Annotated in this window: 213 protein-coding genes, 7 pseudogenes and 1 riboswitch (1 of these 221 only partly in view); of the genes and pseudogenes, 98 read left to right on the top strand and 122 right to left on the bottom strand. The window is 55.1% G+C overall.

Going from position 1 to position 227,625, the window contains the following annotated elements; genetic code table 11:
• The 5 genes in view from AC6I7A_RS20555 to AC6I7A_RS20535 are tightly spaced (at most 9 nt apart) and all read left to right on the top strand, a layout consistent with a single transcriptional unit that may run on beyond the window.
• Positions 1–930, top strand: partial view of an extracellular solute-binding protein gene (locus AC6I7A_RS20555; protein WP_058958075.1) — the 3' portion only. The gene continues 318 nt to the left of window position 1, outside the view; only the last 930 of its 1,248 coding nucleotides appear in the window; its start codon lies beyond the left edge, outside the window; the stop codon is at positions 928–930.
• Between the two features lie 9 nt (positions 931–939).
• Positions 940–1,848, top strand: a complete 909-nt coding sequence (locus AC6I7A_RS20550; RefSeq protein ID WP_058958074.1) for a carbohydrate ABC transporter permease — start codon at positions 940–942, stop codon at positions 1,846–1,848.
• The gene (locus tag AC6I7A_RS20545) at positions 1,838–2,677 is read left to right on the top strand and encodes a carbohydrate ABC transporter permease (protein ID WP_046102671.1); all 840 of its coding nucleotides are present in this window, start codon (positions 1,838–1,840) and stop codon (positions 2,675–2,677) included. Before AC6I7A_RS20550 ends, AC6I7A_RS20545 begins: the two co-directional genes overlap by 11 nt.
• Before the next feature lie 2 nt (positions 2,678–2,679).
• Positions 2,680–3,627 (top strand): carbohydrate kinase family protein, encoded by a 948-nt coding sequence (locus AC6I7A_RS20540; RefSeq protein ID WP_058958073.1) that lies wholly within the window; start codon positions 2,680–2,682, stop codon positions 3,625–3,627.
• 2 nt (positions 3,628–3,629) lie between these two features.
• Positions 3,630–4,712 carry an ABC transporter ATP-binding protein gene (locus tag AC6I7A_RS20535; protein WP_058958072.1) on the top strand — a complete coding sequence of 361 codons (1,083 nt, stop codon included), beginning with the start codon at positions 3,630–3,632 and terminating at the stop codon, positions 4,710–4,712.
• A gap of 121 nt (positions 4,713–4,833) precedes the next feature.
• Here the strand turns inward: AC6I7A_RS20535 and AC6I7A_RS20530 are convergent, their stop codons facing one another.
• Entirely contained in the window at positions 4,834–6,774 is a 1,941-nt protein-coding gene (locus AC6I7A_RS20530) for a methyl-accepting chemotaxis protein (protein WP_058958071.1), read from the bottom strand.
• Positions 6,775–7,293: 519 nt separating this feature from the next.
• On the opposite strand from AC6I7A_RS20530, the gene AC6I7A_RS20525 reads away from it, so the two are divergent.
• A complete protein-coding gene (locus AC6I7A_RS20525) occupies positions 7,294–8,421 on the top strand; it encodes a Fic family protein (protein WP_058958070.1) in 1,128 nt (375 codons plus the stop codon).
• 65 nt (positions 8,422–8,486) lie between these two features.
• On the opposite strand, the gene AC6I7A_RS20520 is transcribed toward AC6I7A_RS20525, so the two are convergent.
• The 4 genes and pseudogenes from AC6I7A_RS20520 to AC6I7A_RS20505 form a co-directional block, all read right to left on the bottom strand.
• Positions 8,487–9,881: a glycoside hydrolase family 1 protein gene (locus AC6I7A_RS20520; protein ID WP_058958069.1), complete on the bottom strand. Its 1,395-nt coding sequence runs from the start codon at positions 9,879–9,881 to the stop codon at positions 8,487–8,489.
• A gap of 12 nt (positions 9,882–9,893) precedes the next feature.
• Positions 9,894–11,756: a PTS beta-glucoside transporter subunit IIABC gene (bglF, locus tag AC6I7A_RS20515; protein WP_058958068.1), complete on the bottom strand. Its 1,863-nt coding sequence runs from the start codon at positions 11,754–11,756 to the stop codon at positions 9,894–9,896.
• 136 nt (positions 11,757–11,892) lie between these two features.
• On the bottom strand, positions 11,893–12,726 hold the full coding sequence (licT, locus tag AC6I7A_RS20510; RefSeq protein ID WP_009092953.1) for a BglG family transcription antiterminator LicT: 834 nt from the start codon (positions 12,724–12,726) through the stop codon (positions 11,893–11,895).
• A 162-nt stretch (positions 12,727–12,888) separates the two neighbouring features.
• Positions 12,889–13,005, bottom strand: a pseudogene (locus AC6I7A_RS20505) (hypothetical protein); the annotation flags it as partial.
• Positions 13,006–13,419: 414 nt separating this feature from the next.
• Here AC6I7A_RS20505 and AC6I7A_RS20500 point away from each other — a divergent pair.
• Positions 13,420–13,695: a hypothetical protein gene (locus AC6I7A_RS20500; protein ID WP_009092952.1), complete on the top strand. Its 276-nt coding sequence runs from the start codon at positions 13,420–13,422 to the stop codon at positions 13,693–13,695.
• 64 nt (positions 13,696–13,759) lie between these two features.
• On the opposite strand, the gene AC6I7A_RS20495 is transcribed toward AC6I7A_RS20500, so the two are convergent.
• The 3 genes from AC6I7A_RS20495 to AC6I7A_RS20485 form a co-directional block, all read right to left on the bottom strand.
• Complete coding sequence (locus AC6I7A_RS20495; RefSeq protein WP_009092951.1) at positions 13,760–15,385, bottom strand: cholesterol oxidase substrate-binding domain-containing protein; 1,626 nt, start codon at positions 15,383–15,385, stop codon at positions 13,760–13,762.
• A gap of 28 nt (positions 15,386–15,413) precedes the next feature.
• On the bottom strand, positions 15,414–15,644 hold the full coding sequence (locus AC6I7A_RS20490; protein WP_369750608.1) for a phage holin family protein: 231 nt from the start codon (positions 15,642–15,644) through the stop codon (positions 15,414–15,416).
• A gap of 1,042 nt (positions 15,645–16,686) precedes the next feature.
• Entirely contained in the window at positions 16,687–17,013 is a 327-nt protein-coding gene (locus tag AC6I7A_RS20485) for a YebG family protein (RefSeq protein WP_009092949.1), read from the bottom strand.
• Positions 17,014–17,245: 232 nt separating this feature from the next.
• Here AC6I7A_RS20485 and AC6I7A_RS20480 point away from each other — a divergent pair, with 232 nt between their 5' ends.
• A complete protein-coding gene (locus tag AC6I7A_RS20480) occupies positions 17,246–18,208 on the top strand; it encodes a glycosyltransferase family 17 protein (protein WP_072215525.1) in 963 nt (320 codons plus the stop codon).
• Between the two features lie 69 nt (positions 18,209–18,277).
• Here the strand turns inward: AC6I7A_RS20480 and AC6I7A_RS20475 are convergent, their stop codons facing one another.
• The 12 genes from AC6I7A_RS20475 to AC6I7A_RS20420 form a co-directional block, all read right to left on the bottom strand.
• Entirely contained in the window at positions 18,278–18,727 is a 450-nt protein-coding gene (locus AC6I7A_RS20475; protein WP_140029160.1) for a hypothetical protein, read from the bottom strand.
• A 23-nt stretch (positions 18,728–18,750) separates the two neighbouring features.
• Positions 18,751–19,545 carry an SIR2 family protein gene (locus AC6I7A_RS20470; protein WP_009092947.1) on the bottom strand — a complete coding sequence of 265 codons (795 nt, stop codon included), beginning with the start codon at positions 19,543–19,545 and terminating at the stop codon, positions 18,751–18,753.
• Positions 19,542–20,102: a non-canonical purine NTP pyrophosphatase gene (locus AC6I7A_RS20465; protein WP_009092945.1), complete on the bottom strand. Its 561-nt coding sequence runs from the start codon at positions 20,100–20,102 to the stop codon at positions 19,542–19,544. Before AC6I7A_RS20465 ends, AC6I7A_RS20470 begins: the two co-directional genes overlap by 4 nt.
• A 156-nt stretch (positions 20,103–20,258) precedes the next feature.
• The gene (locus tag AC6I7A_RS20460) at positions 20,259–21,110 is read right to left on the bottom strand and encodes an ABC transporter substrate-binding protein (RefSeq protein ID WP_498004998.1); all 852 of its coding nucleotides are present in this window, start codon (positions 21,108–21,110) and stop codon (positions 20,259–20,261) included.
• Positions 21,111–21,163: 53 nt separating this feature from the next.
• Positions 21,164–21,958, bottom strand: a complete 795-nt coding sequence (locus AC6I7A_RS20455) for an amino acid ABC transporter ATP-binding protein (RefSeq protein WP_009092943.1) — start codon at positions 21,956–21,958, stop codon at positions 21,164–21,166.
• Complete coding sequence (locus AC6I7A_RS20450) at positions 21,942–22,874, bottom strand: amino acid ABC transporter permease (RefSeq protein WP_046102680.1); 933 nt, start codon at positions 22,872–22,874, stop codon at positions 21,942–21,944. The genes AC6I7A_RS20455 and AC6I7A_RS20450 overlap by 17 nt, the downstream gene beginning before the upstream one ends.
• Positions 22,875–22,883: 9 nt before the next feature.
• The gene (locus AC6I7A_RS20445; RefSeq protein WP_058958192.1) at positions 22,884–23,396 is read right to left on the bottom strand and encodes a GNAT family N-acetyltransferase; all 513 of its coding nucleotides are present in this window, start codon (positions 23,394–23,396) and stop codon (positions 22,884–22,886) included.
• A 9-nt stretch (positions 23,397–23,405) separates the two neighbouring features.
• Positions 23,406–24,347, bottom strand: coding sequence for an ABC transporter substrate-binding protein (locus AC6I7A_RS20440; protein ID WP_058958193.1), 942 nt, complete (start codon positions 24,345–24,347; stop codon positions 23,406–23,408).
• 11 nt (positions 24,348–24,358) lie between these two features.
• Positions 24,359–25,672, bottom strand: a complete 1,314-nt coding sequence (locus tag AC6I7A_RS20435) for an LLM class flavin-dependent oxidoreductase (protein WP_058958194.1) — start codon at positions 25,670–25,672, stop codon at positions 24,359–24,361.
• A gap of 84 nt (positions 25,673–25,756) precedes the next feature.
• A complete protein-coding gene (locus AC6I7A_RS20430; RefSeq protein ID WP_058958195.1) occupies positions 25,757–26,908 on the bottom strand; it encodes an amidohydrolase in 1,152 nt (383 codons plus the stop codon).
• A gap of 23 nt (positions 26,909–26,931) precedes the next feature.
• Positions 26,932–27,930: an MsnO8 family LLM class oxidoreductase gene (locus tag AC6I7A_RS20425; RefSeq protein ID WP_058958196.1), complete on the bottom strand. Its 999-nt coding sequence runs from the start codon at positions 27,928–27,930 to the stop codon at positions 26,932–26,934.
• A 259-nt stretch (positions 27,931–28,189) separates the two neighbouring features.
• The gene (locus AC6I7A_RS20420; protein WP_009092935.1) at positions 28,190–28,924 is read right to left on the bottom strand and encodes a GntR family transcriptional regulator; all 735 of its coding nucleotides are present in this window, start codon (positions 28,922–28,924) and stop codon (positions 28,190–28,192) included.
• A 418-nt stretch (positions 28,925–29,342) separates the two neighbouring features.
• Here AC6I7A_RS20420 and AC6I7A_RS20415 point away from each other — a divergent pair, with 418 nt between their 5' ends.
• The 7 genes from AC6I7A_RS20415 (at position 29,343) to AC6I7A_RS20385 (ending at position 38,564) form a co-directional block, all read left to right on the top strand.
• Entirely contained in the window at positions 29,343–29,792 is a 450-nt protein-coding gene (locus AC6I7A_RS20415; protein ID WP_046102686.1) for a PTS sugar transporter subunit IIA, read from the top strand.
• A gap of 48 nt (positions 29,793–29,840) precedes the next feature.
• Positions 29,841–30,122 (top strand): PTS sugar transporter subunit IIB, encoded by a 282-nt coding sequence (locus tag AC6I7A_RS20410; RefSeq protein ID WP_009092933.1) that lies wholly within the window; start codon positions 29,841–29,843, stop codon positions 30,120–30,122.
• Positions 30,123–30,151: 29 nt separating this feature from the next.
• Positions 30,152–31,525: a PTS ascorbate transporter subunit IIC gene (gene ulaA / locus AC6I7A_RS20405; RefSeq protein ID WP_058958197.1), complete on the top strand. Its 1,374-nt coding sequence runs from the start codon at positions 30,152–30,154 to the stop codon at positions 31,523–31,525.
• A gap of 510 nt (positions 31,526–32,035) precedes the next feature.
• Positions 32,036–33,598 (top strand): pyridoxal phosphate-dependent decarboxylase family protein, encoded by a 1,563-nt coding sequence (locus AC6I7A_RS20400; RefSeq protein WP_058958198.1) that lies wholly within the window; start codon positions 32,036–32,038, stop codon positions 33,596–33,598.
• Between the two features lie 3 nt (positions 33,599–33,601).
• Complete coding sequence (locus tag AC6I7A_RS20395; protein ID WP_058958199.1) at positions 33,602–34,894, top strand: lysine N(6)-hydroxylase/L-ornithine N(5)-oxygenase family protein; 1,293 nt, start codon at positions 33,602–33,604, stop codon at positions 34,892–34,894.
• Between the two features lies 1 nt (position 34,895).
• Complete coding sequence (locus tag AC6I7A_RS20390) at positions 34,896–37,250, top strand: GNAT family N-acetyltransferase (protein WP_058958200.1); 2,355 nt, start codon at positions 34,896–34,898, stop codon at positions 37,248–37,250.
• A 78-nt stretch (positions 37,251–37,328) separates the two neighbouring features.
• Complete coding sequence (locus AC6I7A_RS20385; protein ID WP_058958201.1) at positions 37,329–38,564, top strand: MFS transporter; 1,236 nt, start codon at positions 37,329–37,331, stop codon at positions 38,562–38,564.
• A 71-nt stretch (positions 38,565–38,635) separates the two neighbouring features.
• Here the strand turns inward: AC6I7A_RS20385 and AC6I7A_RS20380 are convergent, their stop codons facing one another.
• Positions 38,636–40,066 (bottom strand): FAD/NAD(P)-binding protein, encoded by a 1,431-nt coding sequence (locus AC6I7A_RS20380; RefSeq protein ID WP_058958202.1) that lies wholly within the window; start codon positions 40,064–40,066, stop codon positions 38,636–38,638.
• Between the two features lie 358 nt (positions 40,067–40,424).
• On the opposite strand from AC6I7A_RS20380, the gene AC6I7A_RS20375 reads away from it, so the two are divergent.
• Together AC6I7A_RS20375 and AC6I7A_RS20370 are read left to right on the top strand one after the other, a co-directional pair.
• The gene (locus tag AC6I7A_RS20375; RefSeq protein WP_058958203.1) at positions 40,425–41,564 is read left to right on the top strand and encodes an amidohydrolase; all 1,140 of its coding nucleotides are present in this window, start codon (positions 40,425–40,427) and stop codon (positions 41,562–41,564) included.
• A 20-nt stretch (positions 41,565–41,584) separates the two neighbouring features.
• Positions 41,585–42,430 (top strand): VOC family protein, encoded by an 846-nt coding sequence (locus AC6I7A_RS20370; protein WP_058958204.1) that lies wholly within the window; start codon positions 41,585–41,587, stop codon positions 42,428–42,430.
• A 55-nt stretch (positions 42,431–42,485) separates the two neighbouring features.
• On the opposite strand, the gene fhuE is transcribed toward AC6I7A_RS20370, so the two are convergent.
• A complete protein-coding gene (gene fhuE, locus AC6I7A_RS20365) occupies positions 42,486–44,708 on the bottom strand; it encodes a ferric-rhodotorulic acid/ferric-coprogen receptor FhuE (RefSeq protein ID WP_058958205.1) in 2,223 nt (740 codons plus the stop codon).
• A gap of 434 nt (positions 44,709–45,142) precedes the next feature.
• On the opposite strand from fhuE, the gene pagP reads away from it, so the two are divergent.
• Positions 45,143–45,721, top strand: a complete 579-nt coding sequence (gene pagP / locus AC6I7A_RS20360; protein WP_276047261.1) for a lipid IV(A) palmitoyltransferase PagP — start codon at positions 45,143–45,145, stop codon at positions 45,719–45,721.
• Positions 45,722–45,729: 8 nt separating this feature from the next.
• On the opposite strand, the gene AC6I7A_RS20355 is transcribed toward pagP, so the two are convergent.
• On the bottom strand, positions 45,730–46,779 hold the full coding sequence (locus AC6I7A_RS20355; RefSeq protein ID WP_046102962.1) for a tyrosine-type recombinase/integrase: 1,050 nt from the start codon (positions 46,777–46,779) through the stop codon (positions 45,730–45,732).
• 371 nt (positions 46,780–47,150) lie between these two features.
• On the opposite strand from AC6I7A_RS20355, the gene AC6I7A_RS20350 reads away from it, so the two are divergent.
• Complete coding sequence (locus AC6I7A_RS20350) at positions 47,151–49,325, top strand: TonB-dependent siderophore receptor (RefSeq protein ID WP_195910801.1); 2,175 nt, start codon at positions 47,151–47,153, stop codon at positions 49,323–49,325.
• Between the two features lie 87 nt (positions 49,326–49,412).
• On the opposite strand, the gene AC6I7A_RS20345 is transcribed toward AC6I7A_RS20350, so the two are convergent.
• Complete coding sequence (locus tag AC6I7A_RS20345) at positions 49,413–50,522, bottom strand: SDR family oxidoreductase (protein ID WP_058957145.1); 1,110 nt, start codon at positions 50,520–50,522, stop codon at positions 49,413–49,415.
• Between the two features lie 571 nt (positions 50,523–51,093).
• Between AC6I7A_RS20345 and AC6I7A_RS20340 the strand changes: the two genes are divergently transcribed.
• Entirely contained in the window at positions 51,094–51,315 is a 222-nt protein-coding gene (locus AC6I7A_RS20340) for a hypothetical protein (RefSeq protein ID WP_009092919.1), read from the top strand.
• Between the two features lie 378 nt (positions 51,316–51,693).
• On the top strand, positions 51,694–52,050 hold the full coding sequence (locus AC6I7A_RS20335; RefSeq protein ID WP_058957144.1) for a hypothetical protein: 357 nt from the start codon (positions 51,694–51,696) through the stop codon (positions 52,048–52,050).
• 54 nt (positions 52,051–52,104) lie between these two features.
• Here the strand turns inward: AC6I7A_RS20335 and AC6I7A_RS20330 are convergent, their stop codons facing one another.
• On the bottom strand, positions 52,105–52,722 hold the full coding sequence (locus tag AC6I7A_RS20330; protein ID WP_058957143.1) for a TetR/AcrR family transcriptional regulator: 618 nt from the start codon (positions 52,720–52,722) through the stop codon (positions 52,105–52,107).
• Positions 52,723–52,962: 240 nt separating this feature from the next.
• Between AC6I7A_RS20330 and AC6I7A_RS20325 the strand changes: the two genes are divergently transcribed.
• From AC6I7A_RS20325 to AC6I7A_RS20315, 3 genes are all read left to right on the top strand, one after another.
• Positions 52,963–54,087: an MFS transporter gene (locus AC6I7A_RS20325; RefSeq protein WP_230200841.1), complete on the top strand. Its 1,125-nt coding sequence runs from the start codon at positions 52,963–52,965 to the stop codon at positions 54,085–54,087.
• A gap of 710 nt (positions 54,088–54,797) precedes the next feature.
• Positions 54,798–55,508 (top strand): bacteriorhodopsin, encoded by a 711-nt coding sequence (locus AC6I7A_RS20320; protein ID WP_058957156.1) that lies wholly within the window; start codon positions 54,798–54,800, stop codon positions 55,506–55,508.
• A 23-nt stretch (positions 55,509–55,531) separates the two neighbouring features.
• Positions 55,532–56,314: a Brp/Blh family beta-carotene 15,15'-dioxygenase gene (locus AC6I7A_RS20315; RefSeq protein ID WP_058957141.1), complete on the top strand. Its 783-nt coding sequence runs from the start codon at positions 55,532–55,534 to the stop codon at positions 56,312–56,314.
• Between the two features lie 7 nt (positions 56,315–56,321).
• Here AC6I7A_RS20315 and AC6I7A_RS20310 read toward each other — a convergent pair whose 3' ends face one another.
• A complete protein-coding gene (locus AC6I7A_RS20310) occupies positions 56,322–57,212 on the bottom strand; it encodes a LysR family transcriptional regulator (RefSeq protein ID WP_058957140.1) in 891 nt (296 codons plus the stop codon).
• Between the two features lie 117 nt (positions 57,213–57,329).
• Between AC6I7A_RS20310 and AC6I7A_RS20305 the strand changes: the two genes are divergently transcribed.
• Both AC6I7A_RS20305 and AC6I7A_RS20300 read left to right on the top strand, forming a co-directional pair.
• Positions 57,330–58,835: an MFS transporter gene (locus AC6I7A_RS20305; RefSeq protein ID WP_058957139.1), complete on the top strand. Its 1,506-nt coding sequence runs from the start codon at positions 57,330–57,332 to the stop codon at positions 58,833–58,835.
• 30 nt (positions 58,836–58,865) lie between these two features.
• Positions 58,866–59,567, top strand: coding sequence for an O-methyltransferase (locus AC6I7A_RS20300; protein WP_058957138.1), 702 nt, complete (start codon positions 58,866–58,868; stop codon positions 59,565–59,567).
• On the opposite strand, the gene AC6I7A_RS20295 is transcribed toward AC6I7A_RS20300, so the two are convergent.
• Positions 59,554–60,579 carry a zinc-dependent alcohol dehydrogenase family protein gene (locus AC6I7A_RS20295; RefSeq protein WP_058957137.1) on the bottom strand — a complete coding sequence of 342 codons (1,026 nt, stop codon included), beginning with the start codon at positions 60,577–60,579 and terminating at the stop codon, positions 59,554–59,556. The two genes, AC6I7A_RS20300 and AC6I7A_RS20295, sit on opposite strands and share 14 nt — an antisense overlap.
• Before the next feature lie 105 nt (positions 60,580–60,684).
• Between AC6I7A_RS20295 and AC6I7A_RS20290 the strand changes: the two genes are divergently transcribed.
• On the top strand, positions 60,685–61,605 hold the full coding sequence (locus AC6I7A_RS20290) for a LysR family transcriptional regulator (RefSeq protein ID WP_058957136.1): 921 nt from the start codon (positions 60,685–60,687) through the stop codon (positions 61,603–61,605).
• A 437-nt stretch (positions 61,606–62,042) separates the two neighbouring features.
• Positions 62,043–62,663 carry a protein phosphatase CheZ gene (locus AC6I7A_RS20285; RefSeq protein WP_058957135.1) on the top strand — a complete coding sequence of 207 codons (621 nt, stop codon included), beginning with the start codon at positions 62,043–62,045 and terminating at the stop codon, positions 62,661–62,663.
• Positions 62,664–62,717: 54 nt separating this feature from the next.
• Here AC6I7A_RS20285 and AC6I7A_RS20280 read toward each other — a convergent pair.
• From AC6I7A_RS20280 to AC6I7A_RS20265, 4 genes and pseudogenes are all read right to left on the bottom strand, one after another.
• Positions 62,718–62,861, bottom strand: a pseudogene (locus tag AC6I7A_RS20280) (DinB family protein); the annotation flags it as partial.
• Positions 62,858–63,043: pseudogene (locus tag AC6I7A_RS20275) on the bottom strand (transposase); the annotation flags it as partial. The pseudogenes AC6I7A_RS20275 and AC6I7A_RS20280, both read right to left, overlap by 4 nt.
• A 15-nt stretch (positions 63,044–63,058) precedes the next feature.
• On the bottom strand, positions 63,059–63,916 hold the full coding sequence (locus AC6I7A_RS20270; RefSeq protein WP_058957134.1) for a coiled-coil domain-containing protein: 858 nt from the start codon (positions 63,914–63,916) through the stop codon (positions 63,059–63,061).
• Between the two features lies 1 nt (position 63,917).
• The gene (locus tag AC6I7A_RS20265; RefSeq protein ID WP_082668180.1) at positions 63,918–65,399 is read right to left on the bottom strand and encodes a GIY-YIG nuclease family protein; all 1,482 of its coding nucleotides are present in this window, start codon (positions 65,397–65,399) and stop codon (positions 63,918–63,920) included.
• Between the two features lie 181 nt (positions 65,400–65,580).
• Between AC6I7A_RS20265 and AC6I7A_RS20260 the strand changes: the two are divergent.
• Positions 65,581–65,778: pseudogene (locus tag AC6I7A_RS20260) on the top strand (Tn3 family transposase); the annotation flags it as partial.
• 9 nt (positions 65,779–65,787) lie between these two features.
• Here AC6I7A_RS20260 and AC6I7A_RS20255 read toward each other — a convergent pair.
• The 4 genes and pseudogenes from AC6I7A_RS20255 to copM all read right to left on the bottom strand — a co-directional run.
• A pseudogene (locus tag AC6I7A_RS20255) lies at positions 65,788–66,018 on the bottom strand (helix-turn-helix domain-containing protein); the annotation flags it as partial.
• Positions 66,019–66,409: 391 nt separating this feature from the next.
• Positions 66,410–66,940 carry an anti-virulence regulator CigR family protein gene (locus AC6I7A_RS20250; RefSeq protein WP_058957132.1) on the bottom strand — a complete coding sequence of 177 codons (531 nt, stop codon included), beginning with the start codon at positions 66,938–66,940 and terminating at the stop codon, positions 66,410–66,412.
• Between the two features lie 288 nt (positions 66,941–67,228).
• Entirely contained in the window at positions 67,229–67,579 is a 351-nt protein-coding gene (locus AC6I7A_RS20245) for a DUF3147 family protein (RefSeq protein WP_009092904.1), read from the bottom strand.
• Positions 67,580–67,711: 132 nt separating this feature from the next.
• Positions 67,712–67,996: pseudogene (gene copM / locus AC6I7A_RS20240) on the bottom strand (CopM family metallochaperone); the annotation flags it as partial.
• Positions 67,997–68,222: 226 nt separating this feature from the next.
• On the opposite strand from copM, the gene AC6I7A_RS20235 reads away from it, so the two are divergent.
• Positions 68,223–68,606, top strand: a complete 384-nt coding sequence (locus AC6I7A_RS20235) for a Rid family hydrolase (RefSeq protein WP_058957130.1) — start codon at positions 68,223–68,225, stop codon at positions 68,604–68,606.
• Positions 68,607–68,619: 13 nt separating this feature from the next.
• On the opposite strand, the gene AC6I7A_RS20230 is transcribed toward AC6I7A_RS20235, so the two are convergent.
• Positions 68,620–69,540 (bottom strand): AraC family transcriptional regulator, encoded by a 921-nt coding sequence (locus tag AC6I7A_RS20230; protein ID WP_058957129.1) that lies wholly within the window; start codon positions 69,538–69,540, stop codon positions 68,620–68,622.
• Between the two features lie 105 nt (positions 69,541–69,645).
• Here AC6I7A_RS20230 and AC6I7A_RS20225 point away from each other — a divergent pair, with 105 nt between their 5' ends.
• On the top strand, positions 69,646–70,479 hold the full coding sequence (locus AC6I7A_RS20225) for an oxidoreductase (RefSeq protein WP_058957155.1): 834 nt from the start codon (positions 69,646–69,648) through the stop codon (positions 70,477–70,479).
• Here AC6I7A_RS20225 and AC6I7A_RS20220 read toward each other — a convergent pair.
• Complete coding sequence (locus AC6I7A_RS20220) at positions 70,476–71,954, bottom strand: MFS transporter (protein ID WP_058957128.1); 1,479 nt, start codon at positions 71,952–71,954, stop codon at positions 70,476–70,478. The genes AC6I7A_RS20225 and AC6I7A_RS20220 overlap by 4 nt on opposite strands.
• Positions 71,955–72,051: 97 nt before the next feature.
• The gene (locus tag AC6I7A_RS20215) at positions 72,052–72,798 is read right to left on the bottom strand and encodes an SDR family NAD(P)-dependent oxidoreductase (protein WP_058957127.1); all 747 of its coding nucleotides are present in this window, start codon (positions 72,796–72,798) and stop codon (positions 72,052–72,054) included.
• 124 nt (positions 72,799–72,922) lie between these two features.
• Here AC6I7A_RS20215 and AC6I7A_RS20210 point away from each other — a divergent pair, with 124 nt between their 5' ends.
• The gene (locus tag AC6I7A_RS20210; RefSeq protein ID WP_058957126.1) at positions 72,923–73,783 is read left to right on the top strand and encodes a LysR family transcriptional regulator; all 861 of its coding nucleotides are present in this window, start codon (positions 72,923–72,925) and stop codon (positions 73,781–73,783) included.
• A gap of 23 nt (positions 73,784–73,806) precedes the next feature.
• Here the strand turns inward: AC6I7A_RS20210 and AC6I7A_RS20205 are convergent, their stop codons facing one another.
• The 8 genes from AC6I7A_RS20205 to AC6I7A_RS20170 all read right to left on the bottom strand — a co-directional run bounded on the left by AC6I7A_RS20205 (position 73,807) and on the right by AC6I7A_RS20170 (position 79,958).
• A complete protein-coding gene (locus AC6I7A_RS20205) occupies positions 73,807–74,424 on the bottom strand; it encodes a DUF308 domain-containing protein (protein WP_498004975.1) in 618 nt (205 codons plus the stop codon).
• A 29-nt stretch (positions 74,425–74,453) separates the two neighbouring features.
• Positions 74,454–75,029: a hypothetical protein gene (locus AC6I7A_RS20200; protein WP_153009187.1), complete on the bottom strand. Its 576-nt coding sequence runs from the start codon at positions 75,027–75,029 to the stop codon at positions 74,454–74,456.
• A gap of 207 nt (positions 75,030–75,236) precedes the next feature.
• Positions 75,237–75,827: a TetR/AcrR family transcriptional regulator gene (locus AC6I7A_RS20195; protein ID WP_058957124.1), complete on the bottom strand. Its 591-nt coding sequence runs from the start codon at positions 75,825–75,827 to the stop codon at positions 75,237–75,239.
• A gap of 54 nt (positions 75,828–75,881) precedes the next feature.
• Positions 75,882–76,463 (bottom strand): cytochrome b, encoded by a 582-nt coding sequence (locus AC6I7A_RS20190; RefSeq protein WP_058957123.1) that lies wholly within the window; start codon positions 76,461–76,463, stop codon positions 75,882–75,884.
• Positions 76,463–77,506, bottom strand: coding sequence for a catalase family peroxidase (locus AC6I7A_RS20185; RefSeq protein ID WP_058957122.1), 1,044 nt, complete (start codon positions 77,504–77,506; stop codon positions 76,463–76,465). Before AC6I7A_RS20185 ends, AC6I7A_RS20190 begins: the two co-directional genes overlap by 1 nt.
• A gap of 310 nt (positions 77,507–77,816) precedes the next feature.
• Positions 77,817–78,386 carry a DUF4142 domain-containing protein gene (locus AC6I7A_RS20180; protein ID WP_058957121.1) on the bottom strand — a complete coding sequence of 190 codons (570 nt, stop codon included), beginning with the start codon at positions 78,384–78,386 and terminating at the stop codon, positions 77,817–77,819.
• A 93-nt stretch (positions 78,387–78,479) separates the two neighbouring features.
• Entirely contained in the window at positions 78,480–78,665 is a 186-nt protein-coding gene (locus AC6I7A_RS20175) for a con-10 family general stress protein (protein WP_072215481.1), read from the bottom strand.
• A gap of 600 nt (positions 78,666–79,265) precedes the next feature.
• The gene (locus AC6I7A_RS20170; protein ID WP_058957119.1) at positions 79,266–79,958 is read right to left on the bottom strand and encodes an SOS response-associated peptidase family protein; all 693 of its coding nucleotides are present in this window, start codon (positions 79,956–79,958) and stop codon (positions 79,266–79,268) included.
• Positions 79,959–80,093: 135 nt separating this feature from the next.
• Between AC6I7A_RS20170 and AC6I7A_RS20165 the strand changes: the two genes are divergently transcribed.
• Positions 80,094–80,297, top strand: coding sequence for a hypothetical protein (locus AC6I7A_RS20165; RefSeq protein ID WP_058957118.1), 204 nt, complete (start codon positions 80,094–80,096; stop codon positions 80,295–80,297).
• 99 nt (positions 80,298–80,396) lie between these two features.
• On the opposite strand, the gene AC6I7A_RS20160 is transcribed toward AC6I7A_RS20165, so the two are convergent.
• The 8 genes from AC6I7A_RS20160 to AC6I7A_RS20125 form a co-directional block, all read right to left on the bottom strand.
• Positions 80,397–81,089, bottom strand: a complete 693-nt coding sequence (locus AC6I7A_RS20160; RefSeq protein ID WP_058957117.1) for an amino acid ABC transporter permease — start codon at positions 81,087–81,089, stop codon at positions 80,397–80,399.
• Positions 81,090–81,105: 16 nt separating this feature from the next.
• Positions 81,106–81,810, bottom strand: a complete 705-nt coding sequence (locus AC6I7A_RS20155; protein ID WP_058957116.1) for an amino acid ABC transporter permease — start codon at positions 81,808–81,810, stop codon at positions 81,106–81,108.
• Between the two features lie 64 nt (positions 81,811–81,874).
• Positions 81,875–82,690: a transporter substrate-binding domain-containing protein gene (locus tag AC6I7A_RS20150; RefSeq protein WP_058957115.1), complete on the bottom strand. Its 816-nt coding sequence runs from the start codon at positions 82,688–82,690 to the stop codon at positions 81,875–81,877.
• Positions 82,691–82,710: 20 nt separating this feature from the next.
• Positions 82,711–83,448: an amino acid ABC transporter ATP-binding protein gene (locus tag AC6I7A_RS20145; protein ID WP_009092882.1), complete on the bottom strand. Its 738-nt coding sequence runs from the start codon at positions 83,446–83,448 to the stop codon at positions 82,711–82,713.
• A gap of 12 nt (positions 83,449–83,460) precedes the next feature.
• Positions 83,461–84,027 carry a peroxidase-related enzyme gene (locus AC6I7A_RS20140; RefSeq protein ID WP_046102724.1) on the bottom strand — a complete coding sequence of 189 codons (567 nt, stop codon included), beginning with the start codon at positions 84,025–84,027 and terminating at the stop codon, positions 83,461–83,463.
• Positions 84,024–84,506, bottom strand: coding sequence for a CMD domain-containing protein (locus AC6I7A_RS20135; RefSeq protein WP_058957114.1), 483 nt, complete (start codon positions 84,504–84,506; stop codon positions 84,024–84,026). Before AC6I7A_RS20135 ends, AC6I7A_RS20140 begins: the two co-directional genes overlap by 4 nt.
• The gene (locus AC6I7A_RS20130) at positions 84,503–85,957 is read right to left on the bottom strand and encodes an NAD(P)-binding domain-containing protein (RefSeq protein WP_058957113.1); all 1,455 of its coding nucleotides are present in this window, start codon (positions 85,955–85,957) and stop codon (positions 84,503–84,505) included. Before AC6I7A_RS20130 ends, AC6I7A_RS20135 begins: the two co-directional genes overlap by 4 nt.
• A 347-nt stretch (positions 85,958–86,304) precedes the next feature.
• Positions 86,305–87,264, bottom strand: a complete 960-nt coding sequence (locus tag AC6I7A_RS20125) for a LysR family transcriptional regulator (protein ID WP_058957111.1) — start codon at positions 87,262–87,264, stop codon at positions 86,305–86,307.
• 246 nt (positions 87,265–87,510) lie between these two features.
• Between AC6I7A_RS20125 and AC6I7A_RS20120 the strand changes: the two genes are divergently transcribed.
• On the top strand, positions 87,511–88,218 hold the full coding sequence (locus tag AC6I7A_RS20120) for an aspartate/glutamate racemase family protein (RefSeq protein ID WP_082668179.1): 708 nt from the start codon (positions 87,511–87,513) through the stop codon (positions 88,216–88,218).
• 848 nt (positions 88,219–89,066) lie between these two features.
• Here the strand turns inward: AC6I7A_RS20120 and AC6I7A_RS20115 are convergent.
• On the bottom strand, positions 89,067–89,555 hold the full coding sequence (locus AC6I7A_RS20115; protein ID WP_058957110.1) for a MarR family winged helix-turn-helix transcriptional regulator: 489 nt from the start codon (positions 89,553–89,555) through the stop codon (positions 89,067–89,069).
• Between the two features lie 238 nt (positions 89,556–89,793).
• On the opposite strand from AC6I7A_RS20115, the gene AC6I7A_RS20110 reads away from it, so the two are divergent.
• Entirely contained in the window at positions 89,794–91,338 is a 1,545-nt protein-coding gene (locus AC6I7A_RS20110; RefSeq protein ID WP_058957109.1) for a methyl-accepting chemotaxis protein, read from the top strand.
• Between the two features lie 236 nt (positions 91,339–91,574).
• On the opposite strand, the gene AC6I7A_RS20105 is transcribed toward AC6I7A_RS20110, so the two are convergent.
• Positions 91,575–93,053: a SulP family inorganic anion transporter gene (locus tag AC6I7A_RS20105; protein WP_058957108.1), complete on the bottom strand. Its 1,479-nt coding sequence runs from the start codon at positions 93,051–93,053 to the stop codon at positions 91,575–91,577.
• A 525-nt stretch (positions 93,054–93,578) separates the two neighbouring features.
• On the opposite strand from AC6I7A_RS20105, the gene AC6I7A_RS20100 reads away from it, so the two are divergent.
• On the top strand, positions 93,579–94,859 hold the full coding sequence (locus tag AC6I7A_RS20100) for a DUF2254 domain-containing protein (RefSeq protein ID WP_064484505.1): 1,281 nt from the start codon (positions 93,579–93,581) through the stop codon (positions 94,857–94,859).
• Positions 94,860–95,033: 174 nt separating this feature from the next.
• Here AC6I7A_RS20100 and AC6I7A_RS20095 read toward each other — a convergent pair whose 3' ends face one another.
• A complete protein-coding gene (locus tag AC6I7A_RS20095; protein WP_058957106.1) occupies positions 95,034–95,213 on the bottom strand; it encodes a con-10 family general stress protein in 180 nt (59 codons plus the stop codon).
• 44 nt (positions 95,214–95,257) lie between these two features.
• On the opposite strand from AC6I7A_RS20095, the gene AC6I7A_RS20090 reads away from it, so the two are divergent.
• The 6 genes from AC6I7A_RS20090 (at position 95,258) to AC6I7A_RS20065 (ending at position 99,155) form a co-directional block, all read left to right on the top strand.
• The gene (locus AC6I7A_RS20090) at positions 95,258–95,470 is read left to right on the top strand and encodes a hypothetical protein (protein WP_153009186.1); all 213 of its coding nucleotides are present in this window, start codon (positions 95,258–95,260) and stop codon (positions 95,468–95,470) included.
• An 872-nt stretch (positions 95,471–96,342) separates the two neighbouring features.
• Entirely contained in the window at positions 96,343–96,711 is a 369-nt protein-coding gene (locus AC6I7A_RS20085; protein WP_195910800.1) for a hypothetical protein, read from the top strand.
• A 64-nt stretch (positions 96,712–96,775) separates the two neighbouring features.
• Entirely contained in the window at positions 96,776–97,069 is a 294-nt protein-coding gene (locus AC6I7A_RS20080) for a hypothetical protein (protein WP_071987830.1), read from the top strand.
• A gap of 132 nt (positions 97,070–97,201) precedes the next feature.
• Entirely contained in the window at positions 97,202–97,534 is a 333-nt protein-coding gene (locus AC6I7A_RS20075; protein ID WP_058957104.1) for a hypothetical protein, read from the top strand.
• 136 nt (positions 97,535–97,670) lie between these two features.
• Positions 97,671–97,898, top strand: a complete 228-nt coding sequence (locus AC6I7A_RS20070; RefSeq protein ID WP_181161946.1) for a hypothetical protein — start codon at positions 97,671–97,673, stop codon at positions 97,896–97,898.
• 360 nt (positions 97,899–98,258) lie between these two features.
• Complete coding sequence (locus AC6I7A_RS20065; RefSeq protein ID WP_058957103.1) at positions 98,259–99,155, top strand: hypothetical protein; 897 nt, start codon at positions 98,259–98,261, stop codon at positions 99,153–99,155.
• A 208-nt stretch (positions 99,156–99,363) separates the two neighbouring features.
• On the opposite strand, the gene AC6I7A_RS20060 is transcribed toward AC6I7A_RS20065, so the two are convergent.
• Together AC6I7A_RS20060 and AC6I7A_RS20055 are read right to left on the bottom strand one after the other, a co-directional pair.
• On the bottom strand, positions 99,364–101,421 hold the full coding sequence (locus AC6I7A_RS20060; protein WP_498004995.1) for a pyrroloquinoline quinone-dependent dehydrogenase: 2,058 nt from the start codon (positions 101,419–101,421) through the stop codon (positions 99,364–99,366).
• 49 nt (positions 101,422–101,470) lie between these two features.
• Positions 101,471–101,836 (bottom strand): hypothetical protein, encoded by a 366-nt coding sequence (locus tag AC6I7A_RS20055; protein ID WP_058957101.1) that lies wholly within the window; start codon positions 101,834–101,836, stop codon positions 101,471–101,473.
• A gap of 356 nt (positions 101,837–102,192) precedes the next feature.
• On the opposite strand from AC6I7A_RS20055, the gene AC6I7A_RS20050 reads away from it, so the two are divergent.
• Positions 102,193–102,519, top strand: a complete 327-nt coding sequence (locus tag AC6I7A_RS20050) for a four-helix bundle copper-binding protein (protein WP_072215480.1) — start codon at positions 102,193–102,195, stop codon at positions 102,517–102,519.
• 224 nt (positions 102,520–102,743) lie between these two features.
• On the opposite strand, the gene AC6I7A_RS20045 is transcribed toward AC6I7A_RS20050, so the two are convergent.
• From AC6I7A_RS20045 to AC6I7A_RS20025, 5 genes are all read right to left on the bottom strand, one after another.
• Positions 102,744–103,289: an immunity 42 family protein gene (locus tag AC6I7A_RS20045; protein WP_058957100.1), complete on the bottom strand. Its 546-nt coding sequence runs from the start codon at positions 103,287–103,289 to the stop codon at positions 102,744–102,746.
• A gap of 991 nt (positions 103,290–104,280) precedes the next feature.
• The gene (locus AC6I7A_RS20040) at positions 104,281–104,565 is read right to left on the bottom strand and encodes a hypothetical protein (RefSeq protein WP_072215479.1); all 285 of its coding nucleotides are present in this window, start codon (positions 104,563–104,565) and stop codon (positions 104,281–104,283) included.
• Between the two features lie 266 nt (positions 104,566–104,831).
• A complete protein-coding gene (locus tag AC6I7A_RS20035; RefSeq protein WP_058957099.1) occupies positions 104,832–105,551 on the bottom strand; it encodes an alpha/beta fold hydrolase in 720 nt (239 codons plus the stop codon).
• 119 nt (positions 105,552–105,670) lie between these two features.
• The gene (umuC, locus tag AC6I7A_RS20030; RefSeq protein ID WP_058957098.1) at positions 105,671–106,933 is read right to left on the bottom strand and encodes a translesion error-prone DNA polymerase V subunit UmuC; all 1,263 of its coding nucleotides are present in this window, start codon (positions 106,931–106,933) and stop codon (positions 105,671–105,673) included.
• A 2-nt stretch (positions 106,934–106,935) separates the two neighbouring features.
• Entirely contained in the window at positions 106,936–107,313 is a 378-nt protein-coding gene (locus AC6I7A_RS20025) for a peptidase (RefSeq protein WP_009092864.1), read from the bottom strand.
• A gap of 1,205 nt (positions 107,314–108,518) precedes the next feature.
• Between AC6I7A_RS20025 and AC6I7A_RS20020 the strand changes: the two genes are divergently transcribed.
• The 5 genes and pseudogenes from AC6I7A_RS20020 to map all read left to right on the top strand — a co-directional run bounded on the left by AC6I7A_RS20020 (position 108,519) and on the right by map (position 112,501).
• A complete protein-coding gene (locus AC6I7A_RS20020; RefSeq protein ID WP_072215477.1) occupies positions 108,519–108,710 on the top strand; it encodes a DUF7661 family protein in 192 nt (63 codons plus the stop codon).
• Positions 108,656–108,839 (top strand): annotated as a pseudogene (locus tag AC6I7A_RS20015) (DDE-type integrase/transposase/recombinase); the annotation flags it as partial. The gene AC6I7A_RS20020 and the pseudogene AC6I7A_RS20015, both read left to right, overlap by 55 nt.
• A gap of 400 nt (positions 108,840–109,239) precedes the next feature.
• Positions 109,240–111,168: a methyl-accepting chemotaxis protein gene (locus tag AC6I7A_RS20010; protein WP_058957097.1), complete on the top strand. Its 1,929-nt coding sequence runs from the start codon at positions 109,240–109,242 to the stop codon at positions 111,166–111,168.
• 305 nt (positions 111,169–111,473) lie between these two features.
• Positions 111,474–111,719, top strand: coding sequence for a ParD-like family protein (locus tag AC6I7A_RS20005; protein WP_009092856.1), 246 nt, complete (start codon positions 111,474–111,476; stop codon positions 111,717–111,719).
• Positions 111,716–112,501 (top strand): type I methionyl aminopeptidase, encoded by a 786-nt coding sequence (map, locus tag AC6I7A_RS20000; RefSeq protein WP_046102748.1) that lies wholly within the window; start codon positions 111,716–111,718, stop codon positions 112,499–112,501. The genes AC6I7A_RS20005 and map overlap by 4 nt, the downstream gene beginning before the upstream one ends.
• Positions 112,502–112,538: 37 nt before the next feature.
• Here the strand turns inward: map and AC6I7A_RS19995 are convergent, their stop codons facing one another.
• Both AC6I7A_RS19995 and AC6I7A_RS19990 read right to left on the bottom strand, forming a co-directional pair.
• Entirely contained in the window at positions 112,539–113,630 is a 1,092-nt protein-coding gene (locus AC6I7A_RS19995; RefSeq protein WP_058957096.1) for a diguanylate cyclase, read from the bottom strand.
• A 174-nt stretch (positions 113,631–113,804) separates the two neighbouring features.
• A complete protein-coding gene (locus AC6I7A_RS19990; RefSeq protein WP_009092853.1) occupies positions 113,805–114,110 on the bottom strand; it encodes a hypothetical protein in 306 nt (101 codons plus the stop codon).
• Positions 114,111–114,324: 214 nt separating this feature from the next.
• On the opposite strand from AC6I7A_RS19990, the gene AC6I7A_RS19985 reads away from it, so the two are divergent.
• Both AC6I7A_RS19985 and AC6I7A_RS19980 read left to right on the top strand, forming a co-directional pair.
• Positions 114,325–114,549 carry a hypothetical protein gene (locus AC6I7A_RS19985; protein ID WP_009092851.1) on the top strand — a complete coding sequence of 75 codons (225 nt, stop codon included), beginning with the start codon at positions 114,325–114,327 and terminating at the stop codon, positions 114,547–114,549.
• A gap of 178 nt (positions 114,550–114,727) precedes the next feature.
• Entirely contained in the window at positions 114,728–115,411 is a 684-nt protein-coding gene (locus AC6I7A_RS19980; protein WP_058957095.1) for a RipA family octameric membrane protein, read from the top strand.
• A 202-nt stretch (positions 115,412–115,613) separates the two neighbouring features.
• On the opposite strand, the gene AC6I7A_RS19975 is transcribed toward AC6I7A_RS19980, so the two are convergent.
• Positions 115,614–116,663: an NAD(P)-dependent alcohol dehydrogenase gene (locus AC6I7A_RS19975; RefSeq protein WP_058957094.1), complete on the bottom strand. Its 1,050-nt coding sequence runs from the start codon at positions 116,661–116,663 to the stop codon at positions 115,614–115,616.
• Positions 116,664–116,774: 111 nt separating this feature from the next.
• On the opposite strand from AC6I7A_RS19975, the gene AC6I7A_RS19970 reads away from it, so the two are divergent.
• Entirely contained in the window at positions 116,775–117,161 is a 387-nt protein-coding gene (locus AC6I7A_RS19970; protein ID WP_058957093.1) for a winged helix-turn-helix transcriptional regulator, read from the top strand.
• A gap of 36 nt (positions 117,162–117,197) precedes the next feature.
• Here the strand turns inward: AC6I7A_RS19970 and AC6I7A_RS19965 are convergent, their stop codons facing one another.
• The gene (locus tag AC6I7A_RS19965) at positions 117,198–118,019 is read right to left on the bottom strand and encodes a Cof-type HAD-IIB family hydrolase (RefSeq protein ID WP_140029457.1); all 822 of its coding nucleotides are present in this window, start codon (positions 118,017–118,019) and stop codon (positions 117,198–117,200) included.
• 253 nt (positions 118,020–118,272) lie between these two features.
• On the opposite strand from AC6I7A_RS19965, the gene AC6I7A_RS19960 reads away from it, so the two are divergent.
• Positions 118,273–119,535: a DUF1479 domain-containing protein gene (locus tag AC6I7A_RS19960; protein WP_058957092.1), complete on the top strand. Its 1,263-nt coding sequence runs from the start codon at positions 118,273–118,275 to the stop codon at positions 119,533–119,535.
• A gap of 74 nt (positions 119,536–119,609) precedes the next feature.
• The gene (locus AC6I7A_RS19955) at positions 119,610–120,359 is read left to right on the top strand and encodes a DeoR/GlpR family DNA-binding transcription regulator (RefSeq protein WP_058957091.1); all 750 of its coding nucleotides are present in this window, start codon (positions 119,610–119,612) and stop codon (positions 120,357–120,359) included.
• On the opposite strand, the gene AC6I7A_RS19950 is transcribed toward AC6I7A_RS19955, so the two are convergent.
• Positions 120,356–121,372, bottom strand: coding sequence for a LacI family DNA-binding transcriptional regulator (locus AC6I7A_RS19950; RefSeq protein WP_058957090.1), 1,017 nt, complete (start codon positions 121,370–121,372; stop codon positions 120,356–120,358). The two genes, AC6I7A_RS19955 and AC6I7A_RS19950, sit on opposite strands and share 4 nt — an antisense overlap.
• 256 nt (positions 121,373–121,628) lie before the next feature.
• On the opposite strand from AC6I7A_RS19950, the gene ascF reads away from it, so the two are divergent.
• From ascF to AC6I7A_RS19920, 6 genes are all read left to right on the top strand, one after another.
• Positions 121,629–123,077: a PTS cellobiose/arbutin/salicin transporter subunit IIBC gene (gene ascF / locus AC6I7A_RS19945; protein WP_058957089.1), complete on the top strand. Its 1,449-nt coding sequence runs from the start codon at positions 121,629–121,631 to the stop codon at positions 123,075–123,077.
• Positions 123,078–123,113: 36 nt separating this feature from the next.
• A complete protein-coding gene (locus AC6I7A_RS19940; protein WP_058957088.1) occupies positions 123,114–124,544 on the top strand; it encodes a 6-phospho-beta-glucosidase in 1,431 nt (476 codons plus the stop codon).
• Positions 124,545–124,650: 106 nt separating this feature from the next.
• A riboswitch (TPP riboswitch) is annotated at positions 124,651–124,753 on the top strand.
• A gap of 70 nt (positions 124,754–124,823) precedes the next feature.
• On the top strand, positions 124,824–125,525 hold the full coding sequence (gene tenA / locus AC6I7A_RS19935) for a thiaminase II (RefSeq protein ID WP_058957087.1): 702 nt from the start codon (positions 124,824–124,826) through the stop codon (positions 125,523–125,525).
• Positions 125,522–126,262 (top strand): ABC transporter ATP-binding protein, encoded by a 741-nt coding sequence (locus AC6I7A_RS19930; protein ID WP_058957086.1) that lies wholly within the window; start codon positions 125,522–125,524, stop codon positions 126,260–126,262. Before tenA ends, AC6I7A_RS19930 begins: the two co-directional genes overlap by 4 nt.
• Positions 126,259–127,017, top strand: coding sequence for an ABC transporter permease (locus AC6I7A_RS19925; RefSeq protein ID WP_058957085.1), 759 nt, complete (start codon positions 126,259–126,261; stop codon positions 127,015–127,017). The genes AC6I7A_RS19930 and AC6I7A_RS19925 overlap by 4 nt, the downstream gene beginning before the upstream one ends.
• A gap of 25 nt (positions 127,018–127,042) precedes the next feature.
• A complete protein-coding gene (locus tag AC6I7A_RS19920; protein WP_058957084.1) occupies positions 127,043–127,978 on the top strand; it encodes an ABC transporter substrate-binding protein in 936 nt (311 codons plus the stop codon).
• 36 nt (positions 127,979–128,014) lie between these two features.
• Here AC6I7A_RS19920 and AC6I7A_RS19915 read toward each other — a convergent pair whose 3' ends face one another.
• Together AC6I7A_RS19915 and AC6I7A_RS19910 are read right to left on the bottom strand one after the other, a co-directional pair.
• Positions 128,015–129,787, bottom strand: coding sequence for a sensor domain-containing phosphodiesterase (locus AC6I7A_RS19915; RefSeq protein ID WP_058957083.1), 1,773 nt, complete (start codon positions 129,785–129,787; stop codon positions 128,015–128,017).
• Between the two features lie 146 nt (positions 129,788–129,933).
• Complete coding sequence (locus tag AC6I7A_RS19910) at positions 129,934–131,160, bottom strand: FAD-dependent oxidoreductase (protein ID WP_058957082.1); 1,227 nt, start codon at positions 131,158–131,160, stop codon at positions 129,934–129,936.
• Positions 131,161–131,417: 257 nt separating this feature from the next.
• Between AC6I7A_RS19910 and clcA the strand changes: the two genes are divergently transcribed.
• Positions 131,418–132,806 carry a H(+)/Cl(-) exchange transporter ClcA gene (clcA, locus tag AC6I7A_RS19905; RefSeq protein ID WP_058957081.1) on the top strand — a complete coding sequence of 463 codons (1,389 nt, stop codon included), beginning with the start codon at positions 131,418–131,420 and terminating at the stop codon, positions 132,804–132,806.
• A 76-nt stretch (positions 132,807–132,882) separates the two neighbouring features.
• Here clcA and AC6I7A_RS19900 read toward each other — a convergent pair whose 3' ends face one another.
• Together AC6I7A_RS19900 and AC6I7A_RS19895 are read right to left on the bottom strand one after the other, a co-directional pair.
• Complete coding sequence (locus AC6I7A_RS19900) at positions 132,883–133,407, bottom strand: phenolic acid decarboxylase (protein WP_009092833.1); 525 nt, start codon at positions 133,405–133,407, stop codon at positions 132,883–132,885.
• Between the two features lie 917 nt (positions 133,408–134,324).
• Positions 134,325–135,005: a type 1 glutamine amidotransferase domain-containing protein gene (locus AC6I7A_RS19895; protein ID WP_058957080.1), complete on the bottom strand. Its 681-nt coding sequence runs from the start codon at positions 135,003–135,005 to the stop codon at positions 134,325–134,327.
• Positions 135,006–135,371: 366 nt separating this feature from the next.
• Here AC6I7A_RS19895 and AC6I7A_RS19890 point away from each other — a divergent pair, with 366 nt between their 5' ends.
• The gene (locus AC6I7A_RS19890; RefSeq protein ID WP_009092831.1) at positions 135,372–135,587 is read left to right on the top strand and encodes a YdgH/BhsA/McbA-like domain containing protein; all 216 of its coding nucleotides are present in this window, start codon (positions 135,372–135,374) and stop codon (positions 135,585–135,587) included.
• 62 nt (positions 135,588–135,649) lie between these two features.
• On the opposite strand, the gene AC6I7A_RS19885 is transcribed toward AC6I7A_RS19890, so the two are convergent.
• The gene (locus AC6I7A_RS19885) at positions 135,650–136,852 is read right to left on the bottom strand and encodes an MFS transporter (RefSeq protein WP_009092830.1); all 1,203 of its coding nucleotides are present in this window, start codon (positions 136,850–136,852) and stop codon (positions 135,650–135,652) included.
• 165 nt (positions 136,853–137,017) lie between these two features.
• A complete protein-coding gene (locus AC6I7A_RS19880; RefSeq protein WP_058957079.1) occupies positions 137,018–137,758 on the bottom strand; it encodes a nitroreductase family protein in 741 nt (246 codons plus the stop codon).
• Between the two features lie 577 nt (positions 137,759–138,335).
• Between AC6I7A_RS19880 and AC6I7A_RS19875 the strand changes: the two genes are divergently transcribed.
• Positions 138,336–139,028, top strand: a complete 693-nt coding sequence (locus tag AC6I7A_RS19875) for a hypothetical protein (protein ID WP_058957078.1) — start codon at positions 138,336–138,338, stop codon at positions 139,026–139,028.
• Between the two features lie 235 nt (positions 139,029–139,263).
• Positions 139,264–139,743 (top strand): type VI secretion system tube protein TssD, encoded by a 480-nt coding sequence (locus tag AC6I7A_RS19870; protein WP_058957076.1) that lies wholly within the window; start codon positions 139,264–139,266, stop codon positions 139,741–139,743.
• Between the two features lie 287 nt (positions 139,744–140,030).
• Here the strand turns inward: AC6I7A_RS19870 and AC6I7A_RS19865 are convergent, their stop codons facing one another.
• Positions 140,031–141,407 (bottom strand): glycoside hydrolase family 10-like protein, encoded by a 1,377-nt coding sequence (locus AC6I7A_RS19865; RefSeq protein ID WP_009092826.1) that lies wholly within the window; start codon positions 141,405–141,407, stop codon positions 140,031–140,033.
• Between the two features lie 40 nt (positions 141,408–141,447).
• Positions 141,448–142,938: a MocR-like pyridoxine biosynthesis transcription factor PdxR gene (gene pdxR, locus AC6I7A_RS19860; RefSeq protein ID WP_195910799.1), complete on the bottom strand. Its 1,491-nt coding sequence runs from the start codon at positions 142,936–142,938 to the stop codon at positions 141,448–141,450.
• A gap of 110 nt (positions 142,939–143,048) precedes the next feature.
• On the opposite strand from pdxR, the gene gabT reads away from it, so the two are divergent.
• Positions 143,049–144,335 (top strand): 4-aminobutyrate--2-oxoglutarate transaminase, encoded by a 1,287-nt coding sequence (gene gabT, locus AC6I7A_RS19855; protein WP_046102773.1) that lies wholly within the window; start codon positions 143,049–143,051, stop codon positions 144,333–144,335.
• A 78-nt stretch (positions 144,336–144,413) separates the two neighbouring features.
• A complete protein-coding gene (gabP, locus tag AC6I7A_RS19850; protein ID WP_009092823.1) occupies positions 144,414–145,829 on the top strand; it encodes a GABA permease in 1,416 nt (471 codons plus the stop codon).
• Positions 145,830–146,034: 205 nt separating this feature from the next.
• Here the strand turns inward: gabP and AC6I7A_RS19845 are convergent, their stop codons facing one another.
• From AC6I7A_RS19845 to AC6I7A_RS19835, 3 genes are all read right to left on the bottom strand, one after another.
• Positions 146,035–146,337, bottom strand: coding sequence for a YmdA family protein (locus AC6I7A_RS19845; RefSeq protein ID WP_009092822.1), 303 nt, complete (start codon positions 146,335–146,337; stop codon positions 146,035–146,037).
• Positions 146,338–146,703: 366 nt separating this feature from the next.
• On the bottom strand, positions 146,704–147,123 hold the full coding sequence (locus tag AC6I7A_RS19840; protein ID WP_058957075.1) for a bleomycin resistance protein: 420 nt from the start codon (positions 147,121–147,123) through the stop codon (positions 146,704–146,706).
• Positions 147,124–147,156: 33 nt separating this feature from the next.
• Positions 147,157–148,041 (bottom strand): LysR family transcriptional regulator, encoded by an 885-nt coding sequence (locus tag AC6I7A_RS19835; protein WP_058957074.1) that lies wholly within the window; start codon positions 148,039–148,041, stop codon positions 147,157–147,159.
• Between the two features lie 144 nt (positions 148,042–148,185).
• Between AC6I7A_RS19835 and AC6I7A_RS19830 the strand changes: the two genes are divergently transcribed.
• Positions 148,186–149,037, top strand: coding sequence for a Vmh family MBL fold metallo-hydrolase (locus AC6I7A_RS19830; protein ID WP_058957073.1), 852 nt, complete (start codon positions 148,186–148,188; stop codon positions 149,035–149,037).
• Positions 149,038–149,089: 52 nt separating this feature from the next.
• On the opposite strand, the gene AC6I7A_RS19825 is transcribed toward AC6I7A_RS19830, so the two are convergent.
• From AC6I7A_RS19825 to AC6I7A_RS19810, 4 genes are all read right to left on the bottom strand, one after another.
• Positions 149,090–149,761 (bottom strand): hypothetical protein, encoded by a 672-nt coding sequence (locus tag AC6I7A_RS19825; protein ID WP_009092818.1) that lies wholly within the window; start codon positions 149,759–149,761, stop codon positions 149,090–149,092.
• Between the two features lie 192 nt (positions 149,762–149,953).
• Positions 149,954–150,268, bottom strand: a complete 315-nt coding sequence (locus tag AC6I7A_RS19820) for a helix-turn-helix domain-containing protein (RefSeq protein WP_046102778.1) — start codon at positions 150,266–150,268, stop codon at positions 149,954–149,956.
• Entirely contained in the window at positions 150,261–150,605 is a 345-nt protein-coding gene (locus AC6I7A_RS19815) for a hypothetical protein (RefSeq protein WP_046102779.1), read from the bottom strand. The genes AC6I7A_RS19820 and AC6I7A_RS19815 overlap by 8 nt, the downstream gene beginning before the upstream one ends.
• A 56-nt stretch (positions 150,606–150,661) precedes the next feature.
• Positions 150,662–151,570 (bottom strand): LysR family transcriptional regulator, encoded by a 909-nt coding sequence (locus tag AC6I7A_RS19810; protein WP_058957072.1) that lies wholly within the window; start codon positions 151,568–151,570, stop codon positions 150,662–150,664.
• 103 nt (positions 151,571–151,673) lie between these two features.
• Between AC6I7A_RS19810 and AC6I7A_RS19805 the strand changes: the two genes are divergently transcribed.
• Complete coding sequence (locus tag AC6I7A_RS19805; RefSeq protein ID WP_058957071.1) at positions 151,674–152,726, top strand: SDR family oxidoreductase; 1,053 nt, start codon at positions 151,674–151,676, stop codon at positions 152,724–152,726.
• A gap of 60 nt (positions 152,727–152,786) precedes the next feature.
• Here the strand turns inward: AC6I7A_RS19805 and rluF are convergent, their stop codons facing one another.
• On the bottom strand, positions 152,787–153,665 hold the full coding sequence (rluF, locus tag AC6I7A_RS19800; protein ID WP_058957070.1) for a 23S rRNA pseudouridine(2604) synthase RluF: 879 nt from the start codon (positions 153,663–153,665) through the stop codon (positions 152,787–152,789).
• Positions 153,666–153,758: 93 nt separating this feature from the next.
• Complete coding sequence (locus AC6I7A_RS19795) at positions 153,759–154,229, bottom strand: GNAT family N-acetyltransferase (RefSeq protein ID WP_046102782.1); 471 nt, start codon at positions 154,227–154,229, stop codon at positions 153,759–153,761.
• Between the two features lie 268 nt (positions 154,230–154,497).
• On the opposite strand from AC6I7A_RS19795, the gene sfnG reads away from it, so the two are divergent.
• Positions 154,498–155,586, top strand: a complete 1,089-nt coding sequence (gene sfnG / locus AC6I7A_RS19790; protein ID WP_058957069.1) for a dimethylsulfone monooxygenase SfnG — start codon at positions 154,498–154,500, stop codon at positions 155,584–155,586.
• 95 nt (positions 155,587–155,681) lie between these two features.
• Here the strand turns inward: sfnG and AC6I7A_RS19785 are convergent, their stop codons facing one another.
• Positions 155,682–157,655, bottom strand: a complete 1,974-nt coding sequence (locus AC6I7A_RS19785; protein ID WP_058957068.1) for an autotransporter outer membrane beta-barrel domain-containing protein — start codon at positions 157,653–157,655, stop codon at positions 155,682–155,684.
• 175 nt (positions 157,656–157,830) lie between these two features.
• Positions 157,831–158,721 (bottom strand): SIS domain-containing protein, encoded by an 891-nt coding sequence (locus AC6I7A_RS19780; protein WP_058957067.1) that lies wholly within the window; start codon positions 158,719–158,721, stop codon positions 157,831–157,833.
• Between the two features lie 469 nt (positions 158,722–159,190).
• On the opposite strand from AC6I7A_RS19780, the gene AC6I7A_RS19775 reads away from it, so the two are divergent.
• Together AC6I7A_RS19775 and AC6I7A_RS19770 are read left to right on the top strand one after the other, a co-directional pair.
• Positions 159,191–161,314, top strand: a complete 2,124-nt coding sequence (locus AC6I7A_RS19775; protein WP_058957066.1) for a TonB-dependent siderophore receptor — start codon at positions 159,191–159,193, stop codon at positions 161,312–161,314.
• 31 nt (positions 161,315–161,345) lie between these two features.
• A complete protein-coding gene (locus AC6I7A_RS19770; protein WP_058957152.1) occupies positions 161,346–162,440 on the top strand; it encodes an ABC transporter substrate-binding protein in 1,095 nt (364 codons plus the stop codon).
• Here AC6I7A_RS19770 and AC6I7A_RS19765 read toward each other — a convergent pair.
• From AC6I7A_RS19765 to AC6I7A_RS19740, 6 genes are all read right to left on the bottom strand, one after another.
• Positions 162,429–163,412, bottom strand: a complete 984-nt coding sequence (locus AC6I7A_RS19765; protein ID WP_058957065.1) for an XdhC family protein — start codon at positions 163,410–163,412, stop codon at positions 162,429–162,431. The two genes, AC6I7A_RS19770 and AC6I7A_RS19765, sit on opposite strands and share 12 nt — an antisense overlap.
• Positions 163,409–163,975 carry a nucleotidyltransferase family protein gene (locus tag AC6I7A_RS19760; protein WP_058957151.1) on the bottom strand — a complete coding sequence of 189 codons (567 nt, stop codon included), beginning with the start codon at positions 163,973–163,975 and terminating at the stop codon, positions 163,409–163,411. Before AC6I7A_RS19760 ends, AC6I7A_RS19765 begins: the two co-directional genes overlap by 4 nt.
• A gap of 91 nt (positions 163,976–164,066) precedes the next feature.
• Positions 164,067–166,451, bottom strand: coding sequence for a xanthine dehydrogenase family protein molybdopterin-binding subunit (locus tag AC6I7A_RS19755; RefSeq protein ID WP_082668177.1), 2,385 nt, complete (start codon positions 166,449–166,451; stop codon positions 164,067–164,069).
• Positions 166,448–167,440 (bottom strand): FAD binding domain-containing protein, encoded by a 993-nt coding sequence (locus AC6I7A_RS19750; RefSeq protein WP_058957064.1) that lies wholly within the window; start codon positions 167,438–167,440, stop codon positions 166,448–166,450. Before AC6I7A_RS19750 ends, AC6I7A_RS19755 begins: the two co-directional genes overlap by 4 nt.
• Positions 167,437–167,901, bottom strand: a complete 465-nt coding sequence (locus AC6I7A_RS19745; RefSeq protein WP_009092803.1) for a (2Fe-2S)-binding protein — start codon at positions 167,899–167,901, stop codon at positions 167,437–167,439. Before AC6I7A_RS19745 ends, AC6I7A_RS19750 begins: the two co-directional genes overlap by 4 nt.
• Before the next feature lie 487 nt (positions 167,902–168,388).
• Positions 168,389–169,303, bottom strand: a complete 915-nt coding sequence (locus AC6I7A_RS19740) for an alpha/beta hydrolase (RefSeq protein WP_230200835.1) — start codon at positions 169,301–169,303, stop codon at positions 168,389–168,391.
• A 268-nt stretch (positions 169,304–169,571) separates the two neighbouring features.
• On the opposite strand from AC6I7A_RS19740, the gene AC6I7A_RS19735 reads away from it, so the two are divergent.
• The 7 genes from AC6I7A_RS19735 to AC6I7A_RS19705 all read left to right on the top strand — a co-directional run bounded on the left by AC6I7A_RS19735 (position 169,572) and on the right by AC6I7A_RS19705 (position 175,295).
• Positions 169,572–170,132, top strand: a complete 561-nt coding sequence (locus tag AC6I7A_RS19735) for a fasciclin domain-containing protein (RefSeq protein ID WP_058957063.1) — start codon at positions 169,572–169,574, stop codon at positions 170,130–170,132.
• Positions 170,133–170,193: 61 nt separating this feature from the next.
• On the top strand, positions 170,194–170,742 hold the full coding sequence (locus tag AC6I7A_RS19730; RefSeq protein ID WP_058957062.1) for a sigma-70 family RNA polymerase sigma factor: 549 nt from the start codon (positions 170,194–170,196) through the stop codon (positions 170,740–170,742).
• The gene (locus AC6I7A_RS19725; protein WP_058957061.1) at positions 170,739–171,425 is read left to right on the top strand and encodes an anti-sigma factor; all 687 of its coding nucleotides are present in this window, start codon (positions 170,739–170,741) and stop codon (positions 171,423–171,425) included. Before AC6I7A_RS19730 ends, AC6I7A_RS19725 begins: the two co-directional genes overlap by 4 nt.
• A gap of 181 nt (positions 171,426–171,606) precedes the next feature.
• On the top strand, positions 171,607–172,155 hold the full coding sequence (locus AC6I7A_RS19720; RefSeq protein ID WP_058957060.1) for a GNAT family N-acetyltransferase: 549 nt from the start codon (positions 171,607–171,609) through the stop codon (positions 172,153–172,155).
• A gap of 118 nt (positions 172,156–172,273) precedes the next feature.
• A complete protein-coding gene (locus AC6I7A_RS19715; protein WP_058957148.1) occupies positions 172,274–173,698 on the top strand; it encodes an alpha,alpha-trehalose-phosphate synthase (UDP-forming) in 1,425 nt (474 codons plus the stop codon).
• 583 nt (positions 173,699–174,281) lie between these two features.
• A complete protein-coding gene (locus tag AC6I7A_RS19710) occupies positions 174,282–174,695 on the top strand; it encodes a hypothetical protein (protein WP_230200834.1) in 414 nt (137 codons plus the stop codon).
• Positions 174,696–174,998: 303 nt separating this feature from the next.
• Positions 174,999–175,295, top strand: coding sequence for a hypothetical protein (locus AC6I7A_RS19705; protein ID WP_058957058.1), 297 nt, complete (start codon positions 174,999–175,001; stop codon positions 175,293–175,295).
• A 107-nt stretch (positions 175,296–175,402) separates the two neighbouring features.
• On the opposite strand, the gene AC6I7A_RS19700 is transcribed toward AC6I7A_RS19705, so the two are convergent.
• The 4 genes from AC6I7A_RS19700 to AC6I7A_RS19685 all read right to left on the bottom strand — a co-directional run bounded on the left by AC6I7A_RS19700 (position 175,403) and on the right by AC6I7A_RS19685 (position 178,220).
• A complete protein-coding gene (locus AC6I7A_RS19700) occupies positions 175,403–175,969 on the bottom strand; it encodes a GNAT family N-acetyltransferase (protein ID WP_072215476.1) in 567 nt (188 codons plus the stop codon).
• Between the two features lie 159 nt (positions 175,970–176,128).
• Positions 176,129–176,554: a glutaredoxin-dependent arsenate reductase gene (gene arsC / locus AC6I7A_RS19695; protein ID WP_058957057.1), complete on the bottom strand. Its 426-nt coding sequence runs from the start codon at positions 176,552–176,554 to the stop codon at positions 176,129–176,131.
• Between the two features lie 12 nt (positions 176,555–176,566).
• Positions 176,567–177,856: an arsenic transporter gene (locus AC6I7A_RS19690; RefSeq protein WP_058957056.1), complete on the bottom strand. Its 1,290-nt coding sequence runs from the start codon at positions 177,854–177,856 to the stop codon at positions 176,567–176,569.
• A 43-nt stretch (positions 177,857–177,899) separates the two neighbouring features.
• The gene (locus tag AC6I7A_RS19685) at positions 177,900–178,220 is read right to left on the bottom strand and encodes a transcriptional regulator (RefSeq protein WP_058957055.1); all 321 of its coding nucleotides are present in this window, start codon (positions 178,218–178,220) and stop codon (positions 177,900–177,902) included.
• 583 nt (positions 178,221–178,803) lie between these two features.
• On the opposite strand from AC6I7A_RS19685, the gene AC6I7A_RS19680 reads away from it, so the two are divergent.
• On the top strand, positions 178,804–179,622 hold the full coding sequence (locus tag AC6I7A_RS19680) for an AraC family transcriptional regulator (protein WP_498004936.1): 819 nt from the start codon (positions 178,804–178,806) through the stop codon (positions 179,620–179,622).
• Here AC6I7A_RS19680 and AC6I7A_RS19675 read toward each other — a convergent pair.
• A complete protein-coding gene (locus AC6I7A_RS19675) occupies positions 179,593–180,231 on the bottom strand; it encodes a LysE family transporter (RefSeq protein ID WP_058957053.1) in 639 nt (212 codons plus the stop codon). The genes AC6I7A_RS19680 and AC6I7A_RS19675 overlap by 30 nt on opposite strands.
• A 344-nt stretch (positions 180,232–180,575) precedes the next feature.
• On the opposite strand from AC6I7A_RS19675, the gene AC6I7A_RS19670 reads away from it, so the two are divergent.
• On the top strand, positions 180,576–181,595 hold the full coding sequence (locus AC6I7A_RS19670; protein WP_058957052.1) for an alpha/beta hydrolase: 1,020 nt from the start codon (positions 180,576–180,578) through the stop codon (positions 181,593–181,595).
• Between the two features lie 397 nt (positions 181,596–181,992).
• Here AC6I7A_RS19670 and AC6I7A_RS19665 read toward each other — a convergent pair whose 3' ends face one another.
• Positions 181,993–182,505 carry a GNAT family N-acetyltransferase gene (locus tag AC6I7A_RS19665; protein ID WP_058957051.1) on the bottom strand — a complete coding sequence of 171 codons (513 nt, stop codon included), beginning with the start codon at positions 182,503–182,505 and terminating at the stop codon, positions 181,993–181,995.
• Positions 182,506–182,765: 260 nt separating this feature from the next.
• On the opposite strand from AC6I7A_RS19665, the gene AC6I7A_RS19660 reads away from it, so the two are divergent.
• Positions 182,766–183,029, top strand: coding sequence for a hypothetical protein (locus tag AC6I7A_RS19660; protein WP_058957050.1), 264 nt, complete (start codon positions 182,766–182,768; stop codon positions 183,027–183,029).
• 181 nt (positions 183,030–183,210) lie between these two features.
• Here AC6I7A_RS19660 and AC6I7A_RS19655 read toward each other — a convergent pair whose 3' ends face one another.
• Positions 183,211–184,461 carry an MFS transporter gene (locus AC6I7A_RS19655; protein WP_058957049.1) on the bottom strand — a complete coding sequence of 417 codons (1,251 nt, stop codon included), beginning with the start codon at positions 184,459–184,461 and terminating at the stop codon, positions 183,211–183,213.
• A gap of 315 nt (positions 184,462–184,776) precedes the next feature.
• On the opposite strand from AC6I7A_RS19655, the gene AC6I7A_RS19650 reads away from it, so the two are divergent.
• From AC6I7A_RS19650 to AC6I7A_RS19630, 5 genes are all read left to right on the top strand, one after another.
• A complete protein-coding gene (locus AC6I7A_RS19650) occupies positions 184,777–185,202 on the top strand; it encodes a VOC family protein (protein WP_058957048.1) in 426 nt (141 codons plus the stop codon).
• A gap of 498 nt (positions 185,203–185,700) precedes the next feature.
• Positions 185,701–189,732, top strand: coding sequence for an Ig-like domain-containing protein (locus AC6I7A_RS19645; protein ID WP_498004932.1), 4,032 nt, complete (start codon positions 185,701–185,703; stop codon positions 189,730–189,732).
• Between the two features lie 404 nt (positions 189,733–190,136).
• A complete protein-coding gene (locus AC6I7A_RS19640) occupies positions 190,137–190,841 on the top strand; it encodes a gluconate 2-dehydrogenase subunit 3 family protein (RefSeq protein ID WP_009092780.1) in 705 nt (234 codons plus the stop codon).
• On the top strand, positions 190,838–192,613 hold the full coding sequence (locus tag AC6I7A_RS19635) for a GMC family oxidoreductase (protein ID WP_058957276.1): 1,776 nt from the start codon (positions 190,838–190,840) through the stop codon (positions 192,611–192,613). Before AC6I7A_RS19640 ends, AC6I7A_RS19635 begins: the two co-directional genes overlap by 4 nt.
• Before the next feature lie 12 nt (positions 192,614–192,625).
• Positions 192,626–193,924: a c-type cytochrome gene (locus AC6I7A_RS19630; protein ID WP_058957275.1), complete on the top strand. Its 1,299-nt coding sequence runs from the start codon at positions 192,626–192,628 to the stop codon at positions 193,922–193,924.
• 132 nt (positions 193,925–194,056) lie between these two features.
• On the opposite strand, the gene AC6I7A_RS19625 is transcribed toward AC6I7A_RS19630, so the two are convergent.
• From AC6I7A_RS19625 to AC6I7A_RS19610, 4 genes are read right to left on the bottom strand one after another with little or no spacing between them, the layout of a single operon-like run.
• Positions 194,057–194,917, bottom strand: a complete 861-nt coding sequence (locus tag AC6I7A_RS19625) for a metal ABC transporter permease (protein ID WP_058957274.1) — start codon at positions 194,915–194,917, stop codon at positions 194,057–194,059.
• Positions 194,917–195,777: an iron/manganese ABC transporter permease subunit SitC gene (gene sitC, locus AC6I7A_RS19620; RefSeq protein WP_046102811.1), complete on the bottom strand. Its 861-nt coding sequence runs from the start codon at positions 195,775–195,777 to the stop codon at positions 194,917–194,919. Before sitC ends, AC6I7A_RS19625 begins: the two co-directional genes overlap by 1 nt.
• A 2-nt stretch (positions 195,778–195,779) precedes the next feature.
• On the bottom strand, positions 195,780–196,595 hold the full coding sequence (locus AC6I7A_RS19615) for a manganese/iron ABC transporter ATP-binding protein (protein WP_058957273.1): 816 nt from the start codon (positions 196,593–196,595) through the stop codon (positions 195,780–195,782).
• A complete protein-coding gene (locus AC6I7A_RS19610) occupies positions 196,592–197,506 on the bottom strand; it encodes a metal ABC transporter substrate-binding protein (protein WP_058957272.1) in 915 nt (304 codons plus the stop codon). Before AC6I7A_RS19610 ends, AC6I7A_RS19615 begins: the two co-directional genes overlap by 4 nt.
• A 458-nt stretch (positions 197,507–197,964) precedes the next feature.
• Between AC6I7A_RS19610 and AC6I7A_RS19605 the strand changes: the two genes are divergently transcribed.
• From AC6I7A_RS19605 to AC6I7A_RS19590, 4 genes are all read left to right on the top strand, one after another.
• The gene (locus tag AC6I7A_RS19605) at positions 197,965–198,258 is read left to right on the top strand and encodes a hypothetical protein (RefSeq protein ID WP_009092773.1); all 294 of its coding nucleotides are present in this window, start codon (positions 197,965–197,967) and stop codon (positions 198,256–198,258) included.
• 245 nt (positions 198,259–198,503) lie between these two features.
• Positions 198,504–198,749 (top strand): regulatory protein YcgZ, encoded by a 246-nt coding sequence (gene ycgZ, locus AC6I7A_RS19600; protein ID WP_058957271.1) that lies wholly within the window; start codon positions 198,504–198,506, stop codon positions 198,747–198,749.
• 176 nt (positions 198,750–198,925) lie between these two features.
• Positions 198,926–199,222 carry a hypothetical protein gene (locus AC6I7A_RS19595; RefSeq protein WP_058957270.1) on the top strand — a complete coding sequence of 99 codons (297 nt, stop codon included), beginning with the start codon at positions 198,926–198,928 and terminating at the stop codon, positions 199,220–199,222.
• 163 nt (positions 199,223–199,385) lie between these two features.
• Positions 199,386–199,640: a biofilm/acid-resistance regulator YmgB/AriR gene (locus tag AC6I7A_RS19590; protein ID WP_058957269.1), complete on the top strand. Its 255-nt coding sequence runs from the start codon at positions 199,386–199,388 to the stop codon at positions 199,638–199,640.
• Positions 199,641–200,071: 431 nt separating this feature from the next.
• Here AC6I7A_RS19590 and AC6I7A_RS19585 read toward each other — a convergent pair whose 3' ends face one another.
• On the bottom strand, positions 200,072–200,266 hold the full coding sequence (locus AC6I7A_RS19585; protein WP_009092769.1) for a hypothetical protein: 195 nt from the start codon (positions 200,264–200,266) through the stop codon (positions 200,072–200,074).
• 367 nt (positions 200,267–200,633) lie between these two features.
• On the opposite strand from AC6I7A_RS19585, the gene AC6I7A_RS19580 reads away from it, so the two are divergent.
• Complete coding sequence (locus AC6I7A_RS19580; protein WP_058957283.1) at positions 200,634–201,650, top strand: substrate-binding domain-containing protein; 1,017 nt, start codon at positions 200,634–200,636, stop codon at positions 201,648–201,650.
• A gap of 23 nt (positions 201,651–201,673) precedes the next feature.
• Here the strand turns inward: AC6I7A_RS19580 and AC6I7A_RS19575 are convergent, their stop codons facing one another.
• A complete protein-coding gene (locus AC6I7A_RS19575) occupies positions 201,674–202,585 on the bottom strand; it encodes a LysR family transcriptional regulator (protein WP_058957268.1) in 912 nt (303 codons plus the stop codon).
• Positions 202,586–202,684: 99 nt separating this feature from the next.
• Here AC6I7A_RS19575 and AC6I7A_RS19570 point away from each other — a divergent pair, with 99 nt between their 5' ends.
• Positions 202,685–203,410 carry an SDR family oxidoreductase gene (locus tag AC6I7A_RS19570; protein ID WP_058957267.1) on the top strand — a complete coding sequence of 242 codons (726 nt, stop codon included), beginning with the start codon at positions 202,685–202,687 and terminating at the stop codon, positions 203,408–203,410.
• A gap of 47 nt (positions 203,411–203,457) precedes the next feature.
• Here the strand turns inward: AC6I7A_RS19570 and AC6I7A_RS19565 are convergent, their stop codons facing one another.
• From AC6I7A_RS19565 to AC6I7A_RS19555, 3 genes are all read right to left on the bottom strand, one after another.
• The gene (locus tag AC6I7A_RS19565; RefSeq protein WP_009092765.1) at positions 203,458–204,198 is read right to left on the bottom strand and encodes a YoaK family protein; all 741 of its coding nucleotides are present in this window, start codon (positions 204,196–204,198) and stop codon (positions 203,458–203,460) included.
• 187 nt (positions 204,199–204,385) lie between these two features.
• Positions 204,386–204,715: a DHCW motif cupin fold protein gene (locus AC6I7A_RS19560; RefSeq protein WP_058957266.1), complete on the bottom strand. Its 330-nt coding sequence runs from the start codon at positions 204,713–204,715 to the stop codon at positions 204,386–204,388.
• 18 nt (positions 204,716–204,733) lie between these two features.
• Positions 204,734–205,426 carry an aspartate/glutamate racemase family protein gene (locus tag AC6I7A_RS19555; RefSeq protein WP_009092763.1) on the bottom strand — a complete coding sequence of 231 codons (693 nt, stop codon included), beginning with the start codon at positions 205,424–205,426 and terminating at the stop codon, positions 204,734–204,736.
• Between the two features lie 185 nt (positions 205,427–205,611).
• Here AC6I7A_RS19555 and AC6I7A_RS19550 point away from each other — a divergent pair, with 185 nt between their 5' ends.
• Positions 205,612–205,932 carry a hypothetical protein gene (locus AC6I7A_RS19550; protein WP_058957265.1) on the top strand — a complete coding sequence of 107 codons (321 nt, stop codon included), beginning with the start codon at positions 205,612–205,614 and terminating at the stop codon, positions 205,930–205,932.
• A 49-nt stretch (positions 205,933–205,981) separates the two neighbouring features.
• Complete coding sequence (locus AC6I7A_RS19545) at positions 205,982–206,359, top strand: RidA family protein (protein WP_046102823.1); 378 nt, start codon at positions 205,982–205,984, stop codon at positions 206,357–206,359.
• A 20-nt stretch (positions 206,360–206,379) separates the two neighbouring features.
• Here AC6I7A_RS19545 and AC6I7A_RS19540 read toward each other — a convergent pair whose 3' ends face one another.
• Genes AC6I7A_RS19540 through AC6I7A_RS19530 form a run of 3 tightly spaced genes read right to left on the bottom strand, consistent with a single transcriptional unit; the run spans position 206,380 to position 207,601 of the window.
• Entirely contained in the window at positions 206,380–206,907 is a 528-nt protein-coding gene (locus AC6I7A_RS19540; RefSeq protein WP_058957264.1) for a DUF4865 family protein, read from the bottom strand.
• Positions 206,904–207,296 (bottom strand): tautomerase family protein, encoded by a 393-nt coding sequence (locus AC6I7A_RS19535; RefSeq protein ID WP_058957263.1) that lies wholly within the window; start codon positions 207,294–207,296, stop codon positions 206,904–206,906. The genes AC6I7A_RS19540 and AC6I7A_RS19535 overlap by 4 nt, the downstream gene beginning before the upstream one ends.
• Positions 207,296–207,601 carry a carboxymuconolactone decarboxylase family protein gene (locus tag AC6I7A_RS19530; RefSeq protein WP_046102826.1) on the bottom strand — a complete coding sequence of 102 codons (306 nt, stop codon included), beginning with the start codon at positions 207,599–207,601 and terminating at the stop codon, positions 207,296–207,298. Before AC6I7A_RS19530 ends, AC6I7A_RS19535 begins: the two co-directional genes overlap by 1 nt.
• 96 nt (positions 207,602–207,697) lie before the next feature.
• Between AC6I7A_RS19530 and AC6I7A_RS19525 the strand changes: the two genes are divergently transcribed.
• Positions 207,698–208,579 (top strand): LysR substrate-binding domain-containing protein, encoded by an 882-nt coding sequence (locus AC6I7A_RS19525; RefSeq protein WP_058957262.1) that lies wholly within the window; start codon positions 207,698–207,700, stop codon positions 208,577–208,579.
• A gap of 7 nt (positions 208,580–208,586) precedes the next feature.
• Here AC6I7A_RS19525 and AC6I7A_RS19520 read toward each other — a convergent pair whose 3' ends face one another.
• Both AC6I7A_RS19520 and AC6I7A_RS19515 read right to left on the bottom strand, forming a co-directional pair.
• Positions 208,587–209,132, bottom strand: a complete 546-nt coding sequence (locus AC6I7A_RS19520) for a TetR/AcrR family transcriptional regulator (RefSeq protein WP_058957261.1) — start codon at positions 209,130–209,132, stop codon at positions 208,587–208,589.
• Between the two features lie 98 nt (positions 209,133–209,230).
• Entirely contained in the window at positions 209,231–209,794 is a 564-nt protein-coding gene (locus tag AC6I7A_RS19515; protein WP_058957260.1) for a GNAT family N-acetyltransferase, read from the bottom strand.
• 273 nt (positions 209,795–210,067) lie between these two features.
• Here AC6I7A_RS19515 and AC6I7A_RS19510 point away from each other — a divergent pair, with 273 nt between their 5' ends.
• Positions 210,068–210,685 (top strand): pyridoxamine 5'-phosphate oxidase family protein, encoded by a 618-nt coding sequence (locus AC6I7A_RS19510; protein WP_058957259.1) that lies wholly within the window; start codon positions 210,068–210,070, stop codon positions 210,683–210,685.
• A 68-nt stretch (positions 210,686–210,753) separates the two neighbouring features.
• On the opposite strand, the gene AC6I7A_RS19505 is transcribed toward AC6I7A_RS19510, so the two are convergent.
• Positions 210,754–211,146 (bottom strand): VOC family protein, encoded by a 393-nt coding sequence (locus AC6I7A_RS19505; protein WP_058957258.1) that lies wholly within the window; start codon positions 211,144–211,146, stop codon positions 210,754–210,756.
• Between the two features lie 214 nt (positions 211,147–211,360).
• On the opposite strand from AC6I7A_RS19505, the gene AC6I7A_RS19500 reads away from it, so the two are divergent.
• The 3 genes from AC6I7A_RS19500 (at position 211,361) to AC6I7A_RS19490 (ending at position 218,112) form a co-directional block, all read left to right on the top strand.
• The gene (locus AC6I7A_RS19500; protein ID WP_058957257.1) at positions 211,361–212,554 is read left to right on the top strand and encodes an MFS transporter; all 1,194 of its coding nucleotides are present in this window, start codon (positions 211,361–211,363) and stop codon (positions 212,552–212,554) included.
• 110 nt (positions 212,555–212,664) lie between these two features.
• Positions 212,665–217,197: an ATP-dependent helicase gene (locus tag AC6I7A_RS19495; protein ID WP_058957282.1), complete on the top strand. Its 4,533-nt coding sequence runs from the start codon at positions 212,665–212,667 to the stop codon at positions 217,195–217,197.
• Positions 217,198–217,257: 60 nt separating this feature from the next.
• The gene (locus tag AC6I7A_RS19490; RefSeq protein ID WP_058957256.1) at positions 217,258–218,112 is read left to right on the top strand and encodes an oxidoreductase; all 855 of its coding nucleotides are present in this window, start codon (positions 217,258–217,260) and stop codon (positions 218,110–218,112) included.
• 39 nt (positions 218,113–218,151) lie between these two features.
• Here AC6I7A_RS19490 and AC6I7A_RS19485 read toward each other — a convergent pair whose 3' ends face one another.
• From AC6I7A_RS19485 to AC6I7A_RS19460, 6 genes are all read right to left on the bottom strand, one after another.
• Positions 218,152–219,651, bottom strand: a complete 1,500-nt coding sequence (locus AC6I7A_RS19485; RefSeq protein WP_058957255.1) for an alpha/beta hydrolase — start codon at positions 219,649–219,651, stop codon at positions 218,152–218,154.
• A gap of 476 nt (positions 219,652–220,127) precedes the next feature.
• Entirely contained in the window at positions 220,128–221,576 is a 1,449-nt protein-coding gene (locus AC6I7A_RS19480; protein ID WP_009092748.1) for a sugar porter family MFS transporter, read from the bottom strand.
• A 1,212-nt stretch (positions 221,577–222,788) separates the two neighbouring features.
• A complete protein-coding gene (locus AC6I7A_RS19475; protein WP_058957254.1) occupies positions 222,789–223,760 on the bottom strand; it encodes a ParB family protein in 972 nt (323 codons plus the stop codon).
• A 7-nt stretch (positions 223,761–223,767) separates the two neighbouring features.
• On the bottom strand, positions 223,768–224,967 hold the full coding sequence (locus AC6I7A_RS19470; RefSeq protein WP_009092746.1) for an AAA family ATPase: 1,200 nt from the start codon (positions 224,965–224,967) through the stop codon (positions 223,768–223,770).
• 120 nt (positions 224,968–225,087) lie between these two features.
• Complete coding sequence (locus tag AC6I7A_RS19465) at positions 225,088–225,486, bottom strand: hypothetical protein (RefSeq protein ID WP_153009191.1); 399 nt, start codon at positions 225,484–225,486, stop codon at positions 225,088–225,090.
• Positions 225,487–226,495: 1,009 nt separating this feature from the next.
• Entirely contained in the window at positions 226,496–227,425 is a 930-nt protein-coding gene (locus AC6I7A_RS19460; protein ID WP_009092744.1) for a RepB family plasmid replication initiator protein, read from the bottom strand.
• Between the last annotated feature and the right edge of the window lie 200 nt (positions 227,426–227,625).

The raw sequence follows: 227,625 nt of genomic DNA, 5'->3' as shown, positions 1-227,625 counted from the left end.
GATGTCTCATCACGCATTACACCCGACGAAAAAGAGAAGGTTTTCCCGGGTGCGATGAACACGGTGATCTTCAAAGGCAAAACGCTCGGCATGCCGTGGATCCTCGACACCAAGTACCTCTATTACAACAAAGCGATGCTGGCGAAAGCGGGCATTACGACGCTGCCAGAGACCTGGCAGCAGGTACTGGATGATGCGAAAATCATTAAAGAGAAAAAGATCGTCACCTATCCGCTCGTCTGGAGCTGGTCTCAGGCGGAAGCGCTGGTGTGCGATTACACCACGCTGGTCTCCGGCTTTGGCGGCCAGTTCTATCAGAACGGCAAGCTCAACTTCTCCAGCCCGGCCTCTCTGAAGGCGCTGGCGCTGATGAAAAGCTCACTCGATCAGGGGCTGAGCAATCCGGCGTCGCGTGAATATCTGGAAGAGGATGTGCGTAAATCGTTCTCCAATGGCGATGCGGCGTTCGCGCTGAACTGGACCTACATGTACAACATGGCCAACGATCCCAAGCAGAGCAAAGTGGCGGGTGAGGTGGGCATCATGCCTGCGCCGGGGGATGCACCGGGCAAAGTGGGTGCGGTCAACGGCTCAATGGGGCTGGGTATCACCAAAGGCAGCAGCCATGCGGATGAAGCGTGGCAGTACATCCGCTATATGACCTCTCAGCCGGTGCAGAATCAGTATGCGAAACTCAGCCTGCCGATCTGGAAATCGTCTTATCAGGATGAGGCGGTGAAAAAAGGTCAGGAGAGTCTGATCGCCGCGGCGGATAAATCGCTTAACGTGATGCTGTCCCGTCCTGAGACGGCCGACTACTCACGCCTGTCGAACCAGCTCCAGCAGCAGTTGCAGCAGGTGTTACTGGGCAAAACGTCGGCCCAGGATGCGATGGCGACGGTCGATAAAAGCGCCGCCCGGCTGCGTTAGGGAGTGATGATGCTGAGTCTGCGTCAACGCGAACAGCGTCAGGCATGGGTGCTGCTGGCACCCATGCTGCTGGTGATGCTGCTGCTGACCGCCTGGCCCCTGGTGCGCACAATCTGGCTCAGCTTTACCGATGCTGCGCTGATTGGCAGCGGGGAAACGCCAGGCTGGGTCGGGCTGGAAAACTACCTCTATGCGCTGAGCGATCCCGATTTCCGGGCTTCGATCTGGCGTACCCTCTATTTCACCGTGGTTTCTGTGGTCTGTGAAGGGATCATCGGCGTGCTGGTGGCGCTGCTGCTGAATCAGCGATTCCACGGACGCAACGTGCTGCGGGTGCTGGTGATCCTGCCGTGGGCGCTGCCCACGATTGTCAACGCCATGATGTGGCGGCTGAACTTCAACCCCGACTACGGCAGCATCAACGCCCTGCTCACCCAGCTGGGCATTATTGACGGCTATCGCAGCTGGCTGGGGTCTCCGGATGCCGCGCTGAATGCGGTGATGTTTGCAGACATCTGGAAAAACTATCCGCTGGTGACCCTGCTGGTGCTGGCTGCGCTGCAGTCGATCCCCGACGATCTGTTTGAGGCGGCGCGACTGGATGGGGCCTCCGCCTGGCGTCGTTTCCGGGCGATCACCTTCCCGGCGATTGTCGCGCCGCTGGGCGTGGCGCTGGTGTTGCGCACCATCGATGCCTTTAAAATTTTTGACATCATCTATGTGATGACGCGCGGCGGGCCGGTGGACAGCACCAAAACCCTGAGCTTCTTCGTCTATCAGGAGTCGTTCAGCTACCTGCGTGCGGGCAGCGGCGCTGCCTACGCGATCCTGATGACCCTGATGTGCGCCCTGCTGATCACGCTCTATCTGCTGATGTTATGGCATCAGCGCCGCCGGAGTTCCGCCTATGAAAACTAAACTGCGCCAGGGGCTGCGTTACGGGGCTGCGCTGCTGGTCGCCCTCAGCATTCTCGCCCCGATGGGCTGGCTGTTTCTGATGAGCGTCAGTTCCGCCAGCGATCTCTCACGGGTGCCGTTAGAATGGCTGCCGCGCCAGTGGGATTTCAGCCGCTATCAGGGGCTGATTTCGCTGGCACCTGGCCAGCCGGGCGCGATTTTCCTGCATGCGCTGGGAAACAGCCTGCTGGTCGCGTCGGTCGCCACGGCGATCTCCCTGCTGCTGGCGATCCCGGCGGCGTTCAGCTTCTCACGCTACAGCGGTCGCGATGCCTGGCTTTCCGGCGCTCTGGCGATCTATATGGTGCCGCCCGTGGCCTTTGTACTGCCGCTCTACTTCCTGCTGCAACAGCTGGGGCTGCTCAACACCCGTCCCGGTCTGGTGATGGTCTACTGTTCGCTGATCCTGCCGTTTCTGACCTGGATGCTGAAGAATCAGTTCGACGCCCTGCCCCGTGATATCGAACAGGCAGCCCGGCTGGATGGCCTGCGCTTCTGGCAGGTTCTGCTGCGCATCACGCTGCCGCTGGCAAAACCGGTGCTGGGTGCCGCTGCCCTGTTTGGCTGGCTGCTCGCCTGGGATGAGTTTTTTTACGCGCTGCTGTTCACCAGCAATCTGTCGGCCCAGACCCTGCCGGTCGCCATTGCCGGTTTTACCGCCGGACGGGCGACGGATGACGGGCTGATCGCCGCCATTGGCATTCTGGCATCGGTACCGCCTCTGTTTATCGCCATCTGGCTGCAGAAAACGCTGGTCAGTGGTCTCACCAGCGGGGGAAGTAAGGGATAACTATGAACCATTCCACTGGCGCCACCCTCTATGTGGTGGGCAATATCAACGTCGATTTAATCATGAGTACGCTCAGTGACTGGCCGCAGCGCGGCACCGAAGTGATGCTGCAGCACAGTGAGCTTCGTCCCGGCGGCTCGGCCGGAAACTGCGCGCTGGCGCTGGAGGCGATGCAGGTGCCGCATCGCGCTATCGCCAACCAGGGTAATGATGGTCTGAGTCACTGGCTGGCCAGCCATTTTCCGCACAGCGCGAAGCAGTGGCCGCGCTACGCCTGCGAGACGTCACTGACGGTGGGCGTCACTCACCCCGATAACGAACGCTCCTTTCTCAGCAACTACGGGCACATCACCCTGCTGACCGTCGACGATGTGCTGGCTCAGCTGCCGCCGCAGGCCGTCCCGGGTGACATCGTGCTGCTGTGCGGCACCTTTCTCTGCCTGGAACTTTATGCACACTATCCCGCGCTGCTGGCCACCTTACAGCAGCGTGGTTTTTGTGTGGCGGTGGACACCGGCTGGCCGCCAGCGGGCTGGAGCGATGCCCTTCGCTTACAGATTGCGGCATGGTTAGCGGACTGCGACTGGCTGCTGCTGAATGAGGTGGAGGCGCTGGGTCTGGCGGGCGCAGAGCTGCTTGAGCAGAGCGGCAAACAGCTGTCAGCGCGGCTCAGCGGCCGCGGCGGATGTGTGATCAAGTGCGGCGCGGAGGGCGCACGCCTCTGGTCTGCCGCCTCTGTGCAATTTGCCGCCGCACAACCGGTGACGGTGGTCGACACCATCGGTGCGGGGGACAGTTTCAATGCCGGTTTTCTCACCGCCTTGCTCTATCAGCACTCCTCTCATACCGCCCTGCGCTGGGGCATTGATGTGGCGTCACAGGCAATCAGTAGCTCACCGCGCCGCTATCCCAGCTGGCAACAACTCCAACTTTCAAATGAGGTGCGCTGACCATGGCCAGTGTTGAACTTGTACAGGTGGCGAAGCGCTACGGTAAACAGAGCGTACTGCAGCCGCTGGATTTAACCATTCCTGACGGCACTTTTACCGTGCTGGTCGGTCCCTCCGGCTGCGGTAAATCCACCCTGCTGCGGCTGCTTGCCGGTCTGGATAGCGTCTCTGACGGCGACATCCTGCTCGACAAAAAGCGCATCAACGATCTCGACCCCGCCGACCGGGATATCGCGATGGTGTTTCAGAGCTACGCGCTCTATCCGCACCTGACCGTCGCTGAGAACCTGGCGTTTCATATGCAGGTGAAAAAGGTGAAGCGCGAGGAGCAGAAGAGCAAAATCGCCCGGATTGCGGGCATTCTCGGCATCGATCAGCTGTTGCAGCGCTATCCCCGGGCTTTATCGGGCGGACAGCGGCAGCGCGTGGCGATGGGCCGGGCGATGGTGCGCAACCCGCAGGTGTTTTTATTTGATGAGCCGCTCTCGAACCTGGATGCGCAGTTGCGGATGGAGCTGCGCGCCGAAATCAAATCGCTCCATCAGCGTTTTAAAACCACCATGGTTTATGTCACCCACGATCAGGTCGAAGCGATGACGCTGGCCGATCAGATCGTGGTGATGAAGGATGGCGTTATCGTGCAGCAGGGTGCGCCGCTGGCGATTTATGATCGCCCGGTTAACACCTTCGTGGCGCGGTTTATCGGCTCACCGCCGATGAATCTGCTGGATGCCCGCTTTGAAGTACGGGACGCCGTGCCTGGCGTCTGCTGTGGTGAGCAGTGGCTGCGGCTCCCTTCCCGCTGGCACCGTGCCGCACAGCAGCAGGCGGGTCAGCCGGTCACGCTGGGCGTGCGCCCTCACGATCTGATCACCGATGTCAGCGGGCAACCGGCGACGGTGAATATCGTTGAGATTACGGGGGAGTCGACGCTGTTACATCTGACGTGGCAGGGATTTTTGCTGCATATGCAGCTGAGCGGCCGCAGTGATGCCGTGCCGGGTGGCACGCTGCCGGTAACGGTTAATCCGGACAGGATGCACCTGTTTGATGCCATCAGCGGTGAGCGCCTGACAGAGGCGTAATGAATCTGCATCAGACAGCCCACACAGAGGGCTAACCCGCCAGGGATGGCGGGTGTTGCGACTTTGCGGAAGAGGTCTGCGCCATCGCCCTGTCCCGCAGCGACGGCGTTGTCAGTGCGTTTTATGCCAGGTGAAACTGCTCCACCGTCTGCGCCAGCTGCTGCGCCTGATCCTCCAGTGAACTGGCGGCGGCGGACATCTGCTGCACCAGCGCGGCGTTCTGCTGGGTGGTACCATCCATCTCGTTGACGGCAATAGTGACCTGACTGATGCCACGCGCCTGCTCGTCAGAGGCAGTGACAATCTCATCGATAATCCCCTGCACCGAGTTCACCGCCTGCATCATCTCCTGCATGGTCTTACCGGCATCGTTCACCAGCCGGACGCCGCTTTCGACCCGCACGCTTGACTCTTCGATCAGCGCGCCAATCTCTTTCACAGCGTTGGCACTGCGCTGGGCCAGATTACGCACCTCACTGGCGACCACGGCGAAGCCGCGTCCCTGTTCACCAGCACGCGCCGCTTCCACTGCCGCATTCAGCGCCAGAATATTGGTCTGGAAAGCGATGCTGTTGATCATCGTGGTGATATCGCCAATTTTCTTCGAGCTGTCATCAATCTGCGCCATGGTCTGCACGACCTCACCGACCAGCGTGGCACCGCGGCTGGCGATGTGCGTGGCGTTTTCGGTCAGGCTGGTCGCCTGCTGTGCGTTGTCGGCGTTCAGACGAATCGTGGCGCTAATCTGCTCCATGCTGGCGGCGGTCTGCTCCAGCGCAGCAGCCTGCTCCTCGGTGCGCGACGCCAGGTTGAGGTTGCCGCTGGCAATTTCCCCTGCTCCCTGACGCACTGATTCGCTGGCATCTTTAATCTGTCCGACAATCTGTCGCAGCTGGGTCTGCATGGTCTCAAGGGCAAAGAACAGGCTGCTGCGATCGCCCTTCTGCACGGCAATCGCGTTATCCAGTTTGCCATCGGCTACCGCCAGCGCGATCTGAGCCGCTTCGATCGGCTCGCCGCCAATCGGACGCAACACCTTACGGCTGAACAGCATACCCAGCACCGTACCGACCAGCAGAATGCTCACCACCATCAGGATCACTGCCCACATCAGCTGGCGGTTGGCGGCGGCCATCACCTGGCTGACCGGCGCGACCACGCCCAGATACCAGGGCTTATCGCTGTTGCCGATCACGACCGGCTGCCAGGTGACCAGCGCCTCTTCACCCAGTACCCCATCAAAATGCTGCACCACCTTCGAGGTAAAGTTATCGGTTTGGCCTTTCCAGGGTTTTCCGGCCTCCTCTTTAACCGGCGATGAGACCACATTGCCGCCATTGGAGAGCAGCAGCGCATAGCCGGTGCCCTGCCAGGGTTTAATCTGGTTCACTTTCGCTTGCAGCGAGGCCAGCGAAATATCTGACGTGACGACCGCTTTCAGCGTGCCCTGATCCATAATCACCGCAGCAACAGAGGTGAGTAATGTCGGCACGCCGTTATAGGCGTAGCTATAGGGTTCGGTAAGCGTATCTTTTTGAGACTTTTGCGGGATGAGATAGTAGTCGCCCTGTCCCGGCGTGAGGTAAGAAAGCAGAGGATGCATGGCGTAATGGCCTGAGGCATCACGGTCAACAAACCAGGCATAGCGGCCCTGTGGCGCCTGACCCTGCTGGGTGGCGAACTCCGCATCGCGGCCATCGAACGCATTCTGTTCGAATATCACTGACATCGACAGATACTCAGGATTGGCGCGCAGCGCATATTCCATCACTTTGTCCGCTGCCTTACGATCGGTAATGCCTGCATGCGGTAAAGCGATCAGACTTTGTCCAAGATGACTGGCCACATCGCGCGCATGTGTCAGCTCCTGCTGCACCTGCAGACCCCGGCTCTGGGCAATCTGCTGCAGATACTTCTCTGCCAGCGCTTTCTGCTCTTTACCAGACTGCCAGCTGAGGACACCGATGGTGACGGTAAAGCCCAGCGTGATGGTTAAACCGCCCATGAGCAGCATCTGCGCACGGGTACTCATTTTTTTCTTTTTTAGTAACGAACTGGACATAATTTTTTCCCCTGGAAATGATCCTGCTCTTTACCTCCTTGTGGTTATAGTGCTCCTGAGATCATCTATCGGCGGCGTTTTTTTGAACTTTACCCTGCGCTCAGCCTGCGGCACGCAGAACGCCGCCTGATTATTTCGGGGAAATTGATCGCTAAGGGATTATGTCGTGAATGATGAACGGGATTTTTTTGATCTGCGACAATACAGCCGCTCTCCACAACTGTCAGTTTATGTAAAACATTGCTGCAGACCCTTATCACTGTGGAGAGAAATCAATGATTGGTAAATTCGGTTTAACAGGTGGGTTAATTATCTGGCTGGCTTATGTTGCCTGGATTGTACATTACTACTCAGACACCTTTATTCAGTTCTCCCGCTAAACAGACAGGGCCTTCGGGCCCTTTTTCTTTCTTCAGGTCCGCCAGCGTATTATGTGAGCCGAATGTTTGCTATTATCGACTCATTCTATGAGCCGAATAAGGTGCGTGATTCGGCTCATTCCCTGACCCTGAGCTGATTATGAACACCCACTGGATCTGGCAACAGGCCGACTGGCCCCACTTTCACTGGCAGGATGCCGTGCTGTTACCGCGCCTGCGCCATCTGCAGCAGCAGCGCGGCCTGCTGCTGGGCCGCGCCAGTCTGCACCCCGACAGCGAAAGCCAGACGCTGGATACCCTGCTCAGTAATATCCTCTCCTCATCGGCCATTGAAGAGGAGCGGGTTAACGTGCAGTCGGTCCGCTCGTCGCTGGCGCGGCGGCTGGGCGTCACGGAAGAGCAGCCCTGGCCGGTCTCTGACCGCTCAGAAGGCCTGGCGGCGATGATGCTGGACGCGATCAACAACCGCAGCCAGCCGCTGACGATGGAGCGACTGTATCAGTGGCATCACTGGCTGTTTCCGGCAGATGAATGGACGGTGCAGCGTCTGAGCGTCGGGATGTTGCGTGGCAGCGAGCCGATGCAGGTGGTTTCAGGGCGTATTGACCGGCCTACCATCCATTTTGAAGCCCCGCCGCGTGACGGACTGGAGCCGCAGCTGGCGCAGTTTATAGCGTGGTTTAACCAGAGCCAGCAGGACGTCATGCTCGACCCGTTGCTGCGGGCCGCGATCTGTCACCTCTGGTTTGTGACCCTGCATCCCTTTGATGACGGCAACGGCCGTATCACGCGGGCACTTACCGACCTGGCACTGGCGCAGGCCGACAGTCAGAGTATCCGTCTCTACGCCATGTCTCCCGCTATTCTGGCGCACCGTGCGGACTATTACCGCATTCTGGAACAGACGCAAAAAGGCGACACCGACATCACCCGCTGGCTGGTGTGGTTCCTGGATATCCTTGATGAGAGCCTGCAACAGGCGATGAGCGTGATTGACCGCACGCAGATTAAGGCGCGATTCTGGCTGCGCTATCAGGGAACGGGACTGAGCCAGGAGCAGGTTAAAGTGCTGAACCGGCTGCTGGATGGCGGCGAGCAGGGATTTGAACAGGGGATCAGCGCCAGTCAGTATCAGAAGGTGGCAAAAGTCAGTAAAGCCACTGCAACCCGACATCTGGCGGATCTGGTCGAAAAAGGGTGCCTTTACCGGCTGGAAGGCGGCGGCAGGAGCACCCGCTATCAGGTCAATACCGGCGAGCCACCCTGACTCAGCCGGTTTTGCACGGAGGAAAAAGAGACTGCAGGCAGCGCGATGCCGCTTTCCCGCGGCGATCACCCTTTCAGCGATCCTCCTCGGGTGGCGATGACCTCTTTATACCAGTAGAAGCTTTTCTTACGGCTGCGCGCCAGTGAACCCTCGCCGTTGTCATCGCGATCGACGTAGATAAATCCGTAGCGTTTAGAGAGTTCGGCTTTCGATGCGCTGACCAGGTCGATCGGGCCCCAGCTGGTATAGCCCATGACCTCCACGCCATCTTCAATCGCCTCACGGACCTGCACCAGATGATCGTTGAGGTAGCTGATGCGGTAGTCATCCTGCACGACCCCGGCGGCATCGGGTTTATCTTTCGCGCCAAGCCCATTCTCAACGATAAACAGCGGCTTCTGATAGCGATCCCACAGCAGATTGAGCAGCGTGCGCAGGCCAATTGGATCAATCTGCCAGCCCCATTCAGATGCGGGCAGATGGGGGTTCGGCACCATACTCAGGATATTGCCCCGCAGCTGTTGATTCAGCGCGTCATCGGCGGTGACGCAGCCGGTCATGTAGTAGCTGAAAGAGATGAAATCGACGGTCGATTTTAGCGCTTCACGGTCGGCGTCGGTGATCTCAAGGGCAATATGGTTGTCGCGGAAGAAGCGCAACATGTAGCCCGGATAAGCGCCACGGCACTGAACGTCGCCAAAGAATTGCCATGTCCGGTTCTCCTGCAGGGCTTCCAGAACATCTTCGGGTTTGCAGCTCAATGGATAGACCAGCCCACCCAGCAGCATGTTGCCGATTTGGGCGTCAGGGATAATCTCATGACAGGCTTTTACCGCCAGCGCGCTGGCGACCAGCTGATGGTGAATCGCCTGATACACCTCCTCTTTGCTGGCGGTTTCCGGCAGACCTACCCCGGTCAGAGGGGCGTGCAGCGACATGTTAATCTCATTAAAGGTCAGCCAGAGTCTGACTTTATGCCGGTAACGGGTAAATACGGTGCGGGCATAGTGACTGAAGAAATCAATTACCCGCCGATTGCCCCAGCCCCCATACTGCGTCACCAGTCCCCAGGGCATCTCATAGTGTGACAGTGTCACAAGAGGCGTGATGTTGTGCGCGGCCAGCTCGTCAAACAGCCGGTCATAATAAGCCAGACCCGCCTCTTCAGGCTGCTGCTCATCACCCTGCGGAAAGATGCGTGTCCACGCAATTGAGACCCGCAGGCAGCTGAAGCCCATCTCGGCAAACAGGCGGATATCCTCCGGATAGCGGTGGTAAAAATCAATCGCCACATCCTTGAGGCTGTGACTGCCTGGGCCCCGCTCGCAAACCGGACCAAAAATCCCCTGCGGCTGAAGGTCGGAGGTCGAAAGGCCTTTACCCGCCTCACGCCAGGCTCCTTCCACCTGATTTGCGGCAACGGCGCCGCCCCATAAAAATGAATCCGGGAAAGTTTTCATGCTGTTCTCCTGTTATTGATGGCTGAGGCTGAGTAACGGTTGTCCGGCCGTCACGGTGCTGGCTGCAGCCGTGATGACATCAGCGTAGTCATCGCTGTTACTGATAATGATGGGGGTGGTCAGGTCATAGCCGGCAGCAAGAATCGCCTGACGATCAAATTCCAGCAGCAGATCGCCCGGTTGAATTTTGTCGCCTGCGCTGACGTGTGCGATAAACGGCTTGCCGTCGAGCTTCACCGTATCGATGCCGACGTGGATCAACAGCTCGACGCCGCTATCACTCAGCAGGCCGATGGCGTGCCGGGTCTGAAACAGCGAGGCGACCTCACCGGCAAACGGCGCGATGACTTTGTTATCAAGCGGAATGATGGCGACACCGCGTCCCAGCAGGCCACTGGCGAACGTGGCGTCCGGCACCTGATCGAGCGCCAGCACGGTGCCAGACAGCGGGGAAAGGATCGCGTTTTCGTCTGAGGAGAGGGGTGTCGCCGCCACAGGGGCGGCGGCTTTGGGCATACCGGCAAGCAGGGTCATGCCACAGCTCAGAACCAGCGCCAGCACTGTTCCGGCAATCCCGCCCCATAAGGTGGCATCGACCCCGCCGGGCGGGATCATCTGAGCAATCGTGAAGACGTTGGCAAAGCCAAAGGAGTAAACGTGTGTGTGGCTGAAGCCGACAATCGCCCCGCCGATAGCACCCGCCACGCAGCCAAAAATAAAGGGACGACGCAGCGGCAGATTGACACCATACACAGCCGGTTCGGTGATACCAAAAATCCCTGCTGTCACGGACGAGCCAGCCAGCACCTTCTGCCGGGCATCACGGCTGCGCAGGAAAATCCCCAGCGCGGCGCCAACCTGACCCATGACGGCGGGCAGCAGCATCGGCAGCATTGAGTCGTGCCCCAGCACCGCCAGGTTGTTGATCATGAGAGGCACCAGCCCCCAGTGCAGACCAAAGATCACACAGACCTGCCACAGCGCACCCATGGCGGCGCCAGCCAGCCAGGGGGCCAGCGCATAAATCCACTGGTAGCCGTTGGCCAGCATCATGCTCAGCCAGGTGGCCACGGGGCCAATCACCAGAAAAGTGAGCGGCACGGTAACGCCCAGGCAGATCAGGGGCGTAAAAAAGTTCTTCATGGAGGCAGGAAGCCGCCTGTTGCTCTGTTTTTCCAGCCAGCAGCTCACCCATGCGGCAAGAATCACCGGAATGACCGACGCACTGTAGTTGAACCAGGTGACAGGGATACCCAGAAACGCGTCCGCCATTGCGCCGGTCTGCTGGCTGGCATTAAAGGCGGCGATCATGGTCGGATGGGTGAGTGCCCCGCCGATCACCATGGTGATGAACGGATTGCCACCAAACTTCTTACCGGCGGTATAACCCAGCACCAGCGGGAAAAAGAAGAACAGCGCATCACTGGCAGCAAACCAGATTTTATAGGTGCCGCTCTCTACGGAAAGCCAGCCGCAGACCACAGCCAGGGCCAGCAGGCCTTTGAGAATGCCCGAAGCGGCCAGAATGCCGATAAAGGGGGTGAAAATACCTGAAATAATGTCGATAAGCCGGCTGAAGAGATTACCGCCACTGTCGTTTTCATCCGTTGCGACAGGGGCGTCATCGCGCAGTCCCGCTTCAGCGCGAACCGCCTGCCAGACCGCATGCACATGGTTGCCGATGACGACCTGGAACTGCCCGCCGCTTTCAACCACCATAATCACACCCGGGTTTTTCTTCAGTGCCTCCGCATCCGCCTTCTGACTCTCTTTCAGTCTGAAACGAAGCCGGGTGGCGCAATGCTCCAGGCTGACGATGTTCGCTTTACCACCCACATGGCTGAGGATCTCCTGCGCCAGTTTCTGATATTCCATCTCTCTTTCCTTACAAGCGATGTCCGCAGACATCCGTTGAGGGAGCCAAAAATAAAAAAACCTGAGAACGACCTCTTTTCAGAGGCCGCGCTCAGGTTTTGCCTGCACTACGCAGTAACAATCCAGGTTCAGGGGGTTAACGCCCCTCTTTTCTCACCCGTTCGATATGAATGGCGAGAAACATCATCTCTTCCGCTGTCAGATCGCGCTGATAGCTTTGCTGCAGGTGCTGCGCGATCTTCACCGCGCATTTCCACGCTTTAGGATAGTTCTCTTTGACCGCGGTATGGAGTGACACATCATCGTCATCAACGACGGTGCGTGTCAGCATCCGCTGGGCAAAAAACTTCAGATGGGTGACGAACCGCTGGTAACTCAGCGATGACTCGTCATAGTCCAGCTGCAGCTGATACTTCACCAGTTGCAGAACGTCCTGCATCACCCGCGTCACATCCATCACTTCCGGCATTTCGTTGTTGAGCTGAGCCGTTACCAGATGAAGCGCGATAAATCCGGCTTCATCTTCAGGCAGTTCCACATTCAGACGACGGGCGATGATGGCGCGGGCTTCCTGACCGAGCTCAAACTCCCGGGGATAGAGTCGCCTGATATCCCAGAGCAGCACGTTTTTTATCGCCAGCCCCTTCTTCTGCCGCTCGATGGCAAAGAAACAGTGATCCGTTAATGTGATGTAGAGACTCTCCTGCAGTTTCCCTAATCGCTGTGCTGCCAGGTTGATAATCCGGTCGCAGGTCGTCATGACCTCAGCAGGGATCTGGTTCAGTAACTCCTCAAGACGGCGCACCAGAAGATCGCTTTGCAGCGCGAATACTTTCTCAATCTGCGCGGTATCAAGACTGTCCCCGACACGCTTCTGAAAAGCCAGTCCGCGTCCCATCACGACCTGCTCACGTCCCTGTTCGTCCTGAACCACCACCACATTGTTATTAAGCACTTTGGCGATTTTCATCCAGACCCCAAAAACAAAAAACCTGACCTCCGGCTGACGCCAGAAATCAGGTTTTGCCTGCCTGAGCAGTAACAATCCAGTACGCGCACTCTACCATTTTTGAAACGGACCTCAATCTGCCTTGGTGAAAAGCGTGACGGCGATCCTGCTGCACAGGGAAACTTAAAATGTCTCCACGGTTTTACGTTCCGTCACCCAGGCATCCTGAGTGCGGGCGATACCCGCCGGGAGATGCCAGTACTGAATGCCGGGCTGCAGTTCCAGCCAGCTGAAGGGACGAGCAAGGCAAAAAAAAACCTGAGCGCCTCACAGTGGCAGAAACCGTGAGACGCTCAGGTTTTTCCTGTTAACCAGTAATAACCCTTTGCAGATGATGGGGCCACACTCATATCGGACGCGGGCAGTGAAAAGCCAGGGAATTTCTGTTTCAGAAAAAGCGTGAGCGAATTAACATGCCGCAGATAGTGAGATTGCGGCGGAACAATAAAAAATCGGAAATAGACACCCTGAATAAAGACAAATAATTTAAACGACTCCTTCCGGATATCAGGCTGGAGAAGATTTATTATTTTCTCATGCAGAGAAGTTGACTTCCGGATTATTGACAGCCTGTTGAGCTTATGCAACCATCAATTGAAGGCATAATTATTTTGTAATAAATTTGCCATTTATTATTGTGATAAGGAAATTTCAATGCGTGAACTTACTATAAGCGAAGTAAACTCAGTCTCAGGTGGCAACGTTGGTGAAATTATTGTTGGTGGTGTAAAGCTGATTAACGACTTATTCAATACCCCCCTGCTCTCTTTTCCAGGGAGACTTTTGGATGCCATCGGCTTAGGAAGCATTCATCACGCCCTTGACTCGATTGGCTTTGCTATATTTACAACGATTGCTTCATTAGGCAGTGCGCTGGGTGGCGATGCCAGTCAGATTAACTACCATTTCAATGAGGAATGGGGTGATTAAAAATAAGCTATCCGGATATGAAGCCACCGTTTAGGTGGCTTCATTCATAGCGACCGAATGATGACTACAGGGTCGCTTTAAAAAGCCTCATGGTTAAAGGTGAAGAGTAGAGGTAGTGAGGGTCATACTTATCGAGCGTCGCTTTTGCAAAACGCCAGTCATACCCATCGGTGATACCCTGAGTTAAGCTATCAGGAATAAGGGTGTCGATAACCGTCTCATTATCCCAGGCATCTTTTTCTGAATATCCCCAGCCTTTGCTCCACTCAACGCGTACCGTTGCATAATCGCCAGAATAGTGATTGAACACCCACTCTTCCAACTCTCTGAAAAACTTCAGTGAGTCAGGAGTACCAGGCATTGTCAGATTATCCAGCCAGATTGCAACATCCCATTCAGGGTGAGCATCAACAGGCCGGGCTGCGGAGAGTGCAGGAGGAACAGCACCAGCAATATCGGTATCAGCTGGATTATCTAAACCGGTCACACGAATTTCAATCGGACCATTCATGGGATAAGCGTTAGATTTTTTGTAGATATCCACCATGCTCTCATATTTCGCCTTAAATTCACTGAGTACCTTTTGAATGTTCTCTCTGCGGGTGATGATGACATAGCCGTTAGCCGTCACCCGAAGCGTGTCTGGCTTGATATACATCAAGACATCTTTGCTCCACCCCCACAGGTCGCTACTGATTGTCGCACCAAGTCCGATATTGACCAGATTGAACATCAGGTTTCCTAATGAAGGTGTGAGTTCCGGAAAGCCATTGTGAATCTTCCTGACCAAATCGGAAACCTGAACAGGAATATTATCCGAAAAAGGATAGTTAAAGGGAGAATGGACGGGTTTAGATATCCTGTTGTAGGCTGGAGACTCTGTCCAGATTTTTAACCATGGTGTGGTAGTAAACGGAAACCAGATGATCTCAGCACGCCCGCATTTATCCAGATAGGAGGTATAGGTTCTGATACCTTCACCCTCCTGACCAAATAATTCGACGGCGGGAACATTGACAAAACTTTGGCAGCGTAAACGCTTGTTGCGCGGCACCTGAAGTTTAACTTCATAAATAAATGCTCTCCCGACATGCACCATAAAGGCTGATATCTCCGGGTTGGTTCTTTCGAACGTTTTCAACACGTACTGCTTAAGCTTGTCATCCCACACAATGGCTTTGAGTTCGACAATGTTATTGCTGACGGTTCCCCAACTCCCCCCTGCGGGGCGTTCTTCATTGACAGAGGCGATGCCGGTCCCATGTCCTCCTATTGCGAGAACACCGCCAAGCGTCAGATCGCCTGGTGCAGGCATGCTGTAAAAGCCTAGTTTCTTTTTCTCAAGCAGAGTAACAAGAGCTTCCATCTGAATGCCGGTCTGAGCCGTGATATAGCCGTAATCACCATGTTTAACTATCGTTGCAGCATTAAGATGTTTCGTCATGTCAACCAGGACAACATCACTGTTGTCAGCATTATTATCAATAGTCAATCTTGACCAGTTATGCTGAATACCTACCGGGCGAACTTTGAATTTATTATCAACAGCCCAGTTAATGACATCGAGTAATTCAGCACTGGTCTTAGGTGAACATGAGAGAATATTTTTCCCGGATGTCTCTTTTGACCAGTTTAAAAAATCAGTGCGGAACGTTTTTAACGGGAATGCAGTTGTAATCTGGTTGCTCATAGAATGTCCTTATTTAACCTCTTCAGATTTAACGGTAAACACATCCACCACAGAAAAATGAGACAGACCCACTTATAACAATGGCTTCATACAGACTTAATCCATAATTAACACATATAATACCTCCAAGAAGTCCCCAGAAAATTGAGATGGTCAGCGCAGATAAAAGTGTTTGTATCGTTGGCGCTGCTCTTCCTGCGTATGCACTTAACAGATATCTTGTTACGCCCCCGAAAAAGGATATCAGCAAGAAGATCATCAGCCAGATTGTTTCAGGTTCATTTCTCATATATCTCCCCTGACATGTTAACGCCTCCTGTCGTACCTGGAGTGGATATAGTGATAATGAAGATCAGCGCAATGCTCAAATAAAAAACAGAGTGCGACGTGTAAATTTTCTGAACCAGGTCATTTTCTTTTGTAAAAAGAAGTAGAGCTTTTCATTACAGGTGATAAAAACGAGGCTTTTGGGTATAAAAAACTGAACGCCTTTGCTTTTTGAGTAAGTCAGATTCAAAAGGGGGTCTATTATCTGAACTTTTTTTCTCAACAGATAGAAAAGTTGAGAGATATTATTGGCAGAGATGGATTTATATCTTGCTTCCCACACCTGTAAAATTAAATCGGCAACATCAATCTCCCTTGCCTTCCTGCTTTTGATCATAAAAATAAAAAGTGTGAATTCGTTCCTGCTCAGGGAAATTACCTTTCCTTTACAAAACAGGCTTCTGGTTTTTTTATTCACAAGTATAATCAAAATCGAACCTCCTCTCCGTTTTTATGATTTCTATACATAACAGGCGGTAGATGTTAATTAAAAAAAAGTCCAATATGATAATTTTTTTGGAAAGCGCGTTTTTAACGTACAGGTTCATAAAAGAATTAAAAAATTCAGTAGCATCTTCCTGGTCAATGACTGGGGGGATTTCCGGAAGGGTTTCACATTTATTTTCCGGACTTAGGCAGGATTTACCCTGTTTCAGGATGCCTTATTTACTGCCAGGAGAGATTGATAGAGGCGGAACAGGCATGCTGACCCTGTCTGAGCACTACTGTCATCACTGATGGGTCGCACAGAATGGCAGAGGGAGAGTGCGGGCAAAGAATTTTGATGAGCTTATATTTTTCAGAAAAGAATTTTAATGTGCATTACCCCCGCCTGTTCTGTCAGAATCAGAGCGCTCAGGAATAACGATGAACGATGGGACTCATTTAATGAGCTAATACGGATGAGACGGGAAGAGAATCTTAAGTCAGAAACAGCAACGCCGGAAGATTCGCTTCCGGCGTTGTAGTGAAGATTAGGCCGCTTTTACTGCGCGCACTTTCTTCGCCGCAGGCTCATCAGCCTGGCTGTCAGCATCGTCTGAGCGGGAAGCGTGGGTCGTCGCCTCCGGCAGTTTGCTGGTGCGAAGGATATGCTGTACCGACTCTTTCTGCTCAGCAATCAGCAGGCCCAGCGTTTCAGCCTGTGCTTCGTCCATCGCGGGCTGATGCTGTAAAAGCCAGTCGGTGAAGGCTTCGGCCATATCGAGCATTTTGTCGTAGGCATCGGCCTCTTTCTTATTGGCAAACGTCATCTTCTCTTCACCCTTTCTGACTACTACAAATTTTGTTTCAACAGCCATCTTTTTGCCCTCAGGTACTGTGTATACATACAGTATATCATGCTCAGTTTGCTTTGCCAGCAGAGAATGGAGTTTAACGGAGATGTGCAATTGAACCTTATCATCGCGCAGGCTTTTCTCCGATCAGGACGTTAATCCGGCGATGGGGTCAGATTCCCCTGTCTGACGCAGCTTCAGGCGGGGGGCAGAAAGATTCTGTCAGGAGGGTGGCAGTAAAAACGCTGGAAAGTGTATGGAAAGCGTAAAACAGCAGGTACAATCCGCAAAAAATAAAATTGATGATGATGGCAAAAGGATTAGTTCGCCAATGATTTACGATTGTTTCCTGTACTACGATGAAGATATGCTTCTTGAACTGCGTTTAAATACACTTTATGAGCATGTTGACCGCTTCGTCATCGTTGAATCTCTCTATACTTTCACGGGCAAGCGACGAGAAAAACTTAATTTCAATATTGACCGGTTCGCCGCGTTTCGCGAAAAGATCATCTATGTGATAAATGATTCCGTTCCCACCATTTATCAACATGAATTCCTGTCCGGCAGTTCTGTGGTGAAAGCCGGGGAATCCGATCCGTGGGAAAATGAAACCATTGCGCGTAACAGCATTATGCATGGTCTGCGCCATGCTCAGGACGACGATATCATCATCATTTCCGACGTTGATGAAATTCCTCACCCTGCTGCCCTCAGGCAGTTCAGTCGCCGTCATCTGTGCACGACGCTGTATCAGAACTTTTTTAACTATAAATTTAATGTTCAGGTACTCAACGATGATGGCTCGGCGCGCTTATGTCGCCTGCCGAAAATGACGACGATGAAAAACCTTAAGGGCTTTTTTCAGGGACAGCCAGAGTTGTTACGCAACGTGAAGCGTAAAGGCACCCCAATACGGGATAGCTGGTGGCGCTGGAGACTTCTTAAGATGCGCACCCGGATTGTCATGAACGCGGGCTGGCATTTTTCCTGGGTAATGACCGATGCACGCATCAGCGAGAAGATGGAGACAATTTCCCATACAGAAAATAATCTTCCCGAGTTCAATAATCCGGATCACATCCGGCGCTGTGTTGATAAAAATATAGATATCTGGAACCGGCCAAGGAAGATGGTCATCCGGCCTATTGATTATGAATATATGCCGGCCTGGCTGGTAGATAATCAGGAAAAATTCGAAGAGTTTATAAAACGATAAGACCTCTGACCTGATAGCCCGCCCGGAGCGGGCTGTTTTATCGCAACAGCCGGGCAAAGGTGGCCGTTTTCAATGGCCTGAATCGTCGCGATGCTCAGTATACCACTCAGACGCAAACTCAACGGTGAGTTTGCCACAATCCAGCATGCCGTACTGCTTTCTGCCCGTAACGCGCTCTGCATAAAAAGGGACCAGCCATTGCTCAGCCGGGCCGCTTATCTCTGCGTCAATGAACCGTATGCCCTTCTGGCGGGCGACTTCGGCTGCTTCATGCCAGTTTTGCCAGTCGTTGGGCTGTCTCAGCCAGGCACTCAGCACGGTCTGTTTTGCCTGCTCAACCGTGTAATGTCTGCACGCCGCAAGGTTTTCCTCACTGTAGTACTGGTCACCCGTTTTCAGATAGATCAGCGTTCCTGTCCCTGTCAGGGCCAGCAGAACAAGCCCCGTAAAACCGATCACTGTACCCTTCACAACACTTCTGATCATAACGCCACGCATTGATTGATTGTAAGCAGCCACTCTCTGAGCAGGCGATAGGGGCATTACACCAGCAACTCTTCCAGGAACTGTGCCAGCGCTTTACGCGGATCATCCTCTTCCGAGACGATCACTTCGATCCCCCACTGCCCCAGCACCTCTTTTGCCACCGGGTTGTTGCGGTTGGTAAACAGGTACGATTTTGGCCGGGCCGTTGCCAGCCCGGTGCGGCCCCACATTTTCGTCAGGCGGTAAAAGAGCAGGCGAATGTTGAAGTCACTGATGCTGTAGCCGACAAACAGCACCGAATTGCCCATCACGTCGTGGGTGAGTTTGATGTCGAGCGGCGAGTCGAAATAGAGACGCTCAAAATAGCTGCTCTCATCCAGCACGATGGAGGTATCGTCGTCGAAATCGCCGTGAAGTTTGATGATGTGTCGCTTCTCTTCGGTCAGCGACACCAGATCGGCGGCATTCGCCACTTTATAATAGGGAACCCCGTGCGCGTCGTGCGCCGCTTCCAGCCAGCGATCGTAGTTAGTGGTGTAGATACGCGAGAAATTACCCTGCGTAATCATGGTGTGAATTTCAGAAGAGCGGACATCAATATCGGGCCGGTGCCACTCGCGATCCATCCAGCTGCGCAGCGGACCCAGCGAGCCTTTTTTCTGTTTGTAATACTCCGCCAGCGACAGGTGCGTGCCGTAAGTATTAAAGATTTTTGGATCGTAGCCCAATTCATGCGCGAGGTGAGCAATCAGCTCATGCCACTCCGGCAGGCCGAAATTGCGTGAGATACCGGCACCGGCAAACAGGATCAGTTTGCCGGAATCATAGGCGCGTTTGAGTTCAGGTTTCATGCCACTCCCCGGGCGGTTTTCAAAAAGGTGGCGAAGCGATCCAGCGCGATACGCCGCATGGAGATCTCATTCTTGAGTTCACCCATTTCGGCAAAGGTCTGCTCATAGCCTTCGGGAATAAAGACGCAGTCCCACTGAAAGCCGCGCGTGCCGGCGGGTTTTGCCGCGATAGTGCCGCGCAGCTCGCCTGAAAACTGATACATCTTGCGGCCGTCACAGTAACCCAGCACCGTTTTGGCCGTGACGGCCTGGCTGTCGAGTCCCTGCACCAGCGCCGTAAAGCGCTCAGCGTCGAGGCGATTCCAGAAGATGCGGGTCAGACCCGCGGGCAACCCATTCAGGCCATCCAGATAGAGGCCGGTGTGCTCAACAAACAGCGGCCGCCCGATCAGCGCGAAAGCTTTGGTCAGCTTATCACGCACCAGGTCAAGCTCGTTTTCTGTCTGTATTTCTTCGATGCGACGGGCGATGGGCAGCACTTCGACTCCGACAGGTTCGAGTATCTTGCGCACCTCCGCCAGCTTTTGCTCATTGGCAGAAAGGAATCTGATTTTCATGGGCTTCCAGGGCTGAAACTCCGCCACACAACAGAATTTTTTATGAGTTTGAGGGGGCAGGATAAAACAGTCACGCCGGAGAGTGTAGTGCAATTATCGGGTTATCAGCATGCCGTGCACCAGACCGGTTAGCGCAGTGCAACCGGTCTGGCGATGTCAGTAAACGATACCTGGCGGGTTTATCAGGGAGTGGTCGACGGCCTCATCCTGTTCACCCCAGCGGGCCAGTACCTGCTGATACTGGCCGCCCGCGATGGTGCCATCCAGCGCAGACTGGAGTGCCGGGGCCAGGCCATTGCCCTTTTTGGTGGTGACGGCGACCCAGGCACGAAACGGCCCGTTGCCCACCAGTCGGGTCTGGCCGCGCGACGCGGCTTTCCAGGCGGCCATGGAGTGCGGGCCAAACAGGGCGTCGGCCCGACCCGACAGCAGCGTCAGCGTCGCAGAGGCATCATCGGTCAGGTAGATCGGCGTCACGGCAGGCAGACCTTTCGCCCGGTTCTGCGCATCCCAGCTCAGCAGGATCCGCTCCTGATTGGTGCCCGACGACACGATAATGCGCTTCCCGGCAATGTCAGCAGGCGCACTGATCTGACTGATCGGACTCTCCTTTTTCACCGCGAAAGCGTGGTTGTCGGCACGATAGGTGGCAAAGTCGAACTTCTTCTTACGCTCTTCGGTGACGGCGATATTAAACATTGCCACATCATAGCGCCCGGCGCTGATCCCCAGCGGCCAGTCCTCCCATGAGGCCGGCACCAGCTTCAGCTTTAACCCCAGACTGTCAGCCAGCAGCCTGGCGATGTCGGGATCGCTGCCGATGCGGGTCACGTTGTCAGAGGCCAGCAGCGCCAGCGGCGGCGAGTTTGTGGCTGAGGTCGCCACGGTCAGGGTGCCCGGCTCGATAAAGTGATAGTTCGCCGGAATTTTAGCGATCGCCAGCGGATTAGCCGGAGCATGGATGGGCGTTTCGTTGCGGCGGATGTCGGGCTTTTCCGGGGCGGCCATGGAGAGCGCCGGGATCAGCCCCGCGAATGCCAGCGCCAGAGGCGTCAGGCGCCTCATAAGACGCGCGCCAGGAAGCGACGGGTGCGCTCGTGACGCGGATTGCTGAGCACCTGCTGGGTCGTGCCCTGCTCCACAATCCGGCCATCCACCATAAAGACCACATGGTCAGCCACTTCGCGGGCAAACCCGATCTCGTGCGTCACAATGACCAGCGTGGTGCCGGAGCGCGCCAGCTTCTTGATCACATCGAGCACTTCGCCGACCAGTTCCGGGTCCAGCGCCGAGGTGGGTTCATCGAACAGCATCACCCTGGGATTGAGCATCAGCGCCCGCGCGATAGCGATGCGCTGCTGCTGCCCGCCTGACAGGTGGCGCGGCCAGGCATCGGCTTTGTGGCGCAGGCCGACAATGTCCAGCAGTTCACCGGCCCGCTGAATCGCCGCCTGCCGGGAGAGCTGGCGATGCGCAATCGGTGCTTCAATCAGGTTATCCAGCACGCTCAGGTGCGGGAACAGGTTAAAGTTTTGAAAAACATAGCCGACGTTTATGCGCTGCCGCAGAATTGCCTGCTCCTTCAGCTCATAGAGCTTGTTGCCGCGCTGCTGATAGCCGATATAGTCGCCATCAATCTGAATAAAGCCTTCATCGACCCGCTCCAGATGATTTATGGTGCGCAGCAGGGTGGATTTACCGGAGCCGGAGGGGCCGAGGATCACCGTGACCGAGCCAGGCGGCAGGGAGAGTGAGACATTATCCAGCGCTTTATGTTTGCCAAAACGTTTACTGACGCCGGTGATGCTGATGGCCCCGCTGGTGTGAGAAAGACGATAATCAATGGCTTCGGACATGGCTGATCTCCTCGGTCGGTTGAAGTGGCGAGACGCGGTTGCGCCATTGACGCCAGCGAGAGGGTTGCGGTTCACGCGTTACGCTGCGGGCCATCCAGCGTTCTGCGTTGTACTGAATGACGGAGAGCACGGTGGTGATAATCAGATACCACGCGGCACCCACCATCAGCAGCGGAATGACCTCCTGATTGCGGTTATAGATCATCTGAATGGTGTAAAAGAGCTCCGGCATGGCCAGCACATAAACCATCGCCGTGCCTTTCGCCAGGCTGATGATCTCGTTGAACGTGGTCGGAATAATGGTGCGCAGCGCCTGCGGCAGAATGATGCGGAAGGTGCGGCGCGTGGCAGAGAGGCCGAGCGCAGAAGCCGCCTCCACCTGCCCCTGATCGACACCGAGAATGCCGCCGCGAATGATCTCCGCGCTGTAGGCCGCCTGCACCAGTGTCAGGCCGATGACCGCAGCCGGAAACTGTCCCAGCACATTGATGGTCTGAAACGCGCCCCACGACAGGCCGGTAAACGGAATCCCTATCGAGAGCGTTTCATAGAGATAGGAGAAGTTATAAAGAATAATCAGCACGACGATCAGCGGCAGTGAACGGAACAGCCAGATGTAGCCCCATGCCAGCGTGCTCAGCAGCCAGGAGGAGGAGAGGCGCGCCAGAGCCAGCAGACCGCCAGCCAGCAGGCTGAAGATCGTCCCCAGCAGGGTGAGCAGCAGCGTCTGTCCCAGACCGTGCAGGATCACCGGATCAAAGAACCAGCGTGCAAACACCCCCCACTCCCAGCGCGGATTAAAGGCCACCGACTGCACGACGCCTGCCAGGATAAACAGCGCAACGATCGCGCCAGCGGTGCGTGCCGGATAACGGGCCGGCACCACCTGTAACTGTTGATGCTGAGGTTTACTCATCGTCGATCCTTAACTCGCTTCCGCGACGTTATACACGCCAATCACTTTAATAAAACGCAGTCGCCCGTCGTGGGGCGGCTGACCGTAACGCTCCAGATCGCCGCTGAGATCGAACTGAGGCTGATAACCGTGACCGGTGTAGAGCCGGACGGCCTCAGGCTGACGGAAGCCGGTGGTGAGAAACAGCCGCTGATAGCCCGCCTGCAGGGCCCGACGCTCCAGCTCCTGCAGAATCACCAGCGCCAGACCCTGACGGCGCAGATCGCTGCGGGTCCAGATGCGCTTCAGCTCGGCGGTCTGCGGGTCATAAGGTTTGTAGGCGCCCATCGCGATGATCTCGCCGTCGCGCTCCAAGACAATAAACAGCCCCTGCGGCGGCAGATACCACTCTGTCAGCTCCTGCTCCTTAAGCCGGGCAAAATAGTCGCCGTAGCGTGCGGCATATTCACCGAACAGGCCGCCCAGGATCGGTTGCAGCTCCGGCGCCTCGGGCGACACCTCGCGAAACGTTAATTCACTCATCTCAGCTCCTTAATCGCCCAGTCCGGCGGGATTAACTTCAGAATGACCAATCTGCTCAACGCCTTCGCCCCAGCGGTTAAGCACCTTCTGATAGTCGCCATTGCCGATCACGCCATTCAGCGCCGTGCTAATCGGTTCGGCCAGACCGCTGCCTTTTTTCACCGTCACCGCAATGTGAGCCGCTTTTGGCCAGCCCCCATCCACACTCCCCACCAGCCGGGTTTTCCCGGTCAGTGCCGCCTTCCAGGCCCCGATCACATTCGGCCCGAAATAGGCGTCTGCCCGACCCGACTGGAGCGCCAGCGTCTGCGCGGCATCATCTTTGGCATAGATCGGCGTAAAGGGTTTCAGGCCCTTAGCCTGATTCTCTTTATCCCACGCCAGCAGGATCGCCTCCTGATTGGTGCCGGAACCCACGATGATCCGCAGCCCGGCAATCTCCTCCGCTTTGGTCAGCGACTGAATCGGGCTGCCGGTCCGGACATAAAAGCCCAGCGAGTCTTTGCGATAGGTCGCGAAGTCGAACTTCTCTTTACGTGGCTTCGTCACGGTGATGTTCGAGATCGCCGCGTCATACTTGCCCGAGGCGACGCCGAGCGGCCAGTCCTCCCAGGAGGTCGGGACGACATTCAGCTTCAGTCCCAGGCTGTCGGCGACCAGCCGGGCGATGTCCACCTCGCTGCCGAGCAGGGTTTTGTTGTCGTCTGAAAAGACTGTAAGCGGCGGAGAGTTAAGCGCGGCCACCGCCACGGTAAACGCGCCCGGCACCACAAAATGGTGACCGGCGGGCAGCTGCGCGATGGCCTCCGCATTTTTCGCGGTGTTGATCGGCGCTTTGTTGGCTTCCACGCTGACACGCTGGCCGTTGTAGGAAACGCTGGTGCCCTCTGCCAGAGCGTGGCTGCTGGCGGCCAGCATAAGCAGAGCGATGAGACGTAAGGGTTTTTGCATGATCCGGACTCTTATTGTGAGGTGAACTGATTAACGGGGGATTTCAGGGCGAAGCTGTCGCGCAGGGTGGTGCCCGGATAGTCACGGCGCGTCAGGCCGCGTGCCTGCAGAATCGGCACCACCCGATCGACAAAGCGTTCAAAGGTGTCAGGCGTGCCGCCATTGATGATAAAGCCGTCAGTGGCGTGGGTTTCAAACCAGAGCTGCAGGCCATCCGCCACCTCTTCAGGCGTGCCGTGAAACAGGGGGCGCGGGGTGGCCGCTTCCAGTGCCGCCTGACGCAGGGTGTGCCCCTGCTCTTTTGCTTTGCGTTTGATCTCGTCGGTGGTGCTGCGGAAGCTGTTCTGTCCGATGTCGCCGATATCGGGGAACGGCTGATCCAGCGGGTACTGAGAAAAGTCGTGATGGTCAAAGAAGCGTCCGAGGTAGTTCAGCGCATCAGTCACCGAAACCAGCGCCGCAGTGGTCTGGTACTGCTGTTCGACGTCATCGGCGTTATCGCCCACAATCACGCTGACACCCTGAAAGATGTGCAGATCTTCCGGCTGACGGCCATTGGCCACCAGTTGCTGCTTCACATCCTGATAGAAGGCCTGCGCCTCTTCGCGCGTTGGCTGATGGGTAAAGATGGCGTCGGCATGGCGCGCCGCCAGCTTTTTGCCGTCTGCGGATGCGCCCGCCTGGAAGATAATCGGACGCCCCTGCGGCGTACGGCCGATATTCAGCGGCCCCTGAACCTGGAAGAAGTCACCGTGATGATCCAGGGTGTGCAGCTTCGCCGGATCGAAAAACTGCCCGCTCGCTTTGTCCCGCACAAACGCATCCTGCTCCCACGAATCCCACAGCCCTTTCACCACCTGCAGATACTCATCGGCAATGCGGTAGCGCAGCGCATGTTCCGGATGCTGCTGACGGGAGAAGTTTTTTGCCGATCCTTCCAGCGGGGACGTCACCACGTTCCAGCCTGCGCGCCCGCCGCTGAGATGATCGAGGCTCGCGAACTGACGCGCCACGGTGAACGGCTCGCTGTAGGAGGTGGAGACGGTGCCGACCAGCCCCAGATGCTCCGTGACACCGGCCAGCGCCGAGAGCAGCGTCAGCGGCTCAAAGCGGTTAAGAAAGTGGGGAATCGATTTCTCGTTGATAAACAACCCGTCGGCGACAAACAGAAAATCGAGTTTGCCCTGCTCCGCCTTACGGGCGATTTTTCTGGCGTAATCCAGGCTGATGCTGGCATCGGCCTGGGCCGCCGGATGGCGCCAGGCGGACATGTTGCCTGAGGCGCCATGCAGAATGGTGCCCAGCCGAAGTTGTCTTGTGGTCATGATGTTCTCTCTTTTTTAGTCGTCGCGGTGCCTGACGACGCTGTTCAGCACCGTCGTGCGGTTACGGCAGCAGATAAATGCTATTCAGAGTGGAAGGGATGCCTGACATCGCGCACTGAGATGTTGCAGCGCCTGGCGGGCCAGTTGAGCGAAGTAGTCAGCGGCGGGCGCAATCAGCGCCTCGTCGGGGGTAAAGCTGGCGTGATGCAGGCCAAACTCGCTGGCGCTGCCGATGCTGACAAAGGCGCCGGGCACCTGTTGCAGATAAAAAGCAAAGTCTTCACCCAGCAGATGCAGTTCGGCGGTCTGCACCCGGTAACCCGCCTGGCGGGCCACATCGCTGCAGAATCCTGCCCAGTGGGGATCGTTGATCAGCACCGGCGGGCCAGGCTGCCAGGTCAGGGTCGCCTGCGCGCCATTGGCCGCGGCAAACTGCTCAACCAGGGTACGCACCCGCTGCTCCAGGTCGGCGCGCACCTGCAGGTCGTGCGTACGTGCCGTGCCGCCAAACTCCACCCCGCCCGGCAACACATTCCAGCTTTTGCCGCCGTCGATGCGGGTGATGCTGAGCACCAGGCTGTCGAAGGCGTTAAAACTGCGGCTGGTGAGCCCCTGCAGTGCCTGAATAATCTGGCTGGCCGTCACGATGCTGTCGACGCCCTGCTCCGGGTAGGCGGCATGCGCACCTTTGCCGGTCACGCGGATGATGAATTTGTCGGCATTGGCGTAGAACGCGCCGCTGCGGGTGGCAAACGTACCAAGCGGCAGCGAAGGTTCGTTGTGCATCCCGAAGATAGCCTGCACCTCATCCAGCACGCCCGCCCCGATGAACTGCCGGGCACCACGCGCAATCTCCTCGGCGGGCTGAAACAGGATGCGCACCCGTCCGGGCAGGGTGTCGGCCTGAGCCTGAAGCTGCAGGGCCGCGCCCAGCATCACCGCGCTGTGCAGGTCGTGACCGCAGGCGTGCATCACGCCGGGATGACGGGAGTGAAAACGCACCCCGCTCGCCTCATGGATCGGCAGCGCGTCAATGTCGGCGCGCAGAGCAATCACCGTTTCACCCTGGCCGATTTCAGCAACCACACCGGTTTCCAGCGGGTAATCGCGCAGCCGGATGCCTGCGGCCTGCAGCCAGCCGCGCAGCCGTGCGGTCGTCGCAAACTCCTGACCGGACAGCTCCGGCCAGGTATGCAGTTCGCGTCGCCATTCAATCAGTTGTGATTCAGGGTACATGATGACTCTCCGCTGGCTGGGGATCAGGCCGCAATCAGATGATGGGTGGCCAGCAGTTCCAGCGAGCGCTGGCGGGCAACCGGATCGGTGACGGGCGTATCGATGACGAACTCGTCGATAGCAAAGTGATGATGCAGGGCGTCCAGCTGAGCATGCACCTGCGCCGCCGTGCCTTTCAGCAGTGACGGGGTGCGAGGTTCAATCTGATAGTCGCGATAGCCCCCCTGACGCACGTAGCGCTCCGCCTGCTCCAGGCTGGCGACGTTCACACCCGGGCCCCCTTTCACCGCCACATGATAGTGGCGCAGAGAGGCAACCAGCAGGTCAGCTTCGGCGGGCGAGTCAGCCACCACCACCTGAACCGCAACCAGCGCGCGCTGACCGTGACTCAGGCGGGTATAGGTACTCAGCGCATGCTCAAGCAACGCGCGGTCACCATTCAGATGCGCCGCAAAGACAAACTGCCAGCCCAGCGAGGCAGCCAGCCGTGCACTCTCTTCGCTGGCCCCCAGCAGAAAACGGCTAGCCGGACGCGCAGGCAGCGGTGTCGCCGCCAGCCCCTCTTCATCCGGTTTCGGCTGATCCGGTTTCAGCCAGCTATCCAGCAGCTGAAGCTGTTCGGCAAAGCTGCCTTTACTGGTGGCATCAACACCCCGCTGCAGCGCCTGGGTGGAGAGCGGTAATCCGCCTGGCGCTTTGCCGACGCCGAGATCGATGCGCCCCGGCGCCAGCGAGGCGAGCAGGTTAAAGTTTTCGGCCACTTTATAGGGGCTGTAGTGCTGCAACATCACGCCGCCCGATCCGACCCGGATATGGCGGGTCTGCGCAATGATCCAGGCGATCAGAAGCTCCGGTGAAGGGCTGGCAAGCTGTGCAGTGTTGTGATGTTCCGCCAGCCAGAAGCGGTGATAGCCCCACGCCTCTGCCCGCTGCGCCAGTTGCAGCGTGCGCTGAAGCGCCGCCGCAGGCGTCTCGCCCTGCAGGATGGGCGCTTTGTCTAACAGACTTAATTGATATGCCATTCACCTGGTCCTTATTGATTCCGGTTGCTGACCAGTGTGCTGCGCAGGAGATTATTGGTAAAACATCATATTGTTTTATGCTTTATTGAATTCGTCATATTGGCGGGGCGCGGCGAAATAAAAGCGAAATAAGGGACGAAAGCCCGAAACCGGGCCTGCTATCGCCTTATCAGGGCGGGTTCAGAGTGAATAAAACGTGCAGAGTGGCAAAGGATTGCACAAAATCGTCTTATGTGAAGCGCTGAATTACCGGCTTTATTCAGGGGCGCTGAGAGTTCTGCTTCAGTGGAAAAAAGCGGGTGTTGATAATCGCCACATTAACCTCGCAGGGAACGCCATCATCGAGAAAAACCGTCTCATTAATCTGGATAACCGCATCCCCTGCCCCTAATTTCAGTAATGCCAGCGTCTCAGCCTGCGTCAGGTTAATGGCCGTTAAATGCTGGTCGCGCAGCTGCACTTTTTTTCCGGTCACTTCCTCGATATAGGCATATTTCGACACTTCCAGTTTGCTGAACTCCATGCTGTTAAACATATTCACCGGCAGATGAATATGTTCCAGCGCCACCGGCGTCTCATCGAAGCACATCAGTCGTAATATTTTATAGATCGGATCGCTGGTTTTAATGCGCAGCGCCTGCGCCATCTCTGCCGATGGCACCCGGATAATGCTGGCAGAGATAATTTTACGGACGCCTTTGTGTCCGTTTCTCTGCGCCTGATAATCAAACGGGGAAAGCACGTGATATCGGTGAGCCTGGCTACTGATCTCCGTCGCACCCACAAATATCCCCGATCCCTTCACCCGATAAATACGCTGCTGCTCCACCAGAATTCGGGTCGCTTCACGCACCGTTGTGCGGGTGATACCGAGGCACTTTGCGATGGCTATTTCCGTATCCAGCTTTTCACCGGGTTGAAGGCCGTCATCTTTAATCCGCGTGAGGATGTAATCGACCACCTCTTTCTGCTTTTCAGTCATGCCATCAGCCATCGACGTTCTTCCCATTTGCGTGAAGGAGAGACTCCCTGTATCCGTGCCACTCCCTTTCTGCCTGACATTGCCGGAAAAGTACTACCCCGGTCAGGTGAATATGTGACCAACCTATCAAATTGGCACAGATGTTAAGCCTGTGTAGCCATATTTTAATTTTAGCGGTTGTGTCCCTACACGTCGAAGGACATCATCAGGATGACTAGACATCTTTAACCTGTACAGATGTGTTGCCGGATCACTCATCCACCGGCTGGCCCCTTCACTGCGGGAAGTCATCAGGGCGAATCTCTGGAAAGTGTCTGTACAGGTTCAGGGAGAGTTAACGAACGCAGCCGTCCTGAAGAGCGCGGCGACGCGCAAACGGCATCTGCGTAGCGTTAACTTTGAACGCGCAACGAGAGACAGGATTACAGCGATGTCACATCTGGCGGATTGGTTGAATAGCGAGCGAATTCAGTACGTGGAGCGCGTGGCTGACTGGCAGGAAGCGATTGTGCTGGCAGGGCGCCCTCTGCTCAGCGAAGGCGTCATCTCACAGGCTTACATTGATGCCATCATCCAGCAAAAAAAGGCGATCGGACCCTTTTTTGTTATCGCTCCGCAGATTGCCATGCCTCACGCTCGTCCTGAACAGGGCGCGCTCGGACTGGGGCTGTCGGTGCTGCTGCTGGGAACGGCGGTGAAATTTGATTCTGAAGAGAACGATCCGGTGAAAGTGCTTTTTATGTTTGCCGCACCGGACAGTAACAGCCATATCGAAATGATTTCCCAGCTGGCGGAAGTCCTCTCCGATGAGAACATCATGGCGCAGGTTTTTAATGCAGACAGCCATGAAGCGCTGCTGGCAATTTTGTCAGGCGTCTGATGTACCCGTTAACACGTTAATTTTGATCACCAGAGAATGAGGTCTGATATGAAGATGATGGCAGTGTGTGGTTCAGGTCTGGGCAGCAGTTTCATGATGGAAATGAACATCAAAAAAGTGCTGAAGACATTAGGGGTGGAGGCTGAGGTTGAACATTCCGATCTCGGCTCGGTAACGCCCGACGTGGCGGATATTTTTGTGATGGCAAAAGATATTGCCTACAGCGCCAATCTTCCGGAAGAGAAAATCATCATCATCAATAACATTATTGACCTGAAAGAGATTGAGCAAAAAATACGAGACTATTTTGAGAAAAACGGACAGTTATAAGCCGATAAACACTTACCCTCGAGGTTAATATGTTTACTCAAAATCTTTTGCAGTTCGTCGTCGACGTGCTGAAAGTGCCCTCTATATTAGTCGGACTGGTGGCATTTTTCGGCCTGGTTGCGCAGAAGAAACCCTTCCCGGATGTGATTAAGGGCACGGTAAAAACGATTCTGGGCTTCCTGGTGCTGGCCGGTGGCGCGACCGTTCTGGTCGGTTCCCTGACGCCGCTTGGCGACATTTTTAAACATGCGTTCAATGTTCAGGGCATTATCCCGAATAATGAGGCGATGGTCTCGATTGCACTGGCAAAATATGGTGCGCCGACCACGATGATTATGGCCTTTGGTATGGTCGCCAATATCCTCGTCGCCAGGTTCACCCGGCTTAAATATATTTATCTGTCAGGGCATGTGACCTTTTATATGGCCTGCATGATCGCGATCATATTATCGGTCGCGGGTTTTGAAGGCATTCAGCTCATCTATACCGGTTCGCTGGCACTGGGGATGCTGATGGCCACGTTTCCGGCCATCGCTCAGCCCTATATGCGGAAGATCATTGGCGGTGACCAGGTGGCGCTGGCGCACACCGGCACCATCGGTTATGTCCTGTCGGGCTGGATCGGCTCTCTGGTGGGAAAAGGCTCGCGCTCAACCGAAGAGATGAACATGCCAAAAAACCTGAGTTTTTTGCGCGACAGTACCATCTCCATCTCACTGACGATGATGATTATCTACTTAATCCTGTCGATCTCGGCCGGTAAAGCCTATGTGGAATCCACCTTCAGCAATGGTCAGAACTACCTCGTTTACTCGTTTATTCAGGCCATTACCTTTGCCGCAGGCGTCTTCATCATTCTGCAGGGGGTTCGCTTAATCCTGGCTGAAATTGTCCCGGCCTTTACCGGCTTTTCAGAAAAACTGGTGCCGGAAGCCCGCCCGGCGCTGGATTGCCCGATTGTCTTCCCCTATGCCCCGAACGCGGTTCTGGTTGGCTTCATCTCCAGCTTTGCCGGGGGTCTGGTGGGGCTGTTTGTCCTCGGCCAGCTGCACTGGGTTTTGATTCTGCCGGGTGTGGTTCCTCACTTCTTCTGCGGTGCCACCGCGGGGGTGTTTGGTAATGCGACCGGCGGCAAACGCGGGGCGATTTGCGGGGCCTTTGCACATGGGCTGTTAATCACCTTCCTGCCGGTGGCGCTGCTGCCCGTGCTGGGACAGATTGGGCTGACCAACACCACCTTCTCAGACACCGACTTCGGCGTCACAGGCATTCTGCTGGGCAACATGGCTCACTTTATGGATAAGGGCACCATTACCCTGATCGTTACCGGTATTTTCGCTCTGTTAGTGCTCTATAACTTCACCGCCAGAAAGAAAGTGCCTGCCGAAACCGATGCCGGTTAGTTTCCATTTTTGATCCCAACCAGAAAGGGCAGGCGTGACTTTCTGGTTGTTCCTTTTCAGGTAAGTGCCGCCCTTCTCAGACCCGTTAAACGCCCCTTTATCATCCCCTCTCCGTTCCCTTCTGCTCCGCCTGCAGGCGCTATTTTGCCTGTTTCACTGCCTTCTGCTGGCCCTGAAAGCCGCAAAAAAAGGACTATTCCGATTCGGAAAAGTGATCTGAGTCACACTTTCAACATTAGATGCGCTAATAAATAAAATTTAACAACAAAACATTTGAATGATAATGATTAACATTTACACTCTCATCCGCATATAACAACGCGATAAACGCGGCCTAATCCACAAAAAATATGCGGTATTTACCTGTTTCAGGATGAAAACCCTGGTCCCCAGGATTGTCAGGGCTTTTATCTGGTTAGTCATTTTTATGTTTACTGGAGTTTTGAGCGGATATCCCACGCTGCTGATTCAGGTCGGCAGGGTTATGGTTTTAACGCACAGGAACTGAACATGCTTTTACGCTCATCTATTCAATCGGCACAGGACTTCGAACCGGCCTCCACTGCCTGCACGGCCGAAACGGCGATTTTCAACGATCGGCAACTGGCTGCCTGGTCGCAGCAGACGCAGGAGGTGCTGGCGCTGATGACCCGCACCGTCACCGGTGTTGAGAAGCCGTTCAGCGGCATCCTGCCTCATGAACTGGCGGCGGAATTCAGCGATGTCGATCTTGACCGTCCTCTGGGTAACAACGATGACGCTCTGGCGGAGCTGAGTCAGCTCTATCTGCGTGACGCCGTCTGGTTCCATCACCAGAAATATCTGGCGCACCTCAACTGCCCTGTTGTGCTGCCTTCGCTGATGGCTGAACAGATCATGGCGGCGGTGAACAGCTCGGTGGATACCTGGGATCAGAGCGCAGGCGGCACCCTCATTGAGCAGAAGGTGATCGACTGGACGCTGGGCCGCATCGGCCTGCCCGCCGGGTCAGACGGGATCTTCACCAGTGGCGGCACCCAGTCGAATCTGATGGCGATGCTGCTGGCGCGTGACAGCTGGTGCGCGGCGCATCATCCCGGTCACCTGATTAAGCAGCGCGGCCTGCCAGAGACCGCTCCGAAGTGGCGCGTCTTTACGTCGAAGCTGAGCCACTTCAGCATCCAGAAGTCGATGGCGATCCTGGGGCTGGGTTACGATGCGGTGATCGCTATCGATCACGACGAGCAGTTCCGCATGGACCCGGCCCTGCTGGCGCAGGAGATTGAGCGCTGCCGCAGCGAAGGGCTGATCCCGATTGCGGTTGTAGCCACCAGCGGCACCACCGATTTTGGCAGCATCGATCCGCTGCCGGAAATTGCCCGTCTCTGTGACGATTACGGTTTATGGATGCACGTTGACGCCGCCTATGGCTGCGGGCTGCTGGTCTCTGAGCAGCATCGCTCACGTCTGAACGGCATTGAACGGGCGGATTCCGTCACCGTCGATTATCACAAATCCTTCTTCCAGACCGTCAGCTGCGGGGCCTTCTTCGTCCGGGATAGCCAGAACCTGAAGCATGTCACCCACCATGCCGACTATCTGAATCCGCTCAGCGCCCAGCAGGAAGGGACGCCAAATCTGGTCAACAAGAGCATTCAGACCACCCGCCGTTTTGATGCCCTGAAAATGTGGCTGACGCTGCGCGTCATGGGGCCGGCGGCGCTGGGTGAGGCGTTCGATACCCTGATCGCGCTGACGCAGACGGCGCATCAGCTGCTGAGCGATCACCCATCTATCGAAGTGCTGCACGCCCCGGAGCTGACCACCCAGATTTTCCGCTACGTACCGGGCAAACACGCCAGTGATGCGCAGATCGACGAAATCAACGCCGCGATCCGCAAAGCGCTGTTCCGCTCCGGAAATGCTGTGATTGCCGGCACCAAAGTCGACGGCCGTCAGTACCTGAAATTTACCCTGCTAAATCCGACCACGACCCCTGCCGACCTCGAAGATGTGCTGAGCCTGATTGCGCACTATGGCCGCGAGCAGGTCCGGGCGTCTGCGCTGCGCGCGGCGAACCAGGGAGAGATGTGAAAAATGAAGAGTCCTGTATACGATTTTATTGGCATCGGCATCGGCCCTTTCAACCTGAGTCTCGCCTGCCTGAGTGAGCCGGTTGAGGGTCTGAATGGTCTTTTCCTGGATGAGAATCCGGGATTTGACTGGCACACCGGCATGATGCTGGAAAGCGCCCATCTGCAGACCCCGTTCATGGCTGACCTGGTGACGCTGGCCGATCCGACCAGCCCGTACAGCCTGCTTAATTACATGAAGGAGAAGGGGAAACTCTACTCGTTCTACATCCGGGAAGACTTCTTCCTGATGCGCAAGGAGTACAACCAGTATTGCCAGTGGGCCAGCTCAAAGCTGTCGAATCTGCGCTGGAACAGCCACGTCGAGTATGTCAGCTACGATGAGGCCTCCGGCCTCTATCAGCTGGAGGTCAGTGAGACCCGCAGCGGCGAGAAACAGCGTTATCAGGCGCGTCATCTGATTCTCGGCACCGGCCCGGTGGCCTGGATGCCGGAGTGCAGTCACCCGCATCGTCAGCGCCTGACCCACTCCAGTCACTATCTGGCGAACAAAGCCGCGTTGCAGCAGAAGCGGTCGATCACCGTGCTGGGCAGCGGTCAGAGTGCAGCGGAGATCTACTATGACCTGCTGACCGATATCGATCGCTTTGGTTATCAGCTCAACTGGATCACCCGAGCGCCGCGCTTTTACCCGCTGGAGTACACCAAGCTGACGCTGGAGATGACCTCGCCGGAGTGGGTGGACTACTTCCACGCCCTGCCTGCCAGCACCCGCGACGAACTCAATGCCCGGCATAAGAACCTCTACAAGGGGATCAACAGCAGCCTGATTAATGACATTTACGATCTGATGTACGTTAAACAGCTCGATGGCGATCTGAACGTCAATCTCTTCACCCACTCGGCCCTGACCGCGATGCGCTGGCTGCCGGAGGGGGAATTTGAGCTGACGCTGCATCAGGAGGAGCAGGACTGTACCTTTACCCGCCGCACCGAAGGGCTGGTGATGGCAACCGGCTATCACTATCGGCCACCGATGTTTCTGGAGGGGATCACCGCGCGTCTGCGCTGGGATGAGAAAGGTCGCTACGACGTGCAGCGCAACTACAGCATCGACCATCACAATCAGGTCTTTGTCCAAAACGCCGAGCTACACACCCACGGCTTTGTCACCCCGGATCTGGGGATGGCCTGCTACCGCAACTCGGTGCTGCTGCGCGAACTGACCGGACGCGAGGTTTACCCGATCGAGCGTCAGATCGCCTTCCAGACTTTCCCGGCTAAAACGGAGCGCTGAAATGAGTTCATCTGTCCTGTTCAGCGCCCGCCGTCCCGCGGGTCTGTTCACCCTCCGGCCGATGCAGGCCAGCGATGCGCCGCTCATCCACAGCTGGGTCACCCGCGACTATGCGCGCTTCTGGGGCATGCAGCAGCAGAGCCTGGAGCAGGTTGCGGCGTTCTATCAGACACTGACGGCACAGGATCCCAAAGCGGCACTGATTGGCTGCTGCAACGATCAGCCGATCTGTCTGATTGAGTGCTATCGCGCCTGTGATGATGAGATTGGAAAATTTTACCCGGCTGCGCCCGATGACTACGGCATGCACATCCTGATTGCCCCGGCCAGCAAGCCGATCCGCGCGTTCAGCTGGCAGGTCTTTTCGCTGGTGATGGACTATATGTTCAGCCGTCCCGAAGTGAACCGCGTGGTGGTCGAGCCGGACGTGCGCAACGAGAAGATCCACCTTCTGAACAGGCGTGCCGGTTTCCGCTATCAGCATACCCTCGACCTGGGCCATAAAACCGCCTGGCTGGCCTTCTGCCAGCGGGAAGATTATCAACACGCGTTACTGCAGGAGTCGCAGACTATGACCACCCCCTCTTCACTGATGAACGGCACGCATCTGACGGGCGACAACTGGGCGCAGGCAAACCGCATGCTGATCCGCAAAGCGATTGCCGAGTTTGCGCATGAAAAAATCATCGCGCCGCAGGAATCCGGCAACGGCAGCTATCAGCTGGCGGTGCCAGGTGGCGAGGCGAGCTACCATTTCCGCGCGGCGCGGCTGGCGCTGGATCACTGGGAGATTGACGCGGGTTCGCTGCGCAAGCAGGAGAATGGCCATGATCTGCCGCTGGATGCGCTGAAGTTTATCGTGGAGTTCAACGGGGAGATCGGCATTCCCCAGGCGCTGCTGGCTACCTACATGGAAGAGATCAGCAGCACCCTCTGCAGCGCTGTCTATAAGCTGCAGAAGCACAATCCGGACAGTCAGGCGCTGGTCTCCGCGGATTTCCAGACCGTTGAAGCAGCCATGACCGAAGGGCATCCCTGCTTTGTCGCGAACAACGGCCGCATCGGCTTTGATGCGCAGGACTACCTGGCCTATGCACCCGAAGCCGCCGCGCCGGTTCACCTTATCTGGGTCGCGGTCCACCGCCGCAATGCCCATTTCGCCAGCCTGAGCGAGCTGAGTTACGAGCAGCTGCTGCGTGATGAGCTGGGCCAGAGCACCGTTGAGCAGTTTAATGCACAGCTGGAGCAAAAAGGGCTGGCGATTGAGGAGTATATCCTGATGCCGGTGCACCCGTGGCAGTGGCAGAACAAACTGCTGACGGTTTTCGCCGCGGACATCGCGAATCACGATATTGTCTGGCTCGGCACGGGCGACGACGCCTATCAGGCGCAGCAGTCCATCCGCACCTTCTTCAACCGCAGTCAGCCGGAAAAGCGCTACGTGAAAACCGCGCTTTCGGTGCTGAACATGGGCTTTATGCGCGGTCTGTCGCCCTACTACATGGCGACCACACCGGCTATCAACGGCTGGCTGGAGCAGCTGGTGACAGGCGATGCCTGGCTGAAGAAGTGCGATTTCCGCATCCTGCGCGAAGTTGCTTCGGTCGGCTATCACAACCGCTATTACGAGCAGGCGATTAAAGGCGACTCCGCTTACAAGAAGATGTTTGCCGCCCTGTGGCGCGACAATCCGGCGGCCAGCCTGCAACCCGGTCAGCGTCTGATGACCATGGCCTCGTTCCTGCACGTCGATCACCATCAGCAGGCGTTGCTGCCCGCGCTGATTGCCGATTCCGGTTTACCCGCGAAGCAGTGGATTGACCGCTATCTGACCTGCTACCTCAGTCCGCTGCTGCACTGCTTCTATCAGCATGACCTGGTCTTTATGCCGCACGGCGAAAACCTGATTATGCTGCTGGAGAACAACGTACCGGTCAGCGCCTATATGAAGGATATCGGCGAGGAGATCGCGGTGATGAACCCGGATGCCGTGCTGCCGGAAGGTGTGCAGCGACTGGCGGTGGATGTGCCGGAGGAGCTCAAACTGCTGTCGATCTTCACCGACGTCTTTGACTGCATTTTCCGCTTTATCAGCGCGATTCTCGACCAGTCAGGCACACTGCCTGAGGAGCAGTTCTGGCAGTCGGTAGCGGAATGCGTACAGGATTATCAGCAGGCGCACCCGCAGCTGGCGACGAAGTTTGCGCGCTATGACATGTTTGCGCCAGAGTTCACCCGTTCCTGCCTCAACCGCCTGCAGCTGGCCAACAACCAGCAGATGATCAACCTCACCGACCCGGCGGAAAACCTGAAATTTGCCGGCACCCTGGTCAACCCGATCGCGCGCTGGCGCTAAGCGTTACCCTGTCACGTAATGGTCAGGCGGTCACCTGGGTGGCCGCCTTTTTTTAATGAGTTATCGCAGGAATCTGTAATGTCCTCTTTTATTCCGGTCGCAAAGCTGACCCGGCGGCATCTGATCTTTCCCCTGTCGCTGGTGCTGTTTGAGTTTGCGACCTATATCGCCCATGACATGATCCAGCCCGGGATGCTGCTGGTGACTCAGGAGTTTAAGGTGGGGCCGGAGTGGGTCTCCACCTCCCTGACTGCTTACCTGGCCGGTGGCATCCTGCTGCAGTGGCTGCTTGGCCCGCTCTCGGACCGCATCGGACGGCGTCCGGTGCTGATCGGTGGCGTGACCTTCTTTATGCTCTCCTGCATCGCAACGCACTGGGTACATAGCATTGAGCAGTTCGTTCTGCTGCGCTTCCTGCAGGGGATCAGCCTCTGTTTCATCGGTGCAGTGGGTTATGCGGCGATCCAGGAGGCGTTTACTGAGTCGCTCAGCATCAAAATGATGGCGCTGATGGCCAACGTCGCCCTGCTGGCTCCGCTGGCCGGGCCGCTGGCGGGCGCGGCGTTTCTGACCGTGGGAGAATGGCGCACGCTATTCTGGCTGATTGGCGCTGTTGCGGCGCTGGCGCTGGCCGGGCTCTGGTATGCCATGCCTGAAACGGCGGGCGATCGTCAAAAAGCGCTGTCGCTGCGATCGATTATCAGCGGTTACGCGGGGTTGCTGAAGGATCGTCAGGTGATGCGCGGTTCACTGGCTATCGGACTGGTCAGCGTCCCCTGCATTGCCTGGGTGGCGCTTTCACCCGTCATCCTGATCCACGGCGCGCAACTGAGCCGCATCGACTATGCCCTGCTTCAGCTGCCGGTCTTTGCCGCGATGATTGCGGGCAACCTGACGCTGGGCCGTTTATCCAGCCGTCTGCCGATTGAACAGCCGGTAAAGCTGGGTGCCTGGCCAGTAGTCTGCGGACTGACCGTTGCGGTGGTTGCCACCCTGTTGAATCCGCAAAGCTATCTGTGGCTCACTGCCGGAATGAGTCTCTACGGCTTCGGCACCGGGCTGATTAACGCCGGACTTTACCGTATGACGCTCTTTTCCAGCAGCGCCGGAAAAGGCAGCGTCGCGGCACTGCTGGGCATGGTGAGCATCCTGATTATTGCGCTGGGCATTGAAGCCGCGAAAACGGCTTATTTCAGCTTCGGCACCGGCGGCTTTAGCCTGGTGAATCTGACCTGCGGTCTGCTGTGGCTCGTTCTGGTCAGCGCGTTTCTGCGCGAAAGTCAGTGTCGCCAGCAGGCACTCTGTACTGAGTAGCGTCTCGTCAGGGTAAGGGGCCGGACGCAGGCCTCTTGCTCTGACCTCATCACAACGCAGTCACTCAATCCTTATAATCTTTTGATTTGTTGTGCAATTCTGTTCACCTGTTCGACCGCGACAAACAGCGCATTCACCACCGGGACGGACAGATGCGTTGATATGCCTGCCAGCCAGACAGATTCAGGCGACACCTTGTGGGCCAGATGCAGCTGCAAATGGTTATTCAGCCGGGGCGGTGCGGCTGAAGCGTCACGGGCATCCGAGAGGATCAGCCCATTATGGGTCATCGAATGTGTGGGCGGTGCGTAGCCGGTGGCACAGACAAGGGCGTCAAAGTGTGTGATTTCGCCCTGCGGGTTGCTGAGGGTCCAGCCCGAATCTGATTTCTGCAGAGAGTCAGCCCTCAGCTTTTCAACGCTTAATAACCCGCTATCAACATAACCAAGCAATTTTTCGGCATTCTTTAAGGGCATCGCGCTGATATAGCGTCCCGTTGCCCGCAGAAAGGCGCTCAGGGAGTGCTTAACCGCCTCGGGGAGTGTGTGCGAATGCTGATTGATCGCGTTAATCATTCCGACAATCCTGTACTGCCATTCCGTTTTGTCCTGACGCGCCAGTTCACTCTCTTCCCGCAGTCGCTGGATACTCTCCGCCTCTGCGACAAACTGCTCTCTGAGGGAGGTCGCAGAGGCGTGAGCCAGCAGCCGGATCACCCATTTTCTGATGTCCGGCCTGACCTGTTCACTGATTACCGCGCTGTCTGTAAGCCAGGCGAGTCGCGAAGCCTGAATGGGTCTGAGCATGACGGCAGAGCGCACCGCCGGCAGGTCGCCGGAGGGAGAAACCAGGCTGACCCGGCACCCCTGTCGGCAAAGAACTAATGCCGCATCTATCGCGGAGAGCCGTGTTCCCACGATGAGGACATGACTATCCGGGCGGATCTTTTCCAGCATCAGTTTTTCCGGATAGGGTGAAGCAAAAAACAGAGGATCGCCCTGATAGGATGCCAGGGCCTCAGGAATCGCGGGATGCGTGTAACCGGTGCAGACGATTACCGCATCGGCTGTAATGGTGCCGCTCTGCCGGGTTTCGATCAGATAATCACCGCCCGGCTGACGCATAATCTGTTTCCCCGCATCCCTGATAAAGGAGACGCTTATGCCCTGCTGATAAGCCAGCGAGAGATAACGGGTATATCGATCCTGAATATAATCTCCGATGATTTTACGGGAAACAAAATCTGCCAGCGTAATCTCGTTATTTGTATGCTCATGCAGGTAATGAAGTAAATCGTGATAGTGCGGCGGTAACAGAGACATTAATTCAACAGAGGTATTACAGAGGAGTTCCGGATGCTGACTGGCATAAACCTGCCCGATGGCGGGCCCCGACGCATCCAGCAGTGTAATGCGTTTGCAGGCTCCCTGTCGGACAAGGGCAATAAACGCGGCCACGCCGGTTGCGCCTGCACCAATGATAGCAACATGCAGATTATTCATAGAAACTCCATCGGGATAGGGTTATCTGTTAACTACGAACAAAATATGCACAATTAAAACCACTATCATAGAGAGTGGCGGATGATTCGACTGGTATGAGAAGCTGACAGCAATCCGCATTTATTTTTTTCAGATAAGCTTTGACCAATTCGTTTCTTTATCTGCGCCCTGCGTCATTCGATGATGATTCCGCCTGCTGAGGCAATTAATAACAAAGGAATTTATCATGAAGACGTTATTTCACCCTGCGCCATGCTCTCCCTGCCTGCTCTGATTCATGTCCAACCTTTTTTGCCTGGGCCAGTCGCCTGATGCTGACGCCGGGCGAGCCTTTTCTGCCGGAAACACAGGGATAACCATGACATTGCCTTTAACCGAACAGCTGGTGCAGTGGCGGCGTGAACTGCACGAGCATCCTGAACTCTCGAATCATGAATTTGCCACCACGGAACGCCTTAGCCGCTGGCTGACCGAGGCCGGGATACGGCTGTTGCCGCTGGGGCTGAAAACGGGCGTGGTGGCAGAAATGGGTCACGGTGAAGCGCTCATCGCCCTGCGTGCTGACATAGATGCGCTACCGATTGAGGAGATCACCGACCGCCCGTGGCGATCCCGGCAGCCGGGTGTGATGCACGCCTGCGGTCATGACGTTCACAGCGCCGTCATGCTGGGCGTTGCCCTGCAGCTTAAGCAGCAGGAAAGCACGCTGCCAGGCCGGGTGCGGATTCTGTTTCAGCCTGCTGAGGAGACCTTCGATGGCGCGCAGCAGCTGATCGCGGCGGGTGCGCTGAAGGGTGTGAAGGCGATATTTGGCCTGCATAATGCCCCCGACCTGCCGCTGGGCACCCTGCGCAGCCGCCCGGGCGCGTTTTATGCCAATGTGGATCGCTTTGTGATCCGCGTTACGGGCAAAGGCGCGCATGCTGCCCGCCCCCAGGAGGGCATCGATTCTATTGTGGTGGCCAGCCATATTGTGACGGCCCTGCAGACCCTGCCGAGTCGGGTGTTCAGCTCGCTGGAAACCGTCGTGCTGAGCGTCACGCGCTTTACCGCCGGGAATACCTGGAATGTGCTGCCCCAGACTGTCGAACTGGAGGGAACCGTGCGCACCCACAACAGCGCGATCCGCGAGCAGATCCCGCATCGCATCCGGGCGCTGATTCAGGGTATTGCTGGCGGATTTGGCGCGACCGCAGAACTGGTGTGGACGGCTGGCCCGCCTGCGCTGATCAATACCCCGGCGTGGGTGGAGGTGGCGCTGGACGTCGCCCGCGAGAGCGGCTATCTCGCTGAACAGGCGGAGACGCCACAGATGGGTGGCGAAGATTTTGCTTTCTACCTGCAACAGGTGCCGGGCGCCTTTGTCAGCATCGGCAGTGCCAGCGAGTATGGTTTGCATCACGCCGCTTTTGATCCGGATGAGGCGCTGATAGGCCCGGCCGTGGCGTACTTTACCCGGCTGGTGCCGCGCGCGCTGCAGAGAGTGGTAGCGCAATGACGAAAAAAAAGCGTACGACGATCGCTGTTCCGGTGCCGCAACCGGTTCTCGACCACGCGGTCATTAATGTGGCCGACCAGCTGGATAACGCCAGCGCCCGCTTCCGGCGGCTCGGCTTTCAGCTCACCGAGCGGGGCCACCACTCGCTGGGATCGAGCAATCATCTGGCTATTTTTGGCGAAAATTATCTGGAGCTGCTCGGCTATGAGCCCGGCAAAGGCAGCCAGCGTGCCGACCTGTGGAATTCACCGCTGGGACTAAGCGGACTGGTGTGGAAAAGCAGCGATGCAGAGAGTGAGTTTCTGCACCTGGAAAGACAGGATCTGGATGGCGATCCGCCTGCTGCCTTCTGGCGGCCGGTGACCCTGCCGGATGGCTCGGTCAGTGAAGCGCACTTTCGGACCGTGCGGCTGCGTGCCTCACTGATCCCCAATGGACGATCCTTTTTCTGCCAGCATCTGACGCCGGACACGGTGTGGCAGCCCGCCTGGCATCAACATCCCAATGGGGTGCAGAATATCAGTGAGTTTGTCATCGTCGCGCAGGACCCGGCGCACGCGGCGCAGGTCTACAGCCGGCTTTTTGGTGCCGCAAAGGTTCTCGCCTGTCCGGAAGGCGCTTTCGTGCTGCGCGCCGGGGCTGCCACGGTACGCTTTGCCTCCGCTGACTATGCGCAACAGCGCTTCGGCCCGTTGCCGGAGGATTATGATGGCAGCGCCCGGATGGTGGCGCTGGGGTTTGCCACAACGGATCTCGCCCTGGTGAAAAACGCGTTGCTGGCAGGGAATATTCTGTTCCACGAGCAGGCTGAGGCGATTGTCGTGGCGTCCGGAGAGGGCTTTAATCTGGCGCTGCGTTTTGCCTGAAGGCGGCATGATCCGAAAAAAAACGCCCCGTCTGAGGCGTTTTCATGGAGTGCGATCAGAAGGTGTAGCTGGCGGTGATCGAGAAATTACGCGGCTCGCCGTAGACCACCGAACTGGCGACGCTGGTGTCATACGCCTTGTCGAACAGGTTGTTCAGGTTACCCTGCAGCGACAGATTTTTATTCACCTGATAGCGGGCAAAGAGATCAACCAGCGCGTAGCTGCCCTGACGCGCCCGCCAGGTGCCATTGCCTTCCGGCGCACCGACATCGTTCCAGATGTGGGTCTGCCAGTTGACGCCGCCGCCCAGCGTCAGCGCCTGCAGAGCAGGCAGACGGTAGCTGGTGAAGAGGTTGAAGCTGGTCTGCGGCAGTTGCGGATTGAACGTCGTGCCATCGCGGTTTTCTGCGATGTAGCGCGTGCCGCCAAAGGTCATCTGCCAGTCATCGGTTAATGCGCCGTTGACCTCAAACTCCACGCCGCGGCTCACCACCCCTTTGCGGCCAATATAGGCCACATCGCCGGAACCCTGAACGATCTGCGTGGTGGCTTCACCGACATTATCCAGTTCGGTGCGGAACACGGAAAGTGAGGTGGTGAAGCGGCTGTTCATCCAGTCTGATTTCAGACCGGCCTCATAGTTTTTGCCGATCACCGGCGACAGGTACGCCCCGCTGACATCGCGATAATCCTGTGGCTGGAATACCGAGGTGTAGCTGGCGTAGGCAGACCAGTTTTCGGCGAAGTCATAAATCAGACCGCCATACGGCGTGGTGTTGTTCTTCTCCATCTCACCGCCGGGTGTTTCGCGATTCCAGTTGGTGTAACGGGCGCCGAGGATCAGATGCAGCGGATCGGCCAGCGACAAACGGGTTGCCATATAGGTCGACTTCTGGTGCACCAGCTGTGTATCGCTGGCCGGCAGGCGCGGTGTCCATGCCGATTCCGGATACTGGCCGTTGAAATCGTTGAAGTTGCCCAGCGATTCAGGGGAGATGTTCTCAAACGTACTGAAATATTTATTATCCTGACGGCTGTAACTGACGCCCACCATCAGCTCATGCTGACGTCCCAGCAGCTCATACGGTCCGCTGGCAAAGGCATCGACCGCATCCACCTTGCGTTTGCCGGTGTTGTAGCCGGTTCCGCCCACCACCGGGTAGTTGGCATAGGAGGAAACACCCGCGCCGCTGTTGCGATCGAAGAAGCCATCGAGATAGATCTGCTTACTGTCCAGACGCATCTCATTGTGCGTGCCGTTCAGCGTCAGGTTCCAGCCGTTAGCGAAGTCCTGTTTCAGGTTGACGAAGAGCTTGCGGTTCTCTTTGTCGTTGTAGGCCCAGTCAGGCGCGGTGTTATAGCCGCGACGGGCGTGGATCTGCGTCCCGTCGGTATACCAGCGCGGCGCGCCCCCCCACATCGTGGAATCGGTGTTAACCTGGCTGAACTCATACCCGACCGAGAGCGTGGCAGAGTCGGTCAGGTCGGCATCAACCACGCCATAGATAAACTGTTTTTTAGCGCCGTAGCGCTCAATGAAACTGTTGTTATCCTGCCAGCCCGCGATCAGCCGGCCACGGACATTGCCGCTGTTACTGAGCGGTGCCGAGAGATCGGCCACATAACGCTGTTTGTTCCAGCTGCCGTAGCTGGCGGAGACGGTGCCGCCGAACGTTTTGCTATCCGCATGTTTGCGCACCATGTTAATGGCGGCCGAGGGATTGCCCGGACCGGTCAGCAGACCGGTTGCCCCGCGCACCACTTCAACACGCTCATAGAGCGCCATGTCGGTCTGCGCGTCACCCAGATTCCAGCGCTCGGCAAACGCGGTCGGGATACCATCGACCATATAGTTGTCGATCAAAAAGCCGCGGGAGTAGTAGCTGGTGCGATCCATATCGACACTGACGCCGCGGATACCGGTGGTGTTAGCCAGAACGTCATCCAGCGACTGCAGTTGCTGGTCAGCCATCCGTTGCGAACTGACGATGCTGACAGACTGTGGCACATCCCGCACGGTACCGAGCATTTTTGTGCCTGCACGGGTAACCGGTACGCTGTAATCGGTGGCAGGTGACGTTGTCACGCCGTCATCGGCAGAGGCGCTGACGGTGAGGGTCTGCTCATCGCTGACGGCGGGCGCCGCGCTTTCTGCGGCGCGGGCCACGTTCTGTCCCAGTGAGGTGGCGACCAGGGCAGCCAGCAGGGAGAGGCGGAACAGGCGGTGCGAAGCCGTCGCGCCCGTTTCCCCGGCACGCTGAAATTCAAATGCGTTCATTTATTCCTCAGTTATCTTTATGATTTTTATCTGCCACTGTCACGACCGTGCATCCTGCGGACATCGCTGCCCTGCTTTTGGTTTGAGGAACCAGAAACGTTTTCCCTGTGCGCCTGAGGCGGGTGTGATAAACCTTTAAAGCAAATGAGAAATATACGCATTGCGATTTTCATTGCAAGATTTTGTTAACAGATGATGCCGGTTTTTTCAGGAAATGATCGGTGCCGGAGAGGCCGGGAAGAGGGAGATGGGAAAAGCTGCCCGATAAATCGCGGCGGCTTTATCAGAAAAATTCGGGTGCCGTTTCGCTTACCGCCACTATAATATCCCGTAAGGGCCGTTCATTGACCTGAAGTTGTCACTCTTCATGCCACAATACCCGCCTTAACCCTTTTATTACCTTATTAAACACCAGAGATTGCAGGAATTCGCACATGCGCAAAACATCCCTTTTCAATGCGCTGATGACGACGACCGTTTTGAGTCTGTTTTCAGCCCCTTCTGCCTGGTCTGCCACGCTGGTGCAGAATGTCAGTGCTGGCTGGAACACCTTCAGCAATAACGTTGCCACGACCTGGCAGCAGCCACAGGGTATCGATTTTTACCTGCCCGCAATCACGTGGCACAACCGTGCGACCTACGACCGGGAACATATTGATAAATATAATGAAAGGCCCTGGGGCGCCGGTGGTGGTATCTCCCGCTACGACGAGAAAGGCAACTGGAACGGTATCTACTTAATGGCGTTCAAGGACTCCTTTAATAAGTGGGAGCCCTTTGGCGGCTACGGCTGGGTGGCGACGTGGCGTCCGCTGGCCGATCAGAATTTCCACTGGGGCGCGGGTTATACCGCCGGTGTGACGGCCCGTCACAACTGGGATTACATCCCGGTGCCGGCGATACTGCCGCTTGCCGCCATCGGCTATGGCGATCTCGATTTCCAGATGACCTACATCCCCGGCACGCACAATAACGGCAACGTCTACTTTGCCTGGCTGCGTTACCACTTCTGACGGTCCGGTCAGCGCGCCATCGCCATGATGGCGCGCTCGTCGAGTAACAGGGTTTCACCCTCATAGCGGTGTTGCAGCTGATGATAACTTTCGCAGGCGATGATCTGTTCAACGGCAGCAGAAAAACGGTTCATGGCGATGCGCATCTGGCTCAGGTAGTCGTGCGTGTCATAAACCCGATCGATCCCTTCCAGCGCATGGTTCATGATTTTGCGGGCAACGTCGTTGGGCGTATCGAGCGCAGAGAGTTTGGATCGCGCGGTGCGGCGCAGGTCGCGCGGCGTGAAGGCTTCCAGTCCCAGCCCGCGCGGGGCGCGGATCATCCGGCGCAGCGCCTGATTGAGCGCGCCTTTAGAGAGCGGCTGCTGCGGATCGCGGGGTGCGGGCACCAGCCAGGGGGAGTCCGGATCGGCGGCCTGTAGCAGAGCCTCGATGCACTGACGCATCAGCGGTGAGATTGGCAGCACGTGTTCCCGCTGCGATTTATTACGCGTGCCCTGTTTCCAGAGTTCCAGCTGCAGATCAAACTCCGCTTTCTGCGCCTGCACAATCTCATCCGGTCGCCGGGCGCTGACCAGACACAACCGCAGCGCCCAGCGCGCCTGTTCCGACAGTGCCCAGTTATCCAGCCCGTGCCAGAAAACCCAGATCTCCGCATCGCTCAGCTGGCGACTGCGCGGCGGTGATGCCCGGCCCGCCACATCGCGCTTTTTCATTGAGGCAATCGGGGAGTGATCGAGATAGCCCTGCATCTCGGCCCAGGCAAGAAACTGTTTCGTCAGTGCAAAGACCCGCCGCGCCTCCTCCTTTTTCCCTTCCGCAATCAGGATGTTATAGAGCCGGTTGAGACGCAGACGCGTCAGGTTTTTCAGCGGCTGAGAACCGATACCGGGCAGAACATGTTTCAGCAGAGAAGAAACGGCGATCTCCGGGCGGCGGCGGCTGATCAGCAGCGACAGTTTGACCCAGACCTTCATGACCTGCTCTACGGTTCCTTCATCCCCGAAGTTATCCAGCTCACCTAACGAGGCGGCCTTAACCTGCTCCAGCCAGATCATGACGTGCTGGCCGACATGTGCGGAGCGCACCGGGCTGGATGTCCGATCGATCACATTACTCTCCCGTTCACTCTACAGGCGGGCCATTCTACTGACTCAGTCGCTGTGACTCCAGACCTATTAAGTCTGGAGTCACAGCAACGCATTCTGATGAAATCTGGAAATTAAAACGGGCCATGACACAGAACCCGATGCCTCTCGCCTGTACACTTTCTGTACAAATTTGCCGCTCTCTGAGGCGACAGCACGATCGCGAATGCGGGAATGTAAAGATCCCCTGCTGCGATATACAATGCGAACTATTATCATTATCATACGCATTTGCTTACATACATTAACGATTCAGGGAGAACTTCTAAGTGAATGTAACCATGCGTGTCCATAAACGCCCTGCTGCGCTGCTGCTGGCTGGCGTATTAAGTACTTCTGCCAATGGGGCGAGTCAGGAAGAGACGGAGAAGCTGGCCGACGATCAGACCATGCTGGTCACCGCCGAAGAGGAGTTAAAGCAGCAGCCGGGGGTATCGGTGATCACCGCGCAGGACATCAGAAAGAATCCGCCGGTCAATGACCTCTCCGATATTATCCGCAAAATGCCGGGTGTTAATCTTACCGGCAACAGTGCTAACGGCGTGCGCGGCAACAATCGCCAGATCGACATTCGCGGCATGGGGCCGGAAAACACCCTGATTCTGATCGATGGCGTTCCCACCACGTCGCGCAATTCGGTTCGATACAGCTGGCGCGGCGAGCGTGACTCCCGCGGTGACTCTAACTGGGTGCCACCTGAAATGGTCGAGCGGATTGAAGTCATTCGCGGACCGGCGGCAGCCCGCTATGGTTCTGGCGCGGCCGGCGGTGTGGTGAACATCATTACCAAACGTCCCACCGATCACTGGAGCGGTTCGCTGTCGCTCTACACCAACCAGCCGGAAGATAATAAAGAAGGCGCAACGCGCCGCGCCAACTTCAATCTGAGCGGGCCGCTGGCAGGCGATGCGCTGACCATGCGTCTCTATGGCAATATCAACAAAACCGACAGTGATGCCTTCGATATTAACCAGTCGCAGAACGGCTCGGCTGCCGCCGGTCGTGAAGGTGTACGCAACAAAGACATTAACAGCGTGCTCTCCTGGAAGATCACGCCGCTTCAGGTGCTGGATTTCAGTTACGGCTATAGCCGCCAGGGCAATATCTATGCCGGTGATACGCAGTACAGCAACGGGGCCGGTAATGCGCTGATCGAATCGCTCGATGGCGCGGAGACCAACCGGCTCTACCGTCAGACCTGGGGGCTTGCCCACAATGGGATCTGGGACTGGGGACAGTCGAAACTCACCTTTAACTATGAAAAAACCAACAATACCCGCCTGAACGAAGGCACAGCCGGTTCAGGTGAAGGCCGGATCAACAGCAGAACCTTTTCGACCAGCCGTTTCGACAGTTATCGCGCTGGCGGAGAGATCAGCTTCCCGCTGGAACTGCTGCGTGAACAGACCGTGACGCTGGGCGCCGAGTGGAACCGGGATGAGCTGAACGATCCCAACTCCATGAACGGCACCCGTGCGCCAGGCGTTTCGATCAATGGAGTCAGTGGTGACCCCGGCAGTCGCAACAGTAAAAACAGCGCCACGCTCAGCTCCCTCTACGTTGAAGATAACATCGCCCTGACGGACAGCACTGAAGTGATCCCCGGATTGCGCTTTGATTATCACGATACGTTCGGCGCGAACTGGAGTCCGTCGCTGAATATCTCGCAGGGACTGGGCGACAGTTTTACGCTGAAGGCGGGTATTGCCCGTGCTTTTAAAGCCCCCAACCTCTATCAGTCCAGTGAAGGGTATTTACTGGCGACCCGGGGCAACGGCTGTCCGGTCAATGTTGCGCGCGGCAGCTGCTATCTGCTGGGTAATGAAAATCTTGATCCCGAAGTCAGCGTTAATAAAGAACTGGGTATTGAGTACAGCCAGCAGGGGTATATTGCGGGGCTCACCTGGTTCCGCAATGACTATAAAAACAAAATCGTCTCCGGTACCGAGGTGCTGGGCTACGCCTCCAATGGCAATAATATTCTGCAATGGAGTAACGGCGGCAAAGCGGTGGTTGAGGGGCTGGAGGGTAACGTCACGATCCCGCTGGTCCGGGACACACTGGAGTGGCGCACTAATGCCACCTATATGATCGAGTCTAAGGATAAGGAGACCGGAAACCCGCTGTCGATCATCCCGAAATATACCATTAATACCCTGCTCGACTGGCAGGTTACGCAGGATTTCTCGACTGACCTGAACTGGACCATGTATGGGCGTCAGAAACCGCGCCGCCATGCCGAGTCGCGGACGGAAAACGGATCGATGTCTGATCGTGAAGTGGGCGCGTATTCCGTCTTTGGCATTAACTTCAATTATGATATTACTAAAAACCTGCGCGCCAATGCCGGGATTAATAATCTGCTGAATAAACAGCTGTATCGCGAAGCTGACGGGGCTTCAACGTATAATGAACCGGGTCGTGCCTATTATGCCGGTCTGACGTTCACCTTCTGAAAATAACGCGCTTCCCTCCGGAAGCGCTTTTTCATTTTCACATCAACTCCTGAGCTCAATACCCCAGCCATCCACGCCCGGACTCTGCTATTTAAAGTCCACCTGCATCAGTTCTGCAATCGTTGAATTGCGCGTCGTCACCACACAGCGATCCAGATAATCGGTGAAGCGTGAAGGCCTGCTCATTCCCAGCTGCAGTAATTTTGAATTATCAAAGACCACATTCAGATTGGAAAAATGACCATATAAATTCATGGCTCGCAGCATGATGCGTTCGTTACAGGGCCCGAACAGATCTTTAAAGGTTCTTCTGCTCTCCGCCAGGTGTTTATAGGAGACCTTCTGATAATCCGGGCCCAGGGCTTTTTCACCGGATGCTCTGGCCATCGCTTCGTCAATTTCCGCGAAGGTGACACTGCTCTGCGCCCCGGCAGAAATGTGAATGACCTCATTGATCACCGCTTCCGCATCAAGCAGCAGTACCAGTGCCTCTGCGCAGTAATCAACCGGCACCACATCAATCCGATCGCCAAGTTCGCAGGTAAATTTACCCAGCGCCAGCACCATCCGGAACACCCAGAAAATGCTGGCTGATGGCAGACAACCCTGATCGGAATGGCCCACGACAATCGAAGGACGCGCGATAACCAGCGGCAGCCCGGGCAGCTTTTCCGTCATCAGTTTTTCAATTGAGGCCTTACTCCAGGTGTACTCGACAACGTGCTGATCGCGGCTGGAGTCCAGCCCGCTCTCGGTCACCAGCGATCCCGGTTCCGGGGCGCAGGACATGGCCGTACCCACGTGGATAAACTTCTTCAGCCCCGCAACCCGGCTCATGCGCTCGGCAAACTGAAACGTGCCCTCAACATTCACTTTCCAGATAAAGGGGTTATTGCCAAAGGATGCGACGGCGGCGCAGTTAATCACGTGCGTCACGTCGTCAAGGCGCGTGTCGTGGATAAAGTTTTCCGTGAAGGCGAGGTCGCCCAGAAGAATATTGTCACTCTCTATCGTGCTGATTAATGACTCATCTAACCCAAAGTTTTTCAGGTTTGTTTTAACGCGGTTTACCCCCTCCTCAACATTTTCGCCTCTGACAAGGAGCAGCAGTCTGTCCCTGGGACTGTTCTGCAATAAACGGGCGACGACAGCGCCGCCTAAAAAACCTGTTGACCCGGTAATGAGTATATTTTTCATGATAGTGTCATTCGTTCTGGTTAATCACAGGAAAGCATTAAAGAATGTTTTCCAGAACAGGAGTGAAATTCAGTTCAGTGAACTCCCCTGCATGGCGTTAAATAATTTCACCGTGCTCATCTATTTAGATTTTGTTTATCTTTCAGCTGAGAAAGCTAAACAATAATTAAATAGCCGCCGGCTGAACCTGCCGCCTGATTTCAACAATCTTTGCCATATGGGATCAACTCATTTTTTAATTTTTTTTCGCTGAACTAATAAACATTTTCAGGAATGAAAATAAAAACGGACTATTTATTTTTTTTGCTTCATTACAGTCTTCAATATTCTCACCACGGGTTAAACAGAGAGAAAAGAGATGATCGCATTCTGCTTTCGTTTATCTGGCGTTTAATTTCGATCCAGTATGACACCCGCTGAAATAAATCACGCATTGCGGTCAGGAACGACAAAAGCGTAACGACCGGTAACTAACTTCGCGATAACTCTGACCGGGCCAGCCTGAAGTGAAAAAAAGTGGCTATGCTCTGTCGGCATGAACATACAACCACGATCACCAGGACAGGAAGAGATGAAAAAATTATCAGTTATCGTTATGGCTACCGGTCTGTTTTTGTCCGTCAATCTGCAGGCAAACGCCGCCGGATGTCTCAAGGGTGCCGTAGCAGGCGGCGTGGCAGGTCATCTTGCCCATCATGGTGTGGCTGGCGCCGCAGCCGGATGCGCAGTCGGTCATCATATGGCGAAGAAAAAACAGAAAGAGGCTGAGCAAAACACCCAGGCACAAAAATAAACTGACCGCACGCCGCGTAATCAGGACGTCGCGCACAACAAAAGTTAATGCGTTGAGATAGCGATTATTCTTAATCTTATCCTAATATTTCTCCTGTACGATGGCGGAAGCAGACAAATATCAGATTGTATGCATACATTCTGCTGGAACGATTAGCCTGCTTCGCGCAGGCTTTTTATTAACCCAAATCCGCCCCCGCCAGGCCTCCTCTTTTCGCGCTTCGCTTTCTGGTAGTGCCAGCCAGAACTGGAATAAAAATCACGGACGTTACAGTATCCTTAGATATCTATATTTCCCATTTAAAAACAGTAACTTCTCCTCTTGTTACAGTTCACCTATGCTGGGGGCTCACACCGTTCCGTGTCAGAGGGATCTGTTATGTTTGATATGCCGTTATCCTACAGTGCAAAGACAGTTCAGGGCCTTTATGAGGTGCTTCATACTTTCAACCTTAACGGCGCACGCTGCCATGTCATCTATGACGGAAAAGCCACCCGCGCAGCCGTGATAGAGGCTAAATCGAGCGTTAAAGGGGGAGAGATGCGGCATCAGGTGCTTGCCGTGCTGGAGATGGAGCGCGTCGCCAGGATCAACACCACACTGCGTATTAAATCGTTCTGGGCTGATTCCGACGGCGAGCAGTCGGAATGTGGCATGGTGGAACCTGACCGTCTGGCTAAAGCGCTGTATGAAACGCTGACCGCCCGGAAACGCATTACCCTGGTCGGCCTGTAGGCGTATTCAGCCCGCCCGGTGCGGGCTTTATGATGAAACGTCTATGGCTTCAGGCTATGCCGCCTTCGTCGTAAACCTCTCCCAGACTTTCAGCGCAGCCGTCACGGCTGCATCCAGTTCCTCTCCCGTTGCCCCATCCCGCGCTTCCGTCGAAAGTCCTGTCTCAAAACTGTGAAAGGTCTGTGCCAGCGCGCGCGCGTCGGTGTCGGCAGCCAGCTCGCCCGCCTCTTTGGCTCTGACGACACAGCGCAAAAACCCCAGCCGGGTGCGCTGGCGTTGCGTTGCCAGTAAGGTGCGGATGTGCTCGTTTGAAGGGGAACAGGTATTTACGGACAAGGCGATCAGACAGCCGCTGGGATGGCCCGGATCGGTCTGCATCTTTGCGGAAGCGCGCAATGCCTGTTCTATGGCAACAAACGGCCTGAGCTCGTCGTCCCAGAGACAGTCGTTAACCTGACCATATGAGGAGAGATAACAGTCGACAACCTCTTCAAACAGCGCCTCTTTTGAGCCAAATGCGGCGTAGAAACTCGGTGCGGTAATGCCGTTGCCGAGACTGGCCTTGAGCAGAGCAAGCGAGGTGGACTCGAAGCCATGCTGCCAGAAAAGAAACATTGCCTGACGAATCGCCTCGTCCCGGTCAAACGAACGTGGACGTCCCATCTGAGCCATAGCCCCTCCTGTTCATGCCTGTAAGACTTAAATACTAATCGATACATATGTGCTTGACAAGTGACGACCCGATCTCTAGTTTCGATAAATATACCAATCGATACAGATGTCACGAAGTCCGCTGTCAGCGGCTTCTTTCCTTCAGTGAGATTAAAAGAGGTTAACGTGTCCGCCCATATCGAACCCCGTGAAGTCACCGCTCAGGCGGGTCTGCCGCTCGGCTCCCTGCTGGCCTTTGCCATGACCGGCTTTATCGCCATTCTGACCGAAACCCTGCCGGCCGGTCTGCTGCCGGACATCAGTCAGGGACTTGGCGTCTCTCAGGTGATGGCAGGACAGTTAGTGAGTCTCTATGCTCTGGGGTCACTGCTGGCGGCGATCCCGCTGACCGTGCTGACCAGCGGCTGGCGCCGCAAAAAAGTCCTGCTGCTCGCTATCGGGATCTTTGTGATTTTCAACACCATCACCACCTTTTCTGCCAGCTACTGGCTCACGCTGGCGGCCCGTTTTATGTCCGGTGTGGCGGCCGGGCTGGCCTGGGGAATGCTGGCGGGCTATGCGCGGCGTCTTGTTGCGCCCGATTTACAGGGTCGCGCCCTGGCCATTGCCATGGTCGGCATTCCGGTTGCGTTATCCCTGGGCACACCCGCAGGCTCCTGGCTGGGAAACATGCTGGGATGGCGGGTCGCCTTTGGCGTGATGGCTGCCCTGGCGATTGTGCTGTTTATCTGGGCATGGGTTGCCGTTCCTGATCTGCCGGGACAGAAGGCAGACCGCCGTCTGCCCGTCTGGCAGGTTTTCAGGATGCCGGGTGTTCGCCCGGTGCTGGCGGTCATCTTTCTCTGGATGACGGCCCATAACATTCTTTATACCTTTATCGGGCCCTTTCTGGCGCTGTCGGACATGAGCAACGCTGTCGGTCTTATCCTGCTGGTGTTCGGACTGGCCGCATTAACCGGGATCGGGACGACCGGCATCTGGGTCGATCGCCACCTGCGCAGGCTGGTGCTGCTCAGCCTGGCGGCACTGGCTGCGGTCTCTGTGGTGCTGGCTATGGGCATGCGGGAACAGGTTGTTATCTTCCTGGCGGTTATCGTCTGGGGATGGTCATTCGGTGGGGCATCAACCCAGATGCAGACGGCCGCCGCTGATTCGGCTGGCAACCATGTGGATGTGGTTCAGGCGATGGTGACGACCGCCTGGAATCTGGCGATCGCCAGTGGCGGCATTCTCGGCGGGCTGTTGCTCAATCGTGCCGGTGCCGCTTCGTTTCCGTGGGCGCTGATGGCGCTGATGGCAGTGGCGTTTGTGATCGCCTTGCTGGCTAAACAGCAGGCTTTCCGCCCTGGTGCCAGACATCACTGACCGGTTGCAGCGTTCACGCAGGCATAAGCATAGCGCAGAGAGCAAAACAGATGCGGTCTGCGCAACACGCAGCGGTGAACAGAAAGACTAAAGCAGATAAACAAATGACGATGCGGGTCTGACTATTTCCGTCTTCTTCCCGCACTTATTAGCGCCCTCGCCTAAGCCGCGACGATCGTTTACAGGATATTTCCCTTTCCTGTCGGGTCACTATTCAGCACGCCGTTTCGGGTTTTCTGATTATCCTGGTGGGCAATAAGAGGTGCTGACTTCTGTTATTTCACTCATCGCTGAGCTGAATCCTGATGTCGTCACGGGATTGACTTAGTACAGCGTGTTCATTTTTCCAGATAAAAATATTTTTCTTGTACTTTCTCTTTTTTGGGTGAAACAGAAGCCCTGTTTCTCAACGCATTCAGGTAATTGAATTTTAGGTATAAAATAAACAGTAAGCCTGACGGCAACCCGACAGCCGCTCGGAAAACGAAACGCTAAGAAACAGAACGTAACATCACCGTTCTTTTTTAAATCAGATAACGAAGGCTTTTCACCCTCTTTATTTTAACCCACAGGCGGAAATCGTCCTGACAATGAGCAGGCTGCTGAAATCGCCATATACTGAATGCATATTCTTTTCGGAATATAAACGCATTCAATTTATGGCAACGCAGCAGGCGGCATTTCCGCGCTACTGCTCAGGAGAGATTAACATGGATCAAACCGCATTTTTGATCGGGTTTTCGGTCATGGCAATTGCGTCACTGGTTATTTACGCCACCGGCGGCAAAACATTTCCTTCCCGTCATCATACCCTCATGCATGCATCCGTCCCGTTTATCGCCGCCACCGCCTATCTGGCCATGGCATTCGGGTTCGGTAATCTGACGCTGGACAGCGGCAGCACCGTCTATCTGGCGCGTTACGCTGACTGGTCGATTACGACGCCGATTTTACTGGCAGGACTGGTCATGCTCGCCTTCCACGAACACGGTAAACCCGGTGAAATGGGCGGTTTTCTCACTGCCATCATCGTGCTGGATGTCATGATGATTATCACCGGTCTGGTTTCATCACTGGCTGAAACGGCGGCGGCGAAATGGGTCTGGTACCTCTGGTCCTGTGCCGCGTTTCTGGGTGTGGTTTACCTGCTGTGGGGACCGCTTCGCACCATGGCGGCCAATCGCGGCAGTGCACTGGCGGGTGCCTACAATAAAAATGTCGCGCTGCTGACCGTCGTCTGGTTCATCTATCCGATTGTGTTCCTCGTCGGTCCGGAAGGCCTGAAAATCATTACCGATCCCTCATCGGTCTGGGCATTTTTAGTGCTGGATATCATCGCGAAGGTCTTCTATGCCTTTTACGCGGCGGCTAACCTGGAAAAAGCGCTCGACCATACCCGCCGCACGGGTACCGTGAAGTGATAACACGATCAGGGGCCGGATGGATGGCTCTGTGGGGGGCAGCCCTGGCTGCCTCCTTCTGCCCGCTGTCCGTACAGGTGCTGTTTGCGGTTATCGCTATCGGGATTATCGGCATGGCGCACGGCGCCAGCGATCTGGACGTGGTTCAGCGTCGCCGCCGGCTGCCGTTTCTTGCCCTGTATGGCGCAGTGATTGCGCTCTGTCTGCTCTGGTGGCACCGCGCGCCAGGGCTGGCGTTACCCGGCTTTCTGATCGCCTCAGCTGTCCATTTTGCCCTTGAGGATGCACCGCACGGCGGACTGGCAGAACGTCTGGCGCGGGGGATCACGATGATAGCGGCCCCGGCCACCCTTCATCTGCCCGCGTTCAGGTCTATCCTGCATCAGGCCGGACTGGCATCCGTGATGCCGGGGTCTGTGACGGCGGCCCTTGCGATCCTCGGTGGCATCGGTGCGCTGGGGCTGACCCTCACCGGGCTTCTTCGGCGGGATGGACATCTTATCGCGGGCATTCTGGCGCTGCTGCTGCTGCCGCCTTTCGTCGGCTTTTCGATGGGATTTTTGATTCTGCACGCGCTGCCACAAACCCGACTGCGCCGTGACCAGCTGGGCTTTACCACGTACGCGGGCTATCTCCATCTGACCTGGCCGATATTCACCGCGGCCATACTGCTGGCCTCGCTGATCATTTATATGATGTTACCCGGTGACGCTGCGGGCATCCGGTCGCTGTTTGCCGCCCTTGCCGCGCTCGCACTGCCGCATATGCTGGTGACACCCTGGTTTGAACCGCCGCAGCAGGCGTGACGCGGTCTTAAAGGGCCAGTCCCGATTCAGCAATAAAATCGATAAAGCAGCGGACCCGGGCGGAGAGGTAGCGGCCGGAGGGCCACACGGCGGAGAAGTGCCCCTGCTGTGTACAGCAACCCTGCATCACTTCTTTCAGTTGTCCCTTAGCCAGCGCGTCGCGAACGGCGAAGTCGGGCAGATAGCTGATACCCATTCCCGATAAGCTCAGGCCAATCGCCGCTTCAATGTTATTTACCGTCAACACCGATGCCGCTCTGGGTTCAGCGCCGGGCCGCAGCCCCTGAAGCTCCCACGTCTGTAGCAAGCCGGTGGCGGGCAGGCGGAAAAAAATGCACCTGTGCTCAGCCAGATCATCCGCTGACGCCGGAACCCCGGAATTGTTCAGATAAGCGGGACTGGCGCAGAGGAGGAAGCGGAAATGACCCAGCCTCTTTGCCGTCAGCCTGGAATCAGCTAACTCACCACTGCGGATCGCCACGTCAAACCCTTCGTCGATGATATTCACCAGCCGATCGCTGAAATCCAGATCCAGTTCGACCTGAGGATAACGGCGGGTAAACGCGGGGAGCGCAGGAAGCAGTAATCTGTAGCCCGCGGCGGGGAGTGAGACCCGGAGTCTGCCAGCAGGTTCTGCGGCACTGCTCGCCAGTGCTGACTCCGCTTCCTGAAGCTGTTCCAGGATCGCTTTGCATCGGGTCAGGAGTGCCGCCCCTTCCGTCGTCAGGCTCACATTTCTTGTGCTGCGGTTAAAAAGCCGCACGCCCAGTTTTTGCTCAAGTCTGGCGACGTTTTTACCGACTGCTGACGCTGAAATCCCCAGCAGTCGCGCAGCCTGAACAAAGCTCAGCGTCTCGGCTGTCCGCACAAAAGAGGTAAGAGAAGTCAGGCTATCCATCGATTATCAACTTTATGTCCATTGAGACCGTCCATCCAGTCTATTTATCCACTCAGATGTCCGCAATAACATCGCAGCAGTTTTCACTCATTCGCTGTCAGGATAAAAGGTCTTGTTATGTCATACAGAGCCCGCGCGATTTTTCGCCACACCAGAACCCCAGCCGCCCTTACCGTTTTTATGGCGGCGCTGCTTTTGCCCTTGAGTTTCACCGGCGGTGTGGTTACCACGCCTGCCATCCAGCACATGCTGGGCGGTTCCCCTGGCGAGCTGTCATGGCTGACGAATGGATTTATGCTGACGTTTGGCAGTTTTCTGCTGACAGCAGGCATTGCTGCAGACGCCCTCTGCAGAAAACCTGTTTTTATCGCTGGCGCAGCGCTGTTCTGTCTCTGCAGTCTCATCATCGGCGTGATGAACAACCTGATAATGCAGGGCCTGCTCAGGTCCCTGCAGGGGCTGGCCGCGGCCATGCTCTTAGCCAGCGGCAGCGCGCTGCTGGCCGGGATCTATGAGGGCGCAGACCGGACGCGGATGTTCAGCCTGCTCGGCATCCTCTTCGGCGCTGGCTTAGCGTTTGGACCGCTGGCGGTGGGCTTTATTACCGATACCCTCGGCTGGCGCTGGGTCTATACCCTGTTTGCGCTGCTTTCAGGCGGCGTGCTGCTCGCTGGCAGAGCATACCTGCCGCTATCGGCGCTGAACGCCTCTCATCCGGCAGACAAGGCCGGGCTGACGCTGTTTACCGCGGCGCTGATTCTGTTTACCACTGCGATGATGCTGTTACCCACGGTCGGGTTTTTATCCCCTCTGCCGCTGGTGCTGTTCCTCTGCTCCATACTGTTTCTGGGTGCATTTATTGTGCGTTGCCAGCACATTGCCCATCCTGTGCTCGATATTTCTCTGCTGCGCAGCCCGCGCTTCGCCGGGATTCTGCTGCTGCCGGTGGCAACCTGCTACTGCTACGTTGTGCTGTTGATCATCGTTCCGCTGCACTTTATGGGGGGCAATGGATTCAGCGAGTCGCGAAGTGCGCTTTTTCTTATGGCCCTGACTGCACCGATGCTGGTTCTTCCCGCCTGCGCCGCCGTGCTGACGCGCTGGTTTTCACCGTCCGTGGTGTCAGCATCCGGGCTGATGATCGCGGCAGCCGGGTTACTTTTCCTCGGGCAGGCGTTACAGGGTCACAGCGCCCTGCTGCTTATCGTCGCATTGCTGATAACCGGTGCAGGCGCGGCGCTGCCGTGGGGGCTGATGGATGGACTTGCCCTCTCTGCGGTTCCGGTTGAAAAAGCCGGGATGGCGGCCGGCCTGTTCAACACCGTTCGTGTAGCGGGAGAAGGCATTGCGCTGGCGATGGTTTCCGCCTTTCTTACCAGAATGAACGATGTGAACCTCAGCAAAAGCGTTCAGGGGCTGACATCAGCGGAGATTCACCAGGCGGCAGCCTGGCTGGGAGGCGGCAATCTTCAGCAGGCACTAACACTTTTACCCGGCGTTTCCCGCGCTGTGGTCCAGAATAGTTATGACAGCGCCTATCTGTGCCTTTTCCGGGTGCTGGCAGCCATCACACTGTGTTGCGCGCTGGCCATCCTGGCCCTGTCGGGCCAGCCGCGCCGCTAAAACACCTTTTCTGAGGAGAGTGAATAACCTATGCGAATCCCTGACTATCCCTCGACAGATTCAGATAAGTGGGCACAGGTGGATGCCTGGTTTTCTGAAAAGCTTGCGCCCGAAGATGCTGAATTAAATTTCGCGCTCTCTAACAACGCAAAGCAGGGCTTACCTGCTCATGATGTGTCTGCTTTGCAGGGAAAAATGTTGTCACTGTTCGTACGGATGTCGCAGGCCGTCCGGGTTCTTGAAATCGGTACGCTTGGCGGATACAGCACGATCTGGATGGCCAGAGCGCTTCCTCAGCATGGAAGCGTGACCACTATCGAATACAGTGAGCATCATGCAGAGGTCGCCCGCCAGAATATCCATCAAGCCGGGCTGACGCACTGCGTTACGCTGCACACTGGCGCAGCGCTTGATATCCTGCCTGACCTGGAGGCGCCCTTTGATCTGATTTTTATTGATGCCGACAAGGTGAACAATCCATGTTATCTGGAATGGGCCATCAGACTTTCTCGCCCGGGCACGGTTATCGTCGGTGATAACACGGTGCGTGGCGGACAGGTGCTTGATGCGGAAAGTCACGATCCTAATGTCCGGGGCCTGCGGGAGTTTGTCCGGATGATTGCTGAGGATGAGCGGCTTGACGCCACCGCCATTCAGACGGTGGGTGAGAAGGGATGGGATGGTTTTGTGCTGGCCCTGGTTAAGGCCGGGCGCGCTGTCAGTCCAGGCTGATAACAATCTTCCCGAATGCGCCCCGGTCAAGATGCGCCAGTGCCGCAGGCAGTTCATCGAACCGGTAGGCTTTATCGATGACCGGCTTCAGGTTTATGACATCCACCGCCCGGACCAGATCCTCCAGCGCCCGCCGGTGCCCCACGCCGATGCCCTGAACCGTCGGAGATTTGAGCAACAGCAGTCCGCCAGAGGCTGACGTATCGTGCGTGTCCATCATCCCGATCAGGGAGATGCGGCCATGTGAGGCGACAGCGCGGACAGAATCGGCGAAGTTACGCCCGCCGACGGTGTCTATCACATGGTCAATACCCCGATCGTGCGTCAGGCGGTAAACGGCTTCGACCCACTCTTCCTTTTGACGGTTAATGCCATGGGTTGCCCCCAGCGCGGTTGCTGCCGTCAGCTTCTCATCACTGGAGGAGGTGATAAAGACCTCTGCACCCATCGCACGGGCGATCTGAAGTGCAAACAGAGCCACCCCGCCGGTTCCCTGCACCAGAACGCTTTCGCCCGCTTTAAGGCCGCCGCGTTCAATCAGTGCAAACCAGGCGGTCAGCCCCGCACAGACCAGGGTGCAGGCTTCCGCATCGTTCAGCGTTTGCGGCGCGTTGACCAGCCACGCTTCGTTCATCACCACATATTCTGCCAGCACGCCCTGCAAGGCGTAGCCGAGGGTGTTGTAATGCGGATTTCTGGCGTTGTTAACCGCCTTTCCCTCGATCCAGTCTGCGTTGAACGAGGAGATGACGCGATCACCCTGTTTAAAACGAGATGTGCCCGGACCGACAGCCTCAACCACGCCGGCCATATCGGAACCTGGCGTAAAGGGCATCGGCATTCCTTTTCCCATCCCACCTTCAATAATGACCTTATCCCGGAAGTTAAGGGCAACGGCACTTACCCGGACCAGCACTTCGCCCGGCCCCGGCTGCGGGATGGCTGTCTCGGTGAGTGTCAGATGCTGACGGCCAATCTCATTCAGTGTCCAGCGTTTCATGGTGTGATTCATCGCGATTCCTGTAGGGGTTAAGAGCAGAGATCAGAATCGTAACATTGCCTTTTAAGATACGACGGCGATACTATTTCTCGTCATTGATTCCGCTGAGGCGACAATATGAAAAGCGAAATGAACACCATTCCGGTATTTGTGGCCGTGGCTGAATCCATGAGTTTCTCTCAGGCAGCTGAGCGGCTGCACGTTACGCGCTCTGCCGTCGCAAAAACCATCGCCCGTATCGAAGAGAGACTTGGCGTCACGCTGTTTAACCGCACCACCCGCAAACAGAGTCTTACCGATGAAGGCGCGCTCTATTATGAATATTGCCGCCGGGCGATGAACGAACTCAAGGCTGCCGAGGATCTGCTGGAGAGCGGCAAGCTGCAGGCCAGCGGTAAACTTCGCGTATCGGTGCCGGTGCTGCTGGGGCACCTCTGTGTCTCGCCTGTCTTCTCCGCGCTGGCGAAAGCGCACCCGAAGCTGGAACTGGAGATATCTTTCAGCGATCGTCAGGTCGATTTGTCCGGGGAGGGTTTCGATCTGGCAGTCAGGATTGGCGCGCTGGCTGACAGTAGCAGCCTGATAGCCCGGCGGCTGGCTTATCACAGGATGGTCTTCTGCGCGTCACCGGACTATCTCAGCCAGGCTGGCGAACCGGCTTCTCCGGATGAACTCCGGCACCATGCGGCAGTGGCCTACATCCGTGGCGGACAGGTGCTGAAGTGGCAGGTCAAAAATGAACGGGGTGACGCGGTGGAGATTTCGCCGCCTGCCCGATTCACCCTGGATGATATGCAGGCGGTAAAAGATATGACGCTGACGGGGGCCGGTATCGCCTGGTTACCCTACTGGCTGGTGCGGGACGACCTCATCAGCGGCAGCCTGAAACAGATACTGAAAGAACATACCTCCGGAAAGTGGCCGGTTTCTGTCGTCTGGCTGCGCACGCCGCATCAGTCGCTGAAAGTCAGGCTGGCTATTCAGGCGCTGTTCAGCGCCCTGCCGGCAATGATGGACGCTGCCGAAGCGCAGGTCTGATGGCGTGCCATAAACATCAGACACAAACCTGATGCGTGATGACAGCGCCGGGGCTGTAACGCTGTGTGTTGCCGGCTTTATGCCCTGCCAGTCTTTGTGATGAGCAGACCGAAGAGATCCAGCCCAAAAAAAAGCCCTGACAGGATTGCCAGGGCTGAATAAAAAATCTCTCGAGGGTCATCTACCCATCGTTAAAGCCAATCTACCACAAAAAATGTCAAAGTAAATAGCAAGCGATAAAATCGCTGATTTATTTATAGCTTGCTATTAACATCGCCGCATAACCGCTTTTCTCAAGCACGACGCCGACGTTTCTTCATGCGGTTTCAGCCGCCTTCCCATTCCCCTCCCCCGCCGTCAGGAGGAAAAAATCAAATTCCGCCAGGAACTGCCGATAACAGCAGATAGCGACATTGCCTACGCAGGAGAAAGCACCCATGTCATTACCCGATACCCATAGTGAGCAACAGGAAATCACCGAGATCACGGCGCGTGCGGGCGCTATCCTGCGGACGCTTCGGGACAGTCTGCAACAGCTGGGACTGGATAAAACCATTGCCGAGGTTGCGGGAAGCATCCCCAACGCGCGTGAAAGACTGGGCTACGTGGTCACACTGACCCGTGAAGCCGCAGATGAGGTTATTAACAGCGTTGAAATAACCCAGCCGGTACAGACTCAGCTGACAGAAAAGGCCGATCGATTACTGCAGCGCTGGAATGCCACGTCAGCAGAGCCCCTGACGAAAGAGCAAACACATCTGCTAGCAGCAGATACCGTAGCCCTGCTGGACGATGTCCCTCATGCCACGAATCTGACACGTCAGCATCTGCACGCCATTATGATGGCGCAGGGATTCCAGGATATTACCGGGCAGATCGTGCAGGCGATGATGGCGGTGCTGAATCAGGCAGAGCAGCAGTTAATCCAGGTGATCCGCGATAAATCAGCCTCGCCATCCAGCGCCGCGCGCGCTACGCCGCCGGCACCTGCGTTCTCAGCTGAACCAGCCGCCAGTCAGGATGATGTGGATGATCTGCTGGCCAGTCTGGGGATATAGACCGGCTGCGTGAAGACGTATGGCGGCCATCAACGCCGCCAAAGGTATTTCCTGTCAGTGATTGTGATCCCGCAGAAAAACGGTCAGCACATCTTTTGGCGGAACACCACCGCACTCCGAGATTAACCAGCCTGTTGCGCCGCGGTGGTAGCTTCCATGCAAAAGCATGTGATTCAGCATATCAACGGCCCTCATATAGCTTCGGCGAGCAGCTTCCTGAGGCGGGAGTTCTCCTTTTCAGATGACTTAAGCCGCTTCACTTCAGGAACTTCCATGCCGCCAAACTTCTTGCGCCAGATGTAGAAAGTAGCGTTTGAAATAGCATGATTAAGGCAGAGTTCCCGGGCAGAAACCCCGGCTTCTGCCCGGCGGAGATAGATGGGTAAACCTCGCCGTTAAATAACGCCGTTGAAACGCATCACTTCGACAACGAATAATCCAGCGGCAAGAGCGCTAGTCGCAAACAGCAAGTAATCGCGCCGTCCTGCACGTTTTAATCGATACGTCTTCTCTAGTTCGCTGACCCGCGCTGCCATGCCTGTTGCGACGTTTTCCTGCACGGTCAGCTTTTCCATCAGTAAGGCCAACTGTTGCTGGTACTGATCCGCCTGCTCTTCAAGTGCCAGAGCCAGCTTCCCTGACTGTTGCCATTGCTCCTGCTGCTGTCGCTCAAATTTTGGGACAACCTGCTTCAAGAGGGCAAGCTGAGTTGCGTGGTCATCCTGACTTGCATGCAAACGTTGAAGCATCTCCTTCTGCTGCCAGCTCAATGACTGTAACCGGCTAATCTCCTCTTCATGTTCTTCGACACGCTGTGCCTGTTCCAGTTTGTCTTCCACCTGGGATTTCAGATGTTCAAGAATAGCCAGTGAATTTTCACGGCTGCTGAGATCCAGCATCGTGTCGTTGTGTTTCAAGTCTCGAATCGTATTCATTAACGCCAAATGAAATTCTTTCAGCACGACATTCTTTTCTGACTGGATTTGTAATAAGCACTCGATCACTTCTTGGGTTATATTCAGACTGCCACCGAGGCTTGCAATCATCGTCGCTAAGTCAGTATCATTTTTCGAGGTGAGACTGCCCCCCCAACGCCCCAAAAAACCCCGATTATTGAAGTCATCTGCCGCTTTTTGTATCTCTTTACTTCTTTCTTGTTCCTCTTTGAGCTTTTTACCTAGTTCGTGGAGATTTTTTTTGAAACTGGCGATGCTGGAGTCTTTGTTCTTCTCAACAATCGTGACAACGGTCATATTAGTGCGCTCCCAGCTTTTTAATCTCTTCGGCAAGAGAGAAGCGAGTAAGTCTGATGGCATCATTGTTCAGTTCTACCGTATGCTCTCGAGTTTCACTCATCAGATTCACTGTGCTACCTGCATATTTTTGCAGTTCTGCCACCATACCCACACTGGTTTCATGGTTAGTAATCAACTGCTGAAAAGCCTCCCGTCCTTTTGCGGTATAGGCAGGCTCAGTTGAGAGTATCAGGCTGACGGCTTTAGGGACGATATCGGCTAAAAGGTAACTGCTCAGCCCAAATCCCATCGCGCACAGGGAGGCAGAAATATAAGGGGCAAAGGGAGCCAGTGGAGCAAAAAGAGCCACCATACCGGATTCAATCACCGGTTCAACCGCATCCCAGAACACCAGAGTCCCGCTGGTGATAATGACCTCAGAGACCTTATTGATGGTTTCTTCCCTAGTCATGGTTTTGCTCCCCTTCATCAGCGAGAGTGCCGCCATGCCCAGATCATAGATATTTTTTGCTAACTGATAAATTTTCCCGATTGCCTGAGACAGTGCATTTAACACGAACTCGAATAAACCTCTAAGCAGACTTAATGGGGCTTTTATCAGGTTAACGATAACCTGCCATATTTTATCAAAAAAGCGTTTTAGGCGGATTTTCACCTGCGCTTTCTGGGTGATAAACAGATCAACAACTTCATCCTTCAATGCTTTAATCATCGTGGTACTGAGCGTTTGAAACACATCCCACCCGATATTTTTTAATGCCTCTTTTCCTGCGCCAAAGGCCAGACCTCCCGCTTCGTTTGCCGCATCTTTCATTTTTTTTGCTTCGATATTAGAACGCGTACCCTGTTCTTTGGATAGCTCTTCTTTCTTATTTACCGGAGGTTTCTCGTTTTTTAAAATGTTAGCCTCGACCGCTGCTGCCGTCTCTGCCGAATCCATGACAAGAAATTTGACGGTGCAGCCCTCTTCAAACTCCGCCGACATTTTGTATTTTGTGCCATTCTTTTCGGCATTTTTATTTTCATTCAGATGCCCGGCATGCCACCGTTTCTGTAAATCCTTCGCATCGCCGATATACCGCACTTCACCGACGCTGTCATAAACCACATAGACACCCGGCGAATTCGGCACATCTTTCAGGCCTTCCGGCACACCATTCTTGATCGTGAACTGGCCATCAAACTTCATGGTGGAAATAGAGGAAATGCCATGAGTGAAACTTTTGCTTATCATTTCCTTCCACTGAACACTCCGATTCGCCACGGCAAGCACACTCGCAGACGATGTGGCGTTAAGCGTATCATCCACCGTTGTACTGAGGTTGGGGGCCTTGGCATTCGGTTGAGAATTTCGTTTATTACGGAAACCACCGATCAGTTTTCGTGCAACATTATCTACGGTTTTATCAACAATACTGTTCATCAGAGGTGTCAGGGTATTGAGTTCCGGATATTCCTGAACCATGATAGGTGATGACATAATGATGTATCTCTCTGGCTGTGGTTAAAAGGCCTACTTCCCACTCGAAATGCCACAAAATAACGAAAGCACTGGAATGGCAGGCTCCGAGTGAACGTGTTCAGGTTCGTTACAGGTAATCAATCTGTTGAATTTATTTAGTTAGGGTTGATTCTACGTTGGAATTGTCAGCCATGCATCTATTAAAAGAGCCATTCAGTCATTGAAACGAAAAGGCATGCCGATTAGTAAGCAACTGGTATCTCATCTTTCTCTCCTGGGTTGGGAACACATCGATCTGAGTGGACATTATGTCTGGCGTAATAGTCTTAAGCCGGGGTCCGAAAAATATCGGCCATTAGGCACAGTCGATGCCAAATTGTACAAAAAGAAGTCTTGACGTGGGATATAGAGTCGGGCCAAAGTCAGAATACTTTCCTTTTATAATCTCCAGAGCCTGATCAGCAAAAGCTTTGGGCAACAAACGGTTTCCCGGATTACCACGACTGCGGCTACTAATACTAAGCGGGCCATTTTCACGGTATCGATTAAGTAAACGCCTGCAATGGCGAGGAGTCATACCGAGCAGTTCAGCAGCACGACCAGAGGACATTCTTCGGTCGATGACATCTTGCAATATTTAAATGCGATTAATTTCTTTCAACGTGAATAGTCCTGAGTTTTATGCACTTATGGCCATTTCCTCGATGAGTTCCTTTCTTTTAACTTCACGGAAAAAGAATGATGACAAGAACCCCCACAAAGTCCATGTAGCGCAGACATTAGCATTGAGCCACTACAAAGATGCTTCGCTTCAGGTCGTTATGTTCAATGTGACAGAATTTTCCTGACGACATCATTTATATGTCCGCTTTTCGCTCATAGCGGACATTATCACCGACAACCACTACGCGACTTTTGAACCCCTTCCCAGGTTGACATCAAAAACAACTGCTCACCCGTTTTGCAACCTGACGATGAACCTGGCTGATAAGACTCCGCCAGCGTTGAGCGGAGTCTCTGTTACGGGGTTAATCAAACACACCGTTGATGACGGCGGTCACGATTGCCGTACTCAGGGCAATCAGCACTAAATCGTCGCCCACGGCTCGCCACTCGTAGCCCGGATAGTAAGGCAGATCATTTAGCATGGAAGCGGGCAACGCTTTTTTCGCAATGCCGGGCGGCAACGGTTTACCGCGTGCCACTTTCTTCGCGATGCCCGGCGGCAGGGACTGATAGCCAACCAGGCCATAGTTGACGGCAAGGCTCCTTGCACGAGAGAAGTTGATGTCGGCGTCTACGCGATCGGGTTTCCCGGCATTTTTACGATGTCCATGTTCGTTTTTTGATTTTGCGTTACCCGGCCCTTTATTGCCGTGCGCGCCATTGTTCCCGTGATTCCCGTTACCCTGACCACCGCCGTGACCGTTGCCATTGCCATTGCCATTGCCATTGCCATTGCCATTGCCATTGCCAGGATTTGCATAAACCGGTGCAGCACAGACGGCAAAACCTATAACCAGCGCAACGGCTGCTTTAAGAGTACGTTGCTTAAGCATGATGGAGTTCCTTAATATCGATTGCGTCTCTGAAATATTAGCTAACGCGGCAAAGTTAACAATCTCACGATCTCTCAAAACAGCGTTTCCTGCTTTAAGAAAAAGATTATTTTAATGTTCTGGCAGACAATGAAGAAATGGTGTTTTAACGCAAACTGGCCGCATAAAATAGTCATTCTGATTCTGTCTGAGGATTTAATTCACCGCCACTTCATGGTGACAGATGCCGGTATTAAGGTAGCAAGTGGAATGGCCTTTTTCAGCGCTTATTAATGCATGCAGACTTATTCAGAGAAGAATGATTCCAAATCGCTTCAGTAATATTGCCCAGAGGGCAAAGAGCACGACGGTTATCGCGCAGGCGATGAGCAGTGTCAGCCAGAAGCCAGCACGCGGGTAAATAAAGGGGAACAGGATAAACATCGGCAGTGTCGGCACCACGTACCAGAAGGTATACCAGGCGTGAGCGGCTATTTTTTCCTGTGCCTGCCCTTCCAGCTTCATCCAGATAAGCACCAGCAGGGTCACCAGCGGCAGGGCCGCGAGCAGGCCGCCGAGCCGGTCGCTGCGCTTTGCCACTTCTGAGATCAGTACAACCATAAAGGCCGTTATCGCATATTTTGTCACGAGCCAGATCATCACACTCTCCTGAATCTTAAACCCACAAGTCAGCCCTGCGGGTTTAATAAAGCACCAGCAACGGCAGCAAGCCTCTCTGGCGGTAACGTTGTGAAGATCATCACGTGAATGCGCTTCACGCCATCGCAGCCATTATTTCTGCAGCCATTTTTCCAGCTGTTCGATTTCACCCTTCTGCGCTTTGATAATCTCCTGCGCCATCTTTCTCATTTCAGGATCTTTACCATATTTCAGCTCCGTTTCAGCCATGGCAATCGCTCCTTTGTGATGCTCGGCCATGCCGCTGGCAAAGGCCCTGTCAGGATCCTGCTCTTTCATTGCCGCCATCATGTTGTGATGCATCTTCTGCATGCCCGCCATGTACTCTTTTGATGCGGCGGAGTCAGGCATATCGTGCGTCATTTTCATCTCTGCTTTCTGCGCCATGGCCGTCACCGGCAGAACCACCAGCAGTGATAGCAGGGCCATCTGTGACTTTTTCATGATCTCTTCCTTTTGCGGATTAAGAATTCTGAGTGTAGCTGACGGCAACCTGCATTTGCGCTAACCTGGTGATTAAGCCGGTCTGAGCGGATTTGACCTCTGAGCAGAGATCGGGATGCAGAACAGACCTGAACCATTAAGCTCATCAGCGTGAGAGATCATGAAAAAACCCATCGTCCCTGAAGACTTTAAACACTATTACCATGACTGGCACTTCTCTCCGGTTATCGAATCCGATGGCACATTCTATCTCTCAGGGGTTACCGCTGCGCGTAAGGACAAACCGATAAGCACAGATCCTGGCGAGCAATTTCATGATGCGTTTTATAAGCTGGGCGTCTACCTGAACGCTGCCGGTTTAACCTATGACAACATTGTGGAGATGACCACTTTTCATATCGACCTGAAAAAACATATCGCCGTGTTTTCCAGCGTGAAAGATGCCTATATCAAGGCCCCCTATCCGGCATGGTCTGCGATCGGCGTGTCGGAATTCATTCCGGAGAATGCGCTGGTGGAAATGCGGATTGTGGCCAGAAAATAGTGTCAGCCCGGCGTCAGTGTGAAGAAACGAAAACTGAGGCGTCCTGCGCAGGCGGAACAGCAAAGTGTTTCTGCATGCGTTTGATCTCCTCTGCCGGAGGCAGACCAAACAAGCGTTTAAATTCACGATTGAACTGCGAAGGGCTCTCATAGCCCACGGCGAAGCTGGCCGAGGCCGCGGTCATCTGCTGACGAACCATCAGCATTCGCGCCTGGTGGAGGCGCACCGATTTCACATACTGCATCGGTGGCAAGCGGGTGATCGCTTTAAAATGAAGATGAAAGGTCGGCACGCTCATGCCCGCTTCATGAGCCAGCTCAGTCAGCGTCACGGATTCTGCATAGGTGGCATGGATGCGCTGCAATACTTTTCCTATCCTGCTGAACTGCCCCTGTAACGCCAGCGCGGCTCGCATGGCATTACCCTGCGCACCGGTCAGTACGCGGAAATAGAGCTCCCGCAACCGCGCCTGGCCAAGAATCTCAGCTTCAAGCGGATTGTTCAGGACCTTAAGCAACCCCTCCACAGCTGACCTCACCGGCTCATCCATCGGGCTGGAGATCATACTCTGTGGCGCGGTCGCAGGGTGCAGCGCCTCATGCTGATTGATCTGCAACATAAGCTCAGCGGCCAGCTGAAAATCCAGATGCAGATATATGGCCAGCAGGGGATGCGCTGCTGACGCGTCGGTTTCCATCGTAAACGGAACCGGCACGGACACCGCCAGATAGTGCTGTTCATCATAGATGTAAGTCTGCTGGCCAAAATAACCGCGCTTGCTGCCCTGACAGACAATCACGATCCCGGGATCATACAGCACCGGCGTTCTGGCCAGCGGGCGATCGGACCGCAAAATGCGCACACCCGATAACGCGGTCAGGTTGTAGCCCTCCTGCGGGGCAAGAGCTTTTATCAGGGTGATCATGTCGGACATCGCTGCACCTCATAAGATCAGGCAAGAAAACGAGAAGAAAGGGCCTGAAAATCCGGCTCCACAGAGAATACCATGCAATTCCGACAATTCATGGAGGTTCTGATTATGACAACGGCAAAAACAATCTTAATCACAGGTGTCAGCAGCGGGTTTGGTCTTGCTCTGGCACAGGAGGCACTCAGGGCCGGGCATCGGGTCATCGGCACGGTGCGTAACCGTGCCGCGCTGGAGGCATTTGAGGCGCTGGATCCTGCGCGTGCGGCAGGCCGTCTGCTGGATGTGACAGAGGCTGAGCGTATTGATGAGGTGGTCAGGGAGATTGAATCTGCCCTCGGTGAAGTTGATGTGCTGGTAAACAACGCAGGTTACGGCCACGAAGGCATCATGGAGGAGTCTTCTCTGGAAGAGATGCGCCGCCAGTTTGACGTTAATGTCTTTGGCGCGGTCGCGATGATCAAGGCTCTGCTGCCGGGCATGCGTCAGCGCCGTCGCGGCCATATCATTAACATCACCTCGATGGGCGGTTTTATCACCCTGCCCGGCATCAGCTACTACTGCGGCAGCAAGTTTGCATTAGAGGGCATTTCAGAAACCTTAGGCAAGGAACTGGCACCCTTTAATATCGCGGTTACCGCTGTGGCCCCCGGCTCATTCCGCACAGACTGGGCGGGGCGTTCGATGGTAAGAAGCGCGCGCACGATCCCGGACTATGACGCATTATTCGACCCCATCCGTCAGGCCCGGGAAGAAAAGAGCGGAAAGCAACGCGGCAACCCCGCAAAGGCTGCCCGGGCCATACTGGCGCTGATTGAAAGCCACAATCCACCCGCTCATCTGTTGCTGGGCAGTGATGCCCTGGACTTAGTGCGCCAGAAGCTGACGGCACTCAGTGAGGAGATCGACCGCTGGGAAACGGTTACGCGCTCGACGGATGACTAACCGGTTCCGCGACGGCGGGATGAAAGGGAAACGCTGGCTGAGACGTCCGTGCGCCCGGAGGTGCGGCGGATTAAGCGGATACTCAGCCCTGCCCCCACTGCCAGGCATCCGGCCATCGTCAAAAGCGCAACGATAAACGCCTGCGAAATCCCGGCTGCACTTTTATCACTGCCGAGCAGGCTGTAGAAAAGTCCGCCGATGACGGCCACGCTGAGCGCCGTGCTGATTTGTAACGCGGCGCTGGTGACGCCCGCAATCATCCCTGAAAACGGCGCCGCAACCTGGCCTGTCACCATCCGCACCAGCGTTGGCATGGCCAGCCCCTGACCCAGCCCCGTCAGAAAAAGGAGCGCCGCGAGCGGCAGCATGGCGGGAGAGTGGCCTGTCTGCGTCGTGGCGATCAGCCATGCCAGCCCCGCCAGTCCCGCGGTCTCGCATCCCATCCCGATGGCGCTGAGCAGGTTGCCGACAAAGCGTCTCAGGTAAGGGGTGAGCAATGGCCCGATCAGAAATCCCAGACCAAAGGGCAGAAAAAGCGTGCCTGCTGTCAGCGCGTTCAGGTGCAGCGCGCCCTGCAGATAAACTGAAAACAACAGAAAGAAGGTCCCAATCGAATAGAACAGCAGAACGATGACCAGTCCCTGCCCCAGGCCCGGCGCGCGCAGCACAGTCGGATTCAGCAGTGGCGTTCCGCCCTTCAGGCTGAGGCGATGCTCATAACGCCATAATGCTGAGGCCAGCAGCGGGACCGTCACAAAGAGCAGCCACGTCCACCAGGGCCACCCTGCCTCCCGGCCTTCAATCAGCGGAACAATCAGCGCACTCAGCGTCAGCGTTGCCAGCAGTGTGCCAACAGGATCGAGTCGCTGAGCGGAGGGTGCCCGCGTATCCTTCAGCAGCGGCAGGCCAAAAAGAACAACCAGTAACGCTACCGGCAGGTTAACCAGAAAAATTGCCCGCCATCCGAGATGAAACAGATCGGCCTGAATCAGAATGCCCCCCAGCACCTGCCCGATAACAGAAGCCAGCCCAAACACGGCACCATAAATACTCAGCGCCAGCGGTCTCTCCGCTTCAGGAAAAATAGCCTGAACGGAAGCCAGCGCCTGCGGGGCCATAATGGCGGCTGTCACCCCCTGCATTAGGCGTCCGGCAATCAGAACCCAGGGTGACCAGGCAAAACCACACAGCACAGAGGCAGCGGCAAAACCGATCAGCCCCAGAAAGAACATCTTTCCACGACCATAAATATCACCCAGACGCCCTCCGGTAATCAGCGTCACCGCATACACCGCGGCATAGGAGGAGATCACCAGCTGCTCCGCCGAGGATGACGTACCCAGTTCATGCTGAATCGCGGGCAGTGCCACGTTGACGATAAAGAAATCGAGCGGCGGCAGGAAAGCGCCGACAAGTAAAATGATAAACATGGCCCAGCGACGTGGCTCGGCCTGCGGGATGTGATGTATGGACATTAATCACTCCTTAGAAAATGGAAACGTCCCCCGTCAGGGACATGAAGCAAGGGATCGGAAGGGGCGTGTCGCCTCTGTCAGCCCAGCGGCGCGACAATCAGCGCATACCGCCGGAGGCCAGTATCACTTCACCGTTTATCCAGCCCGCTTCCTCTGAAGCGAGAAAAGAGACGATCGGTGCAACATCGTCCACCTGACCGATACGGCCGAGCGGCGTCTGCGCTTCATTCCACGTCTGAAACGCTGAATTCATTGCGCCAGCGCTGTGACTTCCTTCTGTTTCGATCAGACCGGGATTGACCGCATTTACCCGGATGCCGCGCGGGCCGAGCTCTTTTGAAAGAACCCCTGTGATGGCATCTATCGCGCCTTTAGCCCCGCTGTAGATGGCGCTTTCGGCGATGAAGACGCGGGTGACAAACGAACTGATGTTGATGATGCTGCCTCCCCTTCCCATGTAAGGGACGGCCGCCGCGGTGACTAACAACGGCCCCAGAACATTGATGTCGAACTGGCGGCGATAGAGCGCTTCGGTGCTCTCCTCAATGGCAGCGAACTGATAAACACCGGCGTTGTTCACCACAATATCCAGCTGTCCGTAATGCGCGAGCGTGGTGCTGACCAGAGCTTCAACGCCGGCCTGGCTGGTGACATCGGCCGCCACAGCCAGCGCCTCACCCGCGGCCGCGTCGATAGCGGCCACCACCTGCTCAGCCCCCTCTCTGTCTGAGAGGTAACTGACAACCACTTTCGCCCCCTCGGCGGCCAGCTGACGGGCTATTGCGGCTCCGATACCTTTTGAACCACCGGTAACAAGAGCGACTTTGTCTTTTAATCTCTTCATAGTTAGCTTCCTGATAAAGACGCCTGCGGCGACCCGATAAAAGCTATGTTGATACCTTCAAAGTTGTTTGAGAACTGACACTTTTGTATATTCGATGTTCATTTTTGTACGGAGGGGCGCGGCTGTGGAGTGGAGTGATGTTCAGGTATTTCTAGCCGTCATGCGTAACGGCTCTTACGGGAAAGCGGCCCTGAGTCTGGGCGTGAGTCATCCGACGGTAGGACGCCGCATAAAGGCCCTGGAGGATGAGGCGCAGCAGGCACTGTTTCGCCGGACACAGGATGGCCTGGTGCTGACCGATGCCGGTGACGGCGTGATGAAACTGGCCGAAGCGATGGAAAATTCGGCGCTGGCGATGGAGCGACGCCTGGCCGGAAATCATGAACGCCTTGAAGGGATTTTACGTATCTCAGCGGCAGAGTGGTTTACTAACTACGTGCTGGCACCGGTTCTGAGCGAACTGACGCGCCGTCATCCGGCGATCGTGCCGGAGGTGATCGCCAGCTTTCGCCTGCTCGATCTGTCGCGCCGCGATGCCGACGTCGCATTTCGAATTGTGCCTTTTACCGATCCCGACATCGTTCAGCGACGTCTGATGAGCGTGCCTTATGCCCTTTACGGGACGCCAGAGAAGGCGGAGGCGCTGTTAAGCGCCCCCTCTTCGGTGGGGCTGATCCTGATGAACAGCGCACAGTCACACTTTCCTGACGTTTCCTGGCTTCTGGAACGGTTTCCGCAGTCGGCCCCGGCATTCAAAAGCACCAGCCGGGCTGTTCAGGCACAGATGTGCCTGCGCGGGATGGGCGTCGCCGTGCTGCCACAGCCACTGGGGGACGCCACGCCTGGCCTGCAGCGCATAGCCACGCCAGATATGCCGCCTTCAAGGGATATCTGGGCAGGCTATCATCAGGACCTCCGTCATATGGACCGGCTGCGTGCCCTGCTTGATCTTGCAGAAACGATGCTGGCCCCGAAACCCGACTGACAGCGCATGACGGCGTCAGGTGTTTACACCGTCACTTTACGCCTGCGACCATTTTTAAGGGTCAGCGTGATGGCGGAAATCAGGAAATAGAAGACGCCAAACGCCGCGTAGGGGGCAACCGTGGTGACATCCAGATGCATATCACTGCTCGCCTGCCTGAACATAAAAATGCCCGCCAGCGCAGATTGCGCACCACTTAAAATCATCGCCCACTGCCCATTGGAAGAGTTCCAGCGGCGGAGGGACGCCGAAAGCTGAAGCAGGCCCGAAAATATTGCCCAGATACCAAAGACTTTAATGGTCGCATTTATGCTGACGGAGAGTGACCAGATAATCGCCGCCGCGACAATCAGGCTCACAATCAGGTTAAATTTCTGCGGTGGATTTACCGCTAATCCGCCTGACTTACTGGCATCTAAATAATTTGCCAGGGCATCCCAGGCCGGATAGAGAATAAAGAGAACGGCTCCGATGCCGGGATGATTTTTACCAATCAACACCGCGAGTAAAATCCAGATAACAGATGCGGTCGCACGGATATAGTAATAAGACTGAAGCCATTGGTTCTGGGCGTGCGTAATAGATGGTTGAGGGGTCTGCATAATAACTCTCCGGTTTGATATGAAGGTAAATACTTTCACAGGCGCTGACTGACTCAGAGCCAGGCGTTTCAGTGAGACGGGGCAATATCATTCAGGTCGTTTTCGCTAATTTCTCTCCGGCGATAACCGGCTTTGTTTATCAGACGAACACTGCTTATTCGCAAAGGCCCTCCTCTGGTAATCAAAGCAGGGAACCGGACGATCTCAGGCGCAGTCCAGATAACAATCGGCGTTAACGGGCTCACACTCCCTGGCGGATAAAGTGGCGGGCAGACAAACGGCACGTCCGGGATTAGTGAATAAACGTCAGCGTCACATCTCAACGCGAGTTCATTTTTATTCATCAGCTGGCACGGCAATGAAGCAGATTCACGATGCTCATCCGCATGACAGACGGCCTCTGAGACTCGCTTTCTGTCCGCCAGCAGTTGCGCAAGAAGGGCATCAATGTGCGTACGCTGAGGAGTGGCAGCGATTGCTATCTTTTGCCCGGCGGGCAGCGGGACCTTTTGAGCCAGTGAAAGCCGGACCTGATTCTGCAACTGCGTCTGAAAACCGGCTGCAATGGAGTCAGGCTGGTTACTCATTCTAAAACAGAATGAAGAGAGAACAGGTAATGATGGCAGAGCACGAACTGTCGTCATAAATAACTTCCTCGTGTTTGCTGAGACAAAAGCGAACTGATCCGCCAGCGGATGCATGGCAGAGATTCCGGATAATGTAATTACCGGGGATAATTAACCGTTCTTCCGGATGGCCCGCAATAAAATTCAGCAGCAGCGCGCTGAATTTAATTGAAAGCTGGAAAATAGTAACAGGTGCCGCAAAAGCGGCTATTTACCCGGACTCGCTTAGTGATTTTTCAGTAATCGTTTTATTACCGGTTCGACAATTTGCAAAAATATATCGGGCTTATTAAAAGCGCGTGCAGCAATAATCGCACCATGTACCGTCGCCATAACCGATTTCGCTTCTGCTGCTGCACTTTCCTGCAGGCAAAACACGTGGCTCTTATTTCCCCTGTCGAGCACGGCGGTCAGCCATTCCGTGAGATCGCTGAAATGTCCGGTCACTTCCTGAGCGACCTCTTCAGGTAAAACCGGTAACTCCACAGCCAGCATCACACAGATACAGAAAGGCGAGTTGTTCTCTTTTATGCAGGTGGCCCAGAAGTTCACATAGCTGTTAATTTCCCCCAGGGCGTCTCCGGCGAAGTGCTGACTGATTGCCGACATGCCTGTCTGTGCCTGCTGACGATAATCACTCACCACCGCCTGCACCAGATCCGCTTTGGCGGGGAAATGGTGATGAATACTGGATTTGCGGATTTTTACCCGCTCAGCCAGGTCGGCATAGCTGAAGCTGTTATATCCGCCGGAGGTGAGCAGCATTCGGGTATGGTGCATTATCTCTTCGGCTTTCTGTGAACGTTCGGTACTCATGCATGCTCCGGCAGTTGAGATCAATTAACGGCAAATCGGTAAACGGCCCTGAACCTACTGACCGCCATGCGGGTTGTCAAGCGAGCCTGGCGCGCCTCCTTTACGCTTACTCAGGCCAGCCATACTGCTGAACACCCCATCACGGAGTATCAACCCATGGAACAGGGCTGCGGCAAGATGCAACATCACCGTCAGGAAAAGGGCCAAAGCAACCCAGCTGTGAAGTGGCCGCAGCAGAGCATAGGCGTCGTTGCTGACAGGAAAAATGGCCGGCAGCACCCGGTCACCCAGGGTAATGGGATAACCAGCGGCCGACTGCATCGCCCAGCCGATGAGTGGCTGAGCCAGCATCATGGCATACAGCGCCCAGTGGGACAGATGCGCTAACCCCTTCTGCCAGCCCGGTAGCGTGGCTGGCAGCGCAGGTTTGGCGGTGGTGAAGCGCAGCCAGAGCCGCACAATCACCAGTAACAGAATCATCAGACCCAGCGGTTTATGTATGGCCACCAGCAGGCTGTGCCATGACGACACCGTGGAGACCATGGCGACACCCATAAACAGCATTGCCATGATGGCCGCGGCCATCAGCCAGTGAATGATGCGCAGTGCCGGGTGAAAAGTGTTTTTCTGTTTCATCAGTGAGCCCAGGCCTGTTCGTGGGTGCGAGCATTATAAGATTTGGCATACGCAGATGAACGCGCATTCAGAAGCGGGTCATCCGAGGCTGCAATGCCATCCGGTAAAATCAGCGGATCGTAATTGATGTCGTTACACGCGCCATCCTGCTGAGCCGTCATCGTATGGATGGTGAGGGTTCCGGCAGTGATCTTCCTGCGGTCGTCTGGCCACGCCACCGACGCATCATTGCCTTTATCCCCTGCATCCGCCTCGGTGATGATCAGGTCCCACTGCTGCGGCCCCTGTGCCAGTCGCTGCTGCAAATCGTTCCGTAAGAAGTCAGCGTCCCCCTTCTCTTTTACCGCTATTGGCTGATAGTCAGCGTGCGGCACCATACTCCAGCGCACCAGATGGGAATGGCCTGCGGCATCGATAAAATTAAAAGCGTTCAGGCTGTTAAAGCGATCGCTAATCCAGCTGGAAGAAGGCACTGCCTGCTTTGCCCAGCCAAAAAAGCGTTTGATCTCCGGGTGCTGCTGCACAAAAGCCTGAACTTTAGCGGGATCGGGTTTACCCGTTCGGGCATCCGGCAGCGTCGCGACCTGCAGATCGTAAAAACCCTCTACGCTCTGGACCGGAAAGAACGGCATCGCATTCATGCCGGTTCGCCACTGTTCACCATTTTTCTGATAAAAGGCCAGCGCCATGCTGCGCACCGGCACCGTATAGTCAGGCGCATGGGGATTGCCGCCTGCAATCGCCAGACGACCCACCACAGGCGTCACCCCTGGCGCGAAGAGCGCGGCGCGCGACAGGGCACTGGCGTTACCGTTTGACGAAAAGTCGCCCAGAATACAGACGCCTTTAGCATGATTGCGGCGAAAGCCTGGATGCCTGCCGCCCGACTTTTCTAAAGCCGTGACCAGCTTATCCGATGTCAGCCGCGACCTGTCCAGCCAGCCACCCGCCCACAGTAAGAGCGCAATCAACAGTAACGGTATGACAGCGATTATCGCCAGACGCGCTAATTTCTGACGGTCAGAAAGAGAAGATTTATTCATTAACGTACTCAACATTGCAGAAATTAACGTCAACGCTCATCCGCGCGTCATCCTTCACGTTTTGCCTCTGACAGAACGATGAACCCGTTAATCGCGCCGGGCCTGCAATGAATCTACTAGTAGGTAGGCTGAGGTGTCAAACGACTTTGCGTCTTTCTTTTAATCATCTGTGCTTCAGAGAGGAAGCTGGATGAGGGGCGTATCAGGAGTTACAGACAGCGTCTTGTCCGGCCGGTACATCGCGACAAATGGCGTCCTTCCGGACGCCCTGCCCACCCGGCACGCTGTTTATTCAATAACCCTGAACCGGTTACTGCGACATCTGTTGGGCAGATTTCAGATGCTGCTCGACAACCGGGGTATGCGCGTCGGCCAGCGCTTTTACATCCGGATCTTTTATCGTCTTAGCATCACTTTCCAGCGTTGACAGCACCATTTTATGGTCTTTCAGGCCGGCATTTTCCATATACATTTTGTCAAATGCCCCGCCGCTCTGCTTTTCCAGTTCCAGGGCCATCGCCTTATGGGTGGCATCCGGCTCAGTGGGTAGCGCGACCCCTTTTTGCTGAGCGACCGTCTGCACTTTGGTCAGGGCCGCGCCGTGATCGGCAACCATCTTCTGAGCGAAGGCCTTAACGTCAGCGCTTTGCGACTTACTGAGCGCGATTTTTGCGGCGGCAATTTCATTGATATTGGCCTGCGCCATCTCTTTAACCGCTTTCTGGTCGCCTGCGCTGAGTTTTCCGTTCGATGCGGAGGAGGAGGGATTACCGCTTTGCGGAGTGTTCGTCTGCGTCTGAGCCTGCACGCTGGCACTGCAGAACAGGGTCACCACTGCTGAGACAGCCAGCAGCCCTTTCACCGTTTTTGTGTATTGCATTGTGTACTCCTGAATAGGACGGGAGAAAATGAACTCTGCACGGCACAAAGTTCCGGACAAAATAGATTTGAATACCGTGCAGCAACAGCGGAGTCAGGCACGGGTTTCCTGAGTTTTACCGCGACGGCTCACTGAACCCCCTTTACGTCCCGCTTCAACAGCCCGTTCAGGGTTATTTTTAAAATTTCCACTACTGGCTTTTCCGCCAATCCGTCCCGCTTCTGAAGCCCGCTGGGGATTTTCTGCGAAATTACCCGATCCGCCTCTGTGCTTGTTCATATGTTTTCTCACTTTAAATGTTAAGGACTTAACAAGCGTGGTTTGAATGGTGTTTAAACACAACTTTTTATTATTAATTTCTTCAGGAAATAATCGCGCTGATTATTCCCGTTTCGATTAAGAATAAATATATAGTCTTTATAAGCAATAGCTTCACCCTGATATCTGTACCAAGTCGAAATTTACTGTATAGTTTATCTATTAAGCTTTTAAGACGATTCTTAGCCGCAACCCGGACAGAGATAACCTGCTGCCTGATCAGCATGTTAAATAATCTTAGGAGCCTGATGCCACCCTAAAATCAGCAGAACTGGCGCTAAAAGAAGAAAATCACAGGCTGCTTTTCAGAATTAAAGCGTAAGCGGCAAAAAAATAAAAAGCAGGAATGAGACAACATCGTGAGGCTGGAATTTTCAGTAAATGTTTCCTGTTTCCGGGCCAGCAGTTGTGATGAATAGCAGATAAATGAACTGCGCCAGCAAAGTACCGCTTCCCTTAAAATGCGGCAATCTGTCAGAGGATCAAGAGCAATCCCGAATCGATGAAAATACATTTTACTGAATTTCTGCCAGCGGCGCGGGACGCAATCCGGAAAACAATTCAGTCTGCGTTTCCAGCTGAGTCAGGTTCAATGGCCTCAATAAGGGATTTACCCTGATTATGAATATTGCCGACTTTGCGGGTAACAGGATGCCAGGTAAAGGCCGTCTCAGGTAAGGCTGCGTCACGTGCGATCTCCTGCGCACGTTCTGGCGTGGTTTCTGCACTCAGCCATTCGCGTACTGCATCGGCACGCAAAACCAGCGGGCGACGGTCATGAATATCGACCATGCCTTGATTGCTCGCGGCCGTTACGATGACAAACCCCTCGCGCCCGTGATCCCTGCCGTAAGGCGCCCTGCCAATCGCAGCAAAGAACAGAGGCTCCTGCTTTTTGTGGCAGATAAAATAGGGCTGTTTTGCTTTGCCGTCCCGCTTCCACTCAAACCAGCCATCTGCCGGAACAATGGCGCGTCCATGCTCCCAGAGAGGTTTAAACATACGCCCTGTGGCAGCCGTCTCACCGCGAGCGTTAATGAGTGGCTGCTTGTGCCACCACTCCGGACCATAACCCCAGTTGACCGGGTCAAAGTGGATCGCCTCCTCCCGCTCATTGAGCAGCAGGACGTTTGTTCCAGGCGCGACGTTGTAGCGCCCTATCGGTTCCGGATCGTAAATGACCTCATCGGGCGTCAGCCCCAGTGCGTCAAAGTATTCATCTCTGCTGCTGTACTGCGCAAACCGTCCACACATAGTCACCTCCTCTGCAAAGGATAGTGTGTTACGGGCAGGCCGCTCAGGCTATTTTCAGGATGCGCTACTCTTATTCTGGTCAGCGTCAGCGAATACTGAGGTCACGACGCAGCTCATCAGAAAGAGGACGCGAAAATGAAAATTACGGTGGTTTTTGAAGATACAGGTGTGGAAGAAGAGCATGACTTTAACGCGAAACCCCGCGCAGGCGATTTAATTACTTTGCCGCGCGACGGAAAAGGAGAGGATTTTATCGTGCTGATTGAGCCCGATCCTGATCACACGCATGACGATGGCCGCGACGGACATCCCACTAAGGCCAGGGTCCGGCCTGCGTAGTGCCCCATTTGATTAAAATCGGCGAACCCGCGTTTAACCAATTCTGGCCGCCCGGCATATGCCACACCGGGCGGCCCTTTCATGACAACGCAATAATCATCAGGTGCGCACGCGCAGTGCGGCCTCGATCCTGTCGGCAATTTTTGTGACCACATAGGCAATCACCATGTAGAACGCTGCCGCAATCAGGAAGGCTTCGAGATAGTAGAAGTTCAGGGCTGCCGTTAACTGGGCCTGAGCAAAAATATCCACCACTTCGATGGCAAACGCCAGCGACAGGGCTTTCATGATCACCATAAAGGCATTCGCCAGGTCGGGGATTGCCGCCACGATGATCTGTGGAAACATCACCCGACGGAACAGCTGTCCGCCGCTGTAGCCGAGCGATAAGGCGGCATCCGACTGACCGCTGTCGAACGAATTCAGCGCGCCTTTCCACACTTCAGCCTGGAACGCCGCTACGCAGGCACTCAGCGCCACAATGATGATGACCCAGTTCGGCAGCGAGTGAGCATTGACCGCTATTCCGGACAGCGTGGCGACAAAGTGCAGCGCCGGGGGCAGACCGTAGTAGGCGAGGAAAATCACCACCACCATCGGCACACCTTTGAAGGCAATTTTGTAGGCGATGACCAGCTGCCGCAGCACCGGGATGCGCTGATACTCAATAAAGGCAAACAGTCCGCCCAGCAGCGTCGAACAGATGAATATCGTCACTGCCATCAGCAGCGTTACCGGCACCGCATCCAGAATGCTCCAGAAGTCCGGCAGTAACACCTCAGCATCAAACATAGTTTTTCTCCCCTGCTCAGACGCTGGTGGTGAACTTCACGCGCGGTGCAGACTTAGCGCTGTACTTCGCATGACGTTGTTCGAAGAAGCGGATAACCAGCCACGCCACACCGCACAGCAGTGAATAGAGCACGGCCAGCACCAGATAGGTGCCGAACTGATACTGGTTGTAATCGCGTTCCATAATCAGGTGCGCGGTTGCCATCACATCAGCTGCACCGATGTACATCACCAGCGCCACATTATGAATCAGATAGATAATGGCATTGCCGTAGCCCGGCAGCGCAAAGTGCACCGCCTGTGGGCCGATGACACGCAGCATTTTCTGACGGAAGCTGTAGCCCAGGCTGTCGGTGGCATCGTGCTGACCACGCTCAACCGCAAGATAGGCCGGGCGCATCACTTCCGACAGGTAACCTCCGTGATAGAGGCTCAGGCCGATCATCGCCGCCACGTTGGCGGTGAAAAAGTCGCGAAAACCGAAGTTATCGGTAATCAGTGGCATGCCGTAGAAGGCAACAAACAGCTGCAGCACCACGGGCACGCTGCGCGCGTAGGAGACATAGAGATCGGCCAGCTGGCTGATCACGTGAAGACGGCGCACGCGGAAAAACGTGGCGATAAGCGCCAGAAAGAACCCGATAATCATCGCCACAAACATGATGCCGAGCGTCAGAGGCAGCGCCGACAGCAGTTCTGGGATCATGGAGGATAGATTCACGGTGAAACACTCCTGCTAAAAAGGACAGCCTGCGCCCGATCTGACACCGGGCGCAGTGAATCTGTTACTTCATGTACTTCGTCACGTCTTCGCCAAACCACTTCTGCGCCAGCTTATCCAGCGTGCCATCCGCTTTCAGCGCCTTCAACGATTGAGCGATGTCATCACTCAGCGCCTGATTCTCAGCGGAGCGGTGGATCAGCACATAGGTGTTGTTAATCACCACCGGCTCACTGGCTTTGATCGCCAGCTTCTGGTTGTCGATGACCGTCTGCTCACCCAGATTTGACGGCAGGATCAGCGCGTCATATTTCCCGTTCTGCACCTCTTTCAGGCGATCCGGGTAAGGCACACCCGCGCTGGACGCTTTGATGGTGATTTTGTCGTTCGGGTTATCCTGCTGCCACTGGGTGACAAACTTATAGACGCCGCCGCCTGCGGTCACCGGCACGATATTCTTACCGACCAGATCTTTCATGCCGTTGATGTTGCTGTCGCTGCGACTGTAGATCTTCATCAGGCTGGCACCGATCGGTGCATCCGGGATCAGGAACTGTTTGCTGCGGGCAGGCGCTTTATAATATCCGCCCGTCGCCATGTCATATTTGCCGGTCACCAGGCCGGTTTCCTGGGCGATATCCGCCGCGCCTTCCATCACAAATTTATACTGTGGCAGTTTCGCGTTGATCGCTCTCAGCACGTCCGGCTCGTAGCCCTGTGGCTCATGGCCGATTGCGCCCCATGACAGGGGTTTGGACTCTGCTGCGGTAGCGATCTTAATGGTGCGAACGGCATCCGCAAAGCTGTTACCGCTGATCAGGGCCAGTGCGATGATGCCAGGCGCGGCCAGGCGACGTAATGTGGTTTTGATTGCAGGCATGTCTCTGACTCCTGTGTTTATTAGAATACTTTTTCTGAGTTGAGGAACTGGGCAAGGCGCGGCAGCGTGGGGTTATCAAACATCTCTGCTGGCGTCCCCTGCGCAGCCACCACACCCTGATCCATAAACACGATGCGGTTTGAAATGCTCTTCGCAAACTGCATTTCATGCGTCACCAGCAGCGAGGTAATGCCGGATGACGCCACATCTTTGATCACTTTAAGCACTTCCCCCACCAGCTCGGGATCGAGCGATGAGGTCGGTTCATCAAACAGCATCACGTCGGGACGGACTGCCAGCGCCCGGGCGATACCGGTACGCTGTAACTGCCCGCCAGACAGCTGTGACGGATAGTGATGGTGCTTCGCCCCCAGGCCTACGCGCTCCAGCTCCTGCACGGCGATGTCGCGCGCCTGCTGTCGGGTTTTACGCTGGATGACGATCAGCGGGTCCATCACGTTCTCCAGCACCGTCATGTTCTTGAAGACGTTAAACTGCTGAAACACCATGGCGGTACGCAAACGGATCGCCTGAATCGCCGCTTTGTCGGGTGACTGATAATCCATGCGGATCTGATCGAGCTGAATCGTCCCCGCGGAGGGCTTCGCCAGATAGTTGATGCAGCGCAGCAGCGTGGTTTTCCCGGTGCCGCTTGGCCCAATGATCGACACCACATCGCCACGTTTGACCGACAGGTCGACGCCTTTAAGAATCGGGTTGCTGCCGTAAGCGAGCGTAATATTGTTGAGTTCTAACATCCGGTGCAGCCCTTATTTGTTCAGGTCAGCATGGCCGAGCACATGCATCAGACGGTTGGCCCAGCCAAAGATGGCGATGGCGTGGATGAGATCGATGATCTCCTGATCGTTCATGCCGACAGCGCGCAGAGCGGCCACATCGTCCGGCGTCGCCTCAGAGGGCGTGACCGATAAACGACGGGCAAAGTGATAGATCGCCGCGTCGCGTTCACCTAATACATCGGCCCTGTCGAAGTAGACCGCACTGACCACCGCGTCATTCCCGGCCAGCTGGGCATGACGGCGCGCATGCACCACCGCACAATAGCGACAACCGTTGACGATGGATGCACCGAGCGCGCCCAGTTCACGATCCGCGCGGTCCAGTCCCCCTTCAACATACATAATGGCGTTGAACAGGCCGGTGCGGGCGGTGTAACTTTCGGGATCGTGCACCAGCGTGCGCACGTACTCTGAGATTTTCTTGTTGGAGGGCGTCACCTTCATCGCATCAAGCTGCGCCGGAGTCGCCTGTTCAACCTCGACCGGCGTGATATAGGGATGCCAGTGCAGTGGTTTGAGGTTAACTGACGGAATCATGCGGACCTCATCAGGCGTAAGCCAGCCACGACGCGCGTCTGGAAGTTAACAAAGGCGATCAGTTCCGAGAGCGCGACGATTTGCGGATTACTTAACCCGGCCTGCTCAAGCAGCCGGATATGCTGTTCGGTCGCCTGAATGGGTTGCTGCGTCACCAGATCGGCATGGCGCACAATCGTTGCCAGCGGCTCTTCATTCACCCCACCGCCCGCGGCCAGGGTCAGCAGCACGTCAGACGGGTTTAACACCGCCAGCTGAGCCTGGTAATCCCGTTGCAGCGCGGCATCGTCGTTCTGGTGTGCCATGCGCTGGGCCAGCGCCAGACGCAGGTCCGCCGGTAAACCCTGTTCATCTTCGGGTGCCAGCACGGACAGACGGCACGCTTCTGCACCCTCAACAAATTCGGGGCGCAGGCGGCGCGTCTGATACAACGCCTCATCGGGTGTTAATCCGGCTGCCTGATCAATAACGTCGATCACAACGCGTTCTCCTGTTTTAGTTGCGGGGTTGAATCCACCCATTCATCGCCCTGCAATTCAGGGGTGTCATAAGCCTGTAAACTGGCGAAGTGCTGTTCGACATCCTCGGCAAACAGCGAGGCCGTTATGCCGCGCACCAGACGATCGGCCCCCGCACTCACGGCCGGGATATCGCCGGAGACTTTGCCGTGCGTCAGCATCGCGGCATCGTTAAAGCAGTGGATGTGTGCCAGCATCGGGCAGGCCCCCGGCGTCACTTCGCGAAACTCAAAGGAAGGCCCCAGATCCGGCGCGTCCAGCAGGTTCTGACGTGCTGGCCCCATCTCTGGCTGATAGCGGCCGTCGGCCCAGCTGCGGATATGCGGCGCGATGGCAGCAAACTCCGGCCGGCCGTGGAAATCGTTGGTGAAGCCGGTGGCAGCAATCAGGAAGTCGTAGCGCAGTGCGCCCTGGGTGGTTTCAATCACCAGGCCCTCTGCTTCCTGCCTGACGGCGTTAATGGCACAGTCGAGAAAGAAACGCGCATTATCATGACGGGAAACGCGCAGGGTTGACGCGCGCGGCGGCGGCGTTTGTGTCGCGGCGGTGTAGTCGACAAACTTCCATTTCCACGCATCCGGCAGAGAGTGCATGCCGTGTATCACCCCCTGGCTGCCGATGCCGGTCATCTTGTTGATACGCGGCATCGCCTTGCGCCGGATCAGCAGATCGACCGCTGCGGCACCCTGCTCCAGTGCGGTGGCGGCGTTATCCATCGACGACGCGCCTGCACCAATCACCGCCACGCGTTTGCCCTGTAACGCCGCAAAATCGATATCATCGGCGGAGTGTGCCCATAACCGGCGATCAATACCCTGCAGGAAATCCGGAACGGCAAACCCGCCCAGTCCTGAACGTCCGGTAGCCAGCACCAGACGGCGTGTGTAAACACGGCCGGTTTCGGCGCCGTCCAGATCCAGCGCAATGACATCTCCGGCCTGTGCGATAGTGCAGACCCGCACGTTGTTCTGCACCGGCAGATTCAGCACCCTGCGATACCAGATCAGATAATCCATCCACTGCGCTTTAGGAATTTTATCCAGCGCCTGCCAGGCTTCCTTGCCCCACTGCGCCGTAAACCATGCGCGGAAGGTCAGCGGCGCAAGACCCAGTGCCGGGCCCTGCAGCGTTTTCGGCGAGCGCAGGGTTTCCATGCGTGCAAAGGTCACCCAGGGGCCTTCCCGCCCTGCCGGTGCGGCGTCATACGCCACCACATTGCTGATGCCGGTGAGCTGTAATTTAGCGAGCGCAGCCAGACCGCACATACCGGCACCGATGACCACAACATCGCGAACCGGCGCCCCCTGCCAGGTGCGCTCCGGCACCCAGGATTTGGCGGGCAGTTCCAGACATTCCAGATCCTGCTGCAGCTGAGCTTCAAGCGCGGCAAGGCCTTTGGCGGCATACGTCATATAAAGATTTCCCTGGTGTCAGCGTTCGCCGGATAGCGGGCGAAAACGATTAAAACGCGCCGATGACCCTGCTTTTTTATTATCTTAAAAACACATAGTAAGCGGATAAGAATCATCATAACGCATAGTAAGAACTCAGTTTTCGCATATTCCTCTTGCCCCAAATCGGAGTCAAGAAGCACGCTCACCCATTGACCAATGGATTTCTTATATCTTATGCCGCATAAGTTATAAGTATTGAAATTACAGGGATTATTCAGAAGCCTGCGCCCGGCTAACCCTGACGGGTATCTGTTAATTTTGGCAGGACGAGAGGTCACCCTGCCGGGTGACCGGGAGAGGCGGTGTTAATTCTGGTTGATAATGCGCATGATGCGGGGATGTTCACTGGCTGTCAGACGTTCAAACCCCGGCAACAGGTGTGCAGCGGCATCGGCCAGGGCTTCCACCAGCGCCTGAGCCGCACTGGAAATCTGGCGGCCCTGCGGGGTGATGACGCCAAAGAAGTAAGGAATATCTTCCTGAATCGGGCGGATTGCCACACCGGCCAGCGGCATCCCCCAGCCCGTTACCGGTTCGAGGATCGCCACACCTAATCCAGCCCGCACGCAGCCCAGGATATTGGCCGAGGAGTTGGTTTCAATGGTTTCCAGCAGCGGGGCTCTGACCTTTTTCAGCGCTTTTTCATAGCGTCCGCGTAAGCGCTGCGGGCTGAAGGGAGCGATCAGCCGGCGGCCTGCCAGCTGGCTCAGCGAAAGCTCCCGGTTCGCCGCCAGCTCATCCTCTTCCGGCAGGGCCACGACGCACTGAGACCGTCCAATCCAGTGCAGCTCAACCGCGTGATGTTCCAGCGGCAGACTGCATAAACCGATGTCAGCCTCTGCGGTGATCACCGCGTGCGCCGTCTGGACGGCAGATTCACTGATGATCTGGACTTTGTTCTGCAGGTTCAGTGCGGCCAGCGCCTGCGGCAGTAATCCCGCCGCCAGCGCAGGGGTCGCGGCAATACTAAGCGGGCGATGCTGCTGATGCGCAATCTCCTGGGCGCGTAAGCGGATCTGCTGCAAAGAGAGCAGTGCTTTTTGCACATACTGATGCAGCTGTAACGCCTCTTCAGAGGGATGAATGCGTGGGCCGTTGCGGATAAACAGGGGGTAGCCCAGCGACTGCTCCAGCTCCTGAATCAGACGGGAAACAGCGGGCTGCGAGCGGTTCAGTGCTTTGGCTGCCGCCGTGACGCTGCCCGCAGAAATTACCGCCGAGAAGGCCTCCAGCTGACGCAGATCGAGGTCATTTAACATGGTCATCGCGAAGATACTTCCCTGAGTCGTTGATCGTTCCCGACAGAGAGTCGGAAAAAAGTCATCATAGAGAGAGTGTGCCGAATTAGCCACCACGAGCAATCTGCGCGGCAGCGCAGTCCGTCATCCACCATCACCCTGCTGTGTGTTAACGCTGGTAAAGAGATAACGGAAATGTCACCCTTCAATGATGCTGATTACTCAAAAAGGTCCGGGGATCCGGAAAGAGGATTAAGGAAAGGAGACGCTGGCGTGACGGTTTCTATAGGTGTACTTGCAGGTATGGGACCCCGTTCTACGGCCCCGTTCATTGATATGCTGGTGACAGAGTGCCAGCTGGGCTATGGTGCAAAATATGATCTGGATTTTCCTAAAATGCATATCATTTCTTTGCCGACCCCATTCTGGCCCGGCAGAGACATTGACGATCACGCTATGGTTACCGCCCTGCAGGAGGGCATTGCCGACCTCGTTAAGGCCAGAGTCAGCCTGATAGCCGTTCCCTGTAATCTTGCGCACTGCTATTTCGCCGAAATGAAAAAGGCATGTGGTGATATTCCCCTTCTTCATATTGCAGAGAGTGCCCTGGCGTCGCTACCCGCAGAAGCCAGCAGAATCGCAGTACTGGCGACAGAACCTACCCTCGAAGCCGGTTTCTATCAGGCACGCATAAAAGCGTCTGGCCGCGAGATGATTGATTCACAGCGGCTTCGTGAAATGACCACAGCTTTAATCGGGCAAGTGAAAGCAAAAGGCTTCCACGATGCTGAGGTGCAGGCAGGATGGAAGGCGTTAGTCGCTGAAGTGGAAAGGCTTGAGGCAGAGGCCCTTCTGATTGCCTGTACCGATCTCAGCCCCCTGATAAAGGATCACTCTTACCGCTTTACCATTGCCGATACTGCAGCAACGCTGTCCAGGGCAACTATCCAGACATTCCGGCTGCTAAGTGGTTACAGGTAAAGAAAGACCCTTTGTATCTGTCAGACGGATATCATCTTTTCGCGCAAAGCGGACTCCATAACACAGCAACATCTTTTTTTGCGACTGGCAAACAATATCAGGGGACGGAGCGCCAGCAAGGCACGACTGCGGCGATTTTCGTCGCCTGAGAGGTTTGTTAACATCTGTCCACCCGCCCTGGTGAAGGCGCAAAATATAGTGAAGAAAAAGTTCTGTAAAAATCATTCTTTGACGTCTCAGCAGCTCTTTGTGGCCAGTAAGATTCGTCCATTTTACCCATCCCGCCCTGGTGTTGGCGTAATACTCACTCTGTAAGAATTATTTATTTAATCAATAAAATCATAACTTTAATATAAGTAAAATATAGTCGAAAATGATTCTACCTGGCAGAAGGCTCTAATCACGCTCCGCTTAATCTTTATAGCGCAGAATTAAATTTAGCGCCAACAATTTATAAACCCTTTACTATTGCTGGATGGGATTATCCCTTTAAGCACCTGATAGCCAGTGAAATGATAAAGCTAAAAAACTTTTTTCAACCTCCAGCATGTAAGCGTATGTAAGCCGCTGTCTAAGAGACAGGCCCCGCAGAGCAGCAGCGTCTGTGTGCAACAAGTCATGCGTGCACTTGCAGCGCGTGCTCTGAAAGAGACATGATGAAAAGCAGGGATCTCATTCTTTCACGGAGAGGACTGGATCGATGAAAACGCTGAAAGGCGATGTCTGGGGTGATCTGGCTACGTGCAGAAAGGCGGGTTGACTGAACGCGGGAGTAAGGGGGTACACATAAGAATGGAGTCCTGCCAGCGTACGCTGCCAGACACCTCCTGCTTACCCCAGCACCTCCATTATCGTCCTGTTTTTTCAGAAAGAGCAGCCAGCAACTGTTTACGCAGAACAGCCATATCCTCTCTCATTGCTGACAGTTTTTCGTACGGGAGACCTATTGCCGATACCACTTCATGTGGAACAATGATGGCCTGATTTTTCAGCGCAGACCCTGCTGACGTCAGCGATACAATCACCTTCCTCTCATCTTCAGCCGCATTCCGGCTTCGTACAATAAAACCAGACTGCTCCAGCCGTTTGAGCAGATGACTGAGCGTACCTGAATCCAGCTGCACTCGGCTGGAAATCTCTTTAACGGTCAGCCCATCAGTTTCCCACAAAACCAGCATGACCAGATACTGAGGATAAGTCAGCCCGAGTGCTTTAAGGTGTGGCTGATAAAGTCGTGTCATGGCAAGTGAAGCGGCGTAAATCTCAAAGCAGAGTTGTTTATCAAGTAAAACAGATGGTTGTAATTCACCTGAGCTTTTCTCTGTCGATGGTTGCATTCAGACTACCTGCTGTGAAATGTTGATTGATCTACCCGTTTCTTCGGGACCGGTTATTCCCGGCACGGGGGTACCCTGTCAGCATGGCCCGTGAACACATGCAGAACGGTTGAAAACTTATCGGATGTTATTACATTGCTGAAATTCAGTTGCGTCAAATTTAATTTGACACAACCATACAGCCATTTCTCACCCTGCCGATAGAAATAAATAATTACACTATCATCAGGAAAATATTATGAAGGTTTCAACACGTCTTGCCACTGGATTTGGTCTGCTTGTTATCCTTTTGGTCATTTGCGCGGGCGTGGCATTACACGCACTGACGCAGGCCCAGAACGGCATGAATGATGCCGTTAACAATAAAATGAAACGCTTTTCTCTCGCGCTTGATATGCGGGGTGACATACGCGATATGGCAATAGCGGCACGTAACCTTGCGCTGCTGAGCGATCCCAAAGAAATGCAGCCAGAATGGGAAAGGCTGATAGCCCAACAGAAAAAATACAGGCAGGAAAGAGCGTTACTGGTGGAAAGCATGACTCACAGTGTCAGTGCGCGTGGCAAAGACATATTGCAGGAGGTGGTGGCGTCAGAGAATACAGCCCTGAATGCACTCATGACTGCGGGCAAACTCGGACTGGAAAACCGCCAGCAGGAAACCATTACGTACCTGTTGCAAACGGCCCGGCCAGCACAACGCAAGCTGCTTAACCTGCTCACCCAGCTGACAGACATCCAGAAGCAGCAAACCCTGGAAACGGTTAATGATACGGGTGCGACCGTTTCACGGGCCAGAAATACGCTGATCGTTCTCGTTCTGCTTTCTGTGCTGACAGCAGTGACCGGATGCTATGTTGTCAGCAGAAGTCTGATGCGTCAGCTGGGCGGAGAACCGGTTCAGGCGCAGGAACTGGCTGCAACAATTGCAGCCGGAGATCTGACGACAAAGGTGACATTACGCCGCAACGATACAACCAGTCTGCTTGCCTCGCTTGATACTATGCAGGCCAATCTTCGCGCACTCGTCTCACAGATTAAAGATTCATCAGCGTCAGTTGCACTGGCTGCTGATGAAATTTCGCAGGGCAATACCGAACTCTCTTCCCGAACCGAGCAGCAGGCCGCCGCTCTGCAGGAAACAGCAGCAAGTATGGAGCAGCTGACTGCTACAGTAAAAAGCAACACTGCCGGTGCCCAGCAGACGGCAGAGTCTGCACGTGAAACGGCACAGCTTGCCCGCGCGGGTGAAACCGACGTTCAGCGCATGTCTGAAACCATGCACGAGATTTCTGTGAGCGCAACGAAAGTTCGCGACATCACCTCTGTCATTGAAAGCATTGCTTTCCAGACGAATATTCTGGCGCTCAACGCTGCGGTTGAAGCGGCACGCGCGGGAGAGGACGGTCGTGGCTTTGCTGTTGTCGCCGGTGAGGTCAGAACGCTTGCGCAGCGAAGCGCAACGGCCGCGCGTGACATCAAAACCCTGATTGAACAGGCTGTAACTCAGGTAGAGAGTGGCGTAGAAGTTGCCTCAGGAACAGGTCAGAATATCCTCAAAATCGTGGGCATGGTGAGTGAGCTTGCTGAAGCCATGGACAATATCTCTCTTGCTTCATCCGAACAGATGCAGGGGATTTCCCAGGTCAGCATTGCTGTCAGTCAGATGGATGGCGTCACACAAAACAACGCCGCGCTGGTAGAAGAGTCCTCTTCCGCCTCGCAGTCACTCTCAGAGCAGGCCCATGCTTTGCGAGTCGTAGTGGAGACCTTCAAAGTCTGAATCGCCGCGAATCTGACAGACCAGAAACTGCGCCGTTGAATCAGAAGCTGCACAGTCTGAGGCCTGTCTCATTACGATATTCCGGGACGTGACGCCTGTACACGCGTTGAACTCTTGTTGGAGAATCAGGTTAAGGGTTCTATGCGCGCAATGCCGTGGTGATCGCCACGGCATTCTGCTTTTAAGTGATGACACGGCTGGAAGCCGATCCTGTATCACCATAAATCATCAATGAATTAGTGGCCGCTCATCAGCTTCTTTACCTCTTCAGGTTTGTCATGCACGCCGAACCGGTCAACCAGCGTCCGGGTCGCGTCGTTCATTCCCCTGATGTCGACATCGGTGCCCTCACGGCGAAACTTAATCACAATGCGGTCCAGCGCATTGACTGCGGTGATATCCCAGAAATGGGCGTGCGTCACGTCGATCACCACACGATCCAGCTTCTCGCGAAAATCGAAATAGCGGGTAAACCGGTCAGCTGAGGCAAAGAAGAGTTGTCCGCTCACGGTATAGGTGCGGGAATTGCCCTCCACGGCAGAGGAAACGGCCATAAAGTGGGCCACCTTAGTGGCAAAGTTCAGTGATGCAATCAGTACCCCGGTCAGCACGCCAAAGGCCAGATTATGGGTGGCGACCACCACGGCCACGGTCGCCAGCATCACGACGCTGCTTGAAAGCGGGTGGGTGCGCAGGTTCGCAAGGGATTGCCATGAAAAGGTGCCGATGGAAACCATAATCATCACCGCAACCAGCGCCGCCATAGGTATCTGCGACACCCAGTCGCGCAGGAACACCACCATCAACAGCAGCACCACGCCCGCCGTAAGCGTGGAAAGCCGTCCCCGCCCACCCGATTTAACATTGATTACCGACTGGCCAATCATGGCGCAGCCCGCCATCCCGCCAATAAACGAAGTGCAGATATTAGCAATACCCTGTGCCTTGCACTCGCGGTTCTTGTCACTCGCTGTGTCGGTCATGTCATCCACAATCGTGGCGGTCATCATGGATTCCAGAAGCCCTACCACAGCAAGCCCCGCCGAGTACGGCAGAATGATCAGCAGGGTCTCAAGGTTAAGCGGGATATCCGGAATGAGAAACACCGGCAGGCTGTCAGGCAGTTTACCCATATCGCCCACCGTGCGAACGTCCAGGTGCAGCCAGACAGAGATAGCGGTCAGCACGATGATGCAGACCAGGGGGGAAGGAATCGTTTTATTCAGGTACGGGAAGAGATAAATAATGCCGAGTCCGGCAGCCGTGAGCGCATAGACGTGCCAGGTGACATGCGTCAGCTCCGGTAACTGCGCCATAAATATCAGTATCGCCAGAGCGTTCACAAAGCCGGTCACCACTGAGCGCGACACGTAGCGCATCAGGCTGCCGAGCTTGAGGTATCCGGCTATCAGCTGGAACACGCCGGTCAGCACAGAGGCCGCAAGCAGATATTGCAGTCCGTGGTCTTTAACCAGCGTGACCATCAGCAGTGCCATTGCACCGGTTGAGGAGGAGATCATCGCCGGGCGGCCACCAAAGAAGGCCATGACGATGGGAATACAGAAGGCGGAATAGAGGCCGACCTGGGGATCGACACCAGCAATGATGGAAAAAGCGATCGCTTCCGGAATAAGCGCGAGCGCGACAACAATACCGGCAAGGACGTCACCACGGACGTTACCCAGCCAGTCCTTACGCGTCGAGGACAGCAGCATAATAATTTCTCAGATTTTGAATAAAGTCAGCCCGCAGGGGCAATAATTTTCAGATACGAAAAGATCCATCCGCAGACGGGATGTTCAGGGGCGCGCAGCTGAGCAGGCTCAGTGCGACAGAGGAGGGGTAAGACTCAGGGTGGCGTAAGACGCATGATTTTGGGTTCTCCTTTACGGCTACGAAGTGCCTTCAGGACGGAAGTCATCCCGCGCAATGCTGTGCTGAACGCGGGCCGTGATATCTGATCAGAGCGAAAAGCTGACCAGACAGACCCGTTACTATAAACGAATGCCATGACAGATCAATCCCGCTTGCAACAGGTCAGCACCTTTCCGCGCAGGGCGCCCGGGTGTCAATGCGTTAATCCGTGGCTATTCTTACCTTGCAACCAGCCAGCTCTGTAAGCGAAGGCGTCTGGCCGGTCCGAGGGTCAGAAAAGAGAGGCGACAGAGTGGTTTCATAAGGACAGCGGACGAAGGCCTGATGCCAAGCCGCGACGATAAACTGATTAAAAAGGTGACATGATGTCTAAAACACGGTGGCTTATTCTCCGGCTGACCCGGCAACTCTGGTTTCGCAGTTCATTATTCGCGCTGCTGGCTATCATCACTGCACTTGTCGCTATCGCCATTAAACCCTTTATTCCGGTTTCGGTATCAGGGATTGTAGGCAGTGACGCAGTCGATAAGATCCTGACGATACTCGCCTCAAGTATGCTGGCCGTCACCACCTTCTCGCTCAATATCGTGGTTACGGCCTATAACTCTGCCAGCAGCAGCGTGACGCCACGCGCTACGGTGCTGCTGCTTGAAGATGGCACAACGCAGAATGTGCTGGCGACCTTTATTGGCTCCTTTCTTTACAGTCTGGTGGGCATCATCGCCCTTGGCATGGGCGCCTATGGCACCCAGGGGCGGGTGATTCTCTTTTTTGTCACCCTGGTGGTCATTGCCACGATTGTCGTAACGCTGCTGCGCTGGATACAGCATCTGGCCCAGTTTGGCTGCATGTCTGACACATCACATCGCGTCGAAGAAGCCACCACGGCAGCCCTCCACGATCGCCTCCGGCAACCCTGTATGGGCTGCTCTGCCTGGAACGGTGTTCTGCCTGAGAGTAGTGCCGTGCAGAGCATCTTTCATCCGCAGACCGGCTATCTGCAACATGTTGACCTGCAACATCTTTCCGACTTCGCTCAGGAGAACGACTGTCACCTTTATCTTGCCGCTCAGCCGGGCAGTTTTATTCATCATGGCGCCCCGCTGCTCTGGTGCGATCGTCAACTGGAGGAGGATGATATGCAGAGAGTGTGCCATGCCTTCACCCTGGGTGAGCAGCGTTCCTTTGAACAGGATCCCCGCTTTGGGCTGTGTGTCCTGTCCGAAATCGCCTCACGCGCGCTATCTCCGGCGGTTAACGATCCGGGCACTGCGATCGATATTATCGGCCGGGCGGTCAGGTTGTTCACCCTGCCCGCCTCTGCAGACTCTGCCACTACGCACTACCCGCGGCTCTTTATGCAGCCCGCGCAAATATGCGACATGTTTGACGATATTTTCACCGGGATTGCGCGCGATGGTGCCGCACTGGTCGAAGTTCAGTTGCGCCTGCAGAAAGCGCTGCACTCGCTGGCGGTGATTTCACCTCAACGTTATGCCGCAGAGGCCCAGCACCATGCCCTGCTTGCGCTGACGCGTGCCAGTCACGCGATGCATTGTGAGGCAGATAAAGAGGCAGTTAAACGTGCTTATGGCTGGCACTATTTAAACGGGACGGGAATAAGTGAAGAAGAGAGCCTGATATAAAGCAATATCGGCTGGCAGAGAAAGGATTTAATTAAAGTTGCCAGTAACACTGCGGCAGCGGTTATTTATTGACAATGGATCTCGTAAATTAATCCTCATCTCTCAATGTATTAAAAAAGGAAGCCCCGGCAGGAATGCCGGGGCCTGAGGCTAAATCAGCATTAACATCTCTGATTATTCAGACTTACGTCCGCCCCCGTGGCTATTCTGGCCACCTTTTTTTCCCGCTTCTGAAGCTTTTTCACGGTCATTGGCGAAGTTACCGCCACTGTTATGCCCGCCTTTTTTACCCGCTTCAGATGCTTTCTCAGGGTTTTCTGCAAAATTACCTGAACCACCACGATGTTCGGCCATATTATCCTCCTGGATAACTTTTCTAAAATTAGATGGTAACCGGCATGATAAATATTGCCAGCCGTATTCGTGTTGCACTTTTTATTCTAGAGGGGGCAAGCATGTTTGCAAGCGGACCCGGTAAAACTCTGCGGGGAAAAAGCATAAGCGAGACGCACGCCAGGCGAAATAAGCCAGACGACAGGGATGAAAATTTTAAAATTAAAACAAATTCTTATGACACTGAGTTGAAATTTATATTTTCCGCGCCGCGTTAATAAAATATTACCTTTGTTAAAATTTATAAAAACAGAGCACTGTGACGCTGTGCTGAAGCATGCTTGTTCAATCGAAAAGAGTTCAGGTGGGTTCTGACTCACTCATGCTGCAGAAAGAGTGGCAGATAAGCGTAACCGGGTCTGTAAAAGCCCGTATGATTTTACTCAGTTCCAGGTTCTGAAAAACACCAGGTGCAGTTTGTTAGCAGCCTGATGGATCTGCAGCGCGGCTTGGGGCGCCTGGCCATCCGCCGGAAACACACCTTAAGGATTCAGCCCTTTCAGTGGCTATCTCACAATAATTTACGCTGGCAAACAGTCTGTTTTAGTCAGAATCAGCAGGCGTTTTGACTCCTTTCTGATGTGCGATCCGCTTAACCCAGCTCCTCTGGATTCGTAGTGTGTCTTCAGCGCGCCTGTTGAAGAGCCCTCCAGCCTCGCCGTGCCAGTTTGTCCTGAATGCAACAGATCTGCTCTTAAACAGTTTCTGCATTAATCATTAAATAATCAGAATTAAAGAGGTTACAACCTTCTGAAATGCAATTTTTTCATTACCTATCCCATTTTTCAGATAAACATAAAATTAATGCTTAATAAAAATGTAATACGTTTCAGCCTGTAAAAGCTGTTACCGTGAACTGTATATCACTTTCAGAGCTGGCCTGACAAAACAGCACCCGCCAGAAAGATACATTAAAGATCTAACAAACCTACCTGCTACTTTACACACAACAGTTAATCACCAGACACTTCTTATTACATCTGCATCCCTTCTCTTTTCATGCTTTTTTTAATTTACTTCAGGCAACCCCACGGCGGGGTTATCAGCAACGTGTTTTTTACTCATGTATTTCTTACTTTAAGGATGGACTATGAGACTCAATAAAATCACTTTTGCGTTAGGAGTTTTGCTAATTATGTCATCCCGGCTATCAGTCGCAGCGCTGTTGGACAGTGAGGCTATTAAATCCGACTCTGCGAAGCCCTATGTGTTAATCGGCGATGCGAATGGCGCTGCAGGTGCTGCAGGAGGTAATGGGGGGAATGGTGGGAATGATAATTCACCGGGAGCGCCAGGCGGGGATGGCGGCAATGGCGGTAATGGTGGTAATGCCGATAGTGGGAATGGCAGCAGCAATGGTAATGACAGTGGAGATAATAACGGTACCGGTAATGGTGAAGGAAGCGATAATGGCGGCGGAGAGGGCGGAGGAGATAATGGTGGTGATGGTGGTTCATAACAGGCTGCTTTAATTTTAATACGCGGCGAATGATTTCTTCGCGTTTAATTTATGGAGATATAAAATGAAAGTTCGCTCATTAACCATCAATATAGTTATCCTTTCAACTATTTTAGTCAGTGCTTTGAATGCTCAGGCCTCAAACAGGCATCATCATAAACATAATGACTGCTCATATCTGAATGGGAAAGATGGCGGCACGACGAAAAGCGGTGACGCTAATGGTGAGAATGGCAGGCAAGGTGTGTCGGGAACCCCATGTATCAATGGCGGCAATGGCGGTAATGGCGGTAACACGCCTGATGGAAACGCAAATGGCGGAAACGGTGCGCCCGGAGCTAATGGAGCTAATGGATGAATAACAAAATAAATACATTTTTTTCGTTAAGCCTGTTTAGCGTAGTAATTCTCAACTCAATGACCAATGCCTGGGCAAACAAGGAGAAAAAAATTGTAATACCGGCTTCTCATTTGTTTCATCTGACAGCTGATGGCGGCAATGGTGGTGATGGCGGAAGTGGCTCAGCCGGGGGCAATGGCGGGAATGGTGGAAATGGCGGGAGTGGGCCTGATGGTGGCAATGGGGGCAACGGCGGGAATGGTGGAAATGGTAATAGTGCTGATTCACCCGGCGGGAACGGAGGTGACGGTGGTGATGGGGGCAACAGTGGTAACAACGGGCACGGAGGTGAAGGCGCGGCCGGGGGAAATGGCGCTGATGGTGGAGATGGAGGTGATGGGGGCAGTAATAATTCACCTGGCGGAAATGGCGGTGACGGTGGAGATGGCGGGGATGGGGGGAACACTTAATCAGATAATGTAACAAGTTCATTTAAGGAGAGTCTGAATGCAATATTTTAGTTTGCGCGTCTTTTTAAAGTCATCAGTCATAATAACTCTCATAACACTTCGGGTATTAATTTTTTGCACACCTTCTATTCTGTTACCGGCATTAACTTTTGCCATTAGCTTTAATGCTACCGCAGACGATGGAGATGGAGGTGATGGAGGTGATGGCTCCGGCAATGGTGACGGCGGTAACGGCGGAAATGCCGGAGCCGGGTCTGATGGAAACGGAGGTAATGGGGGAAGTGGTGGCGAAGATGGAGGTAACGGTGGAAATGGCGGTAATGGTGATGGTTCAGGTAACGGTGGAAATGGAGGTGATGCGGGCCCCGGGGGGTTAGGTGGTCAGGGTGGTCAGGGTGGTACCAATGGAGGTCACGATGGTTCTCCGGGGATGAGCGGTGCCAGAGCGTCTAAGTAGACAGACTTTTCGTAATGAATCTCTTTCAGTCAGGTTGATGTAATTAAGGTATCAAAACCTGATATCGCTCTGGCTGAACGTCTGACTTTTCACAAGGTCCGCTTTGTACCAGAAGCGGCCTCTTTGCTTAAATCTGTAACGAACAGAGCATTTGCTTTTTTGACTGGAGACCTTAAATGAATCATTTCATCTAAAGTTGTATGTCGCTCTGTCGTTACTTTAAAAAACCATCGATATTTATCACGGACTGAGTGTTGTTCAGGATGGAGAGGCATTGGCAATGAACATCAATACGTTAAACAATATTTACAGGCAGAATCCATCTGTATCAGTTAAAATCCCTGAAAGCTCCAGCCTCTACCCTGCCAGCGAGAGCAACGCTACAGTCGTGCAGCCTGTCTCGTCAGGCCAGTCTACGATAAGTGGACGAGGACTGATGATGTCTCGTCTTTTTGGTAAGGTAAGCACCTTACCTGAAATGCAGACTCAGCTTACCAAAAATAGCCAGGGGATGGATGCCTCTGTTTTTCTGACGAAGAGCGATTTGGGCGCACTTTCACATCTCTATGAACAGGCACAAGCACAGGGAAATGACTTACGATATGTTGATGATATAGCACGCGATTTAGGTAATTACCGTAAGTTCGGAAGCGTGTCAGGTAGTTATAATACAGGGAATAGTTACGATACGACTGGTCGGGTTCAGACGGTATCATTCACAGATAAAGATGCTGCAACAGCATCCCGTATTCTGAATGGTGATAACCTTGCAAACTCTGGCCTCGACCCTGCTTTTATCAGATATGAACTCGACCCTGGGTATTCTTTCAGTCATACCGCGAGTTTTGACTATCTGGAATCCATCATGAACACTACCGTTTCTGATGCGACATCGAAAAACCAATTCATGGCATCTCCGTTCACAACTTATGTAAGTCAGGGACAGAATAACTACATAATAAAAACGGCCAGCGAAGCCACGCTGAAAATTGAAGAACCTGATGTCATCAGCAAAGATGGTGTATTTACTGTCACCGAAGCCGGCAAGAAGCATGGATTCAGATTAGAAGGCAATGATGTCATACAGGATAAAAACACAGGCATAAATGACACTCAGTATGGAAAGCGCTGGGACAAAACGTTAATGGACTACTTTCTGAACCTGAAGAATACATAAGATATTAATCCTGAAAATTCAGAAGCCAGAACTGTTTGATCTGCTTAGTCAGTAACTTTTATCAATAACGCCTTTCAGTTCTATCTGCAGTCGACGGCTCTCAGACTGGGCATGAGATTGCTTTTAGGAGAATGATCGTTTGGTCAGAATCACAAAGAAAATGGGGCCTCAGGGCCCCATACATTCTTCACGGAATCTTCAGCAACCGCTATTCAGGTAAAGCGTAAACCACCACCTGGTCGCCCACCTGATCCTTGAGGATGGTATTACCGCCGGCGACAAACGCCACGTACTGACGGCCTTTATACTCATAGACCGAGGGATTGGCTACCGCGGGGGCTTCTGCCTGATCGGACCACAGCTCCTCGCCACTCTCCACGGAATAGGCGCGAACCTTAGCATCCATTGACGCACCAATAAATATCACGCCGCCCGCAGTGACTGCCGGGCCGCCGATGGTCGGTGAGCCCCAGCTTTCTGGCATAAAGAAGCCATACTGCTGAGATGCGCCAACAGGACGACGCCATTTGACGTCACCGGTGTGCATATCAATCGCCACGATTTCACCAAAGGGTGGCTGCCAGCACGGCATGCCCAGCCAGTTATTGGCAACCATGAGACGCATGCCATAAGGCGCGCCTTCCTGTGGTGCAAAACCACTCTCATTGCCCGCGCCATTATCCGCTTTTTCATAATCTTCGCGGCTGTAGAGCTTCACGTACTGCACGATATGGGAGGTATTAACGATCGCGATCTGCTTTTGAGGATCGAACGCGACGCCGCCCCACTGCACGCCACCCGCACTGTCCGGATACGTCAGTGTGCCTTCGCCTTTGGTGACAGGCGGCGTGTACATGCCTTCGTAGGTCAGCTTATCCCACAGCCTTGAACACTGACCCGCCCCCACCATATCCGCCAGTTTCCAGATCGCTGGCTTTTTCGACTGGTCAAGCAGCGGTGCAGGTTTCGTCGGGAATGGCTGCGTGGGTGAAAGAACTTCACCCTGAACCGAGCCATCACCCTGCGGCACAGGTCGCTCTTCAATCGGCCAGACATCCTCACCGGTCAGCCGATTCACCACAAACAAAAAGCCCTGCTTGGTTGCCTGAATCAGTGCCGGGATCGGTTTGCCATTGACCGTGATATCCATCAGTGTCGGCGCCGAGTTGATATCGTAGTCCCACACATCGTGGTGCACCCACTGACGGGACCAGACGACTTTACCGGTGTTCACATCCAGTGCGGTGGTTGAGGTAGCCAGTGGGATAGGTGCAGTGCGGTTACCTCCCCAGTAGTTGGGAGACGGCGATGAGACCGGCAGATACACCAGTCCATGCGCCTCATCAGCTGACATATGTGTCCAGACGTTAGCCGTACCGGTACGTTTGCGGACCGCTTCCGGAATAGCGTCAAACGTCCATTCGCGTTTGCCGGTCTGCGCATTCACGGCGAAAACCGTGCCCGGAGGCGCTTCAGCATAGGCCCAGTCCTTGCCCGCCCAGCCAATCAGCAGGTGGTTACCGACAACCGTTGGCGGCTGCAGAACTGAAAGCGGGTATTTGGCGTTAATTGTGTTCCACTGATTCAGATCGAGAACGCCATTATCAGCAAAGTCGCTGCATGGCTTTCCGGAATCGGCATCCAGCGCAAAGAGCTTGCCATCAACCGTTCCCATATAGACGATTTTCTGACACGCCTGTCCGGCGACGGGGGTTTTTGCCTGCCAGTAAGAGACGCCCCGGTTTTTCAGAACGGGCTGGGTCAGGGCTTTACGCGGGGATTTGGTGTCGTAGTGCCATTTCTCTTTGCCCGTACCGGGATCGAGGGCAATCAGGCGATCGAAAGGCGTACCGATATACAGGGTCTGATTGGCAAAAATAGGGGTGGCTGACCAGACGGTCGCGGGCGTGTCACCCTTGCCGTCCGAGACATCACCGGTATGAAATTCCCAGATCTTCTTTAACTGGCTGACGTTATCTGTATTGATCTGCTTCAGTGGGCTGTATTTCTGCGCGTTTAGCTGACCGTGGAAGCTGTCCCAGGTCGCACCCGATGGCACCAGCGAAGTCGGGGGATTGTCTGCCGTTGCGACCTTATCTCCATCACGCTTGCCGGTTGAGGCATCGTCTGTGGTGTTAGTGGTACCGGGAGATTGGTGATCAGCCGCATCCGGACTGACCTTCTCCCGCGCGCCCATAGAGGCCTCGGCAGCGTTATCCTGCGCATGGAGTGCCAGTGGGGTAAGCAGCAGCGCCAGCGCCGTCATGCCGACTTTCATTACCGGAGTCGTTTTATTGTTCTTCACGAAGATTTCCTCAGGCTTTAACGCGATGGTCAGGACGGGCGGGGTTTCTGCAGAGCGTAATCAGACCAATAAGGCCTGCAACCATCGCTGCCGTAATGATGTACTGATGCAGCAAGGCGGCGGCAAAAGCAGTACCGAATAACACGACCAGGATCAGAACAATTACCGTCACGCGTGCACCGCGACCGGATGCACTACGCAGAATAAATGTCAGTATCGCCAGAATGACGCTGGCGATAGCCACACCTAACGCGCCGATTGTACCGGTCACACCGGTCAGTGGCGTCAGCCACGCATACAAAGCCACCGCGAAACCGATCGCTGCCGCGATCAGCAGCAGTAAGCCGCCCAGACGTGAAGATTGAGGTTGCAACATAACAGGAAGTCCCATGGTGTTTGATTAGTCATTAAATATGGCGCACTGGCAGGTTTATGCGGCTGTTTTTCGCCGGAAAATGATAAAAAAGCCTGCCATCTTTAGCGGACTGAACACCTAACACATTCAAATCACAGGACAATGCGCAAGCTTCCTCAGGGAAGCAGCGCACTTCCTGCATGGAAGAAAAGAGAAATTCCGCAAGCCGGGTTGTATTGCGGGCACAAAGTACCCTGAACAGAAAAGCCGATTTTATGAAGCGTGTGAAACCTCAGAAAAGTTATTAACTCATTCCAGAATTGCATAATCAGTTATCTCATCCATGCTTGATCTGTAACCTTAGCTGAGGAGATATCATGTCAGACGAATTTAAAAAATGCATCGAAGCCTGTTACCTGTGCGCAACTGCGTGTGATAACTGCGCGGCTTCATGTCTCGAAGAAGAGAATCTTGAAATGATGCGCGAATGCATAAAACTGGATATGCAATGTGCAAATATCTGCCGTCTCGCAGCTCAGTTCATGACACTAAATAGCGACTCAGCACAGGCGCTCTGCCGTCTTTGCGCTGACGTTTGTCAGAAATGCGGCGATGAATGTGGAAAGCATGAACATGACCATTGTCAGGAGTGCTCCAGAGCTTGTCATCACTGTGCTGAACAATGCAGAAAGATGGCAGCCTGAGAATGAATTAAATTTGCCAAACCCGCTTCGGCGGGTTTTTTATTGCCAGTGGTAAGCTCGCTTTGTGCCAGAAGCAGACATTTGCCACATGGTTCAAGCCCATTGAGTGGGAGAAATTTTTACACATATGAGCTGAATACTGGACGTTATAAACGTCCATGTTGTAATCTTATCAGATGAGGGTAAAGTATTTTAGATACTGAACCCCTGCCCTTTGAACTTCATTAACTATTCAAACGTAATAAAGAAGCGGTGTATTCCCTAAAGCTTGAAATAATCTCATTAATTTCTTTTTTCTCCAGAATTATATCCTCTATAACAGGATGCTTAATGTCTTTCCAGATTCGCCTTTCGCCACAATCAACTAACTCAGACACTTTACCACCTAAGACCCTGACAGAATCTTTATTCGATACGGCAAAAAAACATGCTCCAGATTCTAAAATTATCGTGGGTGAAGCTTTGAACTTACAAATCCCATCAGGGTATTCATCATCTGGTGTCGAGTGTGGGTAGCTCATTTCATACAGAGATGCGAAGGCTTTATCTGTTGATGCATTGAATATTTCTTCATCGTATGGCATAGCTACAAGAGCATTTTCAGGATCGATAACATCATCGTAATCAACGAATAGTGTCGATGTGCGGATGTCATTGGGATACATATTCCCGTTTAAAAAGAAATAAAAGAATCCATTTTTTATAGAGTCGCCCCACTGCGGCACATGTTCAATCCAGATTGCAAAGCGATAGGGGTCACCGAAAAGCATAATATTCCTTATACAAATGGCTTGACGACTTAGTGAAGTTCAGAATGTAGCACATCAATGCTCTCAACAAGTAATGCTTCTTTGTATAGCAAAGCCTCGCTTCGTGCATTTGACGCATGAATGTTAGTATATCCCCGGCTTTTGACCCTGTCTTTGACAACTTTAGCCTGTAACTGAGTAGCAAGAGCATTATCTTGTGTAAAATAAATATAATATCGGATCAATTCTCATTGCCTGAGGCAGCGCAATCAGGAAAGATGTGAACACAATAATTATGATTTGCAATGCTGCATTGATAAGTAATTACTCTCTAAGCATCATGTCGTTAAAATATCATAGACAGTGCATAACTGAAAGTTTCTATATTTAAGTTTATTAGCGAGTTGTTAAGGCCTTCGCGGATCTTAACCTGCCGAAATTCCACTTTATGCCAGGAACGGACGTTGCTGAAATTATACTGCGTCAATAAACCGGAAGCCGGTTATTTGACCGATTTATGCCCTGCATCGTCTCTACCCCAGTTGCCCGGAGGCACGCTGTTCTTTCAGCCGTGCCATCAGCTACCCTGTTCTGAAGGCGGAGGCCGTGCGAGCGTCCTGCCAGGGCTGGCATCTGCACGCGCGCCATGGGACCCGCAGGAAAACTGATGATTAAATACGCGATTAAGAGTCCGAAGCGCGGATGTCGCCTCACAGGCCGTGCTGGTCATTGCTTTAATGTTTTTTAGTAATAACGAGAAACGTCTTGTTGAGCTCGATTGCATCAGGGCTAACCTGCAGCATTTGGCGCGTAATCTGCTCATCCAGCGCCAGACAGACGGCTAACCGGTAGGCCTGAACATCAATGGAACCCTCGTTTTATGCGCATAAAAACCCCAGCGTCAGCTGGGCTTAGCGAAATTGATCTGGTTATTGGGTTTCATTTAACCAGTACACTCATAGCAGAACTCGCCTGGCCCCGGTTTTTAAATGATCGGGGTGTGAAATTTAGCTTAAGAGGACTTTCTGGTGGTCGGAAAAATGCTTTTTATAATACTCGATATCAACCATCCGAGAAATAACACCGCTAAAAGAGCCACGAAAAAAGTAACGGGGTCTTCTCCCCATTGATAGTCACTTCCAACCCAGCCTTGTCCTCCTGGGCCAAGCTTGAAGAAAAGCCATGAACCAAAGGTGAAAATAAGATTGTTGAGTGGTGTGATGTACTTTATGAGAAGCACAGCTAAAACCAGCGAAACAACACTCACGGCGATCTTTCTAGTCAACGCATTTTGCATAATCAGCTTTGCCCATCACATCTACGTAGCCATAAGCCATTAACCCACTGCGTGAGCCTGCCACTGTCATTTTACTTGTGCGCGGCAGGGCTTGTCTTATCTGCTCAAAATCACCAACTTTGAACAGCGTTATGCATCCACATTGACCTGAGCCCTTTGATTACATCCATTTTTGTTAATAGACTGTACGGGTAAATAGCGGACATTTACCATCGAAGTGTCCACTATGATAAAGTGCGGATGCGATATTATGCAATAACCACACCTTATGTGACTTCTGGGGATTTGATGAACTGAGTTATTGTTTCTCCCAGTTTCAGAAGGAAATCGTTTCGCGATGGATGAGGATCTGTGACCTGCGGAGGTAGCTCATTCATGAAGGTAAAGTGACCTGCATTCTCAGCAATGTGTAGTTCAGAATAAGTGTCTAAACGTAAGGACTGATGAAGGAATAGTGCCTGTGCAGGTGGCGTAATTACGTCCTTTTCACCCGCCCAAATCTGAAGCGGTATCTTTATGGGGACCAATGACAGATGTGCTGGAAAAAAGTCGGAGGGGGGCGTCAAAAGGACCAGTCGATTAAGGATATTATGGCCTTCAAACCTGACAGGTTCTCTGGCACTGGTCCAGGCGGTAGCTCCAGCACGTATGAGTAAAATTACTGCTCCGAGTGAATGGCCAACACCTGATATTGAGGCATATCCTGTGCAGAATTTTTCAGCCACCAGATTTAGTCGCTGGACGCGCTCTGTCAATTCAGCTTGAGTCGGAAAACGCGAATTCAAAAGTTCAAAATGTGGCGCTACAACGGCTACTCCGTGGCGAGCAAATGTTTGGATAAGCCCTATGTGTCTTAGCGGGTTGCCGCCCAGTCCGGGAACAAAGAGAATACACGTTGTAGCATCCCTTACTCTGAAGAGGGTCACATCAAGGCTTTTTCCCGCAATGTCAGCTTTTACAGTTTCCTGACTGACGCCTGTATCCATTAAATCCCCCTCTTTAAGGAGCGTAAAATATACTTTTTTTCATCATTGAAAGATTGCCTTTTGGTCTGCTTCTGGCACAGGGCGGACTTTCAGCTAACAGGCTCACCCGATACTTTTAGCTACTTTATGGCAGGAATATCTTTCAGCCGCGTTGTATAGCGTGGCGACAACCTTTCGCGCTTCATCTGCCATGAGCTGTCGCGCGCTCCCTGCCCCGCAAACCAGACCTTGCCTCTCCCTGAACGATTAATGCCGTCCAGTGCCGCCATTAAAGCATCTGCGTTTGCACGGGGCTGCTGCTCACTGAACAGGTCAAACTGCGTCATGCCGGACGGGTAAAAATCTCCCAACATCACCCCAGCTTTGGCATAGCGGAAGCCCTCCCGCCAGATAGTGCCAAGACCGCGAAGCGCTGATTCTATAATGTCCCGCGTATCACTGGTCGGATAATCGCACATGCAGGATGCCGTGTTGGAATATCGAGGCTCATCGCCATGTCTGCCGGTGGCAACTGAGACACTGATATGCCTGCAGCGTGAATTCTGCTCCCTGAGCTTTTCTGCCGCACGCGTGGCATAAAGCACGATTGCCTGCTGCATCTCTTCCAGTTTTGTGACTCTTTCACCAAACGACCGCGAGTTCAGTATGTGCTCTTTCGGTGGCGGTGCATCCTCAAGCGCGATGCAGGACTCACCATTCAGCTCACGGGTGATACGCTCAACGATGACGTCAAAATTTTTCCGTATCATGCTGATGTTGCTGTCTGCCAGCTGCAGAGCCGTTGTTATTCCCAGCTGATTCATGCGTTTGCTGATGCGCTGACCAATACCCCAGATATCGCTGACGTCGGTCAGATGCAGGAGCTTTCGCTGCCGGTGTCTGTCGGACAGGTCCACGACGCCGTTAGTCTGTGTCCATTTCTTTGCCGCATGGTTGGCCAGTTTCGCCAGCGTTTTCGTCGGCGCAAACCCCACGCCAATGATGAGTCCCGTTTCCCTGCGGATACGCTCGCGCATCTGCTGTCCGAAGGTCTCAAGCGGGATAAGGCTGTTAATCCCTGTAACGTCCAGAAAACACTCGTCAATTGAGTAAACTTCCTGCCCTGCAGCCATCTCCCCCAGTATTGCCATCATGCGTGCCGACATGTCGCCATACAGCTCGTAGTTGGAGCTGAATACGTATACCCCGTTCTCCCTGAAGAAACGCTCATTCTTAAACAACGGGGCCGCCATTTTTATGCCCATTCGCTTTGCTTCAGCCGAGCGGGCAATAACGCAGCCATCATTATTCGACACAACCACAATGGGTTTTCCGCGCAGGTCGGGCCGGAATACCGTTTCACAGGAGGCGTAAAAATTATTGGCATCGGCCAGCGCAAACATCCCTACTCTCCTGCCGGCCCGTTGAATCCCACCCCGGCCACATCAGTGAGCGCATAGGCAACCACACCCCAGACGGGCAGCGTCTGGTTCACATCCAGCACTGTTACCGTTTCGTCCTCGTCCAGCGCCTGCAGGGCGGGAACCGGATTGAGCAGCAGTCGTCTCAGCGTCAGCTCCCCGTCAACCTCAGCAACGATTAGCTGGCGATGTACAGGCGTCAGTGCACGATCGATAGCCAGCACGGATCCTTTCACAATACCGGCATCTGGGCAGTCGCTTTCGCTGCGCATCAGATAGGTTGAGTAAGGAGAAAGGTGAACGAGATCGCCCAGGTTAAGGCGCGTTTCGGTGTAGTTCTGAGCAGGATTCTGAAAGGCCATTAAAATGCTCCATTCTGACCAGCATTGCTGCCTGTCTGCATCCAACAGGCATACACATTTATGACTCCTGTGATGAGTATAAGTCGTTACAGCCGGCAATGCGCATGTGTGTACGCCGATGTCTGCTATAGGCGGAAAAGCTGAAGTTTGGGCATGGTATTACTACATAAATAAATTAAGGTGTGTTAAACCCCAGGTAATTGATTTGCTCTCGAAGATATAGACATTCTTAAGGCCGAGTTCTTTTGATAGGGATCGCGGTCGCTATAGAATTTACTTTCTTGAGGAGACAGGTTCTAATTGGCTTGTAACAAATGAGATAATACCCTTCCAGAAGATAGATAAGCAGGAGAAAATCTATGATAGCTCTAATAAAGGATCTTTTAAGTAATCCGGTGGTTTCCGCAGTAGTTCTTAGCATCATCGGAGCTGTTACAAAAAAGTATATTCAATTTCATCGCAGAGATTTTTTTTCACGCTCATCTTCCGAGCAGATAAATGCAGTCGAGTGGCTTAGGAACTCATCTGGACCAATGTCCGATCCGTTAGCTAAGGCGGAACAGCAGTTCCGTCTACAGTCGTTCGGACTACACAGAGACCGGGATTTATCTTACAAAATCATATGTTTTTACTCAGAACATACGCAGTCATTGATGCCCTCCCTGAGGGCAGTCTTACGTTACCAAGGGATGTACACAATTGCTGATGGAAACATATACCCTCATAAATTCCACAAGTGGTTAGTATCTTTAGTATTTGTATGGTTACTATCGATTAGCGTTACTGAGATATATAGGGGTTATTTACACAGTTATAGCGTAAAGGCTTTACTATCTCTGTTTGTCTTTTTTATGGCTTTTATAGTATGGTGTTGGGTTGCTGCTTGTGCTGTGAAAATTTCAAGCATCAGTAAAAAACTCAATTCTTATACCCCACCCGCAAAAGACTATAAATCCAGCACAAACAATTTCTGTTCAATACTCAATAATAAATATCCTTAGTGTGGCTGATTTGCTCCTCATTAATACTTGTATACCGTTGTTAGTGACGTCCGCTTCTGACACAAAGCGCACTGATACGCAGGCCGGGATCTGTTAAGCGCGAGAAACGGATGCGGTTCGTTCATATCGTGACGATTGTTACGTTGACCTGCCCAGACGTATGTCATCAATTCAGCGACTCATAAGTATGCCCGAAGGTTGCATATGTTGATCCATAACGTTTTTGAGCGGCATTTTGGTGCTCAGCGTGAGGATGATCGGTGGCTAATATTTCGCGCAGACCTGTCAGAGAGAAAGCTTTCTCGGCTCTATGACGTCGCAATCCCGAACCAGATGACAGAAGGTGGATTGCTGGCTGGTCAATGCAACCGCGGATGGCAAAGCAGAGTGTCCTGAACGCATTGCTGATGGCTGTAAGTCGGCATACCACCCAAAAACAGGCGCTGGTTCTCTGACCAGGGCAGTCAGTCCACAAGCCATGAGTGGTGGTCGTTCCAGAAATCACATGGACTGGAGGGCGCCATAATCCCCCTCCCTGCACCACTCAATGAACTCACCCGGTAACGGCCAGAACGGTGAAACGCTGTCCTGCGAACGACTGCTGTACGTTCTGTCCTCATTGCCCGACTGCGTCTGATGACACCCTGCCTGCCCGTTAATTTGCATCAGAGACTGACATTTCTGAGGCACCACTGGATCTCCGGAAGTTATCGATGTCCTCACAATCAGCGCTTTTTTGTGCCCGAAGCAGACAGGGCAAATACCGGGGAACTGGCGGCTCTCCTCTGACCAGCTAAATAAACTGGACATTTTCTGAACATCCACAGGCGCCTGCCGATAATCAATAAGGGGTATATCACCAGGTTGCTTTCCACAGAAAGCTCGTCACATAAAGAAAATAATTTCCTGATAAATAAGGATAAATATGTTTCCTGCACGTATTGCTACAAAAATGACATTGGGTGGCGTCCTGCTGTTAGGCGTGACGACCGCAATTGTCTGTCTTGTACTGTTGTTACGTGGTCAGCCACGCATTATTGAAGCCAGCAATAAATTAATTGAGCAAGCCGGTGGAAACCTGGTCAGCAAGCTGGACCAGCAGCTGGCGGGCATTCAGGGAGAGGCAGTCAGCATGGCGCGTCTGGCAGAGGTGCTGCCACACGATGTTTCGCTGTGGCAGAACAGTTTTCCGCAAATGATCGACAGTAATGGTAATCATACTATCGCCGGTGGAGGCATCTGGCCTGAGCCGGATGCGTTTGTTGCAGGCACTGCACTGCGCAGCTTCTTCTGGGCGCGTGAAGAGAGTGGCAAACTCGCTTACTCTGACGGATATAATCAGCCCGCTACCGGCGATTATCACAAGGAAAGCTGGTATACACAGGCACGCAATGCGCCACGCGATCGCTGTACCTGGTCCGATGTTTATCAGGATCAGGTTTCAGGCGTCAAAATGGTGACCTGCAGCGTACCCTACTATGCCGGTGATCGTTTCGCGGGTGTCGCTACACTGGATGTGATGCTGGATAACCTGGCACAGTTTGTGAAAACTCAGGGTAATGTGACGGGCGGTTATGCCCTTGCGGCAGACAAGACCGGTACGCTGCTCTACTACCCTGGTGTGGATACCAAAGTGCTGAATACCTTATCCACTGTTGCTCAGAAAGAGATCTGGTTCCAGCCCGTTGTGTCAAAATTAAAAAGCCTTGGGCCTGATGCAACCCTGGCCAGAGTCGATCGTATTAATGATGCACAACTGAATCAATCCGCACAGGTTACCCTGTTCCGCATGCCGGGAACTGGCTGGATCATAGGTCTGGTTACGCCGGAGAAAGTGGTCAGTGGCATGGCCCGCACGATCATGTGGGATATTTTCATATTCCTTGTGCCTGCCATGATTATTCTGCTTATTCTCACCTGGTGGTTTACACAACGTATTGGTCAGCGCCTGCGTCATACCTATGATGCTCTGAACGAGATTGCGACAGGAGATGGCGATCTGACGCGCCGTCTTGAGCGTAATGGTCACGACGAACTTGCCGACATTGCCGGAGCCTTCAACATTTTCGTCGATAAGATTGCGGGTGTAATCACCCGTGTTCAAGGTAGCAGCGAAACGGTAGCGCTCAATGCATCGGGGCTGGCTCAGAGCAATCAGTCATTTTCAGACAAGATTGCGGAGCAGGCCGCTGCGCTTGAGCAGAGTGCTGCTGCGATGGAACAACTTAACGCAACAGTACAGCAGAACGCTGAAAACACCCGGCTGGCTGATACGGTCGCGGAAAAAACTTCACAGATTGCGCAGACCAGTTCAGGAACAATGGAGGAAATGGTGCACACTATGGCAGCCATTCAGAACTCCTCACAACGCGTCGCTGAAATCCTGGGACTGATTGACAGCATTGCCTTCCAGACCAATATACTGGCGCTGAATGCGGCAGTGGAAGCGGCGCGCGCCGGTGAGCAGGGAAAAGGGTTTGCCGTTGTAGCAGCAGAAGTCCGTGCGCTGGCGCAGCGTAGCGCAAACGCAGCACAGGAAATCAAACTCCTCATTTCCGATTCCGACAGCACGGTCATTGCTGGCAGCAAGCTGGTGAAAGGTGCTGGTGAGCAACTGAAACAACTGGTTAACGACGTACATCGCGTCAGACAGGTTGTTGGGGAGATGCGGGTCGCCGGTGATGAGCAGAGCAAAGGCATTTCTGAAATGACGCTGGCGGTTACACAGATGGAGCGCGGTATTCAGCAAAACCTGTCGCTCATCAATCAGACTGCAGAAAACACTCAGGTTCTGCGAGACGAGGCAGCACAGCTCGCACAGGAAATATCCGTATTCAAAGTGGTTAACGGATAGTGCAAATCAGGGTTTGGCAGCGATGAGCCCGTAAACTGATCAGCATTACTGCCCGGGCCAGCTATCTGGCGCCGGGCGATTCACTAACCTGCAAGCATGGCTGCAGCTGAAAGCAATGTGTTCCGGTTGCACGCAGCGATCTCACACTCCCTCAGAAGGACCTCCCTTCACGTGGCGATACGTATCTACTCGTATGATGTCTCCGTAATTATGGACATTTTCCTGCGCGCATAAATTTACCCTTGCAACCCATGCCATAATAGATATGCTATATACGAAACATATACGTTTTATATAGGATTAGCATGGGTATCGTTAAAATCTCGGATTTGATGCATGAGAATCTGCGCATCGCCAGTCAGGCGATGAGCCGCTCCATCAATGCACAGGCTGAACACTGGCTTAAAATCGGCATGCTGGCGGAACTCTATCCCCAGCAGACCCAACACCAACTGGCGCAGATGCTGATCCGGCTGGAGGTGGAAGGCCGCACCGATATCCGGAATATGCTTCCTGAAGAGATCCTCGCCACACAAGGAGATGTGTCATGAACAGCGTTAAAATTCATACCGCAGCAGAAATCGAGATGGCCCGGGCAGCGGGACAGGCTGCCGCGCAGGTGCTGGCCATGATCACGCCACACGTCCGGCCTGGCATCACCACCGAAGAGCTGGATGATATCTGTCACGACTTTATTGTGAACGAACTGAAGGTGACGCCAGCCAACATCGGCTATCAAGGCTATACCCGCACTACCTGCACCTCGGTCAATCATGTGGTCTGCCACGGTATCCCGGCCGGGAAAAAGCTCAAGGATGGCGATATCGTTAATATCGATGTAGCGGTCATCAAGGATGGCTGGTACGGCGACACCAGCCGCATGTACTTCGTCGGCACGCCATCAGTCCGGGCGAAACGGCTGGTTGAGATCACCTATCAGTCGCTGGTGGCCGGGATCAAAACGGTCCGTCCGGGCGCAACGCTGGGCGATGTCGGCGCCGCAATACAGCGTGTGGCAGAAGCAGCTGGTTTCTCCGTGGTGCGTGAATACTGCGGTCACGGTGTAGGTGAGATTTACCACACCGAACCGCAGGTGCTGCACTACGGCACACCGGGCCAGGGAATGCCACTCAAAGCGGGCATGATCTTCACCATCGAACCGATGATCAATGCCGGTAAAGCGGGCACCAGCGTGCTGTCTGATGGCTGGACGGTGGTGACAAAAGATCGTTCACTCTCGGCGCAGTGGGAGCACACGGTCGCCGTGACGGAAAGCGGCTTCGATCTGCTGACGCCCTGGCCGGAAGGCACCGGTGATTACCCGGCAATTTAATCCAGTGGCCTGAGAGTGTCTCAGGCTATAGACTTTTTCAGTCGCATACTTCACTGAGTGTGTTGAGGGAGGAAGCCCGCCAGACATGCACATCATTGCGTCCGGCGCGCTTCACCTGATAAAGCGCCTCATCAGCGCGTCGCAGCCATTCATGAATCGAAGCCGCTTCGCGCGCTGAAGCAATCCCGATACTCACCGAACTCTGAAAAGTAGGCGAAGCAGGCAACCGCAGCAAGGTAATGCCTTCCTGGATCTTTTTAGCCAGTCGCAGGATGCTGGCTTCATCGGCCTCACGCACAATGACGCACAGCTCATCCCCGCCAAATCGGGCGGGAATATCTTTCAGACCGACGCTGTTGCGTAACAGTGCCGAAATCTCTGTCAGCAGAAAGTCGCCCGCCTCATGGCCAAACGTGTCATTAACCTGTTTGAAGTGATCCACATCCAGCAGCATGAGCCAGGCGTTGCCCTCGCCTCGCTGAGTGCGCAGAAATTCGCTTTCCAGTCGCTGCTCAAACAGACGACGGTTCGGGATTTTCAGGCCGGGATCCATCAGCGCGATGCGCTCCAGCTCGCGATTCTTTTTACGCAGGCTCAGCGTCAGATTGTGCGAAACCACACTGAGCGCCAGCAGATAAACGCTGGCCAGAGGCAGAGTCAGCCAGGCGGTACGGGTAGAGAAGTTCAGCATGATCGGTGCACCCGCGACGGACCATACCAGCACAAAGGTGAGCAAAAAGGCCTGCAGCGCAGATTTCAGCTGTACCCAGCCGCCCGCAGAATAGCGGTCAGAAATCAGTACGGCCATGATAACCAGTGAGGGGAAAGGACTCAGCGCCATCATCCCCACCCAGACGCCGCCAAAAGCCGCATCCAGCGTCAGACTCTTGCGTTCAAATCCTGTGGGGTCGCGCGATCGTAAAGCCAGCCTGTAGGCAGCATAGGGCCAGACAAACGCGTTGACGAACAGCAGCAGGCAGAGTTCCGCGCATTTCCCCCGCTCCATCAGCACTGACAGGATGGGCAAAAAGCAGAGCAGCGTACCGAGCTGACGCATCATAAACATACGGCGCACGAATCGGCTGGCGCGCCGCCTCAGTTGAGCATCGTCAGGTGTGTAATAGTTCATATGCAGACTGAAGCAGCGAAAGGTTACGTCAGTTTATCCAAACTGGTGAATAAAAGTAATATGTTTGCAGAATATTCTTATTGCCGGATTAAGAATGATCGACTACGCATTAAAAGCCGGTATTGTTCGGCTGACAGATGACTGCTGTCGCCTGTCAGCGCGATGGGGAAGTTTTTATCTGCGGCCCTTAGCAACCGAGGCGGACCAGCTGAAGTCGCTGACTTCACTGGCTGTCAGTGAGGAGGGTTTCTTTTTGCGGAGGGGTTTTTTCGCCTTCAGCGCCTGCGCTTTCTCTTTTTCCTGCTTTGCCGTCATAACGATCCGACGCGCTTCACTGCTGAATTCTTTTTCCTTTTTACTATCCGGCTCTTTACCGGTGCGCTGACGATACTTTTCCATCAGCCCTTTAACGGTCTGTTCGACGGCCAGTCGTTCATCAGCGTTGAACTGATCAATGGAAATCATCTTCTTGTCGTTCATAGCAGTCTGTCTCGTGGCGAAGGGTGAGATGAGTGTACCGCATTTACGGTTTATTAAGTCAGAAACCGCCTCTGTCCTGCATCTTCTTCACTTTGCAGCGCATTCGTCCCGCTTCATCGGATGGCCATGCGAAAAACAGGGTTGTCTCTTAATATAAAACTAATGTTTATCAGGTTTACTGGCAGTGACCACGTACTGCCGGGAGGCTAACGGAATGACTAAAGAGACCGATCGCCTGTCACAGGCCCTGTTACGGCGGCATGGCATTGGCGTCAGACAGAAACGCATCCACTTTCGGGGACGCGATCTGCTGTTTCAGCTGCGCAATGCCCGTTATGATGTTTTCAACGGTGACCGCTGCATTGCGACCGTGGAAACCAATAACATTCATGACGCCATCAAGCAGTTTAAGGCGCTCGACACACCTGTGGAGAAATAGTCATGCCCGATTACTGCGTGCTTCAGAAAAGCCGTGAAATCATGGCCGTTAATCTCACCCATAAGGACAAGCGGGAGAAGGTATATTTCCCATTAATGCGGGCTTAAAAGGCAAAGTGACTGTTAATTCATGTCGTGCCGATTAGAATAAAGGAAATTTCTCCGCACACAGGTTTCTGATGAAAATCACTATTCAGAAAGAAGATGCGCTGTTTATGCATAACTTCTTTGCTGCGCCCTGCGACACGCTCGACACAGATTCACCTCAGGCACGACAGATTCAGCAATCGCTTCAGCTGGCTATCCAGCAAAAAGAGGCAGAGATCGACGGTGACTGGAAACGCACTCTGACATTTATGCTGCTGTTCCTGTTTTTATATGCTGCGCTCGGTGCCTCGCTGACGCTGGATCTCAGCACCACCACCGGCCATAAGAGCATCGAATATGCCCTGGAGGCGATTCCGGTGCTGATCGCCTTCTCCGGTTTTTTTGTCTCTATTCTCTATCTGTTTCTGACACGCGCCAGCGCGCGTAAACAGCGCAACTGGGAAAATGCCATCCTGGTGCTGGAAAAATATTCCATCGGCAATCTGTTTAAAGCTACCCATACCCAGGGGGGCGGCACCAGTAACTACTCCGTGCCCAATCTCTACATTTCTCTCGCGCTGTTTATCTGTCTGACCTGGCTGGTCACCTATAACTATCTGACCTTCACCACCAGCGGCGTCTTCGGTAGTGTGATTTCGCTGTTCATCAGCACCATGGTCTATGTGATTCTGGATATACAGCTGCTCAAACCTTTCACTCATGCTGCAGAGAAAGAGGAAGCGGCGAAGGATAAAGCGGATGACGCGCAGGCGTAACTAAAACGCCAGAATCGAGAGAATACCCGGCCCGCAAGCCGGGTATTTTTTGCTGCAACAGGCCCCGTCTGGCTGCTCAGCCCTTTCGCACCCAGCTATCTGAAACCTGATTCAGAAACGTAACAGTATGTTGTAACTATCATCGCTCATTCAGCAACGCGGGCATCTTAAAGGGCACGCCTTCACAGCGTGCCCCCTGGCGTTACCAGCGCGTTTTCTGCATATCAATCACAAAACGATATTTCACATCGCTGGTCAGCATACGTTCAAAGGCCGTTTCGACCTCTTCACCGGTAATCATCTCAACATCCGCCGTGATGTTGTGCTGCCCACAGAAGTCGAGCATCTCCTGCGTCTCCTGAATACTGCCAATTGAGGTGCCGGTAATACTCAGACGGCGGAACACCATCGGTGTCACATTCGGTGACGGATGAGGCTGATCGGGGATACCCACCAGCACCAGCTGACCGTTGGTTTTCAGCGCATTCAGATAGGGATCGAGGTCGTGTGGCGCAGCCACGCAGTCCAGAATGATATCCAGCGATGCCTGACAGGCCGCCATCTGGGCCGCGTCACGGGAAACCACCACGTTTTTGGCGCCCAGCCGGCGGGCATCCGCCCCTTTCTCTGGCGAGGTAGTAAACAAGGTGACCTCTGCGCCCAGTGCACTGGCCAGCTTAACCGCCATATGGCCCAGGCCGCCCAGGCCTACTACCCCGACGCGATCCCCCGCTTTAACATTAAAGTGGCGCAGCGGTGACCAGACGGTGACGCCCGCGCAGAGCAGCGGTGCCACCGCGTTCAGCGCCAGGTTATCGGGCACCCGCACGACAAAATGGTGATCGGCAATCACATGCTGGGCATAGCCGCCAAAGGTCGTGTTACCGGTGTACTTATCGGTTCCGTTATAGGTCGGCGCAAAGCCCGCCTCACAATACTGCTCTTCATGCTGCTGGCAGAAATGGCACTCGCGACAGGCGTCAACCATCACGCCGACCCCGGCGATCTCTCCGACCGCAAACTGAGTGACGTTCTCACCCACTGCCACCACCCGGCCGACAATTTCGTGACCCGGCACCAGCGGATAGCGGCTCACGCCCCACTCATTGCGCGCCATATGCAAATCGGAGTGACAGACGCCGCAGTAAATGATCTCGAGTTTAACATCGTCAGCCTGAAGCTCGCGTAACTCCACCTGACCTGCGCGCAGCGGTTGATCTGCCTGACTGGCGACCAGTGCATTAATCTTCATCTGTTGCCTCTTCTCACCTGATGGTCGTAAAGAAAGCGGCACACTATAGACACATGGGATCGGTTTTGGTAGTAGTTACCTTTTGGTTACCACCCTGCTAAGGAGACAATAATGCCAGCCTGGGTTGATGGAAAACTGCTGTTTTATGCGGATTCACCGCCGCGCCGCCTGCTGGAACTCTTTTCCGTCAAGTGGAGCACGATGGTGCTGCATGCGCTTTATCATTGGCCGGAACACCGTGCGCGCACGGGTGAACTGGAGCGGAGCCTGCAGGGAATTTCAAAGAAGATGCTGATTCAGACGCTGCGCGAGCTGGAGCAGCGCGGGCTGGTTGCACGCCATGTCTGGCAGGTGGTGCCGCCGAAAGTGGAGTACAGCCTGACCGCGCTGGGCATGACATTTGCCGGGCCGATTGAGCAGATGTATCAGTGGGGCCTGGAAAATCAGGCTGCGCTGGATGAAATGGAGGATCACGCGCGCAGCCACCGGGAGGCCTGAAGGAGGACCAGGTGGGCCAGTCAGCCCGGCCCGGCCTCACTCAAAGGGAAATTCGCGCGCCAGCACGCGGGAAATCACATTCAGCGCCCCCTCTTCATTGTTGCTTTGCGTCTGATATCGCGCCACGGCGGCGACAGAAGCGGCGGCATTCGCCATTGAGAAACTGAAACAGGCCTGACGCAGCATCTCAATATCATTGGCGCTGTCACCGATGGCCAGCACTTCGCAGTCGCTGATGCCCCACTTCTCCTGCAGCAGCGCAATGCCATGCGCCTTGTGGCAGCCAGGAATGATCAGGTCGATAAAGCCAAACCCGCTGGAGACCGGATGCATGATGTTTTCCAGCTCGCCGAGTCGGGCATGCAGCCGTTGCAGCAGGGCATCCACCCCTTCATGCTCCAGATTCAGCGAGAATTTAAAAATTGTATCGTCAATGGCATAGAGGTCATCGCGTTTTTCCAGCCGGTGATAGTGATTTGAGAGCTTTGCCATCACCTCGTCAGAAGCCGATGCGTGCATGTAAGCGCCATTACGCCCGCACACCACCACCGCAATATCGGGTTCATGCGCGAGGATATCCAGAATCTTGTGCACCTTCTCGCGGGCCAGCTCGCCACAGAAGATCTCTTCGTTGCAGTCTGAAACCCACGCGCCATTCTCTGCGACGAACGCAATCTCATCTTTGATGTCGGGAAAATAGCGCTGTAACTGGTAATACTGGTTTCCGCTGGCGACCACAAAACGGATGCCCTTCTGCTTCAGCAGCGCATACTGCCGTGAGAACCGCTGAACGTTGTACGCTTTGTTGTCGTCCAGAAAGGTGCCATCCATATCCACCGCAATCATCTTAACCGCCATCTCACCTGCCCCTATAGAGTCGCCGTTCTGTCCTTTCGGCTGATTGATTTGATTCATAAAGCTTACTCGCTGTGTGGATTAATGAGAATGCAAATAGTGACGTTGCTAACGGCTTTCGGAGCCTTCCGGTTCCGGAGTTGTGTTATTACGCACGTTTCGGAGCGTTAAAAAGATGTTAATCTCAGTCGCAAACTACGAATGAAGGTTATTTTAATTACATTCGTAACTCAACCCGAATAGTGAGGAGCATGAGATGCGTGATGAGACCCGATCGACCCCATTGCCGGAAGACGTCAAAGCGGCAATACGCGCAGTGAAACAGCAGTTGCGGCAGCAGATAGGTGACGTTGAAGGCCTGTTCCGGCAGGTGTGTGACAGCATCGAAGCGGCGATTGCGGAGGCAAAAGCGGATGAGGAGTGGACGGGCAGCGCCTGGCCAGTGGTGCCGATGCAGGATATCGCTGAGGGACAGGTTTCAGATGAAACCCGGGCGCGGATTAAACGGCGCGGCTGTGTCGTGATTAAGCAGCACTTTCCCCGGGACCAGGCGCTGGCCTGGGATAAGTCGATGCTCGACTATCTGGAGCTCAACCGGTTTGACGAACAGTATCGCGGGCCGGGCGATGATTTTTTTGGCACGCTGGCCGCCTCGCGTCCTGAAATTTATCCTGTTTACTGGTCGCAGGCGCAAATGCAGGCGCGACAAAGCCCGGCAATGGCGCACGCGCAATCTTTCCTGAACAGGTTATGGACCTTTGATTCACAGGGCAAAGAGTGGTTTGACCCGGATGTCAGCATCATCTATCCCGATCGCATTCGCCGTCGCCTGCCTGGCACCACCTCCGGCGGATTAGGGGCTCATACCGATTCCGGCGCGCTGGAACGCTGGCTGCTCCCGGCTTATCAGCAGGTTTTCAGTAAGCTGTTTCACGGTGACTTTGATGCTTATGACCCCTGGGACGCGGCACACCGCACTGAAGTGGATGAGTATGATCTGCCTGGCACCACCAAATGTTCTGTGTTCCGCACCTTTCAGGGCTGGACTGCCCTCTCTGATATGATCCCCGGTCAGGGCCTGCTGCACGTCGTGCCGGTGCCGCAGGCGATGGCTTATGTGCTGCTGCGTCCACTGCTTTCGGATGTGCCGGAGGATGAGCTCTGCGGCGTCGCTCCAGGCCGGGTCTTACCGGTTAACGAGCAGTGGCATCCGCACCTGATGGCCGGACTCTGTCCGATACCGGCCTTAGAGGCAGGGGATTCGGTGTGGTGGCACTGTGATGTGATTCACGCCGTGGCGCCGGTCAGGGATCAGCAGGGCTGGAGCAATGTGATGTACATTCCGGCCGCCCCGCTGTGTGAAAAAAACCGCCTCTATGCCCGCCATGTCGCACAGGCGCTGGCTCAGGGCCATTCGCCAGGCGATTTTCCTCCGGAGCATTATGAAGCGTCGTGGGATCAACGTTTCAGGCCGGAAGATCTCAATCTTAACGGACGTCGCTCGCTGGATTTAGCCTGATCTGCCCCCGCGCTGCAACGGCGCGGGGAAAACCCTGATACACTGCCACTCCTGTTTTTCTGCGACATCCCATTATGAATCCGCGACATCATCAGATTATTCAACTGGTTAATAGCCGGGGCAGCGTGACGGTCAGTGAACTGGCACAGCTCACCGGGGTTTCTGAAGTTACCGTGCGTCAGGATCTCACGCTGCTGGAGCGTGACCGTCTGCTGCGGCGGGTTCACGGCTCTGCGCTGGCGCTGGACAGCGATAATGTCGGTACCCGCCTGAACACCCGCTATCCCATCAAGCAGGCGCTGGCGCTTCACGCCGCCCGCCTGGTTGAGCCGGGGGAGTCGGTATTTATTGAAGGCGGCAGCACCAACGCCCTGCTGGCGCGCGCGCTGGCTGACCGTGCCGATCTGACCCTGATTACCGTCAGCCACTACATTGCCCAGCTTCTGCGTGAGGCGGCCTGCGAAGTGATTGTGCTGGGTGGGATGCTGCAGAAAAGCAGTGAGTCGGTTGTCGGCCCGCTGACCCGCTACTCCATTCAGCAGGTTCACTTTCACCGGGCATTTGTCGGCGTGGATGGCTGGCATCCGGAAACCGGCTTTACCGGTCGCAACATGCTGCGCTGTGATGTGGTGGATGCCGTTCTGGCAAAAGGGGCGGAAAACTACGCCCTGACCGATGCCTCTAAATTTGGCCAGATCCATCCCTATCCGCTCTCATCCGGTTATCAGGTCGGGCATGTGATTACCGATGAAACGCTGGATGCCGTCACGGCAGAGCAGCTTAAGGCGCGCGCAGTTAACGTGATAACGGTCGCCACGGGTTAAACCGCGCCCGGTCCCTGCGTGACCGAATCGCGTAGCATCAGGCTGGCGGTAAAGGGGGGATGGGCAGACCAGTCACCGCCATCCAGCATGGTCAGCAGGCGATGAATCGTTTCATTGATCATCTCCGTCACCGGCAGTTTCATGCTGGATAATGACGGCGTGATGTAAAGTGCCAGCGGGATATCATCGAAACCGATCACTGAAACCTGATCCGGCACCGCTATCCGGCACGCTGTAAGCCGTTTGATCGCCCCGATCGCCATCTCATCATTACTCGCCACCAGCGCGGAGAAGGATACCCCGCGTGCCAGCAGCGTATCCACGGCCTCCATCCCGCTCTGAGCCGTCCAGCGGCCTGACACAATACGCGCCGGATCGGCGTCGATACCCTGTGCCGCCAGCGCGGCACGATAACCGGAGAGGCGTTCCACCCCGGTCGGGGAATCGAGCGATCCGGTAATAAAGGCGATGTCGCGATGCCCCTGATTCAGCAGATGACTCACCGCCGTGACGCTGCCGGCGTGCTGATCGCTGTAGATGCAGTAGCTTTGATTGACACGCAGCCGCCGGTTGATGACTAAGATCGGCTGTTTGTGACGGGAGATAATGGCATCCAGCGCATCGATGGACAGAAAGCGCGGATAGATGATGATGCCGTCGCAGCGCAGATCGAGCAGAAACTGAATCGCCGCCTGCTCCTGCTCCGCCGTATGTTTGCCATCGGCCAGAATCAGCTGGCGGCCCTGCTGCTCCAGTATGCGCGCCGAGTGCGCCATCAGTTCCGTGAAGTAGCTTCCGCTGTAGAGGGTGTTGGTGATCACCAGCCCGATAGTCTGAGAGCTTTTCGTTGCCAGATTGCGCGCCAGCAGATTAGGCCGGTAGCCGGTTTCGGCAATCGCATCAAGAACTCTCTGACGCTTTTCCTGACCGACATACCCGTTGCCGGAGAGCACGCGTGACACTGTCGCTTTTGAGACGCCCGCCCTGTTCGCCACTTCCTGAATCGTTGCCATGCTGATGCTCCTTTACTGCGTCGTTCTGCAGTCTACCTAAGCCTCTCAATATTGGAAATATTTACCCTCGCGCTCAGCCGGCCTTTGCGCCAATGGCAGGTGACGCCGGTCACAAAACGAAAATCTGGCTGATTTTTAGGCTTGTCCCGCTCATAAAAGCCCTTCATGATTTTGTGAAACCGGTTTCCTATCTGCCTGCATGCAGGCGCAAAAACATAACAACATTGACCGATTTACCCTACAGAGAAGAGCGATCATGCCCAGAAACTATGCCGAGGTGTCACGCGCCATCGTCGATGCGCTAGGCGGCCTCAACAATATCGAAGCCGTAACGCACTGCATGACCCGACTGCGGTTTGTGGTGAAAGATGAAACCCAGGTGGACTATCCCCGGCTGAAAGCGATCGATGGCGTGATGGGCGTGGTTCACAACGACACCCAGTGTCAGGTGATCATTGGAAATAACGTCTCTCAGGCCTTTCAGGCGCTGCAGGCGATGGGATCCCCTGCCGCCGACTCATCCACGCCGGTGAAACGCAAAATCACGCTGAAAAGCATCGGCGCAGGCATTCTGGATGCGCTGGTCGGCACGATGTCACCGCTGATCCCGGCCATTATCGGCGGGTCGATGGTTAAGCTGCTGGCGATGATACTGGATATGGCCGGTGTGTTTGAAAAAGGCTCCTCCACGCTGGTGATTCTCAACGTGATTGGCGACGGGGCCTTTTTCTTCCTGCCGGTGATGGTAGCCGCCTCTGCCGCGCTGAAGTTTAAAACCAATATGTCGCTGGCGATCGCCATTGCTGGCGTGCTGGTGCACCCTAACTTTATCGATCTGATGGCGAAAGCGGCGCAGGGTCAGGCCGTGGAATTTGCCTTCATTCCGGTCACGGCGGTGAAATATACCTACACGGTGATTCCGGCGCTGGTGATGACCTGGATCCTGTCACACATTGAGCGCGGCGTGGACCGCATTACCCCGGCCGTCACCAAAAACTTCCTGAAACCGATGCTGATTGTGCTGATTGCCGCACCCATCGCGATCGTGCTGATTGGTCCGATTGGCATCTGGATCGGCAGCGGCATCTCTGCGCTGGTCTACACCGTCCATGGCTATCTCGGCTGGCTCTCGGTTGCGATTATGGGCGCGATCTGGCCCCTGCTGGTGATGACCGGTATGCACCGGGTGTTTACCCCGACCATCATTCAGACCATTGCTGAAACCGGCAAAGAGGGCATGGTGATGCCCTCCGAGATTGGCGCCAACCTGTCTCTGGGGGGATCGTCTCTGGCGGTAGCCTTCCGCACCAAAAACCGGGAACTGCGTCAGACCGCGCTCGCGGCGGCGGCCTCCGCTATCGTTGCCGGCATTTCAGAACCTGCGCTGTATGGTGTGGCCGTCCGGCTGAAACGCCCGCTGGTCGCCTGTCTGATCAGCGGTTTTATCTGCGGCGCGGTAGCAGGCATTGGCGGTCTGGCCAGCCACTCGATGGCGTCGCCTGGCCTGTTTACCAGCGTGCAGTTTTTTGATCCCACCAACCCGATGAGTATTGTCTGGGTCGGCGCGGTGATGGTGTTGTCTGTGGTGCTGTCGTTTGTGCTGACGCTGCTGTTAGGCTTTGAAGATATCCCTGAAACCGACGCCACCACCACGGCACAACCGGCAGCCGTACCCGAACGCGTCAACGCCATTAACAGCCACTAAAGGAAAGGGTCTTACCGACCCGGAAAAGAGGAATGCATGTCTGAATCAAGGTTTCCGCAAGGGTTTTTATGGGGCGGTGCACTGGCCGCCAACCAGAGCGAAGGCGGTTTTCGCGAAGGCGGAAAAGGGTTAACCACCGTCGATATGATCCCGCATGGCCCGCACCGGATGCCGGTCAAACTCGGTCTTGAAAAACGGTTTGCGCTTCGCGACGACGAGTTCTACCCCAGCCATAATGCGATCGATTTTTATCATCGCTACCGGGAGGACATCGCGCTGATGGCGGAGATGGGGTTCAGCGTGTTCCGCACCTCGATTGCCTGGAGCCGTCTCTATCCCAACGGCGACGAGCTGACACCTTGCCCGGAAGGCATTGCTTTTTACCGTTCGGTATTTGAAGAGTGCCGGAAACATCAGATCGAACCGCTGGTCACCCTCTGCCATTTCGATGTGCCGATGCATCTGGTGACGGAGTATGGCTCGTGGCGTAACCGTAAAATGATCGACTTTTTTGCCCGCTATGCCCGTAGCTGTTTCGAGGCGTTTGATGGTCTGGTGAAGTACTGGCTGACCTTCAACGAGATTAATATCCTGCTCCACAGCCCCTTCTCCGGTGCCGGACTGGTGTTTGAACCCGACGAAAATCCGGAGCAGGTGAAATATCAGGCGGCGCATCATGAACTGGTCGCCAGCGCGCAGGTGACCCGCATTGCGCATGAGGTCAATCCGGCTAACCAGGTTGGCTGCATGCTGGCGGGCGGCAACTTCTACCCCTGGTCGAGTAAACCGGAGGATGTCTGGGCCGCGCTGGAGAAAGATCGTGAAAACCTCTTCTTTATCGATGTGCAGGCACGCGGCGCCTATCCCGCCTACGCGGCCCGGTTGTTTCGGGAGAAAGGCGTAACGCTGAATATCGAAGAAGGTGACGCGGAGATTCTGAAAAACAGCGTCGATTTTGTTTCGTTCAGCTACTACGCCTCACGCTGCGCCTCGGCGGAGATGAACGAGCAGAACAGCAGCGCCGCCAATGTGGTGAAGTCTCTGACGAATCCCCATGTGCCGCGCAGTGAATGGGGCTGGGGCATCGATCCACTCGGATTACGGATCACCATGAACATGATGTATGACCGCTATCAGAAGCCGCTTTTCCTGGTCGAAAATGGTCTGGGCGCACGCGATGAACCCGATGCCAGTGGCGAAATCCATGACGACTACCGCATCAGCTATCTGCGTGAACACATCCGCGCGATGGGTGACGCGATTGAAGATGGCGTGCCGGTCATGGGCTACACCAGCTGGGGCTGCATCGATCTGGTGGCGGCCTCAACCGGTGAGATGAGTAAACGCTACGGTTTTGTCTATGTTGACCGCGACGATCTCGGGCGTGGTACGCTGGCCCGCACGCGTAAGAAGTCATTCTGGTGGTATAAGAAGGTCATTGCCAGCAACGGAGCCGATCTTGAGTGACAACGTCACTTATTGAGTGTTGTGTCTGCGGTGATACGCCTGTCAGCGACGCCGCAGGTATGCACTCAACCTGCCGTTGTACTCTGCCGGTAATTATCGTATAACCGATGTCTCCGAGGGGTGTCCTGTTATGGGCTGAGATGGCGTAAGCCGAACCCTTTGAACCTGATCTGGGTCATGCCAGCGAAGGGACGGGTCGGCAGATATTTCTGCGTCATCTCCTGCATCACTCCCTGTTCCAGCCCGTATGCCCGGATCTCCATTGTGACAGGAGATCTGATGACACATCCGCTTTTCGAAACCGGCTTTTACGGTCGTCTGCGTCAGCAGGCTGGCCCTCACTGGCACGCCTATGTGGCACATGACTTTGTACAACAGCTCGGTCAGGGTACGCTGCCCCCCGCCGCGTTTCGCCATTATCTCACCCAGGATTATCTGTTTCTGCTGCACTTCGCCCGCGCCTGGGGCCTGCTGATAAGCAAGCTCTCCGCGCCGGATGCCCTGCGCAGCGCGACGGCGTCGCTCAACGCCATCGTCAGCGAACTGCCGCTGCATCTGGACTACTGCCAGCAGTGGGGCATCAGCGAAGCGGCAATGGCGAGCGAACCGGAGGCGGTGGAAACGCTCAACTACACCCGCTATGTGCTGGATGTGGGTCACAGCGGCGATGCGCTGGAGTTGCTGACCGCGCTGATGCCCTGTGTCGCCGGGTACGCTGAAACGGGTCTGACCCTGCTACAGGATCCTGCAACCCGCTTCAGCGGTAATCCTTATGCGGCGTGGATAGAAAACTACGGCGATGAGTCCTATCTGAACGGCGTTCGCAACGCCCTTTCGCTGTTTGAAACCCTGGCGGGCGAGCGTGCGGCTGAGCAGCGTTTTGCCTCACTGGCGCAGATTTTTACTACTGCCACACGGCTGGAATCCGCGTTCTGGCAGATGGGACTGAATCATGCGGCCAGTCTGCAGGTCCGCCCATGATTGCGTCAGCCTGTTCGGCGCCGCCCGGTATCGCAATCCGTCAGCTGTCACTCAGGTTGGGTCAGCAGCAGCTCTTCAGCCAGCTCACTCTGGAGATCGCGGGTGGCCAGTTTACAGCGTTGCTGGGGGCGAGCGGCGTGGGTAAAAGCAGTCTGATGCGGGTGATTGCCGGTCTGTTACCGCCTTCCTCCGGCCAGGTCAGCGGCAGTGATGGCCTGCCGCTGACCGGACGCATCGCCTGGATGGGACAACAGGACTTGCTCTATCCGTGGCTGACAGTGGAGCAGAACGTTTGTCTGGCCAGCCGCCTGAACGGGGAGAAGCCCGATCGTGAGCGGGCGCAGCACCTGCTGGCGCGTGTCGGTCTGAGTCGTTATGCCACCGCTCGGCCCGCGACGCTCTCCGGCGGGATGCGTCAGCGCGCCGCACTGGCTCGCACCCTCTACACCCGCCAGCCCGTGGTGCTGATGGATGAGCCCTTCTCTGCGCTGGATGCCCTGACCCGCAGTCAGATTCAGACGCTGGCCGCGGAAGTGCTGGCCGGGCACACCGTGTTGCTGATAACGCATGATGCCGCAGAAGCCTGTCGGCTGAGTCATCATCTGCTGGTGATCGGCCCCACGGGTATCGAAGCCTCTCCCTCCCTCCAGGGGCAGCCTCCACGGGCGGCAGAGGATGTCAGCGTCATCCGGAGTCAGGCTGCCCTGCTGAATCAGCTGAGCAGGTTAGCCGGATGACGTCAGGACAACGATCTGGCGGACTACGCCGGGGTGTGACGCTTTTTACAGGCCTCATCGGATTGTGGTGGCTCATTTCCCTTTCCGTCCCCGCTTTTTTGCTGCCCTCACCCCCGGCGGTCGCCACCGCGCTCTGGCAGAACGCCCGCTATCTCAGCCAGCACAGCCTCATCACCCTGACGGAGATCCTCAGCGGCATGGCGCTGGGCGTGCTGCTGGGCGCCCTGCTGGCGCTGGGGATGTCCTTTTCGCCGCGGTTGCAGCGCTGGATGATGCCGCTGGTGATCACCAGCCAGGCGATCCCGGTGTTTGCGCTGGCGCCCCTGCTGGTGCTCTGGTTCGGCTTCGGGATGAGCGCCAAAGTCGCAATGGCGGTGCTGGTCATCTTTTTCCCGGTGACCTCCGCCTTTTTTGATGGCCTGCGTCGCGTCCCGCCCGGCTATCTCGATCTGGCCCGCACGCTGGGCGCCTCACGCGCGGCTCAGCTGCGTCATGTCAGGCTGCTGGCGGCACTGCCCGCGCTGGGGGCCGGTTTACGGATGGCGGCCGCGGTGGCCCCGATTGGCGCCATTATCGGAGAGTGGGTCGGTTCAGCGGAAGGACTGGGCTACGTCATGCTGAATGCCAATGCCCGGATGCAGAGTGATCTCTGCTTTGCCGCACTGTTCATTCTGGTGCTGATGACGCTGCTGCTGTGGCTGTTCATCGATTTCCTGCTCCGTCGCCTGATTAGCTGGGCCCCCGAAACGGATTAATGACCTTAACTGACGAGAAAAAAGTATGACGAAAATACCGCTCTTTACCCTGCTGCTGGGTGCCGCCTTCGCCACTCCCCTTCAGGCAATGGAAAAACTGACGCTGGTGCTCGACTGGTATATCAATCCCGATCACGCGCCGATCATGGTGGCACAACAGACCGGCGCCTTTGCCGCAGAGGGACTGGAGGTCAGCATCATTCCCCCTTCCGATCCGGCGCTGCCGCCGCGCCTGGTGGCCGCAAAGCAGGCAGACTTAGCCATCACTTACCAGCCTCAGCTGCATTTCTTTGCCGACCAGGACCTGCCCCTGATGCGGGTCGGCACCCTGATCAATACGCCGCTGAATACGCTGATCACACTCGACAGATCGATGAAGAGTCCGGGGGCGTTAAAAGGCAAACGCATCGGCTATTCCGTCAGCGGTATTGAGCAGGCGACGCTGGCGACCATGCTGAGCCATGAGGGAGTAAAGGCCGATCAGGTGACGCTGATTAACGTCAACTTTCAGCTCACCAGCGCCCTGCTGACCGGAAAAGTGGATGCGGTGATCGGTGGCTATCGCAACATCGAAGCGCTGGATATGAAAGATAAGGGGAAAGATCCGGTGGTGTTTAACGTTGAAGATTACGGCGTTCCGGCTTATGACGAGCTGATCATCGTGGCCCATCGGGATGAGGCGCATTCAGAAAAGATCAGAAAATTTCTGCGGGCACTGAAGAAGGGAAATGCGACGTTACAGGCCCAGCCTGAAGCGAGCTGGCAACGGTTTGCCCGCGCCCATCCGGAACTGAATACGCCGTTGAATCACCAGTCATGGATGGCGACGCTGCCGCTGTTCGCCGCCGATCCGGCAAAACTGGATCGCGCACGCTATCAGGCTTATGAACAATTTCTCTTCGATAACCAGCTGATTAAACGCATGACCCCGGTTGATCGCTACGCCACTGACAGCGAATAAGAGACCGGCCCGCAGCGTGCGCTGCGGGCCGATTTCCTAGCGGACCTTCTGATAGAGCCAGTGTTCGATGTCACTGGCGGGCAGCGGTTTTGAGAAGAAGTAACCCTGAATTTCGTCACAGCCGTAACTTTTCAGCAGTGCCAGCGTCGACTCGGTCTCGACCCCTTCCGCCAGAACGGTGTAGTTCAGCTCTTTCAGCATCTGAATAATGCACCTGACGATGATTTTAGACGCCTCATCCTCACCCATGCGCGAGACCAGGGAGCGATCAATTTTGATCACATCCAGCGGGATATCCTGCAGGTAGCTGATGTTGCTGTAGCCTACGCCGAAATCATCCAGTGAAATGACAAAGCCGTGCGATTTCAGTGCCTCCAGCCCCTTGATCCCCACATCGCTTTTGGTGATCAGTTCATTCTCCAGACATTCGATACCCATAATTGAGGCGGGGAGCTGCGCGGCCGTCAGTTTCGCCAGCAGGTTGTCGGCAAAATCTGCTTTTGAGAAATCACGTTCACTGACGTTGATGGAGACCGGAATCAGATCGTATTCGCGATTCCAGCGCGCCAGTTGCTCTATCGTGTGATCGATGACCCAGTTGGTGAGATCGGAAATCAGATTCGTTTTACCCGCTAATGGAATAAATTCTGAAGGGAAAAGTTCACCCCGCTCAGGATGATTCCAGCGGATGAGTGCCTCCAGCCCGACAGTTTTGCCGGTTCTCAGGCAGACTTTGGGCTGCCAGGCCAGATAAAGCTCTTCATCTTTATGCAGCGCCTGCGCCAGATCGTTCATGATCATAAAGTCATCGGTGCGACGTGTATCGTAACTCTCATCAAACACCATCGCGGTGATGTTCTCATCAACCGCTTCGTGCAGCGCGCTTACCGCCTGACGCACCGTTTCATTGGCATCCATCTGCGACGGCACAAACTCGGTTTCGCCGGTGTGGACATCCAGATCGAGCGTAATATTCTCGGCCAGATCGGCCTTCAGGCCTTTGAACAGGTCAACCATATTCTGCGCAGTGTAGCGACCAGACCAGGGCTGAATAATGGCAAAGCGGCCCGGTGCAAAGCTGTAGAGCGTTTCGTTTTCTGCCAGATTGAGCCGGTGAGCAACATCTTCCGCCATCTGCTTCAGCAGTTTCTCCATCGGGGCGATCCCGACGGCACGTGAAAGCTCATACGCGCGAATAATGTCGATGCAGTCGATCAGGATCAGACGAAAGCGGCTATGGGGTGCGGTCAGGGTCAGCTGCTGAATATCGCGCAGCAGGCGGGGACGATTCGGCAGATGCGTGATGACATCGGCAAAGCCCGCATTGTTCCAGGCATCCAGAAACGAGGTAACCAGTGTTGCCAGTGAGCGCAGAACCGTCAGTTTCTCGTCGGTGAAGGGGTGAGGCTCGGTATCCGTGACGCAGAGCGTTCCCAGTACCGAACCTTCAAGATTCTGCAGCGAGACACCGGCGTAGAAACGGATATGCGGATCGCCCTCTACAAACGGGTGGGTGACGAAGCGCTCATCCAGCAGGGTATCCACCACCACCAGGTGGCCTTCGCCATCAATCACATGGCGGCAAAGTGACTCATCCCGGGTCGATTGCTGAAGATCGAAGTTGCGAGAGGCTTTAATATACTGATTATGGTCGTCAATAATCGAAATGAAGCTGCCTGAGATACCCAGGACCTCACTGGCAAGATTCACAAATCTCTCCAGCACCTCATCCCGGGTTTCATCCGGTGACAGCAGTGCCTTAATAGCACTCAGTCGTTTTACGTCACTGCCATTTTGCTCGTTATGCACGAAACCTCTCCTATGCAGGCGCAAAATTCGAAATAATCTCGCTGCTTAATGCTCAATTAGCGCCCAATTATCAGATAAATAGCGGCTCAATCTGACAGTAATTCCACAGCGAAACAGTGTCGCACGATATCTGAACGCTGTCGAAATCATTTATTGTCCTTACCACGTGCAACCTGCGGCGATTCCGGCCGGAACCCGAGTCCGATGAGGCGACCGGCCATAAACTTCAGAAAGGGCAGCCGACCGATCATCCCGGGGATGCGACTGCTCCCACCGGTTTTCTTTTTGCTCTTTTTGCGGCTCATTTTGATCTGCAAAAACTGCGTGGCAACGGTAGGAAACTGACGGCGCTTCTGCACTTTTTCCAGGTCGCGTAGCTGCAGCTCACCGGCTTTAAGCGGCGCAGTCAGAATATTCGCCGTCGCCACCGCATCCTGAATCGCCAGATTCACACCCACCCCGCCTATGGGCGACATTGCATGCGCCGCATCGCCAATGCAGAGCACGCCAGGCTTCGCCCACTTATCGAGCCGGTCAATGCGGATAGAGAGCAGCTTAAACGCCGTCCAGTCCTCGATTTCCGCCATTCGCGCGGGTTCAAAAGGTGACAGGGCCGCAATCTCCGCTTTAAACGCATCAAGTCCGGCGGCCTGTTTCGCGTCAAACTCCCCCTTGGGGATAGTCAGCCCGCACTGCCAGTAGTCACCGCGATCGATAACGATAAAGTTTCGTCGCGGTCCCGTGTGCCCCACGCCCATATCAGGATCGTGCGGCTGCCTGCTGAGACGGAACCAGATGACATCCCGTGCCGCGCCAAAAGCCTGACTGGTCAACCCTGCCGCTGCGCGTACCTGAGAATGTCGGCCATCCGCACCCACCACCACTTTGCAGCGGACATGAATGCGCTGATTTCCGCGCAGTGCCGTGACGCCACTGACCGTGCCATTTTCCTCATTAAGCGACGCAAAGGCGGTTGACCGCAGGAGAGTGTAGCCCGGATATCGGGCGCTGTGATCGGCAATAAAATTCAGGAAATCCCACTGCGGCATAAAAGCGATAAAGCGGCACTGAACCGGCAGGCGGGAAAAGTCGGCCATGGTGACTTTCTGGCCGGCAATCTCCGCCTCCAGCTTTTCGACCCGCTGATGCGGCAGCCTGAGAAATGCCTCCAGCAGGCCGAGCTGGTGCATCGTTTCCAGCGTAGAGGGGTGAATGGTGTCACCGCGAAAATCGTGCAGAAAATCGGCGTGCTTTTCGATGACTACCACGCGCACGCCTGCCCGGACGAGCAGATAGCCCAGCATCAGGCCAGCCGGGCCGCCCCCGACAATACAACAGTCAGCGGTGAGGATTTCAGTAGAATGTGGCTGCATGTCGGCTCCCTGTCACGCCAGTATTGCTATGATTATTGCGTCAACCGTGGCGACAACGCCACAGTCGGTCGATAGTGCGTGGCTCAGACACTGAAAAATCAGGATACGCCAGCCTACCGCGAACGCATGGCGCAAGTGGTTTGTCCACCGCAGGTGAAATAGCCGCTTTCCTCAGCTGAAATTGATCCTGACGTTTGTTTTCACCTTATCTCTCAGTACACTGGAGCGCTGGTCTGGTTGAACAAGAATCCCTCTCAATGAATGAAGAAATACCGCAACCGGTTTATGTTCCCCGCTCCATCGCGGCACGCAGCCGGATGTTCCGCGCCCTGCTCCACCGCGATAAGACGCCGCTGGCGATGCTGTTTTGCGCTGCGCTGGTCGGTTCGCTGGTTGGCCTGGCCGGGGTAGCCTTTGCCCGCGCCGTTGAGGCTATTCAGCAATGGCGCGCCGACACACTGATACCTGCCCACTTTCAGGGCTGGACACTCTATGTGGCCGCCTTTGCCATCTCGGCGTTACTGGCGATGATCGGCTATTTTCTGGTCAGACGCTTCGCCCCCGAAGCCGGTGGCTCCGGTATTCCGGAAATTGAAGGGGCGCTGGAAGAGCTGAGGCCGGTGCGCTGGTGGCGGGTGATTCCGGTGAAATTTTTTGGTGGTATGGGCACGCTGGGTGCCGGAATGGTACTGGGCCGGGAAGGCCCGACGGTGCAGCTGGGCGGCAATATCGGCCGGATGGTGATTGATATTCTCGGGATGCGCAGCAACGAGGCGCGGCATACGCTGCTGGCAACCGGTGCGGCGGCCGGTCTGGCAGCGGCGTTTAACGCGCCGCTGGCGGGCATTCTGTTCATTATTGAAGAGATGCGTCCGCAATTCCGCTATAACCTGATATCCATTAAAGCCGTATTTACCGGCGTAATTATGGCCAGCATCGTCTTTCGCTGCTTTAACGGCGAACAGGCGGTCATCTCCGTAGGCAAACTGGCGGATGCGCCGGTGCAGACGCTGTGGCTTTACCTGGTGCTGGGCATGATTATCGGGATGGTTGGTGTACTGTTTAATCGCCTGATTTTTCTGACGCAGGATATGTTTGCCCGCTTCTACGCCGGTAAAACCGCACGGGTTGTACTGACGGGGGGCTTGTTAGGGGGCGGCTGTGGCATTCTTGCGCTGCTGTTCGCCCCAGGAGCGGGTGGCGGTTCAGAACTGATCCCCCAGGCTGTGCATGGCGTCTTCCCCTTCGCGCTGCTGCTGCTGATCTTTCTGGTCAGGCTGATTACCACCCTGCTCTGTTTCAGTTCAGGTGCGCCGGGCGGTATTTTTGCGCCGATGCTGGCGCTGGGAACCCTGCTGGGTACCGCTTTTGGTGTGGTGATGACCGATCTCTTTCCGTTCTATCAGCTGGAGCCCGGTACGTTCGCTATCGCAGGGATGGGTGCACTGTTTGCGGCCTCGGTCAGAGCACCTCTCACCGGCATCGTGCTGGTGCTGGAGATGACCGACAACTATCAGTTGATCTTACCGATGATTATTACCTGTCTGGGCGCGACGCTGCTGGCGCAATTCCTGGGGGGCAAACCGCTCTATTCATCTATTCTGGCCCGCACGCTGGCCCGACAGTCGGCCGTGACGCCTCCTTAGGCGGACATTCACGCCGCGGGATAAAGGTTCTTATCCCAACCGGCTACCCGCCTCTCAGGGCGGGTAGCCCGGTCACTTACTTGTCATCAAAATAGTCAGCAGGCATCTGGCCGGGTGCCAGATTGATCACTTCATCATTATCCGGCCCCTCATTTTTCATGTAGGTGACCTTAGCGAACTCAGGAATAATCACGTAGGGGTAAGCGGGACCTTCGTCGCGGAAGCGATGCATATCCTCAATGAAGTCATTCTGATAGCAGATAGTTTTTTCAGGATGCTGACCTTCTCCGGCGATCCACTGCGGGAAGAAGATGGTCCCGTGCAGCAGAGTGCGATTAAGATCGAACAGCAGGCTGACGCAGGTTCCGGTCGGCTCATGCCAGTCTACTTTGTAGATGCCCGGGGCAAACTGAACCGCGTGCATCTTCTGGTTGGTCACCCAGCGGCCGCCCACCAGCCCCTGATGAATGCGGTAGTCACAGGTCGTTTCGTTACGCGCGTACCACTCATATTTCCAGCCATTATCATAGGTATAGACAAAGTGCGTACCCACGAACTGAGACAGATCGCTGGCAATATCCTCTGGAGATTCTGCAGACATGTTACCCTCTCTGGACAGGCACCCGAACCGGGCGCAGATAAATGTATAAACCAGCCGGCAAATACTCACTATGGACCAGACTGGCTGAATTGCCATCCATAGCCGGAAATTGTCATCGGACTGTCACAGAGCCGGATCGGTCACATTGAAAGAGAAGGGTCACTGAGCAAGAGTCGATTAAATGCCTGAAAGAAAGATAAAAGCCCTGACTAAGACAGCCAGGGCTTTTAGGTTACTACTGATTTAACATTTAACATTAACTAACTTAATTAACAGGAACAACTTTGGTACAGCTATTTATGAACAGATTCTGCGGATAATAATGAACACGGTTACAGAATGTCACTATTATTAACGGTCTCAACCACCTGAGAGTCTTTCGTGAGACAAAGACAGGTCAGGCCCGTATAAATCTGCACACCCCCATCGCGATATATACTCTTTGATGCGTTGCCTTACATTCATTACGACGTGTAATCCGCAACCGTAACCGTCGTAAAGTCACGTTCAGAACTACGAGGCCTTACATCATCGCGATGCAATACTGCTTATCTCTCAGTGCGTTACTACGACTCGATTTAACAGGATTGTGATTAACTCAAAAGAGCTGATGACAACAATGTTTAACAGAACCGCCGACAGCTTAAGCGAATAAGTCCATCGACACCGATAACACCGTTAATTCCCGGTGTGTCAGGGCACTTTCATGCCGCTGATAATTCTTAATCTACCTCTGATATAAATAATGTCAACACTGGAATTTAACCCATGTTTATATCTTCAGTGTTCCGGAAATTTTTCAGGGAGTAATAATCGATATATTGATCCTGAATAATTCGGCAGGTAACTATTTTGACAGAGAGGATTAAAAGGCGATTACAAGGGCGCCGACAGACGCCCCTGTGAAAGACCCGACTCTATTTTTTCAGACTCGCCAGCAGAACCTTCGCGGTCTCAGAAGAGGAGCCCGGATTCTGCCCGGTAATGAGCAGACCATCCTGGACAGTGTAGGACTGCCAGTCCTCTCCCCGTGAATAGAGACCGCCATTCTGTTTCAGCGCGTCTTCCACGAGGAATGGCACGATGTCGGTCAGGCCAACGCCCTCCTCTTCACTGTTAGTGAATCCCGTGACTTTCTTCCCCTTAACCAGAGGCGTGCCATCCGGATTTTTCACATCGCGCAATACGCCTGGTGCGTGGCAGACCAGTGCTACCGGTTTGCCAGCCTGCAGGGTCTGCTCAATCAGTGCAATAGAGTGTTTGTCATTTGCCAGATCCCATAGCGGGCCATGGCCGCCCGGATAGAACACAGCGTCAAAGGCATTCGGGCTCACGCTGTCCAGTTTATGGGTAGAAGCCAGCACCGCCTGCGCAGCCGAATCGCTATGGAAGCGGCGGGTATCCGCGGTCTGAGAGTCAGCTTCATCACTTTTAGGATCGAGCGGAGGTTGTCCTCCCTGTGGTGATGCCAGGGTTACGTCTGCGCCCGCGTCAAGAAAGGCATAGTAAGGTGCGGCAAACTCTTCCAGCCAGAAACCGGTTTTCTTGCCGGTATTACCCAGCTCATCATGTGAGGTCAAAACCATCAGAATCTTCATGTCCGCTCCCTGTAAGCGTTGCAGGTTAAGAGTTCAGGCGCGTCATACCCGATGTTAATCGCGCCTTCTTCTGTTTTGTCCGCCAGTCGTGACGGACTCTGAGGAATCACTGAAATTTACCGCTTAATATTCGGTGATCCGCAACCCATTATAGTTCATCACTATTCTTTTCGTTTTTCTGCCGGATAGGCGTGTCAGACTCTCTGGAAAGGTTCTCTCACCAGCCTGAGATGAGCACAACCCGGCACAACTAATTAGCATAATCACGATTACCGCACTAATAGTTAATATAGATATGGTAACTATGGTTATTATTATTCCCATCGGAGGCACACATCCTCCTCATTGATAAACAGGAATATGACCATGAAAAACGTAAAAGCACTTTCAATTGCCGCTCTCGCCACCCTTTCACTGATCTCATTTGGCAGCTTCGCGCAGAGCGTGTCTGTGACCTCCTCAACACTGGATGGCGCAGAGTCAAAAATCGCTGCTCAGGCGCAGGAACAGGGCGCGCAATACAAAATCACCGAAGCGAACACCAACAACCGTGTTCATATGACCGCAGAACTGTATAAATAACGGATGGTCGCAAACGGAATTGCCAGAAGAGGCTGCCCAACGGGCAGCCTTTTTTGTGTCGGTCAGGCGAGGCGTGCGGCTGGTGCGCTGCCGGTGCGCCACCATAAAATCAGCGCCGCCAGGGCGATCACGCCCAGAACAGCAAAAGCGGTGCTGTAGGAGTAACGCGCGGCGATCATGCCCGTCATGGCCGGACTCAACGCAGCGCCCGCTCCCTGCATCAGCATAATCACGCTTTGCCCGGCGTTAACATGGCCGGAGCCACGCAGCAGAGAGACAATATAACCCGGCACCGCCACCCCCAGGATCCCGGCTGCCACCCCATCCAGTACCTGAACCGGTATAACAAAGAGGGGAGCGGCAAAGCCCGCCGCAATCACCGCGCGCAGCGGTAAGATCATCAGGGCGATCATAATAAAGAGTCGGTAGCCGTGCGTTTCGACCCGTTTTGAGACCCATAGCGCCACCGGAATCATCACCAGCTGCGAGATCACCACCGTTGCCGCAGCAAAGAGGCCAGGGCTGACCGCCGCCTGCCCGCCTGCTGAGGCGACGCGCATGCTCAGCATCGGCAGCAGCGCGGCATTGGCAAGATGAAACAGCAGCAGCGTCACACCGGCCACCAGCAGGGCCGGTTTGCGTATCAACATCGATAAGCGCGGTGCGGGTTCACGCTCTTCATTCTGTTCGTAACCGCGGGCAACGTCGTTATCGATCTCATCGCCGCGAATCGCTATCGTGGCAACAGCAGCGAAGAGCGCCATCACCGTCATCAGAATAAAGACCGCGCCCATTCCCCAGTACCAGGCTGAAAATCCCGCCAGCAGTGCGGCGATGGTATTCCCGCCGTGGTTAAAGGCCTCATTGCGACCCATCTGATGGTTAAAGCCGCGCTGGCCGGTCAGTCCCAGGGTGATGCCCGCCACGGTCGGGCCGATAAAGGCCGCCGCTATTCCCGCCACGATTTGTGAGACCATGGCGGTCCAGGTCTGATTGCTGTACCAGAGCAACAGCGTGGCGACCGTGATCACCAGACAACCCAGCAGCACAATCATTTTCTTGTGTCGGGTGGCGTCGGCCGCGATCCCGGCAGGCAGCGTGGCCAGTAACCCGGCGATGCCGCCGCAGGTCATGACCAGACCGATTTCGTCGGGACGCCAGTGTCGCTCCGTCAGAAAGATGCCCAGAAATGGCCCCAGCCCATCGCGAACATCGGCCAGAAAAAAGCTCATCAAACAGAGCGCGTAGAGAGAACGCTGTGACATGTTATTTCCCTGGAAGGTAAGTGTTAAAGGCAATTGCGCTTCGGTTAAAAAGGAAATTATGTGTTACAACGAGGAAAGTCACATTTCGTTATAGTAACAAAATGAAAAAGGCCACCCGTATCTGGATACGGGTGGCCCTGACGTGTTTCGCGTTAAATGCGCGGCTTAATTATCGGTGCCGAAACCCTGCTTCAGCAGTGCAGGCAGCACAGCCGGGAAGTAGATGTTTTTGTAATAACCACCGACGCTTGCACTCCAGCTTTCGCCATCGTTGCGGCCGATGTTTTTCCAGTGCTGCACCATCTCATCGTTGTAAGCGGCAATCTGCTGCTCCAGCCCCTGAGTTTTATAGGTCTCGTCATGGCGGAAGGTCGCCAGCGGCAGACGGGGTTTCTGATGAGCGGGTTCATCAACATGACCAATGACCACACCTGCCACAGGGAACGTCAGCGGCGGCAGATCCAGCAATGAAATCATCGCCTGTGGATCGCGACGGATCCCGCCAATTGGCACAATGCCTAATCCTTCTGCGCGCGCGGCAGCCATCACAGAGCCCAGCGCAATCCCGATATCGGTTGAGCCAGAGACGATGCTTTCGATGCTCTGATGCGCGATTTGCTGCTGATCGACCGCAGACATCGCTACGGCAGATTTATGCATATCAAGTACAAAGGTGATGAACACCGGTGCTTTAGCAATCCACGGCTGACCCCCCGCAATCGCGGCGATCTCCGCGCGACGGCCTGCGTCACGCGTGATGACAACAGAAACCTGCTGCGAGTTGACCGATGTTGGCGCACGGTAAGCGGTACTGATAATCCGATCCAGTACAGCCTCATCAACGGGTTGCTCAGTGAAACTGCGTTCACTTTTGTGACTTGTGAAAATATCAATCAGATCGCTCATAGTTCCTCCCATTTAAAAAGCAACTATAACAGTAACGTATTCGCACGCTTGGTAATTCGAGGGTTTTTGAGCACCCTTTTGTAACCGTTTTTAAACACGTCTGCGTCTGTGTACACGTTTATAACGCCGGTGTTAAAGTCACCTAATCACTCACCGCCGGTGCGCTATAAAGTCAGTCCCGTTACCGGACATCTTTTAAGCGCTGTGTGCAACTGACAATGCAATGCTATCTGCTGCAACGCGCCGCCCGGATTGAGCCATTACCCTTCAGGCAATTTTTTCCTGCTTCACCGTTTGACCGCGGCTAAAAAGCAGACAGGTAGCAGAGGCCTTTATCATACCTGCGGCGTTAACCACTCTTTCCTGAAATCCCATTCCATATTCTGACAATTCATCAAAAAGAACCGAAGGTAACCCATTTAAGCGCTATGTGAATAAACCGATCACACAATTGCGGGACATCTTTCAGGTTATATTGATCAAGCGCATTACTGAAGCGTTAACCATATTTACATAAAAAGAACGGCCAGATAATGTGAGACATAAAACAGGGATGAATGGTTCGAGGGAATGAGCAATGCCATACAGCCATCAGGTGATAAGATATTTACAGCAAAATAACATTTTAGCTAGTCAACTCGATCACGCTCTCTCTGGCGTTAAGGATGCATTATTAAATCAGATTGAGATGACAGGTGCTGGCGCCAGACGCTTGCTCTATTACACCTCCTGCTTTACCGATGAATATAAAGATGTTTGCCAGCAGCAAAAGACCGAAGACGTACGCTTTAAAAATGCCGTTATTTATCTATTGCAACATAGGAATATTGCGCATCAAATGCTAACGTTATATTTTGAAGGGATTTTCAAGGATAGAACCTCCGAGCAACTTGAATACATTAAACAAAAGTTAATGGCTGTTAATATACATATTGCCGCCAGCTCACTGACAAATGCTGGATTTGCTTTAGCAACAGCATCATCTGTTGCTACAGGTATGAATCTAAGCCTTGAAATGAGTTTGCTTGCAGGAAAAAGAGCACGGCAGGTTGTTGGGGCAATGGGCATATATGGCCTTGTTCAAAAGGCAGCAGAAAGTGCGTATCGCCTTCACATCTCTAATCCGGTTTACTATTCAGCATTATATAATCAAGAGCTTGAAATGATGTATTTTTTGATAGAGCCATTATTCGAGCGGGCTGAAGCATTTAATGTACAGTGGGCATCGGATAATAAAATTGCAGAAATTATCACAAAGATGATCAGATAATAATGATAAATGTTATTAAGCGACTATTTAGACGGATATTCAGATCATTACTTTCGGATTATGGCCCGACAGCATTAACCCTCGTTTTCGCCTTAGTTCAGGCTTTATTTTTCCCGGATAGTCCCATCTGGCTAATCCCTATATTCTTTGTGTCTGTGATGGTTGGTTTATCGATTTACGAAATTGTGAAGATGAAAAACAAGCACTAGCATGCTTTTATTTACAAGGAGATAACATGTCTACACCCGCCCATTTATGGCTTGAAGATGAAAACGGTTCTCCCGTCACAGGCAGCTGTCAGATGCCACTGCGGTTGGGCTCCATCGAATTAAAATCGTTCTCTCACGGCGTAACCATACCTGTCGATCCCAGCTGGGGAAAGCTCACGGGAACGCGGGTCCATAGCCCTGTAACGATAGTCAAAGAGTTTGATCAAACAACGCCGCTACTCTACAGAGCAGTCTGTGAAGGCCGGACAATGAAGAAAGGCACTATCCGAATGTATCGCATTCTGGAATCCGGAGTCGAAGCCGAATATTTCAATATCATTCTGGAAAATGTCAAATTTACGACAGTTGCACCCTACCTTGCCCCTGGCGGGGTGAGCAGTACGCATCTCGAAACGCTGGAATTACGCTATGAGGCAATCACATGGAAATATACGGATGGCAATATCGTATATCGTGATGAGTGGAATAACTACGCGAGATCATAAGTGCTCCTGAATGATTTCTCCAATCAACTTCTGAAATTTATAGATAACACAGTTAAGTCACCCCGCGAATTTTTGTCACCTCGGAATATTTCCAATCCGGTTATCTGCTGCTGTTGCATTACTGCCGTCCTGGGAACAGGTGTAACGAAATGGAGAGTCCGTTACCGTTACACCTGTCGCAGGGAGAAAGCAGCAACCGCGGCCATGATTCACGCCAGCTTCACCGGCATTCGTTTCGTCGGGTATGCGTTGAGCGCAGAAGCCATAACTTTGCTGCCGTGTCGATGTCAGCCGCCCCAGCGACTTTTCAGATAACTCACCGCCTGCTGAGTCTGCGGCTGATTGAGATAGTTCTCTCTGAAAAGAATGGTGCCGTCGATATGGGGCCAGGACTCATTGAGGTCGAGCTGCTTTCTCAGTTCCGGCACTCCGCCCTGCAGCGTCCAGTCAGGCTCAATCCGCGAAGGCTCGCCCACCTTGTAGAGCGCCAGACCGATGTAAAGCCGGGTTCTGGTCGGCTTCACCACCTCTGCCCACCACTTTGCCAGTACGTCATAACGGGCAGCCTGACGGGAGAACGGCCAGTAGAGTTGTGGCGCGATATAATCCAGCAGACCCTGCTGAACCCAGCGACGGGTATCCGCATAGGCTTCATCGTAGGCCGCTGCGCCTCGGGTATCTGAACCCGCCGGATCGTGCGACAGGTTGCGCCAGACACCCGCCGGGCTGACACCAAATTCCACCTCCGGCTTCAGCTGTTTAATGGTACGGGAGACCTGCTCAATAAGCTGTTGCGTATTGTGACGCCGCCAGTCCGCTTTGCTGGCGAAGCCCTGCCCGTAACGGCTGAAGGTCTGACTGTCGTTGAGCAGGGAGCCTGCCGATTCCGCGTAGAAATAGTCATCGAACTGCACACCGTCGATCGGATAGTGCGCCACCACCTCGGCCACAATACTGGTGATCCAGTCGCGTGCTTCCGGGATGCCGGGATCGAGCACGTAGCGGTCGCCCGCGGTACGAATCCAGTCACGGTGCAGCACAAACACGCTGGCCGGATGAAGAGAGAGCGTGCGGTTCAGCTCACTGGCGGTAGAGGGTTTGATGTTGACCGAAACCCGATAGGGGTTGAACCACGCGTGGACTTTCATACCGCGTTTATGCGCCTCATCCAGCATAAACTGCAGCGGATCGTAACCGGGATCTTCGCCGATTCTGCCGGTCAGCATATCGGACCAGGGCAGAATTTTAGAGGACCAGAGCGCCGTGGCATCGGGCTTCACCTGGAAAAAAACCGTGTTAATTCCCAGGCTTTTCAGTTTATCCAGCTTGTCGATAAGCGACTGCTGCTGCATCCGGATGCGCTCTGCCGGGCTGGCACCATTTACCGATGCGACGGGAGGCCAGTCAAGACGGGATACGGTAGCTAACCAGACGCCGCGCATCGGTTGCCGGACCTGAGGCTGCACCGGCTGGCTGGCTGGCGGTAACGGCTGTTTCGTGACCGGTGGAAAAGGCGTCACCAGCGACCGCGGCGGCTCAGAGGCGCAGCTGACGAGCAACAGTGCCGCAGCCAGTGCGGCCCCGCGCCTTAACGCCACGCTGGCTGCGGCAGGAATAAGATTCAGTGCGATGATAAACTCCAGTTTTATCTGGTCGGGACGCAAAGAGGAGTATTCTCGGTGACTCTGATTAAATGTCAATGCGTTAGCGCTGGGGACTGAACACAATACCGGCCGCCGCCAGACAGGCTTTGAGGGTGCCAAAAGCATCCTGACACTGCCGTTCATTGACGCAGGCATACCCCAGCAGCAGACCTCGCGTCTCCTGAGGATGCATATAGTACTGCGATAGTGGCCGCACCTTGACGCCGCGCTTCAGCGCCTCGGCGGCAATGGCGACATCATCACTGCCTGCCGGCAGCGGCATCACCAGATGCAGACCGGCTTCATGGTTAAAAGCCGGTAAGAAGGCACGCCCCAGATAGCGCTCGATCAGCCGACAGAGGAACTGCCGCCGCTGTCGATAAAGCAGCCGCATCCGCCGGATATGCTCCATGTAATGACCCAGCCGGATAAACTCCGCCAGCGCCCGCTGAATCAGCAGATGTCCGCCGCGATAGAGTTCCGCTGCCGCGATGCGCATCGGCTGAGCCAGCGGTTTTGGCACCACCAGATAGCCAATGCGCAGGGCGGGATAGAGCGTTTTACTGAACGTGCCCATGTAAATCACCGGCGCATCGGCTTCCAGCCCCTGCAGCGAGGGATGCGGCTGTCCGGAGAAACGAAATTCGCTGTCGTAGTCATCTTCGACAATCCAGCTCTGATGACGGCGCGCCAGTGTGAGCAACGCCTGACGACGTGCCAGGCTCAGATGCACCCCCAGCGGGTACTGATGGGAAGGTGTGACAAACACCATTTTGGGTGGCGGCCCGCTGTCGGGCACCAGGCCCTGCTCATCCACCGGCATGGCCCGGATTTTCAGGCCATTCATCCGCAACAGATTGCGTGTTCCCCAGTAGCCCGGCTCTTCCATCCAGACCCGATCGCCTGGGTCGCACAATACCCGCGTGACCAGATCGACCGCCTGATGAACGCCCTCGGTGATCAGAATCTGATCCGCATCGGCCTGCACGGAACGCGCCACCCGCAGATAATCGACCAGCGCATGACGCAGATCGGGGCAGCCGCCGCCGCTGCTGTAAACCAGCCGATGGACGTCAGGCTCCCGGTTCAGGCGCGCCTGAATCTGACTGAACAGCTTATGGGGAAATTCGGTCACGTCGGGCGCGCCAGGCACAAATGCTCCCCACTGATAAGGGGACGCGGTGGCGTGCCCCAGCAGTGTGGCACCGCGCTTCGACAGGGTGGCCGGTCGCTGCGCCTTCACGGCGGCCAGGTCGGCAATCGCATCACTCTGCAGCGAACTCTCCGGCAGCGTCTCGGCAATCCACGTGCCGCTGCCGGTGCGCGCGGTCACGTAGCCCTGCGCCATCAGACTTTCATAGACATGCATGACCGTGTTTCGCGACACGCCGAGTTCACGCGCCAGATCGCGGGTGGGCGGCAAACGACTGCCGCGCGGAAAGACCGCTTCCGTGATCGCGGCCTGCATACAGTTGAGCAGTCGCTGATGCAGGGAACCGGTTTTCATAAACTGTAACCGTGCTAATAGATGATCGGCGTACAAGAGTCGCAATTGGCTCCATCCTTCCTCTGATAATTGGCTCTGGCAACTCACCACGCCTCAGGCATAAATAAACGTGTTTGTCGGGAATTGTAAACACGCATATCAATGAGGTGGATCAAATGAGCGAAAAAAATAACCTGATGCAGGAACGTAAAGCACAGGCTCTGCCTAAGGGCATCGGTACGCTGTGCGACTGGTACGTTGCCCGGGCAGAAAACGCCACCTTATGGGATCAGGCTGGTAACAGCTGGATCGACTTCGCAGGCGGCATCGCCGTGCTGAACACCGGTCATCGCCATCCACGCATCGAGCAGGCGGTGGCTGAACAGTTAACAAAGTTTACCCATACGGCGTTCCAGATCACCCCTTACGAAAGCTATATCGCACTGGCTGAACGCATCAATCAGCGGGTGCCGGTTGCCGGTGCAGCGAAAACCGCCTTCTTTACCACCGGTGCCGAAGCGGTAGAAAACGCGGTTAAAGTGGCGCGTGCCTATACCCGTCGTCACGGCATCATCACCTTTGGCAACGCGTTTCATGGCCGCACCTTTATGACCATGGCCATGACCGGCAAAGTCGCCCCCTACAAGCGCGATTTCGGCCCGATGCCCCCTTCCGTTTTCCACGCCCGCTACCCCAGCGCGGTGCAGGGGATCAGCGTTGAGGCGGCACTGACCAGCCTGGATGAGATTTTCACACAGGACATTGCGCCCCATGATGTTGCGGCAATCGTACTGGAACCGGTGCAGGGTGAAGGCGGATTCCATGCGGCACCGGCAGAATTTATGGTGCAGCTGCGTGAACTGGCTGACCGTCACGGCATCCTGCTGATTGCGGATGAAGTACAGAGCGGATTTGCCCGCACCGGCAGGCTGTTTGCCATGGAACACTATCCGGTGAAAGCCGACATCATCACCATGGCGAAAAGCCTGGCGGGCGGGATGCCCCTCTCCGCCGTGGCCGGTCGCGCTGAGGTGATGGACGCGCCTGCCCCTGGCGGCCTGGGCGGTACCTATGCCGGAAATCCGTTGGCTATCGCGGCGGCTCACGCGGTACTGGATGTGATCGAGGAGGAGCAGCTCTGTCAGCGCGCCGTGGATCTCGGTGGCCGGCTTGTCGCTGAACTGGAGGCGCAGCAGCGCAAACACCCTGATATCGCCGAAGTGCGGGCGCTGGGTTCGATGGTGGCGATGGAGTTCTATCAGGCCAGCACCGCGCAGGCCGTTCAGAAGATGGCGATGGAACAGGGCCTGCTGCTGCTGACCTGCGGCGCGAAAGGCAACGTTATCCGCTTCCTCTACCCGCTTACCATTCCGGATGCCCAGTTCAGCCAGGCGCTGACCCTTCTCTCCACGGTGATTGATCGCTGTGTTGCCCCTGCCGGACACCCTGTCGTCCCGGCATGATTTCACTGGCTCGTTAATCGCAAGCCCCTTTCCTGTTCGTCCGGCCAGCATGGCCGGGCGTCCCCCGGAGACGTTGACATGACGATGACTCAGAGTGCGAATGAAGATTCGCTGGCTCAGAACCTGAAACCGCGCCACGTGCGCATGCTCTCGATTGCCGGCGTAATTGGCGCCGGGCTGTTTGTTGGCTCCGGCCATGCTATTTCTGAAGCGGGCCCCGCCGTGCTGATCTCCTATGCTGCCGCCGGGTTGCTGGTCGTGCTGATCATGCGGATGCTGGCGGAGATGGCCGTGGCCTCACCCGATTCCGGATCGTTCTCCACTTATGCGGAGAAAGCGCTGGGACGCTGGGCCGGGTTTACCATCGGCTGGCTCTACTGGTGGTTTTGGGTGCTGGTGATCCCGCTGGAAGCCAATGCGGCAGGCACGATCCTGCACGCCTGGTTCCCCGATGTGGCCATCTGGCAGTTCACCTTCGCCATCACACTCTTACTGACCATTACCAACCTGCTGAGCGTGAAAAACTACGGTGAGTTCGAATTCTGGTTTGCCCTGATCAAGGTCGTGGCGATCATCCTGTTCCTGGCCGTCGCAGGTGCCGCCGTATTTGGCCTGCTGCCTGACAGTCACACCAGCGGTCTGTCGCATCTTTATGACACTAACGGCTTCATGCCAAATGGCCTCGGCGCGGTGGTGGCGGCTATCCTGACCACGATGTTCTCTTTTATGGGCACCGAGATTGTCACTATCGCCGCCGCAGAGTCGAAAAATCCCGGCCGGCAGATTACGAAAGCGACTAACTCGGTGATCTGGCGTATCGCGCTGTTCTACCTGCTGTCGATTTTCTTCGTGGTGGCGCTGGTTCCGTGGAATACGCCAGGCCTGGTTGAACAGGGTTCCTGGCAGACCGCTCTGCAGGCGATGAGCATTCCTCATGCCCGGCTGATCGTCGATCTGGTGGTGCTGATGGCGGTGTGCAGCTGTCTGAATTCGGCGCTCTACACCTCCTCGCGCATGCTCTACTCGCTGTCACGCCGCAAGGATGCGCCCGCGGCGGCCTCACGCACCAATCGCAGCGGCACACCCTGGGTTGCGGTGCTGCTCTCGACTGCGGCGGCGTTTCTGGCGGTGATCGCTAACTACCTGGCGCCCAGCGCGGTCTTCGAATTTCTACTCGCCACCTCGGGTGCCATTGCGCTGCTGGTCTACCTGGTGATTGCCGCATCCCATCTGGTGCTGCGCAAAAAACGCGAGCAGGCGGGTGAAGTCCTGACTTACCGCATGTGGCTGTTTCCCGGTCTGACCTGGGTCACGATTCTGTTTATCGTCACGGTGCTGGTGATCATGCTGTTTGATCCTAAACACCAGACAGAATTAGTGGCGACGGGCGGTTTAACGCTGGTTATTATTGCGACCAGCCTGCTGCTGCGCCGTAAAAAGGCAGAACAGAAAAGCACGCGCTATTTTGTGCAGCGCTCCTCTGACCCGTCATAATTAACTGAAGCGCATTAACAGTGAAAAAGCCCACCTTTTATAAGGTGGGCTTTTTTTTGCATCTGGTTCCCTGGTGCTGACAAAAAGGGTCTGGCGATATAAGGTTTTCTCTGATACCCACTTTTTCGCTGTGGGTTTGGTAACGTTACTTTTATTCCTGTTTCGCCCCGGGCGCAATCAATTTTCGTCAGAATGGCAGAAAAAATTAAAGATAAGTGAGGGACAGAATCCCTCTGGTTTTTTCGGCGTTTAACCAGTGCATTTTCACTTCTGCAGGTAACCTGTCAAGGGCGTGGAGATTTCTGAGATCAGCCGTCGTCAGCGTAGTCTTTCCCCTGCCAGAATCATAACAACTGAACACGACCTGATTCTTTCCGGTGTTCATATCACATGAATCATTCGTCACCATGCCGCGAAAGGTAATCGTGCCTGAATCCGAACCAGCACTTGCTGCCCCGGCGATTGTCATTAAGAGCGTGGTAAAGCCAGCGAGTAAAAATGATTTCATCCTGCATCCTCCTGAATGTGTGTCAGGAGTTATCGGCGCAGATCGCAAAAGATTAAGCACTGAAAAGAGAATTAAATGTAAATCTTCGCCAGCCGGATTTTTCATCGCCCTCGATTTTTTAACATCGATAGTAAAAAAAGAATTTTTTGCGTTAACGGTATAATTAACATCAACACAGAAGAACAGGAGTTAAACGCAAAGACGGATTAGTGGAAAGGTTAAATAAGCTGAGGCACTTTCTGCAGTGATAGAAATGGGCATGCTGATTTTTATTCTGACTGCCTGTTCAAAATAAATATCACTCAGGCGTTCCGGAGTGAGAGATATCCGCGCTGCCCGGCAGAATTCACCCAAAATGTTTTCAGCTCATTCCAGATACTGGCTGAACCGCAGCAGATAACCATCCGGATCCTGCAGAAGAAACTCGCGCTGACAGGCGGTTTTCCCGCCGGTGTCATACACCGTATCCCGCAGCGGGCGATAGAGCGGAATACCCTGCTTTTGCACCCGAGTCAGCACGACCTGGATATCATCCACTTCAATCTGAAAATTGATGCCCCGTCCCAGCGGCCAGTGAAGCTCTGCCGTGTTCCAGCCCTGAGGATGAAACTGCTCAATCATCAGTTGCGCCTCGCCATAGCACAGGTAGGCGAAGTCTGGCTGCTGCCGCTGTATTCTCACGCTGAATTCCAGTACCGTCGTGTAAAAATGCAGTGAGGCGGCAAAATCGGTTACGGTGAGTTCTGGCACCATACGGTTCCAGTAAAGGGGTTGATTGTCACTCATTTCTTCTTCCCTGTTGTCTGTTGTGAGGCTGGCTCAGGCATGACTCAAAAGGTTGCGCTGCAGTTCATCGAGTATCAGCCGCAGTGCTGCAGGCTGATGTTCCCGCGACAGGTAAAGTCCCCAGATGCCAATGCGTCCCGGCTCATAATCGGGCAGTAAGGTGACCAGTTTTCCGCTTTCCAGAGCGTGACGCGCCTCCTGCTCGGGCACCATCGCAATCCCACAGTCTGCACTGGCCGCATCACACAACAGAGAGGAGATCCCGGCGCTGAAATTTCCTTTGACCGCCACCGCCATTTTCTCTCCCTGCGGGGAGGTAAAGTGCCAGCTCTGTCCGGCGAAATGGCTGTAACAGAGGCAGTTATGGTGCGCCAGATCGTCAGGCGTTTGCGGCATCCCGTGCTGCTGCAGATAGGCCGGTGAGGCGCAGAGGACAGAGCAGCAGTCACCCAGGCGGCGGGCGATAGTGCCCGGCTCCGGCGTATCAGTAATGCGGATGGCGAGATCGATCCGTTCACCAATCAGGCTGACAGGCTGATTATTGATCTCCAGCTCGATGCGCAGGGCCGGATAGCGCGCCAGAAAGGCGGGGATCACCGGACCAACAAGGTGGACAGCCGTGAAGTGCGCACAGGCGATGCGCAATGTCCCGGCGGGTATTCCCTGCGGGGTCTCCTGACGGATCTCCTCCGAAAGGCGTGCCAGCTGGCGGGTCTTTTCCAGAATCGCCTCGCCTGCGGGGGTGATCGTCAGACGACGTGACGAGCGATGCAGCAGACGCGTTCCGGCCCAGCTCTCCATCTCTTCCAGATAACGGCTCACCATGGGACGGGAGATCCCCAGTGCGCGTGATGCCGCACTCAGGCTTCCCAGCTCACAGATCCGGTTAAAAACGGCCGCCGCAGTCACTCTGTCCATCTGTTTTACCTGTTCGGATTATGAAACTCAGCATCTCTGATTTCGGGAATTCTAACAGATGTCAGAATGCGTAAAATAGCGCCACTGACACAAAACATGATCATTTGCGCCGCCCTGTGCGGCGATTACCCTCTGAGGATAAACATGAAAATTGCAGCTCACGCTTTAATTATGATGCTGGCTTCGGCCTCTGCCAGCGCCACGACCCTGAAACTTGAAACTTATAATCCTCAGGAAAAGGGCCTGTTTGCCGTTTCATCTACGCTGGTCTCCGGCCCCACCGAAGCCATTCTGTTTGATGCGCAGTTCAGCACGCAGGATGGTGAGAAGCTGGTGGCGATGATTAAACAGAGCGGCAAAAAACTGAAAGAAATCGTGATAACCTCCGGCGATCCCGACTTCTATTTTGGCCTGGAACCGATTGTTAAAGCCTGGCCGGATGTGAAGGTGGTGGCCTCACCCGCTGTGGTGAAACATATTCAGGAGACCCATGAGGCGAAGCTGAAGTACTGGGGTCCGCAGATGAAACAGGGCGCGCCTGACGCGCTGACCGTGCCAGAGGTGACGCATGAGACAAGGTTTAGCGTAGACGGTGAAGTGCTGGAGCTGCGTCATCCGGATCAGTATGCCGCTTACGTCTGGATCCCCTCCGCCAGCACCATTCTGGGTGGGACGGCCCTCTCTTCCGGCATTCATGTCTGGACAGCAGACACCCAGACCCCTGAAAGCCGTGCGGCGTGGCGTCATATCCTGACAGAGATGCAGACGCTGCATCCGCAGAACGTCATCCCGGGTCACTATCTGGGTGCGCGCCCTGCCAGGTCGCAGGCCGTGGATTTTACCCTCAACTACCTGAAGTCCTTTGAGCAGGCGCTGTCGCAGCACAAAACCTCAGCAGAGGTGATTAGCGCCATGACGGCCGCCTGGCCAGGACTGGCCGAGCCGGGTTCGCTGGAGCTCAGCGCGAAAGTGAACACCGGTGAGATGAAGTGGTAAACCCGCAGAGAAACGGCTGACTTTGCGGCACAACGCGGGGTGCACCAGGGCGCTATTTTTTAGCCAGATAGCGTCTGTCATCCCGCGCCTGTAATCGCGCCTCAGCGGGTGTGGGGAAGATGTAGTGAAACAGGTCGCGGTAAAAACTCAGGTGTTTCAGCAGACCTTCCTGAATCGATCGGCTGATATCTTTGATCAGAAATTCCTGCGTGGTGTTGAAGTTCGTCACGCTGAAAAAGGTTTTGTCGTAGACGTTTACCACCCCTTCCCATTTCATCACCTGCTCCTCCGGGGAGAGGCCTTCCGAGACGGTAAAGATCCCCTTGTGGGATTTCACGCCCTGTTTACTGACATAGGTGGTTAAGGCGTCGTAGCCGCGTTTGTTGCGCCAGCGGCAGAATTCGTAGGGCACGTCGTAATGGGGCAGTACAAAGTCCGGGCTGCGAAAATGCTCATCTGCAATCAGGCCATCCAGCGTCACGGTAAAATGCAGAAAGTCCTGCAGAAAATCGAACTGGCGGGTTTTGGTCAGGGTGACATTAATTGAGTAGTGACCGGCCTGCACAAACCAGTAGTTGGTAAAGCCTGTCACCAGAATAGTGAACGCCTGCCAGTCACTGATGCGTCGATCGCCCGCCAGTCCCCTGAAACGGCTGATCATCATCCGTGACTTCGGATGCTGATACGCTTTCAGCAGCGGATCGTTCATACCTTTCAGTAACATCAGGCTCACTCCATGATAGTTTGCGCTTATCCTGCCACGCTCTGATCAGAGTGAAAAGTGTCGCTGTTCTGAATGTGACCGCTTAATGGCCGTGGCGGATGGGGTCCGGCGGAACGACAGAGGATCTTTCACCACACAGAGCAGGCAGCTGAGAGGCGCCTCCTGATGACGCGCGATGTCCGCCTTGTGAGATCACAACTGCGCGAGGGTTTTGAGTGTTTCAGGATTCTGCTGGACCATACGAATTAATAAAACTGCCTGTGCATTAGGTCTGGCTCTGCCCTGCTCCCAGTTCTGATAAGTGGTTTCACCTGTGTGAAGGTAATGAGCAAATACAGCCTGAGAGAGATTGAGTTTTTCACGGACGTCGCGCAACTCCTGCGGCGTAAGGGTAACAGGCGCGCGTTTTGTCACCTTGTGATGCTTCAGCGTGATCTTTCCCTCCTGGTGATCCTGGAGTTCCTGCATCCCCGTCATGAGTTCACTGAAAATATCGCGTTCAGACATGCCTTAGCCCTTTTTTGATCACCTGCAGTGCCGTCGCCAGCGCATCTCGCTGCGCCTTAGTGAGGTCATCGCGTTGATCTTTGTCGTAAATGGTAAACAGAATGAATTGGTCCTGCTCATTCGTCCAGTAGTAGATCACTCTGATTCCGCCTCTTGCGCCCTTATGCCGACGCTCGTCCCTGAAGCGCACTTTACGCAGCCCGCCGGTATCAGGTATCAGATCACCCTTTTCAGGGTCTGCCAGCAACATGTTCTGAAACGCCCTGAACTGGTCATCACTCAGATAATCAGGCCGGTATTTCTGAAAGCTGGAAAGTTCGATGAAGAGTGCGTCCATGTCATTCCCTATCCCCAATCAGGGGATAGTTTATCCCTGCATCGGCTAAAATTCAATCATGCCGTCCTTCCTGTCTGGTCTCCCGCCTCCAGCACTTCACTTAACCGCGCCACCAGCGCGCGTACCCGGTGAGGAATAAAACGGGCATCAGGGAAAATGGCGTAGAAATAGCGGTCGGGAAGCCGCCAGTCCGGTAACAGCCGTACCAGCCTGCCGGATGCCAGCGCCTCCGCGCCAATCAGGGTCTGCAATCCGCCAATCCCCAGCCCGGCCTCCAGAGCCTGCCGCAGGGCATCGCTGTTGTTGGCGCGAAACACGCTTTTCACCGGAACGGAAATCCTCTCTGTCGCTGAGAGCAACTGCAGCGGGGCGTCCGGGGAAACGCCGCTGAAACGGACATGGGGATGATGCGCCAGCTCAGCCGGCGTCTGGAGTGTACCGTGACGGGCGATCCAGTCAGGGGACGCCACCAGCACGGTTTCAACGGTGGTCAGTACCCGGGCCGCCAGCGTGGGGGGCGGCGACTCACTCAGGCGAATTGCCAGGTCAACGCCCTCCGCAATCAGGTCTGACAGACGATCTTCCAGCGCAAGGGTTAACTGCAGGGCCGGATGCGCCTGCTGGAACGCAATCAGAGACGGCATCAACCGCTGCCCGATGCCGCTCGGTAACTGGATGTGCACCCTCCCGCTCAGCGGTTGCGAGTCGGGCAGCAGTTGCTGCTCCAGCTCCTCCATCGCATTGAGCAGGTGTCTGACCTGCTGCAGATAGCGCTCCCCCTGCTCCGTCAGCGCCATGCTGCGGGTGGTGCGGTGCAGCAGCACGACGCCCAGCGCCTCCTCAAGCGCTGCAATCTGCTGACTCACGGCCGATTGTTTCATGCCGTTCTGTCGTGCCGCCGCCGAGAAGGAGCCCGCTTCCGCCACCCGGATGAAGGTCTGAATGGCGTTCAGTTTGTTCTGCATTTAATGATTTTCCTGATAAGTGATATCCGGCTGGTGGGATTTAATCAGAATCTTTGGCAGGTGAGAATGCGTTCCGTTACTCAACAAGAGAGTGGAGGTAAGCATGACGCAGAAAAACAGGGTGGCATTAGTGGCAGGCGCCAGCGGGATTGTCGGGCAGCAACTCTGCCAGGCGCTGGCTGACAATCACTGGCAGGTCAGGGCGCTGACCCACCGCGCTGCCGCTGCCGGGAGCGGGATTGAAACCTTCCGGGTCGATTTGCGGGATCCGGAGCAGAGTGCGCAGCAGCTCGCTTCGCTGACTGACGTCACGCATCTCTTCTACAGTGCCTGGCTCAGCGCCGCTGACTGGCAGGCGATGGTGGAGCCTAATCTGGCGATGCTGCAGAATCTGGTGCGAATCATTGAGGCTATCGCGCCGCTTGAGCATGTCAGCCTGATGCAGGGATACAAAGTCTACGGCGCGCATCTCGGCCGGTTCAAAACCCCGGCGCGGGAGAGCGATCCCGGTGTGCCAGGTGCCGAATTTAACGCCGCACAGCTGACCTGGCTGAGCGCACAGCAGCAGGGTAAAGACTGGCACTGGAGCGCTCTGCGACCCGGCGTGGTGGGCAGCGACAGGCCGGGCAACAGCATGAATCTGGCCCTGAGTCTGGCGCTGTATGCTTCGCTATGCCGGGCGGCGCGGCTGCCGTTACGCTTTCCCGGTTCGCTGGCAACCTGGCACAGCATGGTCGATTTTACCGACGCCTCACTGCTTGCCGATGCGACGCTCTGGGCCGCACGTACGCCTGCGGCGGCCAACCAGGCCTTTAATATCAACAATGGCGATCTCTGGCGCTGGAGTGAACTGTGGCCGGTCATCGCCGCCTGGTTTGAACTGGCGATCGCGCCGCCAGTTGCTCTCTCCTTCCGGCAGCTTTTTCAGGATTACCGTGGGCTCTGGCGGAAGATTGCGCAAGAGAACGCCCTGGTGCAGCCCGACATTCTGGCCCTGAGTGATGGAACATTTGCGGATTTTGTCTTTGGCTGGGATTACGACATGTTTGGTGATGGCAGCAAGCTGCGGCGGGCGGGGTTTCACCACTATCGCGCCACGGATCAGATGTTTTGCGATCTGTTCAGTCGCTTCAGAGCGGCCCGCCTCATTCCGTGAAGCCCGGATCAGAGACGTGAGGCAGAGCGCGCAGGGGTGGCGCTCTGCGAGGGCAAGGCCTCAGCGCCCTTTCTTCTTGCGGCCCGGCTGGGTAAAGCGCTTGCGTGAGGCACCACCGGCATCCGCTTTTTCAGCCGGTTTCGCCGGGCCTTTCTGCGGTTTTTTTCCCGCCGCAGGTTTAGCAGGCGTTTTGGCTTTCTTTGCCGGTTTTTCTTCAGACGAAGAATTTTCCAGCAGTTTAAACAGCTCAATGAGTTCGTCGTCAGTCAGATCGCGCCACTCGCCCAGCGGTATACCTTTGAGATTGACGTTCATGATGCGGGTACGCTCAAGCTTCGTCACTTCATAGCCAAAGTGCTTACACATACGGCGGATCTGGCGATTCAGCCCCTGCACCAGCGTGATACGGAATACAAACGGCGCTTCCTTTTTCACTTTGCACTTTTTGGTGACGGTGCCGAGCATGGGCACGCCCGCGCCCATACCGGCAATAAACTCATCGGTGATCGGTTTGTCGACGGTCACCACATACTCTTTCTCGTGGTTGTTACCGGCGCGCAGGATTTTGTTGACCAGATCGCCGTGGTTGGTCAGGAAAATCAGGCCCTGTGAATCTTTATCGAGACGCCCAATCGGGAAGACGCGCTTACTGTGATTAACGAAGTCGCTGATGTTATCGCGCTCGCCCTCTTCCATCGTGGTGATAATTCCCACCGGTTTGTTCAGCGCGATCAGCACCAGATCCTCTTCATCACGCGGCTCGATCAGCTGACCATTCACCTTCACCACATCGCCTGCAAATACCTGCGCGCCCACAGTGGCGCGTTTGCCGTTAATAAAAACGTTGCCCTGCTCGATGTATCGATCGGCGTCGCGGCGGGAGCAGATACCGCTCTCGCTGATGTATTTATTGAGACGAGTTGATGAGTCAGTCAGCATGGTTCCTCCAAAAAACGCGGACTATACCTTACCGGCGTGAGCTTGCGAAGTCTTTGCGCGGGAAACTTGTGGCACGCCCCGCGCAGCAGAGCGTCAGAGCGTAATCGCCATCTCCACACAGCGTAACGCACAGCCCGCCAGCTTCGAAGGATAGAGACTTTCGCCCAGAACCCGGAAGCCATGCTGCTGATAAAAGCCGGCGGCGTTGGGCGTCGAAGCCAGCGTCAGACGGTGATAGCCACGCTGCAGCGCCTCCGCTTTGATTCTGTCGATAATCCGGCCCGCCAGGCCCTGTCCGGTAAATTCAGGCAGCGTAAAAATCGCCTCCACGCTGGCCGCGCTGAGATCCAGCAATCCGGTCGCAACCGGCTCGCCGTCCGGGCCATCAATCACAAAAAAGGGGTTCTCGCGGATCATCGCCGGAAAGCTGGCGGGCATCCGATCTGGCGTCCAGGCGGTCAGCACCTCTGGCGGATAGACATGCTGGCAGCCGTGGCGGATCGCCCGATTTCTGATCTCCCATAAACGATGCGCCTCTTCAGGCGAGGCTTCTCTGACTATCATACTGCCCTCCTTTTGCTGAATACCCGGTTCGCTATCACACCACGTTGTGGCGCACTCGGCTACCTGCAAAACAATGCTGTTGCATTGGCAAACCGGCTGTTTTCATCCTGCTGCATCTGCAACAGTACCGGCGGCGTCAATCCGGCTTCACTGTTGTTAAAACAGCAGCTTACTGACTGGCATGGTTACTGCTTAGCCTTTTCTTTTATATCTGAAAGTTTGGACAAACTTACGTTACCAGTGATTCAGCTATATCAGGAGAGCAACGATGTCAGAAACTCAACCCCTGCAGTTCGCCTACTGGGTGCCGAATGTCTCAGGCGGACTGGTGATCAGTCAGATAGAGCAGCGTACCCGCTGGGATGCCGGATACAACCGGAAACTGGCGCAGATCGCCGAAGAGGCGAGCTTTGACTACGCGCTGACGCAGATCCGTTTTACCGCCGGTTATGGCGCGGACAATCAGCATGAGTCGGTCACCTTTTCTCAGGATCTGCTCAGCCAGACGTCGCGATTAAAAGTGATTGCGGCTCTGCTGCCCGGCCCGTGGAATCCGGTGCTCGCGGCGAAGCAGATCGCCACCATCAGTCATCTCTATGGACCGCGCATCGCCGTGAATATTGTCAGCGGCTGGTTCCGGGGTGAATTTAAGGCGATAGGCGAGCCCTGGCTCGATCATGAAGAGCGCTACCTGCGCTCGGAAGAGTTTATCCGCTGCCTGCGCGGCATCTGGCGCGAAGAGAGCTTTACCTTTGCCGGGGATTTTTATCGCTTTCGCGACTACGCCATGAAACCGAAACCGCTGTCACCGCTGCCGGAAATTTTTCAGGGCGGCAGTTCACGGGCGGCGCGGGATATGGCCGCCCGGGTGTCAGACTGGTACTTCACCAACGGCAATACCCCGGAGGGGGTGCGTCAGCAGGTGGCCGACATCAGGGCGAAAGCCAGCGTCAACCAGCACAAGGTGCGGATCGGCCTGAATGGTTTTGTGATTGCCCGTGACAGTGAGCAGGAGGCGCAGGCGGTGCTGCAGGAGATCATCCGCAAAGCTAACCCGGATGCGGTCAAAGGCTTTCAGCATGAGGTCAGAAATGCGGGCAGCGCATCACCGGAGGGCGAGGGAAACTGGGCGAAATCGTCGTTTGAGGATCTGGTGCAGTATAACGATGGCTTTAAAACCAACCTGATCGGTACACCGCAGCAGATTGCCGAACGGATTATCGCGCTGAAGCGGGCCGGTGTGGATCTGCTGCTGCTGGCGTTTCTGCACTTTCATGAAGAAGTGGAATTCTTCGGACGTGAGGTCATACCCCGGGTGCGTGAGCTGGAGGCGCAGGAAGCGCTGGTTCGCGCATAGCTGCCGCCTTTTTTTGCTGGCTGTGCTGCAGGTTACCTGCCGCTCCGCGCTGGCGGGCGGCAGGTTCAGGACGTCAGCGCCATTGATCTGCCCGGTTAAAAACGGGCATTCACTCCCACGTTCCACGTCACCTGATGCGTCTCACTGTTACCCGCTACGGCCGAAACGCCCGCAAAGGCATTCACTGCGGCACCCAGCGGCACGCTGGCTCCCACGGCCATGTTGAGCCAGTTGTCATCTGTGCCATCACTGCTGCGGGTAAAGGCGGTGCGGGTCGATTTCAGTCCGGCCGTTACCGCAGAATCACTGTCACCAAACTGATGGTTGTAACTGATCTGCGCCCAGGGATTGACCGGCAAATCTTTGCTGTCGATACGCCAGCCCAGGGAGCCGACCTGTGCGTGCAGCGTCTGGTCGCCAAAGCGCATAGAGGTGCTGCTGTTGCCCTCTTCCTGATAACCGCCGACCCGCGTGTAGTCGAGCGCATAGCTCGCCACCGGTCCGGTCGTGACGTAACGGCCAACGGGAAGATCCCAGCCGGTCTGCACCCGCATCCCCAGCACTTTCCCGCCACTGTTACCCTGTTCGGTACGGGTCGCAGGCCCCAGTTTCACCTGGCGTTTAATATCGTCGAAATTCAGATCGGCATAGTGGGCGTCCGCGTTTATCCAGCCGTGGTCGAGGTAGTTCAGCTGGCTCCAGATCGCCACCAGATTACCGCGCAAGCGGTAATCGAAGCGCGACGAGGGCTGCTGGCGCTGCGAGGTGGTGGAGAGCATCGCGCCGGCCTGCCACGCATCGGTCAGCTGATAGCCTACACCCACTGTGCCGGTGGCGCTGGTGGCATCCCCATCCAGCAGACTGTCGCCACGAAAATCCCGCTGCTGCCCGGCGTAACCGCCAAAAACGGTTAACGTGCCCGCCTCGGCGGGCTGCTGACGCTGCTGCTGCAGATGCCCATCCAGCGTATTCTGCGCATCGCCTACCAGCATTGAGGGGACACGGCTCAGCGCCGCCACCTGCAGCGGTGCGTTCAGCACTGACTGAATGTAATCGGCGATCAGCGCATGGACGGCCGGGCTGGGATGCAGCCGGTCGGCAAACAGATACTGCTGCGAGGATGAAAAGCCTGGCGTGGAAGCGGTGCAGTCCATCGACGACACGCCGGGCGGGCAGGCCATGCCGGCGGTGTTGGTGAGTCCATAGCGGACCGGATTATCGATCACCTCATTAAACAGGCCATTGATATCTACCCGTGCGATGTTGCTGCGGGCCGCCAGCAGCCCCTCCTCTTCGGCCTGATTGTAACGGTCGGTCAGCGCCGAGGCGGCCTCACTCAGCAACCGCCAGGCAGCAATCAGCTGCTGCGCGAGCGCCTCACGGATCGGCGGAATCGCAGAAAGCTGCCCCGCCGCCTCACCCAGGGCCGTTTCAATCGCCTGCTCGCGCGCGGCCCGGTCTGGCGTGGTGCGGGTGCTCAGCGACTGAAACAGCGCCGCCGTGGCCGGTTGCGCGGCGGGTCCGAGCGTCTGCAGAATCGCCTGCAACAACGCGGGGGTGGCCCCCACGTTGGGCACCGTCGGCACAATCACCGTTCCGGCACCGGCATCCAGCAACCGGCTAACCTGTGAGGCCGCCGCACCGGCGCTGTTATCGACCAGCTGCCGGGCAGTCAGGGGGGAGAGCGCCGCCGCGGCTAAGTCATTGCCGCCGATCCAGTGGATATAGAGGCCATCGGGATCGGCCCGCCCGCCGCGGGATGCCAGATAACTTTGCAGCTGATCCTGGGTATTAAACAGGGGATTGATCGCCGGTACCGCGACGGCGCCGCCCTCGGCATAGTTGTTTCCGCCCTGCGATGAAGGACGTAAGGTATCGCCCAGCGACTGCGCGACGATCTCGTCATAGAGCGGGTGGGTTGCGCCATCATAGGTAAAGCGCCCTACGTTCCCGCCATCGCTCAGGCTGTCGCCAAAGACGGTGAGGTGGCTCCATGCCGCGGCGGGCAACGGTGACAGCAGACTCAGGATCGCACAGCAGAAAAGGGTTTGCGCGTGAAGGGGTTTCATCAGCAGCTCCGCACAGGGGTAAAGAGGATGAACCGCACCCGATGGCACGGTTAGCAGTAAGCGTAGTCGTCCGGCGAAAGAGGCTGAGAAAAAGGCGAGATCTGGCTCGCAAAGCGGGAAAAATCTGGCGTGAAAGCGGTCTGCGGCCGCACCAGCCACAGCGGAGTCAGCACGGCTACTTTTTAGTGGCGGGCTTCAGGCCACGATAGAAATCCTGCAGACGTTTCATGGTTTTGACCGTGCGCTGCGGCATCGCAGAAGCCACCGACAGGATCAGCATCTCCAGACAGACCATGATGGTGCCATGCAGCGGAATGCGTCCTTTTTCACCGCCGCGAGGCACGTTGATCACCACATCGGCTTCGCGGGCAAAAAAGGAGTCGGTGGCGTTGGTCAGCAGGACAAGCGGAATGCCGAGCCGTTTCGCCTCACGCACGACCGTTGTCCCCTCCCGGTGCGCCGACTGCTGCGCCATCATCACCAGCACATCGCCCCGCTGCATCGCCAGCATCTGTTCAGCCAGCGCCACACCGGAACGGTTCAGTGAAAAGGCTGGCAGGCCGATGCGGTTAAGCAGCCGCACGCTGTAGTCCGCCAGAATGCCCGATGCGTTGATGCCAAAAATCGCGACGGCGCGCGCTTCGCTCAGCAACGTGACCGCATCCGCGACCGCCACGCGGTTCTGCGGCTGAGAGAGCACCTCACAGGCGTGGCGGTGGCCCGACAGCACAAAGTCGATGGCGCTGCTCACGTCGCTGGTCACCTCACTGACGGTCGTCACCATCTTATCTTCGGAGGTCAGCGCCGGGCCGAACCAGACTTTCAGCGTCTCTTTCAGGTCGCGCAGGCCGCTGAAACCCAGGGCCTGAATCGCGCGGATGACGGTGGCATCTGAGGTCTGATTTGCCTGGGCGATCTCCATCGCCGTGCTCTCCAGCACCGTTTCGCGCTGTTGATCGAGGTAACGGGCTACGGCAAGCAGACGCGGCGAGAGCTGCTTTTCCCTGGCGCGCAGGCGCTCTGCCAGCACATCGGTTCTGTTCTTTACTGTCCGGATCGATTTCATGCTTCACCTGATTCAGGGGGAATTAATTTTTCGTCTCTCACTCCTGCTCTCATTTTCATGACCCGATCGGCGAAAAAGATGTAGTGAAAGAGTCAGAGTGTCTGATTATTCACCTGATAACGCTGTGGATTAAGCGTCATCATTAAGACTAAAAATAAATAATTTATTGATATTACATATATATAAACAGAGATTCGCTTTGCCTTTCGCTGAAAATTTGCCTCAGGCGAAATGTAGTATTTTACGATTAAATTATATTTACTACTACACCGGCTGATGATTGAATGATTCTCAATTACAGATGAGAAGCATTGTCGTCGGGGCGGTGAGAGGTTCTTTCCCCCTTCCGGCTTAACGCTTCGCTGTTTAACACACTGCATGTTGCAGAAGACCTCCAGGGAAGCCCTGTGTGACCGACAGAAGGTCATGCCGGGCGTTATTGACCTCAGCTTCAGAAACGAAAAGAAAAATGAAAAACAGTTCAGACTCCCATTATCCGGCCCGGCACTCTGCTCTGGTCGTGGCGATCTGCGGCAGCATCCTGCTGCCGCAGGCTGAAGCAGCAACCGACAGCGCACCGGATATCACCGTCACCGCAGAGGCGAATCCGGAGGGAAATTACAGCGCCAGCCAGAGTAGCGTTGCCAGCAAAATGCCCACTGCCCGGCTTGATGAAGCGCAGTCGGTCAGCGTGGTGACACAGCAGCAGCTGGAGGATTATCAGGTCAGCTCGCTGGCAGAAGCGATGCGTTTTGTCAGCGGGGTGAGCGAAGCGAACACCCTGGCCGGCACCGAGGATGGCTTTGTGCGACGCGGCTTCGGCAGCAATGCCGACGGGTCGATCTACCGTGATGGGATCCGCAGCAGTCAGGGCCTTAACGTCGATGCCACCACGGAGCGGGTGGAAGTGCTGAAAGGCTCCTCCTCCCTGCTCTATGGCATTCAGAATCCGGGCGGCATCATCAATGTGGTCAGCAAAAAGCCGCAGTACAACTGGCACTCCAGCGTCAGCGGGCGCTACGCCAGCGAAGGCGGCGGAGCAGGCACGCTGGACGTCACCGGGCCGCTGGGCAAGGGTTTCGCCTTCCGGCTGATTGCCGAGAAACAGAATCAGGATTACTGGCGCAACTTCGGCCGTGAGGAGCACACGCTGGTGGCCCCCTCACTGCAATGGTTTGGTGAGCAGGCCAGCTTTCTGATCAGCTATGCCGACTACCGTTATGATATCCCTTACGATCGCGGCACCGCCTTTATCAATGGCCGGCCGATTGATATCGGCTATAAAGATCGTCTGGATGACAAAGCCAATCACGCCTGGGGACATAACAAAACCCTGAATGCGCACTACGACTGGCAGTTTAACGACGAGTGGACAACCCGTCTGACCCTGGGCTGGAACCAGCGGCGCTATGACAACAATGAAGTGCGGGTGACGGCGGTGAATGCCAGCAGCGGCGTGGTCACACGCCGTGCCGATGCCAATCGTGGTTTTAACCATAAAACCAAATATGTCAGCTGGGATCTGCTGGGGAATACAGAAATCTTCGGCATGTCGCACGCGCTGGTGGCAGGGACAGATTATGAGATGAACCAGACCTACCGCGCGCATCAGTATCAGGGCAGGGTCAACCGTCAGTTCAGCTACTTCAGTCCCGACTATGACCTGCTCTCTCCGGTGACCGATGCCAGCACGGAAAACAGAACCGCGGCCAATAACCTGAACCGCATTCACAGCCGTTCACTCTATCTCAAGGACAGCATTTCGCTCTCATCCGACTGGATTGTGGTGCTGGGCGGCCGTTATCAGCACTACGAACAGCGAGCCTCTCGCGGTGTAAATCCGCAGGTGGAAACCCTGAACGATGAGGGAAATAAATTTCTGCCGCAGGCAGGGGTGATCTACAAACTGACGCCCGACCTCTCGTTCTACACCAGCGTCAGCAAGTCGTTTACCCCTTCCACCGACGTGGATGACAATGGCAACGTCGGCAAGCCGGAACAGGGCACCAGCTGGGAGGTCGGCAGTAAATGGCAGCTGTCGCCGAAACTTCTGGCGACCGTGGCTCTCTATCGCATTGATGAAAAGGCGATGTCGCTGAACATCAATGGCAGCACGCGGGCGATTGATAAGGCGCGATCCACCGGCGCGGAGTTTGAGCTGAACGGCGAGATTTCTCCCGGCTGGGATCTCAGCGCCAGCTACAGCTATGACCAGGCGGAGATTGTCAGCGACCGGGTTAATCCGGACAACAACGGCAACCGGCTGCAGAATGCGCCGCGCCAGTCCGGTGCGCTCTATCTGAGTCATGAGATGCAGGTCAGCGGGCTGCCAGGCTCACTGCGACTCGGCGGCGGTGCCCGCTATGTCGGCACCCGTGCAGGCGATCCTGATAACAGCTTTACCCTGCCCGACTATGTGGTGGCAGATACCTTTGTGGCGTGGAACAATCGCCTGTTTGGTGAAAAAACCCAGCTGCGTCTGAATCTGAATAACCTGTTCAACCAGCACTACTACAGTTCAAGCGGCGGCAATCTGCGCGTCCGTGAAGGTGAAACCCGTAACCTGATGGTACAGGCCCGTGTGGAATTTTAAATCGCTGCGTGCCGGGCTGCTGCTCGGCCTGATGTGCATCAGCGCCGGCGCAGGCGCGCGGACGCTGACCGATATCACCGGTCGCCAGGTGACGCTGCCCGATCATCCGCAACGCATCGTGCTGGGTGAAAGCCGGATGCTCTACAGCGTCGCGCTGCTGACCCCAGGCAATCCGCTGCAGCATATCGTGGGGTGGCCGCTCGACCTGAAAAAGTATGATCCTCAGACCTGGCAGGCTTTTGCCCGCCAGTTTCCGCATATGCGCGAGATTACACCCCTGGGGCTGGATGGGGTCAATGACATGAACCCTGAACAGGTGATTGCACTCAGACCCGACGTGGTTGTCCTGCCGCAGCTGGCGCGTGACGGTGAAAACGGCGCCCTGCTGGAGAAGATGCTCAGCGCGGCGCATATCCCGGTGGTGAAGATCGACCTGCGGGTTGACCTGCTGAACAACACGGAACGCAGCATGACGCTGCTGGGGGAGGTGCTGAATCAGCCTCAGCGGGCTAGTGAGTTTAATCGTTTTTACCGCACCCATATGCAGCGCATTGAAACGCGGCTGGCTGATTATCATGGCCCCCGGCCCCGCGTGCTGTTGCAGCTGCATCTTGGCCGACGAAATGAATGCTGCGTGACTTCGGTAAAGGGTAATCTGGGCGACCTGCTGCGCTTTGCCGGCGGGGATAACATCGCCAGCCAGCAGGTCAACGGGGTGTTCGGGCGACTGAGCGAGGAGAGCGTCATCGCCGCCCGGCCCGACTTCTACTTTGCCACCGGCACCGGCAGCGTGGATGAGGCTGGGGCACTTCAAATCGGACCCGACGTCTCCGCCGCGCAGACCCGGCAGAGCCTGCTGGCACTGACCGGTCAGCAGCACGCCCTGAAGCAGCTGACCGCACTGCGGGACGGCCACACCGGGGCGATCTGGCACAACTTTTACCTCAGTCCGTGGCACGTGGTGGCAACCGAGTTCTTTGCCACCACGCTCTATCCGCAGCTGTTCAGCGATGTTGACCCGGAGCAGACGTTGCGTGAACTGTTCCAGCGATTTCTGCCGATCCCCTTCTCCGGCACTTACCTCTACCGGCTGGCCCCGGACACGGCGCAGCGGTCAGGCGGCTGACTGGCCGCCGTTTTTAATGCGGACAATATCGGCCATCACCGACAGCGCAATCTCTGCCGGGGTTTTGCTGCCGATAGGCAGACCGATGGGCGCATGGATGCGGTCCAGTTCGGCACGATCCATACCGGCGATCTGTTGCAGACGCGCGCGCCGCTTCTCACTGTTTTTGGCTGAGCCCATAATGCCGATGTAGAAGGCAGGGGTGGCAATCGCCTCCATCATGGTCAAATCGTCGATGCGCGGATCGTGGGTCAGCGCCACAATCGCCACCGCCGCATGCGCCCCGTTCAGTTCCAGCCAGCGCGCCGGATGCTGTGACACCAGCGTCACGTTGTCCGCGCCGCCGAAATGGCTCTCCAGCTCCGTCAGCATCTCCGGACGGTGCTCACAGACCCGCACATGGAAACCCAGAATCTGGCCGAGCCGGATGCACTCATAGGCCACGCTGGAATAGCCCGCGACCAGCAGTTCCGGGATCGCCCCCACCGGCAGCACGATCTGCTGCTCGCTGGCATCCAGTGCGGGCAACACCCGACTGGCGGCGATGGCCTCCCACTGCGCCCGTTCACCGGGGCGTATCATTTTTACCAGCGGCTGCTGACCGCTCAGCGCCCGCTGCATCGCCGTCAGCAGGGCCAGCGTGGCCTCATCGGGCGGCAGAAACTCAATAACGATCTCCAGACTGCCGCCACAGGGCAGGCTGACATCAGGCCGCATCCCGCCTTCGCCGTAACGCACCCGCTGACTGCTGTCGCGGTAAGCCCCGCTAGCCAGCTGCGCCAGAAAATCCTCTTCGATGCAGCCGCCCGACAGCGAGCCGCAACTCTCTCCGGTCTCACTGACCGTCATGAGTGTCCCCGGTGCGCGCGGGGAGGAGCCGTAGGTGCGCAGCACCGTGCAGATCCACACCGCTCGCCCCGCCTGAGAATGGCGGAGGGCGGCATTAATGACGCGTTGATCCAGCGTTATCATGAGAATTCCTTTATTAACTGCAGATCGGCAGGAAAATCGATGTCACACAGACAGCCGCGATCGTGCAGCGGCAGGCGGACGGCGGCGGCGTTCACCAGCGCCTGCGGCCCGCTGTCGCCCTGCAGGCTGCTCAGGACCGGATAACAGTGACGCTGAAAGCCCACCGGGTGCCCCGGCCTGCCCGCCACCCAGGGTCGGACGACAGGCGCGTCTGCCAGCGCCGTGCTGACGGCGCGGTAACTCGCGGCTGACACAAATGGCATATCCCCCAGCGCAATCAGCCAGCCGTCATAGTCGCGCGTGGCGTTAACGCCTGCCGCGATCGACTCCCCCAGTCCGCCGCTGTCACACAATACCAGCGTGGCGGAGGTGCAGAGCGCCTGAAGCGCAGCGGCGTCGGGACGCGTCACCACGAACAGGTCAAGTCCACTGGCCGCGGCCTGCTCCAGCGTATGTTGTAGCAGCGGTTTGCCATCAAGGCGGGCCAGTAACTTATGCTCGCCCGCCTGCTGACGAAAACGGCGGCTCAGTCCGGCAGCCAGTACAATTAACGCTATCTTCACACTCTCTCCCTGCAGCATAAAAACGGGCGCAGCCCTCAGCCTGCGCCCGCCTGACCTCTGTCCGGCCTGCCGGAGCAGGTCAGGAACCGTCTCAGATGATCTTGTCGAGCGTAATCGGCAGATCGCGCACGCGTTTGCCGGTCGCATGGAACACAGCATTACTGATCGCCGCCGCCACGCCGACAATCCCCAGTTCACCGACGGCTTTCCCGCCCATCGTGGTCGCCTCAAAATCGGGCTCCCCGACGTTGATCGTGGTAATGCTCGGGATGTCGCCATTGACCGGCACCAGGTAGTCCGCCAGATTGTTATTGATCACCCGGCCATTGCGCGGATCGATAATGCCCTCTTCCATCAGCGCCTGACCGACCCCCATGATCATCCCGCCAATCCACTGGCTGCGTGCCAGTTTCGGATTGTAGAGACGGCCACTGTCGAGCGCGGCCACCATGCGTTTTACCCGGATGGTGCCGAAATCCTCATCAACCCGCACTTCCACAAACTGCGCGCTCCAGCTGTGCGCCGAAAACGCTTCGGGACGGCTCATGTCGTTCAGGTTGCGCACCATTTTGTCGCGCTCGCTTTGCGACATATCATCCGGGAAGGTGCCGCCAGTGACCGTAAGGCTCTCTGCCGGTGCCAGCGTCGCCAGCTGTGCCAGTGAAACCGCCAGCCCGCTGCGCAGAGCGTGCTGCACGGCGTCGCCTTTCAGCGTGAGCTGAGAGGCGGGGGTGCCATTGAGCGGTGACTGTGGCAGCTCGCTGGCCAGCTTCAGCAGCTGCGCGCGCATTCTTTTAGCGGTGTCGTTCACGGCGGCGGTGACGTTACCTGCCAGCTGCGAACCGCCCGCGACGCCGGCGCGCGGTAAGCGGGTGTCACCCAGCTCAACCTCAATGGTGGTGGAGTCGACGCCCAGAATGTCGGCGGCGGTCTGCGCCAGAATCGTGTAGGTGCCGGTACCGATATCTGCGCCTGCACACTGCACCACAAACCGGCCCTGCGGCGTCAGGATGATTTTCGCCTCCGCCGGCAGTTTGTTGACCGGATAGGTGCCGGAGGCCATGCCCCAGCCAATCAGTTCGCGTCCTTCCCGCATTGAGCGCGGCGTCATAATCCGCCTGTCCCAGCCAAACGCCTCTGCTCCTTTCTGATACGCCTCTTTCAGACGGCGCGAACTCCAGGGAAGATCCAGCTGGTAATCTTTATCGGCCCAGTTGCGCAGCCGCAGTTCCAGCGGGTCGATGTTCAGGGCATAGGCCATCTCATCCATAGCCACTTCAAGGCCAAAGGCGCTGGGATTTTCACCCGGCGCGCGCATCCAGCCAGGCGTGACGGTGTTGATCGGGCGCACCTGATGCTGAGCGGAGACGTTCTCCACCGCATACATGCGGGCGGTCACCTTGCTGCAGTTCTCGGCGAAGACGTCAATCAGTGACGTTTCACTGAAGCTGCGCTGGATAATCGCCTGAATTTTACCGTCACGCGACGCGCCCAGCTCCAGCTGCTGCGAGGTAGCCGGACGACCGCCCAGGCCGGTAAAGGTCTGCGGGCGGGTCAGCGACACTTTGATCGGGCGCTTCAGCGCGCGTGACGCCACGCACGCCAGTGCAACGTGGGTGTAAGGCACCGGTTTTGAACCAAAGCCGCCGCCGACGTAAGGCGAGATAATCCGCACGGCTTCGGTTTCAATGCCCATCCACTCGGCGATCTCCACCTGCGCGCCCGCCACCCACTGACTGGGCTCCCAGACGGTGATCCTGCCCTCCTGCCAGTGTGCCACGCAGGCGTGCGGCTCCATCGGCATGTTGTATTCGCGCGGGGTGGTGTAACGCTCGCTCAGACGCACGTCGGCCTGCTGCATCGCCTGCTCTGCGTCACCCATATCGATATCCTGCTTCGACACCGGTTTCGGCTCCACGCCCTCATCGGTGGCGAAAATCAGGCCTCTGGACGTTTCATACTCAATCTCAACCAGCGAGGCGGCCCAGGTAGCCTGTTCAAAGGTTTCTGCCACCACCAGCCCGATGTTCTGACCATTGTGGATGATCTTGTCGTCCTGAATCGGGGTATAGGTTGACTGCGCTGCGCCACCGTCTGCGATGGCGGTGGGCTTGTTAATCTTCAGAGGGTTCAGGTGGGTGTAGACCGCCAGCACGCCTGTGGCCTGCTGCGCTTTTTCCACGGACATCCGGCTGATACGACCGCTGGCGACGGTGGACTGGATGACCACACCATACAGCGGATTTTCCGGCTGATGCTCGACCGCGTAGCGCGCTTCACCGGTGACTTTCACTTTGCCGTCACCCCGGGAGCGTGCTGCGCCTAATCCCTGAACCGGACTGGCCGTTTCTGGCATAGCCGTGGCGCTGTCGCTGGCGCTGACACTCTGCATGTGCAGCCCCAGGCTGCCCGCCGCTGAGATCGCCGCCGTGGCCTTTAATAAATCCCGACGCACCTTGTCATTCACGTCACTCATGCGATTTCTCCTGCTGCCATCAGCGCGCGGGCAATGACCCGTGGTGCCAGTTTTACTTTATAGGCGTTGTGAGCCAGCGCCTGCGTCTCCTGCGTGATCAGCTCTGCGGCCTGGAACACCGTCTCTTCATTGAACGGCTGTCCCTCCAGCGCCTGCTCAACCGACCTGACCCGCCAGGGTTTGGTCGCCACGCCACCCAGCGCAATATGCACCTGGCGCATGACCCCGTTCTCCAGCGTAAAGCCCGCGGCGGCACTGGCGGCGGCAAATTCGTAGGAGCTGCGATCCCGGACTTTCAGGTAGTGTGAGTGACGAAGGGAAGTGGTTTGCGGCACTTCGATCGCCACAATGATCTCATCCTCGCGCAGGTCGTGCTCACGATCGGGCGAATCGCCGGGCAGCAGGAAGAAGTCATCAATCGCGATGCGGCGGGTCTCACCCTGCTGATTCTGCACCACCACAATGCCGTCAAACGCCACCAGCGCAACCGCCAGATCGCCCGGATAGACGGCAATACAGCTGTCGCTGGCACCCAGAATAGCGTGGTTGCTGTTAACGCCATCCCGTGCGGCACAGCCGGAGCCGGGGTTGCGCTTATTACAGGCAGAGAAGGTCGCCGGGTCGCGGTAGTAGGCGCAGCGGGTGCGCTGACGCAGATTGCCTCCCAGCGTCGCCATGTTGCGGATCTGCGGCGATGCGGCCTGCCAGAGGCTGCCATAGATGGCTGGCGCCCTCTGCTGACACTCAGGATGGTCGGCCAGCTGGCTCATGGTGACCAGCGCACCCGCCGTGATGCGGTTTTCATCAAACTGCAGGGTTTTAAGCGTGGTCAGTCCGGTGATGCCAATTAGCTGCGGTGGCGTGAAAACCCCACACTTCATCAGATCGAGCTGCGTGGTGCCCCCCGCCAGCAACTGGCTGCCAGCCTGCTGTTTCAGTGCAGCGGCGTCTTCAGGCGACTGCGCTACTTTCCAGCTGAATTCATTCATGCCGACTCCTTCGCCATTTCGGCGGCGGCCTGTTTAATCGCATCCACGATGTGGGGATAGGCGCCGCAGCGGCAGAGGTTGCCGCTCATATATTCACGGATCTCATCCTCTGACCCGGCATGGCCCTCTTTAATACAGGCGACGGCAGACATAATCTGGCCCGGCGTGCAGTAGCCACACTGAAAGGCATCATTTTCCATAAAGCAGCGCTGCACCGGGTGCAGTTCACCTTCGGCGGAGGCCAGCCCTTCGATGCTGGTCACCTGCGCGTTGTTCGCCTGAACCGCCAGGGTCAGACAACTCAGCACTCTTTCACCATTTATCAGCACCGTGCAGGCTCCGCACTGTCCCTGGTCGCACCCTTTTTTCGTGCCGGTCAGATTAAGATGCTCGCGCAGTGCGTCGAGCAGCGTGACCCGCGGGTCGACCTGCATCTGTTGCGGCTGGCCATTGACCTGCATTGTTAGCGATATTTTTTCCGACATTGTCTGCTTCCCATTGTTGGCGGGCTGAAAGATATAGTTTTTATTGGCTTACTGCTGACGGGATCTGAATCGGGGAATAGCGTGATAACCCTAATCTTTACGCGCGTATCTCTGACTTAAGGTTTAGCAGCTTTTTCGCAATCTGGCGTAAGGATTGGGGAAAGTCAGCGTTATCCGAAGCGCTGAGCGGCCGAAATGGACATAGCCGCATGGCTTACAATCTGCTAATACATTGATTTTTAGTTTTTTTATCAGGACGTCTTTTGAATACAACCCTAACGGCGGCCTGTGTGACTTTTTCGCTAAGATTTTCCGGTAACATCTATCCCGGGGCGATTTTCAGGTGTAGTGGCAGGCTGCAAAGCGACGTTGCACCCCACCTGGACAATCTGCCTGTGTAGGGCTGGCTTTGGGACGGCCGCAGGATGTGGTGTCCGGAGTGAATCAGTAAGCTGCTGGAAACTTATGCACGAAGGCGATCGAAGCGGGCAAAATGCTGTTCAATACTGTCACTGGCTTCAAAAATAGACTCTAAGTGATTGCATTGCCTGATGATGCTGCAGAACAGTTTCGGGTTACCACATTCTTCAATAAATGATTTCATCTCCCAGGCATCTGTTAATTCATCTTGTTCTGCAAACAGAAGAGAAACGGGTATTGTCAGGGCTGAAATCTGTCTGGCAGGCTGACGCGGTGTCAGGGCGTTTGCCATATTGACGCTATATCTCCTGACAAAATCTGGCCTTACTGACAGCACTGTCTCAGGAAAGTTAAGCTTAACGGCTAAGTTGGCACCACAGATCATCCCCCTGCTGAGCGCATTCAGGATGAATGGCCACTTGTTGATCGAGGCAAAAGGTGAGGCGGTTTTTCTGAATAGGTTTGCTGGTGCGAAGGGGCCTAACTCGGGGGCAAGCAGAATCAGGCTGTCGGTTTTCTGACAAGGCGTATGGCGCGTGAAGTAATTAATCAGCATGCCTCCTCCGCTGGAATGACCCAGAAGATGAATTCTGGCTGAGGGAAAGGTGTCTGCCAGCAACTCAATCACCGTGTCAACATCACGCCAGATTTGTTCAGGATGGGAAATGTGGCCTTCCGGACCTGATGACTCGCCGTGTCCCCGAATATCGACAAGGCAGACACACACGGATTCACGCTGGCTTATCTGACGGGCCGGGATATCGTATCCGGCGTCTGAATTTACGCCGCCACCGTGATAAATCACCAGAACATCGTCAACTTCGCCTGCGGGTTCCCAGGTTCGGATCTGAATCCCGTCTATCCTGCGTGCAATACCCTCTTCAGCACCGGGCAATGCCGAATTAAGCTGTTTATAGCGATTGTTGAAACCCATAAAGTCAATCACATCAAAATCCATTTCTGATAGTTAAGCCCGCCGGATGCAGGTGATGAAGAATGCCCTATTTTTTGTGAAAAATCCTCGTCACTACATTTTCCACTCACTTTACATCTATCAGCATGCTGTTTCCCGCACCGCAGTAAAACGGCAGATGTCCAGGGAGCTGACGCGACATCCGGGTAACAGAAAAATATTTTAAATTTCTTTCATCCGTTTTCCCTGCTCATTCGTATTAACAGACAGGGGCAATCTGGCCCTGTCTGCAAACTCAATGAGGGAAGTGAAAATGAAAGCATTCCTGCCAACTCTGATTTTTTCAGCTTTAGTTTTCAGCAGTGCCACTTACGCGGCGAGCATGAGCAGCGACACGGTGATGGTCGGCGGTGCCGCCATGTACCCGTCGAAAAATATCGTACAGAATGCCGTTAACTCAAAGGACCACACCACCTTGGTGGCTGCCGTTAAAGCCGCCGGGCTGGTCCCGACGCTCGAAGGCAAAGGCCCGTTCACTGTTTTTGCACCCACCAATGAGGCGTTTGAAAAACTGCCGCAGGCCACGGTCGACTCTCTGCTGAAACCTGAGAACAAACAGAAACTCACCAGCATCCTGACCTACCATGTGGTCTCAGGAAAACTGGATATGCAAGCGCTGGAGAAGAAGATCAAAGCGGGTGGCGGCAAGGCCGAGCTGAAAACGGTAAATGGTGCGTCGCTGTGGGTGATGGCAAATGGCCCGCATAACATCCAGCTCAAAGATGCGCAGGGCAATATTGCCAGCATTACAACGTATGATGTTAACCAGAGTAACGGCGTTATCGATGTGATCGACACCGTGCTGATGCCATAACGCATTACCTATACTGTGTGTGGCCACCAGCACGGTGGCCACACCTTTCACAGGGAAGCCGATGACAAAAAATGTGCCCCCGATTCAGGGCGACTTAATGAACCGGATAGCCTGCGGCGACAAAGCGGCACTCGCGCAGCTTTACCGCGTCCTCTCGCCCCGACTTTACGGCATTATTCTGCGGATGGTCAGACGGCGGGACTGGGCAGAAGAGATCCTGCACGATACCTTTATTCAAATCTGGCAGTCAGCAACCTATTACGATGAGCGGCGCAGTGAACCGCACATCTGGCTGAGTCACATTGCCCGTAATCGGGCGATCGATTTCCTGCGTAAACATGAGAACCGGTGCTGCTCCATGGAAGAGATCGGCGAAGCGGAAGCGGGTTTTCAGACATCTCTTCCCGCCGATGAGAGTCATGCAGAGGCGCGGCGGCTTCAGCACTGTATGGCACACTTACCTGCTGAAGAGCGACAAAGCCTCTCGCTCGCCTACTACCGTGGCCTGTCCCAGAGTGAGATTGCCCTCTCCATGAGGCAGCCTGAAGGAACGGTAAAAAGCTGGATCCGGCGCGCGTTAACTCACCTTCGGGAGTGCATAGGCCTATGAATGGTCCCGAACACGACGATCTGATGGCGGCAGAATATGTCCTGGGACTCAGCGACCCGGAAACCCGTCTCAGGCTGGATAAACTCCTGACTGAAGATGACGCCTTTGCCGCGGAGGTGCTGCACTGGCAGAAAGCGTTCAGCGGTATCGATCTGATCACCCCGGAGGCCACACCTCGCGCGGCTGTCTGGCGGCAGATTGAGCGGGATATTAACCGGAACGCTGCCACCACAAAACTGCCGCTCCGCCATCCCGGCTTCTGGCTGGGCTGGGGCCTTGCCGCGGCACTCTCGGGTCTGCTCCTTTTTACTTACCTGGACAAGCCGGAGATTCCCGAGACGCAGCAGCCGATTGCGGTTCTCAGTGGCACGCAGCCCGATGCACAATTTGTGGTGACGCTGGACAGGGCCGCTTCGCACCTTCAGCTTTCTGCGCTTAACATTACGCTGCCGCAAAACAAGAACCTGCAGCTGTGGCTGATCAGAGGCAGTGCCCCGCCGCGATCGCTGGGCCTCATTACGCACCCTGACCATAACGTTTTCCCGCTTCCTCCTGGTACGTTAGATCATCAGACGGTCCTGGCGATAAGCCTGGAACCGGTTGGAGGATCAACGTTAAGCGGACCGTCCGGACCGGTCATTTTCCAGGGCAAGGTCACGCGGCCTTCATCGCCAGGCGCATGAGGTGATAAGGCCAGGATCAGAGGTCGCTGCTGCACGCCCGATTTTCGATTCCTTAAAAGTCTGGTGACTGATTTGCAGCGTTTTTACACTTCATCCGGTTCTTTTTACGCCTTTTTTACGGGCTGAACGTTTTAATTAGCGACTCCGGGCGCCTCTGCGCCCATGTTCAGGGAAGTCGTGGATGAAATGTTTTACTAAGCCCTATTCCATCGCGGGAGGCAGCGATGCTGCCGTGGCTGAGCTTGCTGAACAACAGCGCCTGCGTCTTATCTCACCCCGCAAATGGTTCAGAGATGCCATTGAGGTCAATACGGATCCGACGCTGCTGAACACGCGCCTGATTGCGCAGTGGCTGGGCGCAACCCTCCCGGATGCCCGCTCACTGACGCTGGCGCTGAACAGCAGCCTCTGTTTTGGTCTTTACCGCAATGGCCGGCAAATCGGTTTTGCCCGGGTCGTGACCGACATGGTGGAAACTTGGGTGATCAGGAATCTCTTCATTTCGCCCGAGTATCGTTTCGTCGGGCTCGGCTCATGGCTGCTGCACTGTTGCCTGTCGCATCCCGGCGCCAGAGGCTGCCGTAATATCATCGCCATGGGCGAGCCCGTTCCGGACTTTTTCGAACGCAACGGATTTATGGCTTTTCCATCATTACCCGGCGTCTACGTGACGACGCTGCATGACGGGAATCACACCCCGGTTTGCACAAACAGCGCCAGCAGGCATTAAGCCGTCGGGGCGCACACGCATGAGCGGTTTTCTTCAGTTTATTCTCCGACCTCCGATTAACAGCGACAGGCTGCGCGGCGCTTTTGCCTGCCTGCAGCCGGCCCTTAAGGAATACATCATGTCAGGCCTGATCCTTGTTTCTCATAATCAGTGTCAACGTTCGACGCTTACAGCTATCTATGACGGCATTCTTTCCCGACAGGGAGGACTCTGGATTAGCTGGGATGGCAAAAGCAGCGTCATCCCTGACGATGCACCAAGACCCTGCGCCGTGCAGCAGACAGGCCAGTATGAAACCGTTACCTTCCCGATGACGCCGGGCGAGCTGAATGAAGGGTATCGCCATTATATTCACAAAGGGCTCTGGCCCGTTTTTCATCAGCGCCCCGACATGGCCTGGTTTTCCGCCAGCGGCTTCCAGGCGTATAAAAGTCTTAACAAAGCCTTTGCGCGCGCGATTTGTGAAAACATCACGCCCGATGATGTTATCTGGATTCAGGATTATCACCTGCTTGGCTGTGCCGCTTTTCTCCGTGAAGAGGGGCTGACCCAGCCCGTGGGTTTTTTCCTGCATCAGCCTTTCCCCGCGGGCAGAATATTTGAAACCATTCCTGAATGGCGCTGGCTGACGGAGTCGCTGTTGTGTTGCGATCTGATTGGCTTTCAGACCGTGCAGGATATGAATAACTTTATCGTCTGGCTGGAGGGGGAATTCCGGACTGAACGCCTGGAGTCGCACTGTTTTCGTGTTCACGGCCGGATTATCAGGGTGGGCGTATTTCCGGTGGGGATTGACCTGGATGATGTCCAGGCTCTGCGCGAGAGCAACAGCTGTGCCTTTATGGAGATGCAGTGCCGCGACAGCCTGCCGGAAAACAGGGTGCTCAGCGGCGGCCATCTTGATGAGAGTTCAGGCCTGCCTTACCGAATCAGCACCCTTGAAGTGTTGCTGCGCAGACATGACTGCTATCAGAAAAACATTACGCTGCTGCAACTGGCCTCACCGGCAGCCGGACACGAACATGATGCCTCCGCAGTGGGCCAGGCACTGGAGGCGCGCTGCGGAGAGTTTAACGGGGTACATGGCGCCATGAACTGGTATCCGGTGAACTATCTGACGCAGGCTTACAGCCGCGAGGAACAGGCCGGGATCTATCGTGCCTCACGCGTGGCGCTGGTGACGCCATTAATGGCGGGCATGAGCCTGATGGCCAAAATGTATGTCGCTCTGCAGGACCCGAATAATCCCGGCGTGCTGATCCTCTCCCAGTTTGCCGGTGCAGCCGAGCAGCTGGAGGGGGCCATCACCGTTAACCCTTACGATCCTGACGGCATGGCCAGTGCGGTACATACTGCATTGCAGATGCCGTTACGCGAACGGCGAAATCTGCATGCCCGTCTGATGAACATCCTGCATATACACAACAGCCATGCCTGGGCCGGGTCCTTTTTGCGCATGCTGAATAACGTGCCGGATGAACCGGCGTCACTGCCGCCACCGACGGTTTTTCCACGCCTGAGCAGCAGCCGCGCGAGGTACTGAATCAGCGCTATCTTCACCTCCGGGATGATGCGCCTGTATGCATCAACGCCTGTCGCCGGAATAGAAGCAGAGCAGGCTTTTAACCGCTTTTATGCGCAACGTTATCCTGCTCTTCACGGGTTGGCCTCTGGAACCAGATGGAACTTATGTGACAGCTTCGCAATTGTTTGTACATGATGAATTATAAATGCCGCATGGAGAATATCTTTTTAAAGATTAAGTGGCTAATTATTACCAGGTTATTGATATGAGACTTTATTTTTTACCGCTGATTGAGTCGCTGGCTGTCATTTAAGTATCATGGTTATGTTTTATGTAACACCTGGAAATAACGCTACACGCTATAAAAACGAATGAAACATCAAACTCAGCTTTTGTGAGTATATTTCCAGACGTGACTTACGGTAGTTTAAGTCACAACGAATTATTACCTGTTTTACGCAATGCGTTTCCGATTCTGTTAATGCGTTCGGGATTATTCTGAAAAAGGAAGGTGCCCGCTTTGTCAGTGATGACCCTGACCGCGCCGCGCCAGTCATATAATCTGAATAACCGTACATCGTAAATGACGTAATAAAATTTTATGGCAGAAATGCTTATTAACCGACGCCTGCCTAGTATGGCTTATATATCGTGTTCTGCGCTCAGATTTATGATTTTTTTTCCCATGCGCTGTGCTCAACTCAGAGCTGACAGCGTCCCATTACTCAAGCTAAGAGGATTTATTATGTCGGCATCTGTGATTAAAAACGCGCTTAAAACGACAGCTTTAGCAGCAGTCGTCATGGCCGGTTTACAGGGCGCTTCGTTTGCCAAAGAGCAGCCTTCTCAGATAATCCCTGATTCAGCTTCAGCCGGAAGCGTATCTGTAAAAAAACCGGGGGCTTCTGTTGATGCAAGCGCGGTAAAACTGGCCGCCTGGCATCACCATCTGGAGATTAACAAAAGCTGTGACGATCCGTCACTGGGTCTGGGTTGCGGGGATGGCGACGCATAACGTCTGAAAAGTGCAGACACCTCGCAGAGGTGTCTGCACTGATGTGCAATAGATAAAAAATCCTGCCTTCGGCCCCTTCGCCTCACTCCATCATTTACGCCGGCCTTGTCAGCATCTTAAATTCGGAATGAGTGTTATTTAAGAGGTACTCAGAGAAGAAACGTCATCCGCGATGTTAAAAAAATCCTCGCTATAAATGTCATATCCTGGCGGAAAGTGGTCTTTTGCTAATTTACTAAAAAATAATGTGAGTATGCTTTGACGGGTCGTTTTAATGAAAACTACCACAACAGGATGGATGAGATGAAACAGGTCAGGATTTACACACTCAAAGACAGACAGTCAGCAGAAATTTATTTCCGTACACACTGGCCCCGGCATATGATTTCTCTTCCCGCTTTTAATATATATGTCAATCATGTCTATCTGAGTGATGAGTGTCAGGTCATTGCCACCGTGACCTATCATGAGGGAGCTGACATGCAGGCTATAAATCAGGAGTATATGACCAGCGAGGCCTTCAGGTCTGACATGAAAGGTTTCGACATGTCCTCAATCCTCCGGGTAGAGGAAATCAGCATTAAAGAAGCCCTTTTCTGACTTCGCGATTTTCTCAGCCAGCATACATACACACCCCTGGCCGTGAATGCTTACTCAGGCAGCGTGCAGGTGACTGGCCCGCTTCAGGCACTCCGGACCCGATATCACTATTCCGCAGGTCCCTCTGCCCTGCTCACAGGCCAAATCGGTGCGACAGGCTGACCGGCAGAGTCGCCAGACAGTGCCGGACTGCCGGAAGCCAGTTCACTGAGGAGGTGACCATGAAGATAATAATTCACGATATCGCTATTTATTTTGCCCCCTAATGACTGATAAAAACGGTTTGCATCAGCGTTTGATTTCTCGGCATTCCAGCTGAGGCTACGACACTCATGCTTCAGAGCGAGTTTCGCCATAAAACGCATGAGGGATTTACCCGTGCCCTTACCTCTCTCACGCCGGGAGACATACAGCTCTTTAATGTGCATTTCGCCACTGTACCGCGGCGAGGGATAGAGAATAGTGCAACACGCCAGCCCAGTGATTTCAGCATCGCGACGCGCCCTGAGCACCAGCGTAGCGGAGAGCGGACTGAAGAGTCGGTTACTGAGATAATGCTTCAACAGTGCTTCCTGAATAATGCCCTTACCATAGTAGTGCTCTTCCATCTCGGTAAAAATTTTCACCATGGATTCCCATTCATCTGGCGGACATATTTCTACTGTTACTTCCATGTTTACTCCCTGTCACTGAAAAAATGCCACAGTCGAGCCGGGGTTTAGCCCAACCACAGCCCTTGACTCTTTGGCCCCATATATAAATGAGCTTAGCCTTGAGCGAAAAGCGGACGCCCTATAGCGTCACCAGGCGTCCATTCACCTGAAGTGGACGGATTACTTTACCCGCTTCCCCGTTTCGTCAATAACCTTCTCGCCATCCTCTTTTGTAAACGCGCCTTTCTGACCTTCCGGCAGAATATCCAGCACGATCTCTGAAGGGCGGCAAAGACGAGTGCCCAGCGGCGAAACCACTATCGGTCGATTAATCAGAATCGGATATTGAAGCATGAAATTAATCAACTGCTCATCACTGAATGTCTCTTCATCAAGACCCAGACGTTCATAAGGCTCAACGTTTTTACGCAGCAAGGCGCGCACCGTAATCCTCATATCTGCAATAAGTTTGATCAGCTCATCACGGGTCGGGGGCGTGTCGAGATAATAAATTATTGCAGGTTCGTTACCGCTGTTGCGGATCATTTCCAGCGTGTTGCGTGAGGTGCCACAGGCCGGGTTGTGATAGATGGTTATGTTGCTCACATCAGTATCTCATTACAAAGTGACAGAGAGCCGCCACGCCAGCGCCGCCAGAGTGACAAACAGAACGGGCACAGTCATGACAATGCCGGTTCGCACGTAATAACCCCAGGTAATCGTGATATTTTTCCGGGCAAGCACGTGCAGCCACAGCAGGGTAGCCAGACTGCCAATCGGGGTGATTTTCGGCCCTAAATCGCAGCCAATCACGTTGGCATAAATCATTGCCTCTTTGACGACACCGGTCGCCGTGCTGCTGTCAATCGACAGCGCGCCAATCAGAACTGTCGGCATATTGTTCATTACTGATGAGAGAAACGCCGTCAGGAAGCCGGTACCGAACGCCGCTGTCCATAAACCCTTGTCTGCCAGCAGATCCAGCACGCCAGACAGATACTCCGTAAGCCCTGCATTGCGCAGGCCATAGACGACCAGATACATGCCAAGCGAGAAAATAACGATCTGCCAGGGTGCGCCGCGCAGGACTTTCCCGGTGTTAATGGCATGGCCTCTTTTCGCCACCACAAACAGCACTGCTGCGCCAGCCGCTGCTATCGCACTGACCGGGATGCCCAGCGGTTCCAGAACAAAGAAACCGACAAGCAACAATAACAGGACGATCCAGCCCGCCCTGAAGGTTGCCAGATCTTTTATCGCACTGGCTGGCGTCTTCAGCAGCGAAACGTCATAGGTCGCCGGAATATCCCTGCGAAAGAAGAGATGCAGCATCACCAGCGTGGCCACAATCGCTGCCAGATTCACGGGCACCATAACGGAGGCGTACTGCGTAAAGCCCAGGTCAAAGAAGTCTGCCGAGACAATATTGACCAGGTTAGAAACAATGAGCGGCAGACTGGCCGTATCTGCAATAAATCCTGCCGCCATGATAAAGGCCAGTGTTGTGCCCTGGCTGAATCCCAGCGCGAGCAGCATCGCAATGACAATTGGCGTCAGGATCAGCGCGGCACCGTCATTGGCAAACAATGCAGCAACAGCGGCACCCAGCAGGACTATCCAGGTAAATAAAAGGCGGCCACGTCCGTTACCCCAGCGGGAGACATGCAGAGCGGCCCATTCAAAGAAGCCGGACTCATCGAGCAGCAGGCTGATGATGATGACCGCAATGAATGCCGCTGTCGCATTCCAGACGATATTCCAGACAACGGGAATATCAGCGATATGGATGACGCCGGTTCCGAGCGCCAGCGCAGCTCCGATACTTGCGCTCCAGCCAATACTCAGCCCTCTGGGTTGCCAGATCACCAATATCAGCGTCAGTAGAAATATCCCTCCAGCCAGTAACATTTCAGACTCCATTACATATGATTACATAAATATGTTTCCAGCCTCAGCAGGAGGTGCAGGCCGATTTTGCCAGCCATTCTCGCACCTCCTCCCGCAGGCACAGCCAGGACGTCGTGATTGTCTCAGCGGCCCACGCCGGTATATGCGGTGACAGACGATAGTGGACCCACTTACCTTCCCGACGATCAAGCACAAGCTTCGCCTCGCGAAGAAGCGCCATATGGCGTGATATTTTGGGCTGTGATTCGGCCGTGGCTGCACAGATATCGCACACGCACAGTTCTCCGGATTCCCGCAGAAGCATCACGATGGCGAGCCGTGTTTCATCTGACAGGATTTTAAAAAGCTGAACAGGCTGTAGCATTTTCCACTCCGCGCATCGAAAACACATATGTTAGTTCATATGTGTTGAGTTTAAAACCACCCAATTCCTCCGCAGAAGAAAATGGAACAATTTTCAGCCCTGAACACTGAATGCTTTGATCAGCGCATTGCTGAAGCGGGAGCCACCATCAATCCTGATCTTTTATGGCTCAGCTATGCCGCAGAGTAAGCCGGTCGTCTGCTGACGGCATGGGCGCGGTGGTGGAAATCCTGAATCCCTCTGATTTACCCCTGCCTGATGATGCGCCGGAATCGCATCACAACGTTACCGGGGTGCGCAGTCTGGTCAGATGGTTAAAGGTTGGCTAAAGCTCGACGAAAAAGGACGAATGAGACCTTCTTCATGATATGACCGCATCGACGATGCATTAAACATTCTTCCATTCGGGACTGACTATCGACAGACGTATCTAATCCTGGGCAGTTGTCCAGAGCTGGCAATCTCCTGACACCAGAGACCGTGCCTGCAGGAAATGTTTTACTGGCATTACACCTGTTGATAAGGCACTCAGTAAATGGTTTTATCAATAACTATTCCTGAATGCTGAATAAGGCCAGAAGCATTGTCATTAGAATCCGCAGAGTGGTTTAGCCGGAACGGTATAGAGTGTTCACGGGTCAGAGCCCGTAACTCTGGCTTTCCGAAACATCTCCACGATGAATATGTCATCAGTGCAAACCTGACGGGGGTAGAGGAAATCTGGCTGGCGGGAAAAACCGCTTATGTCAAAAGTGGGCAGGTTACCTTATACAATCCGGGAACGATTCAGGCTTCACGTTTTGATACTCACGCAGTTGAATTTATCAGCGTACACATACCTCAGGCTCTGATAAAAAAGCTGGCTGAGGAGGAGAATCTCAATAGCGCTCACGAAGCCCCGGTTCTGCGCGAAGGCATAATCAATAACACCCGCCTGTTTGACGCGCTGACCCGTTTTGCATCATCGGCCCGGCTTGATCGGGGCATGGATGAGGAGCAGGAACTGATTTTACTTTGTGGTGAGCTGCTTGAGTCGCCAGCTCTACTTCAGCAGGGAGATGAGCAGAAAATCAACCTTGTTATTGGCTACCTGCGGGAGCACCTTAGCATAAGACCGCAGCTTGAGATGCTCGCTCAGCTGGCAGGGATGAGTAAATATCATCTTGTTCGCGTCTTCACCCGGCACACAGGTATGCCGCCTCTGCAATATCACATGCAGCTTCGTCTGCACCAGGCCCGCGACCTGCTTCGCAGAAATGTACATCCGCTTGATGCGGCAATCATGCTGGGATTTTACGATCAGAGTCATTTCATTAATGCATTTCGCAAAGTGATGGGAATTACTCCCCATCACTATGCTTCGCAGGTCAGATCAGGCCACTATAAATTCCCGGTACCCTGAGACAATCACGTAAAGCGCAAAATAGCTGAATATGATCGCCGAGGCGATAAAGGAATATTTAAGCAGGCGTTGACCCAGCAGTTTGCCGCCAAAACTTCCCACCAGGCACAGGACACACGTCCAGAACATGCCCGCAATGAAAAATCCTCCCAGAAACCAGGAGGTAGCGGCAACATTGTGCGGACCCATCCGGGAGATCAGCGCACCGCCCACGGTCGCAAACCAGAGAATGGCCGAGGGAGAGGACATGGCAAGCACTACACCACGCCCGAATTCACGTATGAGCGGACGGGAGTGATGCGTTTCGCTCACGTCAGGCTCCGAAGCGTTTCTGAAAGCAGCTATCAGCATTTTGCCTGCGAACCAGAGAAGCATCGCGCCACCCCCGATCCACAGTATCCAGCGAACGACTTCATACTGAAGCAGTACGGCCATGCCCGCCAGCGCCAGTAATGCATATGCCAGATCACCCACACACGTCCCCATTCCCAGCCAGAAACCATGAAAATATCCGCGTTGCATGGCAAGGGTGATCATCGCAATATTGGCAATCCCGATATCAAGACACAGTGAAAGGCTCAGTAAGAAGCCATTCGAAAACTCGATCATAATGTAAAGCCTCTAATCGTCTTAACATCCCCGTTTACCCGACCAGTTAAGCAGTCGATCTGTAATTCGTATTGGAAGAAATTGCGCGAAGAGTCAGATCGAAGGACACATCGTATCCTTTATCAACGACTTAGCTGAGCCGTAATGTTTAATCGGTGCGCACGTCTGATCGCCCCCCTCTCCTGTCTTGTCTGGACGGGAATCAGTCCGAAGTGTTCCTTCTGTATCGATAACATCGCCATTTACATCGCTCGCTATTTAATAGTTTACAATAAGGTCATTTGATGTCAGTGTAACCAAACTAAATAGCACACTACTTAATAGCAAACATAAGGAAAGCCGTCATGAAAATAAAAATTACCGCAGGTGCTTTATTGTTAGCCAGTCAGATGACGTCAGCCTGGGCTGATTCTGCTGAAAACGTGCCGCAACCTACCGCTGGCGTGGCGACGTTCCTTAACGCACTTAACAGCAGTGGCGGAAAGCCCATGGAGACCTTATCCCCTGAAGAGGCCCGCGCAGTACTGACCGGAGCGCAGAAAGGTGCCCCACTGCCGCCCGCCCGGATCGCTGAAAAAACCATCACGGTAATGGGCAAACCGCTGACGCTGACGATAGTGAAACCTGCCAGTGCCTCTGGCGAGTTACCGGTGTTCATGTTTTTCCACGGCGGTGGCTGGGTACTGGGTGACTTTCCTACACACGAGCGTCTGGTTCGCGATCTCGTTAATGAGTCCGGTGCTGCGGCGGTATTTGTGAACTACACACCTTCACCTGAAGCCCATTATCCGGTTGCGATTACCCAGGCTTATGAGGCAACAAAATGGGTGGCCGAATATGGCAGTGAAATTGGCGTGGACGGTAAGCGTCTGGCACTGGTGGGGAACAGCGTGGGCGGAAACATGGTTGCTGCCGTCGCGTTACAGGCTAAACAACATAAAACACCGGCAATACGCTATGACGTGATGCTGTGGCCTGTTAGCGATGCCCATTTCGATGATGCCTCTTATAAGCAATTTGCCAATGGCTATTTTCTGACGCGAAACATGATGAAGTGGTTCTGGGACAACTACACAACCTCAGAAAAGGAGAGGAGTAACATTCTGGCCTCGCCGCTGCGCGCAACCAAAGCCGAGCTGGCGGGTTTGCCGCCAACGCTGATTCAGACTGCCGAGCTGGATGTACTGCGTGATGAAGGGGAAGCATTTGGCCGAAAACTGGATGCTGCTGGTGTGCCGGTAACCGTCACGCGCTACAACGGCATGATCCATGACTTTGGTTTGCTGAATGCTCTGAGTAAAGAGCCAACGGTGCGAACGGCGATTAGCCAGGCGTCAGCAGAGCTGAAGGAACATCTTAAATAAACGACGTGATTCATGCGTTGTAAAAGGGCAAATCAGTCGGCCAGCGCCGGCTGATTTCTCAGGTATCAATGCAGTCAGGCATCTGCGCCTTGTGACTCGTCTCTGTGCAAACTGAATAAACGCATACTCTGGCTTTGAGGTCGTGCATGCAGTTAACGCTCTGGAAATACCCCAACTGTAACTGTTACCGCGCTGGTTCAAAGGAATAAATGCGAGCACACATGCGCGTTAGCGGCTACTCGAAGAATCTCGCTTAAGAAATATATTAAGAAGTCCGCTTCTGGCACAAAATGGCATTCTTATAGGTTGAAGGTCCGCTATGAGTGAAAAGCGAACGTCATAAACTCGACGTCAGATTATTACCACCACATTGAAAGATCACAACCCGGCTGCGAACTCAGATAGGCATCCCCATTATCTTTAGCGTGCTCTGTTGGGAAGCTGTGCTGAGAACTGTGTCTTTGACATGTAGCATCCCCTGTTTTTCATAGAATCTGTAAGCTCGCTCATTCTGCTCAAGTACTTTCAACCACAGGTACTTTTTTCCACGGTTTTGCGCAATCGCTATGAATCTTTCAAACATCATCTTTCCGTAGTTCTTACCCGTCTCTGTGGGTATCAGATATAGCTTATTAAGTAAGACACCTGAAATAGAAGTCTCTGGTATACAGCTTTCCCAGGTGATCTTTGCAAAGCCGATAGGGTGATGTGCTTCTGCCAGATACCACGATGTGCTGGGATCTTGCAGACTTTTTTCAAGCGCAGGATACGAGTACTCAGCATCTAGAAATACATTCATTTCGGATTCTGAAATCCACATGTGGCTGAAATGAGAGCGATAAATGTTGTAGCCGAGCTCATTCAATATTCCTGAATCCGTCAGATCTGCATCCCGTATGTTAAATATCATGAATTAAATCCCCTGTTTAACGTTTGCTCTTAAATCCCTGAACTTCGGGAGCATTTTGGAATATGTCAGGTTCTGTACGTTGGGTTTAACATAAAATTGCTGTCAGGGTGTCCTCTGCAGCCTGCCCGAACTCAAATCCCTGTGCATAACCGCAATAGGGTTCTCAATTTACACCAGGTCTTATCCTTGCTATATCTTGTCTCAAATCAGCGGGCACCCTGTCCTCTCAGTCAGACCATGCGTTTATAGAGGGTATCGAAATGAATCAGACCCACTCCGTTCCGGAAATTTATAATCCTGATGTGCCGTACGCAGTGAAGTGCGAGATCGTGACCCAGTTATGCCGGGCACTGGCTGCCCATAAAAACATGACCCCGGACGATCTGAGGAAGTATCTTCTGGATAAGCTTCATGTGGATTTCGAAAATCTGGATGATAATCCGGTAGGAATGCTGCTCTTATACGAGTACCTCTATTCTCAACGTCCCCCGGCCTGTGGCGAAGTGAAAGAAAATCTCCACTGAAATTAACCTCAGGCGGGGAATTTATTTACCGCACCACCCCGCCTGTGACCGCGCCTGTCAGCAATAAAAAACCTCACCCGATGCCTAACGTGGCCGGTTATTTCACTCTCATCAGAAGATACTGCCCCACTGCGCTTCTGCATAACCCGGGGGCCGCGCGAGGCGCCGACGCCTGTTGAGATCACTCCGTCAGACGCGCCAGCATTTTGCCTCTGTAAGTATAAATAATCGCGCATATCAGCAGGCTAAGCAGCGCCGTGCAGATAAAGACACCCGCGCCAGTCATCGCCAGCATTACCCCACCAATTAACGGCCCGACAGAAATTCCCAGAGACGACAGCATTGAGGCACCCAGATAAGCCCCCCGATGCGCTGCCGGTGCCAGTTGATCAAGCAGGATGTTCAGGTTCGGCATCAGGATCGCTTCTCCGACACTGAACACACAGGTCACTGTCAGCCAGAGCCAGATCTCCGTCGAACGCGTACAAAAAAAGCAGATTTGCGAAAGTGCGAAAATTAACCCGCCCAGAAGAATGCGTTTTGGCAGGGAAACGGGTGCCAGAAACCGCATGATAAACGTCTGAAAGACCAGAACGGTGCAGGCATTCGTCACCAGTATCAGAGTAACCAGTTTTATGGCGGCGTCCCCATCCAGTAAAAGGAGGTACTGGGGCAGGATGGCTTCGTAATGGATGAATACAATACTGCACAAAATGCTGCACAGCAGCGCGGCAATATAGATTTTGTCCCTGGCAATAATACGTACGACCTGATGCAGTTTTAACGAAACCTCACTGCCAGCCTGTGACGCTTTCAGCAATTTGCCCGCGGGCACAAATAGCAGGACGTAAACGAAAAAAGGGATATACGACAAACCCGTAATCAGGAATGTGCCCTTCTGAGAGGTAAGCCCGAACGCAATTCCGGTCAGCGGACCAAATACCGCGGCGACGTTGATAAGGTAGTAGCGCATTTGCAGGGCAAGCGCTCTGCGACGGCGGTCCACCAGCAAATCACTCATGAGTGCGCGCAGAGGAGGGTCAACCCAGGCAAAGGAAATGCCGATGATCATCAGGCCAATGAAAAACAGTCCGATGCCTGCGGCCTGAGCAAGAATGATATAGCCCAGCGCAGAAAAACCACAGCCCATGAGGAGAATGACGCGTCGACCCAGCCTGTCTGAGATCTGCCCGCCATACATACCCAGCACCACTGAAAACAGTGCGCTGCTGGTCATCGCCACGCCAATCGCAATCGGTGACATATGATAATGCTGTGCCATGATCACGGAGATAAAAGGCCAGGCCATGAAATAGCTGAAGCGGATGACCAGCGTAAAAAAGAGCAGCGCATGAACTGTTGCCGGAAAAGATTTCAGCGTCTGAATTAATCCTGGCGCCGCGCCCTCCTCTGCGACGGGTTTAGTTGTCATAAATCTCCTTATTCTGTTTTATGAATGCATCCCGCGCGCAGCAGCGCATAAGTGATTAAATAGTAATAAAATTATTTCACATGTCGTGCAATACAAATGTTAAAGAAAGGTTTTATTCGCCATCTTATAAGGGAAAGACTCTTTATCTGAGAGCAATGTAAGGGAATGCGCAAAGCAGATAACAGAAAGCCGACATTACTGCTGATATCAGGCAGCCCTCACCCCAAACCGTTAACAGGCATATCAGGGGAAATTATTGGTTGCTACTCTGAAAGGTAAAAGGTCTGCTCACAACCGGTAACAGGAGGCAAGAAAATGCTGGCTTATATCACGACAGGAACCAATAACTTTCAGCGCTCCGTTGAATTTTATAACGCTCTGTTCGACGTCCTGGGCTATGAACGGCAGCCTGCCTGGACAGAAGGCTGGGCAATGTGGGGGAAAGGAAATAATCCGGATGAAGGATTCAGCTTCTGCCTCTGTCCTCCCTTTGACGGTCAGCCCGCAACGGCGGGAAACGGAACAATGTTCGCTTTCAGCGCCGATAATGCCGACATTGTCAGACGGTTTCATGCCGCTGGCCTCCTTGCGGGAGGAAAGGATGAAGGCGAGCCAGGAACACGAACCGCGTACGGACCCGATTTCTATGTTGCCTATCTGCGCGATCCTGACGGACATAAGCTGGCGTGCGTTTATCAGCACTATTCTTCTGAAAAAGATAACCCTTCAGCGGAAGAATAGTCACAGGACGAATAAGATTTTATGGTTTTAACGTCCGGGAAATTCAGCCGTGAAATGAAAAGCTTCAGGCTAATTTTTCAAAGAATATTTAAACCACCCTGAAGCATTAACGCAAAACGGGAAAATTCCAGATTTTCCCTAATAGCCACGCATGCAGACGGGGATTAGTTTATCTCTACCCAGCGTCAACCGTTCACGTTTTTAATGACGAAAAGTCGTTAAAGTCTATAAAGCTTAAATGAGCCGACGCCCGACCTCTTGCAATGAGTGGTGCTATTTTATCTTGCCAGCAGATAAATTCTCTTTTCCAAACGGAATAGTTAATCTGGCTCTGATTTTAACCCTTATCCTTGCTACGGATGACGTCTGATCCGTTGAGTACCGGGCCCGGCTCTATAACTTTATTGGACGCTGGCCGTTGCGTGCCTGAAATAAATAAAGTCGCGCTTTATTTTAAAGGCATCGCCTACTCACAACCTGGTATATACGGAGATTTCCATGGCATTTTCAGGCACGGGCCGCGTCACAGTTGTTTCGCTGACAAACGGTCAGACAGTGTCTCAGTTTACTGCAGACAAATTACACTCTGTTCTGAATGAACCCGCGATTATTACGCTTCAGGGCCCGCCGTCTCAGGTTTCCTCTTATCAGAAACAGGGGCAGGATCTCATTCTCAACCTGCAGGAAAGCGACTCGCTTCGCTATCAGAACTTCTTCACTGATTTTGCAGGCCAGCAGAGTACGCTGCGTTTTCAGGAGGGAAATTTACTGCATCAGGCGCGATTTGGCCGGGATTTCACAGCCGATACGCAGAGTGTCGCCACGCTTACGCCAGAGTGGCATTCTTCTGACCATGCGAAATCCTTAACGCCCCTCCCGACCCAGCCTGTGGCAGAGCCTGAGCCCGCCTTATCAACGGTGGAAACCACAGAAAGCCTCTACCTGGCTCCGACAGATCCGGCGTTAAACGGTGCAACTGTCACTCCGGGGGTTAGCAGCAGCGAAAAAAACGCCACCTTAACGCTGGCGTCCGCTGCTGAAACTTCCACTTTAAGCGCGCCCGCTGCGTCTGACGATGTGAAGGCAACCACTGCCGCGATTCCGTTACCGGCGCTGACACTGGATCCCGTTACCGGCGACAATGCAGTGAGTTACCAGGAGGGGATCTACGGCATTCTCTTCACCGGCACCGCCGCGCACCTTGCCTCCGGCACTCCGATTGAACTGACGCTGGACGGCAGAACCTGGCAGGGCAGTGTCTATCAGGATAAGTGGCAGGTTCAGCTTTCTGACAGCGACGTCAGGACTATTCAGGACGGCAACCACCTTATTAACGTCAGCGCAACGGACCCTGAGGGTAACAGTACCAGCCTGAGTCAGAATCTGCTGCTGATCACCCACTACAATGGCAGCAATCCAAAAGTCACCGTTAATAACATCACGCTGGCGGATGCGGTACAGCATGACGGAGACACCTGGTATCTCCTTAGCGGCACCCTGGAAACATCGCTGCCGCTCAAAAACTTTGCTGTGCAGGTTGATGATACCTTTCACTGGAATTATGCGGTGATCCAGCCGGATGGCAGCTGGCGGGCGGAAATCAGCGCGTCGGAGCTTTCTCAGGGTGGCAACAGCCTGTCGTTTGGCGCGCTGGATGGTGCGGGAAACTGGTTTGAACAGAGTGGTTATGTCACAGTCGACCTCACCACGCCGGTTGAGGGCGGGGGTGACGTTCCGCCGATCACCGACGACAATCCAGCGGATGGCGGCAATACTCCACCAGCCGACGGTGGCACGCCGGTTCCGCCCGTGAGTGCCCCGCCATCTTTAACCATTAACAGCTTTACCGGTGACGGAGTATTAAGCGCCGAAGAGAAACTCACATCACAAACGTTCAGCGGCACCACAGAAAATCTTGCCGCAGAGAGCACGCTGACCATTATGCTGAATGGTCAGTCCTATACGACAACCCTGGCAGCGGATGGCAGCTGGAGCGTCATCCTGCCGGCTGCCGATCTGCAGGCGCTGCCGGTCGGATCTAACCGCATCAGCGTCACCTTTGAAAACAGCGCTGGCGGTACGACTACCGCCAGCAAAGCGATCACCGTCGAGCCGTCAGTTCCGCCGTCTGATGCAACCCCGCCTCAGCCGACCATCGACACGCCGTTCGGCGATGGATTGATGAACGCCAGTGAGCGCTATGAACCCGTAACGCTGAGCGGCTCTACCGGCGTGACTGGGGCGGGCCAGAAGATCACCCTGGACGTGGATGGGGTTAACTATGCGGGCACCGTGGACAGCCTGGGCAACTGGTCTGTCTCGCTCTCTGCCCTCCAGCTGGCAGACGCAGAGTTAGCAGAGGGGAACCATACCATCACGGTGACCGCCACCGATCGCTGGGGCCAGTCTGGAACCAGTGAGGCAACCTTTATTACCGATACGCAGGATCCGCTTGTCAGGATTGATCCGCTGGCCGGGGATGGAGTGATCGACAGTCAGGAAATCAACAGCGCGCTGGTAATCGCCGGGAGCAGTGAGGCGGGCAGCACGATTGAGGTTACCTTTGGCGCCCTGCACTGGAGTGGCATCGTCGATCAGAACGGTCAATGGCAGTTCCCGGTGCCTGCAGAAACGCTGCAGGGGATGGAGGAAGGCAGTTACTCTGTCGTGGCCAAAGCAACCGATGAAGCGGGTAACAGCCGCTCTGCCTCAGCAAGCGTGCAAATCTATGCGTCTGACGCGTTACCGCAGCTGACGCTGGATCCGGTCACCGGCGACAATGCGGTGAGTTATCAGGAGGGGATGTACGGCATTATCTTCTCCGGTACGGCTGCCCATCTCCCCTCCGGTACCCCGGTTGAACTGATCCTGGACGGCAGAACCTGGCAGGGCAGCGTCTATCAGGATAAGTGGCAGGTTCAGCTCTCTGACAGCGACGTCAGGACTATCCAGGACGGGAACTACCTAATTAACGTCAGCGCAACGGATCAGAATGGTAACAGTACCAGCCTCAGCCAGGATCTGCTGCTGATTACGCATTACAACAGCAGCAATCCAAAGGTGACGGTCAACGACATCACTCAGACAAATCAGACAGAGCATGACGGTGAGACCTGGTACGTCATCAGCGGCACTCTTGAAGCGCCGCTGCCGCTCCAGACCTTTGCGGTACAGGTTGATGATACCTTTCACTGGAATTATGCGGTGATCCAGCCTGATGGCAGCTGGCGGGCAGAAATCAGCGCGTCGGAGCTCTCTCAGGGCGGCAACAGCCTGTCTTTTGGCGTGCTGGATGGCGCGGGAAACTGGTTTGAACAGGGTGGCTACGTCACGGTCGACCTGACTTCACCGGTCAGTGACAACAGCGGCGACCCGGTGCCGTCCGTGCCCGATAATCCCACCGACGGCGGCAGTACCCCGCCCGTGGTGGATCACCCCGGCGAGCCTGACCCTGTCATTGATACCCCATTTGGTGACGGCTGGCTCAATCGTGCAGAGAAAAAAGAGGGCGCGACACTGACCGGCACAACTGGCGTAACCGGTAGCGGTCAGAAGGTCACCGTGATGACTGGCGGCAAACATCACCTTGCTGAGGTCAGTGACGATGGCCACTGGAACCTGTCCCTGACGCCGGAGACAATGAAAAAAGGGTTCGGTCATGGTCAGCACGACATTGTCGTGACCGCGACTGACGCAACAGGCCACACGGCTACGATAACCACGACCTATCAGGCTGATGCCTGCGCCCCCAGGATCGCTTTTACCCATCTGACAGAAGGAGAGAAAATCGATCTTAATGCTGGCAGCCTGCAGCAGCGGATATCTGGCACAGGTGAAGCGGGCGATATCGTCACAGTCAGTCTGGGTGACAACCAGTGGCAAACCACCGTTACCAGCAAAGGCAAATGGGCCGTTCAGCCTGAGGCGCTGAATGCGCACACCGCTGAACCGGGCGAGTATATGCTTACCGCAAGCATTCGCGATGCGGCAGGTAATGTTAATCACGTTTCGCACGTCGTCGAGCTTTATACCTCCGATCCACAGCCAGCACTTGCGCGCGCGATGGATAGCACTTCCTTTCATCACAACAGTGATGGCCATAGCGACACACCAGAGACACAAAGCGGTGAAACGCCCTCGCCTTCTCTGTTAAATCTGCTTACCCATCTGGACAGCGTTACCGGTCACGACACCCTGATGCCGAATGGCTCGCACGAGGCGCTGGACTTTGCCTCGCTCGGGCTGTCAGTCAGCAATAGCGGGGTCATCGACCTGAATGCCTTCAGCAGCAACAGCGTTACGCCGGAGCAAAAAGAGCAGTTACCGCTGACTGGCGATACCCGTGAGTTGATGACGATAAAAGAGGCAGAGAGCAATGCGGTCACGCTGAGTACCACTGAAGGCGGTGTCTGGAGTGAGGATGGGCAGCGCAACATTGAAGGCCATCAATACGATCTTTATCACACCCCCTCTGCCAGCCATGAGGGTTCGCTGGCTGATCTCCTCATTCAGCATAATCTGTACGCTTAACTGATCTGATCCAGCAGGCCAGGGGGGATTTACTGCCCTGGCCTTTTGCTGTCAGGCGGCTGGTGGTGTTGTGAAAAATCACGCCTGTCGTCAAGCCCCCGCAACAAAATGACAACATTAATAACAAAAAAACATCTTTGTTAAACTTGTGTATAACAAAACTCACCTGTTTCACTAGGCGAAACGGTGTTTTACTGGATAAAATCAATGGAAACAGCAGGGATTCATTTTTATGTCCGCCAGGAAGGCTCAGACACAATCTGAAGTTGATGATTGCATAACAAAAATTACGCAACGTTATTAATTATGTCCTTTTTCAGATAAGGGCGAGCAAAGGAAACGGGTACAGAAAGAAATATCTCTGTGCTCAGGAAGAATCGGTATAAATTTTAAAAGAGCGCCAGATGAAGTCATCCAGACGATCATTTCTTCGGAAAACATTTTCACTCATTCCCATTGCCGCGGTCGCGGGAACAACAGCAGTCAGCGCGGTCGCATCGGCCAAAGAAAAAGGGGAAACGTTTCATTACGTCCCGGTATTTTTTAATAACGACGAGTGGCGGTTCATTTTAGCGGCTACCGACCTGCTGATCCCTGAGGATGAGTTCGGCCCCGGGGCGGTAAGTGAAGGTGTCCCGGTCTACATCGACAGACAGATGGAACTCCCCTACGGTCATGGCTACCTCTGGTATATGAGCCCCCCTTTTCAGGAGTCGATTCCGGAAATGGGCTACCAGACTAATCTGGTGCCGCGCGATATTTACCGCAGAGGGATCGCCAGCCTGAATAAATATTGCCGTGATAATCTCCAGCATAATTTTGCCGATTTAGCCAGAGACAAACAGGAAGCCATTTTACATGACCTGGATGCCGGCAAATTAAGCCTCGACGCTCTCTCCGGAAAACTCTTTTTCTCTCAGTTATTACAAAACACCAAAGAGGGCTATTTAGCCGATCCCGTGCATGGCGGTAATCAGACCATGGCATCCTGGAAACTGATCGGTTTTCCGGGCGCACGCGCGGATTTTATTCAGGTGATGGAGAATCCGGACAAACCTTATCCCTTAGGTCCGGTCAGTATTTCTGGTAAGTATGGTGCATTAAAATGACGATTAAAAAAGAACCGGTTGATGTAGTCATTGTTGGCTTTGGCTGGGCGGGCTCGCTGATGGCGATGGAACTGGCATCAACGGGATTGAAGATTGTCGCGCTTGAACGGGGTGAGCAACGGGACACTTATCCAGATTTCGCCTATCCGCGCATCGTTGATGAATTAACCTACGGCGTAAGACTTAAACTCTTTCAGAACATTTCTAAAGAGAGTGTCACGGTCAGGCATACCCCTAAAGATACGGCTCTGCCCTATCGCCGTATGGGCTCTTTCCTGCCGGGCGATGGTGTCGGCGGAGCGGGCGTTCACTGGAATGGATTATTGTGGCGTCCTCTGGAAGCCGATCTCAGACTGAAAACGGTCGTCACCGAGAAATATGGTGCCAGCTTTATTCCGGGGGATATGACCCTCCAGGATTACCCTTTCACCTACAGTGAAATGGAACCCTATTTCGATAAGTTTGAGCGGATCTGCGGGGCTTCAGGCCAGGCCGGAAATCTTAATGGAGAGCGCATTGACGGCGGTAACCCGTTCGAAGCGCAGCGTGCGAATCCTTTCCCGACTAAACCGCTGCTTTATCAGTACTCCGCCATGCTGTTTGAAAAAACTGCGAAAGAGATGGGATATAACCCCTTCCCCGGCCCGGCGGCGATATGCACCGAAGCCTACACCAACCCCTATGGTGTCGCACTCGGCGTCTGCAACTATTGCGGTTTTTGTGAAAAATTTGGCTGCTACAACTACTCAAAAGCGTCACCGCAAACCACGATTATTCCGGCGCTCAGGCAGTACGACAACTTTGAGCTGCGCTGTAAATCGCATGTGTTACGCGTCAACAAAGACAGTTCGGGCAAACTGGCCACCGGCGTCACCTATATCGATGAAAATGGCCGTGAAGTCGAGCAGCCCGCGTCCGTGGTCATTCTCAGTGCCTTCCAGCTCCATAACGTCCGGCTGCTTTTGCTCTCTAAGATTGGCCAACCCTACAATCCGGAAACCGGCGAAGGCGTGGTTGGAAAGAATTATGCCTATCAGATGCTGGGTGGCGCCAAACTCTTCTTCAATGAAAAGACGTGGTTTAACCACTTTGCCGCTACCGGTGCCTCAGGGGCCTATATAGACAATTACAACAGTGAAAACTTCGATCACGCCGGAGTGGGCTTTATCGGCGGCAGCACCGTCTCTGCCCATGTGACCGGTGGCCGCCCGATTGAACAGACGGTCACGCCGAAGAGCGCGCCCAAATGGGGAACGGGCTGGAAAAAAGCCATCCGTGACAGCTATCTACATAACATGAGCATTGGCGTCAGCTCCTCCGTCATGCCCTATAAACAGTGTTATCTCGACCTCGATCCGACCTACAAAGATGGTTACGGACTGCCGCTGTTAAGGATGACCTTTGACTGGCAGCAGAATGAACTCAGGATGACCCAGTTCATGGCGGGCAAAACGGAAAATATCGTCAAAGCGATCGGACCTGACGCTTACGATATGGGGTTCAAGTCCCTCTCTGCGCACTACGACGTTCGCCCTTATCAGTCCACTCACACCACAGGCGGCGCCATCATGGGAGACAGCCCGGCGACCAGCGTGGTGAATAAATATCTTCAGTGCTGGGACGTTTCCAACGTTTTCGTGGCCGGCGCAAGCTGCTTCCCGCAAAACCATGCCTATAACCCAACCGGAATCGTCGGCGCGACCACGCTCTTTTCAGCGAACGCCATAAAAACGATCTACCTGAAGAACCCCGGCCCGATGGTTCAGGCTTAAAGGAATAAGACGATGAAGATAACCTGTGTAAAGTTACTGCCCTTATTAACTTTATTGTTTAGCTTCGCCTCTGCTGCGGAAGAGACTGCGCCGGATAACATCAGCAAGGGGAAATATATTGCTACAGCGGGCGACTGCGTTGCCTGTCACTCCATTGCGGGCAGGGCGAGCTTTACCGGGGGGCTGAAGATGTCGACGCCAATTGGCGCGATCTACTCAACCAATATCACCCCCGATAAAGAGACCGGCATCGGTGACTATTCCTACGACGATTTTGCCAAAGCCTTACGCGAGGGCATTGCGAAAGATGGACGTCATCTTTATCCGGCGATGCCCTACACGGCCTATGCCAAAATCAATGATGAGGATATGCATGCGTTATATGACTATATGATGCATGGCGTTAAACCCGTCCACCAGCAGAACATAAAAAGCGACATTCCCTGGCCGCTGAATATGCGCTGGCCTCTGGCCATATGGAACAGCGTTTTTCACGACGATAAGGTTTACGCCCCAGACACCACGAAAAGCAACGCATGGAACCGGGGTGCCTACCTTGTCCAGGGATTGGGTCACTGTGGCACCTGTCATACGCCGCGCGGCATTGCTTTTCAGGAGAAAGCGCTGGATCAGCAGGGAAAAAGTTATCTGACCGGCGGAACACTGGAAGGCTGGCACGCGCCCGATCTGACGGGGAATGTTAAGTCGGGACTGGGCGGCTGGTCGAACGAGGATATCGCGCTATTCCTGAGAACAGGTCGCACCAATACCTCGGCTGCTTTTGGTTCGATGACCGACGTGATTGAGCACAGTACGCAATACTGGAGCCAGTCCGATCTCAATGCGGTCGCAACCTATCTGAAATCAATCGGCTCATCGGCGTCTGAAGCGCCTCCTGCACCCCGCAAAGATGCGACAACCGCCGCACTCATCAGGGGCGATGTCAGCATGCCGGGTTCCAGACTCTATATGGATAACTGTTCTGGTTGCCACCGCCTCGATGGCAAGGGGTATGCAAAAACCTTCCCTTCCCTTGCCGGTAACTCTGCGGTCCTGAGTGATGACCCTTCGTCGGTTATCAGCATTGTGCTGCGAGGAGGCAAAATGGCGGTCACAAAGGATGCGGTGACCGGGCTGGCGATGCCAGATTTTGCCTGGCGTCTCAGCGACCAGGAGGTGGCTGACCTGGTGACGTTTGTCCGCAATAGCTGGGGTAATCAGGCACCACCGGTGAAAGCGGAACAGGTCGAAAAACTACGCAAAGAGTTGCCCGAACCGACAAAGCCCACCCCTGAAAACCGGAATCAGTAAGCAGCAATAAAAAACGTCGCGTCCCCTCCGGGCGCGACGTTTTTGTTTACAGGCACCTGCACTGATCTGCTGCCGTCTGCAACCGACAACGCTCCCGAACAGATTCGCGCCCGGATGAAGGCCGGTTCAGCATCAGCCCGTTTCCGCATCGCTGCCGTGATGATGACCTTTAAGACGCTCGCGCTGCCGTGTTTTTCGGCCTGTCACGACCATCGCCACGATAAATACCGCGGCAAACAGCACCACAATGGTCGGCGCGGGGGCGCTGTCGATGAAGAACGAGAGATAAACCCCGCTCAGCGACACCAGCACCGATACCCCGGTTGCCACCAGCAGGGCATGTGAAAAGCGTCGGGTCAGCAGAATCGCGATCGCGCCGGGCGCAATCAACAGCGAGATCGACAGAATAATCCCCACCGCTTTCAGGGTAGCGACGATGGTCAGCGAAACCATACACAGTAAGCCGTAATGCAGCCAGCGCGCGGGCAGACCGCTTACCTGTGCCTGCTGCGGGTCGAAGCTGAACAGCATAAAATCACGCCATTTCACCACAATCACCAGCACGATAAGCACGGCGATAATCAGCGTCTGAATGAGGTCCGCTCTGTTAATACCGAGCATGTCCCCGAACAGAATATGGTCGAGATGCACCTCTGGTTTCACCGCGACATAAAGAATCAGCCCCACCGCAAACATGCCTGAGAACACAATCCCCAGCACCGTATCCTGCTTTATACGACTGTTATCCTGCAAAAAGCCGCTGGCGACAGCACAGAACAGCCCCGCCACAAACGCGCCTGCCGCCAGCGGTGCCCCCACCATCCAGGCCAGCACAATGCCGGGAAAGACCGCATGACTCATGGCATCGCCCATCAGCGCCCAGCCTTTCAGCACCAGAAACACCGACAGCAACGCACAGGGTATGGACACCACCAGCGCGATGAGCAGCGCATTGTTCATAAATGCGAACTGAAAAGGTTCAGCTATCCACATCAGCCTGCCTCCTTTTTAGCCTGATGCCGGCCACGGCGCCGGTTAGCCAGCAGACCATGTCGCGGTGCAAAGATGAATGCCAGCAGAAAGAGCAGCGTCTGGGCGACCACAATGATGCCGCCCGTCGCGCCATCCAGGTAGTAACTCGCCCATGCGCCGAGAAAACTGGTAAGGCTGCCAATTGCCACCGCAATAACCAGCAGACGCGGGAAGCGGTCGGTCAGCAGCCAGGCCGTTGCCCCCGGCGTCACCACCAGACAGATCACCAGAAACGCGCCGACCGTCTGCAGTGCCGCCACGGTTGAGACCGCCAGCAGGATAAAGAAAAGGATTTTCAGCCGTTCAGGCTGCAGACCAATCGCCCGGGCGTGCTGCTCATCAAAGAAGGTCACCATCAGATCCTTCCATTTAACCAGCAGAACCGCGATCGAGATGCCGCCAATCAGCGCCAGCTGCAGGATATCCGCAGGCGCAATGGCCAGAATATTGCCCAGCACAATGGTCTGAATGTTTACCGCTGTCGGATTGAGCGACACCATAAACAGGCCAAGACCAAAAAAGGAGGAGAAGATCAGACCGATGATCGCATCCTCCTTCAGGCGGGTGCGCTGATTCAGCAACAGCATGCTGCCCGCCGCCAGGCCACCGGAGAGAAACGCCCCCAGTGCGAAGGGCAGGCCCAGCATATAGGCGCCCGCCACGCCCGGGACGATGGAGTGTGACAGCGCATCACCGATCAGCGACCAGCCTTTCAGCATCAGATAACAGGAAAGAAAAGCGCAGAGTCCCCCGACCATGGCGGAGACCCACATCGCATTGAGCATATAGTGGTAACTGAAGGGCTCCAGCAACAGTTCCATGGTCAGCGCCCCTCACGGTGTGCACCGCGCGGCGCAATAAAGGGACGCTCATCGTCGGTGATAATCTGATCATCCAGCCCTTTCACCATAACGTGACGCAGCACGCCGCTGAATGCGCGTTCGAGGTTAGCAGCCGTGAACGTCGTCTCCGTCGGGCCGCTGGCCAGAATGGTGCCTTTTACCATCACGGTGTAGTCGCAGAATGCGGTCACCGACCCCAGATTATGCGTGGAAACCAGCATGGTCTTACCTTCATCGCGCAGTTCGCCCAGCAGGCTGATGATTCTGGCCTCGGTCTGAACATCCACGCCAGTAAAAGGCTCGTCCAGAAGGATCACACTGCCCTGCTGGGCTATGGCACGCGCCAGAAAGACCCGCTTCTTCTGGCCACCGGAAAGTTCACCAATCTGGCGATGCCGGTAATCGAGCATATCCACCCGCGCCAGCGCCTCCGTCACACTCTGCCGGTCGTGCGCTTTGGGGCGACGCAGCAGGCCCATGTGACCGTAACGCCCCATCATCACCACATCCTCTACCAGCACCGGAAAAGACCAGTCCACCTCTTCCGACTGCGGCACATAGGCCACCAGACTCTGACGCAGCGCCTGCCGGGTAGGCATGCCCAGAATCGAGATGCTGCCGCTGGCGAGCCGGACAAATCCCATCAGCGCTTTAAACAGGGTGGATTTTCCCGAGCCATTCACACCCACCAGCGCCGCAATCGATCCACCCGGCACGCTGAAGCTGGCATCCCGCAGCGCGGTATGGCCGTTGCGCCAGGTGACGGAAACATCGGACACCACGATAGCCTCTTTCATTGCGCGGACTCCCCGGCTTTAAGGCCCTTCACCAGCGTCTCCGTCGTCACGCTGAGCAGATCCAGATAGGTTGGCACCGGCCCCTGAGCCTGACTCAGGGAGTCAACGTAAAGCACCCCACCATAATGTGCGCCGGTTTCTCTGGCGACCTGACGGGCAGGCTTGTCGGAGACGGTACTCTCACTGAACACTGCGGGGATGCCCTGCTTCCTGACCTGATCGATCACTTTTCTGACCTGCTGCGGCGTCCCCTGCTGGTCAGAATTGACCGGCCACAGGTAGAGCTCTTTCATCCCCAGATCGCGAGCCAGGTAAGAAAAGGCCCCTTCGCTGGTCACCATCCAGCGTTTGTTCTCCGGGATCCCGGCTATCTGTTGGCGCAGAGGCGCGATCGCAGCACTGATTTTCTGCTTATAGGCGGCGGCATTCTGGCGATAGGTTTCCGCGTTCGCCGGATCATATTTCACCAGCGCATCGCGAATGTTATCGACGTAAATCAGCGCATTGTCCGGTGACATCCAGGCATGTGGATTCGGTTTGCCGTTATAGGGCCCCTCGCCGATCCCGATTGGCGTGATGCCGGCAGAAACAATCACCTCCGGCACCCCCTCCAGGTGCTGATAAAACCGCTCAAACCAGCGCTCCAGATTGAGGCCGTTCGCCATGATGAGCTGTGCGCCCTGCGCGCGTTTTATATCGCCCGGGGTTGGCTGATACTCATGTATCTCAGCCCCCGGTTTAGTGATTGAGGTCACCTCCGCAGCCTCACCCGCCACGTTCTTCGCCATATCCGCGATGACAGTGAACGTCGTCACGACCTTAAATTTTTCTGCAGCATTACTGCTGGTGGCCATCAGTGTGGTCAGCAGCGCACTCAGTAATATCGCGGTGATTTTTTTGAATGGGGCCATACGGCGCTCTCCGGAGGTGGTGAAAAACAGAACATAAATAGCCTGAGCTATTTTTTATAGCACAGGCTATACCTGTGCGAAAGCTCACCTGTGTGAAGTTTCTTCAGCGGCGGGTGTCAGATGTGAAGTTATGTAAATACCGTCGTTAAGATAATGAAACAGAATGCTTTATTTCTGCACCCCGGGATCAGTCAGTGAGAATCACACGGGCAGAAAACAGGCTGTTTATGCCGTTTCGCTTTAAAAGGAGGGCGGGTTAAGCGAATCGGCAAAAATAAGATGATTTGGAAAAGGCGATTCAGCCTGATATCGCCCGTCATGGCACGAGCCTCAGAACACTTTATCCGTTCAGGAAATCGACAATTAATATTATCTTATCGATAGGCTGAATTGATTAAGTTTCTTAATTTTTTTTGCTACAGTTAAAGTTACTTACCGCAATCACCCAGGAGGATATTGTGTATTTTTCCAGCGATGAAAAAGCAAATGTCATCATTGGCGAAGCAGCAATGAACCTGTTTACTGCCGGTCAGGAAGTCAATGTTGAACTGCTGATAAATGAGCTACAGGTCATGGCTAACTCGGAAGTTAATGAGATTCGCCTTGAAAAACTGAAATGTGCGCGTCAGTGGCTGATGGGCTTTAAAACCATCGGTTCGCGCGGCAATGCTCCGGCAAACTGGCTTTCCCGATCGTTCGGTAAAGAGTCAGCCATTCCCGCCCCGGCGGATGACATCGTCATTAAACACTGAGCATCGTACTTATCTCCCTGCCGGCCTGCTTGTACAGGTCGGAGCGTCCGGGGGTGATATCGATACAAAATTCTGGTACAATTTTTACCTCGCCTGACATCCTCGTAACATGCTGTTTTAAAAGCGATAGCATTTTTTGCACAAAAAAATTAACGCTAAAAATTCAAAATCCTGTACAAGTTTTGGAAAGGTGTATAATTTGCATATCCAGAGCGTGGCATTTTTAATCACTCGAGGACATCAACATGCGTCAGAACGGTCAAAGCCCGGAAACGATCAGCGACATTGCCCGTTACTTCAATCAGGCCAGCTCACCTTCCCAACAGGAGACGCTGGGAACGGTTGTCGTTGAAATTCTGCGCGCAGGCCAAAGCCTCAGTCGTAAAGCGATCTGTAGCAAGCTTCTGCGTCGCCTTGAGTTCGCCGTCACACCAGAACAAGAGAATCATTTGCAGGAATTGATCGCGATGCTTTTTCGCCGCGAAGATTAATGCCCTACCACGGCCCGCAGAGTAACTCAGGACATCTGCTTTCAGCCCTCGTTCAGGAAGATTCAGTTTAGTTAAGAAGCCCAGTACTGCCTCCCCGTATCAGGTGCCCGCAATCGCACCTCCTGACGGATACGGGCCCGCAGCATGGCCATTGATTCGTAATCAGAGAAGCCAGTATGTACAGAAGTGAAGACGAGAAACTGACAGATGTCATGATCGGCGAAGCCGTTCTGACATTACTCAAGTCAGACAAACCGGTATCCAGCAATGCCCTGATCGCACAGCTTGAAGTGATGGCCGCTGCTGCTCAGGATGATGCCGCGAAGAGTTCGATTATTCGCAAAGCTATCATCGAAGTCCGCAACGGTATGGTTGCAGCACGCAAACGTGTGAAGGGTGACGTTACCGAACGTGAAAATACTGCACATCGTATGAACAGTGACGGGCCGCCTGACGGCTCCAAAAAGCACTGATTGAAAAAATGTTGCGTATTTGATGTGCGCGGCTGACTTTAAGCGAAGCGGCAGCCATATTAAAAAAATTTTAGGCCGGCTGGGCAAAACGAAAACAGCGTCTACACTCGTTTTTGACTTCAACCATTGCGTCTGACTCCTTTTCTTTAGAGAAAGAATAACCATGCAACACTCTTCAACAGATTCATCCATCATTGAGTATTTCCGTAGTGAAGGCGATCTGCTTGCTCAGGAAACTGAACTGCTGGGCGCAATCATTCGCGACATTGTGGCTGACCAGGGACGCGTAACCAATAAAGCTATCATCCTCTATCTGATTGCAGAGCTGGAATGCACTTCTGACGTGGTCAGGCTGGATGTGTTACGTAAGACACTGGAAATTGTGGTTGGCCGCACACCTGACGATGCGGGCATCTGACAGGCGGCCCTGCGCTGCATCGGTAGCGCAGGGTATCTCATTCTCCCCCATCGCTGATTATTGATTATTCCTGGCTTTTCATTATCACGCCCTTTGCCTGCATGTCAGAGCGGATGACTTTATAAAAATACAATTGATATTAATTATCGTATCGCTTTCGCCTATCCTGTGAAGCCGGTAAGGCAGAATGAATGATTATGAGCGCTGCAAATATAATGATGCAGAGAACAGGTAGCCTGAAATGCAGCCTCTCTCCGGCAAAAGTTACCGCAGCGTGATAATCAGATATCTAATAACAGGTGAGAACGGTCAGACTGCCCTTTCAGCTTTAACGCTGAATACTTTGCCAGATATTTTCAGGCCAGGTGAAGGTAGCGGGGTAAGAATAGAAATGAGACTGGAGATGGCACCCCTGACTGGTGCCATCAGCCTTAATGCATTTTGCGGGTAAAGAAGCTGATTGCTTCCAGACACAGTGCTTTCAGCCGGCTGTCACGCGTCTCTTCGCTCAGGCGAAACAGCGCGTCCGTGATGTCGTGAAAATTAACCGGCTCTCCCGCCTTGATTAAATCACTGACTACCGCGCCAACCAGCGCACGGATCTCGCTATCATTGTCGTACTTCACACGACCTCCCAACGGTGTATGAATGTACAGTCTAGCATTAGCGAGAAGTAAAAAACAAAAAAGCCGTTCCAGCGGAAATATAAGCGAAGCGGCAGAATGTCTATTATTTAACCAACCCAGGAATTCTCCCGGGCGTTATTTCCGGCTAAGATAACAACGGCGTTTTGAATAGCAAGGGCGGCACAAGGGTTATCGCTTTGCTTATATTCAGGCGATAAAGCCCCGGCTGAACAGCTTATTTACACGTTTCCGGCTTATTCATTTCTCTGCCAGCCTGCACCACCTCTCATACTGCAACATAACCCATTCGGGTAATATCATGCAGTATGATAAAACAGGCTTTATTCTCCGCATCATGGGCGGGCACATGGCAAAATTCACCCTGAAACAGATCGCTGCCCAGTCGGGACTGAGTCTGGCAACCATCGATCGCGCGCTGCATCAGCGCGGCAACGTGCATGCCCGCACAGAACATCGCATTCAGCAGGCAATAGCCGACCTGGAACTGATGCACAAAGCGGGACTGGCCAGAGGGCGGACGATCTATTTTGACGTCATCATGCATACTCCTGACCGGTTCCAGCCTCTAATCCGTGAGGCTCTCAGCAGCCAGATCGCCAGCTTTACCGCGTTTAAACTTCAGCTGCGTTTTCACCTCGGGGCAAATCTCACAACAGAGGGGATTAACGCGCTGCTGAATAAAAGTGCGCTTCACAGTCACGGGGTCATTCTCAAAGCCGCCTGCGCTGAAGCGCTCTACCCTACCCTTGAAGCCCTGCTGAAACAGCGAGTGCCGGTGGTCACCATGATGAGCGATCTGCCCGGCAGCGCGCGCCTGCGCTACATCGGCATGGATAATTTTGATGCCGGAAAGGTGGCGGCCTTTCTGATGTCAAAATGGCTGCGGGTGACCCGTTCGCACATCCTGGCAGTGACCGGCAGCCATGACTTCATCGGCGAAAGGGAGCGAATCGACGGTTTTCAGCGTGCAATAACGCAGTTTGCTCCTCAGCATCAGGTGAGCGTGGTAGCCGGCGGATATGGGATTGATGAGCGGATGCATCAGTCGGTGACGCGCTTTTTGCAGCAGCATCCGGATGCAGATGCGGTCTATACCGTGGGCGGCGGGAACCCCGGCATTCTGCGCGCTTTCGCCGGAGAGAAGCGCTCGCTGAACGCCTTCATCGGGCACGATCCCGATCGCGAGAACTGTGCGCTACTGCAGGAAGGTAAAATCGATGCCCTGATCGAGCATAATTTACAGCTCGATGCGCTGCACGCCTTCAGAACCCTGCTGGCGTTTCATGGATTCCTGCCGGCATCTGAGCCACCCGCGCCCTACTCCAGAATCAACATCATCACCCGTTACAACATGACGGCCTGAATAGCCTCCTCCCGGATGAAAAATCAGCGCTGAACCGGTGCCGCCTGGGGTGACAGCCTGACGTGGTCAATCAGTGCCCGCAGCTTGGGAGCCAGATTTTTGCGGCTCGGAAAGTAGAGATAGAAACCGGCAAACGTGGGCAGCCATTCGTCGAGTAACGTCACCAGCTCGCCCCGATCGATGTAGGGCCGGAAAGTTTCCTCCATCCCAAAACTGATGCCGCCGCCAGCGCAGGCGGTGCGGATCATCACGCCCATATCATTGGTCGTCAGTTGCGGATTGACGGCAACATCAAACTCGCGCCCCTGCTCAGCAAACTCCCAGCGGTATGGGGCCAGGCCCGGTTCCTTGCGCCAGCCGATGCAGCGATGATGCACCAGCTCCTGCGGATGTTGCGGCGTCCCTGCACGCGCCAGATAGTGCGGTGACGCCACGGCAACCTGACGCTGAGCAACCGAGACCGGCACCGCAATCATATCCTGAGCAATCACCTCCCCCAGTCGCACCCCCGCATCATAACCCTGCCCGACAATATCAAACTCTTCATCGGTCACGGTGATGTCCAGCTCAACGTGTGGATAGGCGGTGATAAAGCTCGCCAGTAGCTCGCCCCCCAGCATGCGTTCCGCGATGGAGGAGATCGCCAGCCTCAGCTGTCCTCGTGGCTCTGCCGCCAGTTCTGCAATGTCGTTAACGGCGCGATTCAGCGCGCTGATGGCCGGGGCCACTTCGGTATAGAGTCGCTGTCCCGCTTCCGTCAGCTGAACCGACCGCGTCGTGCGCTGCATCAGCGTGATATTGAGTCGGTCCTCCAGCCGCCGCAGACTCTGACTGATGGCCGGACGCGTCACGCCCAGCTGTTCTGCCGCCAGCCGGAAGTTGCGCGTCTGTGCCACGATAACAAAAATTTCGAGCGCATTTTTATCACTGTTCATTGGTTAGTTTCAGTTACCAGTCTGTAAAGTGGTTGGTGGATTATCTTTATAATCGACCCGTCGTAAGATCGCCACTCACAACCTGAGTGGAGAAAAAAGATGACGCAGAAAGTGATTTTAATTACCGGTGCATCAAGCGGTATCGGTGCAGGCATTGCACGCGAACTGGCGAAGAGCGATGCCATTCTGCTGCTGGGTGCACGTCGTGAAAGTCGTCTGGCTGCCCTGGCGGAAGAGCTGCGCTTTAATGGTTCTGAGGTGGCAATCAAAGCGCTGGATGTGACACGCCGCGATGACGTCACGCAGTTCGTTGACTATGCGCTGGAGAAATGGGGCCGGGTGGATGTCATGATCAACAACGCCGGCATTATGCCGCTGTCACCGATGGCGTCGCTGCGTGTGGAAGAGTGGGATCAGATGATCGACGTCAATATCAAAGGCGTGCTGTATGGCATTGGGGCGGTACTGCCGTCCATGCTGGCCCGCCAGTGTGGTCACATCATTAACATCGCATCCATCGGCGCGCTGGCGGTGTCGCCTACCGCGGCAGTCTACTGTGCCACGAAGTTTGCAGTGCGGGCGATTTCCGATGGGTTGCGGCAGGAGAACAGCGAGCTGCGCGTCACCTGTGTTCACCCCGGCGTGGTCGAAAGTGAGCTGGCATCAACAATCACCGATCCGGTAGCGGCGGAGGCGATGCAGCAGTATCGTGCCATCGCGCTGCAGCCGGACGCCATTGGTCGCGCCGTGCGTTATGCGATTGAGCAGCCGGAAGAGGTGGATGTAAACGAAATTGTGGTGCGGCCAACCCGAACCCGGCAGTAAGCAACCGGCCCGATGCACAGAGGACACCGGGCCGGCGCTTTTTTCTGTCAGTAGAGCACCCTGCGGGTACGCTGTACGGTGACGGCGATCGCCGTCAGCGCTACCAGCATCAGGAAAACCCCCAGGCCAACCATGGCATTAAATCCATAGGCCTTGAAGAGCAGCAGTCCGGCGATACAGCCGCTTAAGAAGGAGAAGACCGTGGTCAGATGGGTATGCAGCACCTTCTGGAAAAAGCGACGGTCGTCCGTCTCAAGATGTACAGCATGTGAAGTGTGAGCAAAAATCCATGAACCCAGCGCAATACCCGCATCGGTCAGCGTCCCGGTAATGTGGGTCGATCTGACACGTCCGTTGGAGAGCTGCGTCGAGGTGGCGTTGTGAATCCCCATCAGGAAGCCCAGCACGATCAGGATCTCTCCGTTGTAACTGGGCCGATAGTACATCAGCTCGAAGATCGAGGCCGCCGTCAGTGCCAGCCCCTCCGCCAGAATGATCAGACAGAAAATAGTGCGTAACCGGTATTTATGCCCTACCACCACTGCCAGCCGCGCAACGGTACAGCCAAAAACGAAGGCAATAATCAGTGCCATCAGAAACAGCATGGTGTGGAGATCGCTGGTGGTAACTTCGGCAGAGATCTGCGACGTGTTGCCGCTCATGTGCGAGGGGAAAAACCCAAACGCCCCCAGCGCCATGGCATTAAGGATACCGGCGGTGGTGGCAAGCACCAGCGCCAGCAGTCGATCTTCGGTATGCGAACGCACTTTCTTCTTTTTTATCAGCACAGGCTACCCCACATCAGGTGATTGCAATAAATCCATAAAACCTAAAGCATACAGCCTGATACGAATAATTCCTGTCAGAACCAGATAACTCTGATGAAATAAGCCATTAATTTTGCTGATTTTTATAAAGCAGATTCAGTTTACTTTTAAAAGTGTCAACGACGCGATGAAACACCGGAGCGCAATCTCAGTCTACGATAAAGAGCTGCGCGCCAGCTGACGTAAAGGAACGGTGCGGTTCAGCGTCATCTGCCACCTGATAACTGACACCCGGCGTCAGAACGAAACGGCGGCCATCGGCCAGTTCGGTGTGCAGCTCACCCGACAGGCAGAGCAGAATATGGCCTTTGGTGCACCAGTGATCGGCGACATAGCCCGGTGAATAGTCCACCATCCGCACCCGGATATCGTTGAACTTCACGGTTCGCCAGGTCGCATGCCCCTGCTCGCCGGGATGGACCGTCTCTTCAATCTGATCCCACTGGGTCAGACCAAAGGGCAGATTTTCAATTTTCATCTGTTTTCCTCGCTGACGTCAGGCCAGTGCCTGAATGACCGCCTCTTCGGCGTGGATGAGCGTAGTATCGAACAGCGGGACGCTGGCATCGGTGGCATCCACCAGCAGGGTGATTTCAGTACAGCCCAGAATAATGGCCTCCGCCCCCTGCCCGACCAGCCGCGCCATGATCTCTCTGTAACGGCGACGCGAAGCGGGATTGATCTCGCCCAGACAGAGCTCGTGGTAAATAACCTCATGTACAAAGTGACGATCCTCTTCATCCGGCGTGATCACCGTCAGATCGAATTGTTCCTGAAGCCGCCCGCGATAGAACGCCTGCTCCATGGTGAATCGTGTCGCCAGTAAACCGACCTTACGCAACCCCGCCTGCCGGATACGGCGTCCCGTGGCGTCGGCGATATGCAGCAGCGGTATCGTTGTTGCCGCACTGATTTGCGCGGCCACTTTATGCATGGTGTTGGTACAGAGTACGATGAATTGCGCACCGGCCCGTTCCAGATTGCGCGCCGCGTCGGCCAGTATCTCACCCGCCTGCTGCCATTCTCCCGCCGCCTGCAGCTGCTCAATGCGCTGAAAATCAACGCTGTAGAGCACCAGCTCTGCCGAGTGCAGGCCGCCCAGCCGTTCTTTAACCTGCTGATTGAGTATGCGGTAATAGAGCGCGGTAGATTCCCACGACATACCGCCTAACAGACCGATGACTTTCACGATGCTCTCCAGATTCAGGGATGAAAACTCAGCATGCCAGATCGGCGGGGTTCAGTAATCATAATCAGCAGGCCAGACATAAATTTTGCCGAACGGCGTGACCCGTGCGCAGACTCTGTGGCAGGATACGCGGCCTGCGTCCTGCCCTATCCGGCAGACTGATTTTCACCCAACGCGTGACTGACATGACAAAACTCAAATTCATTCTTCCCCTCCTGCTGATTCTGGCCGCCGCGGCCTGGTGGCTGATGCCGCATGAGAGTGATGAAGAGACGGCCTATTACATCGCCGTGTTCTGCGCCATCAGTCATCATGATGAACAGCAGCTGGCGCCGCAGATGCAAAAGGTGATCGAGGGCAGTAATTCTGACTATGCGCTGCAGAAAAACAGTTATAAACCCGCACTGGGCAGCCGCGTGATCGGTCGCTGGCAGCAGCTGACGCCCGAGGCAAAACAGCGCGCCGCAGAAGATAGCGCGGCCTGTCAGGAATTATTAAAGCGCTGAGCCATAGCGGGCGTTATTATCAGATCATTCAGATAACGAGGGATCGATGATGACACAGCCAGAACGAAAAAATTATCCGCAGCTGGGCGAAGTGAAAGCGCCCTATGTGCATGCTGTGAAGCATGCGTCCACACTTTACGTGTCAGGACTGACGGCATTCGGCACAGCGGCTCAGAATGGAACGATTGATGAACAGGCGGACGCCATTTTCGCTCAGCTTAAGGTGATAGCCGCCGCTGAGCAGACGTCGCTTGCCGCGCTAATCAAGGTCACCCTGTTTATCACCTCTTTCGCAGAGATCACCGCCTTGCGGGAAGTGCTCTATCGCCATTATGGTGAGCATCTCCCCGCCAGCTCGCTGGTGCAGGTCAGCGGCCTTTTCTCGCCTGACCTGCGGGTTGAGATTGAAGCCATTTTCGCGCTGTAGAGACTGCCCCCTCTCTATCGCTAAAGCAACATCTCTGCCGCGGCAGCACCGCGTGCGAGGTAGCCAATGCGATAGCTCTCCTGCCCGTCTGCTGGAGGCTGAACGCTGGCCGAGATCTCCACGCCCTGCCAGCGGCTGATGTCCCAGGCATTGAAGTCTCCCCTGACCGGCAGTGCCGCCAGGTCGGAGTGGGGAGCGATCGTCCAGCGCTTCAGCGTCATAAACCGCGCGTCGGTCAGATGCCTGACCACAGAGTGCCCCTCTAACGCCAGCCAGCTTTCGATGATCGGCCAGCCAAAGTCACTGACCAGAGTGGCAAAACCGGGACTTTGCAGGAAGCGCTGCATCGCACTGGCCTCCTGCCAGAAATAGAGCGGTGCATAGCGGTTTTCATGCAGCGTGCCTTCACTCTGACAGCTGTAAAGAAACGCCTTTGCCACGAGCCCCGGAAATCCCTCCAGCCGGGCGCCATTCTGTCTGATGCGCTCTTTGATGATCGCCATGTCATAATCCGCTGGCAGGGTAAACCGGTAGTGCATCGCAATCATCGCGCCTCCTCCTCTGCCAGCATGCGGCCACCGCTAAAGCTCCACTCCTCGGTGCTGTTGAACTGAAGAATGATCATCACATCGTCAGGGTCGATGGCCATCTCCGCCTGAAGCGCCGTGCAGAGCGCGCGATAAAAGCCCTGCTTCTGATGCCGGGTGCGTGGCCTGCCCGCCAACACCTGAAACAGCACAAACCTGTCACTCCGCCCGCCGCTCAGGTAGTGCCGGTCAAAGACCCGCTGACTGGCCGGCAGCCTTTCTGTCACCTGAAAGCAGTCACGTTCAGGCACATCAAATTCTGCAACCAGCGCCTGCTGAAGGAGGATGGAGAGTTGCGTCAGCGCGGTGTCGCTGTAACTCTCACCTAAGGTAATCCGGGTAAATGGCATCAGGCATTCTCCTCCAGATAGCTCAGGGCGGTAACCGCGGCGGGCCAGCCGGCATAAAAGGCCAGATGCGTGAAGCTCTCAATCAGTTCCTCCTGCGACAGCCCGTTTTGCCGGGCGAAATCGAGGTGCCAGGGCAACTGCTGCACACGTCCCAGCGCCGTCAGCGTGGCCAGCGTCAGCAGGCTGCGCTCTCGCGGAGACAGCACGCCGCGCTGCCAGATATCTCCAAACAGCACCTGCTGCGTCAGTTCAGCCAGTTTTGGCGCGCGCTGCGCCAGGGTTTCCCGATCCAGTGAATTTTTCATTGCGCTCTCCTCTGTTGTCAGCGAGAGTGTCGCCTGAGGATATCATCCTGAAAATCAAATTAATCCGCACCTACCATCCACGTTAACAGGACAGTCATGAATAAAGTGCCCGAGTGTCTCGATATGGATGCGCTGCGCAGTTTCGTGGCGGGCATTGACGCAGGCAGTTTTGCCTCCGCGGCGCAGCACCTGTGCCGATCGACGTCCGCCATCAGCGCACAGCTTAAAAAACTGGAGCAGCAATGCGGAACAGCACTGGTGATGAAAAAAGGGCGACACCTGCAGCTGACCCGCAGCGGTGAACAGCTGATGAGCTACGCCAGACGCCTGCTGTCACTGAATGATGAAACCTTGCGGGCCGTGCGAGGCGAAGCATTGCAGGGTGAAATACGCATCGGTATGCAGGAGGATTTTGGCGAGGCGCTGATGCCTGCGATTCTGGGCGCCTTTAACCGGCAGCACCCGGAGGTGATGCTGACCGCCCGCGTCGACAGAAATCTGCCACTGCTTACGGCGCTGGCGCGTCATGAACTGGATCTTGCCCTGCTCTGGCAGGCGGAACCGCAGGCTGGCACGCCGCTGATCGGTCAGTGTCCGTTAGCCTGGATTTACCATCCGGACGTTGACCTGGCGGGCATGTTACAGCGCGGCGAGCCATTGCCGCTGGTGGTGTTTGATGCGCCGTGTGTGATGCGTTCGCGTGCCATCGACGCGCTGGACGCAGCCGCTATTCCGTGGCGGGTGGTGTTTACCAGTCACAGTCTTAGCGGGATCTGGGCAGCGTTGCAGGCCGGTCTCGGCGTGACGCTCCGCACCCGCGCCGGTATGCCCGACAGGCTGGTGACGGAATCACAGCGGCTGCCCCCGCCTGGCACGCTGGGCATCGCGCTCGCCCGCGCAGATCGGGGCGAAGATCCGGCGCGCACGCTGTTGCAGCAGCTGATCGCTGAAGCTGCTCTGCCGTTTGTTCAGCGCTGATCCGCCGTCAGAATGCCCGCGTAATCAGGGAAGCACAGTACTCCGCAGAGACGTCACGATCGCCGAACAGAATATGGTACATGACGGGCGCCACCACCACATCCATGACGCGATCGATGTCGAAGCCCGCTTCGCCCCGCGCGACAGCACGGTTGTGCAGGGTTTCAAGATGCTGATAGGTAAACCCGCAACATTTCTGGCTGGCCTCCTCCGCATGACTGTTCATCACGTCGGCCAGCATGTCGCGGCCGACTTTTGACGACATCTCTTCCGCATACTGCTGGATAAACAGGGTAAGATCGCCCTTCATCGACCCGGTATCTTCCGGTTCAGCAATGGGCCGCATCCGCGCTACTGCCACGTCGGCCAGCAGCTGCGTCAGGTCGCCCCAGCGCCGGTAAATCGTGGAGGGCGTCACGCCTGCCTGTTCGGCTATCATCGGCACCGTAATCGCGGAGCGGTCAAGCGTCTCAAGCAACCGGTTCACGGTGTTGTGCACTTCCGCCTGAATACGCGCACTGCGCCCGCCCTGTCGGACCATCTCCCTCGCCATCTTTTCCTCCTGTCTCATCAGCTTCAGATGTAAAATTAAAGCAACGAAATTGCATTAACGGATTGTCGCAGTGTACCGCATCTGAAATTTTACAGGCGTTAAAGCGTGCTACCGGGAGAGGAAGGCGCGTTGCCTGCCCTGAGCCAGTCGCTGCGGGTCAGGGTAAACATCAGGCTCGGCGAGAAGCCCTCCAGATCGTTGACCTTTTTCAGGAAGGTTAATCCGGCTTTCTCCAGCACCCGCCGCGAAGCGAGATGATTTTCGCGCACCACACCCGTAATGACGCTCAGTTCAGCTTCTTCAAAGCCATAACGTATGGCCCGGCGGGAGAGTTCGGTGGCATAACCTTTTCCCCAGGCGGCTGGCTCAAAACGATAGCCGAGATTATTGGTCTGACGGCCATCGAACTGGCTTCTGAAGACGCCGCCAAAGCCGATAATTTTTTCCGGGTTCGCTTTTTCAAATATCGTCCAGTCGCCAAACCCCTGTTCCCGGTACCCCTGCAGGATGCGCTCCATGGACTGCAGAGCATACGATCTGTCGGGCCACGGGCCGCGCGGATTAAATCTGTGCGTTTCAGGGTCACTGTAGATTCTGAAGAGGTCGTCAATATCTTCCTGGCGGGTAAATCTGTAGAGCAAGCGCTTTGATTCCCAATACATTTTCTGCTCCTTGTAGGGACGGAATACGCCGCGGCTTACTTTTATATCAGCAATGTCTCTGGTAACCAACACCGCGCAGGTCAGCCTCCTCTCAGGAGAGAGCAGCGGAGTGCCTTCAGCGCTTTACAGACGGGCCGGTATCACAAATGACAACATAGCTGTTCTGACGCTGCGGTTATTAGTGTTAAATTTCTGTTTCATCTGACGCGCCCGGACGTTGGCGTGTCGCCATGGCATCATGGACATTCTGACTGATGAGGAGGATGGAGCAACATGACGGAACAGAGCAGCGTCATCACTGAACTTACTGAACTTGAACGTCTTTACGGCACGGTAGCCCGGCCGTCGATCGCTAAGGTGACGGATCATATCCACCCCGCCTATCGTCCGTTTATCGACGCTTCGCCGTTTGTTGCCCTGGCCACATCGGGACCTGACGGGCTGGATGTGTCACCGCGCGGCGATCCGGCCGGCTTTATCGACATCGAGGATGACAGAACACTCCTGCTGCCAGACCGGCGCGGCAACAACCGCATCGACAGTCTGCGCAACATTCTGCATGACAATCGGGTGGCGCTGCTGTTTCTGATCCCCGGTATTGGCGAGACGTTGCGGGTAAACGGCACAGCCGCAATCAGCACCGATCCGGCGCTGCTGGAACGTTTTGCCGTCAACAACCAGCCGCCAAAAACGGTGCTGCGTATCGCCGTCGACACTGTTTTCTTTCAGTGCAGCCGGGCGATTCTCCGTGCCGGACTCTGGGATGTGAAAACGCAGATCCCGCGGCAGAGCCTGCCCAGCACCGGCTCCATTCTCCGGCAGATTGCGGAAATTGATGGTGACGCTTATGACAAAGCGCTGCCAGAACGCCTGAAGAATTCGCTCTATTGATCCTTCGTGCCTGCCGATCGCTTTTCAGGGATCAGCAGGCTCATTGCTGAGAGCAGGAAGAGATAGCGTCAGGCGAAGCGCGCCAGAATGCTCTTTGCCTGGCTGTAGTCGTAAGAGGTGACTTCAATCTTATTTTCGCTGGGGTCGTTGAAATAGATCGACATCGACACCTCATGGTCACTGATGCTGAACGGGATGCTGTTCTTTCTCAGGACGGGAATCAGCGTGCTGAACGCCGGGGCGGCCACGCTGAACGCGACCGTATGGCCGGGAGGCTGGGTGGTTCTGAGGAAGAGAGAGAGTGATGCTCTGTTGTTCCTGATAACCCGCGGCCCACCCTGTTCAGCCCAGAAACCGAGCGAAACATCGCGTGAAAAGCCCAGCACCGCGTTATACCACTGCTCGGCCTGTGCAATATCTTCAACGTACAAATGGATATGATCGATCTCCGCTATTTTCATGTTCAGGCCTCCTTAAACCCGGTTTCTGAGATACTTATTCAGTCTGTTTTAATCACATTTCACCCGCCTCTGGCCGTCTCAGCGTCAGATGATTAACGCGCCGGAGAGGCGCGTCATTCAGACAGCAGGATTCGTTAAAGCAAAAATATTGCATTAAGCCCTGAGCAGGCGTATACCTCTTTTAAAGCTAATATTTTGCATTAAGGGACTTATCATGACCCATGCTCTGACGCCTCAGGCCGCAACCCGCACCACGATCTTCAGCTTTACCAGCGCCGCGCTGATCTCCGCCACCAGCAGTGCGCCCACACCGCTCTATCCCCTTTACCGGACTCTTTTTCACCTGACGCCAACGATGCTGACGCTGATTTTTGGGGCCTATGCTTTCGCACTGCTGGCGGCGCTGCTGACGGTAGGAAAAGTGTCCGACTATACCGGACGACGTCCGCTGATGTTGCTGGCGCTGGCGCTCAACGCCATTGCCCTGGTGATCTTTATGACCGCCGGGTCGGCGACAACCCTGATTGCAGCCCGTCTGGTGCAGGGGTTTGCCACAGGAATTGCGTTACCGACATTCGGTGCCAGCCTGCTGGATGCCAGCAAAACTCGCGGGCCGCTGCTCAACTCGTTTACCGCGTTTCTGGGGATGACGCTCGGCACCCTCGCGGGCGGCATTCTGGTGAGTCTGGCCCCCTATCCTACCGTAACGCTGTATGCACTCCTGTTGTTACTGATGCTGATTGCCATGGCACTGCTGCCGCTTATCCCTGAAACCATTTCGCCTCAGCCGGGCGTACTGGCCGCTCTGCGCCCTCAGGTCAGCATACCGCGCCGTGCGCTCGGCCCGTTGTTAAAAGTGGCACCGGTGAATATCGCCACCTGGATGCTCGGCGGTTTCTACCTCTCGCTGATGCCCACGATGGTGGCAAACGCCACTGGGCTCACCTCGCCCTTCATCGGCGGCTCGGTTGTTGCGACGCTGATGCTGAGCGCAACGGCAGCGGTCTTTCTCTTTCGTCCGCTGCCGCCCGCCCGCGCACTGGTCATCGGGACGCTGATGCTGATGACCGGCGTGAGCGTGACGCTGACCGGCCTTTCGCTGCATAGTGTGGCCTGGCTTTATATCGGCACCGCCCTTGCGGGCCAGGGGTTTGGTTCTATTTTCGCTAACGTGCTGAAAATCATCATGCAGTTAGCGGAAAGTCATGAACGCGCGGGCCTCTTCTCCGCCTTTCTGATCAAAAGTTATCTCGCGTTTGCCCTGCCCGCGATTGCCGCCGGTATTGTCGCGCCGCATCTCGGACTGACCCGGACGGCCTGGTGCTACGGGATGACCATCCTGGTGCTGGCGATGGTGTCGCTGCTGGCAGTAAGAGGCCGTGCGCTGGCGGGCGCAGCCGGTTCCTGATCCCGGGATGACGCGGCCGGTTAGCAGCCGCGTCATCCACAATCGGCGATTTTCACTTACACTCAACGCATTAATGTCTGGTGCAGTTGCTGTGCGATGCCGTGAGAATGATGCCGAAATCCCAATCCCTTCCGGTCCTGGACCGCTTTTCCCCTGCAACCCGGCGCTGGTTTTCTTCCGCCTTTAAAGCCCCGACCCCGGTACAGCAGGCGGCATGGCAGGCCATCGCCAGCGGAGCGCATGCGCTGGTGATTGCCCCTACCGGCTCAGGAAAAACGCTGGCCGCCTTTATGACCGCCATCGATGCGCTGTTTCAGGTCCGGGCAGAACAGCCCGCACCCTCACGTGAAACCACGACCCGCGTGCTCTACATTTCGCCGGTCAAAGCGCTGGCGGCAGATGTGCAGCGCAACCTGACGCTTCCGCTTGCCGGCGTCTGTGCTGAGCGGCAGGCGCTGGATGAGCCCGCGATCACCCTGACTGTCGGAATGCGTTCCGGCGATACGCCGGCTGCAGAGCGCGCCCGGCTGCTGCGCCGCCCACCCGATATTCTGATCACCACCCCGGAATCGCTGTTTCTGATGCTGACCTCAAAAGCGCGCACGACGCTGCAGGGTGTCACCACGGTTATTGTTGATGAAGTGCATGCTGTAGCGGGTTCGAAGCGTGGCTCTCAGCTCGCCCTGAGTCTGGAGCGGCTGGATGCACTGCTGCCGCGGCCCGCTCAGCGCGTGGGACTCTCCGCCACGGTGCGGCCGGTTGAGCGTATCGCTGCATTCCTGGGTGGCTGCCAGCCCGTCCAGGTGGTTAACCCCTCCTCCGATCGCACCCTGCACCTGACTATCGAGGTGCCGGTGCCGGATATGACGGACATCGCCAGTGACAGCGACCTCAGCGGCGAAACGCCGTCAGCCAGCGGATCAATCTGGCCGCATATCGAAGCACGCATTCTGCAGCAGGTGATGGCCCATCGCGCCACGCTGGTGTTTGTCAATTCGCGTGGGCTGGCTGAAAAACTCACTGCCCGGCTCAATACCCGGTTCTTCGAAAGGCAGGCAGCGGCGGAAGAACCGGATAGCGCGAGCAGCGACAGCCGTGCTGACCCTATCGCCCGCTCGCATCACGGTTCCGTTTCCAAAGAGCAGCGCGCCGGGATCGAATCGGCACTCAAGCAGGGCAGCCTGCGCTGCGTGGTCGCCACCTCCAGCCTTGAACTTGGCATCGATATGGGGCCGGTGGATCTGGTGATTCAGGTAGGCGCTCCGCTCTCGGTCGCCAGCGCTCTGCAGCGCGTGGGGCGAGCCGGACATCAGGTTGGCGGCATGTCAACCGGCATCCTGTTTCCCCGGACGCGACACGATCTGCTGGATGCCGCTGTCACCTTACAGTCGATGCGTGCCGGCCAGCTCGATGCGCTTAGCCCGCCCCTTAATCCGCTGGATATTCTGGCGCAGCAGACGCTGGCAGCCGTTGCCATGGACTCCCTTCAGGCCGAGGCATGGTACAGCCTCGTCTGCCGGGCCGACCCGTTTCGCGGGCTGTCGCGCCGCCTGTTTGACGCCACGCTGGATATGCTGGCCGGGAAATATCCCTCGGATGGTTTTGCGCAGCTAAGGCCACAGCTGATCTGGGATCGTGAGAGCGGTCTGCTGAGCGCGCGTCCCGGCGCTCAGCATCTGGCCGTGACCAGTGGCGGCACCATTCCCGATCGCGGCATGTTCAGCGTGATGCTGCCGGAAGGCGAAGAGCAGGCTGGCTCGCGTCGCGTCGGGGAACTGGATGAAGAGATGGTGTATGAGTCGCGCATCAATGACATCATCACCTTGGGCGCCTCCTCCTGGCGGATTCAGCAAATCACGCACGACCAGGTGGTGGTGGTGCCTGCTCCGGGCCGTCAGGCTCGTTTGCCCTTCTGGCGGGGCGAAGGGGTTGGCCGGTCGGCCGATGCCGGAGCCAGCCTCGGGCTGTTTCTGCGCCAGCTGAATAACGTCTCCCCAGCTGAGGCGGAGAAACAGCTGCTGTCACTGGGCCTGAATCCCCATGCAGTGACCAATCTGCTGGCCCTGCTGGCGGATCAACGCACCGCAACCGGCGTCATCCCGGACGACCGTACGCTGCTGATTGAACGCTGCCGTGATGAACTGGGTGACTGGCGGGTCATTCTCCATTCCCCGTGGGGAAAGCGGGTCAATGCTCCCTGGGCACTGGCCATTGCTGCACGTATTGAGCACCGGATGGGCCTGGATGCCTCTGTGGCGGCCAGCGATGATGGCATCGTCGCCCGCTTCCCCGCCAGCGAGGAAGAGCCTCCGGGCGCGGAACTTTTTGTCTTCGATAGTGACAGGCTCACGCAGATCGTTACAGAGAGTGTGGGTCACTCTGCGCTGTTCGCCGCCCGCTTTCGTGAGTGTGCCTCGCGCGCGCTGCTGCTGCCCAGGCGCAATCCGGGCAAGCGTTCCCCGCTCTGGCAGCAGCGGCTGCGCGCCGGTCAGTTACTGGCGGTTGCCAGCGCGCATGACGACTTTCCGATCCTGATCGAGACCGCACGCGAATGTCTGCAGGATGTTTATGACCTGCCTGCCCTGCACCATTTAATGGAGCAGATTGCGCAGGGCGAGGTGCAGTTCAGCGAAGTCACCACCGGACAGCCCTCCCCTTTCGCCGCTCCGCTGCTGTTCGGTTATGTCGCTGAATTTATCTATGCCAGCGATGCCCCTCAGGCGGAACGTCGTGCCTCTCTGCTGTCACTCGACAGCAACCTGCTGGGTGAACTGCTTGGCCAGACCCGCAAGCGTGACCTGCTGGAACCCGCTGTCGTCGCCGGGGTTGAACAGATGTTACAGCGCCGTGATCCCCGCTATCAGGCACAGCACGCCGAAGGCCTCATCGATCTGCTGCGCGATCTCGGTCCGCTCTCCGTAACGGAGATACGGGCACGCTTCAGCGGGGATGCACAGCAGGTCACCGGGGCGTTAACGCAGTTTGCGGCTGCGCGGCGCATTATTCCGGTCATTATCGCGGGTGAAGATCGCTGGGCCGTCATTGAAGATGCTGCCCGACTGCGCGATGCCCTGGCGGTAGCGTTACCTGATGACCTGCCAGCAACGTTTCTGTTACCACCCGCCGCCCCGCTGCATGATCTAATCGGCCAGTATGCACGCACCCATACGCTGTTCACCACCCGGTCACTGGCAGCCCGCTATGGTCTGGGTGTCGCCGTGGTGAATGAGGTACTGCTAACCCTGCTTCAGCAGGGCAGCCTGCTGAATATGGGATCGGCAGCAGGCGAGTCGGAACCGGCGTGGGTTGCCACCGATATCTTCTCGCGACTGCGACTGCGTTCACTGCAATCAGCACGTGAAGCCACGCGCCCTGTTCCGCCCGCTGTCTGGGTCACTCTGTTGCTGGAGCGCCACGGCGTGCTGAATGAACGGCGTCAGGAGCAGCAGGGTGCCGAGGGTGTGTTGCGGGTCATTGAGCAGCTCGCCGGCGTGCCGTTACCCGCCTCGCTCTGGGAGTCACAGATCCTGCGCGCCAGAGTGGCCGACTATCAATCCGCCATGCTTGATGAACTGCTCAGCCGTGGCGAGGTGATCTGGTGTGGTCATAAGGCGCTGGGCCACAACGATGGGCTGATCTCGCTGCACCTGACGGAATGTGCCGCGGAGACGCTGCCGGTCATTGACACCACCCAGCCTGTCACGCCGCTGCAGCAGCAGGTTATTGACGCACTCAGCCGGGGTGGCGCCTGGTTTGTTCATGAGATCATGGCGCAGCAGGGGGAGGCAGAGTTGCCTTCTGACAGCCTCTGTGAGGCGCTGTGGCAACTGGTGTGGCAGGGTTATGTCACCGCAGACAGCTGGATTGCGGTGCGGGGCCTGCTCACGACACCCGGTGCATCCCGTGCGCGTCCGGCTCGTACCCTGCGCACGCGTTTTGGCCAGCGCTTTACACCTGGCGCGCTGACGGCACGCAGACCGGCGGTCAACACTCTGGCCGGACGCTGGTCGCGGCTCCCGCGTCAGCCGGTTGCGCCTGCCCGATTGGCCCTGTCGCTGGCGGAGAACCTGCTTGACCGCTATGGCGTGATCACCCGCGGCAGCGCGGTCGCTGAACAGGTCCCGGGAGGGTTTCCGGCTCTGCAGCCGGTGTTGCGCAGTATGGAAGATGCCGGCCGGCTGTTACGCGGACGTTTTGTCGACGGTGCGGGCGGTGCACAGTTTGCCGATCAGCAGACGATTGAACGACTGCGCAAACTGGCAGAGAACCCGGTCGCTGAGGCTGACGCCGTCGTACTGGCGGCACCCGATCCGGCTAATCCGTTTGGCGCGATGCTGAGCTGGCCGGTTCATGGCAGCGGTACACGCCCCACCCGTCGTCCGGGCGGACGCGTGGTGATTGCCGGTGGCGCACTGCTGCTCTACCTGACCCCCGGCGGTAAAGAGTTACTGACCTTTACCGACGATCCCGCACGGCAACAGGCGGCGGTGGCGGCGCTGGGTGCGGCGCTGCAACGGGAAAACTCCGCCATGTTTACGCTGGAGCGGGCAGATGGCAAACCGGTAACCCAGTCTCCCCTGCTTAACGCTTTACGCCACGCCGGTTTTTCGCGGGTGCCACAGGGTCTCAGCTGGTATAGCTGAACACCTGCCGGATCGCTGAATCACCATTACACTTAATCGACATCCACGCAGGAGGTTTTCATGTCAGATACCACCATGACTTTCAAGTTAGGCGATCGCGAAGTTAACCGTCTTGGCTATGGCGCTATGCAACTGGCCGGGCCTGGCGTGTTTGGCCCGGTTAAAGATGAAGCGCGCGCGATACAGGTTTTACGTGACGCCATTCAGGCTGGCGTCAACCACATCGACACCAGCGATTTTTACGGTCCCCACGAAACCAACAAATTAATCAGGAAGGCGCTCCATCCCTATCCGGAGGATCTCTGTATTGTCACCAAAGTGGGGGCACGTCGTGATGCCAGAGGCGGCTGGCAGGCGGCGATGGAGCCGGAGGCGCTGAACCAGGCCGTAGAAGATAATCTCCGCCACCTGGGCCTGGACGTTCTTGAGGTGGTGAATCTGCGCAGTATGCTGCATCCGGCTAAACCCAAAGAGGGCTCTCTGGCCCCTCAACTGGAGGCACTGCTGGCGTTGCAGGCGCGCGGGCTGATTCGCCACATCGGTCTGAGTAATGTCACGGCTACGCAGATCGCAGAGGCCAGGGCGATGACGCCGATTGTCTGCGTACAGAACATGTATAACCTCGCGCATCGGCAGGATGATGAGCTGGTGGATCAGCTTGCTCAGCAGGGCATCGCCTGGGTGCCTTTCTTCCCACTGGGCGGATTTTCTCCCCTGCAGTCGGAGCAACTTAATGAGGTGGCTGCGTCCCTGAACGCCACCCCTATGCAGGTCGCCCTGGCCTGGCTGCTGCGACGTTCGCCCAATATTCTGCTGATACCGGGCACCTCCTCCCCCGCGCATCTGCAGGAGAACCTCGCCAGCCGCAGCCTGGTGCTGTCAGACGAGGTGATGGCAAAACTGAATACGCTATAAATCCCGGCCTGCACGCGCAGGCCGGTTGTGATGCTGCATTCAGAAGTCACTGAGGCAGGCTGCCAGTGGGGGCCTGTCACTGCAGTCAATGTGATGCGTGATGCGCGCGATCATGTAAGGATAGAACGGGTTAGAGGTTGCACGCATAATCGAGTCCAGCCCCACGATCAGCACGGCACTTTCACCGCGCAGCGACAGCGTGCCAAAACTGATGCCGAATTCATTTTTCCTTTCAGGCGCACTGCCATAAAGCCCATCCTCCGCCGGAAACGGAATAGCGACATGTGACAGAGAGTAGAGGCCGGCAGGATAGTCGATCGCCAGCGGCGCTCTCTTCTCCTGCGTCTCTCCCGCAGGCACGCTTCGGGTCACCATTTTGAGCGAGGTGGGTGATGCGTTGGTGATGAGGGTCGTGGCGTAATCCCGACGCGCCTCTGGCAACAGCTGACTGACCGCGGTGTAGGAGGAGCGGCGGAATAATGGACTGACGCTGACCGCCTGATTGATATCAAACAGCACCAGCTGACTGCCATTTTCCGGCAGGTAGTGATAGAGCGATCGGATGACCGAAGGCGTACTCACGGTCGAGTCCATCACGGACTGAAAGGTCAGCACCGGCGGGAAATCTGACAGTCGCTGGTCACGGGCATTCTGCTGAATCTCCTTCTGCAGCGCCTGCGTCAGCAGCCAGGTCTGGCGGGCTGCGTGTATCGGGAAGGAGTTATATTTAAACGGGTTAAACTCCGGCACGATGTTCAGCCAGGCCGTTTTCGAAAAGGCCGGCAACACAGCGGGCAGACCGGCCATGCCCGCGAAGCGGGCAAAACGGGTTACGCCGATCATCGGCGATAACAGAATCAGCTGCTGCGGCTGACGCAGCGTGGGATCATTTTGGCTGTCGAGGGCATATTTTACGGCCAGCGCCCCGCCGTTCGAGAATCCCACCAGATGCAGAGGCGTCTGCTTGCCTGCCAGCCGCGTCGCCTCTCTTACCGCCAGACGTGTCGCAGCCATCCAGTCCTGCCAGTCAACATCGGTCAGCCCTGCGGGCACCGTACCGTGACCCGGTAACCTTATTGCGACCGCCACATAGCCCTGCTGACGATACACTTCTGCAACGTGCCGCAGGCTATAGGGACTGTCGGTCAGCCCATGCAACAGGACAACGCTTCCACGGGGTTTGCCGGTCGGGTGCAGAATATAGGAGCGGTTCCAGTCCTGAGCAAAATGGCCCGGATAGATCATGCTGTAGGCAGAGTAGCGGTTGAGCGGGGTTTTCTCATCATCGCTGAGCTGGTCAGTGACCTGCTGCTTCATCTCATCGAACAGCCGGTTCTCTGCTCTGAGATAGTCGGCATAGCTCGCCTTATCGAGCGCTTCAACGGTCAGCTCATGCGGGACCCAGGTATGCCACCGCTGTAGCTCAGGTCCGCGTTCTGCTTCATAGATACGAAAAATCAGTAACAGAAGTATCAGCCCCCCAGCCACCAGGATGACATGCCATAGCCTGCGGGAAATGGTTTTCAGCTTCCGGGTCATAGTTCCTTTCCAGAAAAATCAGAATGTACAGCGAACCCTGCGAACGGCACATTGCCGTTACTGTGATGGCCGGGAGTATGAGTAAACGGCCCGTTCAGCACCTGAGACTCTCTGAATAAAAGCGAGCCAGAACAGCAGCGTTTTCTGAGCCCTCCGCACGGTGAACCCCTTAGGTTTGGTATACAGAGCAGATGACAAGGGAGTATAGCGCAGCGCCTCAGGCAATCTTTGTCTGCGGTCATGCTTCATCTGACTGACCGGTTCTGTAATAGCTACCGGGAGAGTAATGCGTTGTTTTCTGGCGATTTCAGCCTGAAATCGCCAGAGCGGTATAAAAACAGACCACACCTCTATGCTGATTACAGTGAACGTTTATTCTGGTGACGCATCAGCCGGAGGAAGAAAAAGGCAGATTGAGGGGAATGCGGAGAGGAAAACCGGATTCGGCGCGTGTGCCGAATCCGGGGGTGGAATTATCAGGCTTCAGCCGCTTTCTGCTTTTCGCCAAACTTCTCTTTCATGTGCGATTCGATTTCTTCCAGACTCTTTCCGCGCGTTTCCGGCACCATCGCCATCACGAAGATAAGCGATCCGACGTTAATCGCGGCAAAGATAAAGAAGGTGGTGCTGCCGGCATATTCCATGATCGGCGGGAAGCCAAACGCGACTACCGCATTGAAAATCCACTGAAGTGACACTGCACCGCCCGTCAGGACGCCGCGCAGCTGCATCGGGAACAGCTCCGACATCATCAGCCAGTAGACCGGCGAGATGCACATCTGCATGCAGAACAGGAACAGCAGAATACAGGCCAGCGCCAGATAGCTCTGCATCAGGCTGGTGCTCATAAAGGTCAGCACGCTCCCCAGCAGAATCTGCGCGGTGACAACCAGGCAAAGTCCGGTGATCAGCATGGTGCGACGCGGGAAGCGACTGATAGCCCAGATGCCGACAAAGGTGGCCAGTACCGATACCACGCCATTACCGATGGTGGCGGCGATCGAGGCACTGGTGCCCAGGCCGGTCGACTTCAGGATAATAGGCGTGTAGTACATAAACCCGTTGACGCCGGTAAACTGCGCGACGAAGCCCAGACCGACGCCGATGATCATCAGCCGGATGACCCATTTCTCGCGGATCAGGGTTTTCGCGTCCGGACCCCGCTCTGCTGCCCTCGCCTGCTTCTTCATCTGCGCCATCTCATGGCGCACCTCACGCGGCGTCTCGCGCAGGTATTTCAGGATCTTTTTCGCCTCTTTCAGTCGGCCTTCCGCCACCAGCCAGTGTGGTGATGCAGGCACAAAGAAGGTGCCGATAAACAGCAGAAGCCCCGGTACCATCGCAATCGCCAGCATATAGCGCCACAGGTGCTCATCATGCAGCAGATAGCTCAGCAGCGTACTGGCAACGTAGGCGACCAGCTGCCCGGTAACAATCATCAGCTCATTACGGCTGACCAGTGGCGCACGCAGGCGCGGCCCGGCAATCTCGGCGATAAACACCGGCACAGTCGACGAGCCACCGCCGACAGCGATACCCAGCAGGAAGCGCATTGCCACCATAACGTTGACCGAAGGCGCCAGCGCAGTTCCCAGTGAACCCAGCACGAAAATCACCGCCAGTGAGCGTAACGTGATACGGCGACCAAAGCGGTCAGAGAAGAAACCACTGAGGAAAGAACCGATCGCGGCCCCGAACACCAGCGAAGAGGCGACCAGTCCTTCGGTGAAGGAGTTGAGCCCCAGCCCACCCTGAGCAGGCGGGGATGTCATATAAGGTAATGCACCTGAGATAATCCCGGTGTCGTAACCAAAAGCCAGCGCACCCATCGTCGCCACCAGCACCACCAGAAAAATACGCTGGCGAACCGTATCGGCAGGCGCGTGGTCGCCCGTATCACCCGAGTCTGAAGTATTAATACTCATCATATCCCTGTCATAAAAGTTAAGAGGTCCGCCTGATTAAATTTCATACGGACCAGAAATGGAACATTCGCACCAATTGTGTAAAGAAGTGTAGACGGTATTCTGGAGTTAGCTCTGGCAAGGCACTTTTTATAGAGCGTGACTTTTAAACAGGTTAATCAGCGTGATAGTTGCGCTGACTGACTAACCCTCTGAAGGTGTGATGACCTCGCTGATGGTGATGCTGTCCGGCGGATACCGCGTCAGCTGGCTGGCTGAAATGTGCATCTTGCGATTTTATCCTGACAACTCGGGATGACACCTGAACGGCCTTTTACTGATTGCAGTGGACAGTGCAGGTGGAATATCGACGCACTATTGTTATGAACAGATCGGATGATTACGCTACCTTCTCGACGCCAGTGGCCAGGGGCGAAAAGTGGCGGTAAGTGCAAAGGGACAGCAGTGGGAAGGAGGGCGTAAAGTCTGTCGGTGTAGTACCCGGAACCGATGACTTCCCGATTCACTGTAAACAGTAGCAGGCTTATTGGCGGAGAGAAAAGTTATCCACTTTTTCTGTGGATAACTGAGGGATATTTTCTGAGTATCTTTTCATACTGGCTGACCTTCACCCGGCTATGAAGCAGACAGGCTTCATTTCTTCTCCTTTCTGTTCATTTGTAAACACCACGCTGGTGACGGGGTAGTGGCGCAAATGGCGATTTCAGGCTGAAATTCTCAGTACATAAAGATTAAATACAACGGGTTAAGGTCAGAATCACCACGCAGACAAGCGCACTTTTACTTAAAGTCCGCCGGGCAGCGCTGAATAATTCTGAGCTAAGGCACGACGACTCAAAATCAGTCTGGCCGGGCTGGTCACTAATGAAGCACCTTAGCGACAGCAGTATGCCGTTACGCTGACCAGGCGGTCCGAACCGGAGCAATGAAAAGGTAAAGCAGAGAAAGGCGAGGTTATGCCCTCAGCGTAAACCGGGCGGCGACGAAGCGTGCGTTAAAAGGGCTGATGAGGTGGCGATTTCATGACGGTTGAAAGCAGATAATTCATGAATAAATACATGCTATTCAACAGGTTAATGATTATCCACACGCTGAAATCATGGCGATTTCAGCCTGAAATTCGCCTTTAAGTCGTCTGTCAGACGGCGTATGCAGGGCTAACCGTAATAAAAAAGCCAGCCCTGAAGGCTGGCTGATGAGAAAAGCATGAACTCAGTGGTTGAGATATTTTTTTAGCGTCTCGGCGATGACTTTATCCAGTTCTTCCTGCAACTCTTTCGACTGCCGGTTAAACTCATAGCTGAACATCCGGCCACGCACCTTTTTGCGGGCAAAGCGATCTTTGTCAGCAAATGACCAGAGCGCCACTGAGTGCGTTTTATCTTTCTCCGGTTCCTTGATCAGCGTCTGGCTCCCCTGACGAATCAGTCGCAGGATGTGATTTTTAATCTCATCCTCCGCCAGACCTTCGCGAGCGCACACCACATCAATTTCCATCGAGATGGCTTCAATCAGCGCCTCTGTGCTTTGTCCTGACTCGTTCAGCTTCTCCGCTGCCTGTAATAACGCTTTATAGTCCGGATAAGTGAGTTCAGCCTGATTAGGGAATAGGGAAATCAGATCGGCAGGGACGCTGGCAGCCTGAAGCGCACGCGTGACTTTTGCCTGAGACAGCCCCTGATTTTCGGCAATCTCTTTTTGTGATAATCCGCCATCCTTCAGCGTCAGCAGACGCATCCCCACTTCACGCAGGTTATGTTCCCGGGCCGTCTGAATATCCTGCGCCAGTCTGCGCGCCTCATCGGCGGTGACAGGCGATTCGGTTATCAGGACATCCAGACCGGTCTTGCAGTAAAGCGCTGCGGCACGGCGACGTGAGCCGTCAAGGATCTCAATGCGGCCGTCACGCATCACACCAATTGCAGGGAAAAACTGCTGCAGTTTGATGGTGCGGATAATGTCACGCAGGGAATCAGGTGTCAGTCCTGCCTGATCGCGTCCGTTGGTTTCCATCGTGACAAAGGTTTTGCTTTCAACATCGCCAGCGGCAATGCGTTCAAAACGAAACTGCGCACGCTTGCCGGTGGCCAGCACGAAAGTCTGGCTGTGCTGGCTGTCAGGTGCATCATTTTCCAGTGGCGTCTGGCTGAAGGTTCTGCCAATCGTAATTCTTTTTGCGCTCATACAAACCTCAGTTCAGGCGAATAAATTCGATACGGTCGAAAACGGCTTTTGCAAAATCCTCTGCGGCGGAGCGCGCATTTTTCAGGGCTTCGCTGCTGCCAACGTAGGTCGACGGGTTCGCGGAAATGACCGTATCAAAGGATTCACCACAACGTTCAAAACCATCCAGGCGGGGAAGGGCTGCATCAAGCATATCGCCACCAAAAATCTCTTTTGCCAGGCTATGGCAGAGTTTGTGGTCTGCTTTATTTGAGAGCTTGGACATAAAGCCGATGTTGCCCTGTAAGCGGCAGGTTGCGCCGGAATCTTCAATAATTGCGATCAGCTCTGGCAGGCGAGTCAGATATTTAAGCGTTGAGTGGAAGTCAACCTGGGCCGGAGGAACCGGCGTCATCAGCAGATCAGAAGCCGCGATGGCGTTCTTGAGAAACGCATCCAGATGCGGCCCGCTGTCGACAAAGATGAAGTCATAATCTTTTTTCAGCTTAGCGATAACGTTGTCATACAGCACGGCATGAACGTTCTGCTGTGGCAGATGCTCAGCGCAGAGCTCATCCCAGCGCGAAGCGATAAAGGCATCGTCAATCGAGGCTGGCAGCACATCAACGCCGGGAATGATTGAAGGAACGATAAATTCGTTAACCAGCTCATCCCGCGAGACATTCTGCAGCATCGCCTGCGCAGCCGTCGCCTCCACCAGCCCTACTGAGCGCTCGTGGTTCAGAAACATCGTGGCTGAGGACTGCGGATCGAGGTCAATAACCAGGATACGCAAGTCTTCAAACAGCAGATGGGGGTGGGCGCGCAGCGCGTGCGCCAGGGAGACGGTAGAAACGGTTTTGGAAACGCCGCCCTTCAGATTGCCGACAAAGAGGGTGTAGGCTTCACCATGGCGGTCGCGATACTTTGGCACGCCACGATGATGATAAATATCGATAATATTCTGGATCGACATGGCGTACTTAACAGATGTCCCTGCGGCGCGTTTGTCAAACTGATAGCCACTCTCTTCCATCTCGTTGACGGCATAATCGACGCTGGCTCGGGTCAGTTTAGGCAACTTGGCTAACGCCGCCTTGGCGTAGACCTGATAATAGGTATTTTCATGCAGTTCCTGCTTCTGCGCCTGAATCTGCTCGGTGAGGCTGAGCAGCATGCGTTCTGAACGCTGTGCAACTTTCATCACCTGCTTGTCGTCGTTAGCCATAGTTGCTCCAGATATGTAGGATTTACGACTTTATACAGAAATCCTGCACATGAGGCAATAAATTATCTTCTCAACATAATCTGCGTTTTTATGTAACAGCACGGGTTATAGTGAGCTTCATCACACTATTGCTGCAGACCGGAACGATACTGTGCGCTCAGAACCGGAACATTCACTGTAATCAGCACAACGTTCACTGTAATGAGTGAACCGCTTAAGGGTAAGCAGTGCATCATTGCAATGACAGACAAGAGGGAAAAACAGCAGGCACAGGAAGATAAGCGGAAAACATTCACTGTAATCAGCAGCAGCATAATCACAATGCCGGTAGCGATCGGCAGGATGGTTCGCCAGACCAGGATTGGGCAACCTGCGGATATCTGCTTTTAGCGGGAAGAAGTCGCTTTCGTGGCTCAGCCAGCACAAAGCAAAACGTTCACTGTAATCAGTAGCGTTCAGTTTGCTGACGATAGCCTGTCTGATGTTCACTGTAATCAGCAAGGTGAGGTTATACGCCATGTCAGGCAGAGAGGGCAGGGCAAAGATTCACTGTAATCAGCAATAGTCTGCTGACCTTCTTAACGGAGGGCAAACATGACGCGGAACAGCAGATAAAGGTGAAACTGTCACTTCACCGGCGGATAGCTAATTGCGTGTGGCTGGTAACGTTCACTGTAATCAGTCGCGCCCACTGTGGACTACTATTCACTGTAGTCGGTAAGTGAACAAAGTCCAGGCTGACATTCACTGTAATCAGCAGAAAGTGTCAATTCTGCGCGATCCGGTTTGGCCGCTGTAAGGATTAATCAGAACCCTGCCTGACGCAGTAACTGACAACGTCACTGCAGGGTATCTCTGATTCCCTGCTAACGTTCACTGTAATCAGCAAACAGGAGCAGGAATTGTTCGTTAACAGCCAGGCATTCACTGTAATCAGTAGAACATTCACTGTAGTCAGTACAACGCTTAAGATCATCTCCTGATCAGCATGCAAGCTTCAGGCAGGCGTCAGAAATATTCACTGTAATCAGTAGCGGTAACGCAGCAATCCGCCACCCTGTATGATGACAGCCTCAGACTGTTACTGTTCACTGTAATCAGTAACGCAACCCCGCTGTTCTGACCCTGGCGGCAGAGGATCATAGCGCGCTGAACCGGTGCATCATCATCACGCTGCTTTAAAGCAGGGAGAGATTGCTGCATTCACTGTAATCAGCAACAGGGGATAAGAGGACGGCCCGGAACGTTCACTGTAATCAGTAAACGTCAGCGCAGAGAAGATGACGAGAAATGTATGTGAGTACACACTTTCTTCTAAAGGCTTGAAACGGTAGAACCTGCAGGAAAAGGATTATCGCTGGTATCGTTCTGAGAGGTAAAAGGCTACTGATTACAGTGAACGTTGCTGAATACAGTGAATGAGTGGTAGTGACTGATTACAGTGAATGGTGAGGAGAGGCTCGCTTCCCACAGGCAGCGGGAAAGTGACACTGCCACGCGGACTGCTGATTACAGTGAACGCGAGCCGTTAGTCATCAAACTCGATGTCATCCAGGGAGTCGATACTCTCCAGATTGCTGATGCCATCCAGCTTTGGCGTACGGCTGTGGATAATGAAAAAGACTGAGCGACCACGCTTTACTTCTGAATAGTCCAGATAGCCAATCTCTTTCAGCTGCTCCATCGCACGTCGTACCACGTGGTTCTGCGTCGTGGTCTTGGAGCCCAGATTCAGGCGCATGCGCAGGCGTGCCAGTGAGATAGGGGCCGGATTGGTGGGCAGACTCTCCAGGAAGGTATAGAGCGCCTGAGCAGACTCCTTGCGCTTCAGACGGGATATCGCGCGCAACTGAAGCAGGACTTTATGATCAAAGTTATAGAGTTCGAACAGCTTTGGGTCAGCCTGAATACGCACGATATCCTTTTCGCGATCGTAATAAGCAGACTGAACAAGGTGGGTGTGATACGCCTTGCCATTGCCTTCAAAGGAGAGGGTATTGGTCGCGATACGGCGTAACGACGCGTCCAGGCGCTTACGCAGTGCGGCTGAAGAGTTTGCCGAGGGAATGCCGCACATCTTCACAAAGTCGATAAAGGGGAGTGTGACGGTATCGCCTTTGGTGGGATAGCGGGAGAACGACTGAATGATGCCCGCCCAGGTTTTGAAATCGTTATCCATATCCAGCCGCGCGCCGGTAATGGTAATCTTTTCGTAACCTTCGGCTTTCACCAGCGTCAGGTTCTTCAGCTCTTTAGTCGCATCCGTTGAGGCCATCGCACCGGATTTACCGCGAGCCGTCGATTTCAGGGTCGGCACGAACAGTCCCAGACGCATTAAGGCGACCGGCTGAACGGTATTATTCTTATTGGGGTGAAGCTGAATAACTTCACCACTGTTTTTGGTCACTGACAGAAAAGGTTCTAGCAACGCTTTGTTTTCATTGTCTTTATCTGCCATGGCGTAGGATCTTCATTCTGTGGATGAAAGGGATCGTTTTCTGACTACAGTGAACATTAGCACTGTTTACAGTGAACATGCTACCTGGTACAGTGAATAAAGTACTGATTACAGTGAACACTTTACTGATTATAGTGAACGCGATCACCCTTTCAGCCCTTGGTGGGTGCGGCCTGCGACGATCGGGGATCTCTTAGGAT

It is taken from the genome of Type-F symbiont of Plautia stali (assembly GCF_059731105.1).
This window is presented reverse-complemented; position numbering and strand designations above follow the sequence as displayed.

What these genes read in the sequence shown, in the direction of transcription:
- AC6I7A_RS20550 (WP_058958074.1), top strand. Translation starts at nt 940, where the DNA reads ATGCTGAGTCTGCGTCAACGCGAACAGCGTCAGGCATGGGTGCTGCTG.
- AC6I7A_RS20545 (WP_046102671.1), top strand. Translation starts at nt 1,838, where the DNA reads ATGAAAACTAAACTGCGCCAGGGGCTGCGTTACGGGGCTGCGCTGCTG.
- AC6I7A_RS20540 (WP_058958073.1), top strand. Translation starts at nt 2,680, where the DNA reads ATGAACCATTCCACTGGCGCCACCCTCTATGTGGTGGGCAATATCAAC.
- AC6I7A_RS20535 (WP_058958072.1), top strand. Translation starts at nt 3,630, where the DNA reads ATGGCCAGTGTTGAACTTGTACAGGTGGCGAAGCGCTACGGTAAACAG.
- AC6I7A_RS20530 (WP_058958071.1), bottom strand. Translation starts at nt 6,774, where the DNA reads ATGTCCAGTTCGTTACTAAAAAAGAAAAAAATGAGTACCCGTGCGCAG.
- AC6I7A_RS20525 (WP_058958070.1), top strand. Translation starts at nt 7,294, where the DNA reads ATGAACACCCACTGGATCTGGCAACAGGCCGACTGGCCCCACTTTCAC.
- AC6I7A_RS20520 (WP_058958069.1), bottom strand. Translation starts at nt 9,881, where the DNA reads ATGAAAACTTTCCCGGATTCATTTTTATGGGGCGGCGCCGTTGCCGCA.
- bglF (WP_058958068.1), bottom strand. Translation starts at nt 11,756, where the DNA reads ATGGAATATCAGAAACTGGCGCAGGAGATCCTCAGCCATGTGGGTGGT.
- licT (WP_009092953.1), bottom strand. Translation starts at nt 12,726, where the DNA reads ATGAAAATCGCCAAAGTGCTTAATAACAATGTGGTGGTGGTTCAGGAC.
- AC6I7A_RS20500 (WP_009092952.1), top strand. Translation starts at nt 13,420, where the DNA reads ATGCGTGAACTTACTATAAGCGAAGTAAACTCAGTCTCAGGTGGCAAC.
- AC6I7A_RS20495 (WP_009092951.1), bottom strand. Translation starts at nt 15,385, where the DNA reads ATGAGCAACCAGATTACAACTGCATTCCCGTTAAAAACGTTCCGCACT.
- AC6I7A_RS20490 (WP_369750608.1), bottom strand. Translation starts at nt 15,644, where the DNA reads ATGATCTTCTTGCTGATATCCTTTTTCGGGGGCGTAACAAGATATCTG.
- AC6I7A_RS20485 (WP_009092949.1), bottom strand. Translation starts at nt 17,013, where the DNA reads ATGGCTGTTGAAACAAAATTTGTAGTAGTCAGAAAGGGTGAAGAGAAG.
- AC6I7A_RS20480 (WP_072215525.1), top strand. Translation starts at nt 17,246, where the DNA reads ATGGAAAGCGTAAAACAGCAGGTACAATCCGCAAAAAATAAAATTGAT.
- AC6I7A_RS20470 (WP_009092947.1), bottom strand. Translation starts at nt 19,545, where the DNA reads ATGAAACCTGAACTCAAACGCGCCTATGATTCCGGCAAACTGATCCTG.
- AC6I7A_RS20465 (WP_009092945.1), bottom strand. Translation starts at nt 20,102, where the DNA reads ATGAAAATCAGATTCCTTTCTGCCAATGAGCAAAAGCTGGCGGAGGTG.
- AC6I7A_RS20460 (WP_498004998.1), bottom strand. Translation starts at nt 21,110, where the DNA reads ATGGCCGCCCCGGAAAAGCCCGACATCCGCCGCAACGAAACGCCCATC.
- AC6I7A_RS20455 (WP_009092943.1), bottom strand. Translation starts at nt 21,958, where the DNA reads ATGTCCGAAGCCATTGATTATCGTCTTTCTCACACCAGCGGGGCCATC.
- AC6I7A_RS20450 (WP_046102680.1), bottom strand. Translation starts at nt 22,874, where the DNA reads ATGAGTAAACCTCAGCATCAACAGTTACAGGTGGTGCCGGCCCGTTAT.
- AC6I7A_RS20445 (WP_058958192.1), bottom strand. Translation starts at nt 23,396, where the DNA reads ATGAGTGAATTAACGTTTCGCGAGGTGTCGCCCGAGGCGCCGGAGCTG.
- AC6I7A_RS20440 (WP_058958193.1), bottom strand. Translation starts at nt 24,347, where the DNA reads ATGCAAAAACCCTTACGTCTCATCGCTCTGCTTATGCTGGCCGCCAGC.
- AC6I7A_RS20435 (WP_058958194.1), bottom strand. Translation starts at nt 25,672, where the DNA reads ATGACCACAAGACAACTTCGGCTGGGCACCATTCTGCATGGCGCCTCA.
- AC6I7A_RS20430 (WP_058958195.1), bottom strand. Translation starts at nt 26,908, where the DNA reads ATGTACCCTGAATCACAACTGATTGAATGGCGACGCGAACTGCATACC.
- AC6I7A_RS20425 (WP_058958196.1), bottom strand. Translation starts at nt 27,930, where the DNA reads ATGGCATATCAATTAAGTCTGTTAGACAAAGCGCCCATCCTGCAGGGC.
- AC6I7A_RS20420 (WP_009092935.1), bottom strand. Translation starts at nt 28,924, where the DNA reads ATGGCTGATGGCATGACTGAAAAGCAGAAAGAGGTGGTCGATTACATC.
- AC6I7A_RS20415 (WP_046102686.1), top strand. Translation starts at nt 29,343, where the DNA reads ATGTCACATCTGGCGGATTGGTTGAATAGCGAGCGAATTCAGTACGTG.
- AC6I7A_RS20410 (WP_009092933.1), top strand. Translation starts at nt 29,841, where the DNA reads ATGAAGATGATGGCAGTGTGTGGTTCAGGTCTGGGCAGCAGTTTCATG.
- ulaA (WP_058958197.1), top strand. Translation starts at nt 30,152, where the DNA reads ATGTTTACTCAAAATCTTTTGCAGTTCGTCGTCGACGTGCTGAAAGTG.
- AC6I7A_RS20400 (WP_058958198.1), top strand. Translation starts at nt 32,036, where the DNA reads ATGCTTTTACGCTCATCTATTCAATCGGCACAGGACTTCGAACCGGCC.
- AC6I7A_RS20395 (WP_058958199.1), top strand. Translation starts at nt 33,602, where the DNA reads ATGAAGAGTCCTGTATACGATTTTATTGGCATCGGCATCGGCCCTTTC.
- AC6I7A_RS20390 (WP_058958200.1), top strand. Translation starts at nt 34,896, where the DNA reads ATGAGTTCATCTGTCCTGTTCAGCGCCCGCCGTCCCGCGGGTCTGTTC.
- AC6I7A_RS20385 (WP_058958201.1), top strand. Translation starts at nt 37,329, where the DNA reads ATGTCCTCTTTTATTCCGGTCGCAAAGCTGACCCGGCGGCATCTGATC.
- AC6I7A_RS20380 (WP_058958202.1), bottom strand. Translation starts at nt 40,066, where the DNA reads ATGAATAATCTGCATGTTGCTATCATTGGTGCAGGCGCAACCGGCGTG.
- AC6I7A_RS20375 (WP_058958203.1), top strand. Translation starts at nt 40,425, where the DNA reads ATGACATTGCCTTTAACCGAACAGCTGGTGCAGTGGCGGCGTGAACTG.
- fhuE (WP_058958205.1), bottom strand. Translation starts at nt 44,708, where the DNA reads ATGAACGCATTTGAATTTCAGCGTGCCGGGGAAACGGGCGCGACGGCT.
- pagP (WP_276047261.1), top strand. Translation starts at nt 45,143, where the DNA reads ATGCGCAAAACATCCCTTTTCAATGCGCTGATGACGACGACCGTTTTG.
- AC6I7A_RS20355 (WP_046102962.1), bottom strand. Translation starts at nt 46,779, where the DNA reads ATGATCTGGCTGGAGCAGGTTAAGGCCGCCTCGTTAGGTGAGCTGGAT.
- AC6I7A_RS20350 (WP_195910801.1), top strand. Translation starts at nt 47,151, where the DNA reads ATGCGTGTCCATAAACGCCCTGCTGCGCTGCTGCTGGCTGGCGTATTA.
- AC6I7A_RS20345 (WP_058957145.1), bottom strand. Translation starts at nt 50,522, where the DNA reads ATGAAAAATATACTCATTACCGGGTCAACAGGTTTTTTAGGCGGCGCT.
- AC6I7A_RS20340 (WP_009092919.1), top strand. Translation starts at nt 51,094, where the DNA reads ATGAAAAAATTATCAGTTATCGTTATGGCTACCGGTCTGTTTTTGTCC.
- AC6I7A_RS20335 (WP_058957144.1), top strand. Translation starts at nt 51,694, where the DNA reads ATGTTTGATATGCCGTTATCCTACAGTGCAAAGACAGTTCAGGGCCTT.
- AC6I7A_RS20330 (WP_058957143.1), bottom strand. Translation starts at nt 52,722, where the DNA reads ATGGCTCAGATGGGACGTCCACGTTCGTTTGACCGGGACGAGGCGATT.
- AC6I7A_RS20325 (WP_230200841.1), top strand. Translation starts at nt 52,963, where the DNA reads ATGACCGGCTTTATCGCCATTCTGACCGAAACCCTGCCGGCCGGTCTG.
- AC6I7A_RS20320 (WP_058957156.1), top strand. Translation starts at nt 54,798, where the DNA reads ATGGATCAAACCGCATTTTTGATCGGGTTTTCGGTCATGGCAATTGCG.
- AC6I7A_RS20315 (WP_058957141.1), top strand. Translation starts at nt 55,532, where the DNA reads ATGGCTCTGTGGGGGGCAGCCCTGGCTGCCTCCTTCTGCCCGCTGTCC.
- AC6I7A_RS20310 (WP_058957140.1), bottom strand. Translation starts at nt 57,212, where the DNA reads ATGGATAGCCTGACTTCTCTTACCTCTTTTGTGCGGACAGCCGAGACG.
- AC6I7A_RS20305 (WP_058957139.1), top strand. Translation starts at nt 57,330, where the DNA reads ATGTCATACAGAGCCCGCGCGATTTTTCGCCACACCAGAACCCCAGCC.
- AC6I7A_RS20300 (WP_058957138.1), top strand. Translation starts at nt 58,866, where the DNA reads ATGCGAATCCCTGACTATCCCTCGACAGATTCAGATAAGTGGGCACAG.
- AC6I7A_RS20295 (WP_058957137.1), bottom strand. Translation starts at nt 60,579, where the DNA reads ATGAATCACACCATGAAACGCTGGACACTGAATGAGATTGGCCGTCAG.
- AC6I7A_RS20290 (WP_058957136.1), top strand. Translation starts at nt 60,685, where the DNA reads ATGAAAAGCGAAATGAACACCATTCCGGTATTTGTGGCCGTGGCTGAA.
- AC6I7A_RS20285 (WP_058957135.1), top strand. Translation starts at nt 62,043, where the DNA reads ATGTCATTACCCGATACCCATAGTGAGCAACAGGAAATCACCGAGATC.
- AC6I7A_RS20270 (WP_058957134.1), bottom strand. Translation starts at nt 63,916, where the DNA reads ATGACCGTTGTCACGATTGTTGAGAAGAACAAAGACTCCAGCATCGCC.
- AC6I7A_RS20265 (WP_082668180.1), bottom strand. Translation starts at nt 65,399, where the DNA reads ATGTCATCACCTATCATGGTTCAGGAATATCCGGAACTCAATACCCTG.
- AC6I7A_RS20250 (WP_058957132.1), bottom strand. Translation starts at nt 66,940, where the DNA reads ATGCTTAAGCAACGTACTCTTAAAGCAGCCGTTGCGCTGGTTATAGGT.
- AC6I7A_RS20245 (WP_009092904.1), bottom strand. Translation starts at nt 67,579, where the DNA reads ATGATCTGGCTCGTGACAAAATATGCGATAACGGCCTTTATGGTTGTA.
- AC6I7A_RS20235 (WP_058957130.1), top strand. Translation starts at nt 68,223, where the DNA reads ATGAAAAAACCCATCGTCCCTGAAGACTTTAAACACTATTACCATGAC.
- AC6I7A_RS20230 (WP_058957129.1), bottom strand. Translation starts at nt 69,540, where the DNA reads ATGTCCGACATGATCACCCTGATAAAAGCTCTTGCCCCGCAGGAGGGC.
- AC6I7A_RS20225 (WP_058957155.1), top strand. Translation starts at nt 69,646, where the DNA reads ATGACAACGGCAAAAACAATCTTAATCACAGGTGTCAGCAGCGGGTTT.
- AC6I7A_RS20220 (WP_058957128.1), bottom strand. Translation starts at nt 71,954, where the DNA reads ATGTCCATACATCACATCCCGCAGGCCGAGCCACGTCGCTGGGCCATG.
- AC6I7A_RS20215 (WP_058957127.1), bottom strand. Translation starts at nt 72,798, where the DNA reads ATGAAGAGATTAAAAGACAAAGTCGCTCTTGTTACCGGTGGTTCAAAA.
- AC6I7A_RS20200 (WP_153009187.1), bottom strand. Translation starts at nt 75,029, where the DNA reads ATGACGACAGTTCGTGCTCTGCCATCATTACCTGTTCTCTCTTCATTC.
- AC6I7A_RS20195 (WP_058957124.1), bottom strand. Translation starts at nt 75,827, where the DNA reads ATGAGTACCGAACGTTCACAGAAAGCCGAAGAGATAATGCACCATACC.
- AC6I7A_RS20190 (WP_058957123.1), bottom strand. Translation starts at nt 76,463, where the DNA reads ATGAAACAGAAAAACACTTTTCACCCGGCACTGCGCATCATTCACTGG.
- AC6I7A_RS20185 (WP_058957122.1), bottom strand. Translation starts at nt 77,506, where the DNA reads ATGAATAAATCTTCTCTTTCTGACCGTCAGAAATTAGCGCGTCTGGCG.
- AC6I7A_RS20180 (WP_058957121.1), bottom strand. Translation starts at nt 78,386, where the DNA reads ATGCAATACACAAAAACGGTGAAAGGGCTGCTGGCTGTCTCAGCAGTG.
- AC6I7A_RS20175 (WP_072215481.1), bottom strand. Translation starts at nt 78,665, where the DNA reads ATGAACAAGCACAGAGGCGGATCGGGTAATTTCGCAGAAAATCCCCAG.
- AC6I7A_RS20170 (WP_058957119.1), bottom strand. Translation starts at nt 79,958, where the DNA reads ATGTGTGGACGGTTTGCGCAGTACAGCAGCAGAGATGAATACTTTGAC.
- AC6I7A_RS20165 (WP_058957118.1), top strand. Translation starts at nt 80,094, where the DNA reads ATGAAAATTACGGTGGTTTTTGAAGATACAGGTGTGGAAGAAGAGCAT.
- AC6I7A_RS20160 (WP_058957117.1), bottom strand. Translation starts at nt 81,089, where the DNA reads ATGTTTGATGCTGAGGTGTTACTGCCGGACTTCTGGAGCATTCTGGAT.
- AC6I7A_RS20150 (WP_058957115.1), bottom strand. Translation starts at nt 82,690, where the DNA reads ATGCCTGCAATCAAAACCACATTACGTCGCCTGGCCGCGCCTGGCATC.
- AC6I7A_RS20145 (WP_009092882.1), bottom strand. Translation starts at nt 83,448, where the DNA reads ATGTTAGAACTCAACAATATTACGCTCGCTTACGGCAGCAACCCGATT.
- AC6I7A_RS20140 (WP_046102724.1), bottom strand. Translation starts at nt 84,027, where the DNA reads ATGATTCCGTCAGTTAACCTCAAACCACTGCACTGGCATCCCTATATC.
- AC6I7A_RS20130 (WP_058957113.1), bottom strand. Translation starts at nt 85,957, where the DNA reads ATGACGTATGCCGCCAAAGGCCTTGCCGCGCTTGAAGCTCAGCTGCAG.
- AC6I7A_RS20125 (WP_058957111.1), bottom strand. Translation starts at nt 87,264, where the DNA reads ATGACCATGTTAAATGACCTCGATCTGCGTCAGCTGGAGGCCTTCTCG.
- AC6I7A_RS20115 (WP_058957110.1), bottom strand. Translation starts at nt 89,555, where the DNA reads ATGCAACCATCGACAGAGAAAAGCTCAGGTGAATTACAACCATCTGTT.
- AC6I7A_RS20110 (WP_058957109.1), top strand. Translation starts at nt 89,794, where the DNA reads ATGAAGGTTTCAACACGTCTTGCCACTGGATTTGGTCTGCTTGTTATC.
- AC6I7A_RS20105 (WP_058957108.1), bottom strand. Translation starts at nt 93,053, where the DNA reads ATGCTGCTGTCCTCGACGCGTAAGGACTGGCTGGGTAACGTCCGTGGT.
- AC6I7A_RS20100 (WP_064484505.1), top strand. Translation starts at nt 93,579, where the DNA reads ATGTCTAAAACACGGTGGCTTATTCTCCGGCTGACCCGGCAACTCTGG.
- AC6I7A_RS20095 (WP_058957106.1), bottom strand. Translation starts at nt 95,213, where the DNA reads ATGGCCGAACATCGTGGTGGTTCAGGTAATTTTGCAGAAAACCCTGAG.
- AC6I7A_RS20090 (WP_153009186.1), top strand. Translation starts at nt 95,258, where the DNA reads ATGATAAATATTGCCAGCCGTATTCGTGTTGCACTTTTTATTCTAGAG.
- AC6I7A_RS20085 (WP_195910800.1), top strand. Translation starts at nt 96,343, where the DNA reads ATGAGACTCAATAAAATCACTTTTGCGTTAGGAGTTTTGCTAATTATG.
- AC6I7A_RS20080 (WP_071987830.1), top strand. Translation starts at nt 96,776, where the DNA reads ATGAAAGTTCGCTCATTAACCATCAATATAGTTATCCTTTCAACTATT.
- AC6I7A_RS20075 (WP_058957104.1), top strand. Translation starts at nt 97,202, where the DNA reads ATGGCGGCAATGGTGGTGATGGCGGAAGTGGCTCAGCCGGGGGCAATG.
- AC6I7A_RS20065 (WP_058957103.1), top strand. Translation starts at nt 98,259, where the DNA reads ATGAACATCAATACGTTAAACAATATTTACAGGCAGAATCCATCTGTA.
- AC6I7A_RS20060 (WP_498004995.1), bottom strand. Translation starts at nt 101,421, where the DNA reads ATGACGGCGCTGGCGCTGCTGCTTACCCCACTGGCACTCCATGCGCAG.
- AC6I7A_RS20055 (WP_058957101.1), bottom strand. Translation starts at nt 101,836, where the DNA reads ATGTTGCAACCTCAATCTTCACGTCTGGGCGGCTTACTGCTGCTGATC.
- AC6I7A_RS20050 (WP_072215480.1), top strand. Translation starts at nt 102,193, where the DNA reads ATGTCAGACGAATTTAAAAAATGCATCGAAGCCTGTTACCTGTGCGCA.
- AC6I7A_RS20045 (WP_058957100.1), bottom strand. Translation starts at nt 103,289, where the DNA reads ATGCTTTTCGGTGACCCCTATCGCTTTGCAATCTGGATTGAACATGTG.
- AC6I7A_RS20040 (WP_072215479.1), bottom strand. Translation starts at nt 104,565, where the DNA reads ATGCAAAATGCGTTGACTAGAAAGATCGCCGTGAGTGTTGTTTCGCTG.
- AC6I7A_RS20035 (WP_058957099.1), bottom strand. Translation starts at nt 105,551, where the DNA reads ATGGATACAGGCGTCAGTCAGGAAACTGTAAAAGCTGACATTGCGGGA.
- umuC (WP_058957098.1), bottom strand. Translation starts at nt 106,933, where the DNA reads ATGTTTGCGCTGGCCGATGCCAATAATTTTTACGCCTCCTGTGAAACG.
- AC6I7A_RS20025 (WP_009092864.1), bottom strand. Translation starts at nt 107,313, where the DNA reads ATGGCCTTTCAGAATCCTGCTCAGAACTACACCGAAACGCGCCTTAAC.
- AC6I7A_RS20020 (WP_072215477.1), top strand. Translation starts at nt 108,519, where the DNA reads ATGTTGATCCATAACGTTTTTGAGCGGCATTTTGGTGCTCAGCGTGAG.
- AC6I7A_RS20010 (WP_058957097.1), top strand. Translation starts at nt 109,240, where the DNA reads ATGTTTCCTGCACGTATTGCTACAAAAATGACATTGGGTGGCGTCCTG.
- AC6I7A_RS20005 (WP_009092856.1), top strand. Translation starts at nt 111,474, where the DNA reads ATGGGTATCGTTAAAATCTCGGATTTGATGCATGAGAATCTGCGCATC.
- map (WP_046102748.1), top strand. Translation starts at nt 111,716, where the DNA reads ATGAACAGCGTTAAAATTCATACCGCAGCAGAAATCGAGATGGCCCGG.
- AC6I7A_RS19995 (WP_058957096.1), bottom strand. Translation starts at nt 113,630, where the DNA reads ATGAACTATTACACACCTGACGATGCTCAACTGAGGCGGCGCGCCAGC.
- AC6I7A_RS19990 (WP_009092853.1), bottom strand. Translation starts at nt 114,110, where the DNA reads ATGAACGACAAGAAGATGATTTCCATTGATCAGTTCAACGCTGATGAA.
- AC6I7A_RS19985 (WP_009092851.1), top strand. Translation starts at nt 114,325, where the DNA reads ATGACTAAAGAGACCGATCGCCTGTCACAGGCCCTGTTACGGCGGCAT.
- AC6I7A_RS19980 (WP_058957095.1), top strand. Translation starts at nt 114,728, where the DNA reads ATGAAAATCACTATTCAGAAAGAAGATGCGCTGTTTATGCATAACTTC.
- AC6I7A_RS19975 (WP_058957094.1), bottom strand. Translation starts at nt 116,663, where the DNA reads ATGAAGATTAATGCACTGGTCGCCAGTCAGGCAGATCAACCGCTGCGC.
- AC6I7A_RS19970 (WP_058957093.1), top strand. Translation starts at nt 116,775, where the DNA reads ATGCCAGCCTGGGTTGATGGAAAACTGCTGTTTTATGCGGATTCACCG.
- AC6I7A_RS19965 (WP_140029457.1), bottom strand. Translation starts at nt 118,019, where the DNA reads ATGGCGGTTAAGATGATTGCGGTGGATATGGATGGCACCTTTCTGGAC.
- AC6I7A_RS19960 (WP_058957092.1), top strand. Translation starts at nt 118,273, where the DNA reads ATGCGTGATGAGACCCGATCGACCCCATTGCCGGAAGACGTCAAAGCG.
- AC6I7A_RS19955 (WP_058957091.1), top strand. Translation starts at nt 119,610, where the DNA reads ATGAATCCGCGACATCATCAGATTATTCAACTGGTTAATAGCCGGGGC.
- AC6I7A_RS19950 (WP_058957090.1), bottom strand. Translation starts at nt 121,372, where the DNA reads ATGGCAACGATTCAGGAAGTGGCGAACAGGGCGGGCGTCTCAAAAGCG.
- ascF (WP_058957089.1), top strand. Translation starts at nt 121,629, where the DNA reads ATGCCCAGAAACTATGCCGAGGTGTCACGCGCCATCGTCGATGCGCTA.
- AC6I7A_RS19940 (WP_058957088.1), top strand. Translation starts at nt 123,114, where the DNA reads ATGTCTGAATCAAGGTTTCCGCAAGGGTTTTTATGGGGCGGTGCACTG.
- tenA (WP_058957087.1), top strand. Translation starts at nt 124,824, where the DNA reads ATGACACATCCGCTTTTCGAAACCGGCTTTTACGGTCGTCTGCGTCAG.
- AC6I7A_RS19930 (WP_058957086.1), top strand. Translation starts at nt 125,522, where the DNA reads ATGATTGCGTCAGCCTGTTCGGCGCCGCCCGGTATCGCAATCCGTCAG.
- AC6I7A_RS19925 (WP_058957085.1), top strand. Translation starts at nt 126,259, where the DNA reads ATGACGTCAGGACAACGATCTGGCGGACTACGCCGGGGTGTGACGCTT.
- AC6I7A_RS19920 (WP_058957084.1), top strand. Translation starts at nt 127,043, where the DNA reads ATGACGAAAATACCGCTCTTTACCCTGCTGCTGGGTGCCGCCTTCGCC.
- AC6I7A_RS19910 (WP_058957082.1), bottom strand. Translation starts at nt 131,160, where the DNA reads ATGCAGCCACATTCTACTGAAATCCTCACCGCTGACTGTTGTATTGTC.
- clcA (WP_058957081.1), top strand. Translation starts at nt 131,418, where the DNA reads ATGAATGAAGAAATACCGCAACCGGTTTATGTTCCCCGCTCCATCGCG.
- AC6I7A_RS19900 (WP_009092833.1), bottom strand. Translation starts at nt 133,407, where the DNA reads ATGTCTGCAGAATCTCCAGAGGATATTGCCAGCGATCTGTCTCAGTTC.
- AC6I7A_RS19895 (WP_058957080.1), bottom strand. Translation starts at nt 135,005, where the DNA reads ATGAAGATTCTGATGGTTTTGACCTCACATGATGAGCTGGGTAATACC.
- AC6I7A_RS19890 (WP_009092831.1), top strand. Translation starts at nt 135,372, where the DNA reads ATGAAAAACGTAAAAGCACTTTCAATTGCCGCTCTCGCCACCCTTTCA.
- AC6I7A_RS19885 (WP_009092830.1), bottom strand. Translation starts at nt 136,852, where the DNA reads ATGTCACAGCGTTCTCTCTACGCGCTCTGTTTGATGAGCTTTTTTCTG.
- AC6I7A_RS19880 (WP_058957079.1), bottom strand. Translation starts at nt 137,758, where the DNA reads ATGAGCGATCTGATTGATATTTTCACAAGTCACAAAAGTGAACGCAGT.
- AC6I7A_RS19875 (WP_058957078.1), top strand. Translation starts at nt 138,336, where the DNA reads ATGCCATACAGCCATCAGGTGATAAGATATTTACAGCAAAATAACATT.
- AC6I7A_RS19870 (WP_058957076.1), top strand. Translation starts at nt 139,264, where the DNA reads ATGTCTACACCCGCCCATTTATGGCTTGAAGATGAAAACGGTTCTCCC.
- gabT (WP_046102773.1), top strand. Translation starts at nt 143,049, where the DNA reads ATGAGCGAAAAAAATAACCTGATGCAGGAACGTAAAGCACAGGCTCTG.
- gabP (WP_009092823.1), top strand. Translation starts at nt 144,414, where the DNA reads ATGACGATGACTCAGAGTGCGAATGAAGATTCGCTGGCTCAGAACCTG.
- AC6I7A_RS19845 (WP_009092822.1), bottom strand. Translation starts at nt 146,337, where the DNA reads ATGAAATCATTTTTACTCGCTGGCTTTACCACGCTCTTAATGACAATC.
- AC6I7A_RS19840 (WP_058957075.1), bottom strand. Translation starts at nt 147,123, where the DNA reads ATGAGTGACAATCAACCCCTTTACTGGAACCGTATGGTGCCAGAACTC.
- AC6I7A_RS19835 (WP_058957074.1), bottom strand. Translation starts at nt 148,041, where the DNA reads ATGGACAGAGTGACTGCGGCGGCCGTTTTTAACCGGATCTGTGAGCTG.
- AC6I7A_RS19830 (WP_058957073.1), top strand. Translation starts at nt 148,186, where the DNA reads ATGAAAATTGCAGCTCACGCTTTAATTATGATGCTGGCTTCGGCCTCT.
- AC6I7A_RS19825 (WP_009092818.1), bottom strand. Translation starts at nt 149,761, where the DNA reads ATGTTACTGAAAGGTATGAACGATCCGCTGCTGAAAGCGTATCAGCAT.
- AC6I7A_RS19820 (WP_046102778.1), bottom strand. Translation starts at nt 150,268, where the DNA reads ATGTCTGAACGCGATATTTTCAGTGAACTCATGACGGGGATGCAGGAA.
- AC6I7A_RS19815 (WP_046102779.1), bottom strand. Translation starts at nt 150,605, where the DNA reads ATGGACGCACTCTTCATCGAACTTTCCAGCTTTCAGAAATACCGGCCT.
- AC6I7A_RS19810 (WP_058957072.1), bottom strand. Translation starts at nt 151,570, where the DNA reads ATGCAGAACAAACTGAACGCCATTCAGACCTTCATCCGGGTGGCGGAA.
- AC6I7A_RS19805 (WP_058957071.1), top strand. Translation starts at nt 151,674, where the DNA reads ATGACGCAGAAAAACAGGGTGGCATTAGTGGCAGGCGCCAGCGGGATT.
- rluF (WP_058957070.1), bottom strand. Translation starts at nt 153,665, where the DNA reads ATGCTGACTGACTCATCAACTCGTCTCAATAAATACATCAGCGAGAGC.
- AC6I7A_RS19795 (WP_046102782.1), bottom strand. Translation starts at nt 154,229, where the DNA reads ATGATAGTCAGAGAAGCCTCGCCTGAAGAGGCGCATCGTTTATGGGAG.
- sfnG (WP_058957069.1), top strand. Translation starts at nt 154,498, where the DNA reads ATGTCAGAAACTCAACCCCTGCAGTTCGCCTACTGGGTGCCGAATGTC.
- AC6I7A_RS19785 (WP_058957068.1), bottom strand. Translation starts at nt 157,655, where the DNA reads ATGAAACCCCTTCACGCGCAAACCCTTTTCTGCTGTGCGATCCTGAGT.
- AC6I7A_RS19780 (WP_058957067.1), bottom strand. Translation starts at nt 158,721, where the DNA reads ATGAAATCGATCCGGACAGTAAAGAACAGAACCGATGTGCTGGCAGAG.
- AC6I7A_RS19775 (WP_058957066.1), top strand. Translation starts at nt 159,191, where the DNA reads ATGAAAAACAGTTCAGACTCCCATTATCCGGCCCGGCACTCTGCTCTG.
- AC6I7A_RS19770 (WP_058957152.1), top strand. Translation starts at nt 161,346, where the DNA reads ATGTGCATCAGCGCCGGCGCAGGCGCGCGGACGCTGACCGATATCACC.
- AC6I7A_RS19765 (WP_058957065.1), bottom strand. Translation starts at nt 163,412, where the DNA reads ATGATAACGCTGGATCAACGCGTCATTAATGCCGCCCTCCGCCATTCT.
- AC6I7A_RS19755 (WP_082668177.1), bottom strand. Translation starts at nt 166,451, where the DNA reads ATGAGTGACGTGAATGACAAGGTGCGTCGGGATTTATTAAAGGCCACG.
- AC6I7A_RS19750 (WP_058957064.1), bottom strand. Translation starts at nt 167,440, where the DNA reads ATGAATGAATTCAGCTGGAAAGTAGCGCAGTCGCCTGAAGACGCCGCT.
- AC6I7A_RS19745 (WP_009092803.1), bottom strand. Translation starts at nt 167,901, where the DNA reads ATGCAGGTCAATGGCCAGCCGCAACAGATGCAGGTCGACCCGCGGGTC.
- AC6I7A_RS19740 (WP_230200835.1), bottom strand. Translation starts at nt 169,303, where the DNA reads ATGGATTTTGATGTGATTGACTTTATGGGTTTCAACAATCGCTATAAA.
- AC6I7A_RS19735 (WP_058957063.1), top strand. Translation starts at nt 169,572, where the DNA reads ATGAAAGCATTCCTGCCAACTCTGATTTTTTCAGCTTTAGTTTTCAGC.
- AC6I7A_RS19730 (WP_058957062.1), top strand. Translation starts at nt 170,194, where the DNA reads ATGACAAAAAATGTGCCCCCGATTCAGGGCGACTTAATGAACCGGATA.
- AC6I7A_RS19725 (WP_058957061.1), top strand. Translation starts at nt 170,739, where the DNA reads ATGAATGGTCCCGAACACGACGATCTGATGGCGGCAGAATATGTCCTG.
- AC6I7A_RS19720 (WP_058957060.1), top strand. Translation starts at nt 171,607, where the DNA reads ATGAAATGTTTTACTAAGCCCTATTCCATCGCGGGAGGCAGCGATGCT.
- AC6I7A_RS19715 (WP_058957148.1), top strand. Translation starts at nt 172,274, where the DNA reads ATGTCAGGCCTGATCCTTGTTTCTCATAATCAGTGTCAACGTTCGACG.
- AC6I7A_RS19710 (WP_230200834.1), top strand. Translation starts at nt 174,282, where the DNA reads ATGGCAGAAATGCTTATTAACCGACGCCTGCCTAGTATGGCTTATATA.
- AC6I7A_RS19705 (WP_058957058.1), top strand. Translation starts at nt 174,999, where the DNA reads ATGAAACAGGTCAGGATTTACACACTCAAAGACAGACAGTCAGCAGAA.
- AC6I7A_RS19700 (WP_072215476.1), bottom strand. Translation starts at nt 175,969, where the DNA reads ATGGAAGTAACAGTAGAAATATGTCCGCCAGATGAATGGGAATCCATG.
- AC6I7A_RS19690 (WP_058957056.1), bottom strand. Translation starts at nt 177,856, where the DNA reads ATGTTACTGGCTGGAGGGATATTTCTACTGACGCTGATATTGGTGATC.
- AC6I7A_RS19685 (WP_058957055.1), bottom strand. Translation starts at nt 178,220, where the DNA reads ATGCTACAGCCTGTTCAGCTTTTTAAAATCCTGTCAGATGAAACACGG.
- AC6I7A_RS19675 (WP_058957053.1), bottom strand. Translation starts at nt 180,231, where the DNA reads ATGATCGAGTTTTCGAATGGCTTCTTACTGAGCCTTTCACTGTGTCTT.
- AC6I7A_RS19670 (WP_058957052.1), top strand. Translation starts at nt 180,576, where the DNA reads ATGAAAATAAAAATTACCGCAGGTGCTTTATTGTTAGCCAGTCAGATG.
- AC6I7A_RS19665 (WP_058957051.1), bottom strand. Translation starts at nt 182,505, where the DNA reads ATGATATTTAACATACGGGATGCAGATCTGACGGATTCAGGAATATTG.
- AC6I7A_RS19660 (WP_058957050.1), top strand. Translation starts at nt 182,766, where the DNA reads ATGAATCAGACCCACTCCGTTCCGGAAATTTATAATCCTGATGTGCCG.
- AC6I7A_RS19655 (WP_058957049.1), bottom strand. Translation starts at nt 184,461, where the DNA reads ATGACAACTAAACCCGTCGCAGAGGAGGGCGCGGCGCCAGGATTAATT.
- AC6I7A_RS19650 (WP_058957048.1), top strand. Translation starts at nt 184,777, where the DNA reads ATGCTGGCTTATATCACGACAGGAACCAATAACTTTCAGCGCTCCGTT.
- AC6I7A_RS19645 (WP_498004932.1), top strand. Translation starts at nt 185,701, where the DNA reads ATGGCATTTTCAGGCACGGGCCGCGTCACAGTTGTTTCGCTGACAAAC.
- AC6I7A_RS19640 (WP_009092780.1), top strand. Translation starts at nt 190,137, where the DNA reads ATGAAGTCATCCAGACGATCATTTCTTCGGAAAACATTTTCACTCATT.
- AC6I7A_RS19635 (WP_058957276.1), top strand. Translation starts at nt 190,838, where the DNA reads ATGACGATTAAAAAAGAACCGGTTGATGTAGTCATTGTTGGCTTTGGC.
- AC6I7A_RS19630 (WP_058957275.1), top strand. Translation starts at nt 192,626, where the DNA reads ATGAAGATAACCTGTGTAAAGTTACTGCCCTTATTAACTTTATTGTTT.
- AC6I7A_RS19625 (WP_058957274.1), bottom strand. Translation starts at nt 194,917, where the DNA reads ATGTGGATAGCTGAACCTTTTCAGTTCGCATTTATGAACAATGCGCTG.
- sitC (WP_046102811.1), bottom strand. Translation starts at nt 195,777, where the DNA reads ATGGAACTGTTGCTGGAGCCCTTCAGTTACCACTATATGCTCAATGCG.
- AC6I7A_RS19615 (WP_058957273.1), bottom strand. Translation starts at nt 196,595, where the DNA reads ATGAAAGAGGCTATCGTGGTGTCCGATGTTTCCGTCACCTGGCGCAAC.
- AC6I7A_RS19610 (WP_058957272.1), bottom strand. Translation starts at nt 197,506, where the DNA reads ATGGCCCCATTCAAAAAAATCACCGCGATATTACTGAGTGCGCTGCTG.
- ycgZ (WP_058957271.1), top strand. Translation starts at nt 198,504, where the DNA reads ATGCGTCAGAACGGTCAAAGCCCGGAAACGATCAGCGACATTGCCCGT.
- AC6I7A_RS19595 (WP_058957270.1), top strand. Translation starts at nt 198,926, where the DNA reads ATGTACAGAAGTGAAGACGAGAAACTGACAGATGTCATGATCGGCGAA.
- AC6I7A_RS19590 (WP_058957269.1), top strand. Translation starts at nt 199,386, where the DNA reads ATGCAACACTCTTCAACAGATTCATCCATCATTGAGTATTTCCGTAGT.
- AC6I7A_RS19580 (WP_058957283.1), top strand. Translation starts at nt 200,634, where the DNA reads ATGGCAAAATTCACCCTGAAACAGATCGCTGCCCAGTCGGGACTGAGT.
- AC6I7A_RS19575 (WP_058957268.1), bottom strand. Translation starts at nt 202,585, where the DNA reads ATGAACAGTGATAAAAATGCGCTCGAAATTTTTGTTATCGTGGCACAG.
- AC6I7A_RS19570 (WP_058957267.1), top strand. Translation starts at nt 202,685, where the DNA reads ATGACGCAGAAAGTGATTTTAATTACCGGTGCATCAAGCGGTATCGGT.
- AC6I7A_RS19560 (WP_058957266.1), bottom strand. Translation starts at nt 204,715, where the DNA reads ATGAAAATTGAAAATCTGCCCTTTGGTCTGACCCAGTGGGATCAGATT.
- AC6I7A_RS19550 (WP_058957265.1), top strand. Translation starts at nt 205,612, where the DNA reads ATGACAAAACTCAAATTCATTCTTCCCCTCCTGCTGATTCTGGCCGCC.
- AC6I7A_RS19545 (WP_046102823.1), top strand. Translation starts at nt 205,982, where the DNA reads ATGACACAGCCAGAACGAAAAAATTATCCGCAGCTGGGCGAAGTGAAA.
- AC6I7A_RS19540 (WP_058957264.1), bottom strand. Translation starts at nt 206,907, where the DNA reads ATGATTGCGATGCACTACCGGTTTACCCTGCCAGCGGATTATGACATG.
- AC6I7A_RS19535 (WP_058957263.1), bottom strand. Translation starts at nt 207,296, where the DNA reads ATGCCATTTACCCGGATTACCTTAGGTGAGAGTTACAGCGACACCGCG.
- AC6I7A_RS19530 (WP_046102826.1), bottom strand. Translation starts at nt 207,601, where the DNA reads ATGAAAAATTCACTGGATCGGGAAACCCTGGCGCAGCGCGCGCCAAAA.
- AC6I7A_RS19525 (WP_058957262.1), top strand. Translation starts at nt 207,698, where the DNA reads ATGAATAAAGTGCCCGAGTGTCTCGATATGGATGCGCTGCGCAGTTTC.
- AC6I7A_RS19520 (WP_058957261.1), bottom strand. Translation starts at nt 209,132, where the DNA reads ATGGCGAGGGAGATGGTCCGACAGGGCGGGCGCAGTGCGCGTATTCAG.
- AC6I7A_RS19515 (WP_058957260.1), bottom strand. Translation starts at nt 209,794, where the DNA reads ATGTATTGGGAATCAAAGCGCTTGCTCTACAGATTTACCCGCCAGGAA.
- AC6I7A_RS19510 (WP_058957259.1), top strand. Translation starts at nt 210,068, where the DNA reads ATGACGGAACAGAGCAGCGTCATCACTGAACTTACTGAACTTGAACGT.
- AC6I7A_RS19505 (WP_058957258.1), bottom strand. Translation starts at nt 211,146, where the DNA reads ATGAAAATAGCGGAGATCGATCATATCCATTTGTACGTTGAAGATATT.
- AC6I7A_RS19500 (WP_058957257.1), top strand. Translation starts at nt 211,361, where the DNA reads ATGACCCATGCTCTGACGCCTCAGGCCGCAACCCGCACCACGATCTTC.
- AC6I7A_RS19495 (WP_058957282.1), top strand. Translation starts at nt 212,665, where the DNA reads ATGCCGAAATCCCAATCCCTTCCGGTCCTGGACCGCTTTTCCCCTGCA.
- AC6I7A_RS19490 (WP_058957256.1), top strand. Translation starts at nt 217,258, where the DNA reads ATGTCAGATACCACCATGACTTTCAAGTTAGGCGATCGCGAAGTTAAC.
- AC6I7A_RS19485 (WP_058957255.1), bottom strand. Translation starts at nt 219,651, where the DNA reads ATGACCCGGAAGCTGAAAACCATTTCCCGCAGGCTATGGCATGTCATC.
- AC6I7A_RS19480 (WP_009092748.1), bottom strand. Translation starts at nt 221,576, where the DNA reads ATGAGTATTAATACTTCAGACTCGGGTGATACGGGCGACCACGCGCCT.
- AC6I7A_RS19475 (WP_058957254.1), bottom strand. Translation starts at nt 223,760, where the DNA reads ATGAGCGCAAAAAGAATTACGATTGGCAGAACCTTCAGCCAGACGCCA.
- AC6I7A_RS19470 (WP_009092746.1), bottom strand. Translation starts at nt 224,967, where the DNA reads ATGGCTAACGACGACAAGCAGGTGATGAAAGTTGCACAGCGTTCAGAA.
- AC6I7A_RS19465 (WP_153009191.1), bottom strand. Translation starts at nt 225,486, where the DNA reads ATGGCGTATAACCTCACCTTGCTGATTACAGTGAACATCAGACAGGCT.
- AC6I7A_RS19460 (WP_009092744.1), bottom strand. Translation starts at nt 227,425, where the DNA reads ATGGCAGATAAAGACAATGAAAACAAAGCGTTGCTAGAACCTTTTCTG.